Origin of the sequence: Methylobacterium sp. C1, from assembly GCF_001854385.1 — a bacterium.
Lineage (GTDB): Bacteria > Pseudomonadota > Alphaproteobacteria > Rhizobiales > Beijerinckiaceae > Methylobacterium > Methylobacterium radiotolerans.
The window spans coordinates 2,592,678-2,814,299 of record NZ_CP017640.1 but is presented as its reverse complement, the minus strand read 5'-3'; the positions used below and the strand labels follow the sequence as shown (position 1 = coordinate 2,814,299).

Below are 221,622 nucleotides of genomic sequence, written 5' to 3'. Positions count from 1 at the left end.
ACGCGTTCGTGGCCGAGCAGGGCCGCCCCCTCGACATCGCCGCGCGCATCGCCGGCTTCGGCGTCGAGCGCGTCACCATCTCGGGCATCTCCCGCATGTACGAGCGCGAGGTCCTGGCGGCCGCCGGGATCGACTGGCGCTCCTCCGTTCCCTTCCTCGACGTCAACGACGTGCGCGAGCGGCTGCTCCGCGTGCCGCTGATCGCGCAGGCCTCGGTCCGGAAGATCTACCCCAACGAGATCGCCATCACCCAGGTGGAGCGCGAGCCCGCGGCCCTATGGCAGAAGAACGGCGAGATCAACGTGATCGCCGCCGACGGCACCGTCATCGACGCCATGCGCGACGACCGTTACGCGAGCCTGCCCCTGGTGGTCGGCGAAGACGCCAACACCAAGCTTCCGGAATATCTCGCCCTCATCGCCGCCGCCGGGCCGCTCGCCGAGCGGATCAAGGCCGGCACCTACGTGTCCGGCCGGCGCTGGACCCTCAAGTTCGACGGCATCGACGTGCGCCTGCCCGAGGCCGACCCGGCCGCGGCGCTCGCCCGCCTCGTGCGGTTCGAGCGCGAGGCCCACCTGCTCGAGAAGGACATCATCGCGGTGGACCTGCGCATGCCGGACCGCCTGGTGGTGCGCCTGACCGAGGAGGCCGCCGCCGCCCGCGCGGAAGCCCAGAAGGCGAAGAAGAAGGGCGCGGCCAGCTGATGCCCTTCCTGTCGATCTCCGCTCGTCCCGCATCCCGCGCCCGGTAGCGTCAATGCACAGCCAACACGGCCTCACGCCGCGCTTGAAGCCGCTCTCCGCCCGGCGCTCGACCACCCTCTCGGTGCTCGACATCGGCACGAGCAAGGTGGTCTGCCTCATCGCCGAGCTGCAGCCCGCCGAGGCGCTCACGACGCTCCGCGGCCGCACGCACCTCGCGCGCATCATCGGCATCGGCCACCAGCGCTCCCTGGGCCTGAAGGGCGGCGCCATCGTCGATCTCGCCGCGGCCGAGAGCGCGATCCGCCAGGCGGTGCACGCCGCCGAGCGGATGGCCAAGGTCGAGGTCCAGTCGGTCATCGTCAACATGTCGGGCGGCCGGCTCGCCTCGCAGCATTTCCAGGCGCGGGTGAACGTCCGCTCGGGCACCGTCACGGGCAGCGACGTCGAGCGGGTGCTCGAGACCGCGAGCGCCCACGGCGTCAGCCCCGGCCGGGCCGTGCTGCACGCCCTGCCCACCGGCTACGCCCTGGACGGGCAGGGCGCCGTCATCGACCCGTCGGGCATGATCGGCGAGGCGCTCAGCGTCGACCTGCACGTCGTCACCAGCGAGCTCGCGGCCGCCCGCAACGTCATGCTGGCGGTGGAGCACTGCCACCTCGGCGTCGAGGCGGTGATCGCCACGCCCTACGCGGCCGGCCTCTCGGCGCTGGTCGACGACGAGGCCGAGATGGGTGTCTGCGTCGTCGACATGGGCGGCGGCACCACCAGCGTCGGCGTGTTCTCCGGCGGCCACCTCGTGCACGTGGACGCCCTGGCGGTCGGCGGCCACCACGTCACCATGGACATCGCCCGCGGCCTCTCCACCCGCATGGCGGCGGCCGAGCGGCTGAAGACCCTCTACGGCTCGGCCCTCTCCACCCCCTCCGACGACCGCGACATGATCGCCGTGCACGGCGTCGGCGAGGACGAGGGCGAGGCGCCGGCCCACATCCCGCGCTCGCAGCTCGTGCGGATCATCAAGCCGCGCGTCGAGGAGGTGGTCGAGCTGGTGCGGGACCGCCTGCGCGACGCGGGCTTCGCCGCCCAGGCCGGGCGGCGGGTGGTCCTCACCGGCGGCGCCAGCCAGCTCGTCGGCCTGCCCGAGGTCGCCCGCCGCGTCCTCCAGGGTCAGGTGCGGATCGGACGGCCCCTCGGCATCCGGGGCCTGCCGGAGGCCGCCAAGGGTCCGGCCTTCTCGGCGGCGGTCGGCCTGCTCGTCTACCCGCAGGTGGCCCATGCCGAGCATTTCGAGCCGCGCGGGCACGGCGCCTTCGCGGCGACCGGGACCGACAACTACCTGAACCGGGTCGGCCGCTGGCTCCGGGACAGCTTCTAGGTTTCACGCCCGCCCGCTCGCGCGGGGGGATCGAAGGGAATCCGGCGCCCAGGCGTCGCACGGACAGCACAGTTAGCGAGAGGCTCGACACCATGGCCATCACCCTCCAGGCGCCGGACATCCGGGAACTCAAGCCCCGCATCACCGTCTTCGGCGTCGGTGGCGCCGGCGGCAACGCCGTCAACAACATGATCGAGTCGGGCCTGCTGGGCTGCGAGTTCGTCGTCGCCAACACCGACGCGCAGGCGCTCACCTCCTCGAAGGCCGAGCGGGTGATCCAGATGGGCCTGGGCGTGACCCAGGGCCTCGGCGCCGGCTCGCACCCGGAGGTCGGCTCGGCCGCCGCCGACGAGGTGATCGACGAGATCCGCGACCAGCTCTCCGGCGCCCACATGTGCTTCATCACCGCCGGCATGGGCGGCGGCACCGGCACCGGCGCCGCCCCGGTCATCGCCCGCGCAGCCCGCGACATGGGCATCCTGACGGTCGGCGTCGTGACGAAGCCGTTCCAGTTCGAGGGCATGCGCCGCATGCGCACCGCCGAGTCCGGCATCCAGGAGCTGCAGGCCGCGGTCGACACCCTGATCGTGATCCCGAACCAGAACCTGTTCCGGGTCGCCAACGAGAAGACCACCTTCGCCGACGCCTTCGCGATGGCCGACCAGGTGCTCTACTCGGGCGTCGCCTGCATCACCGACCTGATGGTGAAGGAGGGCCTCATCAACCTCGACTTCGCCGACGTGCGGGCGATCATGCGCGGCATGGGCAAGGCCATGATGGGTACCGGCGAGGCCTCCGGCGAGAAGCGCGCCAACCGCGCTGCCGAGGCCGCCATCGCCAATCCGCTCCTCGACGACGTGTCGATGAAGGGCGCCCGCGGCCTGCTGATCTCGATCACCGGCGGCTCGGACCTGACCCTGTACGAGCTCGACGAGGCCGCCACCCGCATCCGCGAGGAGGTCGATCAGGACGCCAACATCATCCTGGGCGCCACCTTCGACGAGAGCCTGGACGGCATCATCCGCGTGTCGGTGGTCGCCACCGGCATCGAGCCGGCCCTGATCTCGGCGAACTCGCCGAACAACCCGGCCATCGCCGAGACCGAGCAGCGCATCGCCGAGGTTGCCGAGCGCCTCGCGCGCCGAGGCCCTCGCGCGCCGCCTCGCCGGTGCCGAGCATCCGCACCGAGTCGGTCGCCCCGGCGCCGAGCTCCGCCCCGCCCCGCGCCGCTCTCGGCCCCCGAATGCGCCCAGTCGCGGATGGAGACCCGCATCGAGGCCGCCGCCCCGGTGACCCGCGACGACGTCGTGCTCGCCCCGGTCCAGGCCGCGCCGCGCGCGTCGTCGTCCCGCCCGCCGCGCGCAGCGCGTCGAGGCGGCGCCCGCCGTCGAGGCCGGCCCGTTCGTGCCGCCGCGTCCGGCCGCCCCGACGGGCACGCCGCTCGCCCGCGCCCCGCGCATGCCGCAGATCCACGAGCTGCCGCCGATCGCCCAGACGCAGATCATGGCGAACCGCGCTGCCGAGGAGACTGCCCCGGAATCCAAGCGGACCTCGCTGCTGCGCCGGCTCGCGACCGTGGGCTTCGGCGGCCGCCGCGAGGACATGGACGGCGCCCCGGCGGCCCGTCCGGCCTCGGCCGTCGCCCCGCAGCCGCACATGGGTCAGCCGCACATGGGTCAGCCTCACGTGCCGCCGGCCCCGCGCGCTCCGGCCGCGCCCGCGGTCCCGCAGTACCGCCCGGCCCAGGGCAACCTCGACGCGCAGGGCCGGGTCGCGCCTCAGCCGCGGATGATGGACGACGATCAGCTCGAGATCCCGGCCTTCCTCCGCCGCCAGGCGAACTGACCGGTCCGGGTCTCCAACACGGCCTGGGGCTGGCGGGAAACCGCCGGCCCCTTCGCGCTGCAGCAAAGCAACTCATGGTTGTTGCAGTGGTATGGTGACTTCGACAAGGCTGTGCACCGCGCCTCCCGAGCCGGGGCGCATGGTGCATCCGCGCCACAGAACGGCCGCGGGTTAGTCACGTATTAACCAACCTTTAAGCCATTGGTGAAGCAGCGCTTTGCGGTGACGGACCGCTAAGCGTGTCTGTAACAGACCGTAAGAATCCGTGATTTGGCTGCCCTGTGCGGCGCAGCTATAGAAACCATGTGATCGAGACGACACGCGGCAGGACACAACCTGATCGCGTGGGCTAGGGCATCAAGCAGCGGACGGATCAGTCAGTTTCTCCTCACCTCCAGTCGGGGTGACGGGATCTGGTCGCGCCCGGGGGCTAAGGAATGCGAACGCATAAACAGACGACCCTCAAAGGGCCGGCGACTCTCTCGGGGATCGGAGTTCACTCCGGCAACCCCGCCGAGATCACCATTCGACCCGCTCCGGCCAATCACGGCATCGCCTTCCTCCGCACCGGTACCACCCACGGCAACGATCGCCTGATCAAGGCGCATCACGCCCTCGTCTCCGCCACCGAACTCTGCACTGTCCTGGGCGACGTCGAGACCGGCGCCGTCGCCACCGTCGAGCACCTGATGTCCGCCCTCTACGGCCTGGGCGTCGACAATGCTCTGATCGAGATCGACGGCCCCGAGATGCCGATCCTCGACGGATCCGCGCTCCCCTTCGTCCAGGCGATCGACCAGATCGGGATCGCCACCTGCGACACGCCGCGCCGCTGGCTCAAGATCCTCCGACACGTCCGCATCGAGGCCGGGACCTCCTTCGCGGAGCTGCGCCCGATCGATCGCGGTTTCCGCCTCGACGTCGAGATCGATTTCGAGAGCCCGGTGATCGGCCGCTCCCGCAAGGCGATGGACCTGTCGCCCGCCACCTATCGCCGCGAGATCGCCGGCGCCCGCACCTTCGGGATGATGCGGGACGTGGAGCGCTACTGGAAGGCCGGCTTCGCCCTCGGCGCCTCGCTGGAGAACACCGTGGCGGTCGGCGAGACCGCGGTGGTCAATCCCGAGGGCCTGCGCTTCCAGGACGAGTTCGTCCGCCACAAGATCCTCGACGCCATCGGCGACCTCGCCCTGGCCGGCCTGCCGATCCAGGGCGCCTACCGCTCCTATTGCGGCGGCCACCGGATGAATGTCGGGGTGCTGTCCGCCCTCTTCGCCGACCGGGCGAACTACGCCGTCGTCGAGGCGCAGGGCTCGCGCCGCGAGACGGTGCTGTCCGAGCTCGGCGTCGGCCTCGGCATCGCCGCCTTCGCGGGCGACCTGTAGCCCCTGTGACCGGCGGGACACAGCCCGCCACCGATCCTGGCCGCCGCAGCCTTGCCGCTTTCGTGCCCGAATCGAACGGCAGGGTTTAACGGTCCGTGAACGGCGGGCACGGCCCGGGGCGGGCCGGATCCACCCACGCGATGGCATGACGGCGCGAAACGGCGCCGGTTCCGGGAAAGAGCGCCAGATGCCTGTCACCATTCGTCATCGCCGGGCAGCGGCCTTCGCGGTGCCCTTCGTGGCCGTCCTCGGCCTGGGCCTCGGCGGCTGCGACTTCGACCCGACCAGCATCTTCGCCGAGAAGTACAAGCCCGAGGTCGTGCCGGACGTCCCGGCCGACAAGCTGTACAGCGACGGCCTGGCGAAGCTCGAGGACAGCGACTACGAGGGCGCGGTCAAGAAATTCGACAATCTAGACAAGCAGTACCAGTATTCCGAGTGGTCCCGGAAGGCGCTGCTGATGACGGCCTACGCCAATTACGAGGGCCAGAAGTACGACGACGCGATCAGCGCCTCGAAGCGCTACCTGCAGCGCCACCCGGCCAGCAAAGATGCCGCCTACGCGCAGTATCTGATGGCGATGTCGAACTACAAGCAGATCCCGGACGTCACCCGCGACCAGGAACGCTCCGAGAAGGCGCTCGTCGCGCTGCAGGAGCTGGTCCAGAAGTACCCGACGTCGGAATACGCCGCGGACGCGAAGGCGAAGATCCAGATCACCCGCGACCAGCTCGCGGGCAAGGAGATGGAGATCGGCCGCTTCTACCTCGAGAAGCGCAATTTCCCGGCGGCGATCAACCGCTTCCGCGACGTGGTCGCCAAGTATCAGACCACGCGGCACGCCGAGGAGGCGCTCGAGCGCCTGACCGAGGCCTACTGGGCGCTCGGCATCACCCAGGAGGCGCAGAACGCCGCCGCGGTGCTCGGCCACAACTTCCCGGAGAGCCCCTGGTACAAGGACGCGCACGCGCTCCTGGCCCAGAACGGGGTCGAGCCCCGCGAGGAGAAGAGCTCGTTCCTCTCGAAGATCTTCCGCACCGTCACCGGCAAGACCGCCTCGGCCGAGTAGGCCGCCCGGCCCGCCCGGGGCCGGGACGCGAGAGATCGAGGCCCGGAGCCGCCGCTCCGGGCCTTTCCCATTGCGGCCCCCGGCGCGTTGCACCATCCGCGCGGTGCGACGCATTTTTGGGGTGAATCCGAGCCGCGGCGGCCTTATGTCTGCGGTCCCATCCTGAGGAATCCCCGTCGCCGCATGCTGGCGCAGCTCGCGATCCGCGACATCGTCCTGATCGACAGGCTCGAACTGAATTTCCGATCGGGGCTCAGCGTCCTGACCGGAGAGACGGGCGCGGGCAAATCGATCCTGCTCGACGCCTTCGCCCTGGCGCTCGGCGGCCGTGGCGACGGCCGTCTGGTCCGCCACGGCGAGGCGCAGGGCGCGGTCACGGCCGTGTTCGATCTGCCCCTCGATCATCCGGCGCGCCGGATCGCGGCCGAGGCCGAGATCGACACCGAGGGTGACCTGATCCTGCGCCGGACCCAGATGGCGGACGGCCGGACCCGCGCCTTCGTCAACGACCAGCCCGTGGGCGTGCAGGTCCTGCGGGCGATCGGCGCGGCCCTGGTGGAGATCCACGGGCAGCACGACGACCGGGCGCTGGCCGACCCCGCCTCGCACCGGGCGATCCTCGATGCCTTCGGCGGGCTTCAGAGCCAGCTCGCCAAGGTCGCGGCCGCGTCGCGGGCCGTGCGGACGGCCCGCACCGAGCTCGCCGAGCACCGCGCCCGCGTGGAGGCGGCCCGCAAGGAATCCGACTTCCTGCGCCACGCCGTGGAGGAGCTCGCCGCCCTCGCGCCGCTCGCGGGCGAGGAGGCCCAGCTCGCCGAGCGCCGCACGATCATGCAGCAATCCGAGAAGGTCGCGCGCGAGCTCAACGAGGCGCTCGAGGCCGTCGGCGGCCCCCATTCCGGCGTGCCGCACCTCTCGGCCGCTTTGCGCAAGCTGGAGCGGCGCGCCGCGCAGCTGCCGGCCCTGGTTGACCCGTGCGTGAACGCCCTCGACGCCGCCATGGTCGCCCTCGACGAGGCCCGCGCGGTCCTCGAGGCGGCGGTGGCCGAGACGGAGTTCGACCCCCGCGACCTGGAGCGCGTCGAGGAGCGGCTCTTCGCCCTGCGCGCCGCGTCGCGCAAGTACGATGTCCCGGCCGACGACCTCGCGGCCCTGGCGGAGCGCTACGCCGGCGACGTGGCGGCGATCGATGCCGGCGAGGCGGCGCTGGCCGGACTGGAGCAGGCGCTCGCGACGGCGGAGGCCGCCTATACCGAGGCGGCCGAGAAGCTCAGCGCCGGCCGGCGCCGGGCGGCCAAGCAGCTCGACGCGGCCGTGAAGGCCGAGCTGCCGCCGCTCAAGCTGGAGCGGGCCCGCTTCATCACCGAGATCGCCACGGACCCGGACTCCCGCGATCCGGCGGGAACCGACCGGGTCGAGTTCTGGGCCCAGACCAATCCCGGGACCAAGCCCGGCCCGATGATGAAGGTCGCCTCGGGCGGCGAGCTGTCGCGCTTCATGCTGGCGCTGAAGGTCGTGCTGGCCGACAAGGGCTCGGCTCCGACGCTCATCTTCGACGAGATCGATACCGGCGTGGGCGGCGCGGTGGCGGACGCCATCGGGATGCGGCTCGCGCGGCTGGCGGCCACCGTGCAGGTGGTGGCGGTGACCCACGCCCCCCAGGTCGCCGCGCGGGCCGAGACGCATTTCCTGATCGCCAAGGCGCCGGTGAAAGGGGCCAGCCGCGTCGCCACGCGCGTGGCGAGCCTGCCGGTCGCCGAGCGCCGGGAGGAGATCGCCCGGATGCTGGCGGGCGCCACCGTCACCGACGAGGCCCGGGCGGCCGCGGCGCGGCTCCTGCAGGGCGCCGACGCGTAGTCGGGCGACAACCTTAACCGTTGGTTGAAGGTAATGATTCGTTAACCATTCATCGTGAGAGTACGGCCATCCCGGTACCGCGGCAGGTTTGGGCGGTGGAAGGGCGGGAGGGAGCCATGAAGCCGTCAGTCGTCGAGTCCGATGGGTCTCTGCCTGCGGGACAGCCTCTGAAGCGGGTGGTCGACACCCGCCAGCTCGGCCTCACGCTCCGCACGGTCTACGAGGGCAGCGTCGACACGCAGCCGATCACCGACACGCATGTCGAGCTGCTCCTGCGCCTGCGCCAGAAGGAGCGGGAGCTGCGCCGGGCGGTCTGACCCGGCACCGCGGGCGCTACCAGCGGCGCGCGCCCGGCCGCCGACGATACTCGGCCGCGCGAATCAGCGTCAGCACCCGGTCGAGGCTCACCAGCAGCTCCGCCTCCTCGACGCGCGCCGCCGAGGCCGCCTCCGGATCGCGGCTGAATTTCTGACGGGCCTGCGCCAGCGCCAGGGCCCGCTCCACGGCTTCCCGCTCGGCGTGCAGGGCCTGCCAGGCCGGATCGGATTCCGTCGCTGCACCCACCTCGTCGCCGCCCACGATCCGCGCGTCCTTCTGCTGCCGGCTGCCGCTCCTGGCAGAGAGGAACGCGCGAGAGCCCGGAACCGTGCCGCGCCCGGGCGGAGCGCCGTGTCACCCCGCGTGTCATCCCGCGTGTCATCCGGGTGTCATCTACTTGTCGTAACCGCCCGGCCATCGGGCGGCCGGCGCTGGGTCTCTTCGGAAGATCGGCCGCAGGGCTCTGCCGCGGGCATGGGCTTGCCGGCGGAGCAGCGCAGGCTCTTGCCCGACGGCAACGGAGATTCCTTTGAGACCCTTCGCTTACGCGCTCGCCGTCGGCCTCGCGACGGTTCAGCTGGCGTCCGCGGCGCTCGCCGCCGATATCACCGGCGCCGGCGCCACGTTCCCCTTCCCGGTCTACTCCAAGTGGGCCGAGGCCTATCGCAAGGAGACCGGCTCGGGCCTCAACTACCAGTCGATCGGCTCCGGCGGCGGCATCAAGCAGATCCAGGCCAAGACGGTCGATTTCGGCGCCACGGACGCGCCCCTGAAGGCCGAGCAGCTGTCCAAGGACGGCCTCGTCCAGTTCCCGACCGTGATGGGCGGCGTCGTGCCGGTCGTGAACATCCCGGGGATCGAGCCGGGCAAGCTCAAGCTCACCGGCGACGTGCTGGCCGACATCTACGCCGGCAAGATCGCGAAGTGGAGCGATCCGCGGATCGCCAAGCTCAATGACGGGCTGAAGCTCCCCGACGCCAACATCACCCCGGTCTACCGCTCCGACGCGTCGGGCACGACCAACATCTTCACCACCTACCTGTCCCAGGTCTCCGAGCCCTGGAAGAAGGAGTACGGCGCGGCCACGACGATCTCCTGGCCGGTGGGTCAGGGCGGCAAGGGCAACGAGGGCGTCACCGCCACCGTGAAGCAGGTGCCGAACGCGATCGGCTACGTCGAGTCGGCCTACGCCAAGCAGAACAAGCTCTCCTACGCCCTGCTGCAGAACAAGGCCGGCAAGTACCCGCAGCCCGACGACAAGGCGTTCCAGGCCGCGGCCGCCAGCGCCGACTGGAAGGCCGCCCCGGGCTTCGGCATCTCGCTGACCAACCAGCCGGGCGAGGAGGCGTGGCCGATCACGGCGGCGACCTTCATCCTGGTCCACAAGGACGCCGCCGATCCGGCCAAGTCCGCCGCCGTGCTGAAGTTCTTCGACTGGGCCTACAAGAACGGCGACAAGCTCGCCACCGACCTCGACTACGTCCCGCTGCCGGACAACGTCGTCGAACTGATCCACCAGGAGTGGAAGGACGTGAAGGGCAAGGACGGCAAGCCTGTCCTCAACATGTGAGCGTGGCCGGGAGGAGGTGAGAACCTCCTCCCTCGCTTCCGGGAACGCAGCGCGCTACCACGCCCCCCTTCGCAGAGAACCGCGGATGCCCGCTTTGACCGAATCGATCGCCCTCGGCCGAACCCGTACCGCGACCGCGCGGAAGGCGCCGAGCCGGAGCCTCGACACGCTGTTCCGGACCTGCTCGTACGGCGCGGCCCTGCTGGTGCTGCTCGTGCTCGCCGGCATCCTCGGCTCGATCCTGTACGGCGGCTGGCCCGCCTTCCACGAGTTCGGCTTCGGCTTCCTGACCTCCAGCGCCTGGAACGTCGGGACCGAGCAGTACGGCGCCCTGGTCGCGGTGATCGGGACCGTCGCCTCCGCCTTCCTGGCCCTGCTGATCGGCGTGCCGGTCTCGCTGGGCATCGCGGTCTACCTGACCCAGCTCTGCCCGGGCTGGGCCCGCAAGCCGGTCGCCATGACGATCGAGCTGCTCGCCGCCGTGCCGAGCATCATCTACGGCATGTGGGGCCTGTTCGTGTTCGCGCCGCTCTTCGCGCGCTACGTCCAGATCCCGGTCTCGAACCTCGTGGAGGGCATGCCGATCGTCGGCACGCTGTTCTACGCCCGGGTACCGTCGGGCGTCGGCGTGTTCACCGCCGGGATCATCCTGGCGATCATGATCGTGCCGTTCATCGCCTCGATCGCCCGGGACATGCTCGACCAGATCCCGACCGTGCTGCGCGAGAGCGCCTACGGCATCGGCTGCACCACCTGGGAGGTCGTGCGGCACGTGCTGGTGCCGCAGGCGGCGGTCTCGATCATCGGCGCGATCATGCTCGGCCTCGGCCGGGCGCTCGGCGAGACGATGGCGGTGACCTTCGTGGTCGGCAACGCCAACCGGCTCTCGGCGTCGATCTTCGACCCGAGCTCGACCATTGCGTCGCGCATCGCCAACGAGTTCAACGAGGCGGACGGCCTCCAGCTGAACGCGCTGATGGCCCTGGGCTGCATCCTGTTCGTGATCACCTTCGTGGTGCTCATCATCGCCCGGCTGCTGACGCGCCGCGTCAAGGCCGCCTGAGGAGCACGCGCGATGGTTTCCTCCAGCACGATCGCCCCGGCCGCCCAGCGCCGCCCCGGCCGCGTCCGCCAGGGACGCCGCGTCGCCGACCGGGCCCTGCGCGTCGCCTGCACCGCCGCGACGGTGGTGGGCGCCCTGGTCCTCGGCTCGATCCTGGTGATGCTGATCGTCCAGGGCGTGCGCGGCTTCACGCCCACCCTGTTCACCAACCCGACCCCGGGCCCGGGCTCCGAGGGCGGCGGCATCGCCAACGCGATCCTGGGCAGCCTCGTGCTGACCGGGATCGGCATCCTGATCGCCACACCGGTCGGCGTCATGGCCGGGACCTTCCTCGCCGAGTACGGGCGCGGCTCGAAGCTGGCGGCCCTGATCCGCTTCCTCAACGACGTCCTGCTCTCGGCGCCGTCGATCCTGATCGGCCTGTTCGTCTACACGCTGATGGTGCGGCCGATGGGCACCTACTCGGGCTGGGCCGGCGGCGTGGCCCTGGCGATCATCGCCGTGCCGGTGATCGTGCGCACCACCGAGGACATGCTGCGCCTCGTCCCCGGAACCCTGCGGGAGGCCGGCGCGGCGCTCGGCGCGCCGCCCTCGACGGTGATCATGAGCGTGACCTGGCGGGCGGCCTCGGCCGGCATCGTCACCGGCATCATCCTGGCGCTCGCCCGCATCGCCGGCGAGACCGCGCCGCTGCTGTTCACCGCGCTCAACAACAATTCCTGGTTCTCGGCCAACCTGATGGGCGGCGTCGCGAACCTGCCGGTGATGATCTACCAGTTCGCCCTCTCGCCCTACCCGAACTGGCAGGGCCTCGCCTGGGCGGGCGCGCTCCTGATCACCGCGACCATCCTGGCGCTGTCGATCATCGCGCGCCTCGTGATCAAGCCGCAGGCCTCGCGCTGAGCCCCCTTTCGAGGACACGACGATGAACGCCGCCTCCGCGATCCCGACGGTCGAGCTGAACCGCAACCGCGCCGAAGAGGGCGGCCCCGTGCGGATCGCCGTCAAGGACCTGAACTTCTACTACGGCAGCTTCCACGGGCTGAAGGACGTCAACCTCAACTTCCACGACCGGCAGGTGACGGCGCTGATCGGCCCCTCCGGCTGCGGCAAGTCCACCCTGCTGCGCTGCTTCAACCGGATCTACAGCCTCTACCCGGAGCAGCGCGCGGAGGGCGAGATCCTGCTCGACGGCGAGAACATCCTCAGCCCCTCCGTCGACCTGAACGAGCTGCGCTCGCGCATCGGCATGGTGTTCCAGAAGCCGACGCCGTTCCCGATGTCGATCTACGACAACGTGGCCTTCGGCCTGCGCCTCTACGAGAAGCTGCCGAAATCCGAGCTCGACGGCCGGATCGAGGAATCCCTGCGCAAGGCCGCCCTCTGGGACGAGGTGAAGGACAAGCTCCGGCAGCCGGGGACCGGCCTGTCGGGCGGCCAGCAGCAGCGCCTGTGCATCGCCCGGACGGTGGCGCAGCGTCCGGAGGTGATCCTGTTCGACGAGCCGACCTCGGCCCTCGACCCGATCTCCACCGGCCGCATCGAGGAGCTGATCGAGCAGCTGCGCGACGAGTTCACCATCGTGATCGTCACCCACAACATGCAGCAGGCGGCGCGCATCTCGCAGTTCACCGCCTTCATGTATCTGGGGCAGCTCGTCGAGTTCGGTCCGACCAACCGGATGTTCATGAACCCGACGGAGCGCCGCACGCAGGACTACATCACCGGCCGCTTCGGCTAGTCTGCCGGGCCGCTCCGGTCCCGGGACCGCCGCTCGCGTCTCCGGCGCGTCGGCGGATCCGCAAACCTCCCGGAGGGCCGTCCCCGGGACCCCATCGAAGGATCCGCCATGCCCGGCCATATCGTCACCTCCTACGACACCGACCTGGAGAACCTGCGTCGCTCGATCTCGGAGATGGGCGGCGTCGCCGAGAAGATGACCGCGGAGGCGACCGACGCCCTCGTGCGCCGGGACGACACGCTCGCCCAGGCGGTGATCCTCGCCGACAAGCGCCTCGACGCGCTGCAGCGGGACATCGAGGAGCGCGCCGTGCTGCTGATCGCCCGGCGCCAGCCGCTGGCGATCGACCTGCGCGAGACCATCTCGGCGATCCGCGTCTCCGGCGATCTGGAGCGGATCGGCGACCTCGCCAAGAACGTCGCCAAGCGCGTGGTGGCGATCTCCGACCAGGCGCCGGCCCAGAAGATCGTGCTCGGCGTGCGCCACATGAGCGACCTCGCCGAGGGTCAGCTGAAGGACGTGCTCGACGCCTACGGGAGCCGCGACGTCCAGGCGGCCCACGACGTCTGGGAGCGCGACGGTGAGATCGACGCCCTGTACAATTCCCTGTTCCGCGAGCTCCTGACCTACATGATGGAGGACCCGCGCAACATCTCGTTCTGCACGCACCTGCTGTTCTGCGCCAAGAACGTCGAGCGCATCGGCGACCACACCACCAACATCGCCGAGACGATCCACTACCTCGCCACGGGCGAGACCCTGGCGGGCGACCGGCCGAAGAACGACGCGTCGAACTACGCGACGGTGGACGGACTCCAGGCGCCGTGAGCCCCCGACCCCGGCCTTCCTGCGGGCATGGCCGGGGCCAGTAACCGTGCAGGTTGAGGCCGGGCGGCGCCTCCTGCACCATCCGCGGGACCGCCGGTAGAACGAGTCGTCGAACGTGAGCATGCAAGTCCTGATCGTCGAGGACGAGGAGGCGCTGACCACGCTGCTGCGCTACAACCTGGAGGCCGAGGGCTTCCTGGTGGATTCGGCGGCGCGCGGCGACGACGCCGAGCTGCTCCTGGCGGAGCGGATCCCGGACCTCGTCCTGCTCGACTGGATGCTGCCCGGCCTCTCCGGGATCGAGCTGTGCCGCCGGATCCGGGCGCGCCGGGAGACCGAGCGCCTGCCGGTGATCATGCTCACCGCCCGGGGCGAGGAGGGCGACCGCGTCCGCGGTCTCGGCACGGGCGCCGACGACTACATCGTCAAGCCGTTCTCGGTGCCGGAACTGCTCGCCCGGATCCGCGCGCTGCTGCGCCGGGCCAAGCCCGCCCACGTCTCGGACCGGCTGGCGGCGGGCGATTTGGAGCTCGACCGCACCGGCCACCGCGTCCGTCGCGGCGGCGAGGAGCTGCATCTGGGCCCGACAGAGTTCCGGCTGCTGGAATTCCTGATGCTGGCGCCGGGCCGGGTCTTCTCCCGCGAGCAGCTCCTCGACGGGGTCTGGGGCCACGACGTCTACATCGACGAGCGCACGGTGGACGTGCATGTCGGGCGGCTGCGCAAGGCGCTGAACGGCCCGCGCCAGGCCGACCCGATCCGCACGGTCCGCGGCTCGGGCTACGCCTTCGACGAGACCTTCTCGCTCGAGGCCTGAGGCGGCCCCAAGGCGCGTCGGAGCGACAGATCGCTCCGGCGCGCCGTCTCTGCTCAGGCGCCGGGGACCGCGGACGGGTTCAGCGCGCCAGCGCCGCGCTCCGTCCCGCGGCGGCCGGCACCGCCTCCAGCGCCGCCAGGACCGTCCCCTCGGTCAGGATCTGCGGGAGCACCTGGGGCTCCCCCGTCCCGGTGTAGAGCAGGTAGAGCGGGACGCCGCTGCGCCCGTGCTTCTCCAGGAGGCGGGTGATCTCGGGGTTCTGGTTGGTCCAGTCGCCCTTCATGTAGGTCACGCCGCGCTCGGCCATCGCGGACCGCACCGCCCTGGTGTTGAGCGAGGTCGCCTCGTTGACCGCGCAGGTGATGCACCAGGCGGCGGTCATGTCGACGAAGACGGGGCGGTGCGCGTCGAGAAGGGCGTCGAGGCGCGCCTGCGTGAACGGCTCGACCCCGTCGGCGGCGGCCTGCGCCGCCGGCGCGGCGCTGCTCCGGGGCAGGGTGACGGCGAGGGAGGCGACCGCGATCAGCGCCAGCGCCGCGGCGGCCTGCGCGATCCGACCCGTCCGCGGCGCGGCGGCGCGGCCGTGCTCCCAGGCCCAGGCGGCGAAGCCCACGAGCACGAGGCCGATCAGCGCCGCCAGCTGCCCGCGCGGGTCGACCTGCTGCGCCAGCACCCAGATCAGCCACGCGACGGTGGCGTAGACCGGGAAGGCCAGCACCTGCTTGAGGGTCTCCATCCAGGCGCCCGGCCGCGGCAGTGCCCGCAGGGCCGGCGGCCAGAGGGTCAGGAGCAGGAAGGGCAGGGCGAGGCCGAGGCCGAGGCTGGCGAAGACGGCGAGCGCCACGCCGGCGCTCTGGGTCAGCGCGAAGCCCACCGCCGAGCCCATGAACGGCGCCGTGCAGGGCGTCGCCACCAGGGTGGCGAGCACGCCCGTGAAGAACGAGCCGCTCAGGCCGGCGCGCCGGGTGAGGCCGTCGCCGAGGCCGGCGAGCCGCCCGCCGACATGGACCGCGCCGGAGAGGCTCAGGCCCATCGCGAACAGCAGGTAGGCGAGCCCCGCGACCACGGCGGGCGATTGGAGCTGGAACCCCCAGCCGATCGCGGCCCCGCCGCTCTTCAGGCCGATCAGCGCGGCGGCGAGCGCCAGGAAGCTCGCCAGGACGCCGGCCGTGTAGGCGAGGCCGTGGAGCCGCAGCCGGGCCGGCCCCTCGCCCGCGTGCCGCACGAGGCTCAGGACCTTGATCGACAGGACCGGGAAGACGCAGGGCATCAGGTTGAGGATCAGGCCGCCGAGGAAGGCGAAGGCCGCGGCGGTCGCGAGGGTCAGCGCGTCGAAGTCGGAGGTTGCCGGCGCGGTCGAGGCCGGGTTCGGCGCGGTCGGGGCCTGCGCCGCGGCGGCCGGGAGCACCGGCTCGTCCCCGTACGCGAAGGCGAGCCGGCGGGTCCCGGCGGCGTCGACCTCGTCGACCGTCAGGACGCCGGGCAGCGCGGTGGGCACCGGATCGGTCGGGCTGCTCCGCGCGAGGGTCAGGTGCAGGCCGGTCTCGTCGACGGTCATCACCTGGGCGGCGGCGTTGTCGATCGCGGTCTCGGCGTAGGGGAAGTACGCGGCGTTGCGGAGCGCCTCGGGCTTGAGACCGGTCGCGGCGAAATCGAGGCGCAGGGTGTCGCCCTGGCTCGACAGGCGCAGGGGCCAGAGCGCCGGCACGGGCAGCGCGGCGCGCGCGCGCGCGAACAGCGCGGCGCTGGCCGGGTCCGGCTCGGCCTTGCCCACGGGCAGGGTCAGGGCGAGGTCGGCCGAGCCGGGCACGCACTCGGTCTCGCAGACGAGATAGGTCAGTTTCGCCTGGATCCGCACCGGGTCCGCCGGGTCGAGGCTCGGCGGCGGCGTCACCGGCACGAGGAGCGTGACCTCGCCCTCGTAGCCGTAATTCATGAGGGTCGCGATCGGGATGCGCTCCGGCGCCGGCCACCGGATCGCGCCGGCGTTGAAGCCGGCCGGCAGGGTCCAGGTCACCTCCGGGGGCAGGCCGGAATCGCCCGGATTGCGCCAGTAGACGTGCCAGCCGGGCTTGATCTGCATCCGCACGGCCAGCGTGAAGGGCTGCGCGCCGGCGACCGCGGCGGGCTCGGCCACGAGGCTCGCGCGCACGAGGTCCGCGGGCGTGCGGAAGCCCTGCGGAAACCCCTGCGCCGCGGCGGCCGAGAGGCTCGCGGCGAGGGCCAGGATCAGGATGGCGAGGCGGCGGATCATGCTGTCCCTTCGCGCGCGGGGCGGTCGCGGTTTCACGCGCGGCGTCTCTCGCCCGGCGCGGGCGTTTCCGTGGCGCCGGGTCTTACCATGGACCGCGTCCGGGGTCCCGTCCGGGGTCCCGTGCGGGGTCCCGTGCGGCCGGCTCACCCCTCCAGCGGCGCCGTCGCCCGCTCCAGCCAGTCGCGCGCGGCGGTGTCGAGCCCGGGCGCCAGGGTCTCGCGCACCCGGGCATGGTAGGCGTCGATCCAGGCCCGCTCCCCGGGTTCGAGCAGGTCCGGCCGGATCAGCCGGCGGTCGTAGGGGGCGAGCGTCAGCGTCTCGAAGCCGAGCATCGGGCGCTCGCCGCCCGCGATCGCGCGGGACTCGACCAGGACGAGGTTCTCGATCCGGATGCCGTAGGCGCCGCGGGCGTAGTAGCCCGGCTCGTTCGACAGGATCATGCCGGGCTCCAGCGCCACCGTGCCGGTCTTGGCGATCCGCTGCGGCCCCTCGTGCACCGACAGGAAGGCGCCGACGCCGTGACCGGTGCCGTGGTCGAAGTCGAGACCGGCCTGCCAGAGCGGCGCCCGCGCGAAGGCGTCGATCTGGGCGCCGGTCGTGCCGACCGGGAACACCGCCCGCGCGATGGCGACGTGCCCCTTCAGCACGCGCGTGAAGCGGTCGCGCATCTCGGGGCTCGGCGCGCCGACCGCGACCGTGCGGGTGATGTCGGTGGTCCCGTCCGGGTACTGCGCCCCGGAATCGATCAGGAACAGCTCGCCCGGCCGGACCGTCCGGTCGGTGGCGCGGCTCACCCGGTAGTGGACGATCGCCCCGTTCGGTCCGGATCCCGAGATGGTGGGGAAGGAGACCTCGCGCAGGTCGCCGCCCGCGGCCCGGAAATCCTCCAGGGCCTCGACGGCGGCGATCTCGGTGAGGCCGCCGGCCGCGGCCGCCCCGTCGAGCCAGGCGAGGAAGCGCACGACGCTCGCCCCGTCCCGGACATGGGCGGCGCGGGCGCCCGCGATCTCGGCGGCGTTCTTGACCGCCTTCATGCCGGTGATCGGGTCCTTGCCGACATCGGCCGTGCCGCCGGCGGCCTCGATCTTCTCCTTCAGGGCGACGGCGCCGGTCGACGCGTCGAGGCGGACGCGCACGCCCGCCAGGGACGCCAACCCGTCGTCCAGGTCCGCCCGCGGCAGGATCTCGGCGACCGGCGCGAGCGCGGCCCGCAGGGCCGGATCGACGTTCGGCGAGACGAGGAACAGCCGGGCCGGCCCCTCGCGCGGAAGGATCGCGTAGCCCAGCGCCAGGGGCGTGTGGCCGACGTCGGCCCCGCGCAGGTTGAAGGCCCAGGCGAGATTGTGCGGGTCGGAGATCACCAGGGCGTCGCAGCCGCCCTCGGCGAGCGCCGCCCGGATCCGGCCGAGCTTGTCGGCGGACGCCTCGCCGCACAGCGCGTCCGGGTGGACCACCACCGGTCCGGCCGGCGGCCGCGGCCGCCCGGCCCAGACCGCGTCGACGAGGTTCGGCACCGCCCGCACCGCGCCGCCGGCGCGGGTCACGGCCCGCTCCAGGCGCGCCAGACCGTCCGGCGTGTGCAGCCACGGATCGTAGCCGAGCACCTGATCGCGCCGCAGGTTGGCGCCGATCCAGGCCTCCGGCGTCGTTTCGGCGAGCGGTACCACCGTGACGAGGCCGGTATCGACCTGCTCGGGCGCCTGCAGGGTGTAGCGCCCGTCGACGACCAGCGCCGCCGACTCCATCAGGATCACGGCCGTCCCGGCCGAGCCGGTGAAGCCGGTGAGCCAGGCGAGCCGTTCGGCGTCGGCGGGAACGTATTCGGACTGGTGCTCGTCGGCCCGCGGCACGACGAAGCCGTCGAGCCCGGTCTCGCGCAGGGCCGCCCGCAGCGCCTCGATCCGCTCGGCGCCCTTCCGGTGGCTCGGGTCGTCGAAGCTCTGGAAGCGCTGACGCGGTCGGGACGTGCGGGTCTCGGTCATCCGCGGAGCCTAGCGCCCGCCGCTCCCGCGTCGCAACACCCTGTTCTCACGACAAAGAGTCGGTCGGAGGTCGGTTGCGGTGCTTAAAAATCGTTAGCAATCTTATCACGCCGCGGATTTTCGCTTATTACTCAGACATGCCCCGCCGCGTTTACTACCGGATCAGCGACAGACCCGACGGCCGCTTCGACGCCGTCGTGACGATCGAGCCCGACACGGTGGTCCGCCGCGACGGTTTCGACTCGCTCGCCGAACTCGAGGAGTGGATCGACGGCCTGCGCGCGCTGATGGCGGCGCTCGGCGCGCCCGTGTCACAGGTGGACACGGCGGGGGCGCCGGCCGAGACCGCGGACGAGCCGGATCGGCCGGGCCGGCTGCGCACCGCGCGCTGATCAGCCGTTCGTGACCGGCAGGTCCGGCGCGCGATCCGCGGGCGCGCCGTCGTAGCCCTCGATCCACGCTCGGCGCGCGGGCGAATCGGCCGGATAGGGGCAGGCATCCTTGGGACGGCCCCACGCCCGGGCGCGGGCGCCCTCGGCGATCGGGTCCGCGGGCGGATCGTGGAGCGACGTCTGGCTCATGGCCGGACAACACGCCGGCGCGCGCGGAGTTCTGGGCGGTTCCGCGCGGTTCAGCGCCGCGGACGCGGTGCCGCACCGCCGCGCGTCAGGACAAGGGCGACCCACCCCTCGATCACGCCGCGCCGCACGAGGGAGAAGCCCTGGAGGCGGTAGGCGGAGAGCACGCCGGGCACGTCGCGCTCGATCAGGCCCGACAGGACCAGCACACCCTCGGTGGCGACGACCCGCGCCAGCGTCGGCGCGAGGAGCCTGAGGGGCCGGGCCAGGATGTTGGCGAAGACGAGATCGAAATGGCGCGACCGGTCGGCGAGGCGGTGGCGGACCCCGGGCCCCTCGTAGAGCTTGAGATAGGGGCCGAGCCCGTTGGCGCGGGCGTTCTCGCGGGCCGTGCGCACGGCCTCCGCGTCGAGGTCGCCGGCCACCACGGGTTGCCGCAGGGCCCTGGCGGCCGCGAAGGCGAGGATCCCGGTCCCGGTACCGACGTCGAGGACGTGGACCGGGCGCCGGCGCTTGAGCTCCGAGACCAGGGCGCGGAGGCAGCCCAGGGTCGTCCCGTGATGCCCGGTGCCGAAGGCGAGGGCGGCCTCGATCTCGATGGCCAGATCATTGCCCCGGACGGAGTCGCGGTCGTGCGCGCCGTGGACGAGGAACCGGCCGGCCCGGACCGGCTTCAGGCCCTCCAGCGACGCGCGCACCCAGTCCTGCTGCGCGATCGTGCGGAATTCCGCCGCGTCGGCCGCGTCGCCGATGACCGGGCGGATCAGCGCGCGGATGTAGTCCTCGTCGGGCGCGTCCGCGAAATAGGCCTCCAGGCGCCACGTGCGCCCGTCCTCGTCCTCGAAGGCCGCCACCGCGGTCTCCGTGGGATCGAACATCTCGCCCAGCAGGTCGGTCATCGCGCGGGCCGAGCGTTCGTCGGTCAGCAGACGCAGGACGTGGGACGGGCGGTGGGGCGGCAGGCCTTCGAGCATGGTGCCCGGCTGTAACGCCGGGCCGGGCCGCAGCCCAGGGGCTGACGCGAAAAAATACGGGCCCGGCAGGGGCGGGGCGGCGGAGCGGACCGGCGGCCCGACCCGTTGTTGCCGGACAGTCACAAGCGCCAATACTTATCTTTCCCGCGACCCAAAGCAGTGTCCACAGCCACTGCGTGTGCTTAAACAATCTCGGCTTCCCCAAGGCCAGACCCTCAACTCGGGCGCGCCGCTCGTTCCGGAGCGGCGCGCCGGTTTTGACAGACGATCGTGCCGCCATGACCGCGCCTCTCCTCATCAGCGTCGCCTTCGCGGCCGTGACCACGGCCGCGGCCACGCTCTGGGCGGTGCTGGTCGCGAACGGCATGAACGGCCTGCCGGAGACGCGCCCGACCGAGCGGCACGACATCCGCACCTGGTGAGGTCGCGCCCTCAGATTCGCGCGAGCGGGTGCCCAGGAATGCGGCAGGATGGTCGCGCGTTAACCAAATGATGTACCGCAGCCGCGGAACCGGCCGCTGACAGCGGCGTTTTTGCCGGCTTTTTACGTGAATCACGATTGAGCAGGGTGCGTACAGCGTGACCAAGTCCCGGCGTTCCGGCCCCCGCGGGCCCGTGGTCGTCAACGGTGCGGCCGTGCCTGCCCGACCGCGCGAGCGGATCTTCGGCGGCCCCGCACCGGACGGGCCCATCCCGGGCCATCTCCTCGTCCTGCTGAGCCGCCTGCATCGGGCAGAGGCCGAGCCCAAGGACCGGCAAGAGGCCGAGCTCGGCTGACGTGACGGGAGCCGCGCCACCCCTCGGGGCGGCCGGCCCTTGGCCCAGTGTCCGCGCGCGCCTATGATCCCCGTCGTTCCCCGCCGTATATAGCGGGTCGCGACCGGGAGTTCCCACCGATGCCCCTGACCCGACGGATCCTGGTCGCCGGCGCGCTCGCGGCCCTGACCCTCGCGCCGACGGACAGGGCCGCGCGAGCGGACGCGCCGGTCGTCGTGTTCGCGGCCGCGAGTCTCAAGAACGCCCTCGACGACGCCGCCGCCGCCTGGACGAAGGCGACCGGCAAGACCGCGCGGATCTCCTACGCCGGCTCGAACGCCCTCGCGAAGCAGATCGAGGCGGGAGCGCCGGCGGACCTGTTCATCTCGGCCGACCTCGCGTGGATGGATTACGTCGACCGGGCCGGGCTGCTGAAGGCCGGCTCGCGGATCGACCTCCTGCGCAACGCCCTGGTGCTGATCGCCCCGGGGCCGAAGGACAGCGCCTCGGATCCGCAGGTGGCCCTGGCGCCGAACCTCGGCACCACGCTGACGCGGATACTCGGCGGCGGGCGGCTGGCGATGGCGACGATCGACGCCGTTCCCGCCGGCAAGTACGGCAAGGCCGCCCTAGAGAAGCTCGGCGCCTGGGACGCCGTGAAGGGGCAGGTCGCCCAAGCCGAGAACGTGCGCGCCGCCCTCCTGCTGGTCGCCCGGGGCGAGGCGCCGCTCGGCATCGTCTACGCCACCGACGCGGCCGCGGACCCGAGCGTCCACGTGGTCGCGACCTTCCCGGCCGACAGCCACCCGCCGATCGTCTATCCGGCGGCGGTGACCCGGGAGTCGCGCAACCCGGATGCCGGGACGCTGCTCGGCTACCTGCGCGGCCCGGAGGCCCGGGGCTCCTTCGAGCGCCAGGGCTTCACGGTGGTCGCGCAGCCCGGCGCCAGCCAGTAGCGGCGCGCCGCCCCCTTGCTCGGCCTCACGCCGGACGAGTGGACCGCCGTCGGCCTGAGCCTGCGGGTGGCGACGGTGGCGACGCTCGCGAGCCTCGTGCCCGGGCTCGCCGTGGCGTGGCTGCTGGCGCGGCGCCGGTTTCCCGGCCGCGCCCTGCTGGACGGGCTGGTCCACCTGCCGCTGATCCTGCCCCCGGTCGTGACCGGCTACCTGCTGTTGCTGGCCTTCGGCCGGCGCGGCCCGCTCGGCGCGCCCCTCGCCGAGATCGGCGTGGTCTTCTCCTTCCGCTGGACCGGGGCGGCGCTGGCCTGCGCGGTGATGGGTTTCCCGCTCATGGTGCGGGCGATGCGGCTGTCGATCGAGGCCGTGGACCGGCGCCTGGAGCAGGCGGCCGGGACCTTGGGCGCGAACCCCTTCGCGGTGTTCCTGACGATCACGCTGCCGCTCAGCCTGCCCGGCTGCCTCGCGGGGGCCGTGCTGGCCTTCGCCAAGGCGATGGGGGAGTTCGGCGCGACCATCACGTTCGTGTCGAACATCCCGGGCGAGACCCAGACGCTGCCGTCGGCGATCTACACGCTGACGCAGGTCCCCGGCGGAGAGGGGCCGGCCCTGCGCCTCACCCTGATCTCGATCGCGCTGTCGGTCACGGCGCTGCTGGTCTCGGAATTCCTGGCGCGGCGGGCCGGTCGGCGCCTGGGGGCGGGCTGAATGGCGACCGATCCGGGGCGGGACGCCCGCTCAGGCATACGCGTAGGGACCGCCCTGCTGCAGCGCCCGCCGGTAGGCCGGCCGGGCGTGGATGCGCGCGAGCCAGTCCGCGACGCGCGGGCCCGCGCCCGTGCCGCGCGCCGCGAAGGCCTCCAGCGGGAAGCTCATCAGGATGTCGGCCGCGGTGAAGTCGGCGCCGCAGAAATAGGGTCGGCCGGCGAGCTCCGCCTCCCAGAAGGCCGCGTGCCGGCGCAGGTCCGGATCGACGAAGCCCCGCAGCACCGTGTCGGCGATCCGGCGGACGAGGGGCCGCAGCGGCCAGGGGCTACCCGGCGCCAGCCGCCCGAAGACGAGCTTCAGCAGCAGCGGCGGCATCGCCGAGCCCTCGGCGTAATGCGACCAGTAGACGTAGCGCCGCCGCTCCTCCGTCCCGGGTCCGGGCACCAGCCGCGCGCCGGCGAGATCCGTCAGGTAGGCGACGATCGCGCCGGTCTCGGCGACCACCGTCCCGCCGTCGGTGATCACCGGCGCCTTGCCCAGCGGGTGGACAGCCAGGAGTTCGGGGGGCGCGCGCAGGGTCCGCGGATCGCGGGCGTAGCGGATCACGCGGTAGGGCAGCTCCAGTTCCTCCAGCAGCCAGAGCACGCGCTGCGAGCGGCTGTTCTCGAGGTGGTGGACCGTGATCATCGCGGGCAAGTCCGGGCCGGCGCCGGGACGCGCCGGGGCTCCTGTTACGCGAGTCTGTCCGCGTGAGCATCCAGGTCGACGTCCAGCTCCGGCGCGGCGCCTTCGCGCTCGCGGCCGCCTTCGAGGCCGGGCCGGGGCTGACCGCCCTGTTCGGGCGCTCGGGCTCGGGGAAGACCACGCTGATCGACCTGATCGCCGGCCTCGCGCGGCCGGACCGGGGCCGGATCGTCGTCGGCGGCACCCCGTGGGTCGACACCGCGTCCGGCCTGGTCCTGCCGTCGCACCGGCGCCAGGTCGGCGTGGTGTTCCAGGACGCGCGGCTGTTCCCGCATCTCAGCGTCCGGACCAATCTCGGCTACGGCCGGGTCTTCGCGCGGCGCGGCGCCGACCCGGCGGCCTTCGCGGCCGTGACCGACATGCTCGGCATCGACCATCTCCTCGACCGGCGGCCCGCGGGACTCTCGGGCGGCGAGCGCCAGCGGGTGGCGATCGGTCGCGCGCTGCTGGCGAGGCCGCGCCTCCTGCTGATGGACGAGCCCCTCGCGGCCCTGGACGAGGCCCGCAAGGCCGAGATCCTCCCCTACATCGAGCGCCTGCGCGACGAGGCCGGCGTGCCGATCCTCTACGTCAGCCACGCCGTGTCCGAGGTGGCCCGGCTCGCCAACACGGTGATCGTGCTGGAGGCCGGGCGGGTGGCCGCAGCCGGTCCCGCGGAGACGATCCTGCGCCGCGCCGATCTCGTGCCGATCCACGAGGCCGAGGCCGGCGCGCTCCTCGACATGGTCGTCGAGGCCCTCGACGCCGCCACCGGGCTCACGCGCCTGACGGGCGCCGCCGGGCGCCTGCTGGTGCCGGGCCTGTCGCGCCCGGCCGGGACGCGGCTGCGGGTCCGCATCCCCGCGCGGGACGTGCTCGTCGCCACCGAGCCTCCCCGCGGCCTCAGCGCGCGCAACGTGCTGGCCGGCCGGATCTGCGGCCTGACGGCCGCGGGTGCCGAGACGGCGGTGGAGATCGACTGCAACGGCGCCCGTCTCGTGGCGCGCGTGACCGGCGCGGCCGTCCGCGACCTCGGCCTCGCGCCGGGACGCGAGGTCCACGCCATCATCAAGAGCGCGTCCTTCGACCCCGCCGGGATCGGCCTGCTGCGGCCGCCGCGGGCGATCTGAGACCGCGACGATGCGCAGCGGCAACGGGCAGGCCGCGCGAGACGCGGCCGCGGCGTGCTGTGCTCGCTTTGGTTGCATAGTCTAGTATCAAAACAACCATTAGTTAGAACATCGCCGTCACGATGGGCCGTGCAGTGGTCGTGCTGCGCGAGTCGCGGAGGGCGATGCGATGGGCATGCGGCGCTTGCGTCGGCGGAGCGCGCCGAGCGGTTGGACCTGCCGGCGCGGCAGTTCCGCGGTGGAGTTCGCCCTGGTGGCGCCCGTGCTGTTCCTGCTCTTCGCCGGGATCGCGGTGTTCGGGATCTGCCTCGGGGCCGCCCACAACCTCCGCCAGATCGCCGCCGAGGCGGCCCGCGCCTCCGTGGCGGGCGTCACCGATGCCGAGCGCGCGAACCTCGCCCAGACCATGGTGAACCGGAGCCTGAGCGCCGGCGCGATGTTCCGGCCGGGCAGCGTCGTCGTGCAGGTCGGGCCGGATCCCAGCGACGCGACGGTGTACACGGTCACCGTCACCCTCGACGCCTCGACGCTCGGCATCAACGTCTTCGCGCGCCTGCTGCCGATGCTCCCGACGGTGCTGCGCAGCAGCGTCAGCGTCCGGAAGGGCGGCCTGTGACCGGCCCGGGCGGGCGCCTGCTGCGCTTCGGGGCCGCGCGCGGCGGCAACGTCGCGATCCTGGTGGCGCTCGGCAGCGCCATGCTGATGGGGGCGGGCGCGGTCGGGATCGATCTCGGGCTGGTCTTCCAGGCGCGGCGCAAGGCGCAAGGGGCGGCGGACATCGCCGCCATGCTGGCGGCCGTCGATCCGAGCCAAGCCGACACGGTCGCCCGCCGGTCGCTCAGCGACAACGGCTACGGTGCCGCGACCGCCACGGTCGCGCCCGGCAGCTACGACGCCAGCACCAGGGGCGTCGCTCCGGGCGGCCGGTTCAGCGCCGGCGGAAGCCCCGCGAACGCGGTGCGGGTCGGCCTCTCGACCTCGGTCCCGGTGACCTTCGGCCGGGCGATCGGCCTGCCCGCGGCGGTGCCACTGCGGGTGACCGGCACCGCCGCGAGCGCGCAATTCGCGGCCTTCACGATCGGATCCGGCACCCTGAGGCTCGAGGGCGGCATCGCCAACGCCCTGCTCGGTGCCTTGCTCGGGGCCAGGCTGTCGCTCAGCGTCAGCGACTACGATGCCCTGGCCAGCGCCCGCGTCGACGGGCTGCGCGTCCTGGACTCGCTCGGGGCGAGCCTCAACATGCAGGCCGCGAACTATACCGACATCGTCCAGGCGAATGCCAGCGTCGGTCAGCTGCTGATGGCGATCCGGGCCGCCGCGTCGGACAATGGCAGCGCGGCGTCGGCCCTGTCGGGGATCCTCAACGCCCTGCCGAACGCCGGAAACCTCGTCGCGATCGGTCAAGTGGACGGGCTCGGCGACGCCGCCGCGCTGGCGCCGCCCCGGGGCTTCGCCGGCCCCTCCCTCAACGTGCTGAACCTCCTGGGCGCCGCCGCCTCCCTGGCGAACGGCCAGAACCAGGTGGCGGTCGATCTCGGAGCCACCGTGCCGGGACTGCTCTCGACCCGGCTGACCCTGGCGATCGGCGAGCGCAAGCGCAGCTCGGGCTGGGTCCGGCCGGGCAGCCAGAACGCCACCGTTCAGACGGCGCAGACCCGGCTGCTGATCGAGACCACCGTCACGGCGCCGCTCGGGCTCGGGACGCTCTCCCTGCCGGTCTACGCGGAAGTCGCACCGGCGCAGGCGACCCTGCGGTCGCTCAGCTGCGCCGGGTCCGGAGGACGCAAGGTCACCCTCGACGCGCAGACCGGACTGGCGACGCTGGCCGTCGCCCAGATCCCGCGCGCCGCGATCACGGGGGGCAGCGCGGGCCCCGACCTGTCGCAGCCGGCCTCCCTGATCGCCCTGCCGCTGGTCAACGTCTCCGGGCGGGCCCACGCGACGCTCGGCACCGCGTCGCAGACCCTCGTGTTCTCGGACGCCGACATCGCCAACCACACCGTGCGCACGGTCGCCTCGGGCAACTTGACCCAGTCGCTCACCGGCAGCCTGCTGCGCAACCTCGTGCTGAACATCGACGGCCTCGGCGTGCCGCCGCTGCTCCAGTCGGCCCTGACGACGACGCTGGGCACTGTGACCCCGGGGATCGACCTCGTGCTCGACACCGTCCTGCGCAGCCTCGGCCTGCGTCTGGGCTACGCCGATCTCGGCGTCGACGGCACCCTCTGCAACCAGGCCGTGCTGGTGCAGTGAGCCGGGCCGGACGGTCCGGCGGGACGCGGCAGCCCCGCTCAGTGGCCGCCGCGGCGCGCGCCGGTCGCGGAGGCCTTGGCGATGCGCCGGCCGAGGTGCAGCAGCAGCATGTCGATGAGGAGTTGAAGCTCGGAATCCGCCACGCCCTCGAGGGCGTCGCGGCATTCGAGGGCGCGGTCCACCGCCCGCGCGAGCGGGTCCGCGGGCTCGGCCGCCGCGTGCGCAGCCGCGTGCGCCGCCGACGGCTCGTCGGTCACGTCGATGATGACGCCGTGCCCGAGGCGCCGGCTCGACGCGCCCGTCGGGATCCGGCCGCGGTCGAGGATCCGGCGGACCTGACCCGAGGGCGACAGCGTCCGGTACTCGGCCACGAACAGGCCGCCGCGCTCGCGCACCGCCTTGAACTGCCGCACCACGGCCGGCCGATCCTCGGGATGGACGCAGGCCTTGGCGACCGAGAGCGGGAGGGGGCGTCCGGCCAGTCCGGGATCGCCGGCCAGCACCTCGGCGGCGCCGGCGTCGAGGACGCAGCGCTCGGCGCGCGGCGACCACGACCACGTGCCGATGATCCCGGAGGCGTCGAGGGCGGCCGAGAGATCGACTGGCCGGGGGCGGGGGCCCTGGATTGCATCGGCAATCATGGGCGAACTCCGGTTGCAGCGCGCACCATGCCCGCCTTCGTCGGAGACATACAACCGCTGATGGAATTAATGAGCAGTTAACTCAACTCGATGGTCCGCCACGTATCGACGGCATTGCCCTGCGCGGATAGCGGAATCCCGTTCTTCGGGCGGCCGCACCGGGTCGATATGACCCGGAACCAACCCGTTCAGGTTGTAATCGCGGTCGCGCCTCAGCCGAGCTGGGTGAGCAGCGTGAAGGCGCCGAAAATCAGGACCGCGCCGACCGAGGCGGCGAGCAGGATGAGCGCCGCGCGCGATTCCCGCATCTCCGATGACATGGCGCCCTCCCGTCGCGGCCCGCGTCGGCGCGCGGGCGAGTTCCGTCAGGATTCGCACCGATCGGCCGCGCTGTCGACGGCCGACCGGGCGCGCGCGGCGACATCGCCCGCCATCCGGAAAGTCCCGGACGGCGGCGACGGCCCGGCCTCAGGCCGCGGTGCGGCGCTCCACCATCCGCGCCAGGAAGGCGCTGCCGATCGGGATGATCGAGTCGTCGAAGTTGTAGCCGGCATTGTGCAGGCCGGGGCCCGGATTGGCGCCGAGCCAGACATAGGCGCCGGGGACCGCCATGGTCATGTCGGCGAAGTCCTCGCTGCCCATCTTGGGCACGACGTTCGATTCGACCTTGTCGGCGCCCAGGAGCTCGGTGGCGACCTCCGTGGCGGCGGCCGCCTGCTCGGGGGCGTTCTCCAGGACGGAGAACACGTCCTGCAGGTCGACGGTGACCTCGGCGCCGTAGGCCGCGCCGAAGCCCGCCGCCAGCTCACGCATGCGGGTGCCGGCCAGCGCCCGGATCTCCTTGTCGAAGGTGCGGATCGTGCCGGCGAGATGGGCCGTCTCCGGGATCACGTTGTAGGCGGAGCCCGCCTCGATCCGGGTGATCGACAGGACGATGGACTTCAGCGGATCGGCGTTGCGCGACACGATCGACTGGAGGGCCTGGGCGAGGCCGGTGGCGATGATGATCGGGTCGACGCCCCGGTGCGGCTGGGCGGCGTGGATGCCCTTGCCGCGGATGTGGATGTCGAAGAAGTCCGCCGCCGCCATGATCGGTCCCGGCCGCAGCTTGATCATGCCGTGGCCGCCGCCGGGCTGGTTGTGCAGCCCGTAGATCTCGTCGCAGGGGAAGCGCTCGAACAGGCCGTCCTTCAGCATGGCCCGGGCGCCGCCGCGGCCCTCCTCGGCCGGCTGGAACACGAACACCGCGGTGCCGTCGAAATCGCGGGTCTCGGCGAGGTAGCGCGCCGCGCCGACCAGCATCGTGGTGTGCCCGTCATGGCCGCAGGCGTGCATCTTGCCCGCGTAGGTCGAGCGGTAGGGGAGGTTGGTCTCCTCTTCGATGGGCAGGGCGTCCATGTCGGCGCGCAGGCCGATGCGCTTGCCGTTGTCGGTGCGGCCCTTGAGCAGGCCCACCACCCCGGTGCCGCCGACGCCGCGATGCACCTCGCAGCCGAATTTCTCGAGGAGATCGGCCACGATGCCGGCGGTGCGCACCTCCTCGAAGCCGAGTTCCGGATGGGCGTGCAGGTCGCGGCGCAGGGCCGTCAACTCGTCGGCGTAGGTCTTGATGCGGTCGATCGGGCTCATGACTCGGCACTCTCGGGGGGGGACGTGTTGGGGGACGGGGATCCGGACGGCGTCGCGCCCTCGCGGGCGCCGCCCTGGTCCGCGCGCCGGAACGGCGTCAGCGTGTCGAGGACATCGACCGCCTCGGCGACGTGGGCGCGCTCCCGCTGCAAGTAATCGGCCACCGCGCGGCGCAGCGCCGGGTCGGCGATGTCGTGGGCCGAGTGCATCAGGACCGGCCGGTAGCCGCGGGCGAGCTTGTGCTCCCCCTGGGCGCCCGCCTCCACGCGCTTCAGGCCGCGGGCGATCGCGAAATCGATCGCCTGGTAGTAGCAGACCTCGAAATGCAGGAAGGGGTGGTCCTCGATGCAGCCCCAGTTGCGCCCGTAGAGCGCCGTGTCGCCGATCAGGTTGATGGCCCCGGCGATGTAGGCGTCGCCGCGCTTGGCCATCACGAGCAGCACCCGGTCGGCCATGCGCTCGGACAGGAGCGAGAAGAACCGGCGGTTGAGGTAGGGCCGGCCCCATTTCCGGGAGCCCGTGTCCATGTAGAAGGCGTAGAACGCGTCCCAGTGGGCCTCGGTGATGTCCGCGCCGGTCAGGTGCTCCACCGTGATGCCGGGCGCCAGGGCGTCACGGCGCTCCTTGCGGATGGTCTTGCGCTTGCGCGAGGCGAGGGCGGACAGGAAATCGTCGAAGGTCGCGTAGCCGTCGTTCTGCCAGTGGAACTGCTGGTCGGTGCGCTGCAGGAAGCCGGCCGCGCCGGCCCGCTCCCACTCCGCCTCGCGCATGAAGGTGACGTGGATCGAGGAGGCCTTGGTCTCGCCCCGCAGCGCCCGCAGGCCCGCGACGAGGCCGGCCGTGGCCTCGTCGGGATCGGCCCCCGGGGCGATCAGGAAGCGCGGCCCGGTCACCGGCGTGAACGGCACGCTGACCTGGAGCTTGGGGTAGTAGGCGCCGCCGGCCCGCTCGTAGGCGTCGGCCCAGCCGTGGTCGAAGACGTACTCGCCCTGGCTGTGCGATTTCAGGTAGCAGGGCGCCACGCCGAGGCGCGCGCCGTCGCGCTCGACGGAGACGTGGAGCGGCAGCCAGCCGGTCCTGCGCGAGACGCAGCCCGAATCCTCCAGCGCCGACAGGAAGGCGTACGACAGGAAGGGGTTGTGGGTCTCGTCGCCCGCCGCCAGGGTCTCGGACGAGAAGGCGCAGGCATCCCATTCCGCCGCGCCGATCTCCTTCAATCCGGGAAGCGCTCGCACGGTCAGTGCGGCGGTCTCCGGCGTCGGCCCGGGTGCTTGCTTCATGGGCCGGAGTCTAGCCCGTGACCGGCCGGGAGCAAGCGGGCGGATGCGCACGGCACCCGCGGCAGCGTTGTCAGACGGCCGCCGACGTCACCCGCCGCGGGCCGGACCCGTCGTCGCGCCGGACGCCCGAACCGGACGTCACGGTCGCGGCGCGCGCTCACTCGCCGAGGCGGCCGACGCAGGAGACGTCGTCCGCCTTGCAGTCGAGGTATCCCTTCAGGACCTTGATCCGCGCGTCGGTCAGCCCCTTCAGGCAGCCGTTGTACGCCATCGCGTAGGCCGAGCCCCCCTCGAGGCCCAGGGTCTCGAGGAAGCAGGTCGCGTCCCGGTACGACAGCCAGGCCTTCTGGGCGCCCCGCAGGGCGTCCTTCGTCTTCGGGCCGATCTTCTTCGTCAGCTGCCCGTAGACGGCGTTCAGCGCGGTGTCGGCGGCCCGGTAATCGGCGCCCGCGCAGGCGTTGAGATCCGCCTGGGTCGTGCCCTCGCACGGGTCGGCCGCCGCAGCGGGTGCCGGGGAGAGCAGGGTCGCGGCGAGGGCGAGGCCCCGGCAGAGCCGCGCGAACCGCGCGCGCGCGTCACTCGTAACGGTCATGGCGATCTTGGTCGGACGGAATCGGACAGGGCGTAGGAAAATTTACGGGACGAACCCCTCGAACACCATCTGATCCGCGTGCGCGGCCGCGCGGGCGCGTTGCTCCGCGGTCCGGACCGTCCAGGTCATGACGGGGATCTGACCGAGCAGCCGGCAGAGGTAGGTCGGCGCGCAGGGCAGGTCGTCCACCCGCCAGGACAGGAAGTCGGGCCGCGTCTCGGCGAGGTGCAGCAGGTCGGAGAGCGACCGGCGGAGCGAGGGCGTCAGGGCCGCGTAGACCGGATCGTCCTGCGTCGTCTCCGCCACGATGCCCCGCGGGATCGTGGCGGGGCAGAGGTCGCGCAGGGCCGCGACCACCTGCGGGTCGAAGGATTTCAGCGCCACCGGCCCGGCGCAGGCCGCGGCGATCTCGGCGGTGCGGGTCGCGAGCCGCAGGTCGCCGTCGTAGCGGGACTTCACCTCGATCACCACCGGCACCGCCCCGGCCACCGCCGCCAGGAAGGCCGGCAGCGTCGGGATCGTCTCCGCGGACCCGGCGACGGCGAGCGTCCCGAGTTCGGCGGCCGACCGGTCGGCCAGAGCCGCGCCCGTCCCCGTCAGGCGCCCGAGGGCGGCGTCGTGGAAGACCATCGCCTCGCCGTCGGCGCTGAGCTGGACGTCGCACTCGATGGCGAAGCCGCCCGCGACCGCCGCCCGGGCCGCCGCCAGCGTGTTCTCCGGCCGGCCCGCCGCGCGGTCGTGCAGGCCGCGATGGGCGATCGGCCGCGCGGTGAGCCAGTCGGGGGCGGCCACCGTCAGCGGACCTCGAACATCGCCTCGACCTCGACGGCGGCGTCGAGGGGCAGCTCGGCCACGCCGACGGTGGAGCGGGCGTGGCGCCCGCGGTCGCCGAGCAGCTCGACCATCAGGTCGGAGGCGCCGTTCATCACGCCGGCCACGGCCGAGAAGCCCGGCGCCGCGTTGATGAAGCCGCCGAGCCGGACGCACTGGACCACCGCGCGGTCGAGGTCGCCCACCGCGGCCTCGAGCTGGGCGAGGACGTTGAGGGCGCACAGGCGGGCGGCCGCCTTGCCGGCCTCGGCCGAGACGCCGCCGCCGACCTTGCCCTTGTGCTCGGCCGCGATGGCGCCGTCCGCGCCGAAGCAGACCTGGCCGGAGATCACCACCAAGTTGCCGGTGCGCACGAACGGCACGTAGTTGGCGACCGGCGCCGCCGCCCTCGGCAGGGTCAGGCCCAGCGCCGCCAGGCGTTCCTTGATCGAGCTCATCGGGTTCTCCCTGGTTCCTGCGAATCCGCGGGAGCAGGAGCACGGCCGCCCCCCGCGGCGCAAGGGCCGGTTCCGCAGACCTTCGATTCTCCGTCGGCCCGGGGCGAGACCGCCGCCGCTTGACCGTCGAGATCAGCCCTATCGGTGCCGCGTGCAGGGCTGCCCGGCGGGTCCGCCGGGCACTGAAACGTTGACAGGCGGCGGCTCTTTCATAGTAATCGCGCGCGTGCCGCCCAGGACTGAGGCGGCACTTTCATTTGGAGCCGGCTCAACGCTCGCTCCGGGATCCTGCGTGAAACGGAGATGGGACCCGTGACGTCAGCCCTTCTGCCGACCTACGTCCGCGCGCCGCTCGCCTTCGAGCGCGGCGAGGGCGCCTGGCTCGTGACGGAGGGCGGGGAGCGATACCTCGACTTCGGCGCCGGCATCGCGGTGAACGGCCTCGGCCACGCGCACCCGCACCTCGTCGGCGCGCTGACCGAGCAGGCGAGCAAGATCTGGCACACCTCGAACCTGTTCCAGATTCCGGGCGGCGAGCGCCTCGGGCAACGCCTCGTCGACACGACCTTCGCGGACGTGGTGTTCTTCTGCAACTCGGGCGCGGAGGCGAACGAGGCGGCGATCAAGATCGCCCGCAAGTACCACGCGGCCGGTGGGCAGCCGGAGCGCTACCGGATCGTCACCTTCGCGGGCGCCTTCCACGGGCGGACGCTGGCGACGCTCGCGGCCGGCGGCCAGCAGAAGTACATCGAGGGCTTCGGTCCGAAGGTCGAGGGCTTCGACCAGGTCCCGGCCGGCGACTGGGCGGCGCTCGAGGCGGCGATCGGGCCGGAGACGGCGGCGCTGATGATCGAGCCGATCCAGGGCGAGGGCGGCGTTCGGGAGATCCCCCACGCGGACCTGCGCCGGCTGCGCGAGATCTGCGACGCCAACGGCCTCCTGCTGATCATGGACGAGGTCCAGACCGGCGTCGGCCGCACGGGCCGGCTGTTCGCGCACGAATGGTCCGGCATCACCCCGGACATCATGAGCGTCGCCAAGGGCATCGGCGGCGGCTTCCCGCTCGGCGCCTGCCTCGCGACCCGCGAGGCCGCCCGCGGCATGACCGCCGGCACGCACGGGACCACCTTCGGCGGCAACCCGCTCGCCATGGCGGTGGGCAACGCCGTGCTGGACGTGGTGCTGGAGGAGGGCTTCCTCGCGCGCGTCGCCCGGTCCGGCCTGCTGCTCAAGCAGAAGCTCGCGGCCCTGCGCGACCGCCACCCGCACGTCATCCAGGAGATCCGCGGCGAGGGGCTGATGCTCGGCCTCAAGCTCGGCGTGCCGAACACCGACTTCGCCGCCGCCGCGCGGGACGCCCACCTGCTGGTCATCCCGGCGGGCGACAACATCGTCCGCCTGCTGCCGCCGCTGACCATCGGCGAGGCCGAGATCGACGAGGCGGTCCGCCGCCTGGACGCGGCGGCGTCCGGCTTCGAGGCCGTGCGCGGCGCGGCCGAGTAGGATCGATCCGCGCGATTGAGAACACCGCCCCCCGGATCCCGGAGGGCGGCCCGAAGCATTTCCGGGCGCGGTCGATCCCGCCGCGCGTGACGGAGATGCCCCTGCCAGGAGGTAGAGTGCGGTTCATGATCAGGTGATCGTTGAGCAGACTCTAGTATTGTGACGCGATGAAAGCCCAGATTGACGGCCGGGCACACGCCCCGGCCAGGCACCTGAACGGTGCCGGCCCTCGTCATTTCCTCGATCTCAAGGATTTCTCCGGGGCGGAGCTGCGCCGGGTCCTCGATGCCAGCGCCGCCATCAAGGCGCGCCGCCGCAAGGGCGAGCTGGCTGCCGAGCGCCCGCTCACCGGCAAGACCCTCGCCATGGTGTTCGACCGGCCCTCGACCCGCACCCGCGTCTCCTTCGACGTGGCGATGCGCGAGCTCGGCGGCGAGACCCTGATGCTCACCGGCTCCGAGATGCAGCTCGGCCGCGGCGAGACCATCGGCGACACCGCGCAGGTGCTCTCGCGCTTCGTCGACGCGATCATGATCCGCATCCTCGACCACGGTCAGATGCTGGAGCTGGCCGAGTACGCCACCGTCCCGGTGATCAACGCGCTGACCAAGGTCTCGCACCCGTGCCAGATCATGGCCGACGTGCTGACCTTCGAGGAGCATCGCGGGCCGATCCGGGGCCGCAAGGTCGCGTGGTCGGGCGATGCGAACAACGTGCTGGCGAGCTGGGTTCACGCCGCCGCCCGGTTCGACTTCACCCTGAACATCGCGAGCCCGCCGGAACTCGCGCCGCCGCCGGCGCTCCTCGCCTGGGCGCAGCAGGAGGGTGCCGACGTCCACGTCACCACCGACGCCTTCGCGGCCGTGGACGGCGTCGATGCGGTGGTCACCGATTGCTGGGTGTCGATGGGCGACGACGACGAGGCGCACCGGCACAACCTGCTGAGCCCCTATCAGGTCAACGACGCGCTGATGGCGGCGGCGAACCCGGACGCGATCTTCATGCACTGCCTCCCGGCCCACCGCGGCGAGGAGGTGACGGCCGAGGTGATGGACGGCCCGCGCTCCGTGGTGTTCGACGAGGCCGAGAACCGCCTGCACGCGCAGAAGGGCATCCTGGCCTGGTGCCTGGGCGCCAGCGGGCTCTGAGCCCGCGGTCGCCACGTCCGGCCTCGCGCTCGCGGGGTCGGGGCACCATATAGGCGTGAGCGGGCGGCCCGTGCCGTCCGTCTCCCCATCGCGGCCGCCGGAAGGCGGCATCCCGGCGACGAACGGGGCGCGCTGCGCCGCCGCTCCCGCTCCGGGCTGGACGGGGTGAGGGATCCGATCGCTCCGCCAAGGTCATCGCCTCACGCCGCCCGGCCCCCGGGAGGACGGATCCACGCTCTGCCGGCACGAGAGGCCGGACGCATCGATCGGAGAGGGCATGACCTCAGGAACGCAGTCGCACCCCCAGTCGCCATCCCAGTCGCGGGCCGAGAATGCCGGCAACGGCCACGCCGGCGCGGACGACGCCGTGCTGCCCTTCGCCGTCGAGGCGCTGGACGTGCGCGGGCGCGTCGTCCGGCTCGGTCCCGCCGTGGACACGATCCTGCGCCGCCACGGCTACCCGGACCCGGTGGCGCGCCTCCTCGGCGAGGCGGCGGCGCTGACGGTGCTGCTCGGCTCCTCGCTCAAGTTCGAGGGCCGGTTCCAGCTCCAGACCAAGACCGACGGTCCGGTCGCGATGATCGTGGTCGATTTCGAGGCCCCGGACCGGCTGCGCGCCACCGCGCGGTTCGAGCCGGAGCGGGTCGCCGCCCTCGGCGCCGGGCCGCTCAAGGATGCCGAGCTGATCGGCACCGGCCATCTCGCCATGACCATCGACCAGGGCACCGCCGCGAGCCGCTACCAGGGCGTCGTCGCCCTCGAGGGCCAGAGCCTGGAGGAGGCCGCGCACCAGTATTTCCGCCAGTCGGAGCAGATCCCCACGCAGGTGCGCCTCGCCGTGGCCGAGGCCGTGGAGGAGGGGGCCGGGCGCTGGCGGGCCGGCGGCCTGCTCGTGCAGTTCCTGCCCCAGTCGGTGGACCGGGCGCGCCTCGCCGACCTGCCCCCGGGCGACATCCCGGAGGGCCACGCGCATCTCTCGGGGGAGGCGCCGGAGGACGATGCCTGGGTCGAGGCCCGCTCGCTGGTCGCGACCATCGAGGACCACGAGCTGGTCGATCCGCACGTGTCCAGCGAGCGGCTGCTTTACCGGCTGTTCCACGAGCGCGGCGTGCGGGTGTTCGACCGTCAGCCGGTCCAGGAGACATGCCGCTGCTCGCGGGAGCGCGTGATGGGCATGATCCGCTCGTTCTCGCCGCAGGAACGGCACGACATGGTGGCGGATGACGGGCGCATCGTCATCACCTGCGAGTTCTGCTCCCGGCGCTACGACCTCGATCCCCAGGAGGTCGAGGCCGAGATCGCCGGACAGCCGAGCCAGTAGAGCGCAGGACAGCGGGCCTGCGGACCAGCATGCCCGCGTCTACGGCCAAGCTTTTCCGCGCGAAACGCACGAAGATCGGTATTCGTTGCGTAAATTTTTGAGCCCTCCAGGCTGAACCGTTTCGCGACCTTTGACGTTGCGTGGCAGATTCAACATTGGAGGGTACGCCATGCGGAAATTGTCGATCGGATTGGCCGCGCTGCTGATCAGCACCTCGGCCTATGCCCAGCAGGGTGGCGCCGATCGCGGCGCCGGGATGGGCGGTCGCGGCGGTCAGGGTGGCGCCGAGTCCGGCATGAAGGCCGGTGGCGGCGACCGCGGCGGCATGCAGGGCGGCGCGCAGGGTGGCATGCAGGGCGACATGAAGGGCGGTCGCCAGGCGGCGTCCGACCGCTCCGGCGCCGAGGCGGGTCGGTCCGCGCAGGGCCGCGAGGCCGGCGGCGAGGGCCGCTCGGGCCAGGATCGCATGGCCCAGGATCGCACGGCTCAGGACAGGGCCGGCGCCGAGCGGGGCGACCGCCGCGGCGATCGCGCCGACCGCGACGAGCGCGGGGATCGCGACGGCGCGCGTGCCGATCGCGGCGACCGCCGCGGTGACCGTCGCGCCGACCGCACCGACTTCCGCGGCCGGACGGACGTGAGCCGGACGGATGTCCGGTCCGAGCGGGTCGAGGGCGGCTTCCGCCGCGAGGGCCGCTACGTGTTCATCGGCGGCCGCCGGGTCGTGTACGGCTCGCCGGAGTATCGCCGCCTCGTCGTCACCGAGAACCGCGGCCCGCGCGCGCGCTACGTCGTGATCCGCGGCCAGCGGGTGCTCTACGGCTCGCCCGAGTACCGCCGCCTGGTCAGCGTCCGCGAGACCGGCCCGCGCGCGCGCTACGTCGTGATCCGGGGCCAGCGGGTGCTCTACGGCTCGCCCGAGTACCGCCGCCTCGTCTCGGTCCAGGAGGACCGCTACGTGACGATCCGCGGCCAGCGGGTGCGCTACGGGTCGGCCGAGTACCGGCGCCTCAGCGGCGGCGGCGCGGTCAGCGCGAGCTTCCGCTCCGAGCAGCGCGCCGGGGCGCGCTTCGACAATCGCGGCGAGCGGGACGGCATCCGCAACGCGTCGCGCAACGAGGGCCGCAACGACGGCCGGACGGACCGCAACGACCGCGGCCAGGATCGCGGGATGGACAAGGCGTCCCGTCAGGAGGGCAAGAACGACGGCGTGCGCAACAGCGACATGCGCGGCGGCCAGCAGGACGGCATCCGCAACGCGTCGGATCGCGGCGGCCAGCAGGGCGGCATGAAGTCCGGCGCCGAGGGCGGCCGGACCGGCGGCGCGGAGCGCGGCGGCATGAGCGGCAGCACGGGCGGCAACGGCGCCATGGGCGGCGCCCAGGGCGCCGGCCGGGCCGGCGGCCAGGCGGGCGGTGCCGGCCGCAACTGAAAAGCGTGAGCTTGGGGGGGGGGAGCCGACCGGCTCCTCCCCCTCGTCGTCTCGGGTCGACGGCGCCCGCGGGCGGCGGACGGGACCCGGTTCAGGCCTTCAAGACGGGCTCCGCGATGTCGCCGCCGCCGCCGCGGGCCCTGAGATATTCGGGCTGGAACAGGCACATCCGCACGGCGTCGCGATACCGCCCGTTCACGAAGAACTCGTCCTTCAGCACGCCCTCCGGGTGGAAGCCGCAGCGCTCGTAGATCCGCACGGCCCGGGCGTTGTCCCGGTCGACGTGCAGGTAGAGCTTGTGGATGTTGAGCACGCTGAAGGCGTAATCCATGGCGATCCGGGTGGCCTGCCACGCGTAGCCGCGGCCCTGGAAGCTCGGGTGGATCGCGATCTGGAACTCGCAGCGCCGGTGCAGGTGGTTGATCTCGACGAGCTCGATCAGCCCGGCCGGCTCCCCGCTCGGGTCGGCCACGATGAAGCGCCGCTCGGTCTGATTGTGGATGTTGCGCTCGTAGAGCTGCTGCAGTTCGGCGAAGGACTCGTAGGCCTCCTCGAACCAGTAGCGCATGATGCTGTCGTTGTTGTTGAGCTGGTGGACGAAGCGCAGGTCCTCCCGCTCCAGCGGGCGCAGCTTGATGGTGATACCGGTCACCGCATTCATGACGCACCCACCTCGATCAGCTTGCGCAGGAAGTGCTCACCCTGGCCCAGGGCATCGAGGGTGATGAACTCGTCGGGCTGGTGCGCCTGGGCGATGTCGCCGGGGCCGCAGACCACCGTCGGGAGACCCGCCGCCTGGAAGCGCCCGGCCTCCGTGGCGTAGGGGACCGCGACGGTGCGGTTGCGTCCCGCGAGGCGCAGGCAGAGGCGCTCGGCCTCCGAGCCCGGCTCCGGAGCGAGGCCCGGAATGTCGACCTCCTCCAGCGTCTCGATCCGCCCGTACGCGCCGTAGCGGTTGAGGCGCTCGCGGGTGACCCGCTCGACCTCGGCCGCGAAGAGCCGCGGGATCTCGGCCGGGTCGAGATCGGGCAGGCCGCGATACTCCCAGAGGAAGCGGCACTCCTTGGCGAGGATGTTGCGCGCGGTGCCGCCCTGGATCGTCCCGACATGGACCGTGGTCGAGGCGGGATCGAACCGCCCGGACGGGTCGCCGCGCTCGATCATCAGGTCGGCGATCCGGTTGAGGCCGGCGACGAGGTCGCAGGCGGCCGACACGGCGTTCGCGCCGAGGGCCGGGCGGGCGGAATGGGCCTCGTGGCCGTGGACCGTGGTGAGGCAGGTGACGATGCTCTTGTGGGCGTCCGCCACCTCCATCCCGGTGGGCTCGCCGACGATCACCGCGGCCGGGCGGGGCAGGCCGTCGCCGAACCGCGCGATCCCGTCCATCGAGCCGAGGCAGGTCGTCTCCTCGTCGTAGGAGAGCAGGATGTGGATCGGCCGCTTCAGGCCGGCGGCGATCATGTCGGGCACCAGGGCTAGGGCCAGCGCGTCGAAGCCCTTCATGTCGACCGCGCCCCGTCCGTAGGCCCGGCCGTCGGCGACGCGCAGGGTGAACGGGTCGCTGGTCCAGGCCTGGCCCGTCACCGGCACCACGTCGGTATGGCCGGACAGGACGACGCCGCCGTCGACCATCGGGCCGACCGTCGCGAGGATGGCGGCCTTGTCGCCCGCCGCGTTCGGGAGACGCAGGTACGGGACGTCCCAGCCGTCGAGATAGGCGCTGACGGCGTCGATCAGGGCGAGGTTGGACTTGTCGCTCTCCGTATCGAAGGACACGAGGCGGGCGAGCATGTCGAGCGGGCTCAGCCGCTCGCCGGTCGCGGACATGGATTCCTCCGGGGCGAGGCCCCGGCCGGGACCTCAGTGCAGGCTGCGGCGGACGTGCGGGCTGTCGAGGGAGAAGGCGGGGATCTCGGCCTCGAAGCTCTCGCCGGCCACCGTCGCCATGGTGTAGCTGCCGGCCATCAACCCGTCGGGCGTGTTGAGCGGACAGCCGCTGGTGTAGCAGAAGGACTCGCCCGGCTCCAGCACCGGCTGCTTGCCGACCACCCCGGTGCCGCGCACCTCCTGGCAGGCGCCGTGGCCGTCGATGATCCGCCAGTGGCGCGAGCGCAGCTGGACCTGCTCGCTGCCGTTGTTCACGATCTCGACCGTGTAGGCGAAGAAGTAGCGGCTCTCGGTCGGCGAGGACTCCTCCTCGACGAAACGAGACTGAACCGTCACACTTATTCCCCGCGTCTCGGCCTTGTACATCGCCCTGTTTGGCCCTTCTTCGGACGGTACGACTCGCTGAAGCCGAATGGAACGCGCTTCCCGGCCGGTGGTAGTGGGCGGCGGAATCGTCGTCAATTGCGGCGGACTACCTCGCGCGACGCCGGCCCCCCGGCGGGGCGCGGCGCCGGCATGACGCGGCCTGCGGAAGCGGTTAAGCCCGCGTTAGCGGGTCCCGACGGACAACGCTGATCGGAGTGACGCGGACCGGCCGGGGCGCGCGAAGGAGTCAGGGGCGCGATGAACGCGGGCGCAGCCACGGGAGCCGCCGAGTCGAGCGCGGACGGCCGATCCGGCATTCTGCCGGCCCAGGCGATCGCCGCCCTGGCCCAGGCGGGCGGCATCCGGACCGCGAGCCCCTTCGCACCCGACCAGATCCAGCCCGCGAGCCTCGACCTGCGCCTCGGCGCCAAGGCCTACCGGGTTCGGACGAGCTTCCTGCCCGGCTCGGGACGGACGGTCCAGGCCTGCGTCGACCGGCTGTCGCTGCACGCCGTCGACCTGCGCCCGGGCGCCGTCCTGGAGACGGGCTGCGTCTACATCGCGGAGCTCCAGGAGAGCCTCGCCCTGCCGGCCGATCTCGCGGCGGCCGCGAACCCGAAGAGCTCGACCGGGCGCATCGACGTCTTCACCCGCGTGATCACCGACCGCGGCGAGGCCTTCGACCAGGTCGAGCCCGGCTACGACGGGCCGCTCTACGCGGAGATCTCGCCGCGCACCTTCCCGGTCCTCGTGCGCAGCGGCTCGCGGCTGTCGCAGATCCGCTTCCGCCGCGGGGCGCCGCGGCTGACCGAGGTCGAGCTCGGCCTGCTGCACGCCCGCTCGGCCCTGGTCGACGCCGGCAGCCCGTCCTTCCAGGGCGGCGTCGCGGTCTCGGTGGACCTCGCCGGCTTCGACGGCCTCGTGGGTTACCGGGCGAAGCGCCACACCGGCCTCGTCGACGTGGACGCCCCCGGCCGCCACCGGGCCGCGGATTTCTGGGAGCCCCTCGCCGCCGACGGGTCGGGCAGCCTGATCCTCGACCCCGGCCAGTTCTACATCCTGGCGTCGAAGGAGGCCGTGCAGGTCCCGCCGGACCACGCCGCCGAGATGGTGCCGTTCGATCCCCTGGTGGGCGAGTTCCGGGTCCACTACGCGGGCTTCTTCGACCCGGGCTTCGGCTATGCCGGGGCGGGCGGGGCGGGCGCGCGGGCCGTGCTGGAGGTCCGCTCCCGCGACGTGCCGTTCCTCCTGGAGGACGGGCAGATCGTCGGCCGCCTCGTCTACGAGCGGATGCTCGACCTGCCGGAGACGCTCTACGGGGCCGGGGCCGGCTCGAACTACCAGGCCCAGGGGCTCAAGCTCTCGAAGCATTTCGCCCTGTAGTCCGGCCCGGACCCGCAGACGGGAGCAGCGATCGCATGGACGCCGTCGACCGGAAGATCCTCGATCTCCTCCAGCAGGACGCGACGCTCCCGGTGGCCGAGCTCGCCGAGCAGGTCGGCATCAGCGCGGCGCCGTGCTGGCGGCGGGTGAAGAAGCTGGAGGCGTCCGGAGTGATCCGTCGCCGGGTCGCCCTGGTGGATCGCCGCAAGGTCAACGTCCCCACCACGGTGTTCGTGGCCGTGAAGGCGCCGCGCCACGCCGCAGACTGGTCGGACGCCTTCCGGCGGGTGGTCGCCGGCTTCCCGGAGATCGTCGAGGCGTGGCGCCTGACCGGCGAGATCGACTACCTGCTGCGGATCGTCGTGCCCGACATCGAGGCCTACGACGCGGTCTACCAGCGCCTCATCGCCAAGCTCGACTTCTCGAATCTGTCCTCCTCCATCGCCATGGAGGAGATGAAGTACACGACCGCCGTCCCGACGATCTACGTGGCGTGAGGCGACCGCGCTGCGGCGGGGCTCAGCCCGCCGCCACCGCGTAGGTCCGGTGGATCGACGAGTCCTGCGCCCGGTGGTCGTAGCCGTAGACGTGGATCGAGACGGCCGCTTCCGGCCCGTCATTGGCGATCCGGTGCAGGTTCGGCCCCGTGGGCATCATGCAGGCGACGAAGCCGGGCTCGCGGACGGCGTCCATGGTCGCCACGGCGTGGGTCTCGCTGATCGGGCGGTACCACGTCTCCCGGAGGCTGCCGCGCAACAGGCCGAAGCAGCACGAGCAGTGGTGGTCGTGGACCGGCGTCACCGTGCCGGGCGCCCAGACCATCGCCCAGACGCTGATCGCCTCGGTGCCGAACAGGAGGTTCCGGCTCAGGCCGGGCCCCTGGCCGACCAGCCGCGACGGGTCGAGCAGGTCCGGCTGCGCCAGGATGCGGACCAGGGTGGACCGGGCCGAGGCCAGGTAGGCCTCCGGCGACCGGCCCGCGGAGCGGGCGAGGTTCGCCAGCATCGCCTCGACGTCGTTCGGGGTCGCGGTCTGCGGCATCGGCCAGTCTCCTTCGGTGCCCTTCACGAGGCTGCGCGAAGAGTACCCAAGGTCCTGCGTGGGCGGGTTGCGTTCTCGCACCCGATATCGCCCGGTGCGGCAAAGTCATTGCGCGAAAGCGCGGCCGCGAGAAACCGCGTTGCGCGAGGGCGGAGAACCCCGCGAGCCCGACGCCGGCGCGTCCACCCGGACGACGCGGCGGGACCCGCGCGGAGGGTCCCGCCGCGGGACGCGGGAGCGGCAGCCGGCCTCAGCCGGCCGCGGCCTCGTCCAGCAACCACGCCACGGCGCCGGTGCTGGTCACGCGGCCGGCGGGCAGCGCCTCGCCCGCGGCGAGCCGGGCCAGCGGGGTCCGCTTGCCGGCACCGGTGACGAGGAACAGCACGTGCCGGGAAGACGCGAGCGCCGGCAACGTCAGGCTGATCCGGGGGACGAACGGCTCCAGGCCGGCCTCCGGCACGGCGACGACGAGCCGCCGGGTCTCGTCGACGGCGGGCTTGCCGGGAAACAGCGAGGCGGTGTGGCCGTCCTCGCCCAGGCCGAGCAGCACGAGATCGAACAGCGGGCGGGCCGGATCGAGGCTGTCGGCGCCGTAGAAGTCGAGGAGCGTCCGCTCGTAGGCGCGGGCGCCCGCCTCGGGGCCCGCGTCCGAGGGGATGAAGTGGAGATGCGTCGGCGGGATCCGGGATCCGCGGCCGAACGCTTCCCGGACCATCCGGACATTGCTGCGCGGGTCGTCCCACGGCACCGCGCGGTCGTCCCCGAAGAACCAGTGGATCCGCTCCCACGGCACCCGGGCCGCGTAATCCGGCCCGGCGAGCAGGCCGTACAGCACCTTGGGGGTCGAGCCGCCCGAGAGGCAGAGCGCGATCCGCTCGGACCGAGTCTCGCCGCAGGCCACGATGATCCGCTCGGCCGCCTCGCGGGCGACCGCCTCCGGATCCTTCAGGACGTGCGTTCCGACGGGAAGGCTCATGGGTTCGGGCCCTGCGGCTTCGGGGGTCGGACGGGGCGGTCCGCGGGCGTCCCGCTCAGCCCTTCGGCTCCTGGTGACCGCCGAAGCCCTTGCGCATCGCCGAGAGCAGCTTGTCGGCGTAGCTCGCGTGCTCGCGGGAGCGGAAGCGGCGGTAGAGGGCGGCCGAGAGCACCGTCGCGGGGACGCCCTCCTCGACGGCGGCGTTGATGGTCCAGCGGCCCTCGCCCGAATCCTCGACGTAGCCGGAGAAGTCGGTGAGCTGCTCGTCGCCCGCGAGCGCCTGGGCGGTCAGGTCGAGGAGCCAGGACGAGACGACGCTGCCGCGGCGCCAGACCTCGGCGATGTCGCCCATGTTGAGATCGAAGCGGCGCTCGGCCGGCAGGTCCGCGGAATTCGCATGGCGGAGGATGTCGAAACCCTCCGCGTAGGCCTGCATCAGGCCGTACTCGATGCCGTTATGGACCATCTTCACGAAGTGGCCGGCGCCGGTCGGACCCGCGTGGATGTAGCCCTGCTCGGCGCGGGGGTCGCGCCCCTCGCGGTTCGGCGTCTTCGGGATGTCACCGACGCCGGGCGCCAGGGTCTTGAAGATCGGGTCGAGGCGGTCGACGGCTTCCTTGTCCCCGCCGATCATCATGCAGTAGCCGCGCTCCAGGCCCCAGACGCCGCCCGAGGTGCCGACATCCACGTAGTGCAGGCCCTTCTCCCTCAGGGCGACCCCGCGGCGGACATCGTCGCCGTAGAACGAGTTGCCGCCGTCGATGATGCAGTCGTCCGCCTGCATCAGCCCCGAGAGCGCCTGGACGGTCTGCTCGGTGATCGCCCCGGCCGGCAGCATCACCCAGGCCGCGCGCGGCACCTCCAGCTTCGAGACCAGGTTCTCCAGGCTCGACGCGCCGACCGCGCCGGCCTCGACCAGGGCGGCGACGGCCGCCGGGTTCTGGTCGAACACCACGGCCGTGTGCCCGTCGCGCAGGAGGCGCCGGACGATGTTGCCGCCCATCCGGCCGAGGCCGATCATGCCGAGTTGCATTGCCGATCTCCTCAGAGTCTCCCCTCCCTGAAACCGGGGAGGGGGAAAGGTGCGCCTACGCCACCGCGGCCTTGAGGGCGGCCGCGACGCGCTTCAGCCCGGCCTCGAGGTCGCCCTTGATGTGGACCCGCAGCGCCCGCCGGCCGCGCTCGGCCAGCACGGCGAAATCGCCCCGTGCCTGCGCGGCCACCACCGTGGCGAAGCCGAGGGACCGGCCCGGGATCGGGAGATCCTGCGACGGATCCGCGGTGATCTGCAGGAACACGCCGGTATCCGGGCCGCCCTTGTAGGCCTGGCCGGTGGAGTGCAGGAACCGCGGCCCGAACTCGAGGCAGGTCGCCACCTTGCGGGCGTCGCGCACGGCGATCCGCGCCTCCTGGAGGATGCCGGCGGCCTCGGCATCGCGCGGCACGTAGGCGAGCAGGCCGAGGTAATCGCCGTCCTTGAGCCGCGCGACCTGCGCCCTGAGCGCGGCCTCCAGGCCGTCGGTCGCCTGCGGCAGACCCTCGGCATTGCGCGGATCGGCGTAGAGCGCGATCGCGTCGTCGGAGAAGAGCGGCGTCTCGGCGGGGAGGGCGCCCTTCGCCTCGGCCTCGGCGAACAGCTTCTTGGTCTCGACCTTGCTGGCCTCGACGTCGGGCTGGTCGAACGGGTTGATCCCGATCACCGCGCCGGCCACCGCGGTCGCCATCTCCAGGCGGTAGAATTCCTGCGGCAGCTGCTCGATCGAGTCGAGGGTGATGCGGGCGATCGGGTGGCCGTCCCGCTCCAGGGCGCGCAGGGCCTCGTCCTGCGAGGCCTCGGCGTTGCCGTCGAGGCGGAGGTAGACGAAGAACCGGTCGTGGCCGTAGACCGCCGGAACGCCGACCGGCTCGCCGTCCACCGGCACGAGGCCCTTGCCCTGCTTGCCGGTCGATTCCGCGATCAGCTGCTCGGCCCAGGCGCCGAAGCTCGCGATCGCCGGGGAGGCGACGATCGTCACCTTGTCGCGGCCGGCGAGCGCCGCAGCGCCGATGGCCGTGCCCAGCAGGACGCCCGGATTCACGGCCGGCGGCACGGCCGGGCCGCAGGAGCGGACCATGATGCGGGCGGTCTCGAGGAGCGCCTTCACGTCGAGGCCCATGGCGGCGGCCGGCACGAGGCCGAAGGCCGAGAGCACCGAGTAGCGCCCGCCGATCTGCTTCACGCCGTAGAAGATCTTCTTGAACTTATCGCTCTGCGCGGCGCGCTCCATGTCGGAGCCGGGATCGGTCACGGCCACGAAATGGTCGCCGGCCCGGTCGCCGAGCACGTCCTTGGCGCGGGCCAGGAAGTAGTCGCGGAAGACGTTCGGCTCCAGCGTCGAGCCGGACTTGGAGGCGACGATGAACAGGGTCTTGCCCAGGTCGATGCTCGCCTCGAGGGCGCGCACCTGATCCGGGTGGGTCGAGTCGAGGATCTGGAGCTTGGGGAAGCCCTCGCGCTGGCCGTAGGTCAGGCTCAGGACCTCCGGGCCGAGGCTCGACCCGCCCATGCCGAGCACGACGGCGTCGGTGAAGCCCTGCGCCTTCACCCAGTCGGAGAAGGCGGCGTAGTCGGCGGCCTTCTCCAGCTCCTCCTCGACGATGTGCAGCCAGCCGAGCCAGTTCGCCTCGTCGTGGCCGGACCAGACCGAGGCGTCGCCCGCCCAGAGCCGGCGGATCGACCCGCTGGCGCGCCAGGACTCGACGGCCTTCTTCGCCTCGGCCGCCAGGGTGTCGTCCATGGCGAGGCTCTGGCCGTCGAGCCGGTGCCCCAGCAGCGCGGCGCGCTTGCCGGCGACGGCGCCCAGCAGGTTGTCGGCGGCGTCGATGAAGAGCTGCACGCCCTCGCGAACCAGCTGCTCGGCGATCGTCTCGATGTCGATGCCGGTCCGCGCGAGCTTGGCCATCACGGCCTCGGCGCCCGGCACGTCCTCCTCGATCGTCGCCCGCACCACGCCGTGGTCGCGGAACGCGTCCATGGTGGCGGGCGGCATGGTGTTGACGGTGTTCGGGCCGATCAGCTCCTCGACGTAGAGGACGTCGGAATAGGCCTTGTTCTTCACACCCGTGGAGGCCCAGAGCAGCCGCTGCGCCTTGGCGCCCTTCTCGGCGAGCGCCGTCCACTTGGATTCGGCGAAGATGCGCTTGTAGCGCTGGTAGGCGAGCTTGGCGTTGGCGATCGCGACCTTGCCCTTGAGCTGCTCCAGGGCGATCTTCTCGTCGGGGTCGTTGGCCTCCGCGATCTTCTCGTCCAGCAGCTTGTCGACCAGCACGTCGATGCGGCTGATGAAGAAGCTCGCCACGCTGGCGATGCGCGAGACGTCGTGGCCGGCCTTCGCGCGCTCGTCCAGCCCGTCGATGAACGCGCGCGCCACGGCCTCGTAGGCCTCCTGCGAGAACAGCAGGGTGACGTTGATCGAGATGCCCTCGCTGGTCAGCTGCCGGATCGCCGGGATGCCCTGCGGTGTCGCCGGGACTTTGACCATCAGGTTGTCGCGGGACACCGCCTTGTGCAGGCGCCGCGCCTCGGCCAACGTCTCCTCGGTGTCGAGGGCGAGGTAGGGCGAGACCTCCAGGCTGACGTAGCCGTCCGCGCCGTCGCTCGCCTCGTAGACCGGGCGGAGCACGTCGGCGGCCGCCTGGATGTCGGCGATGGCGAGCCCCTCGTAGAGGTCGATGACGCGGCTGTCGCCGGTCGCCTGCACCGCCTTGAGGCTGTCGTCGTACTCGTCCGAGTGGCCGATCGCCTTCTCGAAGATCGACGGGTTGGAGGTGACGCCCCGCAGGCCGTCGCGCTCCACGAGCTGCTTCAGCTCGCCCTTCGCGATGAAGCCGCGGGCCACGAAGTCGAGCCAGACCGCCTGATCCTGTTCGTCGTGCAGGGCCTTGAGCGCGTTCATGTCGATTCCTCGTCTCGCGTACCGCGTACTCGCGCCCGAACGCGCTCTCCCGCCCCGACTGGGCGGGAGAGCAGGCCCCCGGGCTACTTCTTATGCTTGGCCACCTGCGCCTTCGCGGCGTCCAGGACCTTCTCGGGGGTAAAGCCGAACTTGGTCTGGAGATCCTTGATCGGCGCCGAGGCGCCGAAGGTGTGCATGCCGATCACCGCGCCCTCGGAGCCGGCGTAGCGGTCCCAGCCGATGACGCTGCCCTGCTCGACGGCGACCCGCGCCTTGACGGCGGGGGGCAGCACCGCGTCGCGGTAGGCTCGGTCCTGCCGCTCGAACAGGTCCCAGGACGGCATCGACACGACCCGGGCCTTCACGCCCTCGGCCTTCAGCGCCTCGTAGGCGCCGACGCAGAGCTGCACCTCGGAACCCGAGGCGAGCAGGATCACGTCGGGCGTGCCGTCGCAGTCGGCGAGCACGTAGCCGCCCTTGGCGGTGCCCGAGGCCGCGCCGTACTTCGTACGGTCGAGCGTGGGCAGCGGCTGGCGGGACAGCGCGAGCACGGCCGGCTGGTTCCGGAGCGTGAAGATCACCCGGTAGGCCTCGGCGACCTCGTTGGCGTCGGCCGGGCGTAGGGTGACGAGGCCGGGGATGCAGCGCAGCGACAGGAGCTGCTCCACCGGCTGGTGGGTCGGCCCGTCCTCGCCCACGCCGATCGAGTCGTGGGTGAAGATGTGGAAGACCGGCAGCTCCATGAGCGAGGCCAGCCGGATCGGCGGGCGCATGTAGTCGGCGAAGACCAGGAAGGTCGCGCCGTAGGCCCGCAGCCCGGAGAGGCCGAGCCCGTTCACGATCGAGCCCATGGCGTGCTCGCGGACGCCGAAATGCAGGTTGCGGCCGCCCGGCGAGAACGGGCCGAACGAGCCCGCGCCCTCGAAGGTCAGGTTGGACTTGTTGGACGGCGCCAGGTCCGCCGAGCCGCCGAGCAGGAACGGCACGTGCTGGGCGATGGCGTTCAGCACCTTCCCGGAGGATTCGCGGGTGGCGAGGCCCTTGGCGTCCGGCTCGAAGGCCGGGATGTCCTTGTCCCAGCCCTCCGGCAGGCGGCCCTCCAGGAAGGCGTTCAGGTCCTCGGCGTGGGCGGCATCGGCTTCCTTCGCCTTGGCGAGCAGGCCCTGCCACGCGTCGTAGAGGCCGGCGCCGCGCTTGCCGATCCCATCGCGGAAGTTCTCCTGCACGCCGTCCGGCACGAGGAACTGGGCGTCCTCCGGCCAGCCGTAGGCGCGCTTGGCACCCTTCACCTCGTCCTCGCCGAGCGCGTCCGAGTGGGCCTTCGAGGTCCCCTGCTTCTTGGGCGCGCCGTAGCCGATCACCGACTTGACGATGATCAGCGTCGGCCGGTCGTTGGTCGCGAGGAACGTCTCGATCGAGCCCGCCAGCGCGTGCACGTCGTTGGCGTCGGCGACGCGCAGCACCTGCCAGCCGTAGGCCAGGAAGCGGGTCGCGACCTCCTCGCCGAAGGCCAGCTCCGTGTGGCCCTCGATGGTGATGGTGTTGTCGTCGTAGATCCAGCAGAGGTTGGCGAGCCGCAGGTGGCCGGCCAGCGAGGCGGCCTCCGAGGCGACGCCCTCCATGAGGTCGCCGTCCGAGCAGACGGCGTAGACGTTGTAGTCGAACAGCGGCAGGTTCGGCCGGTTCAGGTGCTGGCCGAGGAAGCGGCTGCCCATGGCCATGCCGACCGAGTTGGCGACGCCCTGGCCGAGCGGGCCCGTGGTGGTCTCGACGCCGGTGGTGAAGTGGTATTCCGGGTGGCCCGGGGTCCGGCTGTCGAGCTGGCGGAACTTCTTGATGTCCTCCAGCGACACCGCCGGGGCGTTGCCGCCGTCGCTCTCGGCGACGCCCGCGAGGTGCAGGAGCCCGTAGAGCAGCATCGAGGCGTGGCCGCAGGACAGCACGAACCGGTCGCGGTTCGGCCAGTGCGGATGCGCCGGGTCGTAGCGCAGGTAGCGGTTCCACAGGGTGTAGGCGACCGGCGCCAGCGCCATGGGCGCGCCGGCATGGCCGGAATTGGCCTTCTGCACCGCGTCGATCGCGAGCGTCCGGATCGTGTTGATGCTGAGCGTATCGATCTCAGCGAGGGCCGCCTTGGCGGGAGTGTCAGCACCGCTCATGATGTCGCGTCTTCCAGTTCGCCTCGCGCGGTCCGCTTCGCGGCTTCGCGCTGCCGTAGGACGGCGGGAGGAGCTCCGTTGGCCTTACCACCCTGCCGATCCGCCGGCCCTTCGCCGCGCGTATAGCTGAGGAGCGTGTTGACGAGGGCGACGTGGGTGAACGCCTGAGGGAAGTTACCCACAAGACGCTTGGCTTGCACGTCGTATTCCTCGCTGACGAGGCCGAGATCGGTGCAGATGCCGATCAGGCGCTCGATCAGCGCCCCGGCCTCGTCGCGCCGCCCCAGGCCGATGAGGTTGTCGACGTACCAGAAGGTGCAGGGGAGGAAAGCCCCCTCGGTCCCGGTCAGCCCGTCGGTGGTCTGACCCTCGGTCTCGTAGCGGAGGATGAAGCCGTCCCGCATCAGCCCCTTGCCGATCGCCTCCACGGTGCCGACCACCCGGGGATCGTGCTGCGGGAGGAAGCCGGTATGGGCGATGAGCAGCAGGCTCGCGTCCAGCGCCTTCGCGCCGTAGGACTGCACGAAGCTGTTGAGGGCGGGGTCGAAGCCCTTCGCGCAGACCTCGGCGTGGATCTCGTCCTTGATCGCGCGCCAGCGCGCGGCCTGCGCGTCGGTGGCGCCGTTCTCGTGCATCTCGTGCATGCGCAGGGCCCGGTCGAACGCCACCCAGGCCATCACCTTCGAGTGGGTGAAGTGGCGACGGCCGCCGCGCACCTCCCAGATCCCCTCGTCGGGCTCGCGCCACGCCTTCTCCAGGTGGTTCAGGATCGCGAGGCCGACCCGTATCCCGTCCTTGCTGACCGGCAGGCCGCGGGCATGGGCCTGATAGAGCGCGTCGAACAGCTCGCCGTAGACGTCGAGCTGGAACTGGCTGGCTGCGGCGTTGCCGATCCGGACCGGCCGCGAGTTCTCGTAGCCCGGCAGCCAGTCGAGCTCGATCTCGGGCAGCAGCCGCTCGCCGGCGATGCCGTAGAGGATGTGCGCCTGCTCGGGATTGCCCGCCACGGCCCGCAGCAGCCAGCCCAGCCAGTCGCGCGCCTCGTCGATGTAGCCCCCGTCCATCAGGGCGATCAGCGTCAGGGTCGAGTCGCGCAGCCAGCAGAAGCGGTAATCCCAGTTCCGGATCCCGCCGAGCCCCTCCGGCAGGGAGGCCGTGGGCGCCGCCACGATGCCGCCGGTGGGTTCGTAGATCAGCGCCTTGAGGGTCAGCAGCGAGCGCTGGAGCATCCGGTCCCATCGCGTGCCGCCGGTGCAGCGCGACGACCATTCGCGCCAGTGCTGGTCCGTGGCCTCGAGGACCTTGCGCGGCTCGATCGGGGGCGGATCGTCCTCGTGCGAGGGGCCGTAGCTCAGGACGAACCGGTGCTTCTCGCCGGCATGGACGGTGAACTCGGACACCGTCGTCTGCGCGTCGGATCCCTTGAGATGGACGTCGGTGCGCAGCACGACCTTGTGGGGGCCCGAGACGGCGCGCAGGTCGCCCAGCTCCGAGCGGGAGACCCAGGGCACGGCCGAGCCGTAATCGAAGCGGACCGCCATCTCCATCCGCATGGCGACGCGCCCGTGCACGCCCTCCACGAGCCGCACCAGATGGGCCCCGTCGCCGACCGGCATGAAATCCGTGACCAGGACCTCGCCCTGGCGCGTGGTGTGGCGGGTCTCCAGCACGAGGCTGCCCGGCCTGTAGGACCAGCGGGTCTCGACGTTCTCGGCCTCGGGGAAGATCTTCCAGAAGCCGTGCGCCTCGGTTCCCAGGAGGCTGGTGAACAGGGCGGCCGCGTCGAAGCGCGGCCAGCACAACCAGTCCACGCTGCCCTGCCGGCTGATCAGCGCGGCGCTGCGGCAATCCCCGACGAGCGCGTAATCCTCGATGCGTGCAGCCATCCGGCCCCGGCTCCGGTCCGCGGCCGGCAGTCCGGGCCGTCCGCTGCGACGCACCTAGGACGTCCGGTCACGAGATCCAGAGGTTCGGACGCCCGCCGCCGGGTGCGGTCAGCGCAGGCAGTCGGCCACGGCCAGGGCCACCGTGCCCTGGACCGCCTTCGCGCCGCTGCGCACGAGAGTCGCCGCGTCACCGACGGCCCGAGCGGCCGGAACCAGGGTCTCCACCACCGAGGCCGCGAAGGGCAGGGCCTGCGACGGGAGCAGGGTGTCCTCGGCCTCATCGGCGGCCGCCGCGCGCGCGGGCGCCATGGGATCGGGGTTGCTGCGCGGCGCCTCGGGGCAGCGCCGGCCCGGGCAGGCGCGCCGGCCCGCGGCCGCGACGTGGGAGGTCGCGCGGGCGGCCACGGCCGGACGGGCGGGCAGGGACCACGTCCGCGCGATCACGGCGTCGAGCGGGTACTGCTCGGCGAACGCGATCACGGCGGGCGGGCGGCCCGGCGCCGCGATGGCGGCCATCGGCGCGAAATCCGTGGGTCCGGGAGCGGCGGACACGCCCGCCTCGGCCCGGGCGCCGGGCTGTACCGGTTTCGAGCTCGGGCAGTACAGCGAGGCCACGCCCAGGACCGCCACGACGGCCAGCGTCGGCAGGAAGGGCATGGACACGCGGCCGTGGGCGGCGTCCGTCAGGGCGGGCTGGTCTGGCCTGCGCATCCGAATCACCGATCTCCATGACCGCCGCGAGGTCTGCAGAGTGCGGTTAGCATTGCGGCGGAAGCTGGACCATTTCTTTGCGCGGCGGTTACTGGTGCCGCGGGACGGGATACCGCGGAAACGTCCGCCGACGGGCGCGTCGCGGGCACGGGCCTTGCTTAGCGTCCGGTGGCCCGCGCCGGGCCGGCCTCCAGAAGAAGACCCGCCCCGTACCGGGCCAAGATGACTGAGACCAATCTCACCGTCGCCGTGATCGACCCGAGCCGCGCCCGCGCGGCGATCCTGGAAGAGGGCCTGCGCGCCGCCGGGATCGGGCGCGTGGTCGTGATTCCCGACACCGCCGACCTCATGGAGCGCGTCGCCGCCCTCAAGCCCGACGTGGTGGTGATCCATCTGGAGAGCCCGAGCCGGGACATCCTGGAGCAGATGTCGGGCGTCTCCCGGCAGGTCGAGCGGCCGGTGGCGATGTTCGTCGACCGCTCGGACTCGACCATGATGCAGGCCGCCGTCGATGCCGGGATCTCCGCCTACGTTGTGGACGGCCTGCGGGCGGAACGGATCAAGTCGATCCTCGACATCGCGATCCTGCGCTTCAACGCCTTCGCGCGCCTCCAGCGCGAACTGACGGAGGCGCGGAGCGAACTCGCCGATCGCAAGCTGATCGAGCGGGCGAAGGGCATCTTGATGACCATGAAGGGCCTGTCCGAGGACGAGGCGTACAAGCAGCTGCGCCGCAAGGCCATGAACGAGAAGCGCAAGATCGCCGACATCGCCCGGGCGATCGTCACCACCGCGGACCTGCTCGGATGAGGCTCCAGCTCGGCTACGTTCCGCTCTGCGATGCGGCCCCGCTGATCGCGGCCCACGAACTGGGCTTCACCCGGGCCGAGGGGCTCGACCTCGACCTCACCGCCGAGCCCTCCTGGGCGACGCTGCGCGACCGGCTGGCGCTGGGCCATCTCGACGGCGCGCACATGCTGGCGCCGCTGGCGCTGGCGAGCCGGCTCGCCCTGTCGGGGCCGCCCTCCGACCTGATCGTGCCGCTCCAGCTCAGCACCGACGGCAACGCCGTCACGCTGTCCCGCACCCTCTGGGCGGCGATGGACCCGGACGGCGAGGCCCTGGCGGACGTCGCCCGCGCCTTCGCGGGCGTGGCGCAGGCGCGGCTCCGCGCCGGCAGCCCCCTGACGCTCGGCACGGTGCATCCCTTCTCGTGCCACAGCTACCAATTGCGGCTGTTCGCCGAGGCCGGCGGCCTCGACGCGGCGGCTTTCCGCACGGTCGTGGTCCCGCCGCAGCATTGCGTGGAGGCGCTGGCGCGCGGCCTGGTGGACGGGTTCTGCGCCGGCGCGCCCTGGAACGACGTGGCGGCCGCGGCCGGCCACGGGCGGATCGCGGTCCACGGCAGCGCCCTGGCGCCGAACGCGACCGAGAAGGTGCTGGCCGTCTCCGCGCGGCTCGACGGCGCGATCCTGCCGCTGGTGCGGGCGGTCGCCCGGGCCGGACGCTGGTGCGCCGATCCGGAGAACCGGGCCGAACTGATCCATCGCCTCGCCCGCCGGACCTACCTCGACCTCGATCCCGCCCTGGTCGGGCGGGCCTTCGCCGGCGATCCGGACGCGTCCGCCGAGCCGGGCCCGCGCATCCGCTTCGGCGCGGCGGTCGAGGAGCCGCGCGCCGCGCAGGCCCGGTGGCTGCTGGAGCAGATGCGCGCGGCGCGGCAGCTCCCCGCGGATCTCGACATCGCGGCGGCGATCGCGACGGTCTACAGGCCGGATCTCTACAGGGCGGCGGTCGCGGATTCCTGAGGGCGGCGACACTTCCCGCAGTTCGTCACCGACCCGCGGTATCGGTGCGAACAGTGGCGGAACGTCGGGCAGGCTCGCCCGTTGTGCTTCCGCCATGCCTGGATGCCGCAAACTCGAAACTGGATCGTTGATCTCGCATCCGCGCGGGCGGGTCGAGCTTCGACGCTACGTGACCCGGGGCGGCCGAGTGCCCCGCGCCTGCAACGACAACCGTCGGGCCGGCGCGCACCACGCGTGGTACTGGGTCCTGGCCGCCGGCGCGATGCCGACGCTCGGCCTTCTGGCGATGCTGTCGACGCTCCTGTAACGGATCGCCGGCCAGGCACCCGCAGATCACCTGTATTGCGAAGCTGTGGCTCCGTCTCGCGAACATGGGAGCTTCGCGCGGCGGCATGGTCGTGCGACCTGACCAGATCCGCACAGAGCATCCACGCGCGCGGCGCTGCCGGCCACACCCCGCGCGCCGACGGCACGATCGACCGTGCGCGTGACCCCTTCGACCTCGCGCGTCCCGCACGCGCGCGACCGTCCACAGTCCCGACCGGCAGTCCGGTCCGCGCCTGATCGCTTTCGCGACGGGTCGCACAGTTTTTGTGCAGTGCCGCAGCCGCCGCTCCGACCCGCCGCCGAGCACCGAGCGCGCCGCCGGTCCTGACAATCCGCGCGCCCCTCGCGGGCCGGCCGCCGTCTGGCACGGAACCTGCTAGACCCCCCGCGTCCGTCAACGGCGACGGACAGCGCCGTCAGCGAGGCCGCTGATCCGGTTCTCCCTGAGGCTGAAGCCTGCCGGGAGAAGACCGGCAGCGGCTTTTTCGTGGGCGGTCCGCCAACGACCCTGCAATCGAGGTTCCAGACGCGATCGAGCGATGGCGACATCCCCTAAGGACACACGCGGACACGACGCGCGCGCCGGGAACGGCCCGCCGCGCGAGAGGCTGGTCGTCGTCGGCAACGGCATGGCCTCGCTGCGCTTCCTGGAGCGGCTGACCGAGGCCGCGCCCGGCCGCTACGACATCACCTGCATCGGGGCCGAGCCCACGGCCGCCTACAACCGGGTCCTGCTCTCCTCGCTGCTCGGCGGCGAGGTCGACGAGGCGGCCTGCGCCTTCCGGGGCCTCGACTGGTACGCGGATCACGGCATCCGCCTGATCACCGGCGCGCCCGTGACGCAGATCGATCGGGAGAACGGGCTCGTCATCGTGGGCGAGACCCACGTCGTGCCCTTCGACAGGCTGGTCCTCGCGGTCGGCTCCCTGCCGATCCGCCTGCCCAAGCCCGGCATGGACCTTCCGGGCGTCATCACCTTCCGCGACCTCGCCGACGTGGCGGCGATCCGCGCGGCGGCCGTCCGGCACGCCCGGGCCGTCGTCATCGGCGGCGGCCTCCTGGGCCTCGAGGCGGCGGTCGGGCTCGCGCGCCTCGGGGTCGAGACCACGCTGCTCCACGTCATGGACCGGCTGATGGAGCGCCAGCTCGATCACCACGCCGCCGGGCTGGTGAAGCGCGCCATGGAGGCGCGCGGCGTGCGGGTCATCCTCGAGGCCGACACCGCCCGCGTCGAGGGCGCGTCCCGGGTCGAGCGCCTGGTCCTGGCGGACGGCACCGCGCTCCCGGCCGACCTCGTGGTGATGTCGGTGGGCGTGCGCCCCTCGGTGGCGCTGGCCCAGGCCGCGGGGCTGGCGATCGGCCGGGGGATCACGGTCGACGACCGGATGACGACCTCGGACCCGCGCATCTTCGCGCTCGGCGAGTGCGCCGAGCACCGCGGCCAGATCTACGGCCTGGTCGAGCCCGCCTACGAGCACGCCGACACGCTCGCCCGCCACCTCGCCGGCGAGGCGGCCGAGTACCGGGGCACGGCCCTGTCCACGAGCCTGAAGGTGTCGGGCCTGCCGGTCTTCTCGGCCGGGATCGTGGACACGCCCGACGATGCCGAGGCGATCGTGCTCTCCGATCCCGGTGCCGGCCTCTACCGCAAGCTGCTGGTGCGCGACGGCCGACTGATCGGCGCGGTGTTCGTCGGCGACATCGCCGAGCAGGGCGCCTGCAAGGGCCTGATCCGCTCCGGCGCCCCGATCGAGAACGTGGACGACTTGATGTTCGGGCGCCCCGCGCCCGAGCCGCTCGCTGCTTGAGGAGGCGCGGATGTCCGAGACCACCACCCAGAGCGCCGCGGGCGCGTTCGAGGCCGAGCAGAAGCGCTACCTCGAGGGCTTCGCCTCCGGCATCGCCGCCGTCCGCCTGACCGGCGGCCTCGCCCCGGGCGGGGCCGGGGCGGCCGCGCCGCCCGCCGAGCCCACGGGCCCGGACGCGATCCACATCAAGGCGCAGGACCGGACCGTCCGGGACGGCGGCAAGCTCTGCGATCAGGAGAAGTGGAAGCGCGCCGAGAACCCGTTCGACGGCCACAACCGCCTCATCCGGGAGGCCGCCGCCGGCAAGCAGCCGAAGCCCGAGGACAATTTCCGCTGGCGCTACCACGGGATGTTCTGGGTCGCGCCGAACCAGGTCTCGTACATGTGCCGGCTGCGGATCCCGAACGGGATCCTGCACCACTGGCAATTCGCGGGCGTCGCCGACCTCGCCGACCAGCACGGCGGCGGCTACGTCCACGTGACCACCCGGGCGAACCTGCAGGTGCGGGAGATCGATCCCGAGCACGCCCAGCCCTTCCTCGACGGGCTCACCGATATCGGCCTCACGGCCCGGGGCGCGGGCGCCGACAACATCCGCAACGTCACCGGCTCCTCGACCGCCGGCATCGACGCCCAGGAGCTTCTGGACACGCGCCCGCTCGCCAAGTCCTGGCACAACTGGATCCTGAACGACCGCTCCCTCTACGGCCTGCCGCGCAAGTTCAACGTCGCCTTCGACGGCAGCGGCGTCATGCCGACCCTGGAGGAGACGAACGACATCGGCTTCCAGGCCGTGGAGGTGCTGGACGGGGCCGCCGTGCCGCCCGGCATCTACATGCGCCTCGTGCTCGGCGGCATCTCGGGCCACCGGGACCTCGCCCGCGACACCGGCATCGTCCTGAAGCCGGAGGATTGCAACGCCGTCGCCGACGCGATCATCCGCGTCTTCATCGAGAACGGCGACCGGACGAACCGCAACAAGAGCCGGATGAAGTACGTCCTCGACGCCTGGGGCTTCGACAAGTACCTCGCCGCCGTCGAGGACAAGCTCGGCCGCAAGCTCGACCGGGTCGCGCCGGAGCACGTGGCCCCGCGCAAACCCACCGACCGCTTCGCCCATGTCGGCGTCCACGCCCAGAAGCAGCCCGGCCTCAACTGGATCGGCGTCGTCCTGCCGGTCGGCAAGATGACCAGCGATCAGGTCCGGGCGCTGGCGAAGATCGCGGCCGAGTGCGGCGACGGCCAGATCCGCCTCACCGTCTGGCAGAACTTCATCGTCTCCGGGGTTCCGGACGCGAAGGTCGCCGAGGTGGAAGCCCGCGTGGAAGCGCTCGGCCTCACCACGAAGGCCGCGGGCATCCGCTCCGGCCTCGTGGCCTGCACGGGCGCGCGGGGCTGCAAGTTCGCGGCCTCCGACACCAAGGGCCACGCCCTGATCATCGCCGACCACGTCGAGAAGGCCGTGCCGAACCTCGACGTGCCGGTGAACGTCCACCTCACCGGCTGCCATCACAGCTGCGCCCAGCACTACATCGGCGATATCGGGCTGATCGGCGCCAAGGTCGTGGTCTCGGAGGAGGGCGACACCGTCGAGGGCTACGACGTCGTGGTCGGCGGCGGCTTCGCCGAGAACCCGAAGATCGGCACCGAGATCTGGAAGGCCGTGAAGGCCGAGGACGCGCCCGCCCGCGTCGAGGCGCTGCTGCGCGCCTACCTCGCCCTCCGCCAGGGCCCCGAGGAGAGCTTCCAGGCCTTCACCAGCCGCACCGGCGCGGAGGCGCTCCGCGACGCCGCCGAGGACCAGCCCGCCCTGAAGGCCGCCGCATGACCCAGCACGTCTCGCCCCCCCTCGTCCTGATCCCCGAGACCGCGCCCTTCAACGAGGACCAGCGCGCCTGGCTCTCGGGCTACTTCGCGGCCCTGCTCGGCCCCTCCGCCGCGGGTGCCACGGCGCTGGCGCCGGGCGATGCTCCCGCGAGCGGCCCGAAGCTCGCCGACAACGACGACGCCCCCTGGCACGACCCCTCCGTGCCGATCGGCGAGCGGATGGAGATGGCCAAGGATCGGCCCGAGCCGCAGAAGCTGATGGCCGCCATGGCCCAGCAGGATTGCGGCCAGTGCGGCTACAACTGCGCCGACTACGCCAACGCGATCTTCCTGAAGAACGAGGCGCGCCTGAACCTTTGCCAGCCCGGCGGCAAAGAGACCCTGCGCATGCTCAAGAAGCTCGACGAGGAGTTCGGCGCCGCCGGAGGCGCCCCGGCTGCCCCGAAGGCGGACGACGACGCCCCGAAGGCGGCGGCCGATCTGGGCCCGCTCGGCTACTGCCGCGAGAACCCGGTCGAGGCGCTGTTCCTGTCCCGCCGCCGCCTCAACGATCCGGGCGGCGAGAAGGAGACGTGGCACATCGAGATCGGCCTGGACGGCACGCCGATCCAGTACGAGGTCGGCGACTCCCTCGGCCTGTTCCCCGCCAACGCCCCGGCGCTGGTGGACGCCGTGATCGCGGAGCTCGGCGCCCGGCCCGAGCGGGTGATCGGCGAGAAGACCCTGCGCGAGCACCTGCTGATGAACTACGCGCTCGGCGCGGCGCCCGACAACCTCTACCAGCTCCTGTCGCTGCTCACCTCCGGAGCGGCGCGCAAGAAGGCGCAGGCGCTCGCCTCCGGCGAGGATCCGGACGGCGACGCCGCCTATCTCGACGTGCTCGGCGCGCTCCACAAGTTCCCGGGCGCGCGGCCCGACGCCGAGGTCTTCCTCGAGGCCCTGGACGAGCTCCAGCCGCGGCTCTACTCGATCTCGTCCTCGCCGAAGATGGATGTCGGCCGGGTGTCGCTGACGGTGGACGCGGTGCGCTACAATCACCGCTCGCGGCTGCGGCTCGGCGTCGCCTCGACCCACCTGGGCGAGCGCCTGCCCGAGCAGACCAAGGTGAAGGTCTATCTGCAGAAGGCGCACGGCTTCGGCCTGCCGGCCGACCTGGCGAAGGACGTGATCATGTGCGGCCCCGGCACCGGCATCGCGCCGTTCCGGGCCTTCCTGCGCGAGCGCGCCGCCACGCGGGCGCCGGGCCGCAACTGGCTGTTCTACGGCCACCAGCGGCAGGCCAGCGACTTCTTCTACAAGGACGAGCTGAACAGCCTGAAGGACGACAAGGTGCTCACCCGCCTGTCCCTGGCGTGGTCGCGCGACGGCACGGAGAAGACCTACGTCCAGGACCGGATGCGCGAGAACGGCGCCGAGCTGTGGAAGTGGCTCGAGGGCGGCGCGCATTTCTACGTCTGCGGCGACGCCAAGCGCATGGCCAAGGACGTCGAGCGGGCGATCATCGACGTGGCGGCGCAGTTCGGCGGCAAGAGCCCCGAGGACGCGGTGGCCTACCTCGCGGCGCTCAAGAAGGCCGGGCGGTATCAGGCTGACGTCTACTGAGCACCGGTAACCCTCCCCCCTGTGCCGGGGGAGGGCGATGCGGCGCGGCGCTTGCTCCCGCCCAGGACGACCCTTCGAGGATCCAGCCATGACCCAGCCAGTGGCGGCGCCGACGGTGCGGACCACCTGCCCCTATTGCGGGGTCGGGTGCGGCGTGCTCGCGACCCCGGACGGCCAGGGCGGCGCCACGATCGCGGGCGACGCCGAGCACCCGGCCAATTTCGGCCGCCTGTGCTCGAAGGGCTCGGCGCTCGGCGAGACCCTGTCGCTGGAGAACCGCCTGCTCCACCCGCAGGTCGACGGCGCCCAGGTCTCCTGGGACGCCGCTCTCGACACCGTCGCGAAGAAGCTCGGCGCGGTCGCCGCGGAGCACGGGCCGGACGCGATCGCCTTCTACCTGTCGGGGCAGCTCCTCACCGAGGATTACTACGTCGCCAACAAGCTCGCGAAGGGCTTCATCGGCACGCCGCACGTGGACACCAACTCGCGGCTCTGCATGTCGAGCGCGGTCGCGGCCCACCGCCGGGCCTTCGGCTCCGACACGGTGCCGGGCTGCTACGAGGATCTCGACGAGGCCGACCTGATCGTGCTGGTCGGCTCCAACACCGCGTGGTGCCACCCGATCCTGTTCCGCCGCATGGCCGACGCCAAGGCGCGCCGCGGCACCAAGTTCGTGGTCATCGATCCCCGCCGCACCCAGACCGCGCAGGAATCCGACCTGTTCCTCGGCATCCGGCCCGGCTCCGACACCGCCCTGTTCGCGGGCCTGCTGGTCTACCTGTCCGACAACGGCTTCCGCGACCGCGCCTTCGTCGATGCCCACACGGCCGGCCTCGACGGCGCCCTCGACCGCGCCCGCCAGATCGCGCCGGATCTCGCGGCGGTCGCCGCCGTCACCGGGGTGGCGGAGGCCGACATCGCGACCTTCTACGCCCTGTTCGCCGGCACGCGCCGGGTCGTCACGGCCTTCTCGCAGGGGGTGAACCAGTCGGCTCAGGGGACCGACAAGGGCAACAGCATCATCAACTGCCATCTCATCACCGGCCGCATCGGCGAGACCGGGATGGGGCCCTTCTCCCTGACCGGCCAGCCGAACGCCATGGGCGGGCGCGAGGTCGGGGGCTTGGCCAACATGCTGGCCGCCCACATGCACTTCACCCCCGAGGAGGTGGACCGGGTGCGCCGCTACTGGGGCGCCCCGCGGATCATCACCGGCGAGGGGATGAAGGCGGTGGCGCTCTTCGATGCGATTGCCCGGGGCAAGATCAAGGCCCTCTGGGTCATGGGCACCAACCCGCTGGTCTCGATGCCGCGCGCCGACGCGATCCGCGCGTCGCTCGCCGGCCTCGACCTCTACGTGGTGTCCGAGGCAGTGGCGGATTCCGACACCGCCCTGGGTCGCGGCAAGACCACAGTGCTGCTGCCTGCCCAGGCCTGGGGCGAGAAGGACGGCACCGTCACCAATTCCGAGCGCCGGATCTCGCGCCAGCGCCGCTTCCTCACGAGCCCGGGCGCGGCGCGGCCGGACTGGGCGGCGCTGGCCGAGGTCGGCCGCCGCCTCGGCCACGGCCGGGCCTTCGCGTTCGATTCCGCCGCGGCGATCTTCCGCGAGCATGCCGGGCTCTCGGCCTACGAGAACAACGGCACCCGCGACTTCGACCTCGGCGCGCTCACCGACATCAGCGACGCCGCCTACGACGCGGCCCCGCCGGTTCAGTGGCCGATCCCGAAACGCTCCGGCCTCCGGGGTGCCACCCAGGGCAAGGCTCGTCTGTTCGGCGACGGCCGGTTCTACACCTTCGACCGGCGCGCCCGCTTCGTCGCGGTGCAGCCGCCGGCCCTCGCGCTCGCGGCCTCGACGGCATTCCCGCTCATGCTCAACACCGGCCGGGTCCGCGACCACTGGCACACGATGACGCGCACCGGGAAGAGCCAGCGCCTCTCGGCGCACCGGGCCGTCCCGTTCGTCGAGGTCCACCCGGACGACGCGGCGACCCACGGCTTGGTGGAGGGCGACATCGCCCGGCTGACGACCGCGTACGGCGCGGCCGAGCTGGAAGTGACGGTCACCGACACGGTGGTGCCGGGCAGCCTGTTCATGCCGATGCACTGGGGCGGCGCCTTCGCGTCGCGGGCCCGGGTCGGCGCGCTGGTGCGCGGCATGACCGACCCGGTCTCCGGTCAGCCCGAACTCAAGGCGACCCCGGCGGCCATCGCCTCCGTCGGCTACCGCGCCCGCGGTTTCCTGCTGACGCGCCGGCAGGTGGCGATGCCCGAGGGCTGGTGGTGGGCGCGCGCCGCGATCACCGGCGGCTGGGGCGCGCAATTCGCCACCGCCGACAGCTCCCGGGCGGTGGCGCTGACGGTCCGCGGGCTGATCCAGAGCGAGGCGCTGTCGGGCTGCGAACTGGCGGAATATGCCGACCACGCCCGCGACCGCTACCGCTGCGCGGTCTACGACGGCGACCGCCTCGTCGCCTGCCTCGCCTACGCGCCCGCCGGGGAACGGCCGGACTGGGAAGCCGCCAAGGCCCTGTTCGCCGCCGAGGCGCCCGGCGCCGCCGAACGACGGGCGCTGCTCTCGGGCCGCGCGGCGACCGCCTCGGCGGGCCCGGTGGTCTGCGCCTGCCACGGCGTCGGCGCCGACGTCATCGCCGCGACCATTGCCGGGGGCGCCGCATCCGTGGAGGCGGTGGGCGCAGCCTGCAAGGCCGGCACGAACTGCGGCTCCTGCATACCGGAGATCCGCAAGATGCTGACCGGGCAGACCGCCCGCGCCGCGTGATTATCTGATACACTCACCGGCAAGGACGGACCGGGTGATCCAATCCGATCCCCTCATCCCGAGGTGACCGCGTCCGCGGGCCTCGAAGGAGCCCTCCAGCCGGCCGCGCGATCCCTGGAGCCTTCCTTCGAGGCTGCTGCGCGGCTCCTCGGGGCGAGGGGGCGGACGGGAGTGGCCGGTTCGCGACGATCCAGGACAGGCCCGTGACCGAGACCCCCCTGCGCGCAGCCCGCGCCCCCCGCGAGACGAAGGCCGCCGGCCTGGAGCCGCTGGCGGTGCTGCCCGTCTTCGTGCCCCTCCGCGGCAAGCGGGTCGTCCTCGCCGGCGCGTCGGGCGGCGCCCCCTGGAAGGTCAAGGTCCTCGCCGCGGCCGGCGCCCACGTCGACGTCTACGCGCCCGAGCCCGGCGAGGAGCTGCGCGCCGTGCCGGGCGAGATCGTCGACGGGCGGGTGGAGCTGCACGAACGCGCCTGGAGCCCGGACGACCTCTGGGGCGCGGCCTTCTGCATCGGCGCGATGGAGGACGAAACCGAGTGCGTCGCCTTCGTGGCGGCCGCCCGCGGGGCCGGCGCCATCGTCAACGCGGTGGACCGGCCGCACCTCTGCGACGTGAAGTTCGGCGCCATCGTCAACCGCTCGCCGCTCGTGGTCGGCATCTCGACCGAGGGCGCCGCCCCGGTCTTCGGCCAGACCGTGCGTGCCCGGATCGAGGCGATGCTGCCCCGCGGGTTCGCCCGCTGGGTCGCGGCCGCCCGCGATTGGCGCGACGGCGTCACCGCTCGCTTCCACGGCTTCGCCGACCGGCGCCTCTTCTGGGAGCGCTTCACCGACCGGGCCTTCGCGGAGCCCGACCGGGCGCCGTCGGAGCGGGATCTCGCCGAGCTGCTCGGCGAGACCGAGACCGCCCCGAAGGGTGGCGCCGTGGCGCTGGTCGGGGCCGGCCCCGGCGACGCGGAGCTCCTCACGCTCAAGGCGCTGCGGGCGCTGCGCAACGCGGACGTCATCCTCTACGACGACCTCGTCGCCCCCGAGATCCTCGACTACGCCCGCCGCGAGGCCCGCACCATGCTGGTCGGCAAGACCGGCCACGGCCCGTCCTGCCGCCAGGACGACATCAACGCGCTGATGGTGCAGCTCGCCCGCTCCGGCAAGCAGGTGGTGCGGCTGAAATCCGGCGACCCGCTGGTCTTCGGCCGGGCGGGCGAGGAGATCGAGGCCTGCCGGGCCGCCGGCATCCCGGTGACCGTGGTTCCGGGCGTCTCGGCCGCGCAGGGTGCGGCGGCGTCCCTGGGCCTGTCGCTGACCCATCGCGACGCCGCGCGCCGCCTGCAATTCGTCACCGGCCACGACCGCCGCGGCGCCCTGCCGGACGATCTGAACTGGGGCGCGCTCGCCGATCCGAGCGTCACCACGGTGGTCTACATGCCGAAGCGGACCCTGCGGGCGCTGCTCGCACGCGCCGTGGCGGAGGGCCTGGCGCCCGCGACGCCGGCGCTGCTGGTGTTCAACGCCACCCGCCCGAACCAGCAGGCGCTGCGCGGCACGGCCGCGGACCTCGCCGACCGGGTCGAGGCGGCCGGCCTTGACGGTCCGGCGCTCCTGATGGTGGGCGAGGCCTTCTCGGAGATGCGGGGCGCGCTCCCGGCCCAGGCCGAGCAGAACCGCGTCGCGGTCTGAGGCCGGATGGCGTGGGCGGCGTCGTCCGCCCGCCGGACGGTATGCGCCACGCCCTCTGGCCCCCGGGCGTGCTTCAAGTCAGCGGCTGTGGCGCATTCGGGCTGAAGCCGTCGACGCCGCGAGCCGGAGCACCGGCAGGCCCGGGTCAGGTCTCCCCGGCCACGAAGGCGCGCATCAGGTAGTGGGCGATCGCCATGGGCGGCGGGGCCTGGATCCCCTCGGGATGCGTCCCCGCCAGCATGGCCGCGACGTCGGCCCGGGTGAACCAGCGCGCATCCTCCAGCTCGCTCGGATCGGTGACGATGGCCTCGTCGAGGCCCTCGGCGGCGCAGCCGAGCATCAGCGAGGACGGGAACGGCCAGGGCTGCGACGTCCGGTAGGTGACTGCGCCGACGCGGATCCGCGTCTCCTCGAATACCTCGCGGCGGACCGCGTCCTCGATCGTCTCGCCGGGCTCGAGGAAGCCCGCGAGGCAGGAATACATGTGCGGCCGGAAATGCGGCCCGCGGCCGAGCAGGCAGCTGTCGCCCCGGCGCACCAGCATGATCACCACCGGGTCGACCCGGGGGAAGTGGTGGGCGTTGCAGCTCGGGCACTCGCGGCGGAAGCCGCCGGCCCGCGCCACGGTGGCGGTGCCGCAATTGGCGCAGAAGCCGTGGCGGGCGTGCCAGTCGAGCATCGACTTGGCCACGGCGAGCAGGCCGAGCTCCTCGGCCTCCACGGCGGAGTCGGTGGCGATGGACCGGAGGTCGAGGGTGCGGGTCGGTCCCTCGGCGAAGCGCTCGGCCGCCTCGGCGGGCGCGGCGGCGGCGAAGACGGGCTGCCCGTCCCGGTGCCCGAGGAAGATGCGCGTCCCGCCCGCGAGGCCCGCCGCCTCCGCGACGGCGATCAGCGCCGTCTCTCCCCGCAACACGATCCGGTCGCCGCAGATCAGCACGAGGCGGGCCTCGGGCGTGTCGAAGGGCGGCACCGCCTCCTCGGGCTGCTCGGCCGAGTGGCGGTCGAGGCGGTTGCGGACGAAGCCGAGGGTGTCGCGGGGATCGGTCATGCCAGGGTCAGGCCGCGGAGAAGAGGGCGCCGGCGCGCTCGAGGAGCTGGGCGCGGGCGTGAAGCGGGTAGGGCTTGCGGGTCTCGAACCCCCAGACCGGCCCGGGCCAGGCGGGATCCGACCGGAAGCGGCCGACGACGTGGACGTGAAGCTGCGACACCACGTTGCCGAGCGCGCCGATATTCACCTTGTCGGGCTTGGACAGGGCCAGCATCACCCCTGTGGCGAGGCGGATCTCCTGCCAGAGTGCCGCGGCCTCGGCTTCGGAGAGGTCGGTGATCTCGGTGAGGTTCGGGCGGCGCGGCACCAGGATCAGCCACGGGAACCGGGCGTCGTCCATCAGCAGCACGCGGCACAGGGCAAGGTCGCCCACTTCGGCGGTGTCGGCCGACAGGCGCGGATCGAGGGTGAAGGCGGACTCGGTCATCGCCGACCGATGTAGCGCAGCTTCCGCGTCGGCGCGCGGGTTTGCTGCGCCGTCGGTGACGCAGCGTCCCGGCCGACCGGGTCAGAGACCCGGCACGACGCCCTGGCGGCCCACCGCGATCGTGCCCGCCACCAGTCCACCGTCGTCGCCGGACCGCGCGAAGATCGTCACGGCTGCGCCCGGCTGGAGCATCGCCTTCTCGCCCGGGGAGAGCTGCGTCACCGGGGTGCCGTCGGGGATCGCGAAGGACGATTGGCCGCCGTTGTAGGCGACGGTCACACGCGTCGGCGCGCCCCGCTGCAGGTCGGCGACCCACCCGGCGGTGAGGCGCGCGCCCTGCCCGGTGTCCCAGGGCTGGCTGCCCGCCTCGAACCCGCGCTCGGAGGGCGAGTACAGGGTCACGGCACTCGCCTGCCGCGGCTCGGACTCGGACGCGCCGAGGATGCTGACGTAGCTCTCCGGCTTGATCGACCGCAGGCTGGAGCCGTTGACCGCGTAGATGCGGGTCCGGGGGCCCATCTGCACCGCCAGGCTGCTGCCGCTGGCGCGGCGGATCTCCAGGCGCTCCGAGTCGGCCCGGACCACGGTGCCGCGGAACCGGACGGTCGTCGGCTCCGCGCGGGCGGTGGGGATGGCCGCGATCGCCAGAAGGCCGGCGAGGAAGAGGCGTCTCACGGGGCTCGTCACGGGGCTCCTTTCCGAGGGGTCGTGCCATGGGGGCCCATCGGGGACGCCATGGAGGCGCCATGGGGCGTGCCGTCCGGGTGCGGGACCCGAACGCCGGGGACCGACTCCGGTTCCCGGCGCCGGTCGCAGGACCGCGCCGCGTCCCGGCAGCCGGGCTCGCGGCTCGCTCAGTGCGCCATCAGCACCGGCATGTCGGCGTAGGCCAGGACGTGGCTGGTGACGCCGCCGAAGATCATCTGGCGCAGGCGGCTCTGGGTATAGGCGCCCTTGATGAGCAGGTCGCAGCCGAAGGCCTTCGCCTCCGCCAGGAAGGTCTCGCCGGGGACCCGCCGGCCGGCCGGAAGGGCCCGGTGCGCGGCGTCCACGCCCTCGCAGGCCAGCGCCTGGGCGAGATCCTGCGCCGTCGGGCCCGGCACCATGCCGCCCTCGACGCTGAGCACCAGCACCCGCTCGGCCCGCCGCAGGAACGGCATCGCGAAGGCCACCGCCCGGGCGGTCTCGGTCGAGCCGTTCCAGGCGATGACCACCGCCTCGCCCAGGCTCGCCGGCGCCGTGGGCGGCGCCAGCAGGATCGGCCGGCCGCTCTCGAACAGGGCCGTCTCGAACGTGGTCATGCGCGGGGCGTTGTCGGTCGTGCCCGGGCGCCCGACCACCGTGGCCGAGAACAGCCGCGCGTACTGGCCCAGGAACGCGTCGCCGGTGGGCACGTCCTGCCGCCAGCGATAGCGCGGGCCGGCATCCGGCACGCGATCCGGTATGCAGAGCCCGTCGCGGGCGTGCCGCGGGATACCGGCGCCGTCCATGAAGGCGACGAAGCGGCCGCCCGCCTCCTCGGCCTCGGCCCGGTCGGCCTCCTCGTCGCGGAGCCACGTCATGCCGCCGACCATGTCGACCGGCACGTACTCGGCGAGGGCCGGGCGCAGGGACACGCCCTCGATCAGACTGCCGAAGCGCGTCGCCGCCAGCCGCGTCGTCTCGAAGACGGAGGGCAGGGCGTCGTGCATCGCGACGGGTACGAGCAGGGTCTTCATGCTGGCCTCCTCCTCGGGCACGCGAGGCTAATCCGCCCGGCCGCCCGGTGGAACCGGGCCCGGCTCGGCGCGCACACGGTTTTGCGGCGCGCCGGGATCGAGCCGCCGCCGGAGGGCCCGGGTCAGGGGCCGCTCGACCAGGCGGTGGACCACGAGCGCGGCCGCGGCGCTGACGGCGAGCATCAGCGCCATGCTGCCCCAGGGGGGCAGGGCGGGGGTGAGGCCGAGCCGGAGCAGCGCCTCGCGCACGAGGCGCAGCGCGAACGGGTGGACGAGGTAGAGCGCGTAGGACGCGTCCCCGAGCCTGACGAGGCCGCGCACGGGGGAGGGCAGCCGCGCGACCTGAGGCGCGTCGCGGGTCGGCCCGAGGGCGGCGGCCACCAGGAGGACGGCCGGGCCGCCGACGAGGAGCGGGCGCAGGAACCCGTCGGCCTCGCCGAGACCCGCGAGCACCCGCGCGGCCAGAGCCAGCCCGAGCCCACCCAGCACCGCGAGCCCGATCCGCGCGGGGAGGGAAGGCCGGAACCCCGCGCCCCAGGCGAGGGCGAGACCGGCGCCAGCGGCGAACTCGAGCACGATCGGATCCGACCAGAATCGGAGCGGCACCGGCAGGCCCGGCACGAGGGCGCCGACGACCACGAGGCCGGCCAAGCTCCCGCACAGCCACGCGACGGCGCCGCGCCGGCCGAAACCGAGGCCCGCGGCGAAGAGTGCGTAGAAGGCCGCCTCGTAGTTCAGGGTCCAGCCGAGGCCGTAGAGCGGCTGGACGGTGCCGTCCGGGCGGGCCGCCGGCCAGAACAGGAAGCTCGCCGCGAGGGCGACCGGGTCGCGCACCAGCGCGGCGGCCTCGCCGAGAAGGTCCGGCCGCGCGAGCGCCAGGACGAGGTAGAGCAGGCTCACCAGCCAGTAGAGGGGCACCACACGGGCGACCCGGTGGGCGAGGAAACGGGCGCGCCCGCCCGGCCGCCCCGCGAGCCGGCCGCCGGCATGAACGATGACGAAGCCGGAGATCACGAAGAACAGATCGACCCCGCCCCACCACGGCAGCAGCGTCGCGGGGTCGAGCGCCGGGCCGGCGCCGCGGTCGGCGAGGAGCCCCGCCTCGTGCCGCGCGTGGTGCCACGCCACCATGAGGGCGGCGGCGGCGCGCAGGACCTGGATGGCGACGAGGGTCACGGGGCGCCCGCCCGCGCCGCGACGCGAGCCGCAACCGGCGCGACCCGCCCGCGGCCGGGATCGTCCTCCTGGAGGAGCGTGACCGGCACGCCGCCGGATCCGCCGGAACCGCGGCGTCCACGCGGGATCAGATCGGCCCGGGAACCGTGGCGTCCGAGGCGAAAACGGCAGGAACCATAAGCCGATAACCTCGTTGACGGACCAATTCGCGAACCCGCCGGCGCCGAAACGTCTGCGACATCGCGTGCCGAGGCGTCCGTGCTGCGCATGCGGCGTCCTTCCGCGGTTCGCGTGCCCATTTCGAACAGAGGTCCCGATGCTGAAGAACTACGCTGCCGCGTCCGCGCTCGTCCTGGCGCTGTCGACCCCGGCCATGGCTCAGAGCGCCAACGACTTCCGCATGCAGTCGATGCAGGCGAACGCCTTCGAAATCCAGTCCTCGCAGATCGCCCTGTCAAAGTCGCGCAACCCGCGCATCCGCTCCTACGCCCAGGAAGTGCTCCGTGACCACCGCGCCGCCAACGTCGCCCTGGCCGGCGGCCAGATGAACGGCGTCGCCGGCGATCCCGGCCTCGGCGGCCTCGTCACCGCCCCGATCGCGGTGGCGGGCAGCGCCGTGGGCGCAGGCGTCGGCGCGGCGACCGGCGTGGTCGGCGGCACCCTGGCGGGCGGTCCGGTCGGCGGCCTCGAGGGCGCGGGTGCCGGCGCGGCGCGCGGCGCCGCCGCGGGCGGCCAGATCGGCCGCGGCGACGTGATGGCCACCGGCGCCTCGACGATGGTTCCGCCGAACCCCGAGCAGCAGGCGATGCTGGCCCAGCTGTCGGCCGCCCCGGCCGGCGCGCGCTTCGACCGCCTGTACGCCTCCCAGCAGATCCAGGCCCATCAGATGACCATCGCGATGACCCAGGCCTACGCCCAGGGCGGCCCGAACCCGGCCCTGCGCAACTACGCCCAGCAGGCCCTGCCGGCCCTGCAGATGCACCTGCAGCAGGCCGAGCGCCTCCCGGGCGCGATGTAAGCGTCACGGACTTCGGCGGCCCGGCCTCGGCCGGGCCGAACGAGAAGGCGGCGGGCGCGAGCCTGCCGCCTTTCTCATGTCGATGGCCCTTCGGGCCGGGAATGTCGATGGCCCTTCGGGCCGGGATGATCGCGGGCCGACCGCGGCGGACGACCTTCGCGGACGCGCCGCGCCGGCGCGTCCCAGCAACGTCGGATCCGGGACCGGCCGACCGGTCCCGGATCTCAGCGCCCGCGCTACGCGCTCACTCGCACGCGATGGCGGCGACGGAGCGGACGGCTTGGCCGGTCGTGTCGATCGGCGCCTTGAACACGCCGGATTGCGGGTCGCGCACCAGCAGGGAGCCGCTGGCCACGCCGAAATGCGCGCCGTGGATCTCCAGGCGGCCGTCGTCGACGCGCTCCTTCACGAACGGGAAGGTCAGCAGGTTCTCCATGCTCTGGACGACCACGGCGTGTTCCAGCTTGGTCAGGTAGTCGGGCGCGCCGGGATCGCCGGCCTTGTCCTCGGCCTGACCCACGAGCGAGACCCACTTGCCGATGAAGTCACCGGGCGAGAGCGGCTTGGCCTTGTTGGCCCAGGCCTTGATGCCGCCGCAGGTGGCATGCCCGAGCACGACGATGTGCTTCACCTCGAGGGCCTGCACGGCGAATTCCAGGGCCGCCGAGGTGCCGTGGTACTGGCCGTCCGGCTGGTAGACCGGCACGAGGTTGGCGACGTTGCGGATCGTGAACAGCTCGCCCGGGCCGGCATTGAAGATCGCGCTCGGGGAGACCCGGCTGTCGCAGCAGCTGATGACCAGGATCTCCGGATTCTGCGTGGAGGCGAGTTGCGCGAAGCGCCGGCGCTCGGTCGGGAAGCGATCGAGGAGGAAGGACCGGTAGCCTTCGGTCAGGTAGACGGGGAACATAAAGTCGTCTCCAGTTAGACAAATCCGCGACAGCGGGAGTGAACTCAAAGTTCTCGCCAAGCAAGAACGCGCGGCTGGGCCGGAATAGTCCCGCGCGCGAGATCGGATGCGAGGTCCGCGAGCCCGGCCGGCTCGACGTGCTCGCCGCTGGCGCGCAGCTCGTCGATCGGCCACCAGCGCGTCCCGATCAGCGGGTTGTCCTCGGTCTCGGCGAGGCGGCTCGTGTCGACCCGGTCGTCGGGCAGGCGGACGAGGAAGTAGCGCTCGCGGGCGTCCCGCGCCTGCCGGAACAGGTGGAACGGGCCGTCGCAGGCCGCGACCTGCGGGCCGATCACGGCGTCGCCCCGGCCGATCTCCTCCTCGAGCTCCCGGCGACAGGCGAGGACGTGATCCTCGCCGGGCTCCAGGCCGCCGCCGGGCATGAACCAGAACCGGAGCGGCGCCCCATCGGGCCCTCTCGCGTGGACCGACGTGTAGGCGATGAGCAGGATCCGGTCCCGCGGATCGAGGACGATCGCGCGGGCGATGTGGCGGACGGGCAGGGGGTTCGCGGCGCTCATAAAGCCAGAGCTAGAGCACGCCCAGGGGACGGACACCGGCCGCGCGCACGCCCGCGTGCAAAACAGCACGTTGGGACCGATGGCGCGCCGGGCGGCGGTGCGGGGCGCCGGCTCAGGAAGGCGGGCGCGGCGCCGGTGCCCAGATCACCGCGGGGAGCCCGGAGGCGTCGCGCTCGGGCGGATCCGGCAGCGGCTCGGCCCGTCCGAGGCTCATGTCGCGGGCCACCACCAGGGCGGCCAGGGCGTCGAGATGGTCGTCCTCCGGGACGCCCTTCGCCCGGGACGCGATCAGCGCACCCGGCAGGCCGGCCGCCGCGAGGAGCGCCCGCCGGAGGTCGAGACCCTCCCGGGCGCGCCTGCCCTTCTTGGGCAGGCCGAGCGGCCGGCCGCCGTTGAGGGCGTGGAAGGCGACCTCGGGATGGACCTCGTGGACCCGCGCGCGCGCCTCCGGACGCTCGCGCAGGAGCGTGTCGACCGCCCGGACGTAGGGGAAGATGTTGTAGCCCTGGATGGACGGCGCGAAGGGCGGGTCGCTCGCCGCCCGCGAGGCGGCCTTCGCGGCCGCGTAGTCGGGGGCGTAGACCGCGCTCCGCGGCGGCATCGGGAACACCGACGCCCGCGCCGGCCCGAGCCGGGCCCGGGCGGCCCGGTCGGCGGCGCGGCCACCGCCGGTGATCCGGTCGGGCAGCCCGATCGGCACGTCGATCCCGACGATGCCGGGCCGCTCCGGCGCGTCGAGGAGCGCGGCGACGTCGGGGAACAGGGCGCAGCGGTGCCGGTCGGGGTCGTCCAGGTCGAGGAGCGCGCCCGCCCAGGCGCCGCGGCAGCCGTCCAGTCCAGCGATCCAGCGCGCCATGCCCGTCCCCCGTCCCCCGTCGCCGTCAGCGCGGCCGGCGTTCTTGCCGGCGTTCTTGCCGGGATGCGCGCGGAAAGCTATCCGCGTCGCCGAGGGCGCCGCCGGCCCGGGAGAAGCGTGATGAGCGAGATCCGTCCCCGTCGCAGCGTGCTGGCGATGCCGGGCTCCAACGCCCGGGCGCTGGAGAAGGCGCGGTCTCTCCCCGCCGACGTGATCCTGATCGACCTCGAGGACGGCACAGCCCCCGCCGCGAAGGCGGCGGCCCGCGCCCAGGTCGCCGCCGCGGTCGCCGCGCGGGGCTTCGGCCACCGCGAGGTCGTGGTCCGCATCAACCCACCCGAGACCGAGGACGGCGAGGCCGACCTCGTCGCGCTCGCGCCGGCCGCCCCGGACGCGATCCTGGTGCCGAAGGTCCGCACCTCCGACGCGCTGATCGCCGTCGGCTCCCGCCTGCGCCGCCTCGGCGCGCCGCTGGCGACGCGGGTCTGGGCGATGATCGAGACGCCGATGGCGGTGGTGAACGTCGCCGAGATCGCGGGCGCGGCCCGGGACGTGGACGGCCGGCTCGGCGCATTGGTGATCGGCCCGAACGACCTCCTGAAGGCGTCCCGGATCCGGCCACCCGGGCGGGCCGCGCTGATGCCCTGGCTGATGAACGTCCTGGCCGCCGCCCGGGCCTACGAGATCGAGGCGATCGACGGCGTCTTCACCGACCTCACCGACGCGGCCGGGTTCGAGGCCGAGTGCGTCCAGGGCCGCGACCTCGGCTTCGACGGCAAGATGCTGATCCACCCGAGCCAGATCGGCCCGGCCAACGCGGCCTTCGGGCCGGATGCCGGGGAGATCGCGCAGGCGCGCCGGCTGATGGACGTCTTCGACACGCCGGAGAACCGCGGGCGCGGGGTCGTCGCGGTGGACGGCAAGATGGTCGAGCGGCTCCACGTCGAGGCGGCCCGGCGGACGCTCGCCATGGCCGAGGCGATCGCGCGGCTCACCGCGTGAGCGACCTGCCCGAGGTCGGCCTGCGTCTGCTCGACCCGCGCCTGCCGGGCTGGGGCTTCCCGCGCTGGGGCTCGTCGGCCGCCGCCGGCCTCGACCTGCATGCCTGCCTCGACGCGCCCGTGGTCCTGCCGCCTCAGGGCAAGCCGGTCCTGATCCCCGCCGGCTTCACCGTCCTGATCCGCGACCCCGCCTGGTGCGGGCTGATCTTCCCCCGCTCCGGCCGCGGCCACCGCGAGGGCCTCGTGCTCGGCAACGGCACCGGCGTGATCGACGCGGATTACGAGGGCCCGCTGATGGTCTCCGCCTGGAACCGCGACGCGTCGGAGCCCGTCCGGATCGAGCCCGGGGATCGGATCGCGCAGCTCGTCTTCACGCGGGTCACCCGGCCGGCGCTGACCGTGCTGGAGGGCGCGCCCGGCTCCGGATCGGAGCGGGGCGCGGGCGGCTTCGGCTCGAGCGGGCGCTAGGCCCCCGTCAGTCCAGCGTCTTGCCGAGCCGCCCGGCCAGGTCCTGGATGAACTGGAAGGCGGTCCGGCCCGAGCGCGAGCCGCGGGTCGTGGCCCATTCGAGGGACTCGGCGCGCAGCTGCTCCGGCGGCACGGCGAGGCCGTAGCGGTCGGCATAGGCGCGGATCATCGCCAGGTACTCGTCCTGGCTGCACTTGTGGAAGCCGAGCCAGAGGCCGAACCGGTCCGAGAGCGAGACCTTCTCCTCCACGGCCTCGCCGGGATTGATCGCGGTCGAGCGCTCGTTCTCCACCATGTCGCGGGCCAGCAGGTGCCGGCGGTTCGAGGTGGCGTAGAACAGAACGTTCCCCGGACGCCCCTCGATGCCGCCGTCGAGCGCCGTCTTGAGCGACTTGTACGAGGTGTCGTCGGCGTCGAAGGAGAGGTCGTCGCAGTAGACGAGCCAGCGGTGCGGGTCGGGCCGCAGCAGGGCCATCAGGTCCGGCAGCGCCTCGATGTCCTCGCGGTGGATCTCCACGAGCTTCATCGGCAGGCTGCCGGCGGGCCGGCGGGCGTTGATCTCGGCGTGGGCCGCCTTGACCAGCGAGGACTTGCCCATGCCGCGGGCGCCCCACAGCAGGGCGTTGTTGGCCGGCAGGCCGCGGGCGAAGCGCTCGGTGTTCTCCACCAGCGTGTCGCGCGCCCGGTCGATGCCGGTGAGCAGGCCCATCTCCACCCGGGCGACCTGCGGCACCGGGGTCAGACGGCGCTCGGGCCCCCACAGGAAGGCGTCGGCGGCGCTCGGGTCGAAGGCCGGCGGGGCGGCGGGCGCGGCCCGCTCCAGCGCGGTGGCGATGCGCTCCAGGAGCGGCATCAGGGTGTCGAGGGTCACGGGGCTCGTCATCGGATCGGGGGGTTCGCGTGCGGGTCTGTCAGGCCGCCGGTTCTACGGGGAAGATCCGGGGAAATCATCCGTATCCGCTCGCATGGCGCGGTCCTCCCGAACGCGAACCGGGATCGGGCGTTGATCCTCCCGGCAGGTCGCGCCGACACGTCCGCCGGGGAGTATCGATGGCAGCGGAACCGACGATCCGGATCACCCAGGTCGCGGATTACGTCTTCACCGTCGATTTCAGCGCGGCCCTTCCGGCGCTCCGCACCGACGAGGCGCCGCCGATCGGCGGCGGGACCGGGCCGTTCCCCGAGCAGCTCCTGATCTCCGGGGTCGCGAACTGCCTCTGCGCGAGCCTCGTCTTCGCCCTGGGCAAGTTCCGCCAGGACGCGCGGGGCGTCGCGGCCGAAGCGTCCTGCCGGGTGGAGCGCAACGCCGAGGGGCGGCTGCGCGTCACCGGGATCGGCGTCCACATCCAGCTCGGAGCCGCCGCCGCCGACATGCCGCGGATCGACCGGGTCCTGGAGCAGTTCGAGCGGTTCTGCACCGTCTCGGAGAGCGTGAAGGCCGGGATCCCGGTCGCCGTGTCGGTGGCCGACCGCGACGGCACGCGCCTGAAATGACGCGCGCCGGGGAAAGATCGGCCGCCCGGCGCATTGCCGCAGCACCGAACGGCCGCCAGGACCGGAAGAGGAGACGCCATGACGGACCAGACGCGAGAGCCGGCCCGCGCCCCCGAGGCGCTCGCCGCCCTATTCAACCGGCGCGCCAATGCCGGCGACGTCGAGGGCCTCGTCGCCCTCTACGAGCCCGACGCGGTGCTGGCGGCGGGCCGCGTCGTTGCCACGGGCCACGCCGAGATCCGGACCTTCTACGCCGACCTGCTCGCACGCAAATCCGACTTCCCGGCGCCGGAGACGCCGCCGCCGCTGCGCAACGGCGCGCTGGCCATGACCTTCGCGCGGCTGCCCAACGGCGCGTTCTCGGTGGAGTTGGCCCGCGAGCAGGCGGACGGCACGTGGCTCTGGGCGATCGACCAGCTCAAGCTCGCGCCGCCGAAGAGCTGACGGTCGGCGCGGAGGCTCCCGCGCGCTTGTCCCACTGGACGCGATGCGGCAAAGCGGGGCCCGCGCGCTCGACGCCGCGCAGAAGACCCGAGCCGACTCGATGCACGACATCCGCGCCATCCGGGAGAACCCGGACGCCTTCGACCGCGACCTCCAGCGCCGGGGCCTCGCGCCGCTCTCGGCCGAGCTGATCGCCCTCGATGAGGCGCGGAAGTCGTCCGTCTCGGCCGCGCAGGCCAACCAGGAGCGGCGCAACGCCCTGGCCAAGGAGATCGGCGGCGCCAAGAAGGCCAAGGACGAGGACCGCGCCGCCGCCCTGATGGCGGAGGTCGCGGCCCTGAAGGCGGCCGAGCCCGAGCTGAAGGCCGCGCAGGACGCGGCCGACAGGACCCTGGCAGACCGCCTCGCCGCGATCCCGAACCGGCCGAAGCCCGACGTGCCGGAGGGCGCGGACGAGCACGGCAACGTCCTCTACCGCAGCCACGCCGCGACCCGCGAGCGGCTGACCGAGGGCCGCGAGCATTTCGAGCTCGGCGAGGCCTCGGGCCTGATGGATTTCGAGGCGGCGGCCAAGCTGTCCGGCTCGCGCTTCGTGGTGCTCAAAGGCCAGCTCGCCCGGCTGGAGCGGGCGCTCGGCCAGTTCATGCTCGACCTTCACACGCAGGAGCACGGCTACCTGGAGGTGGCGCCGCCGGTGCTGGTGCGCGACGCCGCCATGTTCGGTACCGCGCAGCTGCCGAAGTTCGAGGACGACCAGTTCTCGGTCTTCAAGGGCCTCGACTACGTCAGGTCGCTGCAGGGGCAGGCCGGCGCCGACACCGCCCCGGTCAGCGACGAGCATTTCTGGCTCGTTCCCACAGCCGAGGTGCCGCTCACGAACCTCGTCCGCGAGGCGATCCTCCGCGAGGAGGAGCTGCCCCTGCGGTTCACCGCGCTGACGCCCTGCTTCCGGGCCGAAGCGGGGGCGGCGGGGCGCGACACCCGCGGCATGCTGCGCCAGCACCAGTTCAGCAAGGTCGAGCTGGTCTCGATCACGACGCCGGAGGAATCCGCCAACGAGCACGAGCGGATGCTGACCAGCGCCGAGGCCGTGCTGAAGAAGCTCGATCTGCCCTACCGGGTGATGACGCTCTGCACCGGCGACATGGGCTTCGCCAGCCAGAAGACCTACGACATCGAGGTCTGGGTGCCGGGCCAGCGCACCCACCGCGAGATCTCGTCCTGCTCGGTCTGCGGCGACTTCCAGGCGCGGCGGATGAACGCCCGCTACCGCGGCAAGGACGGCAAGCCGGCCTATGTCCACACCCTCAACGGCTCGGGCGTGGCGGTCGGTCGCGCGCTCATCGCCGTGATGGAGAACTACCAGAACCCGGACGGGAGCATCACGGTCCCGTCGGTGCTCCACCCCTACATGGGCGGGCTCAACCGGATCGAAGGGGCCCGCTGATGCGCATCCTGGTCACCAACGACGACGGCATCCACGCGCCGGGCCTCGCGACCCTGGAGGAGATCGCCCGGGAGCTCTCGGACGACGTCTGGGTCGTGGCGCCGGAGAGCGACCAGTCCGGCGTGTCGCACTCGCTCTCGCTCAACGACCCGCTGCGGCTGCGGCAGGTGTCGGAGCAGCGCTTCGCCGTGAAGGGCACGCCGTCGGACTGCGTGATCCTGGGCGTGCGCCACATCCTCGGCGATCACGGGCCGGACCTCGTCCTGTCGGGGGTCAACCGCGGCCAGAACGTCGCCGAGGACGTGACCTATTCGGGCACGATCGCGGCCGCCATGGAGGGGACGATCCTCGGCATCCGCTCGATCGCGCTGAGCCAGGCCTACGGGGCGGGCGGGCGCGGCGCCCTCAAGTGGGACTGCGCCCGGACGCACGGCGCGAAGGTCGTCCGGAAGATCCTCGAGACCGGGATCGAGCCCGGCATCCTGGTCAACGTCAATTTCCCGGATTGCGAGCCGGCCGACGTGCAGGGCGTCGCGGTCGCCGCGCAGGGCTTCCGCAATCAGGCGCTGCTGTCGATCGACGCGCGGGTCGACGGGCGCGGCAACCCGTATTTCTGGCTGGCCTTCGCCAAGGCCCGGTTCGAGCCGGGCCACGGCTCCGATCTCAAGGCCATCGCCGAGAAGCGGATCTCGGTGACGCCCCTGCGCCTCGACCTCACCGACGAGCCGACGCTGACGCGCTTCGCGCAGGCCTTCGCCGAGTGATCGATCTAGGCAGCCTGGAGGAGGCTGCCGGCAACGCGGCCTTCGTGATGGCGCTCCGCGGCCGTGGCCTGCGGGACACCGCGGTGCTGCGGGCCATGGAGCAGGTCCCGCGGGACACCTTCGCGCCGCCGCCGCATCGGGAGCACGCGCGGCGCGACATCGCCCTGCCGCTGTCCTGCGGCGCGTCGATGACGGCGCCGTCCACGGTGGCGCTGATGCTGGCGCAGCTGCGGCTGGAGCCCGGCCAGCGCGTCCTGGAGATCGGCACGGGCTCGGGCTACGTGACCGCGCTGCTCGCCCAGCTGGGCGCGGGGGCGGTGCTCAGCCTGGAACGCTACACCTCGCTGGCCGGGGCGGCGACGCGGCGGCTCGCGGCCCTGTCCGAGGTGCATGTCGTCCGGGCGGACGGGCTCGCCCCGGACCTGCCGGACGGCGGCTTCGACCGCATCCTCGTGCACGGCAGCGTCCCGGCGATCCCGCCGCACTGGCGCGCGGCCCTCGAACCGGGCGGACGGCTGGTGACCGGCCTGGGCGGCGGCGGAGCTTGCCGGATCGCGGTGCTGACGACGCCCGAGGCCGACCCGGAACCGGGCGCGCCGGTGCGTCTCGCAGCGCTGGTGCCGGGGCTGGCGCGCGTGCTCTGACGACGCGCCGTCATCGCGAGCGCAGCCAAGCGACCCAGGGTAGCGCACCGCGTTCGCGAGCGTGGCGCCGCTGGATCGCGCCGCTCCGCTCGCGAAGACGCCGAAGCCGCGGCTACCCCACCCGCCGCGCGGCGCGCCACAGGCGCCACAGCCGGCGCCAGCGCGGCAGTTCGACGAGCGTGTTGAGCGGGTCGTAGGAGGCCCGCTCCATGACGGCGAGGTAGGGCTCGACCAGGGCCACCGGCAGGAACGCCGCCCCCGCCGAGGGCGCGATGGTCGGGCGCGCCGCCTCGAAGGCCTTGAGGTGCTGCCGGGCGATGCCGCGCAGGTCGGCGCAGGCCCGGCGCAGGCCCGGGCCCCCGCGGCCCGTGACGATGTCCTCGCGGGTGACGCCGTAGCGGCCGAGGATGTCGGCCGGCAGGTAGACCTGCCCCGAGCGGGCGTGCCACGGCAGAGCGCGCAGGAGCCCGGTAATCCCGTAGGCGACCCCGGCATGCCCGGCCGCGCCCGCGCCGCCGGGCTCGGTGCCGTTGCCGATCACGAGGCTCGCCAGCCGGAACAGCGCCGAGGCGGTCTCGCCGCAATACCCCTCCAGGTCATTCACCCGGGGCATCGGATCCTCGTAGAGGTCGAAGACGCGGGCGTCGATCAGGTCGACGAAGGGCTGGCGGCCGAGGCGGTTCGCCCGGATCGTTTCCTCCAGGGCCGCCGCCACCGGGTTGGCGCGCACGTCGCCCCGCGCCTCGCCCTGCAGGGCGTCGCGCCACCATTGCAGGCGGATCTCGCCGGCCATCGGGTTCGAGACGGCCTCGCGCACCCGCGCGATGGTCAATGAGAAGGCGTAGAGGGCGAAGAGGTGCGGGCGGGCGGCGGCCGGCGCGAACAGCGTGGCGTAGTAGCGATCCGGATCGCCGTCCCGCACGAGGCCCTCGCAGTGGGACTGGGCGAAGGCGAGCCCCGTCTCGGCGGTCTGGCCCTCCACCTCGGGCATCAGGCCACCGCGATCAGGGCGGCCGCGATCTTGCGGTTCTCGGCCACCAGGATGTTGTAGGTGCGGGCCGCGGCCCCGGTCTGCATCACGTCGAGGCCGACGCCGAAATCCTTGAGCCAGCCACGCAAGGCCGGATCGATCGCCGCGATATCGAGACCGGTGCCGACGAGCAGCAGCTCGATCCCCGCGGCCTCGGCTTGGATCGGGCGCAGCGCCGTCCGGTCGATCGCCTGGGGCTCCGTCACGTCCCAGGCTCGGACCCCTGAGGGCAGCATCAGGATCGAGCCGCGATGCGACATCCCGGCGAAGCGGAAGCCGCCGTTGCCGTAGGTGTCGATGATGTGGCGCCCCGGCACGAAGCCGGACTCGAAGCTCTTTGGACTTGGCTGATCGGCCATGTTGGAAAAAGGACTACTCCGCCGGTTGCGGGACGCCCGACCGCTCCGACGCCGCGCGGGCGCCCGAGAGCATCAGGCCCAGATAGATCAACACCGGCGTCGAGACGAAGATCGCCGAGTAGGTGCAGATCAGGACGCCGCAGAGCATCACTACGGCGAAGCCCTTGATCGCCTCGCCGCCGAACAGCACCAGCGCCAGCAGCGACAGCGCGGACGAGATCGACGTCATCACGGTGCGCGACATGGTCGAGTTGATCGACAGGTTGAGGAGATCGACCGTGGGGATGGTCTTGTAGCGCCGCATCAGCTCGCGGGTCCGGTCGAACACCACCACGGTCTCGTTGAGCGAGTAGCCGACGATCGTCAGGATCGCGGCGATCGAGGTCATGTTGAACTCGATCCGGCTGATGATGAACACGCCGACCGTCAGAACGATGTCGTGGAGCGTCCCCACGATGGCGCCGAGCGCGAGCTCCCGCTCGAACCGGAACCAGAGGTAGAGCAGCACCGCCACGACCGACAGCACGACGCCGAGCGTGCCGGACTGGACGAGCTCGCCGGAGACGCGCGGGCCGACGGTCTCGGTGCGGCGGAAATCGTAATCCTTGTCGAAGGCGGCGTGCGCCTTGTTCATCACCGCGGTCTGGCCCTGCTCGCCGGGCTGGAGCGGCAGGCGGACCAGCACGGTGCCCTGGTTGCCGAGTTCCTGCACCTCCGGCTCGCCGAAGCCGAAGCCCGCGGCCGTGTGCCGGATCGACGCCACGTCCGCGGTGCCCGACTTCGCCTGCAGCTCCACCAGGGTGCCGCCCTTGAAATCGATGCCGAAGTTCAGGCCGATCGTCAGGAACAGCGCCACGGTCGCGAGCGACAGCACCGCCGAGAGCGGGAAGGTGAAGCGCCGGAATCGCATGAAGTCGAAATGCGATTCATCGGGCCAGAGGCGGAGCAGGCGCATTTTTTCGGACCTAACGTTGGGAAGATCGCAGCACCGGCCCGATCGCCTGTCCCACCCTCGACCTCATCCTGAGGTGCCGGAGCGCAGCGGAGGCCTCGAAGGAGGGCTCCAGGATCCACGGCGCCTTCCGGAGAGCTCCTTCGGGGCCCGCTGACACGGGCACCTCAGGATGAGGGCGGTGGTTCGGAACGGGCTTGTGCCAGGGGTGATGCGTCTCCCGATAGTGAGCGCGTTCAGAACGGCAGGGTCTTCGGCCGGAACGTGTTGTACCACACCGCGATCATCATCCGGGTCAGCGTCACCGCGGTGATGACCGTGGTGAGGATGCCGAGGATGAAGACCACGGCGAAGCCCTTTACCGGGCCCGAGCCGAGGAAGAACAGGATCAGGGCGGCGATCGCCATGGTCGAGTTCGAGTCGATGATGGTGGCGAAGGCCCGGTCGAAGCCCGCCTGCAGCGCCGAGATCAGCGAGCGGCCGGCCCGCTGCTCCTCGCGCATGCGCTCGTAGATCAGCACGTTCGAATCCACCGCCGTGCCGATGGTGAGCACGATGCCGGCGATGCCCGGGAGCGTCATGGTCGCCTCCAGCACCGACATCAGGCCCAGGATCAGCCCGACATGGACCATGAGGGCGATGTTGGCGATGAAGCCGAACGTCCCGTAGGTCGCGAACATGAAGGCCACCACGAGGCCCGCCGCCACCAGGGTCGCGAGCTTGCCGGCCTCGATGGAGTCGCGGCCGAGACCCGGGCCGACGACGCGGCGCTCGACCACGGTGAACTTCGCCGGCAGCGCGCCGGCGCGCAGCAGGACCGCCAGGTCGTTGGCCTGCTGCACGGTGAAGTTGCCGGTGATCTGGCCCGAGCCGCCGGTGATCGCCGAGCGGATCACGGGCGCCGACACGACCTCGTTGTCGAGGACGATCGCCATGCGCCGGCCGATATTCTCCGAGGTCGCCTGCCCGAAGCGCTGCGCGCCGCGCAGGTTGAACTTGAAGCTCACCATCGGCTCGTGGGTCTGCTGGTCGAAGGCCGGCTGCGCGTCGGTCAGCTCGCCGCCGTCGGCCATGACCCGGCGCTCCACCGGGACCTTGGCGCCCTTCTCGTCCTTGGAGGGCAGCATGTCGACGTCGCCCGAGGGGCTGTCGGCGAGCATGCGGAACTCCAGCTTGGCGGTGGAGCCGAGGAGCTTCTCGAGGCGCTCCGGGTTCTGCTCGCCCGGCACCTGGATCAGGATCCGGTCGGCGCCCTGCTGCTGGATCGACGGCTCGGTGGTGCCGGTGGAATCGAGGCGGCGCCGGATGACCTCGATGCCCTGGCTCACGGCTCGGCGGGTCCGGTCGGTGATGCCGGCATCGGTGAGGGTCAGGCGGATCACGCCGCCGGGCTGCTCGGAGACGTCGAGGGTGCGGGCCGCCGTCTGGCCCAGGGAGGTGGTGATCGGCTGCGACAGCTCCTGGAGCTTCGGCAGGACCTTGGCCCGGGCGGCGGCGTCGTCGATCTTCACCTGGACGCCGCGCTGGAGCAGGCCGATGCCGCCGTCGGCGCGGACATTCTCCTGCTGGAGCACGCGGCGCACGTCGTCGCGCAACGCCTTGGCCTGCGAGGCGATGAGCTCGTTCTGGTCCACCTCGAGCAGGAGCTGCGAGCCGCCCTGCAGGTCGAGGCCGAGCACGATGGCGCGCGTCGGCACGACCCAGCTGGGGAACCAGGAGGGCAGGCCGGCAACGAAGCTCTTGCGCTGCTCGGGCGAGAAGAAGCTCGGCACGGCGAGCGTCAGCCCCACCAGGATCAGACCCAGTGTCGCGATGATCTTCGCACGGGAGAAGCGCAGCATCGGCCGTTTTTTCTCTCTTGGGCCGGCGCACGGCGCCGGCCAGTTCAATCGGAAATCAGGCGGCCTTGACCGTACCCTTGGCGCGGACCTCCGAGATCATCGACCGGACCACCCGCACGCGCACGTTCGGGGCGATCTCGACCTCGATCTCGGGCTGGTCGTCCGAAGCCTTGGTCACGCGGCCGACGAGGCCGCCGTTGGTGACGACCGTGTCGTCCCGGCGCACGGACTTGAGCAGCGCCTGGTGGTCCTTGACCCGCTTCTGCTGCGGTCGCAGGATCAGGAAGTACATGATCACGAAGATCAGGACGAACGGGACCACCTGAAAGGCGATCTCCGCTCCGCCAGCGGCCGCACCGGCCCCTTGCGCGAAGGCGGGGGTGATCAACGAGCGTCTCCTGCGAATGGCGCGCAGGCCTGCCGCCGGATGTGGCGCCCGCAGACCTGTCGAAAAGCGCGCGGACTATAGCCAGGGGCTTCCCGAAAGCAACGGCGAAGCGTCGGGCATCCGCGGCGCGCTCACAGCAGGGCGCGGATCGCCGCCGCGAAGGCGTCCGGCGCCTCCTGGGGGAAGTTGTGGCCGACCCCCGCGACGATCTCACGCCGGTACGGGCCGGTGAAGTGGCGGGCGTCCGTGTCGGTGGCGGGCGGCGGCCCGACGCCGTCGTCGGCGCCGAGCAGCACGATCGACGGCACGGCGATGGCCGGCCGGGCCGCCAGCCGCGCCTCGATCGGGGTCAGCGCCGGGTCGCCCGGCACGAGGCCGAAGCGGTGGCGGTAGGAATGCACCACCACGTCGACGAAGTCGGGGTTGTCGAAGGCGCGGGCGGTCTGCGCGAAGGTCTCCGCGTCGAACGCCCAGGTCGGCGACCAGAGCCGCCAGAGCAGGCGGCAGAAGGCGTCCCGGTTCTCGGAGAGGCCGGCGCGGCCGCGCTCGCCGTGGAGATAATACTGGTACCAGAGGCGGTGCTCGGCCTCCGGCGCGACCGGCCGCCCGGCGGTCGGGATGTTCTGGATGTTGTAGCCGACGCCGCAGCTGACGAGGCCCCGGGCCCGGTCCGGCCAGAGTGCGGCCACCACGCAGGCGGCCCGGCCGCCCCAATCGTAGCCGGCGAGGACGGCGTTCCCGAGGCCGAGGGCGTCGAGGAAGGCGAGCAGGTCGGCCCCGAGCGCCGCCTGCTCGCCGGAGCGCGGCGTGGCGGGATCCAGGAACCGCGTCGGCCCGTAGCCGCGCAGGTACGGCACGAGGCAGCGCACGCCGTCGGCGGCGAGTTGCGCGGCCGCGGCCGCGCAGGCGCGCACATCGTAGGGGAAGCCGTGGAGGAGCACCGCCGGCGGCCCGTCGGCCGGTCCGGATTCGAGATAGGCGACCTCCAGGACGCCGGCCCGCACGCGCTTCATCGATGGCTCCCGGATTCGCGACGCCGGGATCCTAGCGGGTTCGCCGCGCAATTGCCGCACGCGCTTGCCCTCGCCGGTTCGCGCCCGACTTCACCCTGCGACGAAGAAGCGCGACGGTGGAGAACCATGGGCCTGCTCGACGGTGCGAAGACCCTGATCGGCGATGTGGTGGCGGCGGCCGACCGGGCCTTCGAGGAGACCGGCAGCGGCAAGCTCGCCCTGTCGCTGGCGAAGTTCTATCCCGGCGGACTCCTGGCCTTCCTCGACCGCCTGCGGGAGACCGGGCACGGGGAGGCGGTGGGATCCTGGCTCGGCTCGGGCGCGCGGCAGACGGTGCCGGCGAGCGCCATCGCGGCCTGCCTGCCGGAGGGCGTGATCGAGCGGCTCGCCTACGACCTCGGCGTTCCGGAGGCGCGCGTCCCCACGGTGCTGGCGGAGTTCCTGCCGGCGGCGGTCGCCGACCAGAGCGAGAACGGCAGCCTCAAGCCGCAGCCGAATTTCAGCACCCAGGTCCGCTGATCGCCCACCTCACGGGACGGCGCACTTCATCCGCGGCGGCGCGGTCGCGCAGCTCAGGTAGCAGCTCTGCCCGACGAAGCAGAACCACGACAGTTCGCCGCTCTTCAGGCAGGAGCCGCCGCAATGGCGGTACGTGCCATAGAGCGGCCGAACGAAGACGGCATCCGCCAGAGGGCGCCCCTGAGCAAAGCGCTCCGGCGCCAGACGCCCCGATTCCGCGTCCGGCAGGGCCGCGGTGACGGACGCGACCGCGAGCACGCAAGACAGCGCCAGGGATCTCATGAGAGCCGACCGCGGACCGATGTCCCGGCCGGCATTCCGGACCATAGGCCGATCGCTGTCGACTAAATTGCGGTTCACACCGGCGCGTCGCGGACCACAGGCCTCTCCCGCTTCGCGAAGATTTCTCTAGACTCCCGCCACTGACCATTCGACGGGGGTCCACATGAGTCTGCTCAACACCCTCGGCGGCTCGCTGGGGCAGATCGCGCTGAAGGCATTGCCGGGCGTGATCCAGCAGGTGCTGCCCGGAGGACTGAACGCGCTGCTCGATCAGCTCCGGCGCTCCGGCTACGAGAGCCAGGTCAATTCCTGGCTCGGCCGCGGCCCGAACGAGCCGATCACGGCCGAGGACCTGCGCAAGGTCCTCGACAACGAGCAGGTGCGCCAGATGGCGGAGAAGCTCGGCGTCCCGATGGACCAGCTGTTCCCGACCCTGGCGCAGGCCCTGCCCGAGACCGTCGACCGTCACAGCCCCGACGGGACGCTGCAGGCACCGAAGGCTTAGGACAGCCGGCGCGGGTCGCGAGCCGGGGAGGCCGGACGGCGGACGACGACGCGAAACGGCGGCCCCGTCCGGGACCGCCGCCGCGTCTTGCCGTCTCGTTCGGTGCCGCGCGGGCCGGCCTCGGCCCCGCGCCGTCCGCCTCAGTTGCTGGCGAGCTGGGACATCGGGTCCACGGGCGCGCCGCCCTTGCGGATCTCGAAGTGCAGCTGCGGCGAGGTCACGTTGCCGGAGGCACCCGACTTCGCGATGGTCTGGCCGCGCTTGACCTTGTCGCCGGGCTTCACGTCGATCTCGCCGTTGTGGGCGTAGGCCGAGACGTAGCCGTTGGCGTGGCGCACGAGGACCAGCTTGCCGTAGCCCTTCACGTCGGACCCGGCGTAGGCGACCGTGCCCTCCTCGGCGGCCTTGACCGGGGTGCCCTCGGGGACGGCGATGTTGATGCCCTCGTTGCCGGAGGTGCCGTAGCCGGAGATCACCCGGCCCTTGGCGGGCCAGCGGAAGTTCTCCGTCGCCTCGGCCACCGAGCCGGTGGCGGCGGGCTCCGGCTTGGCCGGCGCGGCGGCCGCGACCGGGGCCGCCTTCGGCGCCTCCTTGGCGGCGACCTTCTCGACCTTCTCGGCGGCGGCGGCCTTCTGGGCGGCCTCCTTGGCGGCCTTCGCCTCGGCGAGCTTCTGGGCGGCCTCCGCCTTCGCGGCGGCCTTCGCCTCCGCCTTGGCCTCCTGAGCCTTCGCTTCGGCCTTGGCCTTGGCCTCGGCCTTCGGATCCGCCTTCTTCTCGTCGGCCTTCTTCTCGTCCGCCTTGGCGACCTGTCCGGGACGCACGTGCTTCGGCTTCTCGCCCTCCTTCAGGGCGACGTCCTTGCGGGACTTGGCGTCGGCGACCTTGCGGGCGGCGGCGTCGCGGGCGAGCGCCTCCTTGCGCTCCGCCTCCTTCTCGGCGGCGGCGGCCTTCTGCGCGGCTTCCTTGGCGGCCTTCGCCTCGGCGAGCTTCTGGGCGGCCTCCTTGGCGGCCTCCTTGGCCTCCTCGCGCTTGGTCGCGATCTTGTTCTCGACCTGCTTGGCGTCCTCGCGCTTCTCCTCGGCGGCCCGGGCCGGCCGGGCGGTCATCGGGGACGCGGCGGGGTTCAGCCCGGAGGCGTTGTAGACCGGGATCACGATCTGGCGGCCGGGCGTGATCTGGTTCGCGTTGCTCAGGCCGTTGGCGGCCAGGATCGCCGAGGCGGGCACGCCGAAGCGGGTCGACATCTGGTTCAGGCTGTCGTTGCGCGACACGGTGATCTGCGTGCCACCCTCGGCGCTCCAGCCAACCTTGCCGGTCGAGGCGACGCGGGTCGCGGGGGCGGCGGCGTTGGTCTGGGCCGGCGTCGCGGCGGCGGACGGCCGCGCCGCGGCGGGCGCGCCGAGCGCCTCCGACTGGATGCGGCCGGTCCGGACCGGCGGCACGGATTTGAGGCTCCCATCCGGCAGGCTGCCGGTGGCGGCGGGTTCCGAGTCGAACGGGTTCGAGAACGGGTTGGTCAGACGCGACGCGTCCGAGGAACAGGCGGCAGCCGCACCGCCGATGATGCCGATGAGCGCGACGCGCGACAGCGTCCGCAACATCTGACCCGTACCGCGCACCCGCATCGACGCACCCGTTTGCCTGACGCAACCTGATGCGCCAATGAAGACGGATTCAGGTTAAGCAACCGTTCCCGTTCAGGCTGTCTGCGACCCTGGAGCGAAGGTAGGCGCAAGGTTTTCGCGCGGTGCCGGGGATGATTCCCGAGCGCGGGATCGTCCCTTTTCGTAACCGGCCGGCACCCCACATCGAAACCATGTTTACCATCCGCGGCGCGCGCGACACCCTGGCCGACCTGCCGGCGATCGAGACGGCGCGTCTCACGATCGCCGCCCTGCGGCCCGCGGACGCGCCGGCCGTCCGCGCGCTCACCGACGATCCGGCGATCACCGCGGCGGTGGATTTCCTGCCGACGCCGTTCACCCTGCAGGATGCCGAGGACCTGATTCGCAGCGGCGCGCGGGGCCGGGACTGCTTCCTCGGCGCCTGGACGCGGGACGGCGCTCCCGATTCGGCCGGGCGCGCGCTCGTCGGCGTCTTCGGCACGCACCTGCGCGGCGCCGGCACGATCGAGATCGGGTACTGGGTCGGCGGCGCCGCCCGCGGGCGCGGCTACGCCTACGAGGCCGTCTCGGCGATCCTCGGGCTCCTCGGCGGGCGCTTCCCGGCGCGCGTCGTCGTGGCGGAGTGCCGCCCCGCCAACGTCGCCTCCTGGGGCCTGCTGGAGAAGCTCGGCTTCCGCGACACCGGCGAGGAGGGCCACCGGCCGGGCCGGCGCCTGCTCAGGCGGACCTGACCCCCGGGGATCGAGCCGGGCCGGGATCGATGGCGCGGCCATGAAAAAAGCCCCCGGCCTGAGGCCGGGGGCTCGCTGACGGGCGGCGTCCTGAGCCGGACCGGGCGGTCCGATCAGAAGGTGATGCCGGTCTCGACCATGTAGCGGTCCTGCGAGGTGCGGTTGCCGGTGCGGCCGAAGCCGGTGCCGAGCGTGCCCTCCGCGAGATTGCCGCGCGTGATCCCGCCGAGTTCGACGTGGGCGTACTCCACGCGGAAGAAGTAGCGGTCGAAGGTGAAGGTCGGCGTGACGGTCACCGAGAAGGCGTTGCTGCCCGCGCCGAAGCCCAGCAGGTTGGTGCCGCCCGAGCCGCGGACGCCCGTCTGCTCGGTGTACTCGACGCGGCCGGCCAGGGCGAAGTTGTCGGTGAACGAGTAGGCCGCCAGCAGCGCGCCGCCGTAGGTCGAGGCCGAGTTGCCGATGCCGACGCGCAGGTCACGCTCGACGTTGGTGAACTGGAAGTAGGGCGAGATGATCCACGGACCGTTCGCGTAGGTGTAGTTGATGTTGAAGATGCCGCTGTTCTGCTGGAGGTTCGGCGTCGCGAACTGGTAGCGCGGGCTGCGGTCGAGGGCGTTGGTCCGGCCGACGTTCAGGCCGCCGTTGACGCCGATCGTGTTGTAGTCGTCGAGCTTGTAGGCGACGTTACCGGTGAACCACGTGATCTCGTTGGAGAAGAAGCCGTCCGTGCCGGCGAGCGACACCGAGAGCGGGCCGCTGCTGTAGTTGACCTGCACGCCCTGGTTGATGAAGTTCTCCTGCACGAACAGGAGGCCGCGGTTGATGTTCAGGTTCTGGTAGGTGAACAGCAGCTCGGTGCCGATCAGCGTGAACATCCGGCCGCCCTGGACCGACCACTCATCGTTGATCTGGATCTTGCCGTAGGCGACCGGGACCGGGCCGAACAGCAGGTCGGTCTGGGTGAAGGTGCCGAGCGTGGGGAAGCCGAGCTGCGGGATCGAGTAGCCGCCGGCCTGGATGTAGAACTGGAACGCGCCCTCGGGCTTCTGGATGATGCCCTGGACGTTCGAGAAGTCGAACCGGGCCGCGCGGTCGCGGTCGTTGGGGGCCGCCGGCGTCGAGAACGACGCGAACGGGTTCGACTGGGTGTAGCCGTAGCCGGTGATCGCGCCGCCGACGTAGAGGTCGCCCAGCGGGCCGGCCGAGAAGCAGCTCGGATTGGGATTGGCCTTGATCACGCCGCTGTAGGCCGGGCCGAGCAGCGTGGCCTTGCAGGGCTCGGCAGGGGGCGCGACGGGAACCGGCGCCGGGGCAGCCAGATCGGCCGCGAGAATGCTGGTCGAGGACAGCAGCACGGTGGCCAGGCCGGCCAGGGTGGATCGCTTCAGCATGGTGTCGCAGCTCGTTCGGATTCGTCCACGGCCAAGCTGACATCGCGACGCGATTGACACAAAATCAAACATGAAGCAGTTGCATAATTTTTAGGCAGTTCCGTATCGCTGATCACGTTCGATGCGGAAATGTGACTTTGCCGCCACATTTGTATCGGAACCCCGGCCCTTTCCTTCCGCGCGGAGCCGGAGGACTTCCGCCGGGCTCGCCAATTCTACCGAGTCAGTCGGCGGGGCCGATCGGATCGCAGCGAAACCCTCCGAAGTCCTGCCGGGCGAGGCGTTCGGCGAGCGCCGGCAGGAACAGCATCGCCTCCTCGGCGAGGCGCCAGGGCGGGTTGACCACGATCAGGCCGCTGCCGGTGAGCCGCGTCGGATCGCCCGGCCGGTCGATGAGCAGGTCGAGGCGCAGGGCCGGGCGGGGCAGGGCGGCGCCGAGGTCGCGGACCATCCGGTCCAGGACCGCGGCGTCCTTGATCGGGTACCAGGCCAGGAACAGCCCGGTCGGCCACTTCGCCACCGCGCGGGCGAGATGGGCGCCGAGGCGCTCGATCTCTCCGGGCATCTCGTAGGGGGGATCGATCAGCACGAGGCCGCGCCGCTCCGGCGGCGGGATCTGCGCGTTGATCGCGGTCCAGCCGTCGAGGTTCATCACCTTGGTGCGGGCATCGCGGGCGTAGCGGCCTTGGAGGGTCGCGGCGTCCGCCGGGTGCAACTCGACGAACACGCCCTTGTCGCCGGGGCGGAGCGCCTCGCGGATCACGGCCGGCGAACCCGGATAGGCGGTGTCACCGTGGCGCGCCCGCACCGCCGCCACCGCGGCGCGGTAGGGCGCCAGCAGCGCCTCCACCTCCGGCGCGAAGGGCGCCGCCATCCGGCCCCAGCCGTCCCGCCACTCGCCGGTGCGGGCCGCCTCGTCGGCCTCGAGATCGTAAACGCCGAGCCCCGCGAAGGCGTCCAGCGCCCGGAACGGCTTGTCCTTGAGGCGCAGGTGGTCGAGCACCCGCGCCAGGACGAGGTGCTTGAGGACGTCGGCGTGGTTGCCGGCGTGGAAGGCGTGCCGATAGTTCATGGCAGCGCGCTCAAGCCGATCCCGGGCGCCGGGTCCAGGGTCCGGCGCGCGAAAGGCCGAAAAAAACTCAGCGGGCGGCGTCGAGACTCACTTCGGGCGCCCGGCAATTGCCGCGGGCGACCTCGGGGCAGGGGGTGAAGCCGCGCAGGTCCTTGCCGAAGCAGATCCGGACCTCTTGCAGCTGCCCGCGGGTGCAGGTGACCGCCATCATGTCGGGGCGCAGGCCGCGATTGGCCGTCACGAACTGCCGGGCGATCTCGATCGGCGCGAGGCTCTGCGGCGGGGCACCGCCCTTGAGCGCGTCGGGGATCGTCACCGCGAGCCGCGCCGCGCGGGCGGCCGCGAAGTAGGCGGCGGGATCGAGCCCCGAGCAGGTGCCGTGCTTGCGCCACTCGTAGCGGGCGAGACCCTCGCTCGGGTAGACCTGCCCGGCGACCTCCATGGCCTGCCGGGTCGGCGCGCGGTTCACCGCCGAGCAGTTCTGCGGGTAGCCGCTCGCGTATTGCGGCCACAGGCCGTGGACGACGAAGCCGAGGCCGCGCCCGGGGGCGCACTGGACGTCGTCCCGGCGGGCGCCCGGCCCCGCGCAGTAGGTCGGCGACCAGGACAGGGCGAGGACGTAGAAATCGAAGTCGCCCGGCGTGCCGCGGCGGGCGAAGCCGCCGTAATCCTGGGCGACCGCCGGGGCGGCGACCGACCCGGCGAGGAGCAGGCCCGCGAGGCCGGCGGCGCGCCCGCGCATGGTCAGGGACGCGCCATCCGGCAGGCGGTGGCGTAGGCGTAGGAGAGGTCCCGGTCGAGCCCGTGGATGCAGAACTCGACGCCCCAGGTCGCCCCGATGATCCCGAGGCTCTCGCGCACCGAGTAGTCGACCTTGCGGCGGACCCCGTCGGAGGTGGTCACGGTCGCGGTGCAGAACCGGCGCGGATAGGTGTCGAGGCCCCAGGGCCGCCACGCGGTGCGCTCGATCGTGTCGAAGGACAGGATCGTCATCGACGAGTTCCAGAACTTCGCCTCCTTCTCGGCGAAGTTGGTCGAGACCCGCTCCAGCACCGACGGGTCCTGGCAGCCCGGGATCTGCGCGTCGAACGGGAAGATCCGCTCCTCGGCGGGCTCGATGTCCTCCCGGGCCGAGCGGGCGAGCGCCGGCTGGGCCAGGGCGAGAAGGGCCAGCCCGAGGGCGAAGCCGTGAAAGACCGGGCGCATGGCGCGTGCCTCGACGGATGTGCGATCCTGCATCCGCGAACGATGGCTTGGCCGCGCCGCCAGTCAAGCTCCGGCAGCCCCGCGCCGGCGCTTTGACGGCCTGTGCGGCGCGGCCGCTACAGTCGTCGGTCGAGGTCAGATGCGGGACCGGTGCTCGGCCGGATCCGGCTCCGTCCTCCCGGGGGCGCATCCGGACGGATGGCCTTCGGACCGGCGCCCGGCGCGGAGCCGGGGAGCCGCGCCCGTCTCTCAGTAGATCGGCTCAGCGCTCGGCGGCGCGCCGAGCTGCAGCGGCTCGTCGTAGTCCTGCGCGGGCTCCTCGTGGGCGGCGGCGACCCGCGGCGCCGGCCGCACGGGCGGCGCCGCGGTGTAGGCCGAGGCCGCGGCCGGGCGGTCGAGGGGCCGGGCCGGCGCCCGGGCGACCTGGGTCGCGCTCCCGGCCTTCGACATCGGCGACACGCCGTAGGGATCGTCCTCCTCCACGTCCACCGGTGCCTGCGGGCCGGCGGGCTGGCGCTGCGGCGGGACCGGACGGCTCAGCGGCCGCTCGGCGCCGGTGCCGAGCTGCGGCGTGAACTTGATCAGCGGCTTGCAGATCCGCCGCAGACCGCGCGGGTCGTGCCGGGCGAGGTCGACGTGGATGTGGTCGTAGTGGAACACGTTGGAGCCCGGCGCCAGCACGGTGGTGAAGCGCTGGCAGGCGCCCAGGAAGATCTCGCGCAGGAAGCCCTGCTCGGCCTCCGTGCCGCGCCAGCCGCCCTTGACGGTGATCACGTGGCCGTCGGCGAGCTTGATCGACATCACGTCGATCGCGTTCCCGAAACCGTGCTCGGAGAGCTTGGCGCCGGGCTGGTTGTTGCGGCCGCGGCAGGAATAGGAGCCGGCGTTGATCTCGGCCACGGGTACGCCGAAGTAGAGGTTGGCGGCCGGCTGGATCGTGTCGGCGAGCCACGCCTCGGCCTCGGCCAGCGCCGGGCAGCCCAGCGTCATCCGCTGCTTCAGCAGCACGGAACCGCCGCCGAGCCGCGTCACCCGGAACGGCTGCTGCATCCCGCAGGGGCCCGGGCCGTCCATCGCCGCGATCGGCGTGATGTACTCCGAGGGCTCGACAAGCTTCTTGGCCAGGCAGACCTGCTCCGCCTGGTCGCGCCACGGCTCGCGTCGCTCGAAATGGTTGATCGAGCACGCGGTGAGGCCCGCACCGAACAGCGCCAGGGCCGAGAACAGGGATACGCCACGCCACATGACCCGGACGATGCGCACGGTCGCGTAAAGCGTTCGTCAACGGCGTTTCGGGAATGCCGCGGGCTGTGGCGTCTCGGTTGACAGCGCCGCGGACCCCGGACTGAATGCATTATGCTCTCGCTTCTCGACATCCGCGCCCGCATCGAAGCCGGCACCCTGACGCCCGCGGGCGCGATCGACCTGTGCCGCGCCGCGATCGCCGCGCGGGAGCCGGACCTGCACGCGCTGGTCACCCTCGATCCGGCTCCGGCGATCCCCGAGACCGGGCCGCTCGCCGGCATCGCGGTCGGCGTGAAGGACATCATCGACAGCGCGGGCCTGCCGAGCCAGATGGGCTCGCCGATCTACGCGGGCTGGATGCCCCGGGGCGACGCCGCGGTCGTGAGCCAGCTGAAGCAGCTCGGGGCCGTCGCCCTCGCCAAGACCACCACGACGGCCTTCGCGAGCAGCGATCCCACCGAGACGGTCAACCCGCACGATCCCGGCCACACGCCGGGGGGCTCCTCGGCGGGCTCGGCCGCTGCCGTCGGCGCCGGGATGCTGCCGCTGGCCCTGGGCACGCAGACGGCGGGCTCGGTGATCCGGCCCGCGAGCTTCTGCGGCTGCGCGGCGGTGAAGCCGTCGTTCCGGCTGATCCCCACGGTCGGCGTGAAGACCTACTCGTGGGCCCTCGACACGGTCGGGCTGTTCGCCGCCGGGGTCGCGGACGTCGCGCACGCCCTCGCGCTCGTCACCGGGCGGCCGGAGATCGAGCGGGCGGAGGCGGGCTCGGCGCCGCGCATCGCCGTGGTGCGGCAGGACTTCGCCGGGGACCCCGAGCCGGAGGCCGAGGCCGCGCTCACCCGCGCCCGGCAGGCGGCCGAGCGGTCCGGGGCGCGGGCGAGCGACCTCGTCCTGCCGCAGGAGCTGGCACAGGCCTGGGAGCGCCACCGTCTCATCCAGAACTACGAGGGCCGGCTGGCGCTGGCCTGGGAGTACGACACGCAGGCCGACGCGCTCCCGCCCCGGACCCGCGCGCACCTCGATGACGGGGCGGCGATCAGCCCGGCCCAGTACGACGACGCGCGCCGCCACGGCCATCACGCCCGGCGGGTGCTGAAGGGCCTCTTCGCCGATTACGACGCGATCCTGACCTTCTCGGCGCCGGGCCCGGCACCCGCGACCCTGGTCTCGACCGGCGACCCGCGCTTCAACCAGCTGTGGACGCTGATGGGCGTGCCCTGCGTGAACGTGCCGGTGCCCGGCCACCGCCTGCCGGTGGGCGTCCAGGTGATCGGCCGCTTCGGCGACGACGGCCGGGCCCTGGCGGTGGCCCGGATGATCGAGGCCGCCCTGCGCGGCTGACCGGCCGCGCCCGTCGACGCGGCCACGCGCCGTCCGTCCGGAACTGCGGAGCGGAGCCCGGACGGACGGCGCGGGAGCCCGGGACGCTCAGTGGCTCGGCTGCTCGTGGAGCGTGTCCTCCACGTAGAGCTGCTCCAGCAGGACCTTGATCACTGCCATCAGCGGCAGGGCGAGGGCGATGCCCCACAGCCCGAAGATCACGCCGAGGATCAGCTGGCCGGCGAAGATCGTGGCCGGCGGGATGTCGAGCGCCCGTTTCTGGATGAACGGCGTCAGGCCGTAGCTCTCCAGGCACTGGACCGCGAGATAGACGCCGATCGCGCCGATGACCGCCTTCGTGCCCGAGGCCAGGGCGGCCAGGACGATGACGAGGCCCGCCACCAGCGGCCCGACCGTGGGCACGAAGGCGAGCAGCCCCGCCTGCAGGCCCAGGATCAGCGCGCCGCCGATGCCCAGGAAGGCGAGGCCGGCCCAGGTGCACAGGAAGATCACCGCCATGATGATCAGCTGGCCGAACAGCCAGTGGCGAAGGGTCTCGCCGGCCCCGTCGAGAACCTGGCTGGCGCGCCAGCGCTTCGCCGGCGGCACGAACCGGACCGCGCCGTCGCGGTAGGCCTTCGGGTCGGCCGCGAAGGCCAGCCCCAGGAAGGCGATCACCAGGACGTTGCCGAGGGCGTCGAACAGGCCGAGGATCACGGCCGCGGCCGGACCGAGGACGCTGCCGGCATCCGAGACGATCGAGCTGCTGCCCTTCAGGAGTCCGTTGGCGAGACCGCCGAGTCCGCCCTCGCGCTGGCCCGAATCCGTCGAGCCGTCCTTCCCCCCGCCCTGCGGCGCGAGGCTCGGCACGTCGATGCCGCGCTCGGACAGCCAGCCCGTGACGGTTCCGGCCTGATTCTTGATCGTCGTCCCGAGGTCGCGGCCCTGCTGCACGATGGTGGCGCCGCCGTAGCTCCCGAAGCCGATCACCGCGACCGCGACCGCGACGCTGGCGATGGACAGCCGCACGCCCCGCGGCAGGGGCAGGACACGGCCGAGCCCGCGGGTCAGGCCGTCGAGGAACACGCCGAGGAGGACCCCGGCGAAGATCAGCAGCAGCGTGCCGGCCGACATCCAGGCCAGGGCCAGCGCCGCCACGAAGCACACCACGGCGATCCCGGAGGCCGCCAGCGGCGCCGCCCCGCGCCAGGGCCCGATCGGGCCGTCCAGATCCTCGAGCCTGCTGTCCGACATCGTCACTCCTGCACCGCGGGCTCACGAACGCCGCGGGCCCTCGGGGGTCAAGTGCGGGCGCGCGGGTTCCCGGGGTGATGCGCCGCGAAAAGGCCGTTCCGCGCCGGTGAGCGACGCCTCCGGCTCGCTCGGCGCCGCGAAATATCCTGATCGACCGTCTCTCCAGCGCCGCGGCGGCGCGCCGCCCCTGGGACCGGACGGCTCCCCGCGCGTTGTCCGCGCACGCAGCCGGAGCACAGGCTCCGGCCGATCAGGAGGATCCCCATGAGCAACCACGGCGACACGTACGTTCGTTCCCTCGGCCCGGGCCAGACCGTCGATACCGGCGATCAGCTCAGCAGCGTGGTCCTGCTCGGGATCGCGGTCGCCGGTGCCGCGGCCGCGGTGCTGCTCAACGCGCTGATCGTGTAGCGCCCGCCGCGGCCCGGGACACGGCCCTCAGCCCCAGCGGCCGGCCGCGACCTCGTCCTGGGCCGTCGCGTCGACCCAGCCGCCGGTCGTGCCGTCGGCGAGGTGCTCCCGCTTCCAGAACGGGGCGCGCGTCTTGAGGTAGTCCATCAGGAAGTCAGCGGCCTCGAAGGCCGCGACCCGATGGCTGGCGGCGGTGACCACCAGCACGATGCCGTCGCCCGGGCGGACCAAGCCGTGCCGGTGGATCACCCGGAGGGCCTGGAGCGGCCAGCGGGCCATCGCCTCGTCGGCAACCCGCCGGATCTCCGCCTCGGCCATACCGGGGTAGTGTTCCAGCTCCAGGGCTGTCAGCCGCCCGCCCTCGTCGCGGCACAGGCCGGTGAAGGTCACGACGGCGCCCGCCCGGCCCCCCAGCGCGGCGCTCAGGCCGGCGATCTCGGCGGCGGTGTCGAAGGGCTCGGCCTGGATGCCGACGCTCGGGACGGGGGCGCTCATGGCCCGATCCATAGGAGTCCGCGGCTTCGCCGACCAGCCCCGTCCCTGTCACACCCGGTCCCGCCTCTATATGACACGGTCCGTCGCGCCCTGCCGGCCCGGCGCGCGGCCCGCCATCGTCCGGATGTCCCCGCGCGCTCCGGACGGCGCTGGAGAAGGATACCCGCGTGACCCCCGACCTGATCCTGCCCTACGACGGCGTGCAGCCGGACTTCGCCAGTCGCCCCGTCTGGTGCGGCCGCGGCAGCACGGTGATCGGCGCGGCCCGGATCGGCGCGCAGGCCTGGATCGGCGACGAGGCGGTGATCCGCGCCGACGGCCAGACCGTCACCCTCGGCGACCGCTTCTGGCTCGGACACCGCTCGACGGTGCACATCGCCACCCGGACGCACGGCACGCGGGTCGGCGACCGGGTCACGGTCGGGCGGAACAGCGTCGTCCACGCCTGCACCCTCGGCTCCGACGTGGTCGTCGAGGACGACGTGGTGATCCTCGACGGGGCCGAGATCGGCGACGGCGCGGTGATCGAGGCCGGCGCGACGGTCTTCCCCCGGGCGACGCTGCCCGGCGGCTTCGCCTACGCGGGCAGCCCGGCCCGCCCCAGCCGCGCGATCGGATCCGACGAGGTCGCCGAGCGTGCCGAGCGGGTGCGCGAGCGGATGGGCGACGGGCCCGCGCTTCCGCCGGGAGACGCGCCGGAGATCGAGGACAGCGTCTTCGTGGCGCGCACCGCCCGCCTGCGCGGGCGGGTCAGCCTCGGCGCCGGCGCGAGCGTGCTGTTCTGCTGCGACCTGAACGCGGAGGTCGGACCGATCGTGGTCGGCGCGGACACCAACATCCAGGACAACACGGTCGTCCGGACCCGGGCCGACGGGGTGGTGATCGGGCGCGATACCACCATCGCCCACAATGTCCGGATCGCCGATTGCCGGATCGGGGCGCGGGCGCTGATCGGCATCGGCGCGACGATCGCGTCGGGGACCCTCATCGCCGACGACGTCATGCTGGCGGCCGGAGCCACCACCGATCCCGGGCAGATCCTGGAGGCCGGCTACCTCTGGGGCGGCCGCCCGGCCCGCATCCTCGCGCCCCTCGACGCCGAGAAGCGCGCCCTGATGATCCGCATCGTCGAGGGCTACTGCCGGCACGGCCGGGAATACCGGGCCGCGCAGGAGGCGCTGGCCTGACGCTCCGCCGTCAGTGCTGCAGGATCTTCGACAGGAAGGTCTGCGCGCGCTCGGAGCGCGGGCTGCCGAAGAACTCGTCCTTCCGGGCATCCTCGACGATCTCGCCGCGATCCATGAAGATCACCCGGTCGGCGACCTTGCGGGCGAAGCCCATCTCGTGGGTCACGACCATCATGGTCATGCCTTCCTTGGCGAGCTCCACCATCACGTCGAGCACCTCGCCGACCATCTCGGGGTCGAGGGCCGAGGTCGGCTCGTCGAACAGCATCACCACCGGGTTCATGGCCAGCGCCCGGGCGATGGCGACGCGCTGCTGCTGACCGCCCGAGAGCTGCCCCGGGAACTTGTTCGCGTGGGCGCCGAGGCCGACGCGGGCGAGCAGGTCGAGGCCGCGCTTCTTCGCGTCCTCGGCGCCGCGGCCGAGCACCTTGCGCTGGGCGATGGTGAGGTTGTCGGTGATCGACAGGTGCGGGAACAGCTCGAAGTGCTGGAACACCATGCCGACCCGCGAGCGGAGCTTCGGCAGGTTGGTCGCCTTGTCGGCAACCTTCGTGCCGGCCACCGTGATCTGGCCCTTCTGGAACGGCTCCAGGGCGTTGACGCACTTGATCAGGGTCGACTTGCCCGAGCCCGAGGGGCCGCAGACGACCACGACCTCGCCCTTGGCGACCTGGGTGCTGCAGTTCGTCAGCACCTGGAAGTCGCCGTACCATTTGCTGATGTTGTCGATGGCGATCATGGTCTCGCCGGGGGCCGCCGCGGGCGCGCCGGAGATCAGGCTGCCGGGCTGCAGGCCGCCATCCTTCGGCGCGTGGCTGGCATCGGCGACGGGTTCGGCGGCGGTGGGGGCCGGCATCGGGGACGAGGTCATGACACGGTCTCCAGTGTCGGTCAGCGGATGATGGCCACGCGGCGCTGCAGGCGGCGCACGAGGTACGAGGCCGAGAAGCAGATCGCAAAATAGACCACCGCGGCGAAGACATACATCTCGACGAGACGGCCGTCGCGCTGGGCGACCTTCGAGGCGGCGCCCATGAAGTCGGTCAGCGAGAGCACGTAGACCAGCGACGTGTCCTGGAAGAGGATGATGGTCTGCGTCAGCAGCAGCGGCAGCATGTTGCGGAAGGCCTGGGGCAGGATCACGTTGCCCATGGTCTGCCAGTAGTTCATCCCGAGGGCCTGGGCGGCCGCCGTCTGACCCTTCGGGATCGACTGGATGCCCGCGCGCATGATCTCCGAGAAGTAGGCCGCCTCGAAGGCCATGAAGGTGATCAGGGCCGACGGGAAGGCGCCGACCTGGATCGGCGTCGTGGAGCCGGTCAGGTAGGCGCCGATATACGGCACCAGGAAGTAGAACCAGAAGATCACCAGCACCAGCGGCAGCGAGCGGCAGAGCTCGACGTAGCCCTTGGCGAGGTGCCACAGGCCGGGAATGCCCGACAGGCGCGCCATCGCCAGCAGCGTGCCGATGATCACGCCGCCCACGGCCGCCATGGCGGTGAGCGTCACGGTGAAGACCATGCCCTGACCGAACAGGTAGGGCAGGGACGAGACGATGACGGAGAAGTCGAAGTTCGAGAGCATCGGGGCCTGTTACCGGTGGCCGTCGGGCGGGGTGGCGGAACGGAAGCGGGCGGCCCTCAGCGCTGGCCGGGGATGGCGACCGCCTTCTCCAGGAAGGTCGCCGCCGTGACGACCACGAGGTTGATGATCACGTAGAGGATCGTCGCCGCCGTGAACGCCTCGAACACCTGGAACGAGAATTCCTGCATCGAGCGGGCCCGGGCGGTCAGCTCCAGCAGGCCGATGGTCAGCGCCACCGACGTGTTCTTGAGATTGTTGAGGAATTCCGAGGTCATCGGCGGCAGGATGATCCGGTAGGCGTTCGGCAGCAGCACGTAGCGGTAGGTCTGGTAGGTCGTGAAGCCCATGGCGGTGCCGGCCATGCGCTGGCCCCGGGGCAGCGACTGGATGCCGGCGCGGACCTGCTCGGCGACGCGGGACGCGGTGAAGAAGCCGAGGCAGACCACGGCCGTGTAGAACGGCGCGTCCGGCAATTGCTTGATCGCGTCGCCGATCCGGGTCGGCACAACTTCGGGGAGCACGAAGTACCAGAGGAACATCTGCACCAGCAGCGGCACGTTGCGGAACAGCTCCACATAGGCCGTGCCGATCGCGTTCGCGGGCTTCGACGGCAGGGTGCGCAGCACGCCGATCAGGGAGCCCAGGAAGAACGCGATCACCCAGGAGCAGAGCGCGGTCGTGATCGTCCACATGAGCCCCGAGAGCAGCATGTCGAGATACGTGCCGTTCCCCTCCGGCGAGGCGTCGAAGAAGATCCGCCAGTTCCAGTTGTAGTTCATCGCGCCGCTTCTACTGTGAACTTACAGAGACGCACCGCGGGCCGGAGCCCGCGGTGCGCATCATGGCATGAAACCGTACCGAACGGATCTCAGTAGGCCGCCGGATCGGGGCTCGAGATCGGGGTCGTGAACTGCTTCTTCATCTCCGCGCTCATCGGCAGGTTGAGGTTGATGTTGCGCGGCGGGATCGTCTTGGTGAACCACTTGTCGTAGAGAGCCTTGCCCTCGGGGCTCGTGTAGAGCTTGGCGGTGGCGTCGTCCGCGACCTTCTTGAACTCCGTGTCGTCCTTGCGGAGCATGATGCCGTAGGGCTCGGGCTTCGACAGGGCCTCGGTGGAGATCTCGTAGGCCGACGGGTCCTTCGACGAGGCGGCGAGCGAGGCGAGCAGCACGTCGTCCATCACGAAGGCGGCGGCGCGGCCGGTCTCGACCATCAGGAACGCCTCGGCGTGGTCCTTGGCGGGCAGGATCGTCAGGCCGAGCTTGCGCTCCGTGTTGGCCTCGTTGATCTGCTTGATGTTCGTGGTGCCCGAGGTCGACACGACGGTCTTGCCCTTCAGGTCCTCGATCGTGTGCAGGTTGGCCGACTTCTTCGAGACGTAGCGGGTCGCGGTCAGGAAGTGCGAGTTGGTGAACCACACCTGCTTCTCGCGCTCGGCGTTGTTGGTGGTCGAGCCGCACTCGAGATCGATCGTGCCGTTCGCCATCAGCGGGATGCGGGTGGCGGAGGTGACCGGGTTGAGCTTCACCTCGAGGTTCGGGAGGTTGAGCTTGGCCTTCACGGCGTCGGCGATCTTGTAGCAGATGTCCATCGCGTAGCCGATCGGCTTCTGATCGGCGCCGAGATACGAGAACGGCACGGAGGCGTCGCGGTAGCCGATGACGATGGCGTTGGCGTCCTTCACCTTCTTGAGGGTGCCGGTCAGCTCCTCCGCCCGGAGGCTCATCGGAGCGAGGGCGAGGGTCAAGCCCAGCGCCGCGGCGACGCCGCGGCGAGCGATATCAGACTGCATCGGTACGGAACTCCTGGATCGAGCCGAATGGTGTCGGCCGGCGGCGGGATACGCGGGCCCGCCCGCTCGGGCGACGCCATTGCAATGATGGTGCCGGGAGAAGGGTCGAAACGCCGCGCAAGCCTGCGGCTGAGTACGGACAAGTTGCGGCCAAGCTCCTGCGCACGTCCGCAGGTGCGGTCCCTGCCGTCCTCATGGCCTCCTCCCAAGCGCTGAGCCGGCCTCACGCTCGCGCCGGCGGCATCATGCACACTTCTTAGGCGGACGCACGGGGTGCGGAAGACTGATCTGCCCGGAAGGCTGACGAATCCACGGTATAGAAATCGACGACGCCGCCCCCGCGGTATCGGGGGGCGGCGTCGGGCCGGAAATCCGGTCTGTGGCCGCGGCTTACTTCGTCAGCTCATTGCCGCTGTAGTCGATCTTGCCGTCCGGCCCCTTCTTCCACTCGTACATGACGTAGTCGGGCCGGGTGATGTCGCCCTTCTTGTCGTAGGCGATCGGTCCGACCACCGTGTCCACCGGCTTGCCCTGGTGCAGCCACTCGGCGAGCTTCTTGCCGTCGCTGGAGCCCGTCTCGGCCATCGCCTTCGCCAGGACCTGCACGGCCGCGTACGAGTAGAGGGTGTAGCCCTCGGGATCGATGTTCTTGGCCTTGAACGCGGCGAGCGCCGCCTTGGCGTTCGGGTTCTTGCGGGCGTCCGGCGGGAAGGTGGTCAGCGTGCCCTCGGCGGCGGGACCGGCGATCGCCACGAGCTCGCGGTCGACCATGCCGTCGCCGCCCATCATCGGCGCCTTCAGGCCCTGGTCGCGCATCTGGCGCAGGATCAGCCCGGCCTCGGTGTAGTAGCCGCCGAAATAGACGACGTCGACGTTGGCGGACTTCAGCTTGGAGACGAGGGCGGAGTAATCCTTCTCGCCCGGGTTGATGCCCTCGAACATCACGTCCTTGCCGCCCTTGGCCTTGAGGGCCTTCAGGGTCTCGTCGGCCAGGCCCTTGCCGTAGGGCGTCTTGTCGTGGACGAAGGCGATCTTCTTGCCCTTGAAGTGCTCGGCCAGGTAGTTGCCCGCCACCGCGCCCTGCTGGTCGTCGCGGCCGCAGGTGCGGAACGTGTTCCACATCCCGCGCTCGGTGAACTTCACGTTCGTGGAGGCCGGCGTGACCTGGATGATGCCGGCGTCGAGGTAGACGTCGGAGGCCGGGATCGAGACGCCGGAATTGTAGTCGCCGACGACCATCTTCACGCCGTCGCTGGCGAACTTGTTGGCCACCGAGACGCCCTGCTTCGGGTCGGAGGCGTCGTCGCCGACCGTGACGGTCAGCGTCGTGCCCTTCAGCGTGCCGGCCTTGTTGAGGTCCTCGACCGCCTGGCTCGCACCGTTCTTGAGCTGCGCGCCGATGGCGGCGCTGTTGCCGGTGATCGGCGCGGCGACGCCGAGCTTGACCTCGGCGGCCTGCGCAGCCGCCACCATCGCGCCGAGGGCGAGCCCGGCCAGCAGAATCGATCTCATCGCGTACTTCCCCTAGATGTCAGGACCGCACGTGCGGATCCGGCCGCACTCATCGGACCTCGCCGGCCGCGGGCGCCCGCGCGCGCCAGGTCAGCGGTGAGGTCTTCTCGTAGAGCCAGCGGTACTGGCTCGTCATCTGGCGCGTCCGCGTGTAGCGGAAGCCCGCCGCGCCGATGATCATGACGACGACCGCGTCGACCGCATAGTAGTGCAGCGACAGCAGGGTGCCCGAAAACAGGGCGTAATGGATGAAGCGCACGGCGGCTGCCACCAGGAGCAGCGCCAGGGCGCATTGCCAGAACGGCCGCCAGCCCCGGGCGATGCCGCGGGCCGCCATCCAGCCGGCCCAGCCGCCCATGACGACGGTCACGAGCAGGAACAGCCAGGCCGACGGCTCCTCGTACAGGATCCCCTGCAGCATGCTCATGTCCCGACCGGGCCGGCATGGCCCCCTTCCAGATAGGCGGCCTGAACGTTCGGATCGTCGAGCAGCGCCCGCCCGGTCCCGCTCATGGTGACCCGGCCGTTGACCAGCACGTAGCCGCGATGGGCGAGCTTGAGGGCGTGGTAGGCGTTCTGCTCGACGAGGAAGATCGTCATGCCGTCGGTCCGGTTCAGCTCCCGGATCGCGTCGAAGATGCCCTTCACCACCAGGGGCGCGAGGCCGAGGGACGGCTCGTCGAGGAGCAGCAGCCGCGGGCGGCTCATCAGCGCCCGGGCGATGGCCAGCATCTGCTGCTCGCCCCCCGACATGGTGCCGGCGCGCTGGTTCAGGCGCTCCTTCACCCGCGGGAACAGGGTGCAGACCTTCTCCAGATCCTCGGCGAAGAAGCGCCCGTCGTGGAGCGCGGCGCCCATCTGGAGGTTCTCGTAGACCGTCATGCGCGGGAAGACCCGGCGCCCCTCCGGCGACTGGGCGATGCCGAGCCGGGCGATGGCGTGGGTCGGCAGCCGGGTGATGTCGCGCCCGTCGTAGGTGATCGTCCCCGACCGCGCCTGCGGGCTGCCGAAGATCGTCATCATCAGGGTCGACTTGCCGGCGCCGTTGGCGCCGATCAGCGTGACGATCTCGCCCTCGGCGACGTCGAGATCGACCCCGCGCAGGGCGGCGACGCTGCCGTAATAGGTCGAGACGTCGCGCACCGCGAGGAGCGGCGGCTTCTTCCCCGCCTGGATCGCCCGGGTCTCCTCGACCAGGACGTTGATGCCGGCGACGCTCATGCCGACGCTCCCGTGTGCGCCGCGTCCCCGTGCGGCACGGTGATCCCGACCTCGGCCTCCACGGCCTCGACCTCCTCGTCCTCGACGCCGAGATAGGCGGCGATCACCTTCGGGTCGGCCCGCACCTCGGCCGGGGAGCCGTCGGCGATCTTCACGCCGTAATCGAGCACGACCACGTGGTCGGAGATCTCCATCACCACCGACATGTCGTGCTCGATCAGCAGCACCGAGGTGTCGTGCGCGTCGCGGATGTGGCGCAGGAGGCCGTTCAGCTCGGCCGATTCCCGGGGGTTGAGGCCGGCTGCCGGCTCGTCGAGGCAGAGCAGGACCGGGTCGGTGCACATCGCCCGGGCGATCTCCAGGCGCCGCTGGGCGCCGTAGGGCAGGGCGCCCGCAGGATCGTCCGCCCGCGCCATCAGGTCGATGCGCTCGAGCCAGGCCTTCGCCCGCTCGATCGCGGCGTCCTGCGCGTCCCGGTAGGTCCTGAGACCGAGAAGCCCCAGGATCGTGTAGCCCGACGCGCGCATCAGCGGCGCGTGCTGGGCGACCAGCAGGTTCTCCAGGACGGTCATGCCCTGGAACAGGCGGATGTTCTGGAAGGTCCGGGCGACCCGCGCGGTGCGGTTGACCTTGTGGTTGGGAAGCCGCTCCAGCAGATGCGACGTGCCGTCGGCGTGCGCCAGCGTCAGCATGCCCTCGGTCGGCTTGTAGAAGCCGGTGATGCAGTTGAACACCGTGGTCTTGCCGGCCCCGTTCGGGCCGATCAGCGCGGTGATGTCGCCGCGGCGTGCCTCGAAGGACAGGTCGGAGACGGCGGTGAGGCCGCCGAACCGCATGGTCAGGTGCTCGACCGTGAGCACCGGCGGGGGGAGAGGTGACGTCGCCATCAGCCGTGCCCCTCGCTGACGTGGGCGCCCGAGACCGCGCGCCGCTGGCCCAGCGACACCGACGGCATGCGCTCGGAGATCAGGCCGCGGGGTCGCCAGACCATCATGGCGACCATGGCCAGCCCGAACAGGAGCAGGCGGTACTCGCTGGGGTCGAAGCCCTCGCCGAACACGGCCTTCAGGAAGCCGAGGTTGCGCAGCATCTCCGGGCCGCCGACCATCGCCACCGCGGCTATGGCGACGCCGACCTGGCTGCCCATGCCGCCCAGCACCACGATCGCCAGGATGATGGCGCTCTCGAGGAAGTTGAAGCTCTCCGGGCTGATGAAGCCCTGGCGCACGGCGAAGAACGAGCCCGCGAAGCCCCCGAAGGCCGCGCCCAGCGCGAAGGCCGTGAGCTTCGTGGCCGTCGTGTCGATGCCCAGCGACCGGCAGGCGATCTCGTCCTCGCGCAGGGCCTCCCAGGCCCGCCCGATCGGCAGGCGGCGCAGGCGCAGGGTGACGAAGTTGGTGATCAGGGCCAGCGCCAGAATCAGGTAGTACAGGAAGACGAGGCGGTGCATCGAGTCGTACGGGATGCCGAAGGTCGCCGCGAACCCGCCCTCGCCCGCCGTGAACGGGATGCCGAAGAAGGTCGCCCGCGGGATCGACGAGATGCCCGCGCCGCCGCCGGTGACGTCGGTCCAGTTGATCAGGACGAGGCGGATGATCTCGCCGAAGGCCAGGGTGACGATGGCGAGGTAGTCGCCGCGCAGGCGCAGCACCGGGAAGCCGAGGATCATCCCCCACAGGCCCGCGAACAGGCCCGCCAGCGGCAGGCAGACCCAGAACGACAGGCCGAAGGTGGTCGAGAGCAGCGCGTAGGAGTAGGCCCCCACCGCGTAGAAGGCGACGTAGCCGAGGTCGAGGAGGCCCGCGAGGCCGACCACGATGTTCAGGCCCCAGCCGAGCATCACGTAGGTGAGGATCAGGATGCCGAGGTCGATCCAGTAGCGGGCCGAGGACAGGCCGCCGGTCGCCAGCGCGGAGATCATCGGCAGGGTCAGCGCGACGAAGATGAACAGCCAGAGACCGACCTTCGAGGTCTTCTGCCCGACGTCGGGCTCGCCGTGCACCGCCTCGGTGGCTTGGGCCGGGGCGGGGGTCAGCGCCCGCCGCGCGTCGCGGCGGAGCAGCACGAGGCGCTGGACGAGGCGCAGCACGAAGATCGCCGCGCAGAGCGCCGCCACCAGCCCCCAGCGCGGCACCAGCACCAGCTCGGTCCCGGGCCCGGGATCGGTGCGGAAGGCGATGATCGGGACGCAGAGGCCGAAGGTGACGAGGGCGTAGAGGGCGGCGTCGCGCAGGATGCCGGCCATCGCGGAGCCGGGGAGAGCGTTCTGCGAGGCGGCCATCAGACTTTCTCGACCTCGGGCCGGCCCAGGATGCCCGACGGCATGAAGATCAGGACGATCGCCAGGATCGAGAAGGCGGCGACGTCCTTGTACTCGATGGAGAAATAGGCCGACCAGAAGGTCTCGATCAGGCCGATGATCAGGCCGCCGAGCACCGCCCCGGGCAGGGAGCCGATGCCGCCGAGCACCGCCGCCGTGAAGGCCTTCACGCCGGGCACGAACCCGTCCGAGAAGGACACGACGCCGTAGTACATGAGGTAGAGGACGCCCGCGACGGCCGCGAGCGCCGCGCCGAGCACGAAGGTCAGCGAGATCGTGCGGTCGACGTCGATGCCGAGCAGCGCCGCCATCTTGCGGTCCTGCTCGCAGGCGCGCTGCGCCCGGCCGAAGGGCGTGCGCTGCACGAGGTACCAGAAGCCGGTGAGCAGCACGGCGGTCACCGCCATGATCAGCACCTGCTTCCAGGCCAGGAACACCGCGTAGCCGTCGCGCTCGAACAGGGTGATGCCGCCCGACAGCATCGGCGGGGTCGGCTTGTTGCGCGCGCCCTGCACGACCTGCACGAAGTTCGACAGGAAGATCGAGACGCCGATCGCCGAGATCAGGGGCGCCAGCCGGAACGAGCCGCGCAGCGGCCGGTAGGCCACCCGCTCGATCGCCCAGCCCCACAGGGCGGTGAGCGCCATGGCGACCACCAGCACCACCAGGAAGGCCAGCGCGATGGAGCTGACCCCGAGCCAGACCGTCAGCAGCAGGAAGGTGATGAGCGCGATGAAGCAGGAGACCATGAAGACGTCGCCGTGGGCGAAGTTCACCATGCCGATGATGCCGAACACCATCGTGTAGCCGATCGCGATCAGGCCGTAGATCGAGCCGAGCGTCAGCCCGTTGATGAGCTGCTGTACGAAGACGTCCATGAACTCTCGCGCGCAGGTTGCTTGGGCCGCCTACGGAGAGCGCAGGCAGCTTGGCGGGGCAAGTCTCGTACCGCAGCCGTAGCACACCGGCCACAGGTTTCATCGCCGCCCGAGCGTCGCGTGAAAACAGTCGACCACGCCAGTAACGCCCCCTGGCCGGGCTTGCGTGTGGCGCAGTTCCTGCGACACGTTAACGAATTGAAATGCTCGATCATCCCGGGCCCGTGCGAGGAGCAGTACCGATGGCAGGGTCGCGACTCACGACGATGATCTTCGTCGGCATGCTCCTCGGAATCGCCGTCGGCTACGCCTGCAGCATCACCTGGCCCGACCCGCAGACCGCCAAGGAGATCGCCGGCTACATCGCGCTGGTCTCCGACGTGTTCCTGCGGCTGATCAAGATGATCATCGCGCCGCTGGTCTTCTCCACGCTGGTGGTCGGCATCGCGCATCTCGGGGACACGGCGTCGGTCGGCCGGGTCGGCGGCAAGGCGCTGCTCTGGTTCGTCGGCGCCTCGTTCTGCTCGCTGATGCTCGGCCTCATCATGGTCAACCTGATGCAGCCCGGCCACAACCTGAACCTGCCGCTGCCAGATGCCGGGGCCGGCACCGGGCTCAAGGCGGCCTCGCTCTCGCTCAAGGAGTTCGTGACGCACCTCGTGCCGAAGAGCGCCGTCGAGGCGATGGCCAACAACGAGATCCTGCAGATCGTGGTCTTCTCGATCTTCTTCGGCGTGGGCCTCGCCGCCCTCGGCGAGAAGGGGCGCCTGCTCGCGCAGGGTATCGAGGGCGTCGCCGACGTGATGCTCAAGGTGACGGGCTACGTGATGATGTTCGCCCCCGTGGCGGTGTTCGCCGCCATCGCGGCGACCATCACCACGCAGGGCATCGGCGTGCTGATCACCTACGGCAAGTTCCTCGTGGAGTTCTACATCGGCCTCGGCGTGCTCTGGGTGCTGCTGATGGGGGTCGGCTTCCTGATGCTCGGGGCCGGCGGCATCGCGCGGCTGTTCAACCTGATCAAGGAGCCCTTCGTCCTGGCCTTCTCGACCGCGTCGAGCGAGGCGGCCTACCCGAAGATGCTGACGAACCTGGAGAAGTTCGGGGTGCCGAACCGCATCACGTCGTTCGTTCTGCCGATGGGCTACTCGTTCAACCTCGACGGCTCGATGATGTACTGCACCTTCGCGGTGATGTTCATCGCGCAGGCCTACAACATCCCGCTGAGCTGGGGCCAGCAGCTCACGATGCTGCTCCTGCTGATGGTGACCTCGAAGGGCATGGCCGGCGTGCCGCGCGCCTCGCTGGTGGTGATCTCGGCGACGCTGTCGCACTTCAACATCCCGGAGGCCGGGCTGCTGCTGATCATCGGGATCGACCAGTTCCTCGACATGGGCCGGTCGGCCACCAACGTGCTGGGCAACAGCGTCGCCACCGTGGCGGTCGCCAAGTGGGAGGGCCAGCTCAGCACCACCGACCAGCGCCTCGACCATGTCGGCACGGTGGCCTCGCCCGCGGAGTAGGGGCCGGTCCCGGGAAATCTGCGCGCGCCGGGATGGCGGGCGCAAGAAGGCCGCTCTCATGAGCGCTCTCACGGGTGCCCGGAATCGCGGCGTGGCTTGTGCGGTGCCCTTCGGAGGCCGAGTGATGACGATGCGACTCGTCGCGGTTGTGGTGCTGGCGCTGGCGGCGACGCCTGCCTCCGCCGTCGAGGTGCTCACCGGGACACTCAGGAGCGTCGCCGAGCGCGGGGAGATCGTCCTCGGCTACCGGGAGAGCTCGGTGCCGTTCTCCTTCGTGGAGGGCAAGCAGCCGGACGGCAGCCCCCGCCCGATCGGCTACGCCATCGACCTCTGCGGCGAGATCGCCGACGACGTCCAGGCGGCGATCGGCCGGCCCGTGAAGATCCGCTACGCGCCGGTCACCGCCGAGACGCGCATCGAGGCGGTGACCTCCGGCAAGATCGACCTCGAGTGCGGCTCGACCACCGCCAATGCCGAGCGCCGCAAGCAGGTCGCCTTCTCGCCCGTGGACTACATCAGCGCGACGCAACTGCTGGTGAGGCGCGGATCGGGCATCGCCTCCTACCGGGATCTCGGCGGGAGGACCGTCGTGGTGACGGCCGGCACCACCAACGAGAAGGCCGTGCGCGACCAGCTCGCCCGCCTGAAGATCAACGCGCAGGTGGTGACCGCCCCAGACCATGCCGCCTCCTACGCGATGGTGAAGGCCGGCAAGGCCGACGCCTTCGCCACCGACGACGTGCTGCTCTACGGGCTGATCGCGACGGACGCGAAGGACGGGGCGGACTACACGGTCCTGCCCGACAAGCTCTCCTACGAGCCCTACGGCATCATGTTCCGCAAGGACGACCCGGAACTCGCCGGCCTCGTGCAGCAGACCTTCACCCGGCTCGCCGAAACCCGGGCGCTGCGCTGGACCTACGAGCGCTGGTTCCTCAAGCGGCTGCCCAACGGCGAGCGCCTCGACATCCCGATGTCGAACGACCTGCGGGTGAGCTTCCAGCTGATGGGCCTCGACGGGGGCGAGTGACCGGCGCGGGGTCGGTACGGCGCCTCGCTTTCGCCCAACCGGCGCGCGAGGAGATCCGGCCTGACCGCCTCCCTCCGCGAGCGTGCCTCCGCCCATGCCGATCGCCGCGCACTGTCCGAAACCGCCCGCCCTTCTGCTGGCCGCCGCCCTCGGCTGCGCCGCCTCGGCCGCCGCCGCCCACCCGCATGTCTGGGTGACCGCCAAGGCCCAGCTCGTCTACGAGGGCGGCAAGCTCGTCGGCGTCCGCGACACGTGGAGCTTCGACCCCGAGTACACGGCCTTCGTCACGCAGGGCCTCGACACCGACAAAGACGGCAAGCTCAGCCCGGAGGAACTCGCCGGGCTCGCCGCCGAGAACACCGCCAACCTCGCCGAGTTCGGCTACTTCACGAAGCTGAAGGTCGGCGGCAAGGACCAGGCCTTCGGCGATCCGAAGGAGCCGGCGGCGCATATGGACGACCGGGCGCTGGTCATGACCTTCCTGCTGCCCCTCAAGACTCCGGTCCAGCAGGGGCGGGGGGTCGCCGCGCTGGAGGTCTACGACCCGACCTACTTCGTCGCCTTCTCGTTCGCCGAGGGCGCCGACGCCGCGACCCTCGCGGGGGCGCCCCAGGGCTGCGCCGCCACGGTCACCCGGCCGAAGACCGAGCAGCCGAAGACGGCCGATGCCGGGTCGCCGGGCATGACCGAGGCCTTCTTCGAGGCGCTCACCGCCGCCTCGACCTACGGGGTGCAGTTCGCCAGCCGGGTCCTCGTGGCATGTCCGTAGGCGTCGGGATCGTCGCCCCCGCCGGGGCGGGGCGGCTGGGGCTGAGGCTCGGCCTCATGGCCGCGGCCATCGCGCTGGCCGCGTTGCTGGCGGCCGCGATCGCGTGGCTCGTCGCGCCCGGCCTCGCCGCGCCGCCGCCGCGCTCGCCCTTCGGCATCGGCTTCCGGGAGGCCGCCCCGGCCGCCACGGGGCTCGGCGGCGTGATCCTGGCGCTCCAGGCGAGCTTCTCCCGCAGCCTCAACGCCGCGGTGAGCGCGCTGCGGGGCGGCGGCAGCTGGACCCCGCTCATCGGTCTCGCCTTCGCGTACGGCGTGTTCCACGCCGCCGGCCCGGGCCACGGCAAGGCGGTGATCGCGGGCTACATCCTGGCGGGGGAGCGGGCGCTCCGGCGCGGCGCCGCGCTGAGCGTCCTCGCCGCGCTGCTCCAGGCCTGCGTGGCCGGGGCGATCGTCGGGCTCGGCACGCTGGCCCTCAACGCCACGGCGGCGAGCATCACCCGGGCCGGCACCCTGATCGAGACCGTGAGCTTCGCCCTCGTCGCGCTGATCGGGCTGGTCCTGACGTGGCGCAAGGCCGGCCGCCTCGCCAATCTCGGCGCGGGCTGCGGACCGGGCTGCAACCACCTGCCCGGTCCGCAGGCCCTCGACACCCTCGACACGTGGCGCGAGCGCGCCGGGGTGGTGCTGGCGGCGGGCACGCGCCCCTGCGCGGGGGCGGTGCTGGTCCTGGTCTTCGCGGTGTCGCAGGGCGTGCCCGGGGCGGGCGTGCTGGCGGTCCTGGCGATGGCCCTCGGCACGGCGGTGACCACGACCGCGCTGGCCTGCCTCGCGGTCTTCGCCAAGCGGATGGCGCTGCGCCTCGCGGGCGGACGGGGGCAGGCCGGGCTGCTGGCGCTCGGCGGCCTCGAGCTCGTCGCCGCCGCCTTCGTGCTGGTCCTGGGCACCGCGATGCTCTCCGGCCTCGCGCCGGGCCTCGGCGGATGAAGGGCCTCGCCTTCCGGGGCGCGGCGTGCCACGCTGCGCGACCGAGACGGAGAGCGCGCCGATGCATCCCGACTTCGCGACGATCCTGAACTGGCGTCTGCTCGCCGGATCGCATCCCTTCCCCGGCCCCGACGGCGGGACCTGCATCAACGAGGCGGCGATCGTGGCCGCGGGGCTGCCCTACCGGGCGATACGCTCCAGCGCCGACTGCCCGCCCTGCTTCTCGCGGCCGGCCGCGGCCTACGCCCTCGGGCTCAACGACGCCATGCCGGACGAGGCGCGGCCCCAGCTGATGGCCTTCGTCCTGCGCCTGTCGGGCAGCGCCGACACCCCGGAGATCGAGGCCGCCCGCACCCGGCGGCTGGCGCTGGAGAGCGTCCGCCGCATCCTGGCGCCGCTCTGCGCCGTCGCCGGCCTGGCGGCGGACGCGGAAGCCTGCGCGGGCGCGCCGGACTGGCCCGGCGGCGGCGAACGCGGCCGCGTGGCGGGCGGCGCCGCGCGCAGGCGGCCGCCCAGGCGCGGCGCTGGCGCGAGGCGCCCTCAGCCGCGGCGTCCCGCACCGCGACGGCCGCGCAACGGGCGGGCGAGGACGCGCGCTGCGCCGCGGAGGTGGCCGAGGGCGCGGCGCCCTTCGTGGCCGGGACCTGGGGCGAGGCCTGCGCGATCCTCGCGGACGTCCTCGCCATCGGCCGGCAGGCGCCCGAGATCGCCCTCGCCGGCGCCCGTCAGCGCTTGGACGCGGCGCGCGCCGGGGTGCCGGCCTGATCAGGCCGCCGCGGGCGCGGCGTCGAGATCCAGCTCGATCGACCCGCAATTCTCCAGGAACGTGCCGGTCAGGTGGTAGAAGAACGTGCCGTGGCCGACCACCGCGATGGTGGTCTCCGGCCGGGCCCGCAGCCAGTCGCGGAACGCCGCGACCCGGGCGTCGAACAGGGGGCGCGGCTCCACCGGGTAGCCGCCGACCTCGCAGCCCGGCTCCGCGTGCCACCAGACCTCGGGCAGGTGCCCGACATCGAGGTGCGGGAACTCCGCGGCGATCTCCGAGGCGGCCCGGCCGACGTCGCAGCTGCTCTCCTGGCACTCGCGGTGCAGCACCTCGACGAGCACGTGCGGCCGGCTCGGATGCTCGCCGAACAGGATCGCGGCGGTCTCGATGGCGCGGGTCAGGGGCGAGACCACCACGAGATCGAAGGGGATCGCCCGGAGGCGCTCCCGCGCGGCCCGGGCCTGGGCTTGGCCGAGCTCGGTCAGGCGCGCGTCGGGCAGGCCGGGATCGCCGCGCCCGAGCTTGTGCGCGGCGTTGAAGGTCGACTGCCCGTGGCGGATGCAGACGATGCGGGTCGTATCGGGCATGGCTCGCGGCGATGTGTCGGGATGGAGGGCGCGCGTCGGATCGGTCACGCGAAGCGGCCGCCGCGCTGGATGACCTCGATCTTGTAACCGTCCGGGTCGGTGGCGAAGAAGAACCGCGCGAGCACGTCGTCCCCGTGCTTGAGGGTCTTGACGTCGGTGGCGGTGAAGCCCTCGCGCCGGTGCCGGGCGTGCTCGGCCTCCACGTCGTCGACCACGAAGGCGATGTGCCCGTAGCCGTCGCCGAGATCGTAGGGCTTGTCGCGGCCCTTGTTCACCGTGAGCTCCAGCTCGAACGGCGAGGCCGGGTCCCGCATGTAGACGAGGGTGAAGTCCGGGAAGTCGAACCGGTCGGAGACCTCGAGGCCGAAGGCCCGGGCGTAGTAGTCGCGCGCGCGCTCCTCCTCGAGGACGCGGATCATGGCGTGGACGGGCTTGGACATGCGCTCGGGATTCCGTGGGCACGCGGGCGGCGTGCAGGGCCTTCTATGTGGAGCCCGACGCATCCGCCGGAAAGGTGGGCCGCGACCACGGGCCTCGCAGCCCCCCGCAGCCCAGCCCCTGCACCCGCAATCGTCCCGGTGCATATCCGAGGAGGGCAACCGCGCGAATGGCGCCGGTATTTTCGATGACAAGTATCCTGAGTTGGCGTGCAATCTTAGTTGTTTTAATGGTTCTAATGTCGGTATTCGAACTAAATCATTGCTTTAAGGTGAAATCAATATCACATTCGGCCACAATAAAATGTACATTGCGCACGTCTCTTGACACGAAAAGTCGATTAGCATCTTCTTTACACGTGTTGATCAGGGTCATGCATCAACGAATCTACGCGAGTCAGCTTTCCTGATCTGGGGCATGAACGCCGTGCTACGCCTATCCAATATCAATGTGCTGCCCAAGCTGTTGGGCGTCATCGCTTTAATCGGTGCGATCGTCGGCGGCTGCGTCTGGTACGCCCAGTCACGAATGACCACGATCGACGACGGCTACAGCCGCTTCATCAATAACGAGGCGGCCGCCGTCGGAGAGGCGCGCCGGCTCAATCGCCTGGTCATCGAACTCAACTACTTCGTCTACCGGATCATCGCGGAGACCGAGGCGGGACAGATGCAGGCGGCCGACAGGGGCTTCGAAGCGGCCGTCCCGCAGGTGAACGCGCTGCTTCCCGTCCTTCGCGCGCACGCACCGGCCTTCGTGGCGAAGATCGACGAGCAGAGCGCCCGCATCGAACGCTATCTCCGTGACGTGAGCGAGGTGCGCCGGCTGGGCATCGCCAACCAGAACGACCAGGCGATCGCGCTCGTCCACTCGGCGATCGACCCGATCTTCTCGAGCCTCCTCGCCGACGGCAACGCCCTGGCCGAAGACATCAGGCTCTACATGGAGAAGGGTTCGGACGACCTGACCGAACAGACCGACGCGACCCGTCGGACCCTGCTGGTCGTGAGCGGCCTCGGGATGCTGGCGGGCCTGATCGCGGCGACCTTCATCGCGACGATCGGGATCGCGCGCCCGCTCGACCGCTTGGTCAAGGTCCTGCAGCGCATGGCGCAGGGCGAGATCGACGCCCAGATCAAGGAAGCCGCGCGCCGGGACGAGATCGGCGCCGTCGGCAAGGCGGTCGAGGGCATCAAGGCCATGGTCGCCCGCAAGGCCGCCGAGGAGGCCGAGGTCAAGCGCCTGGCCGACGCGGCCGCGGCCGCCGAGCGGAAACGCACCATGATCGAGCTCGCCGACGGCTTCGAGCGCGCCGTCGGAAGCATCGTCGGGATGGTGTCCTCCTCGGCGACGGAGCTGCAGACGACCGCCCAGGCCATGACGTCGAGCGCCACCGAGACCGCCAGCCAGTCCACCACCGTGGCGGCCGCCGCCGAGCAGGCCTCCGCCAACGTCCAGACAGTCGCGGCCGCCGCCGAGGAGCTGGGCTCCTCCGTGCAGGAGATCGGCCGGCAGGTGCTCGGCTCGGCCAACCTCGCCCAGACGGCGGTCGGCGAGGCCGACGAGACCCACCACCTGGTCCAGGCGCTGACCCAGGCGGCCGCCCGCATCGGCGAGGTGATCGGGCTGATCTCCAACATCGCCGCTCAGACCAACCTCCTGGCGCTGAACGCCACCATCGAGGCGGCGCGCGCCGGCGAGGCGGGCCGCGGCTTCGCGGTGGTGGCCACCGAGGTCAAGGAGCTGGCGGGGCAGACCGCGCGCGCCACCGAGGAGATCAGCCAGCAGATCGCCCAGATCCAGGGCGTGACCGGCCAGGCGGTCTCCGCCATCGACGCAATCGCCGGGCGGATCCGGGAGATCAACGGTGTGGCCACCACCATCGCGGCAGCGGTGGAGCAGCAGGGGGCTGCGACCCAGGAGATCGTCCGCAACGTCGCCCAGGCGGCCACCGGAACGGATCAGGTGACGAGCAACATCGTGGGCGTGGCCCAGGCCTCCGAGGCGACGGGTGCCGCCGCCACGCAGGTGCTCGGCGCAGCCAGCGCGCTATCGCGCCAGTCGGAGCAGCTCGGCACCGAGGTGTCCCGCTTCCTCGCGACCGTTCGGGCCGCCTGAGGTCAGGCGCCGATCCGCAGGACCTCCGTCCGGGTGCCGGCCTGCGCGAAGGCGCCGGGGTCGGCGCCCGTCATCCAGACCTGCCCGGGGAGCGCCTCCAGGGCCTCGAACAGGCCGGCCCGGCGGCGGGGATCGAGGTGGGCCGCCACCTCGTCGAGGAGGATCAGCGGGGCGATGCCGCTCATGGCGCGAACCAGCCGCGCGTGGGCGAGGACGAGCCCGATCAGCAGCGCCTTCTGCTCACCCGTGGACGCCGTGCCGGCGGGCACGTCCTTGGGGCCGTGGCGGACCACGAGGTCGCTGCTCTGCGGGCCGATCAGGGTGCGCCCGGCGGCCCGGTCCCGGTTTCGGCCGTTGCGGAGCGCCATGCGGTAGCGGTCCTCGGCCTCGATGGCGGGCCAGACCGCCACGAGATCGTCGAGGTCGCCCTCCAGGCGGATGGCGGCCCAGGGAAAGGGCTGCGCGTCGTCCCGGGTCTCGGCGATCAGCCGGTCGAGGCGCTCGGCGGTCTCGCGCCGGGCAAGCGCCACGGCGACGCCCAGCTCGGCGACCTCCCGCTCCACGGCGTCGAGCCAGCGGTCGTCGTCGGGCCGCTCCTCCAGGAGGCGGTTGCGCGAGCGCAGGGCCCGCTCCATCGCGGAGACCCGGGCGCCGTGGGCGGCGTCGACCGCCAGCACGAGCCGGTCGAGGAACCGCCGCCGGTCGCCGGCCGCGCCGCGGAACAGCCCGTCGAGGTCGGGGGTCAGCCAGACGACCCGCAGGAACTCGCTGAACGCCACCGGCGAGGCGGCGGTGGCGCCGTCGATCCGGCAGAGCCGGCTCGCCCGCCCGTCGGGTCCCGGTGGCTCCAGCCCGGTTCCGAGGCGGTGCTCGGCGCCCTCGCGGTCGAGGGTGAGCGAGACCGCGAAGCCCCCCGGGCCGCCGCTGCGCGCCATGGCGGCGAACTCCGCCCGGCGGAGGCCGCGGCCCGGCACGAACAGCGACAGCGCCTCGAGCAGGTTGGTCTTGCCCGCGCCGTTCTCCCCGACCAGCGCGACGAAGCGGGCCCGGGGCGTCAGTTCGAGGTCCGCGTGGTTGCGGAAGTCGCGGGCGATCAGTCGGGTGACGCGCAGAGAGGACCCGTCGGGCTCGCCCCGCGGATCGGAGACGTCGCTCATCGGTGGACCGAGCGGTCAACCGAGGGGCCGAGACGCGCCGCGCTCAACCGTCCTTTGCTGTCTGACATCCCATCCAACCACCGCATCCTGAAAGCCCGCCTCAGCGGGCCCCGCAGGAGGGCTCCAGAAACCACATCACCACGTGGAGGCCTCCTGCGAGGCCTCCGCTACGCCCCCGGTCCCCGAGGATGAGGACGGGGCAGGGATCCGCGCGGCCGCCTCACACCCGCATCGGCATCAGCACGTACAGCGCCGGCGCGCCCTCGCGGTCCTGGATCAGGGTCGGCGAGCCGGGATCCGCGAGCTTGAACAGGGCGGTGTCGCCCTCGAGCTGCGCGGTGATGTCGAGGAGGTAGCGGGCGTTGAAGCCGATATCGAGGCCGGCCGCCTCGTAGTCGACGTCGAGCTCCTCGGTGGCACTGCCCGAATCCGGGTTGTTCACCGAGAGCGCGAGGCGCCCCTCGGCCAGCCCGAGCTTCACCGCGCGCCCGCGCTCCGACGAGATCGTCGAGACCCGGTCCACCGCCTTCGCGAAGGCGTCGCGCTCGACGGTCAGCCGCTTGTCGTTGTTGGCCGGGATCACCCGCTGGTAATCCGGGAAGGTGCCGTCGATCAGCTTGGAGATCAGCGTCAGGCCGCCGGCGAAGCGCAGGCGGATCTTGGCGGGCGACAGGTCGACCGCGACGGTCTCGCCGCCGTCGTCGAGGAGCTTCTGGATCTCGGCGACCGCCTTGCGGGGCACGATCACGCCCGGCATGCCGACGCTGCCCTGCGGGGCGGGGATCTCGACGCGGGCGAGCCGGTGGCCGTCCGTGGCCACCGCCCGCATCGCCGGCCCGTTCTCGGTCTCCAGCGTGTGCAGGTAGATGCCGTTGAGATAGTACCGGGTTTCCTCGGTGGAGATCGCGAACTGCGTCTTCTCGATCAGCCGCTTCAGGTCGGCGGCGGCGATCTCGAACCCGTGCGGCATCTCGCCGGCGGCGAGGTCCGGGAAGTCGCCCTCCGGCAGGGCGCCCAGGGCGAAGCGCGAGCGGCCGGACCGGATCGTCATCTGGCCGGACTCGCCGCCGGTCTCCAGGGAGACCTGCGCGCCCTCGGGGAGCTTGCGCACGATGTCGTAGATCACGTGCGCCGGCACCGTGGTGGCGCCCGCGTCGGCCACGTCGGCCGGCACGCTCTCGGTCACCTCGATGTCGAGATCCGTCGCCCGCAGCTGGAGCCCCGATCCCTCCGCGCGCAGGAGGACGTTCGACAGGATCGGGATCGTGTTGCGGCGCTCGACGACCCGGTGCACGTGGCCGAGCGACCTGAGCAGGGCCGCGCGCTCGACAGTGACTCTCATCGCAATACTCAAGTGCTAGGGACGGCGCCGCGGCCGGCGACCGTCGCGGAATATGGCCGTTCAGCTTGGCGAAGGGGACAGGGGAACGCAAGGCCGCCGTCGGTGCACCGCACAGCGACCTCCGCGTCCAGGTCGGAGGCCCATGTCCGAAGCGGGGTATCGGCACGGGGCGGCCCGTGCGAAAGCGCCGCAACCGACCCGGATCCCGCCTCCCCGTTCCGATCATGTTGCAGACCATCGACAGCGCGGGCAGGACCGCACACCCCTCGCAGGCCGCCCCGAGCGCGACCCCGAGCGCCCGCCGGATCCTCGCGGCGAGCTTCGTCGGGACGGCGATCGAGTTCTTCGACTTCTACATCTACGCCACCGCCACCGCCCTGGTGATCGGCCCGGTCTTCTTCCCCGCCGGCGCGCCCGGCGTGCAGCAGCTCAGCGCCTTCGCGACCTTCGCCATCGCGTTCATCGCGCGACCCGTCGGCGCGGCCCTGTTCGGGCATTTCGGCGACCGGGTCGGCCGCAAGGCGACCCTGGTGGCGTCCCTGCTGATCATGGGCATCTCCACGGTGCTGATCGGCTGCCTCCCGACCTACGCGTCGGTCGGCTGGTGGGCGCCGGCGGCGCTGTGCCTCCTGCGCTGCGGGCAGGGGATCGGGTTCGGAGGCGAGTGGGGCGGCGCGGCCCTGCTGGCGGTCGAGAACGCGCCGCCGGGCCGGCGCGCGTGGTACGGCATCTTCCCGCAGCTCGGGGCGCCGGTCGGCTTCGTCCTGGCCAATCTCGGCTTCCTCGCCCTCAGCTTCGGCCTGACCCCGGAGAGCTTCCAGGCCTGGGGCTGGCGCCTGCCGTTCCTGGCCTCGGCGGCGCTCGTCGGCGTCGGGCTCTACGTGCGCCTGAAGCTCACCGAGACGCCGGCCTTCAAGGCGGCGCTCAGCCAGGCGCGGCCGGAGCGCGTGCCCTTCGCCACCATGCTGACCCAGCACGGCCACGCCGTCCTGGTCGGCACGTTCGCGATGGTGGCGGTCTACGCGGTGTTCTACCTCTCCACCGTCTTCGCCCTGGGCTACGGTACCGGCACCCTCGGCTACAGCCGGCCGACCTTCCTGCTGTTCGAGTGCATCGCGGTCTGCTTCATGGCGCTCGGCACCGTCGTATCGGGAGCCGCGGCCGACCGCTTCGGCCGCCGGCCGGTGCTGCTCTCCGGCATGGCCGTGACGTTCCTGCTGGGCTTCCTGATGGGGCCGATGCTGGGCCACGCCGCCGGCACCGGCACCTGGCCGCCGGTCCTGGGCTTCCTCTGCCTCAGCCTCCTGACGATGGGCTGGGTGTTCGGGCCGATGGGCGCCGTCCTGCCCGAGCTGTTCCCGACGCGGGTGCGCTACACGGGCGCCTCGGTCACCTACAATCTCGCGGGCATCCTGGGGGCCTCGGGCGCGCCCTACATCGCGCAGCAGCTCGCGGCCTACGGCGGCATCGGCTTCGTCGGGTTCTACCTGGCGGGGGCCGCGATCCTCAGCTTCCTCGCCGTGCTGGCCATGCCCGAGACCGCCGGCCGCTGACGGGACGGTCCGCGCGCCGGCCTCAGCGGGCGGGGCGCGCCTGACCTGCCGTGCCGGCGGGCTCGAAGCGCCCGAGGAAGCGGGTCCGCTCCCACAGCTCGATCGCGTCGCGCCCGACCATCGCCCGGGCGCGGCGGCGCGCCTGCGTGTCGTCCTCGGCCGACAGGATCTCGGCCGCGCGGACGCGACCGGCCCGGTCCAGCCTGAAGGCCCTGTAAGCGCGGCTCCGATGAGCCGTTCCAGCATCCAGCGCGAGCATTGCCAAATCCTCCGGGACGGAGCGTCCCGGAAGACGGTTAACCATCGGTTAAACGCGGTTCTCGCGATCGGTGCGGCCCCGGCGCGCGCCCGCTCGGCGGCGGGCGACCGGGTTCCTCAGCTCCGCTTGTCGAGCGGGCGACCGAGCAGGCGGGCGAACTCGGCCTCGATCTCCTCCACCGAGAACGGGTTGCCGGATCCCTTCGCGTCGGGCGGCGGCGGAGCAGGCGGGGCCGGCGGCGGGGCCGGCACGGGGTCGGCCTTCGGCATCGCCGGCGGCGGCACGGGTCTGGCCGGGGGCGGAGGCGGCGGCGCGGCCACCGGCTCGTCCAGCGGGGCGGGGGCGGGCACCGGCTCGAGCGGGACGCTCGCCATCGCGGCCGCCAGCGGATCGACGCCCTCGGGCACCGGCGGGGCGGGCGGGGATTGCGGCGGCGGCGTCACGGCCGAGGACGAGCGCGACAGGGCGGCCTGGAGCTGCCGGGCCATGTCGGACAGGACCACCGGGTCGACCGACTTGCGCTCGGAGGGCACCGCGAGGCTCGGGGCCTGACGGGCGGGCTCCGGCTCGGCCGGCGCCGGCTCGGGCCTGCGCTCGGAGGCGGGGTTGGGCCGCGGCTCGATCAGCGGCGGCGCCGTCCGGCTCAGGATCCGCCGCGGCGCGACCGCCTCGCGCGCGGGGGCGCGGACGGTTCCACCCGGCGGCGGCGCGGGCTCGGCGGGGCCGGGGGCTGGGGCGCGGGCGGCGGGGTCGGCGCGGCACTCAGGGGCGCGGGGACGTCCTGACCGGGCTCGTCGCCGCCGAACAACCCGGGGTCGAAGGGCAGCGTCACGGGCGGGGCGGAGGCCGAGCGCGGCACCGGCGACGGCACCACCACCGGCATCGCGAAGCCCGGATCGAACAGCGGCTCCGCGCGCCGCCCGCCGGATTCCGGGAGACCGCGGGGCGGCTCGGGCAGGCGGCCGCCCTGGACGAGCGGGTCCGGGAGCGGCTCGTCCAGCGGCTCGGGCGCCAGCTCCGGCCGGATCGCCGCCTCCGGCAGGGGCCGCTGACCGCGCTGGATGTTGCGCTCGACCACCACGTCGTTGGGGCCGCCCACCAGGAGCAGGTGCTCGACATTGTCCCGACGCAGCAGGATCAGCTGCCGGGCCCGGTCGAGCTCGTACACGTCGACGATCCCGAGCCGCGGCTGGCGCCCCCGGCTTCCGGACCGCCCCGGCAGGGCGAGGCTCCGGCCGGTGAGCCGGCGCACCGTGAACACGATCGCCGCGAGCGCCGTGAAGATGACGGCGAAGATCACGATATACTGGACGATGGGGGAGCCGTCAGAGCCGAACACGGATTGCAGCCATCGCAAGATTACGCACTCGCACGTTCCGACCGCCGCGGGTGCGCGCCGGCACGGACTTGATCCATACCACGCCGGACGGGCCTCAAGGCAAACGACGTTAAGAGTTCGTTAACAGACCTTTTAATCGAGCGGGCGCAAGACAATAGGTCGGGATCGCGGCGGCGGCCCGGCCGAACCGGGGGGCTCCCCGCCCCGGGGGCGCGATCTGACGCGGGCGCCGGCCGGCCCTGCGATCGGGCTTAACGCGCCGTTAACCATGCAGGCGGCAGATTTTGCCGAGCCCGCTCGTCCCGGCGCGGCCACGCCATCCCGGAGGCGACCATGGCCCTCACCGATCTGCCCGTGCTGAGCATGCTGCGCACGCGGATGCAATGGGCGCAGGCGCGCCAGGGCGTGATCGCCGAGAACGTCGCCAACGCCGACATGCCGGGCTTCAAGCCCCGCGACCTCGTGGAGCCGCGCTTCGACCGGGCCACCGGCGCGCTGGCCACCACCGGGTCCAGCCTGACGCTCACGAGCGCGGGCCACATGGCCCCGCCCGGCCAGAGCGTCGGGGCCGATTCCAAGCGCGCCAAGGGCTTCGAGATCCGCCCCAGCGGCAACGGCGTCAACCTCGAGGACGAGATGATGAAGGCCGGCGAGAACCAGTCGGACTACCAGCTCGCCGCCTCGCTGTACCAGCACAGCCTGACCACCCTGAAGATCGCGATCGGCAAGAGCTAGGCGCGCCGGCCGAAAGTGGAGCGCTGACGGCCGCGGCGTCGCGGCGGCGGGAGGGTCCTGAGCCATGGAATTCACGAAGTCGCTGGCGGTGGCGGCCGCGGGCCTCAAGGCCCAGTCGGGCCGGATGCGCATCATCGCCGAGAACATCGCCAACGCCGATTCCGCGCCGGCCTCGGCCGGGGCGCAGCCCTACCGGCGCAAGATCCCGACCTTCACCAGCCACCTCGACGACGAGACCGGCGCCCGGCTGGTCGAGGCGGGGCGCGTCAAGCGCGACCCGTCGGCCTTCCGGACCAAGTACGAGCCGGGCAACCCCGCGGCCGACGCCCAGGGCGTGGTGCAGATGCCCAACGTCAACGCGCTGATCGAGAACATGGACCTGCGCGAGGCCCAGCGCTCCTACGAGGCGAACCTCAACATGATCAGCGCCACCCGCAAGATGCTGGCGCAGACCCTCGGCATCCTGAAATGAGCCCCGAGGCCCGCGGCAGGACCGCATAGCAAGGACGCATGGCGATGGCTTCGAGCAACTTCGCGGCGGGGGCCTACGCGGCCGTCCAGGGCCTCGCCGGCGGCCGGCCCGCCCCCCGGGTGCAGCCGACGACCGGCACCGGCACCGACTTCATGCAGATGCTCGGGCAGACCCTGGACAGCGTCGGCGATGCCGGCCGGCGGGCGGATTCCCAGGCCGTCTCGGCCGCCGCCGGCAAGGCCAACGTCGTGGACGTGGTCACCGCGGTCGCCGAGAGCGAGACCGCCCTCCAGACCATGGTGGCGGTGCGCGACCGCATGATCTCCGCCTACGAGGAGATCATGCGCATGCAGATCTGACCGGCCGACCGTTTCGCCGCCCGCTCCCCCCGCACAGATCGCACCCCCATGACCGGCCTCGCCATCCTCGACATCGCCCGCGACGGCATCTTCGTGTTCCTCAAGGTGGCCGGGCCCCTGATGCTGGTCGCCCTCGCGGTCGGCCTCGCCGTTTCCCTGGTCCAGGCCCTGACGCAGATCCAGGAGCAGACGCTGATCTACGTGCCCAAGGTCGTGGCGGTGTTCGCCGCGCTCCTGCTGATGCTGCCCTTCATGGGCGACGCCATGGCCGGCTACATGACCCGCATCGCCGCCCGCATCGCGGCCGGCGGCTGATGCGCGCGCCGGCCGGGACAGGCGCGGCTCCCGCGTGCCATAGGGGCCGCGATGAACCTGCTCCTGCCCGGCATCGCCTCGGCCTACCTGATCACCTTCGCGCGCATCGGCACGCTGATCATGCTGATGCCGGGGATCGGCGAGCAGACGGTGTCGCCACGGCTGCGCCTCGCCTTCGCGCTGCTCACCGCCCTGGTGCTGTTCCCGACCGTGCGCCCGCTGCTCGGCGGCACCGAGGGCGTGGCCGGCCCGCGGCTGATCGGGCTCCTGTTCGGCGAGACGATCATCGGGCTCGTGCTCGGCCTGACAGTGCGCATGATCCTCGCCGCCCTTCAGACCGCCGGGGTGATCATCTCGGCGCAGGTCGGGCTGTCCTACGCCATGACGGTCGATCCCAGCCAGGGCGGCCAGCAGGTGGCGATCGGCAACTTCCTGTCGCTGCTCGGGATCACGCTGATCTTCGCCGCGGACCTGCACCATCTCGCCATCGAGGGCGTGGCCCGCAGCTACGAGGTGCTGCCCCCCGACGGCGTGCCGTCCTTCTCGGACGCGCTGATGCTGGCCACGAAGGCGCTCGCCCGGGGCTTCACCCTGGCGGTGCAGATCTCCGGCCCGTTCATCGCCTTCGGGATCCTGTTCAACCTGGGGCTCGGCGTGCTGTCGCGGCTGATGCCCCAGATGCAGGTGTTCTTCCTGGCGGTGCCGGCCTCGGTGCTGATCGGCATGCTGCTGCTGATGGGATGCCTCGGCGTCATGATGGGCGTCTTCCTCGACGATCTGGGCCGGTATCTCGGGGATTACGTCGGCCGCTGAGCGGCCTGACCGCCCGTGACCCGATGATGTCCACGCTCTGAGCGCGACGCGAGATGGCCGACGATACCGACGACGAGGACAAGACCGAGGAGCCGTCCCAGCGACGGCTCGATCAGGCCATCGAGCGCGGCGACGTCGCGACCAGCACCGAGATCAACACCTTCGCGATGCTGGGCGCGTTCACCCTGGCGCTGCTGGTCGCGGCCCCGACCATCGCCACGAACCTCCTGCACGGGCTCAAGGCCTACCTCGCCAACGCCCACGCCCTGCCGGACGACGCCGCGGCCATGAAGGCGGCCATGACGCGCGGCCTGTGGCTGTGGCTCCAGGCGGTGGCGGTGCCGGTGGGACTGGCCGTCGTGGCGGGGCTGGCCGCGGGGCTCCTGCAGCACCCGCTGGTGTTCTCCGCCGAGACGCTGATGCCGAATTTCTCGCGCCTCTCGCCGATGGCGGGCGTGAAGCGGCTCCTCGGCGTCGAGGCCCTGTTCCAGTTCGGCAAGGGGCTGGCGAAGATCGCCGCCGTGGGCGTGGTCGGCGCGGTGATGCTGTGGAACGACCGCGACCGGCTGGAGGTGTTCGCCCGCCTGGACCCGGCCGCCTCCATGCCGGCGATCCTGTCCCTCAGCCTGAAGCTGCTCGCCGGCATGCTGTGCATGCACCTCGCGATCACCCTCGGCGACGCGCTCTACGCGCGGTTCCGCTGGCGCAAGCGCCACCGGATGTCGAAGGAGGAACTCAAGCAGGAGATGAAGGAGTCGGAGGGCAATCCCGAGGTCAAGGGCCGCCTGAAGCAGCTCCGGATGGCCCGGGTGAAGAAGCGCATGATGGCCGCGGTCCCCACCGCCACCGTCGTGGTGACGAACCCGACCCACTACGCGGTGGCGCTCCGCTACGAGACCGGCATGGCCGCGCCGGTCTGCGTCGCCAAGGGCGTCGACGCGCTGGCCCTGCGGATCCGCGCGGTGGCGGCCGAGCACGGCGTCGCGGTCATCGAGAACCCGCCGCTCGCCCGGGCGCTTCACGCCACCGTGGAGATCGACCGGGAGATCCCGGCCGAGCATTACCGGGCCGTGGCGGAGGTCATCGGGTTCGTGCTGCGCCTGCGCAGACGGGCGGCGTAGGCCGCGCGCGACCCCGCGCCGGGGCAATTCGCCGAGTCAGTTTGCCGAGTCAGTTTGCCGAGCCGTTCTGCCGAACGCCCGGGCCGGCGAAAGCCACGCTTCCTCCACCTTTTTTCGCGAGGCTGTGTCTAGGCTTGGCGCGACGAGACTGATGCCGCGCCGCGCATGTCCTGATATGGCCGGCGGACTAACCGGGTGACTGTTCTGGAATGAAGCCGATGGCCGACGTCACTGGACCTCCGGCGCCCGCCGCGGGCCCGCAGAATTCGGGTCCCCCGGTCGCACAGGCGTCAGCCCTGCTGGGAACGGGCTCGATCGACCGGTCGGAACAGCCGGGCCGGGTCGGCCTGCTGCTCGTGCTCGCCGGGCTGCTGGTCGGCGCCGCTATCGGCCTGTCCTTCGTGGCCAACGAGCAGGCCCAGTCGCTGATCGTCTGGCTCCTGGCCCTGCTGGCCATGGCGGGCGTGTTCTTCCTGTTCGCCCTCGCCATCGGGGCGCTGCAGCTCAGCGGCAGCGCCGCCCGGGACGACATCACCAAGGGCATCGTCGACGCCTCGCCGGACGGCAAGCTGGTGGTGGAGGACGGCGGCCGGCTGATCTACGCCAACGAGGCCTACCTGCGGATCGCCAGCGGCGACACCTTCTCGAACCTCGTGCCGGTGGAGCGCATCCTCGTCGGCTCCCCGGAGGTTTCCGAAGCCGTCTACCGCCTGTCGCAGGCCTCGCGCGACGCTCGGGCCCACACCGAGGAGGTGCGGATGTCGCCGCCCCTCGGACCCACGGCCGGCGAGCGCGGCTTCGGCTGGTACCGGGTCTCGGTGCGGCCCCTCGCGCGCCCGCGCCGGGCGGCCTCCCTCTGGACGGTCGCCGACATCACCGCCGAGCGCGAGCGGCAGGAGAACGTCTTCCAGGAACTCCAGCACGCCATCGACTACCTCGACCACGCCCCGGCGGGCTTCCTGTCGATCGATCCGGCCGGCGCCATCGTGTACATGAACGCGACCCTGGCGGCTTGGCTCGGCTACGACCTCGCCAGCGTCGGACCGGGCGGCCCGCACCTCACCGAGATCGCACCGGAGGCGGACGTGCTGGTGCGCACCGCCGGCCTGCCCGGCGAGGTCCGCACCGACCGCTTCGACCTCGACCTGCGCCGCCGCAACGGTCACACCCTGCCGGTCCGGCTCTACCACCGGGTCGCCTTCGGCAAGGACGGCAAGCCCGGCTCGTCGCGGACCTTCGTGATCAACCGCTCCGCCGGGGCCGAGACCGACGAGCCGCAGCGCGCCGCCGAGGTGCGCCTCGCCCGCTTCCTCAACAACTCGCCGATCGCCATCGCGACGCTCGACAGCAGCGGCCGGATCGCCCGCGCCAACGCCTCGTTCACGCGGCTGTTCGGAACGGTACCGCGGCAGGCCGACGACGGCGCCCCGGACGGCGAGGGCGTGCCCCGGGTCGAGCCCAACGTCGCCGACTCGGTGGCGGACCGGACCGCCCTGGAGGCCGGCCTCGCCCGCGCCGCGAGCGGGCGCACCGATCCGGAGCCGATCGAGGTCCAGCTGAACGGGCCCGGCGGCCGCTCGGCCCGGGTCTGGCTGAGCCCGGCCGACGGCGGCGATCCCGGCCAGCAGACCGACGAGGCCGAGCGGGTGATCCTCTACGCCCTCGACACGACGGCGCAGCGCCAGCTGGAGCAGCAGGTCGCCCAGGCCCAGAAGATGAACGCGGTCGGCCAGCTCGCCGGCGGCATCGCGCACGACTTCAACAACGTCCTGCAGGCGATCATCGGCTACTCGGACCTGCTGCTCGCGAGCCACCGGCCGACCGACCCGGCCTTCCAGGACATCATGCAGATCAAGCAGAACGCCAACCGGGCGGCGGGCCTCGTCCGCCAGCTCCTGGCGTTCTCCCGGCGGCAGACCCTGCGTCCGGAGGTGATGAATGTCGGGGAGGCGCTCTCGGAGCTGACCCTCCTCCTCAAGCGGCTCCTCGGCGAGCGCGTCGCCCTGGAGCTGAAGCACGGCCGCGAGGTCTGGCCGGTGAAGGCCGACGTCAACCAGTTCGAGCAGGTGATCGTCAATCTCGCGGTCAACGCCCGCGACGCCATGCCGGAGGGCGGCAAGCTGATGATCCGCACCGAGAACGTCTCCGATCCGGGGGCGGCCGCGGGGGCGGAGGGGCGCGGCGGGGCGCCGGCGGGCGACCACGTGCTGATCGAGGTGCGCGACACCGGTCAGGGCATCCCGCCCGAACTGATGGAGAAGATCTTCGAGCCGTTCTTCACCACCAAGGAGATCGGCAAGGGCACCGGCCTCGGGCTCTCGACGGTGTTCGGCATCGTCAAGCAGTCCGGCGGCACCATCGACGTGCAGTCGAAGGTCGGGGAGGGCACCGCCTTCCGCATCTACCTGCCGCGCCACGTGCCCGTGGCGGAGGCCGAGGAGGTGCCGGTCGCGGCCGCCGAGCCCGCCCTGCCGCGCGCGGAGCCGCTCGCGCCGACCGTCCTGCAGCCGGGCGCCGATCCGACCGCCAAGCCGGCCACCGGCAGCGACGGCGTCGCGCCGCGGGGCGAGGCGCCGCCCGCCAAGGCCGACAAGCCGGCGCCGCGCAAGCCCGCCGCCGACCATACGGGGCAGGGCACCATCCTGCTCGTCGAGGACGAGGATCCGGTGCGGGCGGTCAACAGCCGGGCGCTCTCGGCCCGCGGCTACACGGTTCTGGAGGCGGCCTCGGGCCTCGAGGCCCTGGCGATCGTGCGCGAGGGCGCCCAGACCATCGACCTCGTCGTCTCCGACGTGGTCATGCCCGAGATGGACGGCCCAACCCTCCTGCGCGAGGTGCGCAAGCATCAGCCCGACCTGAAGGTAATCTTCGTCTCCGGCTACGCCGAGGACGCGTTCCGCAAGAACCTGCCCGAGGGCGAGACCTTCAATTTCCTGCCGAAGCCTTTCAGCCTGAAGCAGCTCGTCGAGACCGTGAAGAAGACGATGGCCGACTGAGGGTCGGCGCCGGCGCGTCCTCCCGCCGCCCCTGAACGCGAAGCGGCCCCGGAGAGACTCCGGGGCCGCCGATCTTCGCGGGTCGCAAGGTCCGCCGCGCGCCAATCCCGGTGCGCGGCGGCGCGGCTCAGGCCTCGCCCTCGTCGAGATCGTCCGCCGTTGGAGCGGCGTTCTCCAGGATCTTCTCGGCGACCAGACCGGAATTCTGCCGGATCGAGCCCTCGATCTCGGCAGCGATCTTCGGGTTGTCGCGCAGGAAGCCCTTCGAGTTCTCGCGGCCCTGGCCGAGGCGCTGGCTGTTGTACGAGAACCAGGCGCCGGACTTCTCGACGATGCCGGCCTTCACGCCGAGGTCGATCAGCTCGCCGACCTTCGACACGCCCTCGCCGAACATGATGTCGAACTCGACCTGCTTGAACGGCGGCGCGACCTTGTTCTTCACCACCTTGACGCGGACCTGGTTGCCGATCGCCTCGTCGCGGTCCTTGAGGGTCGAGATGCGGCGGATGTCCAGGCGCACCGACGCGTAGAACTTGAGGGCGTTGCCACCCGTAGTCGTCTCGGGGCTGCCGTACATGACGCCGATCTTCATCCGGATCTGGTTGATGAAGATGACCATGCAGTTCGAGCGCGAGATCGAGCCGGTCAGCTTGCGCAGGGCCTGGCTCATCAGCCGGGCCTGGAGGCCGGGCTGGCTCTCGCCCATCTCGCCCTCAATCTCGGCCCGCGGGGTCAGCGCGGCCACCGAGTCGACCACCAGCACGTCGATGGCGCCGGAGCGCACCAGCGTGTCGGTGATCTCGAGCGCCTGCTCGCCCGTGTCGGGCTGGGAGATGAGCAGGTCGTCGAGGTTCACGCCGAGCTTGCGGGCATAGACCGGGTCGAGGGCGTGCTCGGCATCCACGAAGGCGCAGACGCCGCCCTTCTTCTGGGCCTCCGCGATGGTGTGGAGCGCCAGCGTCGTCTTGCCCGACGATTCGGGACCGTAGATCTCGATCACGCGGCCGCGCGGCAGGCCGCCGACGCCGAGCGCGATGTCGAGGCCGAGCGAGCCGGTCGAGACGGTCTCGACCTCCTGAACCTTGTCGCTCTTGCCGAGCCGCATGATCGAGCCCTTGCCGAAGGCGCGCTCGATCTGAGACAGGGCGGCGTCGATCGCCTTGGACTTGTCCTTGTCCACCGGGGGCATGTCGACCACTTTCAATGCGGGCTGGGCCATCTGGCGGGCTCCTTATGAAGGGGTTGGACGCAGTTCACAACGCGCGTCGCCACCGCTTCTATGTACCCGTTTTGTTCTCAGTCGACAAGGCCCGGGACGCCGCTCGTCCGCCGGGTGGACGCGAAAGTCCGGCTGCGCGGCACACACCGAGTTCGAGACGGAACGCTGGCCGTTCACACGCCCGGGAAACACCCGGCGGCCGATCGGCCGAATCGTCCCATAGGCGCTCCCGGAAACGACGACGCCCGGCACGAATCCGGCTCTCGCGAGTCGAATTGCGTCCGGGCGTTCGTCGTTCCGGTCACCCGGCGAACCCGGGACGGACACCCTCGCGGGCACCATCCCGCGACGCCGCGGGCCGGGATCAGGCGATCGCGGGGAGCCGCAACCGCCGGGATCGCGGGATCAGGCGGCTTCGCCGGCCTCGGCCTGGGCAGCGTCGCCCTCGACCAGCTTCCAGGTCTTGGTCTTCGAGAACGGACGGCACTCCTCGATGAACACCGTCTGCCCGACCTTAGCGACGTTGCCCTCGTCGTGCGCGTGATAGTTCTTCGAGCGACGCACGGTCTTCTTCATCACCGGGTGCGTGAAGCGACGCTCCACCTTCACCACGATGGTCTTCTCACCCTTGTCGCTGACGACGGTGCCCTGCAGGATGCGCTTCGGCATGGTTGTCTCCTAAAACCCGCCTCAGCCCTTGGCCTGCTGCAGCGTCTTGGCGCGCTGCAGAGTCCGGACACGGGCGATGTCGCGGCGGACCTCACGGACGCGGGCGACGTTCTCGAGCTGGCCGGTGGCCCCCTGGAAGCGCAGGTTGAACTGCTCCTTCTTGAGGTTGATCAGCTCGTCATTCAGCTGATCCGGCGACAGCGCCTTCAGATCAGACAGTCTCTGGGTCGACTTCACGATATCCTCCGTTCAGTCGGCGATGCGCTGGACGACCCGCGTGCGGATCGGGAGCTTCGCGGCGCCGAGGCGGAGCGCCTCCTTGGCGATGTTCTCGGCAACGCCGTCGACCTCGAACATGATCCGGCCGGGATGGACCCGGGCCGCCCAGTAATCCGGGGCGCCCTTACCGGAGCCCATGCGGACCTCGGTCGGCTTCGACGAGACCGGGACGTCCGGGAACACCCGGATCCAGACGCGGCCCTGGCGCTTCATCTCGCGGGTGATCGCGCGGCGGGCCGCCTCGATCTGGCGGGCGGTGACGCGCTCGGGCTCCACCGCCTTCAGGCCGAACTGGCCGAAGTTCAGCTCGAAGCCGCCCTTGGCCGCACCATGGATGCGGCCCTTGAACTGCTTGCGGAAGCGGGTCTTTTTCGGTTGCAGCATGGCTTCCTACCTTACGCGTGCTCGCGCTCGCGGCGTCCGCGCTCGCGGCCGCCCTCGCCATCGCGCTCACGGCGTCCGCCGGAGCGGCCGCCCTCTTCCTGGGCCTTCTTGTCCTGAGCCATCGGGTCGTGCTCGAGGATCTCGCCCTTGAACACCCACACCTTGATGCCGCAGGTGCCGTAGGTCGTGAACGCCGTGGCGGTGCCGTAGTCGACGTCGGCGCGCAGCGTGTGCAGCGGGACGCGGCCCTCGCGGTACCACTCCTGGCGGGCGATCTCGGCGCCGCCGAGGCGGCCCGAGCAGTTGATCCGGATGCCCTCGGCGCCCAGACGCATGGCCGACTGGACGGCCCGCTTCATGGCGCGACGGAAGGCGACGCGGCGCTCGAGCTGCTGGGCGATCGAGTCGGCCACCAGGGTGGCGTCGATCTCGGGCTTGCGCACCTCGACGATGTTGATGGTCACGTCGGCCTTGGTCATGGTGCCGACGAGCTTGCGCAGCTTCTCGATATCCGCGCCCTTCTTGCCGATCACCACGCCCGGACGACCCGAGTGGATGGTGACGCGGCACTTCCGGTGCGGGCGCTCGATGACGATCTTGGAGACCGCCGCCTGCTTGAGCTGCTTCATGAGGGCGGCGCGGATCGCGACGTCCTCGTGCATGAGCTTCGCGTAGTCGCCCTTGTTGGCGAACCAGCGGGAATCCCAGGTCCGGTTGATGCCGAGCCGGAGACCGATCGGGTTGACTTTCTGGCCCATCAGATCCTCCTCAGGCCGCTTCGGCCTGGCGGACTTCGCGAACCACGATGGTGAGGTTCGAGAAGGGCTTCAGGATGCGCGCGCCGCGGCCGCGGGCGCGGGCGTGGAAACGCTTGAGAACCAGCGCCTTGCCGACGAAGGCCTGGGAGACGACGAGGTCGTCCACGTCCAGGTCGTGGTTGTTCTCGGCGTTGGCGATGGCGCTCTCGAGGCACTTCTTGACCTCGGTCGAGATCCGCTTGCGCGAGAACTGCAACTCGGCGAGCGCCGTGTCGACCTTCTTGCCGCGGATCATCTGCGCCACGAGGTTGAGCTTCTGCGGGCTGACGCGCAGCATGCGCGCGACGGCCTTCGCCTCGTTCTCGGGGAGCGCGCGGGGGGTGGCTTGCTTGCCCATCTCAGCGCCTCTTCGCCTTCTTGTCGGCCGCGTGGCCCGGGAAGGTGCGGGTCGGCGAGAACTCGCCGAACTTGTGCCCGACCATCTCCTCGGTGACGTAGACCGGGATGTGCTTCTGCCCGTTGTGCACACCGAAGGTGAGCCCGACGAACTGCGGGAGGATCGTGGAGCGGCGGCTCCAGATCTTGATGACCTCGGAGCGCGAGGAGCCCCGCGCCGCCTCGGCCTTCTTGAAGAGGTAGCCGTCGACGAACGGCCCCTTCCAGAGAGAGCGTGCCATAGCGATTACTTCTTGCGGTTGTGGCGGCTGGACAGGATGAACACGTCGGTCCGCTTGTTGGACCGGGTCTTCTTCCCCTTGGTGGGCACGCCCCAGGGCGTGACCGGGTTGCGGCCGCCCGAGGTGCGACCCTCGCCGCCGCCGTGCGGATGGTCGACCGGGTTCATCGCCACGCCGCGGTTGTGCGGGCGCTTGCCGAGCCAACGGTTGCGCCCGGCCTTGCCGAGCGAGATGTTCATGTGGTCCGGGTTCGAGACCGCGCCGACGCTGGCGAAGCACTGACCATGGACCAGGCGCTGCTCGCCGGAGTTCAGGCGGAGCGTCACGTAGCCCTGGTCGCGGCCGACGATCTGCGCGTAGTTGCCGGCCGAGCGGGCGATCGCGCCGCCCTTGCCGATCTTCAGCTCGACATTGTGGACGATCGTGCCCACCGGCATCGAGCCGACCGGACCGGCATTGCCCGGCTTGATGTCGACGCTCTCGCCGGCCACCACCTTGTCGCCCGGCTGCAGGCGCTGCGGGGCCAGGATGTAGCTCTGCTTCCCGTCCGGGAAGTTGATCAGCGCGATGAACGCGGTGCGGTTCGGATCGTACTCGATCCGCTCGACGGTGGCGGCGACGCCCAGCTGGTCGCGACGCTTGAAGTCGACGTTGCGCAGCACGCGCTTGTGGCCACCGCCGCGGAAGCGGACGGTGATGCGGCCGAGGTTGTTCCGGCCGCCGGAGGACGACTTGCCCTCCGTCAGCGCCTTCACCGGCTTGCCCTTGTAGAGCTCACGGCGGTCGACGAGCACGAGCTGGCGCAGGCTCGGCGTGACCGGTTTGAATGTCTTCAAGGCCATCGGCTTGGATCCCTAAAACCCGTCCTCAGAGCCCGGTCGTGACGTCGATCGTGTGGCCCTCGGCCAGGGTCACGATCGCCTTCTTCACGTCGGAGCGCTGTCCGCGGAGGCCGCGGAAAATCTTCTTCTTTCCCTTGGTGACAAGGGTGTTCACGGCCGTGACCTTGACGTCGAACAGCTTCTCCACGGCCTCCTTGATCTGAGGCTTGGTCGCCTTGGGGGCGACCCGGAACACGACCTTGTTCTGCTCGGTCAGGTTCGTCGCCTTCTCGGTGATGACCGGGGAGACGACGATGTCGTAGTGGCGCGGATCGGCACTCATTTGAAACGCTCCTCCAGCGCGTCGACGGCGGCCTTCGTCAGGACGAGCGTGTCGCGGCGCAGGATGTCGTAGACGTTGATGCCCTGCACGGGCAGCACGTCGATCTGCGGGATGGCGCGGGCGGCCCGGCCGAAATTCACGTCGACCTCGGCACCGCCGATGATCAGCGCGTTCGAGAGGCCCATCTTGCCGAAGCGCTCGATGAGACCCTTGGTCTTGTGGTCCTCGATCTTGATGTCGTCGACGACGATCAGGGTCGAGGCCTTGGCCTTGGACGACAGGGCGTGGCGCAGGGCCAGCGCGCGGACCTTCTTGGGCAGGTCGTGGCTGTGGTCGCGCACGACCGGGCCGAACGCTCGGCCGCCGCCGCGGAACTGCGGCGCCGAGGCCGCGCCGTGGCGGGCGTTGCCCGTGCCCTTCTGCTTGTAGAGCTTCTTGCGGGTCCGGTTCACGTCCGAGCGGTTCTGCACGGCATGGGTGCCGGCGCGGCGCTTGGCGAGCTGCCAGCGGACCATGCGCTGCAGCAGGTCGGCGCGCGGCTCCAGGCCGAAGATCTCTTCGTTCAGCTCGACCGAGCCGGCACCGGCGCCGTCGAGGGTTTTGATATCGAGCTTCATCACGCGGTCTCCTCAGCCGCAGGGGCCTCGGTCGCCGGAGCGGAGGCGCCGTTCTCGCGGAACTTGCCCGGCAGCGGAACATCGGCGGGGAGCTTGCGCTTCACCGCGTCGCGGATCTGGATCCAGCCGCCGGCGACGCCCGGCACCGCGCCCTCGACCAGGATCAGGCCGCGCTCGGGATCGGTGCGCACGACGCGCAGGTTCTGGGTCGTGACCCGCTCGACGCCGAGGTGACCCGGCATCTTCTTGTTCTTGAAGGTCTTGCCCGGGTCCTGACGGCCACCGGTCGAGCCGATCGAGCGGTGCGAGATCGACACGCCGTGGGTGGCGCGCAGGCCGCCGAAGTTCCAGCGCTTGATACCGCCGGCGAAGCCCTTACCGGTCGTGGTGCCGGTGACATCCACGAACTGGCCGGGGATGAAGTGGTCCGCGGTGATCTCGGCGCCGACCGGGATCAGCGCGTCCTCGGTGACGCGGAACTCGGCGAGCTTCTTCTTCGGCTCGACCTTGGCGACCGCGAAGCGGCCCCGCTCGGCGGCCGAGACGTTCTTGACCTTGGCCTTGCCGACGCCGACCTGCAGCGCGACGTAGCCGTTCTTCTCGACGGTGCGGTGGGCAACCACCTGGCACTGATCGATCTTGAGCACGGTGACAGGGACATGCTCCCCCGCGTCCGTGAAGACGCGGGTCATGCCGACCTTCTGTGCGATGACGCCTGAGCGCATAGGTTCTCTCCCTCGCGCGATGAAACGGTAAGCTCTAAGTCCTCAGCGGACTCAGAGCTTGATCTCCACGTCCACGCCGGCGGCGAGGTCGAGCTTCATCAGCGCGTCCACGGTCTGAGGCGTCGGATCGACGATATCGAGCACCCGCTTGTGCGTGCGCATCTCGAACTGCTCGCGCGACTTCTTGTCGATGTGGGGCGAGCGGTTCACGGTGAACTTGGCGATGTGCGTCGGGAGCGGGATCGGGCCGCGGATGGTCGCGCCCGTACGCTTGGCCGTGGAGACGATCTCCTTAGTCGACGCATCGAGGATGCGGTGATCGAACGCCTTGAGGCGAATGCGGATGTTCTGACCGTTCATGATCCTGGAACCTTGAGAGGGACGGCGGGGTACGCGGGGCGCTCACCCCGCCGCGCCCTGCTAAGGATGCTTGCTCGAGCTCAGTCGTTGATGGCGGCGACGACGCCGGCGCCGACGGTGCGGCCGCCCTCGCGGATGGCGAAGCGCAGCTTCTCCTCCATGGCCACCGGCACGATCAGCGCCACGTCCATGGTCACGTTGTCGCCCGGCATCACCATCTCGGTGCCCTCGGGGAGCGTGCAGATCCCGGTCACGTCCGTGGTCCGGAAGTAGAACTGCGGCCGGTAGTTGGTGAAGAACGGCGTGTGGCGGCCGCCCTCCTCCTTGGTCAGGATGTACGCCTCGGCCTTGAACTTCGAGTGCGGCTTCACCGAACCCGGCTTGCACACCACCTGGCCGCGCTCCACGTCCTCGCGCTTCGTGCCGCGCAGCAGCACGCCGACGTTGTCGCCCGCCTGGCCCTGGTCGAGCAGCTTGCGGAACATCTCGACGCCGGTCACCGTCGTCTTGGTGGTCGCCCGGATGCCGACGATCTCGACTTCCTCGCCCACCTTCACGATGCCGCGCTCGACGCGACCCGTCACCACCGTGCCGCGGCCCGAGATCGAGAACACGTCCTCGATCGGCATCAGGAACGGCATGTCGATCGGACGCTCCGGCTGCGGGATGTAGGCGTCCACGGTCGCCATCAGCGCCAGGACCGCCTCCTTGCCGATCTTCGGCTCCTTGTCCTCGAGCGCCATCAGCGCCGAGCCCTTGGTGATCGGGATGTCGTCGCCGGGGAAGTCGTACTTCGACAGCAGCTCGCGCACCTCGAGCTCGACCAGCTCCAGCAGCTCCTCGTCGTCGACCATGTCGACCTTGTTGAGGAACACCACCAGCGCCGGCACGCCGACCTGGCGGGCCAGCAGGATGTGCTCGCGGGTCTGCGGCATCGGGCCGTCGGCCGCCGACACAACCAGGATCGCGCCGTCCATCTGCGCCGCGCCCGTGATCATGTTCTTCACGTAGTCGGCGTGGCCGGGGCAGTCGACGTGCGCGTAGTGACGGTTCTGCGTCTCGTACTCCACGTGCGCCGTCGAGATCGTGATCCCGCGCGCCTTCTCCTCAGGCGCCTTGTCGATCTGGTCGTAGGCCGTGAACGTCGCCCCGCCCGTCTCGGCCAGAACCTTCGTGATCGCCGCCGTCAGAGACGTCTTGCCGTGATCGACGTGGCCGATCGTGCCAATGTTGCAGTGCGGCTTGGTGCGGGAGAACTTTTCCTTGCCCATCAGAGCCTCCTAAATTCGAATTCGCGTTGCGGAAGAAGAGATGCTTAGGCGTACTTGGCGATGACCTTGTCGGCCTCGCCGCGCGGCACCTCTTCGTAGTGGTCGAACTGCATCGTGAAGTTGGCGCGGCCCTGGGAGAAGGAGCGCAGCTGATTCACGTAGCCGAACATGTTGGCCAGCGGCACCATCGCGTTGATGACGTTGGCGTTGCCGCGCATGTCCTGGCCCTGGATCTGGCCGCGGCGGGCGTTCAGGTCGCCGATGACCGAGCCGGTGTACTCTTCCGGCGAGACGACCTCGACCTTCATCACCGGCTCGAGCAGGACCGAGCCGCCCTTCTGCAGGGCCTCACGGAAGGCCGCGCGGGAGGCGATCTCGAAGGCGAGCGCCGACGAGTCGACGTCGTGGTAGGCGCCGTCGACCAGCTCGACCTTGACGTCGACGACCGGGAAGCCGGCCAGCACGCCGGCGCCGAGCACCGAGTTCAGGCCCTTCTCGACGCCCGGGATGTACTCCTTCGGCACCGCGCCGCCGACGATCTTCGACTCGAACGAGAAGCCGGCGCCCGGCTCGTTCGGCTCGACCACGAACTTCACGCGGGCGAACTGACCGGTACCGCCGGTCTGCTTCTTGTGCGTGTAGTCGATCTCCTGACGGCGGGTCAGCTTCTCGCGGTAGGCGACCTGCGGCTGGCCGATATTCGCGTCGACCTTGTAGGTGCGGCGCAGGATGTCGACCTTGATGTCCAGGTGGAGCTCGCCCATCCCCTTGAGGATGGTCTGGCCCGACTCCTGGTCGGTGGAGACGCGGAAGGACGGATCCTCGGCGGCGAGCTTCGAGAGCGCGATGCCGAGCTTCTCCTGGTCGGCCTTCGACTTCGGCTCGACGGCGATCTCGATGACGGGCTCGGGGAACTCCATCTTCTCGAGGATCACGGCCTTCTGCGGGTCGCAGAGGGTGTCGCCCGTGCGGGTATCCTTGAGGCCGGCGAGGGCGACGATGTCGCCCGCGAAGGCCTCCTTGATGTCCTCGCGGTTGTTGGCGTGCATCAGGAGCATGCGGCCGACGCGCTCCTTCTTGTCGCGCGACGAGTTCAGGACGTTGGCGCCCGTCTCGACCTTGCCCGAGTACACGCGGCAGAAGGTGATCGTGCCGACGTGGGGATCGTCCATGATCTTGAAGGCGAGCATGGAGAAGGGATCCGAGTCCGACGGGTGACGGACGGTCTCTTCCTCGGTCTTGAAGTCGATGCCCTTGATCTCGCCGCGGTCGGCCGGGGAGGGCAGGTAGTCCACGACGGCGTCGAGGAGCGGCTGCACGCCCTTGTTCTTGAACGCCGAGCCGCAGAGCACCGGGTGGAAGGCGCGCAGCTGCACGGCCTTGCGCACTAGGGTGCGCATCGTCGCCTCGTCCGGCTCGTTGCCGTCGAGGTAGGCGGACATGGCGTCGTCGTCGAGCTCGACGCAGGCCTCGACCAGCTTGGTGCGGTACTCGACGGCCTGGTCCTTGAGGTCGGCCGGGATCTCGGTCTCGTCGAAGTTGGCGCCGAGCGCCTCGCCCGACCAGACGATCGCCTTCATCTTGATGAGGTCGATGACGCCCTGGAAGCTGGACTCGGCCCCGATCGGGAGCTGCAGGCACACGGGCTTGCCGGCGACGCGGTCGATGATGTCTGCGACGCACTTGAAGAAGTCGGCGCCGATCTTGTCCATCTTGTTGACGAACACGACGCGCGGCACGTCGTACTTGTCGGCCTGGCGCCACACGGTCTCGGTCTGCGGCTCGACGCCCTGGTTGCCGTCGAGCACGCACACGGCGCCGTCGAGCACGCGGAGCGAGCGCTCCACCTCGATGGTGAAGTCGACGTGGCCGGGGGTGTCGATGATGTTCAGGCGCTTGTCGCGCCAGAAGCAGGTGGTCGCAGCCGAGGTGATCGTGATGCCACGCTCCTGCTCCTGCGCCATCCAGTCCATGGTGGCGGCGCCCTCATGGACCTCGCCGATCTTGTGGGACTTTCCGGTGTAGTAGAGGATCCGCTCCGTGGTCGTGGTCTTGCCGGCATCGATGTGGGCCATGATGCCGAAGTTGCGGTAGTCCTCGATCGCGTGCGTGCGGGGCATCGAATTGCTCCTGAGAGACGGCGGAACCGCTTACCAGCGGTAGTGCGAGAAGGCGCGGTTGGCTTCCGCCATCCGGTGCGTGTCTTCGCGCTTCTTGACGGCGTTGCCGCGGTTGTTGGCGGCGTCGAGCAGCTCGGCCGAGAGGCGCTCGACCATGGTGCGGTCGTTCCGCGAGCGCGCGGCCTGGATCAGCCAGCGGATCGCCAGCGCCTGGCGGCGCTCAGTGCGGACCTCGACGGGGACCTGGTAGGTCGCGCCGCCGACGCGGCGGGAGCGGACCTCGATCATCGGGGCCACGTTGTCGAGCGCGGCGCGGAACACCTCGATCGGGTTGGCGCGGGCGCGGTTCTCGACGATGTCGAAGGCGCCGTAGACGATCCGCTCGGCGGTCGACTTCTTGCCCTCGTACATGATGGAGTTCATGAACTTCGTCAGCACCACGTCCCCGTACTTCGGGTCCGGGATGATCTCACGCTTCTCGGCAGAGTGACGACGGGACATCTTCTGAGACTCTCGAACGAAAAGATCTTAAGCGCCCCGCGCAGGTCGCCTCAGCCCTGAGGCCGGCGACATCCTTACGAGGCCGTGGAAACACGGACCGGCGCCCGGGAAATATCCGGGCGTCCGACTTACTTCGGCCGCTTGGCGCCGTACTTCGACCGGCGCTGCTTGCGGTTCTTCACGCCCTGCGTGTCGAGCACGCCGCGCAGGATGTGGTAGCGCACGCCCGGAAGATCCTTCACGCGGCCGCCGCGGATCATCACCACGGAGTGCTCCTGAAGGTTGTGACCCTCGCCCGGGATGTAGCCAATCACCTCGAAACCGTTGGTGAGGCGCACCTTGGCGACCTTCCGGAGCGCCGAGTTCGGCTTCTTCGGGGTCGTCGTGTAGACGCGGGTGCAGACGCCGCGCTTCTGCGGGCAAGCGTCGAGCGCCGGAACCTTGTTGCGGCTCCGCTGGATCTTCCGCGGCTGGGCGATCAGCTGGTTGATCGTCGGCATCCTGTGCCCTCTTCCTCGGTCACCTAGTCCGAACTGCGCAGGGCAGTCCGCAAAACGAATATGCGCCGGAGGGCCTGTCACGGACCCTCGGCGCGGTGTGGGCAGAGGAGCACGCCCGAAACGAACGCGCTCGTACCTACGGATCTGACTTACAGCGTCAGGCGATTTGAACCCTCGGAGCGCTCGGGGCGATGGCGGCGGCTTCCGGGGGTTTGCCCGTGGGCCGTCGGCAGGCGATGGCCGTCCGAAGTGGCGCGCTTCTAGACGCGGTTGCCCCTCAGGTCAATGCGGTTACGGCAGAAAACTGCACCGCGGCTGAGGTTAAGGATCGGTCAAGGCCGCGCCATCTGGCGCCGCGCCTGCGCGACCGCTGTCGGATCGCTTATCGCCCACGGCTGTCGGCCGGGTCAACGCAGACCGGCCGGGCCGCGCCACTTCCGGCGCCACGCCCGCGCCGGGGCGGATCGAGGAAGACCTGCCCTCCGGCACGGCGGGAAAATGCGTCCCTCGCCGCCGGCGGTCTCGGCGAGATCCCCACGCCGTCAGAGAATAAAGGAAATCTTTTCCCGTTGATTTAGCCGCATGCTCGAGATGATGATGGGTCGTTTCCCGACTCAGCGCCGCGCTGTCGCTCATCTGAGCGCAGCATGGACTGAATCAATACGCATCTCGATCTGTTAATTATTCTCCACACGCACAGCCAGACCGAGAATATCCGGGAAACTGGGCAATACCTTCACCTGTACGGACTTCCGACGATCTGATGGAGCTACCTTTGCGCCGCCTCTTCGCCTTCGCCCTCGCCATCGTCCTGTCTGCGGGCCCCGCCCTGGCCGACCGTCTGGACGCCATCCGACAGGCCGGCGTTCTCCGGGTCGCCGCCTTCGACAGCAACCCACCTTTCGGTTTCGTCGATCCGGCGACGAAGCGGATCAACGGCCTGGACGTCGAGTACGCGCAGGCCATCGCCGACGCGCTCGGCGTCAAGCTGGAGGTTCGGCCCACCAATCCGGCGAATCGGATCCCGCTGCTCACCTCCGGCAAGGTCGATCTGGTTCTGGCGAATTTCACCATCACGGACGAGCGGGCCAAGCAGCTCGATTTCAGCATCCCGTACTTCGCCTCCGGCCAGCAATTCCTGGCGAAGAAGGGCACCCTGTCGTCGCCGGAGCAGCTGAACGGGCTCCGGATCGGCGCCGACAAGGGCACAACCAATGAGATCGTCCTGCGCCGCGATTTCCCGAGGGCCATCGTGGTAGCCTTCGACGACACGCCCTTCGCCTTCACGGCGCTGCGCAACGGCAACGTTCAGGCGATCACGCAGGACGGTCCGAAGCTGGTCGGGCTGCTCGCGAAGGTGCCGGACCGGGAGAACTACGAGATTCCCGCCTTCAGTATCTCCAACGACTATATCGGCGTCGGCATCCCGAAGGGCGAGACGCGCCTGCGGGATCTCGTGAACGAGACTCTGCGCGGCCTGGAGGCGAGCGGGCGGGCGGCCGCGATCTACGACCGCTGGTTCGGGCCCGAGACCGAGCAGCCCCTGCCGCGCCTGTTCCGGATCGGGGACCGTCGCTGACCGAGCCGGCCCGGCACCGATGACTCCACTGGTCGGCGACGCGCTCGCGCCGCGCTACCTCGCCTGGCTGCTGCAGGGCTTCGGCGTCACCCTGGCCCTGTCGGCAGCCACCTGCCTCGCCGGCACAGCGCTGGGCTTCGCGGCGTGCGGGCTGCGGGAGGCGGGCGGCCGCGCGGGACGCGGTGTCGTCACCCTCTCGGTCGGCATCGTCCGCAACACGCCGCTGCTGGTCCAGCTCTTCATCTGGTACTTCGCGGTCGCCGCCGCTCTGCCGCACGGCGTGACGGCCTGGCTCAACGCGCCGCACGTCCTGGACCTGGGACTCGGCGCCCTGCGCTGGCCCGCCTACGAGAGCCTCGCCGGGCTCTGCGGGCTCGCGCTCTACGCGGGCGCCTACATCGCCGAGGAACTCCGCGCCGGCATCGGGGCCGTCCGGTCCACCCAGCGGGAGGCCGCCCTCGCCCTGGGCCTGGCGCCCGTCCAGGCGTTCCGCCACATCGTGCTGCCCCAGGCCCTGCGCGTCGCCTGGCTGCCGATCGTCGGCCAATACCTGAACACGCTCAAGAACACCTCGCTGACCATGACGATCGGCCTCGCGGAGTTGTCCTACGCGTCCCGGCAGGTCGAGACCGAGACCTTCGAGACCTTCCAGGCCTTCGGCATCGCGACGCTCCTCTATGTCGGCGCGGCGGCCGCGGTGGAGACGGCCGGGCAGATCCTCGGCCGCCGGTTCCGTCCCCCGGGCCGGCACCGATGAACCCCTCGATCGTCATCGACAATCTCGGCTACCTGCTGGTCGGGGCTTGGCCCGACGGACCGGTCGGCGGGCTTGCCCTGACCCTGATTCTCTCCGGCCTGTCCGGTCTCGCCTCGGCCGCACTCGGGCTCATCTTCGGCGTCGTCCTGGCCGTGAGTGCGGGTGCCGCCCGGACGATCCTCACCGCCGGGCTCGGCTTCCTCCGCGCCGTGCCGGTCGTGATGCTGATCTTCTGGACCTACTTCCTGCTGCCGATCCTGTTCGGCGTGTCGATCCCGGAGGCCGGTACGGTCGCGGCGGCGCTGTCGCTCGTCGGAGGCGCCTACCTGTCCTACGGCGTGGCGTCGGGCATCGCGAGCGTCGGCCGCGGCCAGTGGGAGGCCGGCCTGGCGCTCGGCCTCGGTCCCTGGCGCACCCTGCGATTCGTCATCCTGCCGCAGGCGCTGCGCGCCATGGCGCCGTCCTTCGTCAACCAGTGGACCACGCTCCTCAAGGACACGTCGCTCGCCTACGTGATCGGCGTGCCCGAATTGTCCTTCGTGGCCGCGCAGGTGAACAACCGCGCCATGATCTACCCGGCCGAGATCTTCCTCTTCGTCGGTGCCGTCTACGGCGTCCTGTGCGTCTCCCTGGACGGGCTGGCCTCCCGTGTGAGGTGACCCGGCAAGGTCCCGGCGCATCGCGCCAAGTGACGGAGCGGCCGAAGGGCCCACGCGCCCGAGCCGGCCCGCGGGACGTGGCCGATTCCTCCGGGCACACGCGCAAGGCGTACCGGATCGGGGCAGGCGCGCGCCGGCACGGTCTACGGAGAATTAAAGCGATCCATCGAATTGTCGCGCTCATCGGGCGGCCAGGTCGCCGCCGCAGGTTCGCGTCGAGGGTGTTGCGTATGGGTTGCGTCGCGGTCAGCAACGTCGTTCCGTTCCGGCGGCCGATTCCCGCCCAGGCCCCCGGCGAGCGGGAGGCGCGCAACCGTCGCCGCAGCGAGCAGCGCTCCCTGCTGGACGCGGTCTACGCCACCGGCAGCATGGTCGTCGCCGCGGAGGATCGAGGCCTCAAGCTCACCGCCTCGCGGCTGCAAGTCTACGGCTTCCTGGCGATCGAGGAGGTGGGCGAGGACGGCCGGATGCGGCGGCTCCGCCCGTCCGAGGCGATTCGCGCCCGCTCGGAGCGGCCCTGGCGCCTGTCGAAGCCCGCGAGCGGGGCCTCGGTCACCATCCCGAGCCTCGACGGCTTCCTGTTCGAGACGGCCGGCCAGCCGATCTGATCGATTCCGACCGCCGCGCGACAACCGACCGGTGCGCCGACAGGCGTGCCGGTCGTCGCGCGTCCGGGGCCCGGGCTCCGCCAGGGCACCGCCAACAGGCCCCGACGCCGGATCAGCCCCCGATGCGGCGGCGACGATTTCCCGCCGGTCGGCTTGCCATCGGCGGCCGCCCGTAGTATGCGCCCGGCCTTCGCGACATTTCCGATGGGTGCTCGCACCCCGTGAACGCGGTGACCGCGCCGGTGTCTCAAAACACCGCCAGCGCGGTCGAACACATGAGCCGGGGACGTCAGGTCCCCATCAGGCGTCGTCCGCCGGGCAATACCGTCCGTGTGCGGAAACCCGCCTGAAACAAGGAGTCACGCACGTGATCCAGATGCAGACGAATCTGGACGTTGCCGACAACTCGGGTGCACGCCGTGTGATGTGCATCAAGGTTCTCGGCGGGTCGAAGCGCAAGTATGCCGGCGTGGGCGACGTGATCGTCGTCTCCGTCAAGGAGGCGATCCCGCGCGGTCGCGTCAAGAAGGGCGACGTCATGAAGGCGGTCGTCGTCCGCACGGCCAAGGACGTGAAGCGCGCCGACGGTTCGGTGATCCGCTTCGACAAGAACGCCGCGGTCCTGATCAACAACCAGAAGGAGCCGATCGGCACCCGTATCTTCGGACCGGTGCCGCGCGAGCTCCGCGCCCGCAACCACATGAAGATCATCTCCCTGGCTCCGGAGGTGCTGTAATGGCTGCCAAGATCAAGAAGGGCGACAAGGTCGTCGTGCTCACTGGCCGCGACTCGGGACGGTCGGGCGAGGTGATCCAGGTTCTGCCGAAGGAAGGCCGGGCCTTCGTGCGCGGCATCAACCTGGTGAAGAAGCACCAGAAGCAGACCCAGAACCAGGAAGGCGGCATCATCTCCAAGGAGGCCGCCATCCAGCTCTCGAACATCGCGGTGGCGGACGCCAACGGCAAGCCGACCCGCGTGGGTTTCCGCATCCTCGAAGACGGGCGCAAGGTCCGGTTCGCCAAGACCACGGGGGATCAGATCGATGGCTGAGGCCGACAAGAACGCCTACACCCCGCGCCTGCGCAAGCACTACGACGAGGTGGTTCGCCAGAAGCTGATCGAAGAGTTCGGCTACAAGAACCCGATGGAAGTGCCGCAGATCACGAAGATCGTGATCAACATGGGCGTCGGCGAGTCCACCGCGGACTCGAAGAAGGCCTCGGTGGCGGCGGCCGATCTGGCCCTGATCGCCGGCCAGAAGCCGGTCATCACGAAGGCCCGCAAGGCCATCGCGACCTTCAAGGTCCGCGAGGGCATGCCGATCGGCTGCAAGGTGACCCTGCGCAAGCAGCGCATGTACGAGTTCATGGACCGGCTGATCACCATCGCGCTGCCGCGCGTGCGTGACTTCCGCGGCCTGAATCCGCGCTCGTTCGACGGCCGCGGCAACTACGCCCTGGGTCTCAAGGAGCACCTCGTGTTCCCGGAGATTTCCTACGACAAGGCCGAGCAGATGTGGGGCATGGACATCGTCGTGGCGACCACCGCCAAGACCGATGCCGAGGCCAAGGCGCTGCTCGCCGCCTTCAAGTTCCCGTTCCGGCAGTGAGGCCCTCGGGTCTCAGACGCGGACACCGGAGATAGACGACATGTCGAAGAAAAGCTCAGTCGAGAAGAACGAGGCCCGCAAGGCGCTGGTGAAGCGCTTCGCGGCCAAGCGGAAGGCGCTCCTGGAGATCGCCAACAACGACGCCCTCGAGATGGAGGAGCGCTTCGAGGCGCGCCTCAAGCTCGCGGAACTGCCGCGCAACTCGTCGGCCACGCGCATCCGCAACCGTTGCGGCATGACCGGCCGTCCGCGCGCCTACTACCGCAAGATGGGCATCTCGCGCGTGGCGCTGCGCGAGCTTGGCAACCGGGGCCTGATCCCCGGCCTGGTCAAGTCGAGCTGGTAAGGAGGTCCCCATGGTCAACGATCCCGTGGGCGACATGCTCACCCGCATCCGCAACGGCCAGCTGCGCCGTCGCAACGTCGTCCAGACGCCCGGCTCGCGCCTGCGCGCCAGCGTCCTCGACGTCCTGAAGGCCGAGGGCTACATCCGCGACTACGCGGCGACGGACCTCGGCAACGGCCGCACCGAGTTCGCCATCGAGCTCAAGTACTACGACGGGCGCCCGGTGATCCGCGAGATCAAGCGCGTGTCGAAGCCGGGCCGCCGGGTCTACTCGTCGGTCGGCGAGCTGCCGCACGTGGCCGACGGCCTCGGCGTCACCATCGTCTCCACCCCGCAGGGCGTCATGGCCGACCACGAGGCGCGCGAGCGCAACGTCGGCGGTGAAGTGCTCTGCACCGTGTTCTGATCGGGACGGAGGAGGTTATCCCATGTCTCGCGTAGGCAAGAAGCCGGTCCCCGTGCCGGCCGGCGTTACCGCCACGGTCACCGGTCAGACGGTGAAGATGAAGGGTTCGAAGGGCGAGCTGTCGTTCGTCGTTCCCGCCCTCGTCAACGTGGCGATGAAGGACGGCGCCATCGAGGTGCAGCCCGTCAACCAGTCTAAGCCGGCGCGCTCCCTGTGGGGCACGTCGCGGGCGCAGATCGCCAACATCGCCGAGGGCGTCTCGAAGGGCTTCGAGAAGAAGCTCGAGATCACCGGCGTCGGCTATCGCGCCGCGATGGCCGGCAAGGCGCTCAAGCTGTCGCTCGGCTACAGCCACGACATCGAGTACGCGATCCCCGCCGGGATCACGATCGCGACCCCGAAGCCCACCGAGATCACGATCTCCGGGATCAACCGCCAGCAGGTCGGTCAGGTCGCCGCCGAGATCCGCGAATATCGCGGACCCGAGCCCTACAAGGGCAAGGGCGTGAAGTACGCGGGCGAGTTCATCTTCCGCAAGGAAGGCAAGAAGAAGTAAGGAGGGCATCATGTCTCGCAAGCTCGAAGCCCTCGATCGCCGCAAGGCGCGCGTCCGCCGCGCGCTGCGGGCCGCCGCCAACGGCCGCCCGCGGCTCTCGGTGTTCCGCTCGTCGAAGCAGATCTACGTGCAGGTCATCGACGACGTCGCCGGCAAGACGCTGGCCTCGGCCTCGTCGATCGACAAGGCCCTCAAGGGCGAACTCAAGACCGGCGCCGACGTCGCCGCCGCCACCGCGGTGGGCAAGCTCGTCGCCGAGCGCGCCAAGGCCGCGGGCGTCACGAAGGTGATCTTCGACCGCTCCGGCTACATCTATCACGGCCGCGTCAAGGCCGTGGCCGAGGCCGCCCGCGAGGGTGGCCTGGAGTTCTGAGTCACGACGGCGGGCCGGGCGGATCCTCTTCGCCCGGCAGATCCGAAACCCGATCGAGCGAGCGGCCCCGCCGGCCGCGTCAGTGAGATGGATAGGTAGACAACATGGCACGTGAACGTGAAGGCGGGGGCCGCGGCCGCCGCGAAGACCGCGAGGAGCGCGACAGCGAGTTCGTGGACAAGCTCGTCCACATCAACCGCGTCGCGAAGGTGGTGAAGGGCGGCCGGCGCTTCGGCTTCGCCGCCCTCGTCGTCGTCGGCGACCAGAAGGGCCGCGTCGGCTTCGGCCACGGCAAGGCCCGCGAGGTGCCGGAGGCGATCCGCAAGGCGACCGAGGCTGCCAAGCGCGGTCTGATCCGCGTCTCGCTCCGCGAGGGCCGGACCCTGCACCACGACGTCAACGGCCGCCACGGCGCCGGCAAGGTGATCCTCCGCGCGGCCCCGCAGGGCACCGGCATCATCGCCGGCGGCCCGATGCGCGCCGTGTTCGAGACGCTCGGCATGCAGGACGTCGTCGCCAAGTCGCTGGGGTCCTCGAACCCCTACAACCTCGTGCGCGCCACCTTCGAGGCGCTCAAGAACGAGGACAGCCCGCGCTCCGTGGCGGCCCGCCGCGGCATCAAGGTGTCGAGCCTCCAGGCCCGTCGCCGCGACGCCGACCCGGCCGACCAGTCCGAAGCCGCGGTCGCGTAAGGGGAGGGTCCGATGGCACAGAAGACTCTCCGCGTCGAGCAGATCGGCTCGCCGATCCGCCGCGAGGCCAGCCAGCGCCAGACGCTGATCGGCCTCAAGCTCAACAAGCTCCACCGCGTGTCCGAGCTGGAGGACACGCCCTCCGTGCGCGGCATGATCCGCAAGGTTGCGCACCTCGTGCGCGTCCACGGCGACGTGGCGTGAGGAGGTCCCGATGAAGCTCAACCAGATCAGCGACAATCCCGGCGCCACCAAGGACCGGATGCGCGTGGGCCGGGGCATCGGCTCCGGCAAGGGCAAGACCGCGGGTCGCGGCGTGAAGGGTCAGAAGGCCCGGACCGGCGTGGCCATCAAGGGCTTCGAGGGCGGTCAGATGCCGCTGCATCGTCGCCTGCCGAAGCGCGGCTTCAACAACCTCTACGCCCAGGACCTGAACGAGGTGAACCTCGGCCGGATCCAGGAGGCCGTCGACGCGGGCAAGCTCGACAAGGCCGCCACCGTCACGGTGGAGAGCCTGGTCGCCGCCGGCATCATCGCCCGTCCCCGCGACGGCGTGAAGCTGCTCGGTGTCGGCGAGATCACCGCGAAGCTCAGCTTCGAGGTCACCCGCGCCTCCAAGTCCGCCGTCGAGGCGGTCGAGAAGGCCGGTGGCTCGGTCAGCGTCGTCTACGCCCAGGGTGCCTCCACCCGCGGCGGCAGCGAGGCGGCCACGGCCTGACGGACGCGACGGGGCGACCGCGGGACCCGTTGCACGGGCTCCGCGCACCCTTTAAGCCGATCCTTCGAGCGGCGGCCCTGCGACCACGCGGGCCGCCGTTTTCATTTCATCCGGGCCGCTCGCCCGGCGACACTTCCAGGACGCGACGCTTATGGCCTCAGCCGCCGAGCAGCTTGCCGCCAATCTCAATTTCGGTGCGATCGCCAAGGCCGATGAGCTGAAGAAGCGCATCTGGTTCACGCTCGGCGCGCTCGTGGTGTTCCGTCTGGGCACGTACATCCCGATCCCCGGCATCGACCCGGAGCAGTTCGCCCGGAACTTCCAGCAGCAGGCGGGCGGCGTGCTGGGCCTGTTCAACATGTTCTCGGGCGGCGCCGTGGAGCGCATGGCGATCTTCGCCCTGAACATCATGCCCTACATCTCGGCCTCGATCATCGTGCAGCTCCTGACCTCGGTGATCCCGAGCCTGGAAGCGCTGAAGAAGGAGGGCGAGTCGGGCCGCAAGGTCATCAACCAGTACACCCGCTACCTGACGGTGGTGCTGGCGCTGGTTCAGTCCTGGGGCATCGCGATTGGTCTCCAGGGCTCCTCGGCCGCGATCGATCCGGGCCCGTTCTTCCTGGCCTCGACGGTGATCACGCTGACGGGCGGGACCCTGTTCCTGATGTGGCTCGGCGAGCAGATCACCTCGCGCGGCATCGGCAACGGCTCGTCGCTGATCATCTTCGCCGGCATCGTGGCCCACCTGCCGGTGGCGATCGCGGGCGCGCTCGAACTCGGCCGGACCGGCGCCCTGTCGCCGGCGATCATCCTGGGCGTGGGCGTCGCCGCCGTGGCGCTCGTCTACTTCATCGTGTTCATGGAGCGCGCCCAGCGCCGGCTGCTTATCAACTACCCGAAGCGCCAGGTCGGCAACCGCATGTACGAGGGCCAGACCTCGTTCCTGCCGCTCAAGCTCAACACCTCGGGCGTGATCCCGCCGATCTTCGCCTCGTCGCTGCTGCTGCTGCCGGCCACCGCCGCGAGCTTCTCGGCCAACGGTGGCGCCACCGGCTGGCTCGGCACGGTCACCGCCTATCTCGGCCACGGCACGCCGCTGTTCATGGTGCTCTACGCGGCGCTGATCATCTTCTTCACGTTCTTCTACACGGCGGTGGTGTTCAATCCGCAGGAGACGGCCGACAACCTGAAGAAGCATGGCGGCTTCATCCCGGGTATCCGCCCGGGTGAGCGCACCGCGGCTTTCATCGACAAGGTGCTGACCCGCATCACGGTGATCGGCGCCCTGTACCTGACCTTCGTGTGCCTCTGCCCGGAGATCCTGGCGTCCTACGCGGCGGCCAGCCTCGGCTTCGGCGGCACCTCGCTGCTGATCGTGGTCTCGGTCACGATGGACACGGTGGCGCAGATCCACGGGCACCTGATGGCCCATCAGTACGAGGGCCTCGTGAAGAAGGCCAAGCTGCGTGGCGCCTCGACCACGCAACGGCGGCGCTGAGCCTGCTACAGAGGCGGGCCGACCCCGAGGACACTCCCGCCTCTGGCCCAAAGGTCTGGATGCCTCACCGGCCCGGACCGGCTAGAAAATCCCGAACCCGGCGATGCCAGGGAGGCTTCGCCACCACGGCTTGTGCCCACTGAGAGAGTGGGCCGAACGAGGACAACGCCATGCGTATCATTCTGCTCGGGCCGCCCGGTGCGGGGAAGGGGACGCAATCCGAGCGGATCGTACAGCGCTTCGGCATCCCGCAGCTCTCCACCGGCGACATGCTCCGCGCCGCGGTGGCCGCCGGCACGCCGGTCGGCCTCGAGGCCAAGGCCGTGATGGAATCCGGCGGCCTCGTCTCCGACCGGATCGTCGTCGGCATCGTCGCCGACCGGATCGAGGAGCCGGACGCCCGCCGCGGCTTCATCCTCGACGGCTTCCCGCGCACGGTCGCGCAGGCCGAGGCGCTCGGCGAGATGCTCGCCAGCAAGGGTCTGAGCCTCTCCGCGGTCGTCGAGCTGAAGGTCGACGAGAACGCCCTGGTCGGCCGCATCGAGAAGCGCGCCGCCGAGACCCTGGCCCGCGGCCAGGCCGTGCGGAAGGACGACACGCCGGAGGTGTTCAAGCAGAGGCTTGAGGCCTACCGCGCCCAGACGGCGCCCCTCTCCGCCTACTACGCGCAGAAGGGCACGCTGGAGACCGTCGACGGCATGCAGCCGATCGACAAGGTCACCGCCGACCTGATGGCGGTGCTGGAGCCCCACGAGGAGCGCGTCGCTTCCTGAAGCGATCGCGGCGCGCTGACCGATAAGTGAAGCGCGCCCGTGAACCCGGCGCGATCGCGGAGGGTTATGGGGCGGATCCACGATCGGAAACGCCATGACCGTCCGCCTCCTCGCCACCGCCTCGCTCCTGCTCGCGGTGGCCCTCCCGCCGCTGCCGGCCTTCGCGCAGAGCCCGGCCCAGTCCTTCGTGTACGGCCAGAAGCGGTTCCGCCACGCCTGCCGGCCGCCGCTCAAGTACGCGGCGGGGACCTGCGTTCGACGCTGCCCGGCGGGCTACCAGAACATGGGCGGCTACTGCCGGCTACGGAACCAGGGCTTCCGCTGAGACGCGGTCCGCGCGCAGGGGGCGCTGTCCCGAGATCCGGCGATCGCCCCCGGCTCCGTCGTTCAGATCCGCCCCTCGCGGCGGAGGCTCCCGAAGAAGTTGACGATGTCCATCTGCAGCGACCGGTGGCCGAACAGGCGGAACGGGTAGCCTTCGGCCGTTCCGTCGCGCAGCTCGATCATCGCCGTCATCGTGTTGTAGCGGAACACCATGCGGCGACCGGCGAGGGTCGCCCAGAGCAGCGGCGGCCCGCCGTCCCCGTCCTGGAGCGCGACCGAGCCGGGCTCCGCCTCGGCGAGCACGCCGCCGATCACCGCCAGCGTCACCGGCATGACCTCTTCCAGGGTCTCTTCCGCGGCGCGCAGCACCGAATCGGCGAAGGACCGCAGGGTCGCGCCGTCGCTCGTCAGGACCGCCATCTCCGCTCCTCGATCACACATTGTGGGCGCGCACCGTGCGCTTGGGGGGACAGAACCATGGCGACCCGTCGTTGACATCGGGCCGCCCGCGCGCTAGCAGGCCCTCCTTCGTCCAACCGAACGATGGTCCGAGGTGCCCTGTCCGGGGCCGCCCGCGGGCCGCGTCGTCGTTTCACGCGCGCAGGGGCCGGCCTCCACCGGACGCGCGCGACACCGGCCCGGATCATCGGGCCCCAGATGGAGAGTGATCGTGGCCCGTATCGCAGGCGTCAACATCCCGACCAACAAGCGCGTCGTCATCGCGCTCCAGTACATCCACGGCATCGGCGCCAAGAAGGCCGAGGAGATCACCCAGAAGGTGAACATCCCCGCCGAGCGTCGCGTCAACCAGCTGACCGACGCCGAGGTTCTGCAGATCCGCGAGACGATCGACCGCGACTACCTCGTCGAGGGCGACCTGCGCCGCGAGGTCTCGATGAACATCAAGCGCCTGATGGATCTCGGCGCCTACCGCGGCCTGCGCCACCGCAAGCAGCTGCCGGTTCGCGGCCAGCGCACCCACACCAACGCCCGCACCCGCAAGGGCAAGGCGAAGCCGATCGCCGGCAAGAAGAAGTAAGTTTTGGGATCGGGAGGCTGCGCTTCGCTCGGCCTCCTTCCCGTCACGCCGGGTGTCCCGCGGGGGGCCCGGCTTTGGCACGGCGATCCTGCACGGACGCGCCGGCCAAGTCCCAAAAACAATCCCGAGCGCCTGGTGTTACGGGCGTGCCTGAAGGAAGAGTGAGACGAGAATGGCCAAGGAACCGCAACGCGTCCGCCGCCGCGAGCGCAAGAACATCGTGTCGGGCGTCGCCCACGTGAACGCCTCGTTCAACAACACGATGATCACCATCACGGACGCGCAGGGCAACACGATCTCGTGGTCGTCGGCCGGCGCGATGGGCTTCAAGGGTTCGCGCAAGTCGACCCCGTACGCCGCCCAGGTCGCCGCCGAGGATGCCGGCCGCAAGGCCGCCGAGCACGGCATGCGCACCCTCGAGGTCGAGGTGTCGGGTCCGGGTTCGGGCCGTGAGTCCGCGCTCCGCGCCCTCCAGGCGGCGGGCTTCACGGTGACCTCGATCCGCGACGTCACCTCGATCCCGCACAACGGCTGCCGGCCGCGCAAGCGCCGCCGCGTCTGATCCGAGCCTGCGAAGCCCTTTGACGGAGAAGCTCATGACGGGATCGAAGCCGCTTCCGGGCGTGCTGCGTTGGAAACTCGGCGACCTCACGGTCACCGCGCTCAACGACGGCTGGTTCCAGGCCAGCCTCGATCTCGTCACGGGCATCTCCAAGGAGGAGGCCGGGCGGCTCCAGGTGGCGGGTTTCCGCACCGAGCAGCCCAAGATCACGCTGAACGCCTTCCTGATCACGGGTCCCGGCCTCAAGCCGACCCTGATCGACACGGGCTACGGCGACCTCGCGCCGGCGCCGACCCTCGGCCGGGCCGGCGCGGCGCTCGCGGTCACCGGCGTGATGCCGGAGGAGATCGGCACGGTGCTCGTCAGCCACCTGCACCCCGACCATGTCGGCGGTCTCGTGAAGGACGGCGCGGCGCGTTACCCGAACGCCGAGATCGTGCTGCACGCCGACGAGGCGGCGCACTGGCTTCCCGACGCGGCCCTGGCCCAGGCGCCCGAGGCCGCGAAGCCCTATTTCGAGGGCGCCCGGAAGTCCCTGGCGCCCTACGCCGGCAAGGTGCGCGAGCACCGCGGCGGCGAGGTCCTCCCGGGGATCACGGCGGTCCATCTGCCCGGACACACGCCGGGCCATTGCGGTTTCCGCATCGTCTCCGGTGGACAGTCGCTGATGATGTGGACCGACGTGGTGCACCTGCCGGCGATCCAGTTCAAGAACCCGGAGGCCGGCGTCGGCTTCGACGTCGACGGCGACCAGGCCCGGGAGACGCGCAAGCGGATCCTGGACGAGGTGGCCAGCGAGCGGACGCTCATCGCCGGCGGCCACCTCGAATTCCCGGCGCTCGGCTACGTGGACCGGGACGGGGCTGGCTACAGCTTCGTGCCGGTGCTGTGGGTCGGCGGCGAGTAACGGCGGACAGACATTCAGGGACCGTTCGGGGCGCCAGGGGGCGGCACCGAGCGGCCGAAGCGCGGGGACGGGCGTCGCGGATCCCGGGCAAGGACGAGAGGTAGGATCGTGGTCATTCAGAAGAATTGGCAGGAACTGATCAAGCCGAACAAGCTGCAGGTCACGACCGGCGACGACCCCAAGCGGGTCGCCACGGTCGTCGCCGAGCCGCTCGAGCGCGGCTTCGGCACGACGCTGGGCAACGCCCTGCGCCGCGTGCTCCTGTCGTCGCTCCAGGGCGCGGCCGTGACCTCGGTGCAGATCGACGGCGTGCTGCACGAGTTCTCGTCGATCCCGGGCGTGCGCGAGGACGTCACCGACATCGTCCTCAACATCAAGACCATCGCGATCCGCTCGCAGACCGACGCGCCCAAGCGCATGACCCTGCGCAAGACCGGCCCGGGCCTCGTCACCGCCGGTGACATCGGCACGGTCGGCGACATCCAGATCCTGAACCCCGACCTCGTGATCTGCACGCTCGACGACGGCGCCGAGATCCGCATGGAGTTCACGGTCGCCACCGGCAAGGGCTACGTCCCGGCCGAGCGCAACCGCCCCGAGGACGCGCCGATCGGCCTGATCCCGGTGGATTCGCTGTTCTCGCCGGTCACCAAGGTCAGCTACCGCGTCGAGACCACCCGCGAGGGCCAGGATCTCGACAAGGACAAGCTGACCATGACGGTCGAGACCAACGGCGCGGTCTCGCCGGAGGATGCCCTGGCCTACGCCGCGCGCATCATCCAGGACCAGCTGCAGGTCTTCGTGAACTTCGAGGATCCGCGCAAGGAAGAGGCCGCGCCGCTCGCGCCGCAGCTGCCCTTCAACCCTGCGCTGCTCAAGAAGGTCGACGAGCTGGAGCTGTCGGTCCGCTCGGCGAACTGCCTGAAGAACGACAACATCGTCTACATCGGCGACCTGATCCAGAAGTCCGAGGGCGAGATGCTGCGGACCCCGAACTTCGGCCGCAAGTCGCTCAACGAGATCAAGGAAGTGCTCGCCGGCATGGGCCTGCACCTCGGTATGGACATCCCCGGCTGGCCGCCGGAGAACATCGAGGATCTCGCCAAGCGCTTCGAAGAACACTACTGAGAGGCGCAGCCGCCTCGGGCCGAACTGGGCGGCGCTAGGCGGCGCCGCTCGTAGGGCCGATCGAGACCCGGGACCTCGCCGAGCCGACGCGAAGTCCCGCAAAATCCCGCCGCGGGGTCAAGCGGAGAGCAACAGCCTCAACGGGGCACCCGGCCGTACCGTGGCACGGCGGCCGAGACCAGAAGGAAGCCAGCACCATGCGTCACGCCTATCGCGGCCGCCGTTTCAACCGCACCGCCGAGCATCGCAAGGCGATGTTCGCCAACATGTCCGCCGCGCTGATCAAGCACGAGCAGATCATCACCACCCTGCCGAAGGCGAAGGACCTGCGTCCGGTCGTCGAGAAGCTGATCACGCTGGGCCGCATCGACAGCGTGCACACCCGCCGCCTCGCCATGGCGCAGCTGCGCGACGCCGACATGGTCAAGAAGCTCTTCACCGTGCTCGGGCCGCGCTACAAGGGCCGGCCGGGCGGCTACTGCCGGATCATGAAGGCGGGCTTCCGTCAGGGCGACAACGCCCCGCTCGCGGTGATCGAGTTCGTCGACCGCGACGTCGACGCCCGTGGCAAGGATTCCGGTCCGAGCCAGGTCGCCGACGCCGCCTGATCGGCACCGGGCGTCCCGACGCTCCCGGTCCCTGAGAAGCCGTCCCGGATCCTCCGGGGCGGCTTCTCGCGTTTCGGCGCGCTCGGTCTCGCAGCCGGCGTGGAGCGATCGAGGGCGCATGAAAAAACCCGCCGGCTCGCGCCGACGGGTCTGTAGCAGGGTCCACGTCTCGGATGGTCGCGGGAGCTCGCCCTGGCGGCCCGTCTCAGACAGGCCGGGAACTCGACCGCGCCGCGCTCCGAAAACCCCTATCCCTGCCGGGACTCGTCCGGTGGACCGTCCTGGTCCAGGTCGTTGTCACGCCTGCGGCGCGGGAAGATGCCGTGATTGCTCATGGTCCACCTCCTCTTCGTAACCCGGGGGCCTGCGAGCCCCACGGAGAGAGAATGAGCCGGCAATCGATTGGTTGCAAGCCCCCCGTCAGGTGGCGGGCTCGGCCCCGCCGTCGAGCAGCGTCGCGACCCGAGCGGCGAGATCGGCGGAGCGGAACGGCTTCGTGAGGACCGGCAGGTCGTCGGGGATCTGCATCGCCTCGGCATGGCCGGTGAGGATCAGGACCGGCAGGCCCGGATCCCGGTCGCGGATCTCGGCGGCCAGGTCGATGCCGCTCATGCCGGGCATGGCCAGGTCGGCCACGACGATGTCGTAGCGGCCGTCCTGGAGGAGACGGAGGGCGGCCTCGCCGTCGCCGGCCTCCGTGGTGCTGTGGCCGAAGGCGGTGAGGAACGAGGCGGTCACGTGGCGGACCTGCGGATCGTCGTCGACGATCAGGACGCGGGCGCGCCGTCCGGCGACCGGGACGGCACCGGAAGCCTCCGCGGCCTGCTCGGGCGCCTGATCGGCGAAGGGGAGGGCGAGTTCGACGCGGGTGCCACGACCGACCACGCTGTCGATCACCAGCCGCCCCTTGGATTGCTGCGCGAGGCCGAACACCATGGCGAGGCCGAGCCCCGTACCCTGGCCGACAGCCTTGGTGGTGAAGAACGGCTCGCAGACCCGGCGCAGGATCTCCTCCGGAATGCCGGTGCCCTCGTCGGTGACGCTGATGCCGAGATAGGGACCGTCGGCGATCTCGGGATCGCCGCTGATGGCGAGCCGGCGCGTCGCCACCGTGATCGCGCCCCCGTCCGGCATCGCGTCCCGGGCGTTGATGCACAGGTTGAGCACGGCGAGCTCGAGCTGGTCCGGATCGACCTGGACCGCCGGCAGACCGTCCTCGAGGTCGGTCCGGACCGTGACGAGGCCGCCGAGGCTCCGGCCGAACAGGTCGCTCATGCCGGTGATCAGGGTGTTCACGTCGACGGGGCGCGCCTGGAGGTCGTGGGCGCGGCTGAAGCTCAAGAGACGCTTGGTCAGGGACGCCCCGCGCTCGGCGGCGCCGCGGGCGTTCTCGATCAGGCGCTGGACCCGCGGCTGGTCGGCGACCTTCGGGCCGGCGAGCTCGAGGCTGCCGAGGATCGCGGTCAGCAGGTTGTTGAAGTCGTGCGCGATGCCACCCGCGAGGGTGCCCAGCGCCTGCATCTTGTCCGACTGGCGCAGGCGCGCCTCCAGGGTCCGCTGCTCGGTCACGTCGCGCTCGATCATCGCGAGGTGACTGATCGCCCCGCTCGCGTCGCGGATCGGCACCCGCGTCACGTGGCTCCACTGCTCGGCGCCGGTCGGGCCGTCGCTGATGAGGCTCTCGGCCACCGCGCCGGACCGGACCGCCGCCGCGTCCGCCGCCGTCACGGCCTCGGCCTTCGGTCCAAGAAGTTCGTCCTCGCGCCGCCCGAGGCTGGCGGCGACGTCGTGGCCCAGGAGGGCGGCCTTGCGGCCGTTCAGCCGCACGAAGCGGCCCGCCGCGTCCTTGAAGCTGATCGCGTCCTGGGCGTGGTCGAGGAGTCCGCGCAGGAGCGCCCGCTCGGTGGCGAGGTCCCGGCCGAGGCGGTGGCGCTCGAAGGCCTGCCGGACGGTGGAGCGGAGCAATCCGGCATCCCAGGGCTTGGTGACGTAGCCGACGATGCCGCCCCGGTTGAGGGCGGCGATCACCGCGGTGATGTCGGCGTAGCCGGTCAGCAGGATCGCCTGCGCGTCGTGGAAGGTGCGGGCCTCGGCGAGGAGCGCGTCGCCCGTGAGGCCCGGCATCCGCTGGTCCGAGAGCACGACGGCGATGTCGGGCTCGGCGCGCAGGATCTCCAGCGCCTCGGCCGGGCGCGAGGTCGTCAGAACCCGGTAGGACTCCTCGAACAGGTCCTCCAGGGCGATCAGGATGTCCGGCTCGTCGTCGACGGCCAGGATCGTCCCTACACCTGCCGTACCGTCACTCATGCACTGGCCGCCTGCCGCGGAATCCCGATCACGAAGCAGGCTCCCCCACCCGGGGCCGTCTCCACGGTGAGCGAGCCGCTATGCGCTTGAACGACGCTGTAGGCAATCGCAAGACCCAGGCCCGTACCGGATCCGACCGGTTTCGTCGTGAAGAACGGCTCGAAGATCTTCTCGCGCAGCGTATCTGGAATGCCGGGACCGGTATCGCTGATGCGAATCTCGTCGAGTTCGGGGTTCGACTGCGTCGTGATCCGGATCGTGCCGCCCTGCGGCATGGCGTCGGCGGCGTTGCCCAGGATGTTCATCACCACCTGGTTGAGCAGCGCCGGGGTGCAGTGGATCTCGGCACGCCCCGCGAAGCTGCGCTCCACGGCGATGCGCTCGCCGAGCTTGTGCTGGATCAGCGCGAGGACCGTCTCGATCGCCTCCGGCACGTTGACCAGGGCGCGCTCGCCCTCGTCGAGGCGCGAGAACTTCCGCAGGTTCAGCACGAGATCCTGGATCCGGGTCAGCCCCATCCGCATCGAGCCGACCCGCTGCCGGGCCTTGTCGATGGCGCGTGCGGCCGCCTCCGGGGCGGCGTCCGGCAACTCGCCGAGCAGGCGCTCGACCGTGCCCTGGTGGGCCAGGATGAAGGCCAGGGGATTGTTGATCTCGTGGGCGATCCCGGCCACCAGCTCGCCCAGCGAGGCCATCTTGGCGGCCTGGACGAGCTTGGACTGGGCCTCGGTGAGCTGGCGGTTGGCGTCGGCGAGGTCGCGATTGGCCCGTTCCAGGGCGTCGGCGAGGCGCGCCCGGGCCTCGGCCGCTTCGGCCTCGGCGCGGGCGCGCTCCACAGCCCGCTCGCGCTCGCCGAACTGGCCGGCGATGCGCCGGTCATCCTCCTCCAGGAGGCGCCGCCGCACGAAGCCGCGGACCCGCAGCGCCAGCACCTCGGCGTCGGTCTTCGAGACAACGTCGTCGGCGCCGGCCGCGTAGGCCTCCACGAGGAAGTCCTTGGCCGGATCGCTGCCGGCGATGCCGACGAGGTGGAAGCCCGCGCCGGCCGCCTGGCCGGAGCGCCGCTGGCTGATCGCCCGGCACAGGGCGAGGCCGTCATAGGCGTGGCCCAGGAGATCGACCGTCACGCAGTCGAAGGCCTCGTCGCCGGCCGCCGCGTCCAGGGCGGCCAGCGCCGCCTCCGGCCCGTCGACGCTCGCCACATGGTGTCCGTCCTGGCCCATCACGCCGGCCAGGAAGGTCCGGTAGGTGGCGCTGCCGTCGATCACCAGGACGCGCCCCCGCCGGAAGGCGGCCGCGCCCGGCCCCTCGCCGTCGGTCGTCGGGCGGCGCTCGCGCAGCAGGGCGCGGATGCGCAGGATCATCAGGTCGCGGTCGGCGGATTTCGGCAGGTAGGCGTCGGCGCCGCTCTCCAGGCCCTGGCGCTCGCCGCCGCTGCCGCCGGTCAGCATCAGGACGGGCAGGGCCCGGGTGCGCAGGGACAGGCGCATCTGCCGGATCAGCTCGTCGCCGTTCATGCCCGGCAGGTGGTAATCGGCCACCACGAGGTCGGGCTGGCTGCGGTTGAGATGATCGAGGGCGGTCTCGGCGGAGGCGCAGCGCTCCACCGCGAAGCCGTGCGCCTCCAGCAGCAGGCGCAGTTCCAGGGCCTGCGTCTCCGAATCCTCGACCAGCAGGATCCGGGCCGGCACCTCGGACGTGCCGGCCTCGCTCACGGCCGCGCCCCCGCATCCACGAGGCGCAGGACGTGGTCGGCGACGCGGTCGAGGGGCAGGACGGCCCGGGCGGCCCCCAGACGCACGGCCGCCGCCGGCATGCCGTAGACGACGGCGGTGCTCTCGTGCTCGGCCACGGTCTGGGCGCCGGCCTTCTGCATGTCGGCGAGCCCGACGGCCCCGTCCTCGCCCATGCCGGTGAGCAGCACGCCGATGCCGGACGCTCCGGATTGCCGGGCCATGGACCGGAACAGCACGGTGGCGGCCGGGCGCTGGCCCGAGACCGGCGCGGAATTGATCACCCGCAGGATCCGGCCGGAGCCGATCTCCAGGTGGCGGTCGCCCGGTGCCACGTAGACCCGGCCGGGTTCGGCGCGCTCGCCGTCCTGGGCGAGGGAGACCGGCAGGGTCACGACGCTGTCGAGCCAGCTGGCGAACCCGTCCATGAAGGCCGCGCCCATGTGCTGGACGACCAGGACCGGCAGCAGGAAGTCCTTGGGCAACGCGCCGATCACCCGCGCCAGCGCCGGCGGACCGCCTGTGGAGGCGGCGATGCCCAGGAGGCTCGGGGCCTGCCCGGGCAGTTCGGCCGGCGGCGCCTGGGGCGCGGCGGCGCCGCGGCCGGCCCACTCGGTGCCGATCGGGCGGCGGCGGATGACCGGAACCTGGGCCATGATCCGCAGCTGCGTGCAGATCTCGCCGGCCACACCCTCGTAGCCGGCATGGGTCGTGGCCACGGGCTTCTCGACCACCGACAGGGCCCCGGCCCGGAGCGCGTTCATCGAGATGCGCAGGGAGGAATCCTCGACCGAATCCGCCACCACGACGATCGGGGTCGGAAGCTCGGCCATGATCCGGCGGGTCGTCTCCAGGCCGTCGATGCCGGGCAGGCGGATATCCATCGAGATCACGTCCGGTCGCACGGTCCGGAGCTTGTCGAGGGCCTCCTCGCCGGAGGCGACCGCGGCCACGAGCTCGAGGCGGGGGTCGCGGGAGACGATGTGGCGCAGCAGCTCGCGCACCACGAGACTGTCCTCCACGAGCATCACGCGGACGGGGGTCATAGGAGCTGCCCGATCGTATCCAGCAGCTGGCGCTGGTCGAACTTCTGCTTGGTCAGGTAGGCGTCGGCGCCGAGATCCAGGCCCCGGGCGACGTCGGCGGCGTCCCCGCGGGAGGTCATCAGGATCGTCGGCAGCCGGGCGAAGCGCTCGTCGGCCCGCAGGGCCTTCAGGAGGCCGAACCCGTCGAGGCGCGGCATCTCCACGTCGGCGAGAACCAGATTCACAGGCTCGATCTCGGCGCGCAGCCGGTCGAGGGCGTCCTGCCCGTCGACGCACACGACCACGCGGTAGCCGGCGGCTTCCAAGATTCCCTTCTCCAAAGTCCGGGTGGTGATCGAATCGTCGACGACCAGGATCGTGGCGCGCGCGGACGCGCCCGGCGTGGCGTGAGTCGTCGAACGTGGAGCCGGCGCCATCGTTCCGAGCGAACTGCCCGAGATTCCGGCCTGGGCGCGCGCCGCGAGCCCCTCGGGGTCGAGGACGAGCACCGGCACGTCCCCGTGCAGCACCGCCGTGCCGGCGATCAGCCCCGGATCGGCGCCGAAATCCGGCGCGGGCAGGACCAGGAACGGGCGGACGTCGTGCAGGCGGTCGACCGCCAGGGCCAGACGGCCGCCGCCGGTCCGCAGCACCACGGCGGTCAGCGTGCCGGGATCGGCCGGATCGGCGACCTGTCCGAGGATCGCGGCGAGATCCGTCACCGGGTGGCTCGTCGCGGCCTCCCCGTCGCCGAGGCGGACGATCGTCCGGCCCATGGCGACGGGCAGCTCGCCGCGCTTCAGGCGCAGGAGGCGCTCCACGGCGCCCCCGGGGAGCGCGTAGCTGCGCCCGGCCGCCTCGACCAGCAGCAGGCTGCGCCGGGCCGCCGAGAGCGGCAGGCTGAAGATCAGGGCGGTGCCGGCCGGGTCGCGCGGCTCCAGGCGGACGCTGCCCATGAGCTGGCGGGCGGCGTCGGCGGCCACCGAGAGGCCGTAGCCGCGCCCCGACAGGGTGTCGACCGCCTCGGCGGTGGAGAAGCCGGGCTCGAACACGAGGCGCAGCAGGGTGTCGGGTTCCGCGGCGGAACCGGGGGCGAGGAGGCCGCGCTCGCGGGCCGCCGCCTCGATCCGGGCAAGGTCCGGGCCGGGCCCGTCGTCGAACACGGTGACCTGGAGGCGGGAGCCGCGCACCGCGACCTCCAGGCCGAGGCCCAGGGCCTCCGGCTTGCCGGCCGCGCGCCGCACCTCCGGCGCCTGCCAGCCGTGGCTGAGGGCGTTGCGCAGGGCGTGGAGCAGCGGATCCTTCAGGGCCTGCAGCGTGCCGCGCTCCACCGGCAGATCGAGGCCCCGCAGGTCGAGATCGACCTCGCGGCCCTGCTCCCGGGCGGTCTCGCGCAGCGACCGGGCGAGGGGGGCCAGGACGGTCTCGGCCGGGACCAGGGCGAGGCGCTCGGCCGCGGCGCGGACGCGGGTCGCGGCACCCTCGACCGCGCTCGTCGCGGAGGCCTGGCGCCGCGACAGGTCCGCGGCCTCCCGGGCGAAGGCGCCCGCGCGCGCCGCGAGGGCGCGCCACTCGGGCCGCTCCGCGCCGGCCCCGGCCGCGAGCGCCTCGGCGCCGACGCGCAGGTCGCGGCGAGGCGGGCGAGCCGGGCGAGCCCGTCGGCCGCGGGCGCCTGGCCCGCCAGGGTGCTGGCGAGATCGTGGCTCGCCCGGGCCAGCGCCTCGACGGCGTCGGCCGGCACCCGCAGGATCGCCGCGGAAGCCTCCGCCGGCTCGGGGCCGGGCTTCGGCGCGGGGGCGGCCGGCGCCGGCGGTGCGGTCGCGGCCGGCGGGGATGACGGCGCGGCGGGCGGACGCGGTGCCGGGCTCGGCGTCGGATCCGGCGACGGAGCGGCCTGTGGTGCTGGCGGTGGAGCGGGTGATGGAGCTGGCGAGGGCGCCGGCTGCGCCTCGCCCGGGAGCCGGAGGACACGGCCGAGGGCCGCCAGGGCGTCGGACGGCATGTCCGGACCGGCGCCATCGGTGAGGCCGGCGACGTACGACTCGATCCGGTCGAGGGCGAGGTGGACGGCGTTGGCCGCCTCGCGATCGAGGGCGGTGGCGCCGGTCCGCACGCCCTCGAACAGAGTCTCGAGACGGTGGGCCACCGCCTCGACTGCCGGAAGGTCGACGGCGCGGGAGGCTCCCTTCAGGCTGTGGGCGCGGCGGAAGACGTCGTTCCAGTCCGGCGTGGCGCTGCCGAGCGCCCCGCGGATCGCCGCCACGTGCTCCCGGTGCTCGACGTCGAAGGCGGCGAGCAGGAGCTTGCGGATATCCTCGGCCAACGGGGTGCCCGCCTCAGTGCCGGTAGCGTTCGGCCAGGGCCATGAGGGCCTGGGCGAGTTCGGTGAGGTTGGCGGACGCGGCCTCGACCTGCCGGGTGCCGGCGGCCGTCTGCTGGCTGGCCTGGCGGATGTTCTGCAACGCCCCCATCACCTGCTCGATGCCCAGCTGCTGCTGGTTGGTCGAGGCCACGATCTGCTGGAACGTCTGCACGTTCTCCTCCACCCGCGCGGTGATCTCCTCGATCGTGCGCTGCGTCGTGTCCGAGCGCGTCTTGCCCGCCGCCGCGCGCTTGACCGCCTCCTCGGTCAGCATCACCGACGTGTTGATGCCCCGCTGGATCTCGCCCAGGATCGCCCGCACCTGACCGGTCGCCGCCTTGGCCTGGTCGGCCAGGAGCTTCATCTCCGCGGCCACCACCGCGAAGCTGCGCCCGCTCTCGCCGGCCGCGGCCGCCTCGATGGCGGCGTTGAGCGCCAGCAGGTGCGTGCGCTCCGAGATGTCGTTGACCGTCTCGATGATGTCGCCGATCGTCTGGGTCTTCTCCGACAGGCTGACGATGTTGCCCGCCACGGCTTCCGCCTGCTCGCGGATCGCGTCCATGGCCTTGGCGGTGTCCGACACCGCGCGCAGGCCCTGGCGCGAGGTCTGCGCGGTCGCCTGGGCGGTGGCGATCACCTCCGTGGCGCGCTTGGAGATCTGCGCGCCCGAGTGGGTGATCTCGTCGACCGTGGCGGCCGTCTCCTGGACCGCGGCGAACTGCTGCTCGACCGAGGCGGCCTGCTCCTGCGCCGAGGCCCGGATCTCCGCCGCCGCCGCGTTCAGGTCCGCCGTCGCCGCGCGGTTCGTCCGCGCCAGGTCCGACAGCCCCGCGACCATCGTGTTCAGCGTCGTACTCAGACGGCCGATCTCGTCGCGCCCGCCCGCCGCGAGCTGGCCGGAGAGGTCTCCCTCACCGACGCGGGCGACGAAGGCCATGACCGTCTCGAGGGGCCGCACCACGGCGCGGCTGATCAGCCACGTGATCAGGGTCGCCAGCAGCACCGCGGCGGCTAGCGTCAGGTAGATCGAGAGGCGCGAGCGGTCGTAGACCTCCTGCGCGGCGCGCTGTCCCAGCGCCATGCCGCCGTCGAGCTGGGTCCGCAGGTTCTTGATCCCCTCGAGGAAGGGCGCCTGCAGGCGGGTGATCTCCGCATTGCGGGCCTCGACCGCCGCGACGTCCTGCTGGGCGATGGCGGCGAACTGCGCCTCGCCCTGCGCCTTGACCTCGCGGAACGAGCCCTGGACCGCGGTCGCCGCCGCGGCGATGCGGTCCCAGGCCGCGACGCGCTCGGCGGACACGACCTGCGTCCGATACTGGGCGGCGAGCTGGATCGTCGTGGCGAGGCGGTTCTCGACCTGGGCCGCGGTCTGGCGCCAGGCCGCCAGGGTGTCACCGCCCTGCGTCGTGCGCCCCTGGGCCTGCATCAGCATCGCGATCACGGCGGTGCGGCGCAGGAGCCCGAGGTCGCGCGCCTCGTTCCCGAGATCGTCGAGCTGGCGCAGGATCGTCATGTCCCGCCGGACGATCGCGTCGGTCGTGTCGCGCACCGCGCCGATCTGCTCCAGGGCGTAGAGGCCGAGCGCCACCACAACCACCGTGACGGCGAAGAAGCCGAGAAGGATGCGTTTTCCGATCGAGAGCGACACGGGCGGGGATGGCTCCGGTTGTGGCAGGCGGCCCGGTCAGGGAAGGGCGCGGCGCAGGAGGCGGGGGAGGTCGATGACGACGAAGTCGGGACGGCCGTCGCCCGCTGCTCCGGAGCCGGGGGCATAGACCGAGGCGGCCTCGTTGCCCAAGCGGTCGGGATCGGCCGCCTCCGCGGCGGCCGCGCCGGAGGCCCGGGCGATGCCCAGGACCCGGTCGACCGCGAGGGCGAGGGGCTGGGGATGGACGCCGCGCAGCACGATCAGGTGGCCGGCCGCCGCCTCGGCGTCGGACGCGGGCTCGGGCCGGCCGAGGGCCCTGGCAAGGCTGAGCACGCCGACGATCCGCCCGGACAGGGCGATGAGGCCGTCCAGCGCCGGCACCGCTCCGGGCATCGGCGTGGAGGGGCGCGACGGGAGGACCTGGGCGACGGCCGCCAGCGGCACGCCGTAGCGCTCGCCGCCGCAGGCGCAGACGAGGTGATCGTCCCCCGAATCGGTCGCGACCGCGACGGCACCGCGCCGGGCGAGGGCGGCCGCGCGCTCTGCGCGCAGGTCCCGCTCCGGCCGCGTCCGTTGACGGCCGTCCTGTGCACTCGGGCGCGCGCCCATCAGGACCTCCTGCTGCCGACGCCGCCGAGCGCGGCGCGGGCCGCGGCCGCGCTGGCCGCGATCTCGCCCGCGGAGGCGCCATCACCCTCGGGCAGCGCCGTGTCCGGCCCGAGGGCTTGACTCAAGGCGACGGCGTTGTCGAGGGCGCGGACCGCCTCGCTCGGCCGCTGCAGGGCGATCAGCAGCAGGCCGAGGTGGTAGTGGGCCATCACGAAGCTGCGGTCGAGGTAGAGCGCGGCCCGCAGCGCCCGCTCGGCCTCGGCGTCGCGCCCGAGGGTGCGGGCCAGCAGGCCCTCGTAGAAGCGCAGGGCCGTGTCGGTCGGGTCGCGGTCGAGGGCGGCCCGCAGCGCCCGCCAGGCCGCGCCGGTCTCGCCGGAATCGGCCAGCGCGCGGATCCGGTCGAGGTCGCAGGCCTCGTCCAGGACTGCCCCGTGATCCCGCGTTCCGGGCGCGTCGGGAACCGGCGCTGTCCCGGGTGCGGCGACCGGATCCGGAGCGGGAACGACCGCAGCGTCGGGCAGCCCCGCCCCGGACACGCCCGACGACGCGCCCGCAGACGCGCCCGGACCGGGATCCCGCGCGGGCGGCCCCGGCACCTGCCCCGTCGAAGGGGCGGGATCCGGCACCGAGGTGCCGGGCAGCGCGACCGGCGGCGCATCGGCGCGCGGTCGGTAGGCCACGGTCCCGGGCAGGCTGACGGCGTCCAGGAAGCTCGCGAAGGCGGGACTCGGCTCGGCGTGGCCGAGGAGCAGCCAGCCCTCCGGCCTCAGCCTGCGGCCGAGACCGCGGACCACCGCGGCGACCGTCCGGGCGTCGAAGTAGATCAGCACGTTCCGGCAGAGAATCAGGTCGAAGGGCTCGCCCTGCGGTGGCCCCGGCTCGACGAGGTTCAGCAGGTTGCCGCGCTCGAACCGGACCGAACCCCGATATTCCGGACGGAGGGCGTAGCCGCCCTCGCGCCGGATGCCCGGCGCGGCCGGCAGCCGCGTGAAGTAGCGGAGCCGGTCCTCCGGCGGCATGGTCCGGAGGGCCCAGCGGCCGTACTCGGCGGCGCGGGCGGTGGCGAGCGCCTCGACGCTGATGTCGGTGCCGAGGATCGAGACCCGCCAGTCGGACCGGGCGTCGCCCAGCAGTTCGTGCACCAGGATCGCCAGGGAATAGGGCTCGGCCCCGGTGGAGCAGCCCGCGCTCCAGATCCGCAGGACGCGCTCGGACGCCCGCGCCGCGATCAGCGCCGGCAGGATCGTCGCGCGCAGCGCGTTGAACTGCTCGGCGTAGCGGAAGAAGAACGTCTCGCCGACGGTGATCTCGGCCTCGAGCCGGGCCCATTCCGCCTCGCCCTCCGCCCCGCTCGACAGGAGGGCCGCGTAGGCGGCGCAGTCGGCCACGGCGGCGGCGCGGAACCGGCGGTGCAGCCGCTCGATCAGCAGCTCGTCCTTGTCAATGTAGTAGTGGTGGCCGGTGCGCGCGATGATCCGCGCCTTGAGCGGCGGGTAGGCGGGATCGACACCCAGGTCGGGACGGGGATTACCCGGACGGGCCATCGCGCGGTCAGACGGCGTGCGGCAGCGCGGCCAGACGTTCGGCGGCGGCCCGCGCCAGGGCGTCGACCCGGACCTGTTCCTGCACGGTGAGGAGGCGCTCCGGCGCCAGCGCGTGGACGAGGCGCGCGCCGAGGACCAGCTCGGCGGCGACGCAGCCGTTGAGCGTGTCGGCCGCCTCGGCCTGCCGGATCGCGGATTCCGCGACGATCGTGAGGTCGGCCGCGCGATCGACGAGATACGCGACGGCGCCGCCCTGCATCAGCACGAGATGGGCGTAGAGACCGGGCGCCGCGACGGCCGGGCGCAGGCCGAGCAGGGCCGCGAGGTCGACCACGGGGACCGGCGTGCCGCCGAGATTGAGGAAGCCGGTGAGCCAGCCGCCGGAAGCGGGCGGCGCGTGCAGATCCGGGAGCGGCAGGATCTCGGCGACCGCGCCGCGGGGCAGGGCGCAGGCGGTGCCGGCGACATCCAGCAGGAGATAGGCCGAACCGCTGCTGGCCACCGCCACCCGCTCCGTGTTGCTCGGTCGCGGCCGGGCCGGGACGGCTCGCGACATAGGCCGAGTTAACGCTGCCGGCAATTGTGCGCCGCACGGGCGCGATGACGCGGAACCAAGTCTCGTCTGAGCCGCTTATTTTCCGACGCAGCGGCAACGCGCCTGACGAGGCGCGGCGCTTTGCCTGCGCCGGTCTACGCCAGGGATTGACGATGAGGAAACTTCTGTTGGCCGCCGCGTCGCTGACGCTCCTCGCGGGCTCCGCCTACGCCCAGGGTAACTCGCCCTACAACGCCTCTGGCGCTCAGGCCGGCGGCCCGCGCGGCGGCATGGAGCGCGCCGGTGAGGCGGCCGCGATGGAGCAGGGTGCCGCTCCGGCCGCGCGTCCGACGATGCGCAAGCGCATGAAGCACAAGCGCATGAAGCATCATCGCCGGATGCGCCACCACATGTGAGTGGCGATCACCGGGGCGCGCCGCAGGCGGCGTCGCCCGGGTGGCTCGGCCTGTCGCACCCGCGGCAGGCCTTTTTCGTGCCTGTTCACAGGCGAAGCGCCGGCCGCGCGGGACTGAAGCATATTGCAGCCCGATCGCCGGTTGCGGGACGACGCAGCGCGGTTCAATCTCGCGCGAAAGCCGCGGCGCCCGGAAAATGTTCGCAAACGAACATCGCCCGATCATCAGTACAGCGGCGCGGCGGCCTGACGGAAGGCGAGGGAGCACCGATGTCACGACCGCTCGACCGGAGATCCGACGACAGGATCGAGGCGACCGGTGTCGAGGGGCGGCGGAGCGCCATCGTCGCCTCGGTCCGCCAGCGCGGCTTCGTGACGATCGAGGCCCTGGCGGCGCAGTTCGGCGTCACCGTTCAGACGATCCGGCGCGACCTCAACGAACTGAGCGCCGAGGGCCGGCTGGAACGCTACCGCGGCGGCGGGGGACTGCCCTCCAGCGTCGAGAATATCGACTACGCCGACCGCCGGGTGACCCTGCTGCCGGAGAAGAGCCGCATCGGCCGCCTCGCGGCGAGCCGCATCCCGTCGCACTGCTCGGTCTTCATCAACATCGGCACGACGCCGGAGGCCGTCGCCCGCGAGCTGGCCCGGCACGACGATCTCAGCATCATCACCAACAACCTCAACGTGGCGATCTCCCTGGCCGAGACGACCGAGTTCCGCATCGTCGTGGCGGGCGGAACCGTTCGGAACCGCGACGGCGCGGTGCTGGGCCAGCTCACCTGCGACACGCTCAGCCAGTTCCGGGTCGACGTGGCGGTGATCGGCATCAGCGGCATCGACGGCGACGGGGCGCTCCTCGACTACGATTACGAGGAGGTGCGGGCGACGCAGACGATCCTGGCCCACGCCCGGAAGACCTTCCTGGTGGCGGACCACACCAAGTTCACCCGCCGCCCGATGGTCCAGGTCGGGCGCCTGGAGCAGGTCGACACCTTCTTCACGGACCGCCCCCCCCCGGCCGAGATCGTCGCGCTCATGGAGCGCCAGGGCGTCACCCTGGCGGTGGCGGACGGCGCGGCCGAACCCTAACGAACATCGATTTTTTCGCTTGCGAAAGCCGAGGGCTGCGTCAATATACTGCCAATCCGCCAGCAGGGCGGCTCCGGAGGAACCATGGCGGCAGCACCGGGCCAGCGCGAGCCGTCCGACGCCTACGATCTCCTGATCATCGGCGGCGGCATCAACGGCACGGGCATCGCCCGGGACGCGGCCGGCCGGGGCCTTTCGGTCCTGCTGGCCGAGCGCGGGGATCTGGCGGGCTTCACGTCCTCGTCCTCGACGAAGCTGATCCACGGCGGCCTGCGTTACCTCGAATATTACGAGTTCCGCCTCGTGCGGGAGGCGCTCGCCGAGCGCGAGCGGCTGCTGCGGCTCGCCCCGCACGTGATCTGGCCCCTGCGCTTCGTCCTGCCCCACGACGAGGGCCTGCGCCCGGCCTGGATGCTGCGGCTGGGCCTGTTCCTGTACGATCACCTCGCGCGGCTGCGCACCCTCCCGGGCTCGCACGGGGTCGACCTGCGCAGCTCCGCCTACGGAGCGCCGCTGCAGCAGCGCCTGAAGCGCGGCTTCGTCTATTCCGACTGCTGGGTCGAGGACAGCCGCCTCGTGGTGCTCAACGCCATGGACGCGCGCGAGCGCGGCGCGACGGTGCTGACCCGAACCGGCGTGGTCTCGGCCCGGCGCGAGGGTGACGGCTGGGCCGCGACCTTGCGCAACGAGCGCGGCGGCACCGAGCGGACGATCCGCACGACGGCCGTCGTCAACGCCGCCGGTCCCTGGGTCAGCGAGACGCTCGGCGGCACGCTCGGCGTCAACAGCCGCGCGGCGGTGCGGCTGATCAAGGGCAGCCACATCGTGGTCAAGCGCCTGTTCGACGGCGATCAGGCCTACATCCTGCAGCAGCCCGACAAGCGCATCATCTTCGCGATCCCCTACGAGCGCGACTTCACGCTGATCGGCACCACGGACGTTCCCTACGAGGGCGAGCCCGGCCCGGTCACGATCTCGGAGAGCGAGACCGACTATCTCTGCGGCTGCATCAACCGCTCCTTCGACACGACGCTCACCCCGGCCGACGTGGTCTGGAGCTATTCGGGCGTGCGCCCGCTCTACGACGACGCGGCGGAGAACGCCTCGGCCGTGACCCGCGACTACGTCCTCGACGTGGAGGACCAGGGCGGGACTGCGGCGGTGCTGTCGGTCTTCGGCGGCAAGATCACGACCTACCGGCGGCTCGCCGAGCACGCGCTCGAGAAGCTGAAGCCCTATTTCCCGCACCTCAAGAAGGCCTGGACCGGCGACGCGGTCCTGCCCGGCGGCGCCATGAAGGACGCGGATTTCGACCGGTTCCTCGCCGAGCTGAGGGCCGAGAAGCCGTTCCTGCCGGAGGAGACCGCCCGCCGGCTCGCCCGCGCCTACGGAACCCGGGCCCGGGACATCGTCGGGACGGCGCGGTCCATGGCGGATCTCGGCGAGGCCTTCGACGGCGGCCTCACCGCCGCCGAGGTCGATTACCTGCGCACCGAGGAATGGGCGGTCACCGCCGACGACATCCTGTGGCGGCGGTCGAAGCTCGGCCTGCGCACCGGCGCGGAGAGCGCCGCGCGCCTCGCCGCCTACCTCGACCGCAGGGCCGAGGCCGCCTGATGCTTTCGAACCCGATCCGGCGGCAGACCGGTCGGGCCTATGAAGGGAGGGAACGATGAGCCGTTACGTCGGGGCCATCGACCAGGGTACCACCAGCAGCCGCTTCATCGTGTTCGACCGGGAGGGCAGCGTCATCGCGCTCGCCCAGGCGGAGCACGCGCAGATCTACCCGGCCCCCGGCCATGTCGAGCACGACGCCACGGAGATCTGGACGAAGACGCAGAGCGTGATGCGCGAGGCGCTGGAGAAGGGCGGGCTCCAGCCCTCCGACCTCGCGGCGGTCGGCATCACGAACCAGCGCGAGACCACGCTGATCTGGGATCGGAAGACCGGCAAGCCCCTGCACAACGCCCTGGTCTGGCAGGACACCCGCAACGACCGCCTGGTGGCCGAGTTCGCCCGCGACGGCGGCCGCGACCGGTTCCGCGACCTCACCGGCCTGCCGCTGGCGAGCTACTTCTCCGGGCTCAAGCTCCGCTGGCTGCTCGACCATGTCGCGGGTGCCCGCGCGAAGGCCGAGGCCGGCGACGTGCTGTTCGGCAACATCGACACGTGGCTCGTCTGGAACCTCACCGGCGGCACCGAGGGCGGCCTCCACGTCACCGACGTGACCAACGCCAGCCGCACGCAGCTCATGTCGCTCAAGACCCTGGAATGGGACGAGGGCATGCTCCGGACCTTCGGCATCCCGAAGGCGATGCTGCCGAAGATCGTCTCGTCGAGCGAGGTCTACGGCGAGACCCGGGCGCCGTTCGCGGGCGTGCCGATCGCCGGCATCCTCGGCGACCAGCAGGCGGCCCTGTTCGGCCAGACCTGCTTCGCGCCGGGCGAGGCCAAGAACACCTACGGCACCGGCTGCTTCGCGCTGATGAACACCGGCGAGGAGCCGGTCCCGTCGAAGGCCGGCCTCGTCACCACGCTGGCTTACCGCCTCGACGGCCAGAAGCCGGCCTACGCGCTGGAGGGTTCGATCGCCATCACGGGCGCCCTGGTGCAGTGGCTGCGCGACAACCTGCACATGATCAAGGATTCCGCCGAGGTCGAGACGCTCGCCACGACGGTCGAGGACAACGGCGGCGTCTACTTCGTGCCGGCCTTCTCGGGCCTCTACGCGCCGCACTGGAACGAGGGCGCCCGGGGCCTGATCATCGGCCTGACCCGCTACGTCAACCGCGGCCACATCGCCCGCTCGGTGCTGGAGGCGACCGCCTTCCAGACCCACGAGGTGCTGGACGCCATGGCCAAGGATTCCGGCATCCCCGTCAAGGAGCTGCGCGCCGACGGCGGCATGGTCGCCAACAACACGCTGATGCAGTTCCAGGCCGACATGCTCGACGTGCCGGTGGTGCGGCCGAAGGTGGCCGAGACCACCGCGCTCGGCGCCGCCTACGCGGCCGGACTCGCGGTCGGCTACTGGAAGGGGCTCGACGACCTCAAGCGCAATTGGGGCGTCGACAAGCGCTGGACGCCCAAGATGGATGCCGGCAGGCGCGAGACCATCGCCGCCGCCTGGAGCCGGGCGGTGCAGCGCTCCTTCGACTGGAAGACCGACGAGGATTGAGGACACCGCCCTCGGGCCCGCGCGCGGCGCGCGGGCCTGACGGCCTCGCGACCGACTCCATCGCACCCGCGCCCTCATCCTGAGGCGCGGCGAAGCCGCCTCGAACGAGGGCTCCGGCCAGCCGCGCGATCCCTGGAGCTCTCCTGCGAGGCCTCCGCTGCGCTCCGGCACCTCAGGATGAGGGAAGTGGATGGGGCCTGCGCAGATATCGGTGACCGCCTCCGGCGATCACGCGCTCGCCAAAGCTTTGAACGTTCACAAAAAGCAGCGAACGGGGGAGACGACACGATGACATCACCCTTCCTGGGCGAATTCCTGGGCACGATGACCTTGATCGTGCTCGGCGACGGCGTCGTGGCCGGCGCCCTGCTCAAGCATTCCAAGGGCGAGAATGCCGGCTGGATCGCCATCACGGCGGGCTGGGCCTTCGCGGTCCTCGCCGGCGTCTTCGTGGCCAACGCCACCGGCAGCGCCGACGCCCACATCAACCCGGCCGTCACCGTGGCGGGCGCGGTCAGCTCCGGCGATTTCAGCAAGATTCCGGTCTATATCCCGGCCCAGATGCTCGGCGCCTTCGTGGGCGCCGTGCTGGTCTGGCTGCACTACCTGCCGCACTGGGGCGCGACCCAGGATCCAGGCCTCAAGCTCGCCTGCTTCTGCACCGGCCCGGCGATCCGCGACGCGAAGGCGAACTGGATCTCCGAGATCATCGCGACCTTCTTCCTGATCCTGACGATCTCCGCCCTCGTGACCACCACGCTGGGCTCGGCCGGCGCGATCCCGCGGGCCGTCGCGCCCTACATGGTCGGCATGCTGGTCTGGGGCATCGGCCTGTCGCTCGGCGGGACCACCGGCTACGCCATCAACCCGGCCCGCGACCTGGGGCCGCGCGTGGCCCACGCGGTGCTGCCGATCGCCGGCAAGGGCACCTCCGACTGGGGCTACGCGCTGATCCCGGTGGCCGCGCCCCTGGTCGGGGCGGTGCTGGCCGGGCTGTTCGTCCGGGCGCTCGGGATCTGACGGAACGCCCGCACCCTCAACCGCCGCGGGGCGGCCCGGCGTCGCGGCGGTTTGCGGCGCGCGGCCTTGGGCCTTAAGTCAGGGCGATCCCGACCGCGCCCCTGGGGCGCTTGCCCGCGGTGTGCCCCCGACCCATGGCCGTCGTCCTCGACACCCTGAAGAACGATCCGCGGCCGGTCCGCCTGCGCCACCCCGAGAAGGCGCACCGGCCCGACCAGCCCGTTCAGGCCAAGAAGCCGGACTGGATCCGCGTGAAGGCACCCGGCTCCAGGGCCTGGTCCGAGACGCAGAAGATCGTGCGCGAGCACGGGCTGGTCACGGTCTGCGAGGAGGCGGGCTGCCCGAATATCGGCGAGTGCTGGGAGAAGCGGCACGCCACCTTCATGATCATGGGCGACACCTGCACGCGGGCCTGCGCCTTCTGCAACGTGCGCACAGGCCTGCCCGACGCCCTCGACCTGGGCGAGCCGGACAAGATCGCCGATTCGGTCGCCAAGCTCGGCCTGCACCACGTGGTCATCACGTCGGTCGACCGGGACGACCTGAGGGACGGCGGCGCCGAGCACTTCGCCCGCACCATCGCGGCGATCCGGCGGGCGAGCCCCGGCACGACGGTCGAGATCCTGACCCCCGACTTCCTGCGCAAGGACGGGGCGCTCGAGGTCGTGGTCGCCGCCAAGCCCGACGTGTTCAACCACAATCTGGAGACCGTGCCGGCCAAGTACCTCACGGTTCGGCCGGGCGCGCGCTACTTCCACTCGGTGCGCCTGCTGCAGCGGGTGAAGGAGCTCGACCCGGCGATCTTCACCAAGTCCGGCATCATGGTCGGGCTCGGCGAGGAGCGGAACGAGGTGCTGCAGCTCATGGACGACCTGCGCTCGGCCGACGTCGACTTCCTGACCATCGGCCAGTACCTGCAGCCGTCGAAGAAGCACCACGAGGTCGTGCGCTTCGTCCCCCCCGACGAGTTCAAGGCCTACGAGACCACCGCCTACGCCAAGGGCTTCCTGCTGGTCTCGGCCACGCCCCTGACGCGGTCGTCGCACCATGCGGGCGAGGACTTTGCGCGACTTCAGGCGGCGCGTCTGGCCAAACTGTCGCCCGCGCTCTCGGCCTGAGGAATCCCGAACACCATGCCGTCCTTCCGGGTCACCCGCGCGGTGAAGCACACGCCGCAGCAGATGTACGACCTCGTCGCCGACGTGGAGCGCTATCCCGAGTTCCTGCCGCTCTGCGAATCCCTGCGGGTGATCCGCCGGCAGGACATGCCCGATGGCGGGCAGGTGCTGATCGCTGAGATGGGCGTGGGCTACAAGGCGATCCGCGAGCGCTTCACCACGCGGGTCACCCTCGATCCGGCGAGCCTCAAGATCGTCGCCGAGTACATCGATGGGCCGTTCCGGCACCTGGAGAACCGCTGGCTGTTCAAGGACGGCCCGGACGGCGGCTGCAACGTCGACTTCTTCATCACCTACGAGTTCAAGAGCCGCACCCTGGGGCTCCTCATGGGCACGATGTTCGACCGGGCCTTCCGCAAGTTCACCGACGCCTTCGAAGGCCGGGCGAACCGGATGTACGGGGCGCGGGCTTAGCCACCGTCACCGCGCGCAGGGGCAGCGTCAGGCCCGCAGCGGCACGCGCACGTGCTCGGGCCGCACGCCCATCCCGATCATCCGCGCCGGAAGAACCTGAAGCCGCGGCAGGGCGTCGAGGAGGCGCAGGGCGAGCGGCGCCCGGAACGGCGCGTCGGCCGCGAGCGACGCGGCGATGACGCGGGACTGGATCACCCGCTGCAGCGCCTGCGTGGCCCGCACCGGAAACATCCGCCGGGCCTGGACCCGGGCGAGGTCGGCCTCCGCGGGGCGCCCCGCCCGCAGGGGCTCGGCCAGGAGGTTGGCCGCCGCCACCGCGTCCTGGATCGCGAGGTTGATTCCGACGCCGCCCACCGGCGACATGGCGTGCGCGGCGTCGCCGACGCAGAGCAGGCCCGGGCGATGCCAGCGGTCGAGCCGGTCGACCGTGACGGTCAGGAGCTTGACGTCGTCCCAGGCGGCGATGGCGTCGGTGCGGTCGGCCAGGAACGGGGCGATCTGCGCAACCGCGGCCCGGAAGGCCGCCAGTCCCTTCGCCCGGAGCGCGGCGTCGCCGCCCTTCGGCACCACGTAGGCGCATTGCCACATGTCACCCCGGTCGAGGGTGATCAGGATCCGCCCCGGGCCGAACCGCCCCGCCGCCGCCTCGGGATCGCCGTGCCGGCGCGGCAGGCGGAACCACAGCACGTCGATCGGCGCGCCGAAGGCCCGGGGCACGAGGCCCGCGCGTTCGCGCATCCGCGAGTGACGGCCATCCGCGCAGAGCACGAGATCGGACCGGATCTCGACCCGGCCGTCCGGCCCGGTCGCGCGCACGCCGGCGATTCGACCCTCCGTCTCGATCAGGTCCTGCGCCTCGGTGCGGCGGATCAGCCGGAACGCCGGGTAGCGGGCGGCCTCGGTGGCCAGGAAATCCAGGAAATCCCATTGCGGCATGAAGGACAGGAAGCGGTTGCGGGTCGGCAGCCGGCTGAAATCGGCGACCCGGTAGCTGCGCCCGTCGACGACGCCCGAGAAGTTCTCCACGCGGCGCTGGGGGAGGGCGCGGAAGCGCTCGGTGAAGCCCAGCTCGTCCATCAGGTCGAGGGTGGAGGGGTGGATCGTGTCGCCGCGGAAGTCGCGGAGGAAATCCGCGTGCTTCTCCAGCACGGTGACGTCGATGCCCGCGCGGGCGAAGAGCAGTCCGGCCATCATCCCGGCGGGGCCTCCGCCGACGATGCAGAGGCGGGTCGTCACCGTATCCATGGGCCGTCCTCCCCGTGCCGCGATCAGTCGCCGAGAGCGTCCTCCAGCAGACCGAGCGCGTCGGCCACGGCGGCGCGGCGGATCCCCGCGCGCCCGAGATCGCCGTAGCGCCGCTCCAGATGACGCGTCTCGCCGTCCCGCTGGCCGAGGCCGAAATGCACCAGCCCGACCGGCTTCTCGGCGCTCCCGCCGCCGGGGCCGGCAATGCCGGTGATCGCCACCGCGACCGAGGCCCGCGACGCCGCCAGCGCCCCGGCGGCCATAGCCCGCGCCACGGCCTCGCTGACCGCGCCGTGCCGGCGGATCAGGTCCATGGGTACGCCGATCGCCTCGGCCTTCGCCTCGTTCGAGTAGGTGACGAAGCCGCGCTCCAGAACGGCCGAGGAGCCCGGCACCGCGGTGAGCAGGCCGGCCACGAGGCCACCCGTGCAGGATTCGGCCGTGGCGACGGTGCGCCCGTCCGCCGCGTAGGCCGCCACCAGCGCCTCGGCCCGGGCGAGAAGCTCTGCGTCGTCGACCATCGCGAACGGGCTCCCCTCGGGCGGCGGCGCCCTATCTCATGTTGTGACCCAAGGCCGAGCCCGGCTCAAGGACCGGCGCCCCGATCGGAGACACCCTTTTCATGATCTTCCCCGCGATCACGGCCTTCTATGCCGGGCTGCTCGCCCTCGTGTATCTGGGCCTGTCGGGGTGGGTGATCGGGGCCCGCGTCTCCGAGAACGTGCTGTTCGGCGACGGCGGCGACGACACGGTGCTCAAGCGGATCCGCTCGCACGCCAATTTCGCGGAATACGTGCCGCTGGCCCTGATCGTCATCGGCCTGCTGGAGGCGAGCGGCGGCAGCCACGGCCTGGTCCGGGCGCTGCTGGTCGCCCTGCTGGTCGCCCGGATCCTGCACCCGATCGGGATGTTCGCGCCCCCGAACTCGCCGCGCCAGTTCGCCTGCCGGGGCGGCGGGATCCTGCTGACGATGGCGGCCCTGGCCATCGCGGCGATCGCGCTGCTGGTGCGGGTGGCCTGAGGCGGAGCGCGACGCGCCCTCTCTTCCGTGCGGGAGAGGGGACCCGCGCTCGCCCCGAAACCGCTCAGCCCTGGCGCATCGCGGTCTCGGCCTGCGCGTCGAGGGCGGGGCCGTCCTCCTCGGGCAGCCGGACCGTCGCGGCCGCCTGGGCCGCGAGACCCTCCGCCCGCCCGACGAAGCCGAGCTTCTCGGTGGTCGTCGCCTTGATGGAGACCGCCGAGAGCGGCACGCCCGCGATGGCGGCGATGCGTGCCCGGATCTCCTCACGGTGCTTGCCGATGCGCGGCGCCTCGGCCAGCACCGTGATGTCGAGGTGGTCGATACGGCCGCCGCGGGCGCGGACCAGGCCGCAGGCATGGGCCAGGAACTGGTCCGAGGACGCGCCGCGCCAGCGCTCGTCGGAGGGCGGGAAGTGCGTGCCGATATCGCCGTCCGCGATGGCGCCGAGCAGGGCGTCGGTCAGGGCGTGCAGCGCCACGTCGCCGTCCGAATGGGCGAGCACGCCGCGGTCGGCGGGGATCTTCACCCCGCCCAGCCAGACATGGTCGCCGGTGGTGAAGGCGTGCACGTCGAAGCCGGTGCCGAGGCGGGTCACGTAGGTGGTCATGGCGCGGGCTCCCGGCGCTGGCAATTCGGTGGTCTCGGTCGCGAAGGCGCGGTCCGCCTCGATCAGGTCGGCGGGCTGGGTGATCTTGCGGTTGGCGATGTCGCCCGCAAAGACGACCACCGGCAGCCCGGCCCATTCGGCGAGGGCGCCGTCATCGGTGAAGCCGTCGAGACCCTGCGCGGCGGCGTCCCGGTGGCCCTTGAGCAGCGGGCCGAAAGCGAAGGCCTGAGGCGTCTGGACCGCGCGCAGGTGCTCCCGGGGCGGGGTCTCGTGGACCCGGCCGATGCCGGGCGCGATGTCGACGACGCGCTTGACCGTGTCGGTCACCGGCACGCCCGGAACGGCCGCACCGTGGTCGCGCCCGGCCGCGATCGCCCGGGCGATCAGCGCGGAATCCACGTAGGGGCGCGCCGCATCGTGGACCAGCACGATCTCGGGCGCGTCGCCGGTGGCCAGGGCCTCGAGACCAGCGCGCACCGAAAGCTGACGCGTCGTGCCGCCTTCGACGGGCTGGGTGATCTTGGCGCGAAGCGCGGGCGCGAGTTCCTCCAGGCAGCTGCGGAAGAAGTCCGCCGCGTCGGCGGCGATCACCGGCTGGATCCGCGCGATCGCGTCGTCCGCCGCCAGCGCCGCCAGGGTGCGAGTCAGGACCGCCTGCCCGCCGACCCGGCGGTACTGCTTGGGCGTGCCGCCGCCGATGCGGATGCCGCGCCCGGCCGCCACCACAACCGCGGCGACGCCGGCTCCCGCGCTGGCGGGTCCGGTGGCTGGCGTGCCGGTGGCGGGCATGGGCGACGAACTCGTGAGGTCCTGAGGGGCGGCAGCGGCGGCCAGCGCGCGGGCCAGCCGTGCCGGCTCAGCCCTGCCGCGGAGGGTGCCCGTCGTTTAAGCGGGGGAGGGCCCGAAATCAACGCGCGGCCCCGCTTGCCAGCGGACCGGACTTGCCTCATTGTTGTGCAGAATGACGACTGACCATTATTTGAGCGCGCTGCGTCGCGCGGGGGCGACCGCCGAAGGGGCGGATCCCGTCCCGCTCTGCCTGCTCGCCCCGCTATCGGGTGTTACCGACCTGCACATGCGCCGCATCGCCCGCCGCTGCGGCGCCGACGCGGTCGTGTCCGAGATGGTGGCGGCCCGGGAACTCACGCGCGGATCCGGTGAGGCCACGCTGCGCGCCGAGGGCTCCGGCGTCGACCTGCACGTTGTCCAGCTCGCGGGCTGCGAGGCGGGCCCGATGGCGGAGGCCGCGCGGCTCGCGGAGGCCGGGGGCGCCGACGTGATCGACGTGAACATGGGCTGCCCGGCCAAGATCGTGACGGGGATCGCCTCGGGCTCGGCGCTCATGCGCGACCTCGACCACGCCGAGCGCCTGCTCGCGTCCGTGCGGGGCGCCGTGTCGATCCCGGTGACCGTCAAGATGCGCCTCGGCTGGGACGACGCGAGCCGCAACGCCGCCGACCTCGCCGCCCGCGCCGAGCGGCTGGGCCTGAACGCCGTGACGGTCCACGGGCGGACCCGGCAGCAATTCTACAAGGGCAGCGCCGACTGGTCGGCGATCCGGGCCGTCGTCGCGGCGGTGTCGATCCCGGTGATCGCCAACGGCGACGTGACCGACCTCGCCAGCGCCCGCGCCTGCCTGGACGCCTCGGGCGCCGCGGGGGTCATGATCGGCCGCGCGGCGACCGGCCGCCCCTGGCTGGTCGGGCAGGTCGCCGCGGCGCTGGCGGGCCGGCCGGCCGCGGAGCCCTCCCGGGCCGAGCAGGCCGCCCTGGCGGCCGAGCACTACGCGGGGCTGCTGTCGCTCTACGGCCGCGACATGGGCGTGCGCCACGCCCGCAAGCACCTCGCCGCCTACGCCGAGACCGGCGGCGCGCTGGGTCCCGCGGAGCGCGCGGCCCTCCTCACCACCGCCGATCCGGAGACGGTGCTGGCCCTGCTGGCCCGGGCCTTCGCGGGCGCGGCGAACCCCGTCCAGGAGGCCGCGTGAGCGACGAGCCCCTCCCGCGCGAGCCCGGCGCCCGGCGCGACACCGCCGCCGAGGCCGTGCTGAACGCGCTGCCGCTGCCGGTCCTGACCATCGGCGCCGACGAGCAGATCCTCCACTGCAACCACGCCGCGGAGGCGTTCTTCGACTACTCGGCGCGGCTGATGCAGCGCCGGCGCCTGCGCGACATCATCCCGTTCGCCTCGCCGATCATCGCGCTCGTGGCCGAGGTCCGGCGGCGGCGCGCCAGCGTCAGCGAATACCGGGTGGAGCTCACCCAGCCGCGCCTCGGCCTGGAGCGCAGCGTCGACGTGTTCGCGACGCCGCTCGGCGACGACGGCGAGGCCGTGGTGATGATGCTCCAGGAGCGCACCATCGCCGACAAGATGAACCGCCAGCTCACCCATCGCGGCGCGGCGCGCTCGATGGTGGCGCTCGGCGCGATGCTGGCCCACGAGATCAAGAACCCGCTCGCGGGCATCCGCGGCGCGGCGCAGCTCCTCGAGAGCACCGGCGCCGAGGAGGACCGGCTGCTCACCCGCCTGATCTGCGACGAATCGGACCGGATCGTCCGCATCGTCGAGCGCATGGAGCTGTTCGGCGACGAGCGCCCCTCGGATCGCGGCGCCGTCAACGTCCACGGCGTGCTCGATCAGGTGAAGCGCTCGGCGCAGTCGGGCTTCGCGCGGCACATCCGGTTCATCGAGACCTACGACCCGTCGCTGCCGCCGGTGCTGGGCAACCGCGACCAGCTGATCCAGGTGATCCTGAACCTGGTGAAGAACGCCGCCGAGGCGATCGGCCCGGACGCGGTCGAGGGCGAGATCACCCTGTCGACCGCCTTCCGCACCGGCCTGCGCCTGCAGGTCCCGGGCTCCCGCGAGCGGGTCAGCCTGCCGATCGAGGTGGCGGTGCGCGACAACGGCCCGGGCATCTCGGCCGACCTGCTGCCCGACCTGTTCGACCCGTTCGTCACCACCAAGGCGCAGGGCTCCGGCCTCGGTCTTGCATTGGTGGCCAAGATCGTCGGCGATCACGGCGGGATCGTCGAGTGCGATCCCGCCCCGCGCCGCACGGCGTTCCGCATCCTTCTGCCGATGTCGAGTGCCCGGGACGGGCGCGAATCGGCGGTCGATCCGTGATGTCGATCCCCGAATCCGGCCCCCGTCGGAGGTCTGAGTAGAGAGTCATGCCGAACGGCCACATCATCGTCGCCGACGACGACGCCGCCATCCGCACCGTGCTGAACCAAGCGCTGTCCCGGGCGGGCTACGAGGTTCGCTCGACGGGCAATTGCGCCACCCTCTGGCGCTGGGTCGCGCAGGGGGAGGGCGACCTCGTCATCACCGACGTGGTCATGCCCGACGAGAACGTGTTCGACCTGCTGCCGCGCATCAAGCGGGTGCGGCCGGAGCTGCCGATCATCGTGATGAGCGCGCAGAACACCTTCATGACGGCGATCCGCGCCTCGGAGCGGGGCGCCTACGAGTACCTGCCGAAGCCCTTCGACCTGAAGGAGCTGATCGCCATCGTCGGCCGGGCGCTCTCGCGCCCGCGGGGCGCGGCGCCGGCCGGGGCGCCCCCCGAGAACGAGGACATCCCGCTGGTCGGCCGCTCGCCGGCCATGCAGGAGATCTACCGGGCGCTCGCCCGGCTGATGCCCACCGACCTCACCGTGATGATCACCGGCGAGTCCGGCACCGGCAAGGAGCTGGTCGCCCGGGCGCTGCACGATTACGGCCGCCGCCGCACCGGCCCGTTCGTGCCGGTCAATATGGCGGCGATCCCGCGCGACCTGATCGAGTCCGAGCTGTTCGGCCACGAGAAGGGCGCCTTCACGGGCGCGCTCCAGCGCTCCGCCGGCCGGTTCGAGCAGGCCGAGGGCGGCACGCTGTTCCTCGACGAGATCGGCGACATGCCCATGGAGGCGCAGACCCGGCTGCTGCGCGTGCTCCAGCAGGGCGAGTACACGACGGTGGGCGGCCGCGTCCCGATCCGCACCAACGTCCGGATCATCGCGGCCACCAACAAGGACCTGCGGGTCTCCATCCAGCAGGGCATCTTCCGCGAGGACCTGTTCTTCCGCCTCAACGTCGTGCCGCTGCGGCTGCCGGCCCTGCGCGAGCGCTCCGAGGACGTGCCGGATCTCGTCCGCCACTTCTTCGTGCTCGTCGAGCGCGAGGGCCTGACCCGGAAGACCCTCGACGGCGACGCCATGGAGCGGCTGAAGCGCTACCGCTGGCCAGGCAACGTCCGCGAGCTCGAGAACCTCGTCCGGCGGCTCGCCGCCCTCTACCCGCAGGAAACGATCACCGGCCCGGTGATCGAGGCCGAGCTCGACACGCTGCCGCTGGCGACGCCCGCGGCGCCGGCGGCCAACGGCGCCGCCCGCAAAGCGAACGGGGAATCGGAGACCCTGTCCAGCGCCGTGGAGCGCCACCTCTCGGACTACTTCTCCGGCTATCGCGACACGCTGCCGCCCCCCGGCCTGTATCACCGGATCCTGCGAGAGATCGAAGGCCCGCTGATCGGCGCGGCGCTCGCCGCCACCCGCGGCAACCAGATCCGCGCCGCGGAACTGCTCGGCGTCAACCGCAACACCCTGCGCAAGAAGGTCCGCGACCTCGACCTGCAGGTCTTCCGGACGGCGCGATAGGACGGTCCCCGGCCGATCCGGCCGGGTCCCCTCAACCCGAGGCGCGTCGGGCGCCGCGCGACGAGATCCAGAACGGGATGAGCGCGATCCTGGCCGCCCTCAGCGGCCCGGCAGGATCGGGTCGCCGCGCATCAGCGCGTGCAGCCGCTCCGTGTCGAACCCGTTCGGGATGCTGGGCACGGCCGGCTTCGGCGCGGGCGCGGCCCTCGCGGGGGCCGGGATCGACCCCGTCGCCGACGGCTCGGCCTGGGCGGCGCGGATCACCGGCGCCGGCGCCAGATGGGCGAGCCGGTCGGCGCTGACGAGGGCGACGGTCGCCGTCGAGACGAGGACGAGGACGGCGCCGAGAAGGGAACGCAGGATACGCACGCGACGACCCGGGACGCGACTTGAGACGGCAACAGATTTACGGCGCGGCCGTTAACGAAGCCCCACTCCAAGTCTTCGGGAGGCGATATTGACCAACGTCCAGGCCACCGCGAGCGACAGCCCGTTCATCCAGGGCCGTAACGCGCGCCTCTACGGGAAGCCCGTGAGCGAATGCCCCTATCCAGAGGGCTCTCAGGAGCGCGCCGCCTGGATGGAGGCCTACGAGGAAGCCGTCGTCTCGGATCCGCCGGAGAAGCCGTGATCGCGAGAAACCCGGAGGCCCGGCACCGCGAGCCCGCGCGTCCGCGCGTCCGGCTTGACCTTGCCGGGCGCGGCGCGCTTCGTGCGGTGCACCGCAACGCGATCTCCGAGCCTCGATGTCCCTGAAGTCCTCGCCCGACGCCAAGCAGACCTTCGCGCCCGCGACGCGCCTCGTCCACGCGGGCCGTGACCCGGGCGAGCAGCACGGCTTCGTGAACACGCCGATCTACCGCGGATCCACGGTCCTCTACCCGACCTACGACGCGATCAAGAACCGGCGCGGGCGCTACAATTACGGTACCTCGGCGACGCCCACCATGGACGCGCTGACGGAGGCGTGGACGGAACTCGCCGGCGCCGCCGGCACCGTCGTGACGCCCTCCGGGCTCGCGGCGCTGACCGTCGCGCTGATGGCCGCGGTCTCGGCGGGCGACCACCTCCTGGTCACCGATTCCGCCTACCGGCCGACCCGCCAGTTCTGCGACGGCGTGCTGGCGCGCTACGGCGTCGAGGTGACCTACTACGACCCGACCATCGGGGCCGGCATCGCGGAACTGATGCGCCCGAACACCCGGGCCGTGCTGGTCGAGGCGCCCGGCTCGCAGAGCTTCGAGATGCAGGACATCCCGGCCATCGCCGAGGTCGCGCACGCACACGACGCCTGCGTGATCATGGACAACACCTGGGCGACGCCGCTGCTGTTCCCGCCGCACGCGCGCGGCGTCGACATCGCGGTCGAGGCCGGCACCAAGTACCTCAGCGGCGGCTCGGACCTGCTGATCGGCCTGACCTCCGCGAACGCGCGCTACTACCCGGCCGTGCGCCGCACCTTCGACCATTTCGCCATGTGCGCCGGCGCCGAGGACATCTTCCTGGCGCTGCGCGGCCTGCGCACCATGTCCTTGCGGCTGCGCGAGCACGGCCGCGCCGGACTGGAGATGGCCCGGTGGTTCCAGGCGCGGCCCGAGGTGCTGCGGGTGCTCCATCCCGGCCTGCCCGAGGATCCCGGCCACGCCATCTGGAAGCGCGACTTCGCGGGCGCGTCGGGCCTGTTCGGGGTGATCCTGAAGCCGGTGCCCGAGGCCGCGGTGGCCGCCATGCTGGACGGGCTGCAGCTCTTCGGGATGGGCTTCTCGTGGGGCGGCTTCGAGAGCCTCGTGATCCCGTTCGACTGCGCCGGCTACCGGACCGCGACCCGGTGGGCTCCCGGCGGACCGGCGCTCCGCTTCCACATCGGGCTTGAGGACACCGCCGACCTAAAGGCCGACCTCGACGCCGGCTTCGCGCGCCTCCGGGCGGCGTCGTAGGGCGGGGCCGGGCGCCGCGCTACGACGCTGCCCTTCCCGGACAGGTGAGGACCGGCGAACCTTGACCCGGACCGCGCGCCGCGGGCGGTGCCGCATCCGCGCGTCGTGATGGGCCCGCGCCGTCGCGACCGGCGACGGCATCGCTGCATTTGACCTCGCGCCGCGTTCCTGATTGACCGGCCCGGTATGACCACGAGCCTCTCCGCCGGCGGCGCGCCGCGCCTTGCCCCCGTCGACCGGATCGGCCGCGGGCTCGACGCGCTGAGCCTCACCCATGCCAGGGCCGTCGCCGCCCTGCTGGCGCTGTGCCTGATCCTGTTCCTGCCGGGGCAGATCTCGCTGCAGCCGATGGACCGGGACGAGCCCCGCTTCGCCCAGGCCTCGAAGCAGATGCTGGAGAGCGGCGACCTCGTGGATATCCGCTTCCAGGGGGAGGCGCGGCACAAGAAGCCGGTGGGGATCTACTGGGCGCAGGCCGCCGCCGTGGCGGCCGGCGAGGCGCTGGGCGTGCCCGGGGCCCGCACCCAGATCGCCCTGTACCGCGTCCCGTCGCTGATCGGCGCCGTCGCCTCGGTTCTTCTCGCCTACTGGGCGGCGCTCGCCTTCCTGCCCCGGCGGTCGGCGCTGCTGGCGGCCGCCCTCTACGGCGCCTGCCTGATGCTCTCGGCCGAGGCCCACCTCGCCAAGACCGACGCGCTGCTCGCCGCCTGCGCCACCGCGAGCCTCGCCGCGCTCGCCCACGCGTGGCTGGCGCCGCGGGACGGTCGGCCGGTCTCGGGACCGACCTTCGCGGCGTTCTGGCTCGGGATGGCGGTCGGGATCCTGGTGAAGGGGCCGATGGTTCCGCTCTTCGCCGCGCTGCCGGCGCTCGGCCTGTCGCTCGCGGCGCGGTCCGGCCGCTGGCTGCTGCCGCTCCGGCCCTGGCCGGGCCTCGCCCTCACGCTCCTGCTGGTGGCGCCCTGGTTCGCGGCGATCGCCTGGAAGAGCGGGGGCGCGTTCTACGCCGAGGCGGTCGGCCACGACATGCTCGGCAAGGTCGGCGGGGCGGCCGAGCGGCACTGGGGACCGCCCGGCGCCTACGCGCTCGTGTTCTTCGCGACCTTCTGGCCGGCGGCGGCCTTCACCGCCATGAGCCTGCCGTTCGCTTGGCGGGCGCGACGGGAGCCCGCCGTGGCCTTCCTGATCGCCGCGGTGCTGCCGGCCTGGCTGATCTTCGAGGCGGTGCCCACCAAGCTGCCCCACTACGTGCTGCCGCTGATGCCCTGGCTCGCGATCCTGACCGTGCTGGCGCTGAGCCGGGGGGCGCTGGACCCGCGCCTGCGGGGCGCCCGCCTGACGGCCCTGCTGCTGCCGGCGATCCCGGTCGCCCTGACCCTCGGCCTCTGCCTCGCCGGCTGGCGGCTCGACAGCCACACGATCCCGTGGCCGGCCCTGCCGCTGCTCGCCGCCGCCTGCGCGGTCGCGGTCCTGGCCTGGCTCGCCTTCGCGCAGGGATCCGCCGAGCGCGCCCTCGTCCTCGGGGTGCTGGCCTCCGCCCTGCTGGGCCCGGCGGTGCTGGGCGTGGCGCAGCGCTCGCTGCCGGCCCTGAAGGTCTCGCCGCGGCTCGCGGCCCTGCGCGACCGCGCGCCCTGCCCGAACCCGCTTGTGGCGAGCCTCGGATACCGCGAGCCGAGCCTCGTCTTCCTGATTGGCACCGGCCTCGCCCTGCCGCCCGACGGGGCCGCCGCCCGGTCCTTCCTCGAGGGCGGCGGCTGTCGCCTGCTCTTCGTCGAATCCCGCGATCGCGACGATTTCAACGCGGCCTGGCCGGTCGGCCGCGGCGCGCCCGCGCCCCTGGCGGAGGTCGAGGGCTTCAACCTCAACACCGGCCGCCGGGTCTTCGTGACGGCCTACGCGGTGGCCCCGTGAGCGGATCCCCCCATCTCAGCGTCGTCGTGCCGGTCAAGAACGAGGCCGGCAACATCGCGCCCCTGGTGGCCGAGATCGAGGCCGCCTGCGCGGGCCTCGCCTTCGAGCTGATCTACGTGGACGACGGCTCCACCGACGGCACGCCGGCGGCGCTGGCGGCGGCCCGGGCGGCGCGGCCCTGGCTGCGGGTGCTGCGCCACGCGCGGAGCGGCGGCCAGTCGGCGGCGGTGCGCAGCGGCGTCCTGGCGGCCCGCGGCGGGATCGTCGCGACCCTCGACGGCGACGGCCAGAACGATCCGGCCTTCATCCCCGCGCTGCTCGCGGCCCTCGAGGCGGCGGGGCCGGGAGCCGGCCTCGCCCAGGGCCAGCGGCGCGGCCGCAAGGACGGCCGCTTCAAGATGCTCCAGTCCCGGATCGCCAACGGCGTGCGCGGGCGGATCCTCAACGATTCCACCCGCGACACCGGCTGCGGCCTGAAGGTCTTCCGCCGCGCCGTGTATCTCAGGCTGCCGTATTTCGACGCCCTCCACCGATTCATGCCGGCCCTGGTCGCCCGCGAGGGCTTCTCGGTCGTCCACCGCGACGTGGTCGACCGGCCGCGGCTGACGGGGGTGTCCAATTACGGCCTGTTCGACCGCCTCTGGGTCGGGCTCCTCGATCTCGCCGGCGTCTGGTGGCTGATCCGGCGCAAGCGCGCGGATCCGCGGCCCGAGGAGATCGCCGGCCCGGCCGGCCAAACCGCGGACCAGGACGTCGGATGCTGATCCAGCTCGCCCACGATCTGCCGGCCTATTTCTACGACGTGTTCGTCACCCAGCTCGACTTCTGGCTGGTGTTCGGCATCGTCGCGCAGGTGGTGTTCGGCTCGCGCTTCATCCTGCAATGGATCGCCAGCGAGCGCGCCGGGCGGAGCGTGATGCCGCTGTCGTTCTGGTTCCTGTCGATCCTCGGCGGGATGATGACGCTGGTCTACGGGTTCGTCCGCCGCGAGCCGGTGATCATCATCGGCCAGGGCCTCTCCACCGGCATCTACCTGCGCAACCTCGCGCTGATCTTCCGCGAGCGGCGGCGGAAGCGGGGCGCCGCGTGAGCCGCACGCCGCTGCCCGCCTTCTACGACGACCTGGACGCCACCTTCGCCGAACTGTGGCGCCTGCTGGCGGACGGCGCCGCCCATGGCCGGAGCGGTTTCCACCTGCCGACCCTGGGGACGCTGGGTGCCGATGGCGGGCCGCGGCTGCGCACGGTGGTCCTGCGCGCCGCCGACCCGGCCGAGGGGACGCTCCGGTTCCACTGCGACCGCCGCTCCGACAAGGCCTCCGAGATCCTGGCCGCTCCTGCCTGCGCCCTCGCCGCCTACGACGCGGCCGCGAAGATCCAGATCCGCGTCGCGGGTCGCGCCACGCTGCACACCGACGACGCGCTGGCCGAGGCGGCCTGGACGGGGTCCCGGGCGATGAGCCGGGTCTGCTACGGGGCGGAGCCCGGTCCGGGCACGGCGCTGCCGACGGGGGACGCCTACAGCCTGCCGGACGAGACCGCGGCCGCGACGCTCGGCCGGCCGCACTTCGCCGCCGTACTCGTCCGGGCGGAGCGGCTCGACTTCCTCTATCTCGACCGCCGCGGCCATCGCCGGGCGGCCTGGCACGCGGCCGGAGGCCTGTGGTCCGGCCGCTGGATCGCGCCCTGACCGGGCTCGCTCGGGGCGGGCAGGGCCGGTCAGGCGGACGCCCCGGTGCCGCCGCGCCCGGCGCTGCGGGGGCCATCCGGCCCCCCGGGATGGCAGCCCTGCGCCGCCCCCCCCTGACGGCGGCCGGGCCGGCGCGCTAAACCCCCTGACCCGGCCGCCGAACCGGGTCGATCGGGAGGAGTCCGTGGGCCTCGTCTACGCGCTCGCCGCCTACCTGAGCTGGGGCCTCCTGGTCCCGGTGCATTTCCGGATGCTCGGCGCCTACTCCCCGTACCACATCCTGTCGGAGCGGATCGTCTGGTCGAGCGTGTTCGCCGGCGCGCTGGCGCTGATCCTCGCGGCGCGCCACCGCCTGAACCTGCCGCTGCCGCTCCGGAAGCGCCACGCGCTGCTGCTGCTCTCGGCGGGGATGATCGGCGTGAACTGGCTGCTCTACCTCTACGCGGTCAGCGGCGGGCACCTGCTCGACGCGAGCCTCGGCTACTACATCAATCCCCTGGTCAGCGTCGCCCTCGGCCGGGTGGTGCTGGGCGAGCGCCTGCGGCCGGCGCAGGCCGTCGCCATCGGCATCGCCGCGACGGGCGTCGCCGTCGCGGTGGTGTGGGCCGGGGAACTGCCCCTGATGTCGCTGTCGCTGGCAGTGAGCTTCGCGCTCTACGGCCTCGCCCGGAAGATCGTCGGCGTCGACGCGCTGGTCGGCTTCCTGGCCGAGACGCTGCTGCTCCTGCCGGCCGCGCTCGTCTGGCTCGTCCTATCACCCGAGCCGTTCCTGCCGGCCGCGCCGGGCGACCGCGCCCTGCTGATGCTCACCGGCCTGACGACCGCGCTGCCGCTGATCTGGTTCGCCGCCGCGGCGGTGCGCCTGCGGCTCACGACCTTGGGCCTCCTGCAATACGTAGCGCCGACCTGCCTGCTCGTCCTGAGCGTCCTCGTCTACGGCGAGCGGGTCGAGCCGCATCGGGCGCTGATGCTCGCGCTGATCTGGGTGGCGCTCGCGCTCTACACGATCGACGCTCTGCGGTTTCGGCGGCCGCCGGCCCCCGCGGCCCCGCGGTCGGATCCCGACGCGATGCGTGTATAAGGAGTACGGGTATAAGCCGCCGCGGGGCGGGTGACGGGACAGCGTCGGGTCGATGAGCGAGACTGAGAGCGGCCCAGGATCCGTCACGGATGCCGATTACCGCAACCTCGCCGAGACGCTGCCGCAGCTCGCCTGGATCGCCGAGGCCGACGGCACGATCATCTGGTACAATCAGCGCTGGTACGACTACACCGGCACCTCCCTCGACGAGATGCGGGGCTGGGGCTGGCGCACGGTCCATCACCCGGACCACGTCGCGGCCGTGACCGAGCGCTACCGCGCCGCGATCACGCTGGGCCGGTCCTGGGAGGACACGTTCCCGCTGCGCGGCCGCGACGGGAGCTACCGCTGGTTCCTGTCGAAGGCGCTGCCCCACCGGGACGAGTCCGGGCGGATCCTGCGCTGGTACGGGACCAACACCGACATCACCGGCCGCCGCGCGGTCGAGGAGCGCCTGCGCCACTCCGAGCAGCGCTTCCGGGCGCTGGTGGACGCCTCGGCGGCGGTGATCTGGAACACCGACGCGGCGGGCGAGCTGATGCCGCCGCAGGTCCGGTGGAGCACCTATACCGGGCAGACCGAGGAGGCCTACCAGGGCTGGGGCTGGCTGGACGCCGTCCATCCCGACGACCGGGGCCACGCGGCCGACGCCTGGGCGGCCTGCGTCGAGGCGCGCGCGACCTACGAGGTCGAGTACAGGCTGCGCCGGTACGACGGGGTCTGGCGCGCCATGGAGGTGCGCGGCGTGCCGGTCCTCGCCGAGGACGGCTCCCTGCGGGAATGGGTCGGCACCTGCGTCGACGTCACCGAGCGGAAGGAGGCCGAGGAGGCGGTGGAGCGCGCCCGGCAGGCCGCCGAGGCGGCCAACCGGGCGAAGAGCCAGTTCATCGCCAACATGAGCCACGAGCTGCGCACGCCGCTCTCGGCGGTGATCGGCTACTCCGAGATGCTCGGCGAGGAGCTGGAGGATATCGGCCAGGCCGCCCTCCTGCCCGACCTGCGCAAGATCGAGGCGGCCGCCCGCCACCTGCTCTCGCTGATCAACGACGTGCTCGACATCTCGAAGATCGAGGCGGGCCGCATGACCGCCTCGGCCGAGACCTTCACGGTGTCGGACCTGCTCCGGGACGTCTCCGACTCCACCGGCTCCCTGGTTGAGAAGAAGGGCAACCGCTTCGTCCTGGACACCGGCGCGGCCGGGACGGCCGACCTGGGGTCCATGCACCAGGACCAGACCAAGATCCGCCAGTGCCTGCTGAACCTGATCGGCAACGCCGCGAAGTTCACCGAGCGGGGAACGATCACCCTGACGGTGCGGCGGCACCGGGAGGAGGGGGCCGACTGGCTGTCCTTCGCGGTCGCCGACACCGGCATCGGCCTGACCGAGGAGCAGATCGGGCGCCTGTTCGAGCGCTTCGTCCAGGCCGACGATTCGACGACCCGGCAATTCGGCGGCACGGGCCTCGGGCTCGCCATCACCCGCGCGTTCTGCCGGACGATGGGCGGCGACATCGGCGTCGCCAGCACGCCGGGCGCGGGCGCGACCTTCACGATCCGCCTGCCCGCCACCCTGCGGCCCGAGGACGCGCCGCCCTCCGAGGCCGAGGCCCACACGCCGGTGGAGCCGCACGAGCAGCACGAGACGGTGCTGCTGGTCGACGACGACCCGGCCGCCCGGGAATTGCTCCAGCGCTTCCTGGAACGCGAGGGCTTCCACGTCCGCAGCGCCAACGACGGCCGCGCCGGCCTGACGCTCGCCCGGGCCCTGAAGCCGCGCGCGATCCTGCTCGACGTCGAGATGCCGCGCATGGACGGCTGGGCGGTCCTGCACGCGGTGCGCAACGACCCCGACCTCGCCGGGACGCCGGTGATCATGACCTCGGTCGTGGCCGAGCAGGGGCTCGGCCAGGCGCTCGGCGCCACCGACTACTTCGTCAAGCCGATCGACTGGGATCGGCTCAAGGGCCTGATGGAGCGCTACCGGCCCGAGGCGCCGGAGGATGCCCGCGTCCTCGTGGTCGACGACGACGCGGATGCCCGCGAGCGCCTGCGCCGGTCGCTCGGCCGCGAGGGCTGGACCGTCGACGAGGCGGAGAACGGCCGGATCGCCCTGGAGCGGGTCAGCCAGGCGCGGCCGAGCCTGATCCTGCTCGACCTGATGATGCCCGAGATGGACGGGTTCGGCTTCCTCCGGGCCCTGCGGGCGCGGCCCGACGGCGACGTGCCCGTGGTGGTGCTCACCGCCAAGGAGGTCACGGCGGCCGAGAAAGAGAGCCTGAACCGGCAGGCCGACCGGGTGATCGCCAAGGGCTCCATGAGCCTCGCGGAGATCGGCCGGCAACTGCGCGTCCTCTACGCGCGTTCGGCGACCGAGCCGGTGCCGGGGCAGCTCCAGGGGTTGCTCGATCGGCTCGCCGAGAAGGACGCGGGAGAACCACGATGAGTGCCGACGGGATCGATCCGGAGAAGGCGGTGGCCATCCGGCTGCGGGCGCGGCTCGCGGTGGTGGAGCGGGCGGCGTGGTTCGGCTTCGTCCACGCGATGAAGACCCGGCCGGTCGAGACCGAGGCCTACATCGCCGCGGAGCGGGCGCGCTGCACCGACGGGTTCGGCAGCGGCGCCTGGGCCAAAGACCTCACCGACGCCGAGCGGGCGATGCTCGCCGACGAGGTCGACAGCGGGCTGGCGCAGCTGCTGGAGGATGCCCGCGCGGAGCTGTGAGGCCGGGCCTCCCGGGCGGAGGCGTCTCCGGGCGTCCCGATGGCAACGAAAGACGCTCTCCCGCTTTGACGGCCTGACGTCGACGGGACGACGTCGCCGAGGCGCCCATGCTGTACGAACTCGCGACCCTCTCGTGCCCGCTGCTCGCAGTGGGCCAAGTCTCGGCCGGCGTCGAGGCTTGGCTGGACGATCCCGATGCCAAGGGGGAGCTGGTCGGCTGCTGGCGCAGCGAGATCGGCACGCTGGGGCGCCTGATCGTGCTGCGCGGCTTCGCGGCGCCCGAGGACATGACCGCCGAGCGCCGGCGCGCCCTCCTCAGCGCCAACCCGTTCAACGCCGGGCCCGTGATCACCGCTCTGGAGATGGACAGCTACGCCCCGTTCCCCTTCCTGCCGCCGATCCGGACGGGCGACCGCGGCGGGGTGTACGAGGTCCGGACCTATCGCCTGAAGCCGGGGGGCCTGCCGCCGACCCTCGCGGCCTGGGAGGCCGCGATCGGGCCGGCACGCGCCTACACGCAGCACCTCGTCCTGAACATGTACGCCCTCGACGGTGCGCCGCGCATCACGCACATCTGGGGTTTCCGCAGCCTGGAGGAGCGGGCCGCGTTGCGGTCCCGCGCCTACGAAGCGGGGATCTGGCCGCCGAAGGGTGGCCCGGACCAGATCGCCGAGGCGACCTCGACGATCGCACTCCCCCAGGGGCGCTCTCCCCTGAGCTGAACGCCGGCCCCACGGAAGCGGCCGCCCGCGCGGCGGGCCCGATGCGTGACGACCGCGCTCGACCGGGCCTGGATCGAGGCCGGTGGCGCTGTTCCGCGCGCGGGCGGAGCCGGCACCGCCGATCAGGCGCCGAACACGTCGCGCCAGGCCGGCGGAAGCCCCGTGCCGGCCAGGGGCGACGACGGCGCGTGCCCGGGCAGGCTCGTCGCCGAGAACACGCCGCGCGCCACCGCCCGGGCCATGACCCGCGCGGCGGCGTCGCCGAGGCGGGCAAGGTCCACCACCGTGTCGCCGAGGGGCACGGCTCCGGTCGCCGCGGCGAAGACCAGGTCGCCGTCGAGGGGCGTGTGCGCCGGCACGAGGGCCCGAGCGAGGCCGTCCTGCGCCACCACCGCGAGGCGCCGGCACTGCGCCTTGGTCAGCGCCGCGTCGGTCGCCACCACGGCCAGCGTCGTGGCGGCGCCCGGCAGCGCGCGGGCCGGAAAGGCGTGGGCCTCGGGCGGCACCCGGACCGGCACGCCCAGGCCGCCGAACTCGTCGTCCACCTCGAAGGGCGCGGCCCAGAAATGCGGCCCACCGCCGATCGTCGCGTTGCCGAAGGCGTTCACGGCCGCGAGGGCCCCGACCCGGAAACCCGTGCCCGGCACGGCCGCCGAGGCGGATCCGATCCCGCCCTTGAGCCGGCCGGTGCGCGCACCGGTCCCAGCTCCCACGGAGCCCAGGGCGAACGCCTCGGTGGCTGCCGCGGCGGCCTGGAAGCCCAGCTCGCGATAGGGCGGATAGCGGCCCCAGGCCTTGTCGCCGCCGTTGGGGAGATCGAACAGCACCGCCCCCGGGACGATCGGCACCCGCATGGCGCCGACCGGGAACCCGCGCCCGGCCTCGGCGAGCCACGCCGCCACGCCGGCCCCCGCATCGAGGCCGAAGGCCGAGCCCCCGGAGAGGACGAAGGCGTCGACCCGCTCGACGGTGCGCTCGGGATCGAGCAGGTCGGTCTCGCGGGTGCCCGGCCCGCCGCCGCGCACGTCGACCGCGGCGACGGCCGGCTGATCGAAGAGGATCGCGGTGACGCCGCTGGCGAGCCGCAGGTCGGTGGCGTGGCCGACCCGCAGGCCGGGAATGTCGGTGATGCGATTCTGCGGCATGGTCCGAGCTTGCCACGGCGGCCCATCGGCGCAAATCCGCCCGGGGCCGTTGACCGCCGGCCGGGGTTACCCAGGTTGGCAGACGGCGAAGCGCGTCGAGGAGCACGGCATGGACGTCGGATTCATCGGAATGGGGCGGATGGGTCGCGCCATGGCGGCCAACCTCGCGCGGGCCGGCCACACGGTCCGCGCCTGGAACCGCTCGCCGGAGGCCGCGCGCGGCCTCGACGGCGTCACTCCGGTGGCGAGCGCCGCCGAGGCCTTCGCGGGGGACGCCGTGGTCACCATGCTGGCCGACGACGCGGCCCTCGAGACCGTGATCGTCGCCGGCGGCCTCCTCGACCAGCCTGAGCGGCCCGGCCTGCATATCGGGATGAGCACGATCTCGGTGGCCCTGGCGAAGCAGCTCGCCGCCGTGCACGCGCGGGCGGGCGTTCCCTACATCTCGGCGCCGGTCTTCGGGCGGCCGGACGTGGCAGAGGCCGGCAAGCTCAACATCGTGGCGGCCGGGGCGGCGGCTCTGATCGACCGCGCGGGGCCGCTCCTCGACGCCATGGGCGCCAAGACCTGGCGCTTCGGCGACGACCCGACGCGGGCCAATGCCGTCAAGCTCGCCGGCAACTTCATGCTGATCTCGGCCATCGAGGCCATGGCCGAGGCCTGCGCCCTCACGGAGGGCCACGGGGTCGCGGGCGCCGACTTCCTGGACCTGATGACCAACACGCTGTTCGCCTCGCCGGTCTACAAGGGCTACGGCGCCTCGATCGCGCAGAACCGCTACGAGCCGCCGGGCTTCATCCTCAAGCTCGGGGCCAAGGACGTGCGGCTCGCCCTCCAGGCGGCCGAGGGTGCCGGGGTGCCGATGCCGTTCGCGAGTGTGCTGCGGGACGGTCTCATCGAGGCGATCAGCCACGGCGACGGCGAGAAGGACCTCGCGGCGCTCGCCCGCGTCTCTGCCCGACGTGCAGGGCAGGGTTGAGATCGACGACGACGTCTCGCCTTTCTGGCGAGTCTTAACCCGTCATTTCAACTTCACAAACGAGTGTTCGTGCCGGCTATAGGCACGGATACCAATAGATGCGCACACATTCCTATTCGCTGCGCAGGATGACTCTGTCTACGAAAGTCATCCTGCTGTCGATGCTCGCCGTGACAGTCACCGCCGGCGCCATCTGGATCACGGTCTCGCGGCAAACCTGGTCGCAGATGGAGGCGCGTCAGCGCACCAACGGCGAGCGCAACCTGAGAACTCTGGCGCTCGTCCTGGCGGCGCGGGTCGAGGGCGCGGCGGCGGACCTCGACGGCGCGCGCGTCGCCCGGGTGTCGACGCCGAGCCTGTCCGGCTTCGCCGATGCCGGCGTCGTGGACGACGCCGTCGCCTATTCGGGCGGCCTGGCGACGGTGTTCAGCTACGAGCCCGCCTCCGACAGCTTCGTGCGGCGCCAGACCACGGTGCGCCGGGAGGACGGGACCCGCGCGGTCGGCACGGCGCTCGCCGCCGACAGCCCGGCCCAGGCCGCGATCCGCGCCGGTCGGACCTACGAGGGGCCGGCCGCCCTGTTCGGGCGGCGCTACTACACAGTGTACCACCCGACGGTCGACACCACCGGCAAGGTGAACGGCATCCTGTTCGTCGGGCTGCCGATCGAGATGTACTTCGACGCCCACGCCCAGACGATGACGAGCCTCAGCGTCGCCGCCCTGGTCATCGCGGTGCTGGCCTCCGCCCTCGTCGGGCTGGCGGCGGCGCGGCTGTTCCGGCCCTTCGCGACGATCGCGGCGCGGATCGAGGCCCTCGCGGCCGGCGACTTGGACTCGGCGATCCCCCACGCGGGGCGCGGCGACGAGATCGGCACCGTGGCGCGCGCCCTCGAGGTGCTGCGCGTCGCCGGGCTGCGGACCCGGGAGCTCGAGAGCCTGCAGAGCGCGGGCGCGGCCGACGAGACGCGGCGGCGGGCCGCCCTCGACCGGGCCATCGAGGCGTTCCGGGGGCAGGTCGTTCGCCTGAAGGACGCGCTGACCGCCAGCACCGGCGCGATGCGGGCCCGGGCCGGCGAGATGGCGGCCAGCTCCGCCGAGGCGGAGGTCGCCGTCGCCGAGACCGAGCGCGGCTCGCACGAGACCTCGGCCAGCGTCCAGACCGTGGCGAGCGCCGCCGAGGAGCTCTCCGCCTCGATCGCCGAGATCGGGACCCAGCTCGACCAGGCCGAGGCCCTGGTGGCCACCGCCACCGCGGAGTCGGACGCGATGAACGCCGAGATCGGCGAACTCGCCGAGGCCGCCGGGCGCATCGGCGCCGTGGTCGGGCTGATCCGCCAGATCGCCGAGCAGACCAACCTGCTGGCGCTCAACGCCACGATCGAGTCCGCCCGGGCCGGCGCCGCCGGCAAGGGCTTCGCCGTGGTGGCCGCGGAGGTGAAGGCCCTGGCGTCGCAGACCGCGAAGGCCACCGAGGAGATCGGCAGCCAGATCGCCGGCGTGCAGGCCTCGACGACGGCGGCCGTGGCGGCGATCGGCCGGATGGGCGAGCGGATGCGGGCGGTCAGCGCCACCACGGGCGGGATCGCGTCGGCGGTCTCGGCCCAGGGCGCGGCCACGGCCGAGATCTCCCGCAACGTCGCCGACACGGCCGGCGCCACCGAGGCCATCGCGGGGGGCCTCACTACGGTCGCCGGCGCGGCCCGGCGCTCGGCCCGCATGGCCGCCACCGTCACCGACGCGGCTCAGACCGTCGACACGGTCGCGGCCGACCTCGAGGCCGAGATCGAGCGCTTCCTCGGCCAGGTCGCGGCCTGACGCCTCAGAGCCCGTAGCGGGCGAAGGCCGCGCGCTCCGCGAACGCGGCCATCGCCCCCTCGGCCAGGTCGATCCCGCCCGGCGCGCCGCCGCGGCGCAGCAGGCGGGACAGGAATCCGCCCCGGGCCTCGGCGACGAGGCGCAGGTCGACCTTGTCGCCGAAGCGCGCGCGCATCGCGGTGCGCACGTCGCCCAGCGCGTCGACGAGTCCGAGGGGCAGCGCCTGCCGCCCGGTCCAGACCGCCCCGGTGAACAGGTTCTCGGCTCGCGACAGGGTCGGGCGCCGGGCCGTGACGAGGCCGGTGAACAGGTCCTGCACGTCGGCCTGGATGCGCTTCAGGCGCTCCACGTCGGCGGGATCCTCCGGGCGGAACGGGTCGAGCATCGACTTCGCCTCGCCCTGCGTGTGGACCCGGCGCTCGACGCCGAGCTTCTCCAGCAGGCCGTGGAAGCCGAACCCGGCCGAGACCACGCCGATCGAGCCGACGATCGAGGTCGGGTCGGCGACGATCTCGTCGGCCGCGCAGGCGATCATGTAGCCGCCGGAGGCCGCGACATCCTCCACGAAGGCGATCACCGGCACGCCCTTCTCGTCGGCCAGCGCCCGGATGCGGCGGTGGATCAGGTGGGACTGCGCCGGCGAGCCGCCGGGCGAGTTGATCACCAGCGCCACCGCCTTCACCCCCGGCATCCCGAAGGCGCGCTCCAGGCTGCCCGCGACGCTCCCGATCGAGAGCCCCGGCCGGATCGGCGAGACCGCCCCGATCGTGCCCGACAGCCGGACCACCGCGACCCGCGGGCGTCGGTCCCGGAAGCGGCGCGGGAGGAGGGCGCGAAATGTGTCGGGGAACGCGAACGCCATGGGAGTCTTACGCGGCTCATCGGGAAGCCGGGCGGGGGACGGCCCGGAAGCGCCTGTTGCGGAAACTGGGCGCTTTCCGGCGCCGCGCAAGGGCAGTGCGGAAGGGCCGTAGACGAGGGCAGTGCGCGAGGGCAGTGCGCGAGGGCAGTGCGCGACGGCGGCGCGCCTGCGCAGTCAGAACGGATCGAACCGTTTGCCGACCTTGGCCGTTTCAGGCGACGGCGCGAGCCTCGTGCCGGCCCGGATCCGCTGGACTCGGACGGGCGCTCACACGGGAGAGAAACGATGCGACCCTGGCCGATCCTGGTCCTCCTCGCCGCGCTGCTCGGCGGGCTGGCGACTGCGCCCGCGCGGGCGGCGCCCCTGCCGGTCCCCGCCGGCGCCGAGGCCGCGGCGCCCGCCCCCGCGGTGCAGCAGGCCCACTGGCGCTACCGCCGCCACTGGCACCGGCGTCACCACTGGCGGCGCCACTGGCACCATCGCCGCCACCACTGGCATCGCCGCCACCACTGGCACCGGCACCACCATTTCCGCCGCCACTGGCACCGCCACCACGTCTGGCACGGCCGCCCGTACGGCCACCGGCACGTCACGTTCTACTGAGCCAAGCCCCCGCGTCCCGGCCCGATCCGGCCGGGGCGCGGCCCCGCCGGGAACTGTGCCGGGGACCCTGCCGGAGACCCCGCGGCCGAGCCTGCCGGCGGCCGCGCTGCGACCTTGCGGGCGGCCTCGGAAAACCTTATTTAACCGTCTGATATCACTGCTCTTCCGCAAGGCCGTTCCGGCGCATCGCGCGCCGCTTGGCCGCCGCGAGCACCGCCCGTCCGGGCCTCAGAACGGAAATCGACTTGGCCGAGAACGATCCGACTGGCGCCGCCCCGCCCGCCAGCGACATCCGCCCCGTCTCCATCACCGACGAGATGCGCCGCTCCTACCTTGATTACGCGATGAGCGTGATCGTGAGCCGGGCGCTTCCCGACGCGCGCGACGGGCTCAAGCCCGTGCACCGGCGCATCCTCTACTCCGCCTTCGAATCCGGGCACCTGCCCGAGCGGAAATACGTCAAGTCGGCGCGCATCGTCGGCGACGTGATCGGTCTCTACCACCCGCACGGCGACCAATCGATCTACGACGCCCTCGTGCGGATGGCGCAGGACTTCTCCATGCGCCTGATGCTCATCGACGGGCAGGGCAATTTCGGCTCGGTGGACGGCGATCCGCCGGCCGCCATGCGCTACACCGAATCGCGGCTCGCCAAGCCCGCCACGGCGCTGCTCACCGACATCGACAAGAACACCGTCGATTTCGGACCGAACTACGACGAGTCGCGCGAGGAGCCGACCGTCCTCCCGGCCCGCTTCCCGAACCTGCTGGTCAACGGCGCCGGCGGCATCGCGGTCGGCATGGCGACCAACATCCCGCCGCACAATCTCGGCGAGCTGATCGACGCCTGCGTGGCGCTGATCGACGATCCGGGGCTCACCATCGAGCAGCTCACCGAGATCGTCCCCGGCCCGGATTTCCCCACCGGCGGCATGATCCTCGGCCGGGCCGGCACGCGGCAGGCCTACGCCACCGGCCGCGGCTCGGTGATCATGCGCGCGAAGTCGCATGTCGAGGAGCTGCGCAAGGAGCGCGAGGCGCTGATCTTCACCGAGATTCCCTATCAGGTGAACAAGGCGACCCTCGTCGAGAAGATCGCCGAGCTGGTGAAGGAGAAGCGCGTCGAGGGCATCTCCGACCTGCGCGACGAATCCGACCGGTCGGGCATGCGCATCGTCGTCGAGATCAAGCGCGACGCCATGGCGGACGTGGTGCTGAACCAGCTCTACCGGTTCACGCCCCTGCAATCCTCCTTCGGTTGCAACATGGTGGCGCTGAACGGCGGCCGCCCCGAGCTGATGAACCTGAAGGACCTGCTCCAGGCCTTCGTCGACTTCCGCGAGGAGGTCGTCTCCCGGCGGACCAAGTTCCTCCTCGGCAAGGCCCGCGAGCGGGCGCACGTCTTGTGCGGCCTCGCCATCGCGGTCGCCAACATCGACGAGGTGATCCGCCTGATCCGGACCTCGCCGGACCCGAACGCCGCCCGCGAGGCCCTGATGGGCCGGGACTGGCCGGCCCACGACATCGCGCCGCTGATCGCCCTGGTGGACGACCCGCGCCACCGGGTCGCCGAGGACGGCACCTATCGCCTGTCCGAGACCCAGGCCCGCGCCATCCTCGACCTGCGCCTGCAGCGCCTCACGGCTCTGGGCCGCGACGAGGTCGGCGACGAGCTGAAGACGCTGGCCGACGAGATCGCCGACTATCTCGACATCCTGCGCTCGCGCGCCCGCATCCAGGGGATCGTCAAGGGCGAACTGGCCGAGGTGCGCGAGCAGTTCGCCACACCGCGCAAGACCGAGATCGTCGACTTCGACGGCAGCGTCGAGGACGAGGACCTGATCGCCCGCGAGGACATGGTGGTGACCGTGTCGCACGCCGGCTACGTCAAGCGCGTGCCGCTCTCGACCTATCGGGCCCAGCGCCGCGGGGGCAAGGGTCGCTCCGGCATGGCGACCCGCGACGAGGATTTCGTCACCCGCCTGTTCGTGGCCAACACCCACACGCCGGTGCTGTTCTTCTCCAGCCAGGGCCAGGCCTACAAGGAGAAGGTCTGGCGCCTGCCGATGGCCGCGCCGAACGCCCGCGGCAAGGCGCTGGTCAACATCCTGCAATTGCAGGACACCTCCGAGCGCATCACCACGATCATGCCGCTGCCCGAGGACGAGGCCTCGTGGGAAACGCTCGACGTGATGTTCGCGACCGCGCGCGGCAATGTCCGGCGCAACAAGCTGTCGGACTTCACCACGGTGAACCGCAACGGCAAGATCGCCATGAAGCTCGATCCGGGCGACCACATCGTCCATGTCGAGATCTGCCGTCCGGACCAGAACGTGCTGCTGACCACGGCGCTCGGCCAGTGCATCCGCTTCCCCGTCGAGGACGTGCGCGTGTTCAAGGGCCGCGACTCGACCGGCGTGCGCGGCATCCTGCTCGGCAAGGACGACAAGGTCATCTCGATGACCATCCTGAATGCCTTCGACGCCACGGCCGAGGAGCGGGCCGGCTACCTGAAGATGCGCCGCGCCGTCACCGGTGAGTCCGAGGAGAACGGCGACGCCGAGGCCGAGGACGGCGCCGAGGCGGCGGCGATCTCGCTGGACCGCTACAACGAGATGGGCGCGGCCGAGCAGTACGTGCTCACCCTGTCGGAGCGGGGCTTCGGCAAGCGCTCCTCGTCGTTCGAGTACCGGACCTCGGGACGCGGCGGGAAGGGCATCACGGCGATGCGGGTCAACGCCCGCAACGGCAGCCTCGTGGCGTCCTTCCCCGTCGAGGCCTCGGACCAGATCATGCTGGTCACCGACGGCGGCCAGCTGATCCGCGTGCCGGTGGACGACATCCGCATCGTCGGCCGCGCCTCGCAGGGCGTGACGGTGTTCAACACCGCCAAGGACGAGAAGGTCGTCTCGGTGGAGCACATCGAGGGCGAGGACGAGGGCGCCGAGGCCGGCCCCGAGGGCGGCGAGGAGGCGTGAGGCGCCGCCCGGTTCCGTCCGGCGCGAAAATGCTCTAGGTCGGGTCGCGATGACCCGCACCGCCCTCTACGCCGGCTCGTTCGATCCGGTCACGAACGGCCATCTCGACGTGGTCCGCCAAGCCTGCCGGCTGGTGGACCGCCTCGTGATCGCCATCGGCGTCCATCCCGGCAAGGCGCCGCTGTTCTCCGCCGAGGAGCGCGCGGCGCTCCTCACCGAGACCTGCGGACCGGTGGCACAGGCCGAGGGCGCGGCGCTGGAGATCGTCACCTTCAACGACCTCGCCGTCTCGGCCGCCCGGCGCTGCGGCGCCGCGATCTTCATCCGCGGCCTGCGGGACGGCACGGATCTCGACTACGAGATGCAGCTCGCCGGCATGAACGGCGCCATGGCGCCCGAGGTGCAGACCGTGTTCCTGCCCGCCTCGACGCAGGCCCGACCGATCACCGCGACGCTGGTGCGCCAGATCGCCGGCATGGGGGGCGACGTCTCGCCCTTCGTGCCGGCGGCCGTCGCCGCGCGCCTCCGGCAGCGCTTCGCCGCCCATTCCTGAGACCGGCCCGACCCTGGAAGGACCACGATGAACCGACGCCACGCCCTCCTCGCGCTCGCCCTCACGCTCGGCACCGTCCAGGCCGCCCGGGCCGCCGACGCCAACACGGTCTATCTCCAGACCAAGGACGGGCGGATCACCATCGAGCTGCGGCCCGACCTCGCGCCCAAGCACGTCAAGCAGATCAAGACGCTGGTCTCGCAGGGCTTCTACAACGGCCTCAAGTTCCACCGCGTCATCGACGGCTTCATGGCCCAGACCGGGGACCCGAAGGGCAACGGCACCGGCGGCTCCAGCCTGCCGAACATCCCGGCCGAGTTCACGCAGGCGGCCCAGTTCCGCCGCGGCACCGTGGGCATGGCCCGGTCGCAGGATCCGAACTCGGCCAACTCGCAGTTCTTCATCTGCCTCGGCGACGCGCCGTTCCTGAACGGCCAGTACACGATCGTCGGCAACGTGACGGACGGGCTCGACGTCCTCGACAAGATCAAGAAGGCCGCCCCCGGCGCGCCGGGCGGGGCCGTGCAGGACCCCGACAAGATCGTCAGCATGACGCTCGCCGAGAAGGCCAAGTAGCGGCCGCATGCCCGGCCGGCGCGCCGCCTCGATCCTCCTGCTGAGCCTGATCCCGGCGGCCGCCGCGGCCTATGACGGCGCGCCGTTCTACGGCTACGCCGACGGGCCGGGGGGCGGCTATCCGCTGAGCCTGCCCCAGACCCTGCGCGCCACGGTCCCGGTGCCGGTCGCCCGGATGGCGACCAGGCCCGCCGACACCCTGGCCGAACTCTACCCGGCGCTCGCCGCCTGCTGGCAGGCTCCGGGCGGCCTCGGCCGCCCGAGCGGCGGCGCCGACGACATCGAGATCACCCTGCGGCTCGCGCTGCGGCGCGACGGCAGCCTGATCGGGCCGCCCCGCGTCACCTACGCGGCGGGGGTCGCGGGCGATCAGCGGACCGCCCTGGTGCGCGGGACCCTCGACGCCCTCGCGCGCTGCACCCCGGCCCACATCACGCCGGGCCTGGGCCGGGCGATCGCGGGCCGGCCGGTGGCGCTCCGCTTCGTCTACCGCCCGCCGGCCTGAGCGCCGGCGAACCCGACACGGGCGCTGGCCGGATCCGGAGCGCGCCGATACAGTTCCCCCAACCGGAAGGAAAGACCATGGCCGACAACGAGACCATCGTGCTGGAGACCACCAAGGGCCGCGTCGTGATCGCGCTGCGCCCCGACCTCGCCCCGGGCCATGTCGAGCGGATCAAGACGCTCGCCGCCCAGGGCTTCTACGACGGCGTGCCGTTCCACCGCGTGATCGACGGGTTCATGGCCCAGACGGGCGACCCGACGGGCACCGGCTCGGGCGGTTCGGACCTGCCGGACCTGAAGGCCGAGTTCAACGCCGAGCCGCACGTGCGCGGCACCTGCTCCATGGCGCGGACGAACTTCCCGCACTCGGCGAACTCGCAGTTCTTCATCTGCTTCGACGATGCCCGCTTCCTCGACAAGCAGTACACGGTGTGGGGCAAGGTCGTGGAAGGCATGGACGTGGTCGACACGATCAACAAGGGCGAGCCGCCGCGCTCGCCGGACAAGATCGTGAAGGCGACCGTCGCGGCGGCCTGAGCCCGGATTAAGCCTCACGTCTGAAGCCATCTCTCGGTGGCTTCGGCGCCGCTGTCGTTGCGGGCGGAGCGAAGCCATCCAGGGGGCACGACGACTTCCTCCGTCGCGCCGCCCTGGGTCACTGCGCTTCGCTCGCGATGCTGGCGGACCGCATCAACCCTCGATCCAGGGCTTCCGCCGCCGCCAGATCCGCCGGCGTGTTGAGGTTGAGGAACGGATCCACCGGCTCGACCGGCCAGGACGCCACCGCGGCCCCGCGGCGCGCGATGAAGGCGCCGACGCGCCGCTCGCCCCGCTCGAGATAGGCCCGGAGCGCGTCGCGCAGGGCCGTCGGCCAGAGGGCGATCGTGTAGTGCTGCCGCTCCCCCGAGGCCGCGAGCGCGATGCCGGTCTCCGGCCCGGCGGCGTCGAGGCGCGCCACCAGATCCCCCGGCAGGAACGGCGCGTCGCCCGACACGCTGACCACCCGCGCGACACCCCGCGCGGCGGCGTGCTCCAGTCCGGCGAGGATGCCGGCGAGCGGTCCCGGCTGATCCGGCACGGGGTCCGGCAGGACCGGCCCGGGAAAGCCGGAGAACCGCGCCGGGTCGCCGTTGGCGCTGAGCACCAGCCCCGCCCCGCATTGCGGCCCGAGCCGTTCGACCACCCGCTCCAGCAGGGTCCGCCCCCCGAGCCGCAGCAGCGGCTTGTCGCCGCCGCCCATCCGCCGCGCCTGGCCGCCGGCCAGGATCAGGCCCAGGACCGGCGAAGCGACAGCCGGCGACGGCATGGGATCACTCGAAGACGATCTTCGGCGCCGTCCGCCCGGCTGGCGCGCCGGACAGGTTCGCCCAGAGCTGGGCGGCGATGTCGCGGTAGACCTTGGCGTGCGGCCCGTCCGGATCGGTCGCCACCACCGGCTGGCCGGAATCCGAGGTCTCGCGGATCGTCATGTTCAGTGGCACCTCGCCGAGGAACGGCACGCCGAGGCGCTGCGCCTCGATCCGCGCGCCGCCGTGCCCGAAGATGTGCGAGGCGTGGCCGCAATTCGGGCAGACGAAGGTCGCCATGTTCTCGATCACGCCGAGGATCGGCACCGCGACCTTCTTGAACATAGTCACGCCGCGCCGCGCGTCGATCAGCGCGAGGTCCTGCGGGGTCGAGACGATCACGGCGCCGGACAGCGGCGTCGCCTGCGCCATGGTGAGCTGCGCGTCGCCGGTGCCGGGGGGCATGTCGACGAGCAGCACGTCGAGCTCGCCCCAGAGCACGTCGCGCAGCATCTGGGTGATCGCCGACTGGACCATCGGGCCGCGCCAGATCATCGCCGTCTCCGGCTCGATCAGGAAGCCGATCGACATGACCTTGAGCCCGTAGCCGATCATCGGCTCCATGGCCTTGTTGTCGACGACGTTGGGCTTGCCCGAGAGGCCGAACAGCTTCGGCACGGACGGGCCGTAGATGTCGGCGTCGAGGAGGCCGACCTTCAGTCCCTGTGCCTGGAGCGCCAGGGCGAGGTTGCAGGCGGTGGTCGACTTGCCGACGCCGCCCTTGCCGGAGGCGACCGCCACGATGTGGCGCACGCCCGCGATCTGCGGGCCCTGGTTCGGCGGCGCGCCGGGCCGCGGCGGCGCGACCGGCGGCGGCGTCACGGGGCGGGGGGCGGCGCTGCTCTGGGCCGGGTGGCTCTGGTTCCGCTCGGAGGTGAGGCTCGCGAACACGCCCGAGACGCCCGGCATCTGCAGGACGCGCCCCTCGGCCTGCCGCCGCACCGGCTCGAACCGCTCGGCCTCGCTGGGATCGACCAGGATCGAGAACATCACCCGGTTGTTCGGATCGACCACGACCTGGGAGAGCCGTCCCGAGCCGGGCAGGGTGGTGCCGGCGGCATCGACCGTGATGCCGGCGAGCGCCTTCAGCACGTCGTCGCGGGTGATCGCCAAGATGTCCTCCAGCGGGGCAAGCAGGTATGCCAGTGCATGTAACCGAGCGGGCCGAGAACACCAGACCCCGGACCCGCAATCGGCGCCGCCGGCGGCGGCCTGCGTCCCCGGGGCCGTCCCGCCACCCATCTCAGTGCGGGCGCGCGATGAGGTTGCACTCCTCCATCGGGCCGCGCACCACGGTCCCGTCGCCGCGCCGGTAGAAGCCGTGGCGCAGGCGGCGGCAGCCGAGCGGGCCGCGCAGGCGCTTGACGCGCTCGATGTGGACGCTGCCGTAGCGCCGGTTCGAGAAGTCGTGGCCGCCGATGCGCACGCCCGGGCCGAAGCGCACCTCTGCGGCGGCCGGCAGCAGGCCGAGTCCGAACGCGACCAGCGCCGCCGCTACCCGGCCGATCCCTCGACCCTGATTCATCCGAACCTCCTCACCGCACGGGCAAGCTGAACCAACGGGAGACTGATCCGTTGTCGGGGCAGCCTTCGGCCGGGGCCCCCCTCCGGAGACCCCGCCGGGACCGAAACGACGCGTAGGAGACCACTTTCATGCATCAGGGCAACCACCGCGACCACGAGGGCGCGAAGAAGCTGTTCGAGCTCATCAAGGACGTGAAGATCGCCATGATGACCACCGTCGATTCCGACGGCACGCTCAACAGCCGCCCGATGTGGAACAACGACGCCGACGAGAACGGTGACCTGTGGTTCTTCACCAAGCTGCACTCGCCCAAGACGGCCGAGATCAGCAAGGACAACCAGATCAACCTCGCCTATTCCGATCCGTCGAGCCAGAACTACGTCTCGGTGGCCGGAAAGGCCGAGATTGTCCGCGACCAGTCGATCATCGACGCGAAGTGGAATGAGAGCCTGAAGACCTGGTTCCCGAACGGCAAGGACGATCCGGAGGTCGCGCTGATCCGCGTCCACCCGGAGAAGGGCGAGTACTGGGACAGCCCGAACAGCACGATGCTGCACCTCTACGGCTACGTGAAGGCCTCGCTCACCGGCGAGAGCCCGAAGACCGAGACCAAGAAGGTCGATCTCGCCTGAGAGTCCGGGTTCAGGGCACGGCCTTTCCGCGGGCGGTCTCCGGGAGGAGGCCGCCCGTCTTCTTGACGTCGGCGGTTCCGGCATGCGCTCTGCGCGATCGAAGCGCGGCAGAGTGCCTTACGAATGCTGGATCTGGCGAAGCGAGTCTACGACCACAGCTTCCGCATCGACCCGATCGTGCGGTCGCTGCTCGACACGGATTTCTACAAGCTCCTGATGGCGCAGACGATCCTGCGCCGACACCCCGACATCCGGACCACCTTCGGCATCACCAACCGCACGCGGCGCATCCGCATCGTCGACGAGGTCGATGCCGGTCTGCTGCGCGAGCAGCTCGACCACGCCCGGACCCTGCGCCTCAGCAAGGGCGAGATCACGTGGCTGCGCGGCAACGTCTTCCGCGGCCAGGGGCGAATCCTGGGACCCGAATTCGTGAGCTGGTTCGAGGCCTTCCAACTCCCCGAATACGAGCTCGCCGTCCATGACGGCCAGTACGAGCTGACCTTCCACGGTCCCTGGGTCGAGACCACGATGTGGGAGGTCCCGGCGCTCGCGATCCTCAACGAGTTGCGGGCGCGGGCCGTGCTGCGTGGCCTCGGCAAGCTCGACCTGCAGGTGCTCTACGCCCGCGCCATGACCCGGGTCTGGGAGAAGATCGAGCGCCTGCAGAGGCTGCCGGACCTGTCGGTGGCGGATTTCGGCACGCGCCGGCGCCACGGCTTCCTGTGGCAGGACTGGTGCGTGCAGGCGATGGCGGAAGGCCTCGGCGGCGCGTTCCTCGGCACCTCCAACTGCCTGATCGCGGCCCGGCAGGAGGTCGAGCCGGTCGGCACGAACGCTCACGAACTGCCGATGGTCTACGCGGCGCTCGCCGAGGACGACGCGGCGCTCGCCGCCGCGCCCTACGCGGTGCTGTCGGACTGGCAGGAGGATTACGGCGGCAACCTGCTGGTGATCCTGCCCGACACCTACGGCACCACCGGATTCCTGGCGAACGCCCCGGACTGGGTGAGCGACTGGACCGGCATCCGCATCGACTCGAAGGATCCGATCGAGGGCGGCGAGGAGGCGATCCGCTTCTGGCAGGCTCGCGGGCACGACCCGCGGGACAAGCTCGCGATCTTCTCCGACGGGCTCGACATCGACGAGATCGAGCGCATCCACGCCCGGTTCCACGGCCGCATGCGCATCGGCTACGGGTGGGGCACGCTGCTCACCAACGATTTCCGCGGGCTCCTGCCGGAGGGGAAGCTCGACCCGGTCTCGATCGTCTGCAAGGTCACCGAGGCCGACGGCCGGCCGACCGTGAAGCTCTCCGACAATCCCACCAAGGCGCAGGGGCCGGCCGACGAGGTCGCCCGCTACCGGCGGGTCTTCGCCGTGGGCGAGCAGGAGGCGCTGCCGGTACTGGTGTGACGGGCGCACACCACCGGCGGAGGATTCCGGCACCGCCGGCCTCGCGAGCGGAGCGACGTGATGACAGTGAGGGACCCGTCCACCGAAGCGCTCGAGCGGAACGCGTATCAGACCCGGCCGTGTGAAACACGGAGGCTGCCGACCTGGGGATGAATTCATTATCGTGCCCGGCAATCGGAGCCGCCCCGGGCGGCCCCGTCCGGGAGAACGCCATGTCGATGAATCGCCGCTCGCTCATCGGGGCCGCGGGCCTCGCTCTCACGGCTCCGGCCCTGCAGGGCGCGCAGGCGGCCGAGACCGCCAAGCCGGCCGCCAAGCCGGCCGCGAAAGCACCGCCGCCGCCCGTGACGAAGATCCTCGCGCAGTGGATCCTCGGATCCACCTACGACACCCTGCCGGAGCCCGTCCGCCGCGAGGGCGTGCGCAGCTTCCTCAACTGGGTGGGGGTGGCGATCGGCGGCTCGCACCACGAGACCGTGGACGTGGCGGTCTCGGCGCTGCAGCCCTTCTCGGGGCCGCCGCAGGCCGGGCTGTTCGGCCGGACCGAGCGGTTCGACATCATGAACGCCGCCTTCCTCAACGGCGTGTCGAGCCACATCTTCGACTTCGACGACACCCACCTGAAGACGATCATCCACCCGGCCGGCCCGGTCGCCTCGGCGATCCTGGCCTACGCGGCGATGAAGCCGGTCTCCGGCAAGGATTTCCTCGACGCGCTGGTGGTCGGGATCGAGGCCGAGTGCCGGATCGGCAACGCGGTCTACCCGAACCACTACGACGCCGGCTGGCACATCACCGGCACCTGCGGACCCTTCGGCGCCGCCGCGGCGGCCGGCAAGCTGATGGGGCTCACCGAGCAGCAGATGGTCTACGCCCTGGGGCTCGCCGCCTCGCAGCCGGTGGGCCTGCGCGAGTCGTTCGGCTCGATGAACAAGAGCTTCAACCCGGGCCGGGCCGCGTCCAACGGCCTGTTCGCCGCGATCCTGGCGGCGAAGGGCTTCACCTCGTCGGACGGGATGATCGAGGCCAAGCGCGGCTGGGCCAACACGATCTCCACCAAGCAGGACTGGTCCGAGATCACCGACGGCCTCGGCACGCGCTACGAGGCCCAGCTCAACACCTACAAGCCCTTCGCCTGCGGGATCGTCATGCACCCGACGATCGACGCCGCGATCCAGATCCGCGACGCGGACCACGTCAGGCCGGAGGACGTCCAGCGCGTCGACCTGAAGGTCCACCCGCTGGTCCTGGAGCTGACCGGCAAGACCGCGCCGAAGACCGGCCTGGAGGGCAAGTTCAGCATCTACCACGCGGCCGCGGTGGCCTTCGTGGAGGGCGCGGGCGGCGAGAAGCAGTTCAGCGACCGGGCCGTGAACGATCCGCGGGTGGTGGCCCTGCGCCAGAAGGTGGTCCCGGTGATCACCCCCGGCGTCGACCCCGCGCAGGTGGACATGACCGTGACGCTGACCGACGGGCGGACGTTCCACCGGCATATCGAGCACGCCATCGGCAGCGTCGAGAAGCCGATGTCGGACGCGCAGCTGGAGGCGAAGTTCACCGACCTCGCCGCCGGGATCCTGCCGGACGCGCAGGCCCGGAAGGTGATGCAGCTGTGCTGGTCGCTGCCCGACCTGAAGGATGCGGGCGACGTGGCGCGGGCCGGCGTCGCGGGGACCTAACCTGCGCGCGAAGCCCGCGGGATCGTTTTCGCGTCCTGTGCCGTTCCCCGTCCGCGAGGCCTCCGCCGCTCCCGGCGGCCGCCCGCGCGTGGCGTTCGGGACGTGGATCACGGTATGGGCACGAGAACCCCGGTCGGGGTCGAACCGGCAGCGCGGCCCGGAACTTCCCTGATCCCGCCGCGGCCGACCCGCGTGGCCGCCGCCGAGACGCCGCGGGCCGCCATGGCGTCGCCGGTCGTGGTCGGCGCCACCATCATCGCCGCCCTGTATTTCGGCCGCGAGATCTTCATCCCGATCGCGATCGCGCTGCTGCTGTCGTTCGTGCTGACGCCGCTGGTGAACCGCCTGCGGCGGCTGCGGCTGCCGCGGCTGGCGGCGGTGGGCGTCAGCGTGCTCCTGACCGTCGGCATCGTGGCCGCCCTGGCCACCCTGATCGGCATCCAGGCCGCCGACCTCGCGGGCGACGTCCCCCGCTACCGCGACACCATCGAGCGCAAGATCGACGGGCTGCGGAACTCCCCCGTCGGCCACGTCACGCAGTACGTCGCCAATATCGGGCGGGCGCTCCACGGCGCGAAGGAAGCCGGCAGCCCGGAGACGCAGTCGGCCGCCCAGCAATCCGCCACACCGCCCTCGACACCGCCCTCGACACCGTCACCGGGCCCCGAGCCGACCCAGGCCGCGCCGAAGCCCGTCCTCGTCGAGGTCGCCACGACCCCGCCGGGCTCCCTGGAGATGCTCTCGACCGTGCTCACGCCGGTGATGCATCCCCTGGCCACGGTCGGCATCGTCTTCGTGGTGCTGCTGTTCGTGCTGATGCAGCGCGAGGACCTGCGCGACCGCATGATCCGGCTGGCCGGATCGAGCGACCTGCACCGGACCACCGTGGCCATCGACGACGCGGCCAAGCGCCTGAGCCGCTACTTCGTGGTGCAGCTGGCCCTCAACGCCGCCTTCGGCGTGGTCATCGGCATCGGCCTCTACATCATCGGCGTGCCGAATCCGGTGCTCTGGGCGATCTTCGCGGCCCTGATGCGCTTCGTGCCGTATCTCGGGGCGGTCCTGTCGGCGATCCTGCCGATGGCGCTCGCCGCCGCGGTCGATCCCGGCTGGAACATGATGATCGCGGTGGCGATCCTGTTCATCGTCCTGGAGCCGCTGACCGGTCAGGTGTTCGAGCCGATCTTCTACGGGCAGTCCACCGGCCTCTCGCCCTTCGCGGTCCTGGTCTCCGCCCTGTTCTGGACGTGGCTCTGGGGGCCGGTCGGGCTGCTGCTCTCGACGCCGCTGACCGTCTGCCTCGTGGTGCTCGGCCGCTACGTCGAGCACCTGGAGTTCCTGGACGTGCTGTTCGGCGACCGGCCGGCGCTGACGCCCGTCCAGAACTTCTACCAGCGCATCCTGGCGGGCGATTCCGAGGAGGTGCTGGGCCATGCCGAGTTGATCCTGCAGCAGTGCTCGCTCTCCTCCTACTACGACGAGGTCGTGCTCAAGGCGCTGGAACTCGCCGCCCGCGACGCGGCCCGCGGGGTGCTGACGGCGCAGCAGAAGGGCGCGATGCGGGCCGCGCTCACCGAGCTGGTCGCCGACCTCTCCGACCGGAGCGACGCCGTCACGGGGGCGACGGGCGAGGGCGAGGAGAGCGCTTGCAGCCCGCTCCCGATGGGACCCGCCCCAGAGGCGCTGCCCGCCGCCTGGACGCGCGAGGGCGCGGTGCTGTGCGTGGCCGGGCGCGGCTTCCTGGACGAGGCCGCGGCCGCGATCCTCGCGCAGATCCTGGAGAAGCGCGGCCTCGGCGTCCGCACGGTCCCCTTCGCCGAGACGGCCTCCGTGCGGATCGGCCGGTTCGAGGCCGGGCCGGCGCGCATCGCCTGCGTGGTCTCCCTGGCGCTCGACGGCGAGCCGACCCACCTGCGCCGCCTGATCCGCCGGCTGAGGGGCCGGGTCCCCGGCGTGCCGGTCCTGCTCGGCCTGTGGCTCGCCCAGGACGGTGGGGCGAACCGCCTCGCCGGCGGGCCGGGGGGCGCCGCCGAGGCCGACGCGCAGGTGGGATCGCTGCGCGAGGCGGTCGAGGCTATCCTGGCGGCCGCGCAGGAGGACGCGGCGGCGGCTGACGCGCCGGAGGGCGGGTCGGACGGCGCCGCGGAGAGCGCCCCGGACGCCTGCGGCGAAACGGCGGGGCTGCCCGCGCCGGCCAGAGCGTGAGCCGAGGATGCGCGGGGGCGAGGGCTTGACGGGCAGGGGCGCGCGCCGGTTTCGTCGGAACGGGCCAGTTGGCCGCGCGGCCTTCGGGCGGAACAGGGGACGGAACGGATGAGCGTCGTCGAACTCGGCCGGTTCATGGACGACCTCGCGGACGCGTCCGGGAAGGCGATCCTGCCGTTCTTCCGCGCCCAGTTCGGCCTGGACGACAAGGCCCGCGGCGGGGCGCCGTTCGATCCGGTCACCGAGGCCGACCGGGCCGCCGAGGTCGTCCTCCGGGCGATGATCGGCCAGACCTTCCCGGGCCACGGCATCCTCGGCGAGGAGTTCGGCGCGGAGCGCACCGACGCCGAGTGCGTCTGGGTCCTCGACCCGATCGACGGCACCCGCGCCTTCATCGGCGGCCTGCCGACCTGGGGCACCCTGATCGGGCTGACCCGCAACGGCGTGCCGGTGCGGGGGATGATGCACCAGCCCTACCTCGCGGAGCGGTTCACCGGGGACGGGCGCAGCGCCAAGCTCCGCGCGCCGGCGGCCGAGCGGACCCTGCGCACCCGCCGCTGCGGGGATCTCGCCCAGGCCATCCTGGCCACGACGGATCCCCGCCTGTTCGCGGCCGGAGACGAGGCCGAGCGCTTCCGGGCACTGGAAGGCCAGGTGCGGATGTCCCGCTACGGCGCCGATTGCTACGCCTACTGCATGCTGGCGGCCGGCCAGATCGACCTCGTGGTCGAGGCCGGTCTGAAGCCCTACGACATCGTCGCGCTGATCCCGATCGTCGAGGGGGCCGGGGGACGGGTCACGGCCTGGGACGGCGGCTCCGCCGCCGGCGGCGGCCGCGTGATCGCGGCCGGCGACCCGCGGCTGCACGAGGCCGCGCTCAAGGTTCTGAACCCGTGACGCGCGGCCGTCTCCAGTCCGTCCGCCGCGAAGGTTCGTCCGCGTGCTGCTGAACGCGCTGATCCTGGTCACGGCCCTGGTGCCGCACGCCGAGGCCGGCGCGGACGCCCTCGCGCGCGCCCTGCCGCTTCCGGCGGCGGCCACCGCCCCGGCGGACGGACGGCCCCCGCGCTTCGATCCCGCGACCCGCTCCGTGTCCAACTGGCACGCCCAGACCGGCGCGCAGCTGACGCCGCGGGCGCTGGCGGTCACGGCCTCGCTGGCCGACGACCCGCCCTACGTCGCCCGCTGCGTGCGGCTCAACAACGGCTGGTGCATCAAGTCCGCCCGCTGGCCCGGTGAGATCGGCGCCGACGGGGAGGGCCACACCGCCTTCGCCACCCTCGACGACGGCGCCGACGCCGCCGCGAGCCTGCTGCGGCGCTACTACCGGGATTACGGCCGCCGCACGGCGCTGGCCATCGTGCGCCGCTGGGCGCCGGCCGAGTGCCGCGTCGGCGCGCGCCCGCGCGGCCGGGCGGGCGGTGGCGACGCCCGCCGTCTCGGCGGCCCTCGCGCCCGGGGGCTCGGGCGGACCCTGCGCGCCCGCTACCTCGCCGCGCACCGCCCCGGCGCGCGCGCGCGGCCGGGCACCCTGCGGGTGCAGCCCTGGTCGCCGCTCGCCCGGATGGCCGGCCGCCCGAGCAGGCGCCCGGCCGCCATACCGCGGGTGGCGATGCTGCAGCCGGTTCCCGACATCGCCGCCGGGATCTCCGCCTCCAGCGGCCGCCCGGCCGGGAGCGTCGCCGACCCGTCCGCACTCCTCGACCGGAAGCCGGGCCGCGTCCCGAGCGCCGAGCGGATGGTGGCCGAATCCGCGCTTCTGCCCGCGATCGCGGCCGGCCTGCCGGTGCTCGACCTGCGCCTGCCGGCCCCGCTCTGCACCGGCGACGAGGTCCGGATCCAGGCCTACGCCAACCGGATCAGCGCCAGCGTCGGCCTGAAGCCCGGCGACGACCTCGACCTGTTCGGGCCGGACGGCGCGCCGCGCGCCAACTTGGCGCCCGTGATGCTGGCGATGTCGGCGGTGGAACTCGGCACGCTGCGGGCCGGCCCGGACCTCGTGGCCGGGGCGATCGCCCGGCTGAGGCCGCTCACGCCGGCCGCCAGCACCGCGCCGCCCTAGGGGAGCCTTCCCGAGCGGCAAGCCTTGCGGTTCGGCCCCGGCCGCGCCACCTCTGCCCGGCCCGTTCCCCTCACCCCGAGCCCGCCCGTGCCCCTGATCGACCTTGCCGCGCGTGCCGGCTCGGCCGTCAAAGCCTTCGCCGAAGCCTCGCACGACCTGCTGGTCCAGCCGACGCTGCGACTGGGCGTGACCGGGCTCGCGCGGTCGGGCAAGACCGTGTTCACCACGGCGCTGATCCACCACCTCGTGGAGACGCACGCGCTGCCGGCCTTCGCGCCCGCGCAGGAGGGCCGCCTGCGCCGGGCCAAGCTGGTGCCCCAGCCCGACGACGACGTGCCGCGCTTCCCGTTCGAGGAGCATTTCGCGACCCTCACCGAGGCGCGGCGGTGGCCGCGCTCCACCGACCGGATCAGCCAGTTCCGCCTGGAGATCGCCTACGAGCGCGCCGCCGGCTGGCGCTCCGGCCCCGCGACCCTGATGCTCGACGTGGTCGACTACCCGGGCGAGTGGCTCCTCGACCTCGCGCTGATCGAGACCAGCTACACCGCGTGGTCCCGGGCCACGATCGGCGGCACGCGCCGACCCGGCCGCGCCGCCGTGGCGGCGCCCTGGCTCGAGGCGCTCAAGGGCTTCGACCCGAACGGCCCCCTCGACGAGGTCGCGGCCGAGCGGGCGAGCGACGCCTTCAAGACCTACCTCGCGGGCCTGCGCGCCGGCCCGGAAGCCGTGGCGACGACGCCCCCGGGCCGGTTCCTGATGCCGGGCGACCTCGCGGGCTCGCCGGCGCTCACCTTCGCGCCCCTCGACCGGCTCACCGAGACGATCGCCCCCGACAGCCTCGCCGGGCTGATGGAGCGGCGCTTCGAGGCCTACAAGGCCAAGGTCGTGACGCCGTTCTTCCGCGACCATTTCCAGCGAGTCGACCGGCAGATCGTGCTGGTGGACGTCCTGTCGGCGGTCGATGCCGGCCCGACCGCCCTGGCGGAGCTGGAGGAGGCGCTGGACGCGGTGCTGCTCAGCCTCAACATCGGCCGCAACACGGTGCTGTCGCGGCTGTTCGCCCCCCGGGCCGACCGGGTCCTGTTCGCCGCCACCAAGGCCGACCACCTCCACCAGACGAGCCACGACCGGCTCGACGCGCTGCTGCGGCTGCTCGTGTCGCGGGCCATGCGGCGGACCGAGGCCGCGGGCGCCCGGGTCGGCACCGTGGCGCTGGCCTCCGTGCGCGCCACCCGCGAGACCACCGTCCACGACGGGTCGGAGACGCTGCGGGCGGTGGCCGGCACCCCGGAGGCCGGCGAGGTGGTGGGCGACGAGGTCTTCGACGGCGACAGCGAGGCCGCGATTTTCCCGGGCGAGCTGCCCGCCCGTGCCGAGGCGGTGCTGGAGGGTGCGGTCGAGCCGGGCTCGCTGCGCTTCCCGCGCTTCCGGCCGCCGCTGGTGCGGCCCGACGGGTTCGGCCGCCCCGGGCACCTGCCGCAGATCCGGCTCGACCGGGCGATGCAGTTCCTGATCGGCGACCGGCTGGCGTGACGATGTGTGCGATGCGGAGCCCGCGACCATGACCTCCGGCCAGAAACCCCGCGCCTTCCGGATCAATCCCGAGCCGGCCGCCGCGCCGAGCGTGACCACGACGCCGCTCGGCCCCCGGCCGCCGCAGGCCCGGATCGTGGAGGAGCCTTTCGAGATCGTCGACGCCGCGGACGGCGTCGCCGTGCCGGTGGCGCCGCGGCGGCGCTCGCCCTGGGGCGCCCTGTTCCTCTCGGCGGTGGGCGGCCTCGTCTCCCTGGGCGTCGGCCTGTCGGTCGAGCGGATGATCAGCGACCTGTTCCAGGCCGCCCCCTGGCTCGGCTGGGTGGCCCTGGCGCTGCTCAGCCTCGCGGCGCTCGCGCTGCTGGCGATCGTGGTGCGGGAACTCGCCGGCCTGCGGCGGGAGCGCAAGATCGAGCGGCTGCGCCAGTCGGCGCTGGACGCCCTCGCGACCCGCGACCACACCGGCGCGCAGGCGGTGGTCCAGGCGCTCTCGACCTTCTACGCGGACCGCGACGCCCTGGCGGCGGGCCGCGCCCGGATCGACGCGGCCGCCGACGCGATCCTCGACGTCGACGACCGGATCGGCCTCGCCGAGCACGAGCTGCTGGCCGGGCTCGACAGGCAGGCGCGCAACGCCATCGCGACAACGGCCAAGCAGGTCTCGGCGGTGACGGCGCTCAGCCCGCGGGCGATCGTGGACGTGGCCTTCGTGGTGTTCGCGGCGGTGCGGCTGCTGCGCCGGATCGCCGCGATCTACGGCGGCCGACCGGGCTTCCTGGGCTTCCTGCGGCTGGGGCGCGCGGCGCTCGCGCATCTCACGGTCACCGGCGGGATGGCGGTGGGCGAGAGCGTGATGCAGCAGGTGCTGGGTCTCGGGATCGCCGCCCGGGTCTCCGCCAAGCTGGGGGAGGGCGTGCTCAACGGGCTGATGACCGCCCGGTTCGGGCTCGCGGCGCTGAACGTCTGCCGGCCGCTGCCGTTCGTGCGGGAGGCCCCGCCGCGGCTCGCCGACGTCGCCGGCGAGCTGCTGCGCTCGGCCGAGGCCGAGCCGAAATAGTGGCGGGCTACTTGGCGCCCGCGGCGGCGCGGCGGTTGGCGATGCGCGAGAACATGTTGCCGGTGTAGTCGGCGGTCTTCGGCTTCTCGGGCTCGCCGAGCTTGGCCTCGAAGGCCTCGATCCGCTTGAGCAGCGTCACGTCGTTGAACAGCGAGCTGTTGAAGTTGCTCTGGGCCCGGGGGCCGAGGGCGGTCTGCACCGCTTCGAGTCGTTCCAGAAGCTCTTTGCGCGTCACGGTGCTCTCCAGGGGCGGCTTCGGGACGAAGGACCGCCCGTGCCGCCACTGAAGAGGGCGGTGGTAAACAGCGCGTTAATGCGGCCCCACCGGTTCACCCCGGCCGCGGGGACACCGACCGTCCTCACGCGCGCGGCGGCGCTCGCAGGCTCACAGCCCCTTCAGGAACCCGGCGAGCCGCATCAGCCCCTCGGGCCAGGGCCCGTGCCCGCTCGCCACGTTGAGGTGGCCGGACTCGCCCGCGTCGACCGTGAGCGCGCCCCAGGCATGGGCGAAGTCGTCCGCCCGCTCGTAGCGGCAGTACGGGTCGGTGCGGCTGGCGACCAGCAGGGACGGGAAGGGCAGGGGCTCGCGCGGCACCGGCGCGAAGGTCCGGACCGAGTCGGGCAGGTCCGGCGCCTCCTCGACATCCGGGAGCGCCACCAGGAGGGCGCCGCGCACCACCCCCGCGGGGAAAAGCGGGACCGCCTCGACGCAGGCCACCACGCCGAGGCTGTGGGCGATCAGGATGACCGGGCGCGTCGCCGCCGCGACCGCCTCGGCGATGCGCCCGCACCACGCCTCCGGGGTCGGGGCGTGCCACTGGTCCTGCTCGACCACGCGCGCGGTGGCGAGGCGGCCCGCCCAGCGGGCCTGCCAATGGTCTTCCTCGGAGCCCCCGAGCCCCGGGACGATGAGGATGTCGCAATCGGCGGTCTTCATACCGGGATGCCTAGTGCGGACCGGCGGACGCGTCGAGACCGTCCCGTCACTCGGCCGCGATCGGCGCGGCCGCCTCGAGCGCCAGGATGTGACGGGCGATCTGCACGGAGGCGCAGTTCTTCGCCTTGGCCTCGATCTCGAAATCCGCCCAGGCGAGGTGCCGGGCGACGAGGTCGTTCACCGCCCGGTTCCACATCATGTCGGAATGGGCCGCAAGATCCCGGACCGCGTGGCCGGCCGCGCGCAGGGCCGGGAAGTCGGGCAGGGAGTCCGGATCGCAGGCGGCGGAGACCGCCTCGCGCGACACGCTGATGTGGGCCACGGGCCGGACGCCGCGCCAGGACTCCGTCACCCGGGCGATCCGGGGATCGTCCGGCTCGAGATATTCGCCGCCGCTCTCGACCCAGTGGTGGTGCAGGTCGAGCACGACCGGCACGGTGTCGGCGAGCCGCAGCACCGCGTCGAGGCCGAAGACGTTCTCGTCGTTCTCCACCGTCACGAGGTCGCGCGCCACCCGGCTCGCCCGGGGCAGGGTCTCGCGGAAGCCCTCGACCCCGGGATCGCCCGCGCCGACATGGATGTTGATGTGGGCGCCGTGCGGGTGCCAGCCGCCGCCGTAGCCCATCCGGTCGAAGATCTCGGCGTGGTAGTCGAGCTCGGACAGGCCGTTGGCGATCGCCGCCGGGTTGCGGCTCGCCAGCAGGCAGAACGGTCCCGGGTGGAAGCTCAGGCGCACCCCGAGCCGGCGGGCCAGCGCCCCGGCCTCGGCGAGGCCGCGCTCGACGAGCGCCGCCATCTCGGGCTCGGCGTAAAGCGCCTGCGCGATCGGGTGGGTGTAGCCCGGCAGGACGTTGCTCGCCATGCGCAGGAGGCGCTCCAGCGGCGGCCGGGCCCCGACCCAGTCGATCTGGCGGGCGAGGGCGTCGAGGTTGTGGGCGACGAGGCCGGCGAGCTTCGCCCGCCGGGCGGCGGGCTCCAGCTTGGTGAGATAGGCCATCGTCACGCTGGTGAGGTTCATGTGCAGCGTGGCCTCGCGCTCCGCCTTGAGGGTGGCGTGTGTGCCGGGAGGCTCGTCCAGGACGAACTTGCAGCAGAATCCGAGACGGGGCTGATCGCGCATGACGAGCACAACGCGCGAAGGGCTGCGGCGTCCCCGTGCGACGCGCGGAACGGCCGCGGCACGACGACGTTGGGAGTCCCGAGCGCGGCAGTTCCGCGCACTGGCTCCGACCCATGCCCCCGTCACCGACGCGTTCGACCGCCTCCTCCGAGACCGGCTCGATCCTCTGGATCCTGATGCTCGGCTCGGCGCTGGTCGCCCTCGCGGCGGCGCCGGCGCGGCGCGGCGTGCCCGCGGTTCTTCCCGCCGACGAGCCGCCGGCCGACCGCGACCCGCCCTGCGACGACGCGGGCCTGCGGAAGGGCGTGGCCGCGGGCGCGCGCTCGATCTCCGGGCGCGCCGCGCAGCTCACCGCCGCGACCCAGCCCGAGCGCGGTCGCGCCGCCGACAGCCCCGCCGAGATGACGCGGTCCGGCTGGAAGGACATCGCCGTCCGGGTCTACCTGGAATTCAACAAGGACCGGGTCCTGGCGGTCGCCGCCGGCGTGACCTTCTACACGCTGCTGTCGCTGTTCCCCGCCATCGCCGCGCTGGTCTCCTGCTACGGCCTGTTCGCCGACGTGACCGTCATCAACGATCACCTCGCCCAGCTGCACGCGGTCCTGCCGTCCGGCGCGGTCGAACTCATCGGCGACCAGGTCAAGCGCATCGCCGCCAAGGGCAGCGGCTCCCTCAGCATCACGTTCTTCTCCAGCCTGCTCCTGTCGATCTGGAGCGCCAACGCGGCCATGAAGGCGATGTTCGACGCGCTGAACGTCGTCTACGAGGAGGAGGAGAAGCGGAACTTCTTCTGGCTCAACCTCCGGTCGCTCACCTTCACGGTCGGCGCCCTGCTGTTCATCATCGTCGCGCTCAACGTGATCGTGGTCGTGCCGGTGGTGCTGAACTTCCTGGGGCTCGGCTCGACCGCTTGGCTGCTCGCGGCCCTGCGCTGGCCGGCGATCCTGATCGTCCTCCTCGGCGGCCTGTCGGTGCTCTACCGGTTCGGGCCGAGCCGGGAACATGCCCGCTGGCGCTGGGTCGGGGTCGGCAGCGTCGTCGCGGGCCTGCTCTGGCTCGCCGCCTCGCTCCTGTTTTCCTGGTACGTCGCCAATTTCGGCACCTACAATGAGACCTACGGCTCGCTGGGGGCCGTGATCGGCTTCATGACGTGGATCTGGATCTCGTCGACGATCGTGCTGCTCGGGGGCGAGATCAACGCCGAGCTGGAGCACCAGACCGCCCGCGACACCACAACGGGCGCGCCGCTGCCGATGGGCGCGCGCCGGGCGCGGATGGCCGACACCGTCGGCGCCGCCGCCTGAACGCGGCGTCTTCGGTCCCCGGGACGCCTGCGGCATCCTCCGGGACTGCCGGAGACGGCGCGCGTTCCCTATATAGCGTGGCGAAAAGGGAGATCGCCATGGCCGACACGCCGACCACCAGCCCGGAGACCCGCAGCGACGCCGAGTGGCGCTCGGCGCTGACGCCGGAGCAGTACCGGGTCCTGCGCGAGCACGGCACCGAGCGGGCCGGAACGAGCTGCCTGCTCGCCGAGAAGCGGGCCGGGACCTTCACCTGCGCCGGCTGCGGGCAGCCGCTGTTCGAGCAGGGCACCAAGTTCGAGTCCGGGACCGGCTGGCCGAGCTTCTTCGAGCCGATCGACGGCGCCGTCGGGACGACGGTGGACCGCAGCCACTGGATGGTCCGCACCGAGGTGCACTGCGCCCGCTGCCAGGGCCACCTCGGCCACGTCTTCGACGACGGCCCGGCGCCGACCGGCCTGCGCTACTGCATGAACGGCGCGGCGATGAATTTCGAGCCGGCTGAATGAGTCGCGCGTCCCGCTAACCTGGGTTCGGAAACCGGGCGCGAAAGCCGGGATATCGGGGACAGGCAGCGCCGTGGCCGGATCCTCGACCCGATCCGGTCTTGATTTCGTCGCGTTTTTGCTTAGCGCTCTATAGTCTCAGGTTGTCGCTGTCCGGTGATTGGCGACGGAAGCGGTCAGGCTCTGACGAATACGGCGTGGCAGTCAGCTTATACGCCGTGCGGGTCGGCTCCACGTGCCCCCTTCCGTGCGGCCCGGCGGCGCTGAGGGCTGTCCGCCGGATCGGCGCACCGCCGACCAAGCGGGAGGGGTTTTGAGTTCATGAGCACCGTTCGCCGATTTCTGGTCGCACCGTCCCTGGTCCGCCTGATCCGCAAGGAGCGGGGCGGCGCCCGGATCACCGAGGGTCACTTCGCGCCCCAGGGCGGCCGCGCCTCGTACGTGCGCGTCGACGGCCAGGTCTGCCAGCTGGTCCTGGTGAACAAGGGGCCGGACGGCATCCCGGTCGAGGAGCGCACCGACGTCCCGCGTGCCCACGGCGACGCCCTGCTGGACGTCTGCCCCGGCAAGGCCGCCTACGACCGCACCACCCTGAATGCCGGCGGGCGCGAGATCGCCATCGACCGCTACGTCACCCCCGGCAGCCTGGACCTGATCAGCGTCGCCTTCGACAATGACGGCGAGGCCGCCGGCTTCCATGCCCCGAGCTGGTTCGGCCGCGAGGTCAGCAACGAGCCGGCCTTCGAGCGGGCGGCGCTGGCCATCCAGGGCGTGCCGGCTGCCGAGGAGGTGGCGCTGAGCAACGCCGCGCTGGACGCGGTGCTGGACCTGATCGAGCCCCGGTTCGGCTTCGGCCGCTACGGCAGCAGCAGCCGGACCACCGAGTCCGACGAGGGCGCGATGGGCGCCATGCGCCGGGCCGCGGCCCCGGCGGCTCCGGCCGCCGCAGCGCCGGTCCAGCGCGGTCGTCGCGGCCCCGCCGCGGCTCCGGAGCCGCCGCCTCCGCCCGCGCCCCGCCCGACCGCGGAGCCCGCGCCGGAAGCGGCCGCGCACGCCGCGCCGGCCGCCGAGACGCCCGCCCCGCAGGGCGGCACCGGCGACGCCCTGCACGGGGATGCCCGCATCGACGACGTCATCGAGAGCCTGTCGCAGGCGCTCGGCGCGGCGATCCACCAGCAGCCCGATCCCGCCGCCGAGAACAAGGACGGGAAGAGCGATGATCCCGCCTCGATGTTCGAGCGCTGGACCGTCCGCCCCCGCCGGACCCAGCAGCAGACCTGACGCGCGGCGCGCCCCGCGGCGCAACGACGCGAGACACGGCCGGGCCGCAGCGCAGACCGCGCTGCGGCCCGTCTGCTTTCGCGGGTCCGCGGCTCTGCCGGACGCGCGAAGTCTTCGCCCGGGACTGACAGGTTTTTGTCACGGATGGTTCCGGGCCGATAAGCGTGCAGCCGTTGAGGCGCCGGGTGATAATCGCTAGCGTGCCGGCAAATCGGGAGGGTGCGCGGTCGTCGCACGGGATGGACATGGCACAGGCAATCCAGGCGACGGCTCCCGCCGCAGCGCCCCGCGAGCCCTGGTACAAGGTGCTCTACATCCAGGTGCTGATCGCCATCGCGCTCGGCGTGCTGCTCGGCTGGTACGACCCGGCCACCGGCAAGTCGATGAAGTGGCTCGGCGACGCCTTCATCGGCCTGATCAAGATGATGATCGCGCCGATCATCTTCTGCACGATCGTCCACGGCATCGCGTCGATCGGCGACCTGAAGAAGGTCGGCCGCGTCGGCCTGAAGGCGCTGGTCTACTTCGAGGTCGTGTCCACCATCGCGCTGCTGATCGGCGTCATCGTCGGTGAGGTGATCCGGCCCGGCGCCGGCTTCAACGCCGACCCGTCGAAGCTCGATGCCAGCAAGGTCGCGACCTACGCCAGCAAGGCGGCGGCCGATTCCACGGTCGCCCACATCCTGGCGATCATCCCGAAGAGCTTCCTCGACCCCTTCGCCACCGGCGACCTGCTGCAGGTGCTGCTGATCTCGATCCTCACCGGCGTCGTGGTGACGAATCTCGGCGATCGGGCGGCCTCGGTGAACCACGCGATCGACACGGCCGGCCAGATCTTCTTCCGGATCATCGGCATCGTCGTGAAGCTCGCCCCCGTCGGCGCCTTCGGCGCCATGGCGTTCACGATCGGCGAGTACGGGATCCAGAAGGTCTACGACCTCGCGTGGCTCGTCGGCACCTTCTACATCACGGCGCTGCTGTTCGTGCTCGTGGTGCTCGGGGCGATCGCCCGGGTGGCGGGCTTCTCGATCCTGCGCTTCCTCGCCTACATTAAGGACGAGTTGCTGATCGTGGTCGGCACGTCGTCCTCCGAGACGGTGCTGCCGCAGCTCATGACCAAGATGCGCCGCCTCGGCGCCTCGGACTCGGTCGTGGGCCTCGTGGTGCCGACCGGCTACTCGTTCAACCTCGACGGCACCAACATCTACATGACGCTGGCGACGCTGTTCCTCGCGCAGGCCGTGGGCGTGGACCTGTCGATCAGCCAGTACGCGACCATCATCCTGGTGGCGATGCTGACCTCGAAGGGCGCCTCGGGCGTCACCGGCGCGGGCTTCATCACCCTGGCGGCGACGCTCTCGGCGATCCCCAACAGCCCGGTCCCGGTCGCCGCCATGACCCTGGTCCTCGGCATCGACAAGTTCATGTCCGAGTGCCGCGCGCTCACCAACCTCGTGGGCAACGGCGTCGCCTGCGTGGTGGTCAGCCGCTGGGAGGGCGAGCTCGACGTCGCCAAGCTCAACGAGGTGATGGCCCACCCGGTCGCCATCGGCACCCACATCGCCGACGAGGCGCCGCAGCCGATGGGCACCGACAGCAAGGTCGCCGCCGCCGAGTGATGGGATCGCCCGCGGCGGAGAACACAGGTCGCCCGCGCCTCGGCATCGATCTCGGCGGCACCAAGATCGCCGGGATCGTGCTCAGCCGGGACGGGACGACCCTGGCCGAGGCGCGGATGCCCGCCCCGCGCGGCGCCTACCGGGCCACCGTCGAGGCCGTGGCCGACCTCGTCCTGCGTCTCGAGGCCGAGGCCGGCGCGCCCTGCAGCGTCGGCATCGGCATGCCGGGGAGCCTGTCCCCGGCGACGGGCCTCGTGCGCAACGCCAACTCGCACTGGCTCAACGGACACCCGTTCGCGGCCGATCTCGGCGCGCGCCTGGAGCGCCCGCTGCGGATCGAGAACGACGCCAATTGCCTGGCGGTGTCGGAGGCGATCGACGGCGCCGGGGCCGGGGCCAGCGTGGTCTGGGCGGTGATCCTGGGGACCGGCGTCGGGTCCGGCATCGCCCTCGACGGTCGGGTGCTCACGGGCCGCAACGGCATCGCGGGTGAGTGGGGCCACGGCCCGCTGCCGGCGCCCCGCGACGACGAGCGGCCGGGCGCCGCCTGCTACTGCGGTCGCCGGGGCTGCGTCGAGACCTGGCTGTCCGGTCCCGGCCTGGCGGCGGACCACGCGCGGCGGCACGGCGGCAGCCTCGCCGCCGAGGCGATCGTCACCGCGGCCCGGGCCGGAAGCCCGGCGGCACGGGAGACGCTCGCCGTCCATCTCGAGCGGCTCGGGCGTGCGGCCGCCCAGGTGGTGAACCTCCTCGACCCGGACGTGATCGTGATCGGCGGCGGCCTGTCGCGCATCCCGGAGCTGATCGCGGGCCTGCCGGCGGCGATCGCCCCCCACGTCTTCTCCGATGCCTTCGACACGCCCGTGCGGGCGAGCCTGCACGGCGACGCCTCGGGCGTGCGCGGGGCGGCGTGGCTGTGGGAGGCGGAGGCCGGCTGACAGCGGCCCAAGGCTTGCCCGACGCTTGCCCGAGACTTGCCCGACGCTTGCCCGAGCCCGATGGAACTGCCGAGCTCACGGAGACGTCGCTTGCGGGTCCGGAGGGGGCAGGGCAGGACGGCGGCACCGCATCGCCGAAGTCCCGATGATCGTCCGCACCCGGCCCAGCCTGCTGACCCTGCTGTTCACCCTGCGCGGCTCGATCCTGCCGCGGGTGGCGCCCAAGCTCGCCGGGATCATCGCAGTCTCGTGCGCGGTGGTGTGGGCGGAGTCGCGCTGGCCCGCGCTGTTCCCGATCAGCGCCGGTGTGACGCCGTTCACCGTGGTCGGGCTCGCCCTCTCGATCTTCCTGAGCTTCCGCAACAACGCCTGCTACGAGCGCTGGTGGGAGGCCCGGAAGCACTGGGGCAACCTGATCGGCGAGGTGCGCAACCTCGCTCGCTCCCTCCCGGCCCTGCTGCCCGAGCGGGAGGCCGCGCTCCAGCTCCGGCGCCTGTCGGCCTTCGCGCACGGCCTCCACGCCCGCCTGCGCGACCTGGACGAGGCCGCCGCCGTCGACCGGACCAGCCCGGGTTCGGACCTGTCCGGTCCGAACCCCACCGACTCGGTCCTGGCCGCCATCACCCGCGACCTCGCCGCGCTGACGCGCGCGGGCCGGCTCAGCGACATCCAGTTCGGCATCCTCGAGGCCCGGATCGAGGCGCTGTCGGGCGTGCACACCGCCTGCGAGCGGCTCGCCAACACGCCGCTGCCCTTCGCCTACAC

At 71.9% G+C, this 221,622-nt stretch carries 228 protein-coding genes and 1 pseudogene (2 of these 229 running past the window's edge); 128 read left to right on the top strand and 101 right to left on the bottom strand.

Translation table 11 applies throughout. The features are described from left to right. The 7 genes and pseudogenes from BKE41_RS13040 to BKE41_RS13010 all read left to right on the top strand — a co-directional run. On the top strand, positions 1-704 hold the 3' portion of the coding sequence (locus BKE41_RS13040) for a cell division protein FtsQ/DivIB (RefSeq protein ID WP_024830021.1). Its footprint begins 250 nt before the window's first position; the window shows 704 of its 954 coding nt (coding positions 251-954); its start codon lies off the left edge, out of view; the stop codon is at positions 702-704. 52 nt (positions 705-756) lie between these two features. Beyond that, a complete protein-coding gene (gene ftsA / locus BKE41_RS13035) occupies positions 757-2,079 on the top strand; it encodes a cell division protein FtsA (RefSeq protein ID WP_012319319.1) in 1,323 nt (440 codons plus the stop codon). A 92-nt stretch (positions 2,080-2,171) separates the two neighbouring features. Continuing rightward, a pseudogene (ftsZ, locus tag BKE41_RS13030) lies at positions 2,172-3,924 on the top strand (cell division protein FtsZ). A 437-nt stretch (positions 3,925-4,361) separates the two neighbouring features. Beyond that, positions 4,362-5,309, top strand: a complete 948-nt coding sequence (lpxC, locus tag BKE41_RS13025; protein WP_012319317.1) for a UDP-3-O-acyl-N-acetylglucosamine deacetylase — start codon at positions 4,362-4,364, stop codon at positions 5,307-5,309. Between the two features lie 187 nt (positions 5,310-5,496). Beyond that, positions 5,497-6,378 (top strand): outer membrane protein assembly factor BamD, encoded by an 882-nt coding sequence (locus tag BKE41_RS13020; RefSeq protein WP_012319316.1) that lies wholly within the window; start codon positions 5,497-5,499, stop codon positions 6,376-6,378. A 183-nt stretch (positions 6,379-6,561) separates the two neighbouring features. Then, positions 6,562-8,235: a DNA repair protein RecN gene (gene recN / locus BKE41_RS13015; protein WP_024830023.1), complete on the top strand. Its 1,674-nt coding sequence runs from the start codon at positions 6,562-6,564 to the stop codon at positions 8,233-8,235. A gap of 116 nt (positions 8,236-8,351) precedes the next feature. After that, positions 8,352-8,552 carry a hypothetical protein gene (locus BKE41_RS13010; protein WP_070999514.1) on the top strand — a complete coding sequence of 67 codons (201 nt, stop codon included), beginning with the start codon at positions 8,352-8,354 and terminating at the stop codon, positions 8,550-8,552. 16 nt (positions 8,553-8,568) lie between these two features. On the opposite strand, the gene BKE41_RS13005 is transcribed toward BKE41_RS13010, so the two are convergent. Beyond that, positions 8,569-8,814, bottom strand: coding sequence for a hypothetical protein (locus BKE41_RS13005; RefSeq protein ID WP_024830025.1), 246 nt, complete (start codon positions 8,812-8,814; stop codon positions 8,569-8,571). A gap of 268 nt (positions 8,815-9,082) precedes the next feature. On the opposite strand from BKE41_RS13005, the gene pstS reads away from it, so the two are divergent. The 6 genes from pstS to phoB all read left to right on the top strand — a co-directional run bounded on the left by pstS (position 9,083) and on the right by phoB (position 14,572). After that, positions 9,083-10,123 (top strand): phosphate ABC transporter substrate-binding protein PstS, encoded by a 1,041-nt coding sequence (gene pstS, locus BKE41_RS13000; RefSeq protein ID WP_012319312.1) that lies wholly within the window; start codon positions 9,083-9,085, stop codon positions 10,121-10,123. 85 nt (positions 10,124-10,208) lie between these two features. Continuing rightward, entirely contained in the window at positions 10,209-11,186 is a 978-nt protein-coding gene (gene pstC, locus BKE41_RS12995; RefSeq protein ID WP_070999512.1) for a phosphate ABC transporter permease subunit PstC, read from the top strand. A gap of 12 nt (positions 11,187-11,198) precedes the next feature. Continuing rightward, complete coding sequence (pstA, locus tag BKE41_RS12990) at positions 11,199-12,089, top strand: phosphate ABC transporter permease PstA (protein ID WP_012319310.1); 891 nt, start codon at positions 11,199-11,201, stop codon at positions 12,087-12,089. 22 nt (positions 12,090-12,111) lie between these two features. After that, entirely contained in the window at positions 12,112-12,927 is an 816-nt protein-coding gene (pstB, locus tag BKE41_RS12985; RefSeq protein ID WP_012319309.1) for a phosphate ABC transporter ATP-binding protein PstB, read from the top strand. A gap of 108 nt (positions 12,928-13,035) precedes the next feature. Beyond that, complete coding sequence (phoU, locus tag BKE41_RS12980; RefSeq protein WP_063110152.1) at positions 13,036-13,755, top strand: phosphate signaling complex protein PhoU; 720 nt, start codon at positions 13,036-13,038, stop codon at positions 13,753-13,755. Positions 13,756-13,876: 121 nt separating this feature from the next. Continuing rightward, positions 13,877-14,572, top strand: coding sequence for a phosphate regulon transcriptional regulator PhoB (gene phoB / locus BKE41_RS12975; protein WP_012319307.1), 696 nt, complete (start codon positions 13,877-13,879; stop codon positions 14,570-14,572). Positions 14,573-14,651: 79 nt separating this feature from the next. Here the strand turns inward: phoB and BKE41_RS12970 are convergent, their stop codons facing one another. Together BKE41_RS12970 and BKE41_RS12965 are read right to left on the bottom strand one after the other, a co-directional pair. Then, entirely contained in the window at positions 14,652-16,826 is a 2,175-nt protein-coding gene (locus BKE41_RS12970) for a protein-disulfide reductase DsbD domain-containing protein (protein ID WP_199825841.1), read from the bottom strand. A 143-nt stretch (positions 16,827-16,969) separates the two neighbouring features. Then, positions 16,970-18,808, bottom strand: a complete 1,839-nt coding sequence (locus BKE41_RS12965) for an aminopeptidase P family protein (RefSeq protein WP_024830028.1) — start codon at positions 18,806-18,808, stop codon at positions 16,970-16,972. Between the two features lie 137 nt (positions 18,809-18,945). Between BKE41_RS12965 and BKE41_RS12960 the strand changes: the two genes are divergently transcribed. Continuing rightward, positions 18,946-19,200 carry a hypothetical protein gene (locus BKE41_RS12960; RefSeq protein WP_070999511.1) on the top strand — a complete coding sequence of 85 codons (255 nt, stop codon included), beginning with the start codon at positions 18,946-18,948 and terminating at the stop codon, positions 19,198-19,200. Here BKE41_RS12960 and BKE41_RS12955 read toward each other — a convergent pair whose 3' ends face one another. Together BKE41_RS12955 and BKE41_RS12950 are read right to left on the bottom strand one after the other, a co-directional pair. Beyond that, positions 19,201-19,389, bottom strand: a complete 189-nt coding sequence (locus BKE41_RS12955) for an Rmf/CrpP family protein (protein WP_070999510.1) — start codon at positions 19,387-19,389, stop codon at positions 19,201-19,203. Positions 19,390-19,439: 50 nt separating this feature from the next. Continuing rightward, a complete protein-coding gene (locus tag BKE41_RS12950) occupies positions 19,440-20,360 on the bottom strand; it encodes a 50S ribosomal protein L11 methyltransferase (RefSeq protein WP_024830030.1) in 921 nt (306 codons plus the stop codon). Between the two features lie 278 nt (positions 20,361-20,638). Between BKE41_RS12950 and BKE41_RS31640 the strand changes: the two genes are divergently transcribed. From BKE41_RS31640 to modB, 4 genes are all read left to right on the top strand, one after another. Further along, entirely contained in the window at positions 20,639-20,782 is a 144-nt protein-coding gene (locus BKE41_RS31640) for a hypothetical protein (RefSeq protein WP_164891278.1), read from the top strand. A gap of 214 nt (positions 20,783-20,996) precedes the next feature. After that, positions 20,997-21,137, top strand: coding sequence for a hypothetical protein (locus BKE41_RS12945; RefSeq protein ID WP_244633107.1), 141 nt, complete (start codon positions 20,997-20,999; stop codon positions 21,135-21,137). Positions 21,138-21,256: 119 nt separating this feature from the next. Beyond that, positions 21,257-22,072 (top strand): molybdate ABC transporter substrate-binding protein, encoded by an 816-nt coding sequence (gene modA / locus BKE41_RS12940; RefSeq protein WP_070999509.1) that lies wholly within the window; start codon positions 21,257-21,259, stop codon positions 22,070-22,072. Between the two features lie 15 nt (positions 22,073-22,087). Beyond that, on the top strand, positions 22,088-22,780 hold the full coding sequence (modB, locus tag BKE41_RS12935; RefSeq protein ID WP_012319298.1) for a molybdate ABC transporter permease subunit: 693 nt from the start codon (positions 22,088-22,090) through the stop codon (positions 22,778-22,780). Positions 22,781-22,810: 30 nt separating this feature from the next. Here the strand turns inward: modB and BKE41_RS12930 are convergent, their stop codons facing one another. After that, positions 22,811-23,467, bottom strand: coding sequence for a glutathione S-transferase (locus BKE41_RS12930; RefSeq protein WP_043073738.1), 657 nt, complete (start codon positions 23,465-23,467; stop codon positions 22,811-22,813). A 62-nt stretch (positions 23,468-23,529) separates the two neighbouring features. On the opposite strand from BKE41_RS12930, the gene modC reads away from it, so the two are divergent. The 3 genes from modC (at position 23,530) to BKE41_RS12915 (ending at position 26,886) form a co-directional block, all read left to right on the top strand. Then, entirely contained in the window at positions 23,530-24,633 is a 1,104-nt protein-coding gene (modC, locus tag BKE41_RS12925) for a molybdenum ABC transporter ATP-binding protein (RefSeq protein WP_070999508.1), read from the top strand. A 175-nt stretch (positions 24,634-24,808) separates the two neighbouring features. Then, the gene (locus BKE41_RS12920; RefSeq protein WP_244413241.1) at positions 24,809-25,249 is read left to right on the top strand and encodes a TadE/TadG family type IV pilus assembly protein; all 441 of its coding nucleotides are present in this window, start codon (positions 24,809-24,811) and stop codon (positions 25,247-25,249) included. After that, positions 25,246-26,886, top strand: coding sequence for a TadG family pilus assembly protein (locus BKE41_RS12915; protein ID WP_070999506.1), 1,641 nt, complete (start codon positions 25,246-25,248; stop codon positions 26,884-26,886). Before BKE41_RS12920 ends, BKE41_RS12915 begins: the two co-directional genes overlap by 4 nt. A 38-nt stretch (positions 26,887-26,924) precedes the next feature. On the opposite strand, the gene BKE41_RS12910 is transcribed toward BKE41_RS12915, so the two are convergent. From BKE41_RS12910 to BKE41_RS12885, 6 genes are all read right to left on the bottom strand, one after another. Further along, a complete protein-coding gene (locus BKE41_RS12910) occupies positions 26,925-27,527 on the bottom strand; it encodes a PAS domain-containing protein (protein ID WP_029360635.1) in 603 nt (200 codons plus the stop codon). Positions 27,528-27,995: 468 nt separating this feature from the next. Continuing rightward, entirely contained in the window at positions 27,996-29,156 is a 1,161-nt protein-coding gene (locus tag BKE41_RS12905) for a M20 aminoacylase family protein (RefSeq protein WP_012319291.1), read from the bottom strand. Continuing rightward, complete coding sequence (locus BKE41_RS12900; RefSeq protein WP_012319290.1) at positions 29,153-30,436, bottom strand: GNAT family N-acetyltransferase; 1,284 nt, start codon at positions 30,434-30,436, stop codon at positions 29,153-29,155. Before BKE41_RS12900 ends, BKE41_RS12905 begins: the two co-directional genes overlap by 4 nt. A 157-nt stretch (positions 30,437-30,593) precedes the next feature. Then, complete coding sequence (locus BKE41_RS12895) at positions 30,594-31,028, bottom strand: lysozyme inhibitor LprI family protein (RefSeq protein ID WP_070999504.1); 435 nt, start codon at positions 31,026-31,028, stop codon at positions 30,594-30,596. 42 nt (positions 31,029-31,070) lie between these two features. Next, positions 31,071-31,820: a glycerophosphodiester phosphodiesterase family protein gene (locus BKE41_RS12890; RefSeq protein WP_012319288.1), complete on the bottom strand. Its 750-nt coding sequence runs from the start codon at positions 31,818-31,820 to the stop codon at positions 31,071-31,073. Between the two features lie 2 nt (positions 31,821-31,822). After that, positions 31,823-32,296 carry a RidA family protein gene (locus BKE41_RS12885; RefSeq protein ID WP_012319287.1) on the bottom strand — a complete coding sequence of 158 codons (474 nt, stop codon included), beginning with the start codon at positions 32,294-32,296 and terminating at the stop codon, positions 31,823-31,825. A gap of 312 nt (positions 32,297-32,608) precedes the next feature. Between BKE41_RS12885 and BKE41_RS12880 the strand changes: the two genes are divergently transcribed. The 4 genes from BKE41_RS12880 (at position 32,609) to BKE41_RS12865 (ending at position 37,700) form a co-directional block, all read left to right on the top strand. Beyond that, entirely contained in the window at positions 32,609-33,799 is a 1,191-nt protein-coding gene (locus BKE41_RS12880; protein WP_063110169.1) for an aspartate aminotransferase family protein, read from the top strand. A 167-nt stretch (positions 33,800-33,966) separates the two neighbouring features. After that, entirely contained in the window at positions 33,967-34,947 is a 981-nt protein-coding gene (gene argF, locus BKE41_RS12875) for an ornithine carbamoyltransferase (RefSeq protein WP_012319285.1), read from the top strand. Positions 34,948-35,224: 277 nt separating this feature from the next. Next, positions 35,225-36,268 (top strand): Hsp33 family molecular chaperone, encoded by a 1,044-nt coding sequence (locus BKE41_RS12870; protein ID WP_012319284.1) that lies wholly within the window; start codon positions 35,225-35,227, stop codon positions 36,266-36,268. 169 nt (positions 36,269-36,437) lie between these two features. Continuing rightward, entirely contained in the window at positions 36,438-37,700 is a 1,263-nt protein-coding gene (locus BKE41_RS12865; protein WP_024830041.1) for a hypothetical protein, read from the top strand. A 91-nt stretch (positions 37,701-37,791) separates the two neighbouring features. On the opposite strand, the gene speG is transcribed toward BKE41_RS12865, so the two are convergent. From speG to apaG, 3 genes are read right to left on the bottom strand one after another with little or no spacing between them, the layout of a single operon-like run. Then, positions 37,792-38,343, bottom strand: a complete 552-nt coding sequence (gene speG / locus BKE41_RS12860; protein ID WP_024830042.1) for a spermidine N1-acetyltransferase — start codon at positions 38,341-38,343, stop codon at positions 37,792-37,794. A 14-nt stretch (positions 38,344-38,357) separates the two neighbouring features. Beyond that, positions 38,358-39,527, bottom strand: a complete 1,170-nt coding sequence (argE, locus tag BKE41_RS12855) for an acetylornithine deacetylase (protein ID WP_012319281.1) — start codon at positions 39,525-39,527, stop codon at positions 38,358-38,360. 33 nt (positions 39,528-39,560) lie between these two features. Then, entirely contained in the window at positions 39,561-39,953 is a 393-nt protein-coding gene (gene apaG, locus BKE41_RS12850; RefSeq protein ID WP_012319280.1) for a Co2+/Mg2+ efflux protein ApaG, read from the bottom strand. A gap of 258 nt (positions 39,954-40,211) precedes the next feature. On the opposite strand from apaG, the gene BKE41_RS12845 reads away from it, so the two are divergent. Next, positions 40,212-41,336 (top strand): 2'-deoxycytidine 5'-triphosphate deaminase, encoded by a 1,125-nt coding sequence (locus BKE41_RS12845; protein ID WP_012319279.1) that lies wholly within the window; start codon positions 40,212-40,214, stop codon positions 41,334-41,336. Between the two features lie 35 nt (positions 41,337-41,371). Then, positions 41,372-41,833, top strand: a complete 462-nt coding sequence (locus tag BKE41_RS12840; RefSeq protein WP_012319278.1) for an Lrp/AsnC family transcriptional regulator — start codon at positions 41,372-41,374, stop codon at positions 41,831-41,833. A gap of 22 nt (positions 41,834-41,855) precedes the next feature. On the opposite strand, the gene BKE41_RS12835 is transcribed toward BKE41_RS12840, so the two are convergent. The 7 genes from BKE41_RS12835 to BKE41_RS12805 form a co-directional block, all read right to left on the bottom strand. After that, entirely contained in the window at positions 41,856-42,377 is a 522-nt protein-coding gene (locus BKE41_RS12835) for a cysteine dioxygenase family protein (protein ID WP_012319277.1), read from the bottom strand. 250 nt (positions 42,378-42,627) lie between these two features. Next, the gene (gene pgl / locus BKE41_RS12830) at positions 42,628-43,353 is read right to left on the bottom strand and encodes a 6-phosphogluconolactonase (RefSeq protein WP_012319276.1); all 726 of its coding nucleotides are present in this window, start codon (positions 43,351-43,353) and stop codon (positions 42,628-42,630) included. A 55-nt stretch (positions 43,354-43,408) separates the two neighbouring features. Next, positions 43,409-44,386: a phosphogluconate dehydrogenase (NAD(+)-dependent, decarboxylating) gene (gnd, locus tag BKE41_RS12825; RefSeq protein WP_070999501.1), complete on the bottom strand. Its 978-nt coding sequence runs from the start codon at positions 44,384-44,386 to the stop codon at positions 43,409-43,411. Positions 44,387-44,441: 55 nt separating this feature from the next. Further along, positions 44,442-47,288 carry a bifunctional transaldolase/phosoglucose isomerase gene (locus tag BKE41_RS12820; protein WP_070999500.1) on the bottom strand — a complete coding sequence of 949 codons (2,847 nt, stop codon included), beginning with the start codon at positions 47,286-47,288 and terminating at the stop codon, positions 44,442-44,444. 83 nt (positions 47,289-47,371) lie between these two features. Continuing rightward, on the bottom strand, positions 47,372-49,447 hold the full coding sequence (gene tkt, locus BKE41_RS12815) for a transketolase (protein WP_070999498.1): 2,076 nt from the start codon (positions 49,445-49,447) through the stop codon (positions 47,372-47,374). Then, entirely contained in the window at positions 49,444-51,333 is a 1,890-nt protein-coding gene (locus BKE41_RS12810) for a glycoside hydrolase family 15 protein (protein WP_012319272.1), read from the bottom strand. The genes tkt and BKE41_RS12810 overlap by 4 nt, the downstream gene beginning before the upstream one ends. 108 nt (positions 51,334-51,441) lie before the next feature. Continuing rightward, a complete protein-coding gene (locus BKE41_RS12805) occupies positions 51,442-52,044 on the bottom strand; it encodes a hypothetical protein (RefSeq protein WP_070999496.1) in 603 nt (200 codons plus the stop codon). A 222-nt stretch (positions 52,045-52,266) separates the two neighbouring features. Here BKE41_RS12805 and BKE41_RS12800 point away from each other — a divergent pair, with 222 nt between their 5' ends. From BKE41_RS12800 to cysG, 8 genes are all read left to right on the top strand, one after another. After that, positions 52,267-52,854: an ANTAR domain-containing protein gene (locus BKE41_RS12800; RefSeq protein ID WP_012319270.1), complete on the top strand. Its 588-nt coding sequence runs from the start codon at positions 52,267-52,269 to the stop codon at positions 52,852-52,854. After that, positions 52,851-53,852, top strand: a complete 1,002-nt coding sequence (locus BKE41_RS12795) for a CmpA/NrtA family ABC transporter substrate-binding protein (protein WP_012319269.1) — start codon at positions 52,851-52,853, stop codon at positions 53,850-53,852. Before BKE41_RS12800 ends, BKE41_RS12795 begins: the two co-directional genes overlap by 4 nt. A gap of 127 nt (positions 53,853-53,979) precedes the next feature. Next, on the top strand, positions 53,980-54,159 hold the full coding sequence (locus BKE41_RS12790) for a hypothetical protein (protein WP_024830047.1): 180 nt from the start codon (positions 53,980-53,982) through the stop codon (positions 54,157-54,159). Between the two features lie 559 nt (positions 54,160-54,718). After that, positions 54,719-55,987, top strand: coding sequence for an FAD-dependent oxidoreductase (locus BKE41_RS12785; RefSeq protein ID WP_070999495.1), 1,269 nt, complete (start codon positions 54,719-54,721; stop codon positions 55,985-55,987). Positions 55,988-55,997: 10 nt separating this feature from the next. Then, positions 55,998-57,815: a NirA family protein gene (locus BKE41_RS12780; protein WP_070999494.1), complete on the top strand. Its 1,818-nt coding sequence runs from the start codon at positions 55,998-56,000 to the stop codon at positions 57,813-57,815. Beyond that, on the top strand, positions 57,812-59,416 hold the full coding sequence (locus BKE41_RS12775; RefSeq protein ID WP_043073722.1) for a sulfite reductase subunit alpha: 1,605 nt from the start codon (positions 57,812-57,814) through the stop codon (positions 59,414-59,416). The genes BKE41_RS12780 and BKE41_RS12775 overlap by 4 nt, the downstream gene beginning before the upstream one ends. 88 nt (positions 59,417-59,504) lie before the next feature. Next, positions 59,505-62,201 carry a nitrate reductase gene (locus tag BKE41_RS12770; protein WP_070999493.1) on the top strand — a complete coding sequence of 899 codons (2,697 nt, stop codon included), beginning with the start codon at positions 59,505-59,507 and terminating at the stop codon, positions 62,199-62,201. A gap of 203 nt (positions 62,202-62,404) precedes the next feature. Beyond that, positions 62,405-63,877: a siroheme synthase CysG gene (gene cysG / locus BKE41_RS12765; RefSeq protein WP_043374000.1), complete on the top strand. Its 1,473-nt coding sequence runs from the start codon at positions 62,405-62,407 to the stop codon at positions 63,875-63,877. Positions 63,878-64,022: 145 nt separating this feature from the next. On the opposite strand, the gene nudC is transcribed toward cysG, so the two are convergent. The 5 genes from nudC to BKE41_RS12740 form a co-directional block, all read right to left on the bottom strand. Further along, the gene (nudC, locus tag BKE41_RS12760; RefSeq protein WP_024830053.1) at positions 64,023-64,925 is read right to left on the bottom strand and encodes an NAD(+) diphosphatase; all 903 of its coding nucleotides are present in this window, start codon (positions 64,923-64,925) and stop codon (positions 64,023-64,025) included. 7 nt (positions 64,926-64,932) lie between these two features. Then, the gene (locus BKE41_RS12755) at positions 64,933-65,352 is read right to left on the bottom strand and encodes an HIT family protein (protein WP_043073720.1); all 420 of its coding nucleotides are present in this window, start codon (positions 65,350-65,352) and stop codon (positions 64,933-64,935) included. An 81-nt stretch (positions 65,353-65,433) separates the two neighbouring features. Continuing rightward, entirely contained in the window at positions 65,434-66,027 is a 594-nt protein-coding gene (locus BKE41_RS12750) for a hypothetical protein (RefSeq protein ID WP_244413239.1), read from the bottom strand. Positions 66,028-66,206: 179 nt separating this feature from the next. Beyond that, on the bottom strand, positions 66,207-67,070 hold the full coding sequence (locus BKE41_RS12745; protein ID WP_012319260.1) for a universal stress protein: 864 nt from the start codon (positions 67,068-67,070) through the stop codon (positions 66,207-66,209). Between the two features lie 27 nt (positions 67,071-67,097). Beyond that, on the bottom strand, positions 67,098-68,246 hold the full coding sequence (locus BKE41_RS12740) for an acyltransferase (protein WP_012319259.1): 1,149 nt from the start codon (positions 68,244-68,246) through the stop codon (positions 67,098-67,100). Between the two features lie 316 nt (positions 68,247-68,562). On the opposite strand from BKE41_RS12740, the gene BKE41_RS12735 reads away from it, so the two are divergent. Then, positions 68,563-69,264 carry a DUF4142 domain-containing protein gene (locus BKE41_RS12735; protein ID WP_024830056.1) on the top strand — a complete coding sequence of 234 codons (702 nt, stop codon included), beginning with the start codon at positions 68,563-68,565 and terminating at the stop codon, positions 69,262-69,264. Positions 69,265-69,508: 244 nt separating this feature from the next. On the opposite strand, the gene BKE41_RS12730 is transcribed toward BKE41_RS12735, so the two are convergent. The 3 genes from BKE41_RS12730 to BKE41_RS12720 form a co-directional block, all read right to left on the bottom strand. Then, entirely contained in the window at positions 69,509-70,174 is a 666-nt protein-coding gene (locus BKE41_RS12730) for a carbonic anhydrase (protein ID WP_024830057.1), read from the bottom strand. A gap of 44 nt (positions 70,175-70,218) precedes the next feature. Further along, positions 70,219-70,734: an NUDIX domain-containing protein gene (locus tag BKE41_RS12725; protein WP_070999491.1), complete on the bottom strand. Its 516-nt coding sequence runs from the start codon at positions 70,732-70,734 to the stop codon at positions 70,219-70,221. Positions 70,735-70,846: 112 nt separating this feature from the next. After that, positions 70,847-71,590 carry a DUF429 domain-containing protein gene (locus BKE41_RS12720; protein ID WP_063110159.1) on the bottom strand — a complete coding sequence of 248 codons (744 nt, stop codon included), beginning with the start codon at positions 71,588-71,590 and terminating at the stop codon, positions 70,847-70,849. Between the two features lie 120 nt (positions 71,591-71,710). Between BKE41_RS12720 and BKE41_RS12715 the strand changes: the two genes are divergently transcribed. Next, on the top strand, positions 71,711-72,592 hold the full coding sequence (locus BKE41_RS12715) for a CoA ester lyase (protein WP_063110160.1): 882 nt from the start codon (positions 71,711-71,713) through the stop codon (positions 72,590-72,592). After that, positions 72,589-73,059 (top strand): dUTP diphosphatase, encoded by a 471-nt coding sequence (gene dut, locus BKE41_RS12710; protein ID WP_059409276.1) that lies wholly within the window; start codon positions 72,589-72,591, stop codon positions 73,057-73,059. The genes BKE41_RS12715 and dut overlap by 4 nt, the downstream gene beginning before the upstream one ends. Positions 73,060-73,066: 7 nt before the next feature. Here the strand turns inward: dut and BKE41_RS12705 are convergent, their stop codons facing one another. Then, positions 73,067-73,942 (bottom strand): ATP-binding protein, encoded by an 876-nt coding sequence (locus tag BKE41_RS12705; RefSeq protein WP_012319253.1) that lies wholly within the window; start codon positions 73,940-73,942, stop codon positions 73,067-73,069. A 167-nt stretch (positions 73,943-74,109) separates the two neighbouring features. Between BKE41_RS12705 and BKE41_RS12700 the strand changes: the two genes are divergently transcribed. The 5 genes from BKE41_RS12700 to BKE41_RS12680 all read left to right on the top strand — a co-directional run bounded on the left by BKE41_RS12700 (position 74,110) and on the right by BKE41_RS12680 (position 77,852). Further along, the gene (locus BKE41_RS12700; protein ID WP_012319252.1) at positions 74,110-74,553 is read left to right on the top strand and encodes an OsmC family protein; all 444 of its coding nucleotides are present in this window, start codon (positions 74,110-74,112) and stop codon (positions 74,551-74,553) included. A gap of 78 nt (positions 74,554-74,631) precedes the next feature. Next, positions 74,632-74,997: a nuclear transport factor 2 family protein gene (locus tag BKE41_RS12695; RefSeq protein WP_059409274.1), complete on the top strand. Its 366-nt coding sequence runs from the start codon at positions 74,632-74,634 to the stop codon at positions 74,995-74,997. A gap of 100 nt (positions 74,998-75,097) precedes the next feature. After that, positions 75,098-76,444: a serine--tRNA ligase gene (serS, locus tag BKE41_RS12690; protein WP_024830062.1), complete on the top strand. Its 1,347-nt coding sequence runs from the start codon at positions 75,098-75,100 to the stop codon at positions 76,442-76,444. Beyond that, positions 76,444-77,208, top strand: coding sequence for a 5'/3'-nucleotidase SurE (gene surE, locus BKE41_RS12685; protein ID WP_012319249.1), 765 nt, complete (start codon positions 76,444-76,446; stop codon positions 77,206-77,208). Before serS ends, surE begins: the two co-directional genes overlap by 1 nt. Next, positions 77,205-77,852, top strand: coding sequence for a methyltransferase domain-containing protein (locus tag BKE41_RS12680; protein WP_043073717.1), 648 nt, complete (start codon positions 77,205-77,207; stop codon positions 77,850-77,852). Before surE ends, BKE41_RS12680 begins: the two co-directional genes overlap by 4 nt. Before the next feature lie 112 nt (positions 77,853-77,964). Here the strand turns inward: BKE41_RS12680 and BKE41_RS12675 are convergent, their stop codons facing one another. The 6 genes from BKE41_RS12675 to BKE41_RS12650 form a co-directional block, all read right to left on the bottom strand. After that, a complete protein-coding gene (locus tag BKE41_RS12675; protein WP_024830064.1) occupies positions 77,965-78,843 on the bottom strand; it encodes a phytoene/squalene synthase family protein in 879 nt (292 codons plus the stop codon). Then, the gene (locus BKE41_RS12670) at positions 78,843-79,241 is read right to left on the bottom strand and encodes an MTH938/NDUFAF3 family protein (RefSeq protein ID WP_059409272.1); all 399 of its coding nucleotides are present in this window, start codon (positions 79,239-79,241) and stop codon (positions 78,843-78,845) included. Before BKE41_RS12670 ends, BKE41_RS12675 begins: the two co-directional genes overlap by 1 nt. A 13-nt stretch (positions 79,242-79,254) precedes the next feature. Then, on the bottom strand, positions 79,255-80,196 hold the full coding sequence (gene secF / locus BKE41_RS12665; protein WP_012319245.1) for a protein translocase subunit SecF: 942 nt from the start codon (positions 80,194-80,196) through the stop codon (positions 79,255-79,257). A gap of 233 nt (positions 80,197-80,429) precedes the next feature. After that, a complete protein-coding gene (gene secD / locus BKE41_RS12660) occupies positions 80,430-82,034 on the bottom strand; it encodes a protein translocase subunit SecD (protein WP_012319244.1) in 1,605 nt (534 codons plus the stop codon). Between the two features lie 55 nt (positions 82,035-82,089). Then, positions 82,090-82,422 (bottom strand): preprotein translocase subunit YajC, encoded by a 333-nt coding sequence (gene yajC / locus BKE41_RS12655; RefSeq protein ID WP_012319243.1) that lies wholly within the window; start codon positions 82,420-82,422, stop codon positions 82,090-82,092. Positions 82,423-82,553: 131 nt separating this feature from the next. Next, positions 82,554-83,435: an alpha/beta hydrolase gene (locus BKE41_RS12650; protein WP_059409271.1), complete on the bottom strand. Its 882-nt coding sequence runs from the start codon at positions 83,433-83,435 to the stop codon at positions 82,554-82,556. 126 nt (positions 83,436-83,561) lie between these two features. Between BKE41_RS12650 and BKE41_RS12645 the strand changes: the two genes are divergently transcribed. Further along, complete coding sequence (locus BKE41_RS12645; protein WP_070999489.1) at positions 83,562-83,954, top strand: YidB family protein; 393 nt, start codon at positions 83,562-83,564, stop codon at positions 83,952-83,954. A gap of 9 nt (positions 83,955-83,963) precedes the next feature. Here BKE41_RS12645 and BKE41_RS12640 read toward each other — a convergent pair whose 3' ends face one another. Further along, positions 83,964-84,236, bottom strand: coding sequence for a hypothetical protein (locus tag BKE41_RS12640; RefSeq protein ID WP_071000681.1), 273 nt, complete (start codon positions 84,234-84,236; stop codon positions 83,964-83,966). A 163-nt stretch (positions 84,237-84,399) separates the two neighbouring features. Here BKE41_RS12640 and BKE41_RS12635 point away from each other — a divergent pair, with 163 nt between their 5' ends. Continuing rightward, complete coding sequence (locus BKE41_RS12635; RefSeq protein ID WP_029360023.1) at positions 84,400-84,741, top strand: YidB family protein; 342 nt, start codon at positions 84,400-84,402, stop codon at positions 84,739-84,741. Positions 84,742-84,881: 140 nt separating this feature from the next. Here the strand turns inward: BKE41_RS12635 and BKE41_RS12630 are convergent, their stop codons facing one another. Continuing rightward, on the bottom strand, positions 84,882-86,366 hold the full coding sequence (locus BKE41_RS12630; RefSeq protein WP_058606960.1) for a peptidoglycan DD-metalloendopeptidase family protein: 1,485 nt from the start codon (positions 86,364-86,366) through the stop codon (positions 84,882-84,884). A gap of 191 nt (positions 86,367-86,557) precedes the next feature. On the opposite strand from BKE41_RS12630, the gene BKE41_RS12625 reads away from it, so the two are divergent. Then, positions 86,558-87,097, top strand: coding sequence for a GNAT family N-acetyltransferase (locus BKE41_RS12625; RefSeq protein WP_029360021.1), 540 nt, complete (start codon positions 86,558-86,560; stop codon positions 87,095-87,097). Positions 87,098-87,210: 113 nt separating this feature from the next. Here BKE41_RS12625 and BKE41_RS12620 read toward each other — a convergent pair whose 3' ends face one another. From BKE41_RS12620 to BKE41_RS12600, 5 genes are all read right to left on the bottom strand, one after another. Beyond that, positions 87,211-88,488, bottom strand: a complete 1,278-nt coding sequence (locus BKE41_RS12620; protein WP_012319236.1) for a porin — start codon at positions 88,486-88,488, stop codon at positions 87,211-87,213. Positions 88,489-88,711: 223 nt separating this feature from the next. After that, complete coding sequence (gene rlmJ, locus BKE41_RS12615) at positions 88,712-89,560, bottom strand: 23S rRNA (adenine(2030)-N(6))-methyltransferase RlmJ (RefSeq protein ID WP_070999487.1); 849 nt, start codon at positions 89,558-89,560, stop codon at positions 88,712-88,714. Positions 89,561-89,627: 67 nt separating this feature from the next. Then, entirely contained in the window at positions 89,628-90,302 is a 675-nt protein-coding gene (locus BKE41_RS12610; RefSeq protein ID WP_063110167.1) for a ribonuclease T2, read from the bottom strand. Between the two features lie 2 nt (positions 90,303-90,304). Next, positions 90,305-90,766, bottom strand: coding sequence for a hypothetical protein (locus BKE41_RS12605; RefSeq protein WP_012319233.1), 462 nt, complete (start codon positions 90,764-90,766; stop codon positions 90,305-90,307). A gap of 249 nt (positions 90,767-91,015) precedes the next feature. Further along, entirely contained in the window at positions 91,016-92,011 is a 996-nt protein-coding gene (locus tag BKE41_RS12600; RefSeq protein WP_012319232.1) for an extensin family protein, read from the bottom strand. 111 nt (positions 92,012-92,122) lie between these two features. On the opposite strand from BKE41_RS12600, the gene BKE41_RS12595 reads away from it, so the two are divergent. Then, positions 92,123-93,355 (top strand): amidase, encoded by a 1,233-nt coding sequence (locus tag BKE41_RS12595; protein ID WP_070999486.1) that lies wholly within the window; start codon positions 92,123-92,125, stop codon positions 93,353-93,355. Between the two features lie 87 nt (positions 93,356-93,442). Here the strand turns inward: BKE41_RS12595 and BKE41_RS12590 are convergent, their stop codons facing one another. Then, complete coding sequence (locus BKE41_RS12590) at positions 93,443-94,588, bottom strand: AI-2E family transporter (RefSeq protein WP_058606959.1); 1,146 nt, start codon at positions 94,586-94,588, stop codon at positions 93,443-93,445. A gap of 264 nt (positions 94,589-94,852) precedes the next feature. On the opposite strand from BKE41_RS12590, the gene BKE41_RS31635 reads away from it, so the two are divergent. Beyond that, the gene (locus BKE41_RS31635) at positions 94,853-94,999 is read left to right on the top strand and encodes a hypothetical protein (protein ID WP_012319229.1); all 147 of its coding nucleotides are present in this window, start codon (positions 94,853-94,855) and stop codon (positions 94,997-94,999) included. A 27-nt stretch (positions 95,000-95,026) separates the two neighbouring features. Here the strand turns inward: BKE41_RS31635 and BKE41_RS12585 are convergent, their stop codons facing one another. Beyond that, complete coding sequence (locus BKE41_RS12585; protein ID WP_024830076.1) at positions 95,027-95,494, bottom strand: molybdenum cofactor biosynthesis protein MoaE; 468 nt, start codon at positions 95,492-95,494, stop codon at positions 95,027-95,029. Positions 95,495-95,661: 167 nt separating this feature from the next. Here BKE41_RS12585 and BKE41_RS12580 point away from each other — a divergent pair, with 167 nt between their 5' ends. Then, a complete protein-coding gene (locus BKE41_RS12580; protein WP_024830077.1) occupies positions 95,662-96,681 on the top strand; it encodes a gamma carbonic anhydrase family protein in 1,020 nt (339 codons plus the stop codon). A 10-nt stretch (positions 96,682-96,691) separates the two neighbouring features. On the opposite strand, the gene BKE41_RS12575 is transcribed toward BKE41_RS12580, so the two are convergent. The 10 genes from BKE41_RS12575 to BKE41_RS12530 all read right to left on the bottom strand — a co-directional run bounded on the left by BKE41_RS12575 (position 96,692) and on the right by BKE41_RS12530 (position 105,988). Further along, a complete protein-coding gene (locus BKE41_RS12575) occupies positions 96,692-97,420 on the bottom strand; it encodes an amino acid ABC transporter ATP-binding protein (RefSeq protein WP_024830078.1) in 729 nt (242 codons plus the stop codon). Between the two features lie 152 nt (positions 97,421-97,572). Next, positions 97,573-98,265, bottom strand: coding sequence for an ABC transporter permease subunit (locus BKE41_RS12570; RefSeq protein WP_012319225.1), 693 nt, complete (start codon positions 98,263-98,265; stop codon positions 97,573-97,575). A 56-nt stretch (positions 98,266-98,321) separates the two neighbouring features. After that, a complete protein-coding gene (locus tag BKE41_RS12565) occupies positions 98,322-99,044 on the bottom strand; it encodes an amino acid ABC transporter permease (RefSeq protein WP_012319224.1) in 723 nt (240 codons plus the stop codon). An 89-nt stretch (positions 99,045-99,133) separates the two neighbouring features. Next, the gene (locus BKE41_RS12560) at positions 99,134-100,057 is read right to left on the bottom strand and encodes an amino acid ABC transporter substrate-binding protein (RefSeq protein WP_012319223.1); all 924 of its coding nucleotides are present in this window, start codon (positions 100,055-100,057) and stop codon (positions 99,134-99,136) included. Positions 100,058-100,447: 390 nt separating this feature from the next. After that, complete coding sequence (locus BKE41_RS12555) at positions 100,448-101,569, bottom strand: branched-chain amino acid ABC transporter substrate-binding protein (RefSeq protein WP_012319222.1); 1,122 nt, start codon at positions 101,567-101,569, stop codon at positions 100,448-100,450. 49 nt (positions 101,570-101,618) lie between these two features. Next, on the bottom strand, positions 101,619-101,987 hold the full coding sequence (locus tag BKE41_RS12550; RefSeq protein WP_041372610.1) for a DUF6867 family protein: 369 nt from the start codon (positions 101,985-101,987) through the stop codon (positions 101,619-101,621). 5 nt (positions 101,988-101,992) lie between these two features. Further along, entirely contained in the window at positions 101,993-102,790 is a 798-nt protein-coding gene (locus tag BKE41_RS12545; RefSeq protein ID WP_012319220.1) for an ABC transporter ATP-binding protein, read from the bottom strand. After that, a complete protein-coding gene (locus tag BKE41_RS12540) occupies positions 102,787-103,677 on the bottom strand; it encodes an ABC transporter ATP-binding protein (protein ID WP_024830082.1) in 891 nt (296 codons plus the stop codon). The genes BKE41_RS12545 and BKE41_RS12540 overlap by 4 nt, the downstream gene beginning before the upstream one ends. Next, positions 103,677-105,071 carry a high-affinity branched-chain amino acid ABC transporter permease LivM gene (livM, locus tag BKE41_RS12535; RefSeq protein ID WP_070999485.1) on the bottom strand — a complete coding sequence of 465 codons (1,395 nt, stop codon included), beginning with the start codon at positions 105,069-105,071 and terminating at the stop codon, positions 103,677-103,679. Before livM ends, BKE41_RS12540 begins: the two co-directional genes overlap by 1 nt. Further along, complete coding sequence (locus BKE41_RS12530) at positions 105,071-105,988, bottom strand: branched-chain amino acid ABC transporter permease (RefSeq protein ID WP_012319217.1); 918 nt, start codon at positions 105,986-105,988, stop codon at positions 105,071-105,073. The genes livM and BKE41_RS12530 overlap by 1 nt, the downstream gene beginning before the upstream one ends. Before the next feature lie 242 nt (positions 105,989-106,230). Between BKE41_RS12530 and BKE41_RS12525 the strand changes: the two genes are divergently transcribed. From BKE41_RS12525 to BKE41_RS32600, 5 genes are all read left to right on the top strand, one after another. Further along, positions 106,231-107,511, top strand: a complete 1,281-nt coding sequence (locus BKE41_RS12525; protein WP_012319216.1) for a dicarboxylate/amino acid:cation symporter — start codon at positions 106,231-106,233, stop codon at positions 107,509-107,511. Between the two features lie 124 nt (positions 107,512-107,635). Continuing rightward, positions 107,636-108,541: an amino acid ABC transporter substrate-binding protein gene (locus BKE41_RS12520; protein ID WP_024830083.1), complete on the top strand. Its 906-nt coding sequence runs from the start codon at positions 107,636-107,638 to the stop codon at positions 108,539-108,541. Positions 108,542-108,635: 94 nt separating this feature from the next. After that, positions 108,636-109,310, top strand: coding sequence for a DUF1007 family protein (locus BKE41_RS12515; protein ID WP_012319214.1), 675 nt, complete (start codon positions 108,636-108,638; stop codon positions 109,308-109,310). Beyond that, positions 109,301-110,293 carry a nickel transporter gene (locus BKE41_RS12510; protein ID WP_012319213.1) on the top strand — a complete coding sequence of 331 codons (993 nt, stop codon included), beginning with the start codon at positions 109,301-109,303 and terminating at the stop codon, positions 110,291-110,293. The genes BKE41_RS12515 and BKE41_RS12510 overlap by 10 nt, the downstream gene beginning before the upstream one ends. 609 nt (positions 110,294-110,902) lie before the next feature. Then, on the top strand, positions 110,903-111,058 hold the full coding sequence (locus tag BKE41_RS32600; RefSeq protein ID WP_348628366.1) for a hypothetical protein: 156 nt from the start codon (positions 110,903-110,905) through the stop codon (positions 111,056-111,058). Here BKE41_RS32600 and BKE41_RS12500 read toward each other — a convergent pair whose 3' ends face one another. Continuing rightward, a complete protein-coding gene (locus BKE41_RS12500) occupies positions 111,059-111,646 on the bottom strand; it encodes a histidine phosphatase family protein (RefSeq protein WP_012319211.1) in 588 nt (195 codons plus the stop codon). 44 nt (positions 111,647-111,690) lie between these two features. Continuing rightward, positions 111,691-112,086: a VOC family protein gene (locus tag BKE41_RS12495; RefSeq protein WP_012319210.1), complete on the bottom strand. Its 396-nt coding sequence runs from the start codon at positions 112,084-112,086 to the stop codon at positions 111,691-111,693. Between the two features lie 415 nt (positions 112,087-112,501). Between BKE41_RS12495 and BKE41_RS12490 the strand changes: the two genes are divergently transcribed. Further along, a complete protein-coding gene (locus BKE41_RS12490) occupies positions 112,502-114,202 on the top strand; it encodes a HAMP domain-containing methyl-accepting chemotaxis protein (protein WP_012319209.1) in 1,701 nt (566 codons plus the stop codon). Positions 114,203-114,204: 2 nt separating this feature from the next. Here the strand turns inward: BKE41_RS12490 and recF are convergent, their stop codons facing one another. Further along, positions 114,205-115,359 (bottom strand): DNA replication/repair protein RecF, encoded by a 1,155-nt coding sequence (gene recF / locus BKE41_RS12485; RefSeq protein ID WP_012319208.1) that lies wholly within the window; start codon positions 115,357-115,359, stop codon positions 114,205-114,207. 220 nt (positions 115,360-115,579) lie between these two features. Then, the gene (dnaN, locus tag BKE41_RS12480; protein WP_043073704.1) at positions 115,580-116,701 is read right to left on the bottom strand and encodes a DNA polymerase III subunit beta; all 1,122 of its coding nucleotides are present in this window, start codon (positions 116,699-116,701) and stop codon (positions 115,580-115,582) included. A gap of 224 nt (positions 116,702-116,925) precedes the next feature. Between dnaN and BKE41_RS12475 the strand changes: the two genes are divergently transcribed. After that, positions 116,926-118,254, top strand: a complete 1,329-nt coding sequence (locus BKE41_RS12475) for an MFS transporter (protein ID WP_070999483.1) — start codon at positions 116,926-116,928, stop codon at positions 118,252-118,254. A gap of 22 nt (positions 118,255-118,276) precedes the next feature. Here BKE41_RS12475 and BKE41_RS12470 read toward each other — a convergent pair whose 3' ends face one another. From BKE41_RS12470 to BKE41_RS32130, 3 genes are all read right to left on the bottom strand, one after another. After that, positions 118,277-118,513 carry a hypothetical protein gene (locus BKE41_RS12470; protein WP_012319205.1) on the bottom strand — a complete coding sequence of 79 codons (237 nt, stop codon included), beginning with the start codon at positions 118,511-118,513 and terminating at the stop codon, positions 118,277-118,279. 116 nt (positions 118,514-118,629) lie between these two features. Continuing rightward, positions 118,630-119,046 (bottom strand): hypothetical protein, encoded by a 417-nt coding sequence (locus BKE41_RS32135; protein ID WP_245295955.1) that lies wholly within the window; start codon positions 119,044-119,046, stop codon positions 118,630-118,632. 110 nt (positions 119,047-119,156) lie between these two features. Continuing rightward, positions 119,157-119,852 (bottom strand): flagellar biosynthetic protein FliO, encoded by a 696-nt coding sequence (locus BKE41_RS32130; protein WP_245295954.1) that lies wholly within the window; start codon positions 119,850-119,852, stop codon positions 119,157-119,159. 333 nt (positions 119,853-120,185) lie between these two features. Between BKE41_RS32130 and flgB the strand changes: the two genes are divergently transcribed. From flgB to BKE41_RS12430, 7 genes are all read left to right on the top strand, one after another. Continuing rightward, positions 120,186-120,587, top strand: a complete 402-nt coding sequence (gene flgB / locus BKE41_RS12460) for a flagellar basal body rod protein FlgB (RefSeq protein WP_012319203.1) — start codon at positions 120,186-120,188, stop codon at positions 120,585-120,587. Between the two features lie 64 nt (positions 120,588-120,651). After that, on the top strand, positions 120,652-121,059 hold the full coding sequence (gene flgC, locus BKE41_RS12455) for a flagellar basal body rod protein FlgC (RefSeq protein WP_012319202.1): 408 nt from the start codon (positions 120,652-120,654) through the stop codon (positions 121,057-121,059). A gap of 44 nt (positions 121,060-121,103) precedes the next feature. Further along, positions 121,104-121,418 carry a flagellar hook-basal body complex protein FliE gene (gene fliE / locus BKE41_RS12450; protein ID WP_012319201.1) on the top strand — a complete coding sequence of 105 codons (315 nt, stop codon included), beginning with the start codon at positions 121,104-121,106 and terminating at the stop codon, positions 121,416-121,418. A 48-nt stretch (positions 121,419-121,466) separates the two neighbouring features. Then, a complete protein-coding gene (fliQ, locus tag BKE41_RS12445) occupies positions 121,467-121,733 on the top strand; it encodes a flagellar biosynthesis protein FliQ (RefSeq protein WP_012319200.1) in 267 nt (88 codons plus the stop codon). A gap of 51 nt (positions 121,734-121,784) precedes the next feature. Beyond that, positions 121,785-122,546: a flagellar biosynthetic protein FliR gene (gene fliR, locus BKE41_RS12440; protein ID WP_012319199.1), complete on the top strand. Its 762-nt coding sequence runs from the start codon at positions 121,785-121,787 to the stop codon at positions 122,544-122,546. Positions 122,547-122,599: 53 nt separating this feature from the next. Further along, complete coding sequence (flhB, locus tag BKE41_RS12435) at positions 122,600-123,667, top strand: flagellar biosynthesis protein FlhB (protein WP_070999481.1); 1,068 nt, start codon at positions 122,600-122,602, stop codon at positions 123,665-123,667. 218 nt (positions 123,668-123,885) lie between these two features. Continuing rightward, a complete protein-coding gene (locus BKE41_RS12430) occupies positions 123,886-126,663 on the top strand; it encodes a PAS domain-containing sensor histidine kinase (RefSeq protein WP_012319197.1) in 2,778 nt (925 codons plus the stop codon). A 127-nt stretch (positions 126,664-126,790) separates the two neighbouring features. On the opposite strand, the gene recA is transcribed toward BKE41_RS12430, so the two are convergent. The 16 genes from recA to rpsL form a co-directional block, all read right to left on the bottom strand. Further along, entirely contained in the window at positions 126,791-127,882 is a 1,092-nt protein-coding gene (gene recA, locus BKE41_RS12425) for a recombinase RecA (protein WP_012319196.1), read from the bottom strand. Positions 127,883-128,287: 405 nt separating this feature from the next. Continuing rightward, a complete protein-coding gene (gene rpsQ, locus BKE41_RS12420; RefSeq protein WP_012319195.1) occupies positions 128,288-128,551 on the bottom strand; it encodes a 30S ribosomal protein S17 in 264 nt (87 codons plus the stop codon). A gap of 21 nt (positions 128,552-128,572) precedes the next feature. Next, a complete protein-coding gene (rpmC, locus tag BKE41_RS12415; protein ID WP_012319194.1) occupies positions 128,573-128,788 on the bottom strand; it encodes a 50S ribosomal protein L29 in 216 nt (71 codons plus the stop codon). Positions 128,789-128,800: 12 nt separating this feature from the next. Beyond that, on the bottom strand, positions 128,801-129,214 hold the full coding sequence (gene rplP, locus BKE41_RS12410; RefSeq protein WP_012319193.1) for a 50S ribosomal protein L16: 414 nt from the start codon (positions 129,212-129,214) through the stop codon (positions 128,801-128,803). A gap of 11 nt (positions 129,215-129,225) precedes the next feature. Then, positions 129,226-129,972 (bottom strand): 30S ribosomal protein S3, encoded by a 747-nt coding sequence (gene rpsC / locus BKE41_RS12405; RefSeq protein WP_012319192.1) that lies wholly within the window; start codon positions 129,970-129,972, stop codon positions 129,226-129,228. Between the two features lie 10 nt (positions 129,973-129,982). Continuing rightward, positions 129,983-130,369, bottom strand: a complete 387-nt coding sequence (rplV, locus tag BKE41_RS12400; protein WP_012319191.1) for a 50S ribosomal protein L22 — start codon at positions 130,367-130,369, stop codon at positions 129,983-129,985. 1 nt (position 130,370) lies between these two features. Next, a complete protein-coding gene (rpsS, locus tag BKE41_RS12395; protein WP_012319190.1) occupies positions 130,371-130,649 on the bottom strand; it encodes a 30S ribosomal protein S19 in 279 nt (92 codons plus the stop codon). 5 nt (positions 130,650-130,654) lie between these two features. Next, positions 130,655-131,491, bottom strand: a complete 837-nt coding sequence (gene rplB / locus BKE41_RS12390) for a 50S ribosomal protein L2 (RefSeq protein WP_012319189.1) — start codon at positions 131,489-131,491, stop codon at positions 130,655-130,657. Between the two features lie 25 nt (positions 131,492-131,516). Then, positions 131,517-131,813, bottom strand: coding sequence for a 50S ribosomal protein L23 (locus tag BKE41_RS12385; protein ID WP_012319188.1), 297 nt, complete (start codon positions 131,811-131,813; stop codon positions 131,517-131,519). Further along, positions 131,810-132,430, bottom strand: a complete 621-nt coding sequence (rplD, locus tag BKE41_RS12380) for a 50S ribosomal protein L4 (RefSeq protein WP_012319187.1) — start codon at positions 132,428-132,430, stop codon at positions 131,810-131,812. The genes BKE41_RS12385 and rplD overlap by 4 nt, the downstream gene beginning before the upstream one ends. Beyond that, complete coding sequence (rplC, locus tag BKE41_RS12375) at positions 132,430-133,155, bottom strand: 50S ribosomal protein L3 (protein WP_012319186.1); 726 nt, start codon at positions 133,153-133,155, stop codon at positions 132,430-132,432. The genes rplD and rplC overlap by 1 nt, the downstream gene beginning before the upstream one ends. 51 nt (positions 133,156-133,206) lie before the next feature. Next, the gene (rpsJ, locus tag BKE41_RS12370) at positions 133,207-133,515 is read right to left on the bottom strand and encodes a 30S ribosomal protein S10 (protein ID WP_007569268.1); all 309 of its coding nucleotides are present in this window, start codon (positions 133,513-133,515) and stop codon (positions 133,207-133,209) included. Positions 133,516-133,595: 80 nt separating this feature from the next. Then, positions 133,596-134,786: an elongation factor Tu gene (gene tuf, locus BKE41_RS12365; RefSeq protein ID WP_012319185.1), complete on the bottom strand. Its 1,191-nt coding sequence runs from the start codon at positions 134,784-134,786 to the stop codon at positions 133,596-133,598. Positions 134,787-134,830: 44 nt separating this feature from the next. Continuing rightward, entirely contained in the window at positions 134,831-136,906 is a 2,076-nt protein-coding gene (gene fusA / locus BKE41_RS12360) for an elongation factor G (protein WP_012319184.1), read from the bottom strand. Between the two features lie 30 nt (positions 136,907-136,936). Next, on the bottom strand, positions 136,937-137,407 hold the full coding sequence (rpsG, locus tag BKE41_RS12355) for a 30S ribosomal protein S7 (protein WP_012319183.1): 471 nt from the start codon (positions 137,405-137,407) through the stop codon (positions 136,937-136,939). Between the two features lie 128 nt (positions 137,408-137,535). Beyond that, entirely contained in the window at positions 137,536-137,907 is a 372-nt protein-coding gene (rpsL, locus tag BKE41_RS12350) for a 30S ribosomal protein S12 (RefSeq protein WP_007557568.1), read from the bottom strand. Positions 137,908-138,682: 775 nt separating this feature from the next. Between rpsL and BKE41_RS12345 the strand changes: the two genes are divergently transcribed. The 17 genes from BKE41_RS12345 to BKE41_RS12265 all read left to right on the top strand — a co-directional run bounded on the left by BKE41_RS12345 (position 138,683) and on the right by BKE41_RS12265 (position 148,806). Beyond that, positions 138,683-139,486, top strand: coding sequence for an ABC transporter substrate-binding protein (locus tag BKE41_RS12345; RefSeq protein WP_199825840.1), 804 nt, complete (start codon positions 138,683-138,685; stop codon positions 139,484-139,486). 19 nt (positions 139,487-139,505) lie between these two features. After that, positions 139,506-140,243 (top strand): amino acid ABC transporter permease, encoded by a 738-nt coding sequence (locus BKE41_RS12340; protein ID WP_083374348.1) that lies wholly within the window; start codon positions 139,506-139,508, stop codon positions 140,241-140,243. Further along, positions 140,240-140,902 carry an amino acid ABC transporter permease gene (locus BKE41_RS12335; protein WP_070999478.1) on the top strand — a complete coding sequence of 221 codons (663 nt, stop codon included), beginning with the start codon at positions 140,240-140,242 and terminating at the stop codon, positions 140,900-140,902. The genes BKE41_RS12340 and BKE41_RS12335 overlap by 4 nt, the downstream gene beginning before the upstream one ends. A 230-nt stretch (positions 140,903-141,132) precedes the next feature. Further along, the gene (locus tag BKE41_RS12330; RefSeq protein WP_024830095.1) at positions 141,133-141,510 is read left to right on the top strand and encodes a hypothetical protein; all 378 of its coding nucleotides are present in this window, start codon (positions 141,133-141,135) and stop codon (positions 141,508-141,510) included. Positions 141,511-141,877: 367 nt separating this feature from the next. Next, on the top strand, positions 141,878-142,246 hold the full coding sequence (rplN, locus tag BKE41_RS12325) for a 50S ribosomal protein L14 (protein ID WP_010686182.1): 369 nt from the start codon (positions 141,878-141,880) through the stop codon (positions 142,244-142,246). Further along, positions 142,246-142,560, top strand: coding sequence for a 50S ribosomal protein L24 (gene rplX / locus BKE41_RS12320; RefSeq protein ID WP_012319178.1), 315 nt, complete (start codon positions 142,246-142,248; stop codon positions 142,558-142,560). Before rplN ends, rplX begins: the two co-directional genes overlap by 1 nt. Next, the gene (gene rplE / locus BKE41_RS12315; protein ID WP_012319177.1) at positions 142,553-143,119 is read left to right on the top strand and encodes a 50S ribosomal protein L5; all 567 of its coding nucleotides are present in this window, start codon (positions 142,553-142,555) and stop codon (positions 143,117-143,119) included. Before rplX ends, rplE begins: the two co-directional genes overlap by 8 nt. Positions 143,120-143,159: 40 nt before the next feature. Next, positions 143,160-143,465 (top strand): 30S ribosomal protein S14, encoded by a 306-nt coding sequence (rpsN, locus tag BKE41_RS12310; RefSeq protein WP_010686179.1) that lies wholly within the window; start codon positions 143,160-143,162, stop codon positions 143,463-143,465. Positions 143,466-143,475: 10 nt separating this feature from the next. Continuing rightward, positions 143,476-143,871 (top strand): 30S ribosomal protein S8, encoded by a 396-nt coding sequence (gene rpsH / locus BKE41_RS12305; protein WP_012319176.1) that lies wholly within the window; start codon positions 143,476-143,478, stop codon positions 143,869-143,871. A gap of 22 nt (positions 143,872-143,893) precedes the next feature. Further along, positions 143,894-144,427, top strand: a complete 534-nt coding sequence (rplF, locus tag BKE41_RS12300; protein WP_012319175.1) for a 50S ribosomal protein L6 — start codon at positions 143,894-143,896, stop codon at positions 144,425-144,427. Positions 144,428-144,437: 10 nt separating this feature from the next. Beyond that, a complete protein-coding gene (gene rplR, locus BKE41_RS12295; RefSeq protein WP_012319174.1) occupies positions 144,438-144,800 on the top strand; it encodes a 50S ribosomal protein L18 in 363 nt (120 codons plus the stop codon). Positions 144,801-144,904: 104 nt separating this feature from the next. Further along, entirely contained in the window at positions 144,905-145,492 is a 588-nt protein-coding gene (rpsE, locus tag BKE41_RS12290) for a 30S ribosomal protein S5 (RefSeq protein ID WP_010686175.1), read from the top strand. 12 nt (positions 145,493-145,504) lie between these two features. Further along, the gene (gene rpmD, locus BKE41_RS12285) at positions 145,505-145,696 is read left to right on the top strand and encodes a 50S ribosomal protein L30 (RefSeq protein WP_012319172.1); all 192 of its coding nucleotides are present in this window, start codon (positions 145,505-145,507) and stop codon (positions 145,694-145,696) included. A 10-nt stretch (positions 145,697-145,706) separates the two neighbouring features. After that, positions 145,707-146,210: a 50S ribosomal protein L15 gene (rplO, locus tag BKE41_RS12280; RefSeq protein ID WP_070999476.1), complete on the top strand. Its 504-nt coding sequence runs from the start codon at positions 145,707-145,709 to the stop codon at positions 146,208-146,210. Positions 146,211-146,361: 151 nt separating this feature from the next. Continuing rightward, positions 146,362-147,708 (top strand): preprotein translocase subunit SecY, encoded by a 1,347-nt coding sequence (secY, locus tag BKE41_RS12275; protein WP_070999475.1) that lies wholly within the window; start codon positions 146,362-146,364, stop codon positions 147,706-147,708. Positions 147,709-147,878: 170 nt separating this feature from the next. Then, positions 147,879-148,481, top strand: a complete 603-nt coding sequence (locus BKE41_RS12270) for an adenylate kinase (RefSeq protein ID WP_012319169.1) — start codon at positions 147,879-147,881, stop codon at positions 148,479-148,481. A 94-nt stretch (positions 148,482-148,575) separates the two neighbouring features. Then, positions 148,576-148,806, top strand: a complete 231-nt coding sequence (locus BKE41_RS12265) for a hypothetical protein (RefSeq protein WP_043073699.1) — start codon at positions 148,576-148,578, stop codon at positions 148,804-148,806. 62 nt (positions 148,807-148,868) lie between these two features. On the opposite strand, the gene BKE41_RS12260 is transcribed toward BKE41_RS12265, so the two are convergent. Beyond that, positions 148,869-149,225, bottom strand: coding sequence for a hypothetical protein (locus BKE41_RS12260; protein ID WP_029360798.1), 357 nt, complete (start codon positions 149,223-149,225; stop codon positions 148,869-148,871). 250 nt (positions 149,226-149,475) lie between these two features. Here BKE41_RS12260 and rpsM point away from each other — a divergent pair, with 250 nt between their 5' ends. The 5 genes from rpsM (at position 149,476) to rplQ (ending at position 153,049) form a co-directional block, all read left to right on the top strand. Next, positions 149,476-149,844 carry a 30S ribosomal protein S13 gene (gene rpsM / locus BKE41_RS12255; protein WP_012319166.1) on the top strand — a complete coding sequence of 123 codons (369 nt, stop codon included), beginning with the start codon at positions 149,476-149,478 and terminating at the stop codon, positions 149,842-149,844. A 172-nt stretch (positions 149,845-150,016) separates the two neighbouring features. Beyond that, positions 150,017-150,406: a 30S ribosomal protein S11 gene (rpsK, locus tag BKE41_RS12250; protein ID WP_010686167.1), complete on the top strand. Its 390-nt coding sequence runs from the start codon at positions 150,017-150,019 to the stop codon at positions 150,404-150,406. 34 nt (positions 150,407-150,440) lie between these two features. Beyond that, a complete protein-coding gene (locus BKE41_RS12245; protein WP_070999473.1) occupies positions 150,441-151,313 on the top strand; it encodes an MBL fold metallo-hydrolase in 873 nt (290 codons plus the stop codon). A gap of 108 nt (positions 151,314-151,421) precedes the next feature. Next, positions 151,422-152,441: a DNA-directed RNA polymerase subunit alpha gene (locus BKE41_RS12240; RefSeq protein WP_010686165.1), complete on the top strand. Its 1,020-nt coding sequence runs from the start codon at positions 151,422-151,424 to the stop codon at positions 152,439-152,441. 197 nt (positions 152,442-152,638) lie between these two features. Beyond that, positions 152,639-153,049 carry a 50S ribosomal protein L17 gene (gene rplQ, locus BKE41_RS12235; protein WP_012319164.1) on the top strand — a complete coding sequence of 137 codons (411 nt, stop codon included), beginning with the start codon at positions 152,639-152,641 and terminating at the stop codon, positions 153,047-153,049. 420 nt (positions 153,050-153,469) lie between these two features. On the opposite strand, the gene BKE41_RS12230 is transcribed toward rplQ, so the two are convergent. From BKE41_RS12230 to BKE41_RS12195, 9 genes are all read right to left on the bottom strand, one after another. Next, positions 153,470-155,356: a response regulator gene (locus BKE41_RS12230; protein ID WP_063111703.1), complete on the bottom strand. Its 1,887-nt coding sequence runs from the start codon at positions 155,354-155,356 to the stop codon at positions 153,470-153,472. Continuing rightward, a complete protein-coding gene (locus BKE41_RS12225) occupies positions 155,353-157,071 on the bottom strand; it encodes a response regulator (RefSeq protein WP_012319162.1) in 1,719 nt (572 codons plus the stop codon). The genes BKE41_RS12230 and BKE41_RS12225 overlap by 4 nt, the downstream gene beginning before the upstream one ends. After that, on the bottom strand, positions 157,068-158,135 hold the full coding sequence (cheB, locus tag BKE41_RS12220; RefSeq protein WP_070999472.1) for a chemotaxis-specific protein-glutamate methyltransferase CheB: 1,068 nt from the start codon (positions 158,133-158,135) through the stop codon (positions 157,068-157,070). Before cheB ends, BKE41_RS12225 begins: the two co-directional genes overlap by 4 nt. Then, positions 158,132-159,445 carry a response regulator gene (locus tag BKE41_RS32125; protein WP_245295953.1) on the bottom strand — a complete coding sequence of 438 codons (1,314 nt, stop codon included), beginning with the start codon at positions 159,443-159,445 and terminating at the stop codon, positions 158,132-158,134. The genes cheB and BKE41_RS32125 overlap by 4 nt, the downstream gene beginning before the upstream one ends. Beyond that, the gene (locus tag BKE41_RS32120) at positions 159,418-160,377 is read right to left on the bottom strand and encodes an Hpt domain-containing protein (RefSeq protein ID WP_245295971.1); all 960 of its coding nucleotides are present in this window, start codon (positions 160,375-160,377) and stop codon (positions 159,418-159,420) included. Before BKE41_RS32120 ends, BKE41_RS32125 begins: the two co-directional genes overlap by 28 nt. Before the next feature lie 73 nt (positions 160,378-160,450). Further along, positions 160,451-162,124: a methyl-accepting chemotaxis protein gene (locus BKE41_RS12210; protein WP_012319159.1), complete on the bottom strand. Its 1,674-nt coding sequence runs from the start codon at positions 162,122-162,124 to the stop codon at positions 160,451-160,453. Positions 162,125-162,160: 36 nt separating this feature from the next. Continuing rightward, entirely contained in the window at positions 162,161-162,733 is a 573-nt protein-coding gene (locus BKE41_RS12205) for a chemotaxis protein CheW (protein WP_012319158.1), read from the bottom strand. After that, positions 162,733-164,277 carry a protein-glutamate O-methyltransferase CheR gene (locus tag BKE41_RS12200; RefSeq protein ID WP_070999471.1) on the bottom strand — a complete coding sequence of 515 codons (1,545 nt, stop codon included), beginning with the start codon at positions 164,275-164,277 and terminating at the stop codon, positions 162,733-162,735. Before BKE41_RS12200 ends, BKE41_RS12205 begins: the two co-directional genes overlap by 1 nt. 7 nt (positions 164,278-164,284) lie before the next feature. After that, positions 164,285-164,779 (bottom strand): chemotaxis protein CheW, encoded by a 495-nt coding sequence (locus BKE41_RS12195; protein WP_058607485.1) that lies wholly within the window; start codon positions 164,777-164,779, stop codon positions 164,285-164,287. 206 nt (positions 164,780-164,985) lie between these two features. On the opposite strand from BKE41_RS12195, the gene BKE41_RS12190 reads away from it, so the two are divergent. The 7 genes from BKE41_RS12190 to BKE41_RS12160 all read left to right on the top strand — a co-directional run bounded on the left by BKE41_RS12190 (position 164,986) and on the right by BKE41_RS12160 (position 172,109). Next, entirely contained in the window at positions 164,986-165,228 is a 243-nt protein-coding gene (locus BKE41_RS12190; protein WP_012319155.1) for a hypothetical protein, read from the top strand. Between the two features lie 269 nt (positions 165,229-165,497). Then, complete coding sequence (locus tag BKE41_RS12185) at positions 165,498-166,319, top strand: DeoR family transcriptional regulator (protein ID WP_012319154.1); 822 nt, start codon at positions 165,498-165,500, stop codon at positions 166,317-166,319. Positions 166,320-166,403: 84 nt separating this feature from the next. Next, positions 166,404-167,936 carry a glycerol-3-phosphate dehydrogenase gene (glpD, locus tag BKE41_RS12180; protein WP_070999469.1) on the top strand — a complete coding sequence of 511 codons (1,533 nt, stop codon included), beginning with the start codon at positions 166,404-166,406 and terminating at the stop codon, positions 167,934-167,936. A gap of 55 nt (positions 167,937-167,991) precedes the next feature. Beyond that, positions 167,992-169,497 (top strand): glycerol kinase GlpK, encoded by a 1,506-nt coding sequence (gene glpK / locus BKE41_RS12175; RefSeq protein ID WP_012319152.1) that lies wholly within the window; start codon positions 167,992-167,994, stop codon positions 169,495-169,497. A gap of 288 nt (positions 169,498-169,785) precedes the next feature. Next, a complete protein-coding gene (locus BKE41_RS12170) occupies positions 169,786-170,517 on the top strand; it encodes an MIP/aquaporin family protein (protein ID WP_029360856.1) in 732 nt (243 codons plus the stop codon). Between the two features lie 134 nt (positions 170,518-170,651). Then, a complete protein-coding gene (lipA, locus tag BKE41_RS12165; protein WP_012319150.1) occupies positions 170,652-171,635 on the top strand; it encodes a lipoyl synthase in 984 nt (327 codons plus the stop codon). Positions 171,636-171,650: 15 nt separating this feature from the next. Continuing rightward, the gene (locus tag BKE41_RS12160) at positions 171,651-172,109 is read left to right on the top strand and encodes a type II toxin-antitoxin system RatA family toxin (RefSeq protein WP_024830108.1); all 459 of its coding nucleotides are present in this window, start codon (positions 171,651-171,653) and stop codon (positions 172,107-172,109) included. 27 nt (positions 172,110-172,136) lie between these two features. Here the strand turns inward: BKE41_RS12160 and BKE41_RS12155 are convergent, their stop codons facing one another. Together BKE41_RS12155 and BKE41_RS12150 are read right to left on the bottom strand one after the other, a co-directional pair. Continuing rightward, positions 172,137-173,354 (bottom strand): FAD-dependent oxidoreductase, encoded by a 1,218-nt coding sequence (locus BKE41_RS12155; protein ID WP_012319148.1) that lies wholly within the window; start codon positions 173,352-173,354, stop codon positions 172,137-172,139. Between the two features lie 23 nt (positions 173,355-173,377). After that, positions 173,378-173,875, bottom strand: a complete 498-nt coding sequence (locus BKE41_RS12150) for a CinA family protein (protein WP_024830109.1) — start codon at positions 173,873-173,875, stop codon at positions 173,378-173,380. Between the two features lie 101 nt (positions 173,876-173,976). Here BKE41_RS12150 and BKE41_RS12145 point away from each other — a divergent pair, with 101 nt between their 5' ends. Beyond that, on the top strand, positions 173,977-174,375 hold the full coding sequence (locus BKE41_RS12145) for an MAPEG family protein (RefSeq protein ID WP_070999468.1): 399 nt from the start codon (positions 173,977-173,979) through the stop codon (positions 174,373-174,375). Positions 174,376-174,439: 64 nt separating this feature from the next. On the opposite strand, the gene BKE41_RS12140 is transcribed toward BKE41_RS12145, so the two are convergent. Then, positions 174,440-175,771 (bottom strand): bifunctional 2-C-methyl-D-erythritol 4-phosphate cytidylyltransferase/2-C-methyl-D-erythritol 2,4-cyclodiphosphate synthase, encoded by a 1,332-nt coding sequence (locus BKE41_RS12140; RefSeq protein WP_070999466.1) that lies wholly within the window; start codon positions 175,769-175,771, stop codon positions 174,440-174,442. A 172-nt stretch (positions 175,772-175,943) separates the two neighbouring features. Between BKE41_RS12140 and dusB the strand changes: the two genes are divergently transcribed. The 3 genes from dusB to ntrC are packed head-to-tail and all read left to right on the top strand — an operon-like array spanning position 175,944 to position 179,622. Continuing rightward, the gene (dusB, locus tag BKE41_RS12135) at positions 175,944-176,969 is read left to right on the top strand and encodes a tRNA dihydrouridine synthase DusB (RefSeq protein WP_070999464.1); all 1,026 of its coding nucleotides are present in this window, start codon (positions 175,944-175,946) and stop codon (positions 176,967-176,969) included. Further along, the gene (locus BKE41_RS12130; protein ID WP_024830113.1) at positions 176,966-178,108 is read left to right on the top strand and encodes an ATP-binding protein; all 1,143 of its coding nucleotides are present in this window, start codon (positions 176,966-176,968) and stop codon (positions 178,106-178,108) included. Before dusB ends, BKE41_RS12130 begins: the two co-directional genes overlap by 4 nt. Before the next feature lie 47 nt (positions 178,109-178,155). Further along, positions 178,156-179,622, top strand: coding sequence for a nitrogen regulation protein NR(I) (ntrC, locus tag BKE41_RS12125; protein WP_012319142.1), 1,467 nt, complete (start codon positions 178,156-178,158; stop codon positions 179,620-179,622). A gap of 99 nt (positions 179,623-179,721) precedes the next feature. Here the strand turns inward: ntrC and BKE41_RS12120 are convergent, their stop codons facing one another. Beyond that, positions 179,722-179,991 carry a hypothetical protein gene (locus BKE41_RS12120; RefSeq protein ID WP_012319141.1) on the bottom strand — a complete coding sequence of 90 codons (270 nt, stop codon included), beginning with the start codon at positions 179,989-179,991 and terminating at the stop codon, positions 179,722-179,724. A gap of 88 nt (positions 179,992-180,079) precedes the next feature. On the opposite strand from BKE41_RS12120, the gene BKE41_RS31630 reads away from it, so the two are divergent. From BKE41_RS31630 to BKE41_RS12075, 10 genes are all read left to right on the top strand, one after another. Beyond that, positions 180,080-180,253 (top strand): Rmf/CrpP family protein, encoded by a 174-nt coding sequence (locus BKE41_RS31630; RefSeq protein WP_012319140.1) that lies wholly within the window; start codon positions 180,080-180,082, stop codon positions 180,251-180,253. A gap of 115 nt (positions 180,254-180,368) precedes the next feature. Beyond that, entirely contained in the window at positions 180,369-181,559 is a 1,191-nt protein-coding gene (gene metC / locus BKE41_RS12115) for a cystathionine beta-lyase (protein WP_043073687.1), read from the top strand. Between the two features lie 186 nt (positions 181,560-181,745). Further along, positions 181,746-183,467 (top strand): glycosyltransferase family 39 protein, encoded by a 1,722-nt coding sequence (locus tag BKE41_RS12110; RefSeq protein WP_053622677.1) that lies wholly within the window; start codon positions 181,746-181,748, stop codon positions 183,465-183,467. Then, entirely contained in the window at positions 183,464-184,231 is a 768-nt protein-coding gene (locus BKE41_RS12105) for a glycosyltransferase (protein ID WP_012319137.1), read from the top strand. Before BKE41_RS12110 ends, BKE41_RS12105 begins: the two co-directional genes overlap by 4 nt. Beyond that, a complete protein-coding gene (locus BKE41_RS12100) occupies positions 184,225-184,557 on the top strand; it encodes a lipid-A-disaccharide synthase N-terminal domain-containing protein (RefSeq protein ID WP_070999463.1) in 333 nt (110 codons plus the stop codon). The genes BKE41_RS12105 and BKE41_RS12100 overlap by 7 nt, the downstream gene beginning before the upstream one ends. Beyond that, entirely contained in the window at positions 184,554-185,156 is a 603-nt protein-coding gene (locus BKE41_RS12095; protein ID WP_053622678.1) for a pyridoxamine 5'-phosphate oxidase family protein, read from the top strand. Before BKE41_RS12100 ends, BKE41_RS12095 begins: the two co-directional genes overlap by 4 nt. 184 nt (positions 185,157-185,340) lie before the next feature. Then, the gene (rarD, locus tag BKE41_RS12090; RefSeq protein WP_012319134.1) at positions 185,341-186,237 is read left to right on the top strand and encodes an EamA family transporter RarD; all 897 of its coding nucleotides are present in this window, start codon (positions 185,341-185,343) and stop codon (positions 186,235-186,237) included. Between the two features lie 52 nt (positions 186,238-186,289). Then, the gene (locus tag BKE41_RS12085) at positions 186,290-188,680 is read left to right on the top strand and encodes a response regulator (RefSeq protein WP_012319133.1); all 2,391 of its coding nucleotides are present in this window, start codon (positions 186,290-186,292) and stop codon (positions 188,678-188,680) included. Then, positions 188,677-188,958 (top strand): hypothetical protein, encoded by a 282-nt coding sequence (locus BKE41_RS12080; protein WP_012319132.1) that lies wholly within the window; start codon positions 188,677-188,679, stop codon positions 188,956-188,958. Before BKE41_RS12085 ends, BKE41_RS12080 begins: the two co-directional genes overlap by 4 nt. Before the next feature lie 107 nt (positions 188,959-189,065). After that, positions 189,066-189,680 (top strand): NIPSNAP family protein, encoded by a 615-nt coding sequence (locus BKE41_RS12075; RefSeq protein ID WP_058607476.1) that lies wholly within the window; start codon positions 189,066-189,068, stop codon positions 189,678-189,680. Between the two features lie 122 nt (positions 189,681-189,802). On the opposite strand, the gene BKE41_RS12070 is transcribed toward BKE41_RS12075, so the two are convergent. Continuing rightward, positions 189,803-190,825, bottom strand: coding sequence for a P1 family peptidase (locus BKE41_RS12070; protein WP_070999461.1), 1,023 nt, complete (start codon positions 190,823-190,825; stop codon positions 189,803-189,805). 109 nt (positions 190,826-190,934) lie between these two features. On the opposite strand from BKE41_RS12070, the gene BKE41_RS12065 reads away from it, so the two are divergent. Continuing rightward, positions 190,935-191,804, top strand: a complete 870-nt coding sequence (locus BKE41_RS12065; RefSeq protein ID WP_012319129.1) for an NAD(P)-dependent oxidoreductase — start codon at positions 190,935-190,937, stop codon at positions 191,802-191,804. A gap of 161 nt (positions 191,805-191,965) precedes the next feature. Further along, a complete protein-coding gene (locus BKE41_RS12060; RefSeq protein WP_245295970.1) occupies positions 191,966-193,621 on the top strand; it encodes a Cache 3/Cache 2 fusion domain-containing protein in 1,656 nt (551 codons plus the stop codon). A gap of 4 nt (positions 193,622-193,625) precedes the next feature. Here the strand turns inward: BKE41_RS12060 and BKE41_RS12055 are convergent, their stop codons facing one another. After that, the gene (locus BKE41_RS12055; protein WP_012319127.1) at positions 193,626-194,483 is read right to left on the bottom strand and encodes a S49 family peptidase; all 858 of its coding nucleotides are present in this window, start codon (positions 194,481-194,483) and stop codon (positions 193,626-193,628) included. 285 nt (positions 194,484-194,768) lie between these two features. Here BKE41_RS12055 and BKE41_RS31625 point away from each other — a divergent pair, with 285 nt between their 5' ends. From BKE41_RS31625 to BKE41_RS12025, 6 genes are all read left to right on the top strand, one after another. Beyond that, entirely contained in the window at positions 194,769-195,086 is a 318-nt protein-coding gene (locus BKE41_RS31625) for a hypothetical protein (protein WP_012319126.1), read from the top strand. Positions 195,087-195,331: 245 nt separating this feature from the next. Beyond that, entirely contained in the window at positions 195,332-198,064 is a 2,733-nt protein-coding gene (gene gyrA, locus BKE41_RS12045) for a DNA gyrase subunit A (protein WP_012319125.1), read from the top strand. Positions 198,065-198,113: 49 nt separating this feature from the next. Beyond that, positions 198,114-198,617 (top strand): pantetheine-phosphate adenylyltransferase, encoded by a 504-nt coding sequence (gene coaD / locus BKE41_RS12040; protein ID WP_012319124.1) that lies wholly within the window; start codon positions 198,114-198,116, stop codon positions 198,615-198,617. A gap of 27 nt (positions 198,618-198,644) precedes the next feature. Then, positions 198,645-199,193 (top strand): peptidylprolyl isomerase, encoded by a 549-nt coding sequence (locus tag BKE41_RS12035; RefSeq protein ID WP_012319123.1) that lies wholly within the window; start codon positions 198,645-198,647, stop codon positions 199,191-199,193. Between the two features lie 7 nt (positions 199,194-199,200). Further along, on the top strand, positions 199,201-199,698 hold the full coding sequence (locus BKE41_RS12030) for a hypothetical protein (protein ID WP_029361131.1): 498 nt from the start codon (positions 199,201-199,203) through the stop codon (positions 199,696-199,698). 77 nt (positions 199,699-199,775) lie between these two features. After that, on the top strand, positions 199,776-200,234 hold the full coding sequence (locus tag BKE41_RS12025) for a peptidylprolyl isomerase (protein WP_010686120.1): 459 nt from the start codon (positions 199,776-199,778) through the stop codon (positions 200,232-200,234). 118 nt (positions 200,235-200,352) lie between these two features. Here the strand turns inward: BKE41_RS12025 and mobA are convergent, their stop codons facing one another. The 3 genes from mobA to BKE41_RS12010 form a co-directional block, all read right to left on the bottom strand. Continuing rightward, positions 200,353-201,003 carry a molybdenum cofactor guanylyltransferase MobA gene (gene mobA, locus BKE41_RS12020; RefSeq protein WP_029361132.1) on the bottom strand — a complete coding sequence of 217 codons (651 nt, stop codon included), beginning with the start codon at positions 201,001-201,003 and terminating at the stop codon, positions 200,353-200,355. A 4-nt stretch (positions 201,004-201,007) separates the two neighbouring features. After that, complete coding sequence (locus BKE41_RS12015) at positions 201,008-202,156, bottom strand: Mrp/NBP35 family ATP-binding protein (RefSeq protein ID WP_024830123.1); 1,149 nt, start codon at positions 202,154-202,156, stop codon at positions 201,008-201,010. 130 nt (positions 202,157-202,286) lie between these two features. Then, a complete protein-coding gene (locus BKE41_RS12010) occupies positions 202,287-202,568 on the bottom strand; it encodes a hypothetical protein (RefSeq protein WP_058607480.1) in 282 nt (93 codons plus the stop codon). A gap of 128 nt (positions 202,569-202,696) precedes the next feature. Here BKE41_RS12010 and BKE41_RS12005 point away from each other — a divergent pair, with 128 nt between their 5' ends. From BKE41_RS12005 to BKE41_RS11970, 8 genes are all read left to right on the top strand, one after another. Further along, positions 202,697-203,200 (top strand): pyridoxamine 5'-phosphate oxidase family protein, encoded by a 504-nt coding sequence (locus tag BKE41_RS12005; RefSeq protein WP_024830124.1) that lies wholly within the window; start codon positions 202,697-202,699, stop codon positions 203,198-203,200. A gap of 123 nt (positions 203,201-203,323) precedes the next feature. Beyond that, positions 203,324-204,616 (top strand): nicotinate phosphoribosyltransferase, encoded by a 1,293-nt coding sequence (locus BKE41_RS12000; protein ID WP_070999458.1) that lies wholly within the window; start codon positions 203,324-203,326, stop codon positions 204,614-204,616. Positions 204,617-204,828: 212 nt separating this feature from the next. Next, a complete protein-coding gene (locus tag BKE41_RS11995) occupies positions 204,829-206,295 on the top strand; it encodes an MmgE/PrpD family protein (RefSeq protein ID WP_070999456.1) in 1,467 nt (488 codons plus the stop codon). 114 nt (positions 206,296-206,409) lie between these two features. Further along, on the top strand, positions 206,410-208,500 hold the full coding sequence (locus BKE41_RS11990; protein ID WP_059408925.1) for an AI-2E family transporter: 2,091 nt from the start codon (positions 206,410-206,412) through the stop codon (positions 208,498-208,500). A 108-nt stretch (positions 208,501-208,608) separates the two neighbouring features. Next, positions 208,609-209,397 carry a histidinol-phosphatase gene (hisN, locus tag BKE41_RS11985; RefSeq protein ID WP_070999455.1) on the top strand — a complete coding sequence of 263 codons (789 nt, stop codon included), beginning with the start codon at positions 208,609-208,611 and terminating at the stop codon, positions 209,395-209,397. A 43-nt stretch (positions 209,398-209,440) separates the two neighbouring features. Further along, positions 209,441-210,562 carry a hypothetical protein gene (locus tag BKE41_RS11980; RefSeq protein WP_070999454.1) on the top strand — a complete coding sequence of 374 codons (1,122 nt, stop codon included), beginning with the start codon at positions 209,441-209,443 and terminating at the stop codon, positions 210,560-210,562. A gap of 87 nt (positions 210,563-210,649) precedes the next feature. Next, a complete protein-coding gene (locus tag BKE41_RS11975) occupies positions 210,650-212,095 on the top strand; it encodes a YcjX family protein (protein ID WP_024830128.1) in 1,446 nt (481 codons plus the stop codon). Positions 212,096-212,123: 28 nt separating this feature from the next. Continuing rightward, positions 212,124-213,152 carry a TIGR01620 family protein gene (locus BKE41_RS11970; RefSeq protein WP_012319111.1) on the top strand — a complete coding sequence of 343 codons (1,029 nt, stop codon included), beginning with the start codon at positions 212,124-212,126 and terminating at the stop codon, positions 213,150-213,152. Positions 213,153-213,159: 7 nt separating this feature from the next. Here BKE41_RS11970 and BKE41_RS11965 read toward each other — a convergent pair whose 3' ends face one another. The 3 genes from BKE41_RS11965 to BKE41_RS11955 all read right to left on the bottom strand — a co-directional run bounded on the left by BKE41_RS11965 (position 213,160) and on the right by BKE41_RS11955 (position 215,209). Then, positions 213,160-213,387 (bottom strand): hypothetical protein, encoded by a 228-nt coding sequence (locus BKE41_RS11965; RefSeq protein ID WP_012319110.1) that lies wholly within the window; start codon positions 213,385-213,387, stop codon positions 213,160-213,162. Between the two features lie 150 nt (positions 213,388-213,537). Next, on the bottom strand, positions 213,538-214,089 hold the full coding sequence (locus tag BKE41_RS11960) for an alpha/beta hydrolase (protein WP_012319109.1): 552 nt from the start codon (positions 214,087-214,089) through the stop codon (positions 213,538-213,540). Between the two features lie 46 nt (positions 214,090-214,135). After that, positions 214,136-215,209 (bottom strand): UV damage endonuclease UvsE, encoded by a 1,074-nt coding sequence (locus BKE41_RS11955; protein ID WP_071000679.1) that lies wholly within the window; start codon positions 215,207-215,209, stop codon positions 214,136-214,138. Between the two features lie 113 nt (positions 215,210-215,322). Here BKE41_RS11955 and BKE41_RS11950 point away from each other — a divergent pair, with 113 nt between their 5' ends. The 6 genes from BKE41_RS11950 to BKE41_RS11925 all read left to right on the top strand — a co-directional run. Next, the gene (locus tag BKE41_RS11950; RefSeq protein WP_070999453.1) at positions 215,323-216,513 is read left to right on the top strand and encodes a YihY/virulence factor BrkB family protein; all 1,191 of its coding nucleotides are present in this window, start codon (positions 215,323-215,325) and stop codon (positions 216,511-216,513) included. 98 nt (positions 216,514-216,611) lie between these two features. Continuing rightward, positions 216,612-217,022, top strand: a complete 411-nt coding sequence (gene msrB / locus BKE41_RS11945) for a peptide-methionine (R)-S-oxide reductase MsrB (protein ID WP_012319106.1) — start codon at positions 216,612-216,614, stop codon at positions 217,020-217,022. Positions 217,023-217,340: 318 nt separating this feature from the next. Continuing rightward, on the top strand, positions 217,341-218,300 hold the full coding sequence (locus BKE41_RS11940) for a hypothetical protein (protein WP_070999452.1): 960 nt from the start codon (positions 217,341-217,343) through the stop codon (positions 218,298-218,300). Between the two features lie 245 nt (positions 218,301-218,545). Continuing rightward, positions 218,546-219,919, top strand: coding sequence for a dicarboxylate/amino acid:cation symporter (locus BKE41_RS11935; protein WP_012319104.1), 1,374 nt, complete (start codon positions 218,546-218,548; stop codon positions 219,917-219,919). Beyond that, positions 219,919-220,857 (top strand): ROK family protein, encoded by a 939-nt coding sequence (locus BKE41_RS11930; RefSeq protein WP_012319103.1) that lies wholly within the window; start codon positions 219,919-219,921, stop codon positions 220,855-220,857. Before BKE41_RS11935 ends, BKE41_RS11930 begins: the two co-directional genes overlap by 1 nt. A gap of 145 nt (positions 220,858-221,002) precedes the next feature. Further along, on the top strand, positions 221,003-221,622 hold the 5' portion of the coding sequence (locus BKE41_RS11925; protein ID WP_012319102.1) for a bestrophin family protein. Its footprint extends 277 nt past the window's final position; the window shows 620 of its 897 coding nt (coding positions 1-620); it begins with the start codon at positions 221,003-221,005; its stop codon lies off the right edge, out of view.

Excerpts from the sequence above, each read along its gene's own strand:
- BKE41_RS12865 (WP_024830041.1), top strand. The coding sequence starts at position 36,438 with ATGCGGAAATTGTCGATCGGATTGGCCGCGCTGCTGATCAGCACCTCG.
- BKE41_RS12555 (WP_012319222.1), bottom strand. The coding sequence starts at position 101,569 with ATGAGATCGATTCTGCTGGCCGGGCTCGCCCTCGGCGCGATGGTGGCG.
- pstC (WP_070999512.1), top strand. The coding sequence starts at position 10,209 with ATGCCCGCTTTGACCGAATCGATCGCCCTCGGCCGAACCCGTACCGCG.
- BKE41_RS12080 (WP_012319132.1), top strand. The coding sequence starts at position 188,677 with ATGAGTGCCGACGGGATCGATCCGGAGAAGGCGGTGGCCATCCGGCTG.
- BKE41_RS12565 (WP_012319224.1), bottom strand. The coding sequence starts at position 99,044 with ATGAACTACAACTGGAACTGGCGGATCTTCTTCGACGCCTCGCCGGAG.
- rpsC (WP_012319192.1), bottom strand. The coding sequence starts at position 129,972 with ATGGGCCAGAAAGTCAACCCGATCGGTCTCCGGCTCGGCATCAACCGG.
- BKE41_RS12920 (WP_244413241.1), top strand. The coding sequence starts at position 24,809 with ATGCGGCGCTTGCGTCGGCGGAGCGCGCCGAGCGGTTGGACCTGCCGG.
- flgC (WP_012319202.1), top strand. The coding sequence starts at position 120,652 with ATGGAATTCACGAAGTCGCTGGCGGTGGCGGCCGCGGGCCTCAAGGCC.
- BKE41_RS12810 (WP_012319272.1), bottom strand. The coding sequence starts at position 51,333 with ATGGCTGCACGCATCGAGGATTACGCGCTCGTCGGGGATTGCCGCAGC.
- BKE41_RS12160 (WP_024830108.1), top strand. The coding sequence starts at position 171,651 with ATGCCGTCCTTCCGGGTCACCCGCGCGGTGAAGCACACGCCGCAGCAG.
- BKE41_RS12545 (WP_012319220.1), bottom strand. The coding sequence starts at position 102,790 with ATGAGCGTCGCCGGCATCAACGTCCTGGTCGAGGAGACCCGGGCGATC.
- BKE41_RS11955 (WP_071000679.1), bottom strand. The coding sequence starts at position 215,209 with ATGCGCGATCAGCCCCGTCTCGGATTCTGCTGCAAGTTCGTCCTGGAC.
- BKE41_RS12700 (WP_012319252.1), top strand. The coding sequence starts at position 74,110 with ATGGCAGCGGAACCGACGATCCGGATCACCCAGGTCGCGGATTACGTC.
- BKE41_RS12635 (WP_029360023.1), top strand. The coding sequence starts at position 84,400 with ATGAGTCTGCTCAACACCCTCGGCGGCTCGCTGGGGCAGATCGCGCTG.
- rplP (WP_012319193.1), bottom strand. The coding sequence starts at position 129,214 with ATGCTGCAACCGAAAAAGACCCGCTTCCGCAAGCAGTTCAAGGGCCGC.
- BKE41_RS12590 (WP_058606959.1), bottom strand. The coding sequence starts at position 94,588 with ATGTCGGACAGCAGGCTCGAGGATCTGGACGGCCCGATCGGGCCCTGG.
- BKE41_RS11950 (WP_070999453.1), top strand. The coding sequence starts at position 215,323 with ATGCCCCCGTCACCGACGCGTTCGACCGCCTCCTCCGAGACCGGCTCG.
- BKE41_RS11970 (WP_012319111.1), top strand. The coding sequence starts at position 212,124 with ATGACCTCCGGCCAGAAACCCCGCGCCTTCCGGATCAATCCCGAGCCG.
- ftsA (WP_012319319.1), top strand. The coding sequence starts at position 757 with ATGCACAGCCAACACGGCCTCACGCCGCGCTTGAAGCCGCTCTCCGCC.
- BKE41_RS11940 (WP_070999452.1), top strand. The coding sequence starts at position 217,341 with ATGAGCACCGTTCGCCGATTTCTGGTCGCACCGTCCCTGGTCCGCCTG.
- BKE41_RS12910 (WP_029360635.1), bottom strand. The coding sequence starts at position 27,527 with ATGATTGCCGATGCAATCCAGGGCCCCCGCCCCCGGCCAGTCGATCTC.
- rplQ (WP_012319164.1), top strand. The coding sequence starts at position 152,639 with ATGCGTCACGCCTATCGCGGCCGCCGTTTCAACCGCACCGCCGAGCAT.
- serS (WP_024830062.1), top strand. The coding sequence starts at position 75,098 with ATGCACGACATCCGCGCCATCCGGGAGAACCCGGACGCCTTCGACCGC.
- BKE41_RS12035 (WP_012319123.1), top strand. The coding sequence starts at position 198,645 with ATGAACCGACGCCACGCCCTCCTCGCGCTCGCCCTCACGCTCGGCACC.
- BKE41_RS12470 (WP_012319205.1), bottom strand. The coding sequence starts at position 118,513 with ATGCTCGCGCTGGATGCTGGAACGGCTCATCGGAGCCGCGCTTACAGG.
- BKE41_RS13010 (WP_070999514.1), top strand. The coding sequence starts at position 8,352 with ATGAAGCCGTCAGTCGTCGAGTCCGATGGGTCTCTGCCTGCGGGACAG.
- pgl (WP_012319276.1), bottom strand. The coding sequence starts at position 43,353 with ATGAGCCTTCCCGTCGGAACGCACGTCCTGAAGGATCCGGAGGCGGTC.
- rpmD (WP_012319172.1), top strand. The coding sequence starts at position 145,505 with ATGGCACAGAAGACTCTCCGCGTCGAGCAGATCGGCTCGCCGATCCGC.
- rplE (WP_012319177.1), top strand. The coding sequence starts at position 142,553 with ATGGCTGAGGCCGACAAGAACGCCTACACCCCGCGCCTGCGCAAGCAC.
- BKE41_RS12270 (WP_012319169.1), top strand. The coding sequence starts at position 147,879 with ATGCGTATCATTCTGCTCGGGCCGCCCGGTGCGGGGAAGGGGACGCAA.
- pstB (WP_012319309.1), top strand. The coding sequence starts at position 12,112 with ATGAACGCCGCCTCCGCGATCCCGACGGTCGAGCTGAACCGCAACCGC.
- secD (WP_012319244.1), bottom strand. The coding sequence starts at position 82,034 with ATGCTGCGCTTCTCCCGTGCGAAGATCATCGCGACACTGGGTCTGATC.
- BKE41_RS12510 (WP_012319213.1), top strand. The coding sequence starts at position 109,301 with ATGTCCGTAGGCGTCGGGATCGTCGCCCCCGCCGGGGCGGGGCGGCTG.
- rpsS (WP_012319190.1), bottom strand. The coding sequence starts at position 130,649 with ATGGCACGCTCTCTCTGGAAGGGGCCGTTCGTCGACGGCTACCTCTTC.
- BKE41_RS12070 (WP_070999461.1), bottom strand. The coding sequence starts at position 190,825 with ATGCCGCAGAATCGCATCACCGACATTCCCGGCCTGCGGGTCGGCCAC.
- argF (WP_012319285.1), top strand. The coding sequence starts at position 33,967 with ATGAAAGCCCAGATTGACGGCCGGGCACACGCCCCGGCCAGGCACCTG.
- BKE41_RS12520 (WP_024830083.1), top strand. The coding sequence starts at position 107,636 with ATGACGATGCGACTCGTCGCGGTTGTGGTGCTGGCGCTGGCGGCGACG.
- metC (WP_043073687.1), top strand. The coding sequence starts at position 180,369 with ATGTCCCTGAAGTCCTCGCCCGACGCCAAGCAGACCTTCGCGCCCGCG.
- gnd (WP_070999501.1), bottom strand. The coding sequence starts at position 44,386 with ATGCAACTCGGCATGATCGGCCTCGGCCGGATGGGCGGCAACATCGTC.
- BKE41_RS12570 (WP_012319225.1), bottom strand. The coding sequence starts at position 98,265 with ATGCTCTCGAACTTCGACTTCTCCGTCATCGTCTCGTCCCTGCCCTAC.
- rplD (WP_012319187.1), bottom strand. The coding sequence starts at position 132,430 with ATGAAGCTCGATATCAAAACCCTCGACGGCGCCGGTGCCGGCTCGGTC.
- BKE41_RS12385 (WP_012319188.1), bottom strand. The coding sequence starts at position 131,813 with ATGAGTGCCGATCCGCGCCACTACGACATCGTCGTCTCCCCGGTCATC.
- BKE41_RS12785 (WP_070999495.1), top strand. The coding sequence starts at position 54,719 with ATGGCGACATCCCCTAAGGACACACGCGGACACGACGCGCGCGCCGGG.
- recN (WP_024830023.1), top strand. The coding sequence starts at position 6,562 with ATGCTGGCGCAGCTCGCGATCCGCGACATCGTCCTGATCGACAGGCTC.
- recA (WP_012319196.1), bottom strand. The coding sequence starts at position 127,882 with ATGGCCCAGCCCGCATTGAAAGTGGTCGACATGCCCCCGGTGGACAAG.
- BKE41_RS11935 (WP_012319104.1), top strand. The coding sequence starts at position 218,546 with ATGGCACAGGCAATCCAGGCGACGGCTCCCGCCGCAGCGCCCCGCGAG.
- BKE41_RS12640 (WP_071000681.1), bottom strand. The coding sequence starts at position 84,236 with ATGAGATCCCTGGCGCTGTCTTGCGTGCTCGCGGTCGCGTCCGTCACC.
- nudC (WP_024830053.1), bottom strand. The coding sequence starts at position 64,925 with ATGACCGATCCCCGCGACACCCTCGGCTTCGTCCGCAACCGCCTCGAC.
- BKE41_RS12620 (WP_012319236.1), bottom strand. The coding sequence starts at position 88,488 with ATGCTGAAGCGATCCACCCTGGCCGGCCTGGCCACCGTGCTGCTGTCC.
- rplC (WP_012319186.1), bottom strand. The coding sequence starts at position 133,155 with ATGCGCTCAGGCGTCATCGCACAGAAGGTCGGCATGACCCGCGTCTTC.
- BKE41_RS12540 (WP_024830082.1), bottom strand. The coding sequence starts at position 103,677 with ATGGCGACGTCACCTCTCCCCCCGCCGGTGCTCACGGTCGAGCACCTG.
- BKE41_RS11995 (WP_070999456.1), top strand. The coding sequence starts at position 204,829 with ATGTCGATGAATCGCCGCTCGCTCATCGGGGCCGCGGGCCTCGCTCTC.
- BKE41_RS12030 (WP_029361131.1), top strand. The coding sequence starts at position 199,201 with ATGCCCGGCCGGCGCGCCGCCTCGATCCTCCTGCTGAGCCTGATCCCG.
- rpsQ (WP_012319195.1), bottom strand. The coding sequence starts at position 128,551 with ATGCCGAAGCGCATCCTGCAGGGCACCGTCGTCAGCGACAAGGGTGAG.
- BKE41_RS12775 (WP_043073722.1), top strand. The coding sequence starts at position 57,812 with ATGACCCAGCACGTCTCGCCCCCCCTCGTCCTGATCCCCGAGACCGCG.
- rplO (WP_070999476.1), top strand. The coding sequence starts at position 145,707 with ATGAAGCTCAACCAGATCAGCGACAATCCCGGCGCCACCAAGGACCGG.
- BKE41_RS12955 (WP_070999510.1), bottom strand. The coding sequence starts at position 19,389 with ATGAGCCAGACGTCGCTCCACGATCCGCCCGCGGACCCGATCGCCGAG.
- BKE41_RS12170 (WP_029360856.1), top strand. The coding sequence starts at position 169,786 with ATGACATCACCCTTCCTGGGCGAATTCCTGGGCACGATGACCTTGATC.
- coaD (WP_012319124.1), top strand. The coding sequence starts at position 198,114 with ATGACCCGCACCGCCCTCTACGCCGGCTCGTTCGATCCGGTCACGAAC.
- BKE41_RS12230 (WP_063111703.1), bottom strand. The coding sequence starts at position 155,356 with ATGAGTGACGGTACGGCAGGTGTAGGGACGATCCTGGCCGTCGACGAC.
- rplF (WP_012319175.1), top strand. The coding sequence starts at position 143,894 with ATGTCTCGCGTAGGCAAGAAGCCGGTCCCCGTGCCGGCCGGCGTTACC.
- BKE41_RS12525 (WP_012319216.1), top strand. The coding sequence starts at position 106,231 with ATGGCAGGGTCGCGACTCACGACGATGATCTTCGTCGGCATGCTCCTC.
- BKE41_RS12260 (WP_029360798.1), bottom strand. The coding sequence starts at position 149,225 with ATGGCGGTCCTGACGAGCGACGGCGCGACCCTGCGGTCCTTCGCCGAT.
- BKE41_RS12330 (WP_024830095.1), top strand. The coding sequence starts at position 141,133 with ATGGGTTGCGTCGCGGTCAGCAACGTCGTTCCGTTCCGGCGGCCGATT.
- BKE41_RS12870 (WP_012319284.1), top strand. The coding sequence starts at position 35,225 with ATGACCTCAGGAACGCAGTCGCACCCCCAGTCGCCATCCCAGTCGCGG.
- BKE41_RS12800 (WP_012319270.1), top strand. The coding sequence starts at position 52,267 with ATGACTGAGACCAATCTCACCGTCGCCGTGATCGACCCGAGCCGCGCC.
- BKE41_RS12585 (WP_024830076.1), bottom strand. The coding sequence starts at position 95,494 with ATGAGCGCCCCCGTCCCGAGCGTCGGCATCCAGGCCGAGCCCTTCGAC.
- pstA (WP_012319310.1), top strand. The coding sequence starts at position 11,199 with ATGGTTTCCTCCAGCACGATCGCCCCGGCCGCCCAGCGCCGCCCCGGC.
- BKE41_RS11990 (WP_059408925.1), top strand. The coding sequence starts at position 206,410 with ATGGGCACGAGAACCCCGGTCGGGGTCGAACCGGCAGCGCGGCCCGGA.
- hisN (WP_070999455.1), top strand. The coding sequence starts at position 208,609 with ATGAGCGTCGTCGAACTCGGCCGGTTCATGGACGACCTCGCGGACGCG.
- BKE41_RS12245 (WP_070999473.1), top strand. The coding sequence starts at position 150,441 with ATGACGGGATCGAAGCCGCTTCCGGGCGTGCTGCGTTGGAAACTCGGC.
- rlmJ (WP_070999487.1), bottom strand. The coding sequence starts at position 89,560 with ATGAACTATCGGCACGCCTTCCACGCCGGCAACCACGCCGACGTCCTC.
- BKE41_RS12200 (WP_070999471.1), bottom strand. The coding sequence starts at position 164,277 with ATGGCCCGTCCGGGTAATCCCCGTCCCGACCTGGGTGTCGATCCCGCC.
- BKE41_RS12900 (WP_012319290.1), bottom strand. The coding sequence starts at position 30,436 with ATGAAGCAAGCACCCGGGCCGACGCCGGAGACCGCCGCACTGACCGTG.
- BKE41_RS12190 (WP_012319155.1), top strand. The coding sequence starts at position 164,986 with ATGAGGAAACTTCTGTTGGCCGCCGCGTCGCTGACGCTCCTCGCGGGC.
- BKE41_RS12100 (WP_070999463.1), top strand. The coding sequence starts at position 184,225 with ATGCTGATCCAGCTCGCCCACGATCTGCCGGCCTATTTCTACGACGTG.
- BKE41_RS12670 (WP_059409272.1), bottom strand. The coding sequence starts at position 79,241 with ATGGCCGATCAGCCAAGTCCAAAGAGCTTCGAGTCCGGCTTCGTGCCG.
- BKE41_RS12795 (WP_012319269.1), top strand. The coding sequence starts at position 52,851 with ATGAGGCTCCAGCTCGGCTACGTTCCGCTCTGCGATGCGGCCCCGCTG.
- rpsK (WP_010686167.1), top strand. The coding sequence starts at position 150,017 with ATGGCCAAGGAACCGCAACGCGTCCGCCGCCGCGAGCGCAAGAACATC.
- fliE (WP_012319201.1), top strand. The coding sequence starts at position 121,104 with ATGGCTTCGAGCAACTTCGCGGCGGGGGCCTACGCGGCCGTCCAGGGC.
- phoU (WP_063110152.1), top strand. The coding sequence starts at position 13,036 with ATGCCCGGCCATATCGTCACCTCCTACGACACCGACCTGGAGAACCTG.
- BKE41_RS12605 (WP_012319233.1), bottom strand. The coding sequence starts at position 90,766 with ATGCGCCCGGTCTTTCACGGCTTCGCCCTCGGGCTGGCCCTTCTCGCC.
- rpsH (WP_012319176.1), top strand. The coding sequence starts at position 143,476 with ATGGTCAACGATCCCGTGGGCGACATGCTCACCCGCATCCGCAACGGC.
- fliR (WP_012319199.1), top strand. The coding sequence starts at position 121,785 with ATGAACCTGCTCCTGCCCGGCATCGCCTCGGCCTACCTGATCACCTTC.
- BKE41_RS12745 (WP_012319260.1), bottom strand. The coding sequence starts at position 67,070 with ATGAAGACCCTGCTCGTACCCGTCGCGATGCACGACGCCCTGCCCTCC.
- BKE41_RS12065 (WP_012319129.1), top strand. The coding sequence starts at position 190,935 with ATGGACGTCGGATTCATCGGAATGGGGCGGATGGGTCGCGCCATGGCG.
- BKE41_RS12840 (WP_012319278.1), top strand. The coding sequence starts at position 41,372 with ATGGACGCCGTCGACCGGAAGATCCTCGATCTCCTCCAGCAGGACGCG.
- BKE41_RS12885 (WP_012319287.1), bottom strand. The coding sequence starts at position 32,296 with ATGAGCTCGATCAAGGAACGCCTGGCGGCGCTGGGCCTGACCCTGCCG.
- BKE41_RS31635 (WP_012319229.1), top strand. The coding sequence starts at position 94,853 with ATGAGCAACCACGGCGACACGTACGTTCGTTCCCTCGGCCCGGGCCAG.
- BKE41_RS12725 (WP_070999491.1), bottom strand. The coding sequence starts at position 70,734 with ATGAGCGCCGCGAACCCCCTGCCCGTCCGCCACATCGCCCGCGCGATC.
- BKE41_RS31640 (WP_164891278.1), top strand. The coding sequence starts at position 20,639 with ATGACCGCGCCTCTCCTCATCAGCGTCGCCTTCGCGGCCGTGACCACG.
- BKE41_RS12500 (WP_012319211.1), bottom strand. The coding sequence starts at position 111,646 with ATGCCCGATACGACCCGCATCGTCTGCATCCGCCACGGGCAGTCGACC.
- BKE41_RS12650 (WP_059409271.1), bottom strand. The coding sequence starts at position 83,435 with ATGAAGCGCGTGCGGGCCGGCGTCCTGGAGGTCGCCTATCTCGAATCC.
- BKE41_RS12025 (WP_010686120.1), top strand. The coding sequence starts at position 199,776 with ATGGCCGACAACGAGACCATCGTGCTGGAGACCACCAAGGGCCGCGTC.
- BKE41_RS12075 (WP_058607476.1), top strand. The coding sequence starts at position 189,066 with ATGCTGTACGAACTCGCGACCCTCTCGTGCCCGCTGCTCGCAGTGGGC.
- glpD (WP_070999469.1), top strand. The coding sequence starts at position 166,404 with ATGGCGGCAGCACCGGGCCAGCGCGAGCCGTCCGACGCCTACGATCTC.
- dusB (WP_070999464.1), top strand. The coding sequence starts at position 175,944 with ATGACGACTGACCATTATTTGAGCGCGCTGCGTCGCGCGGGGGCGACC.
- BKE41_RS12960 (WP_070999511.1), top strand. The coding sequence starts at position 18,946 with ATGCCCCGCCGCGTTTACTACCGGATCAGCGACAGACCCGACGGCCGC.
- cheB (WP_070999472.1), bottom strand. The coding sequence starts at position 158,135 with ATGACCCCCGTCCGCGTGATGCTCGTGGAGGACAGTCTCGTGGTGCGC.
- rpsE (WP_010686175.1), top strand. The coding sequence starts at position 144,905 with ATGGCACGTGAACGTGAAGGCGGGGGCCGCGGCCGCCGCGAAGACCGC.
- BKE41_RS12005 (WP_024830124.1), top strand. The coding sequence starts at position 202,697 with ATGCATCAGGGCAACCACCGCGACCACGAGGGCGCGAAGAAGCTGTTC.
- BKE41_RS12970 (WP_199825841.1), bottom strand. The coding sequence starts at position 16,826 with ATGATCCGCCGCCTCGCCATCCTGATCCTGGCCCTCGCCGCGAGCCTC.
- rplX (WP_012319178.1), top strand. The coding sequence starts at position 142,246 with ATGGCTGCCAAGATCAAGAAGGGCGACAAGGTCGTCGTGCTCACTGGC.
- BKE41_RS12930 (WP_043073738.1), bottom strand. The coding sequence starts at position 23,467 with ATGATCACGGTCCACCACCTCGAGAACAGCCGCTCGCAGCGCGTGCTC.
- BKE41_RS12835 (WP_012319277.1), bottom strand. The coding sequence starts at position 42,377 with ATGCCGCAGACCGCGACCCCGAACGACGTCGAGGCGATGCTGGCGAAC.
- BKE41_RS12145 (WP_070999468.1), top strand. The coding sequence starts at position 173,977 with ATGATCTTCCCCGCGATCACGGCCTTCTATGCCGGGCTGCTCGCCCTC.
- BKE41_RS12010 (WP_058607480.1), bottom strand. The coding sequence starts at position 202,568 with ATGAATCAGGGTCGAGGGATCGGCCGGGTAGCGGCGGCGCTGGTCGCG.
- rpsL (WP_007557568.1), bottom strand. The coding sequence starts at position 137,907 with ATGCCGACGATCAACCAGCTGATCGCCCAGCCGCGGAAGATCCAGCGG.
- BKE41_RS12515 (WP_012319214.1), top strand. The coding sequence starts at position 108,636 with ATGCCGATCGCCGCGCACTGTCCGAAACCGCCCGCCCTTCTGCTGGCC.
- rpsN (WP_010686179.1), top strand. The coding sequence starts at position 143,160 with ATGTCGAAGAAAAGCTCAGTCGAGAAGAACGAGGCCCGCAAGGCGCTG.
- BKE41_RS12110 (WP_053622677.1), top strand. The coding sequence starts at position 181,746 with ATGACCACGAGCCTCTCCGCCGGCGGCGCGCCGCGCCTTGCCCCCGTC.
- BKE41_RS12055 (WP_012319127.1), bottom strand. The coding sequence starts at position 194,483 with ATGGCGTTCGCGTTCCCCGACACATTTCGCGCCCTCCTCCCGCGCCGC.
- BKE41_RS12720 (WP_063110159.1), bottom strand. The coding sequence starts at position 71,590 with ATGGCGCGCTGGATCGCTGGACTGGACGGCTGCCGCGGCGCCTGGGCG.
- BKE41_RS12155 (WP_012319148.1), bottom strand. The coding sequence starts at position 173,354 with ATGGATACGGTGACGACCCGCCTCTGCATCGTCGGCGGAGGCCCCGCC.
- BKE41_RS12675 (WP_024830064.1), bottom strand. The coding sequence starts at position 78,843 with ATGCCCGAGGTGGAGGGCCAGACCGCCGAGACGGGGCTCGCCTTCGCC.
- BKE41_RS12430 (WP_012319197.1), top strand. The coding sequence starts at position 123,886 with ATGGCCGACGTCACTGGACCTCCGGCGCCCGCCGCGGGCCCGCAGAAT.
- BKE41_RS12630 (WP_058606960.1), bottom strand. The coding sequence starts at position 86,366 with ATGCGGGTGCGCGGTACGGGTCAGATGTTGCGGACGCTGTCGCGCGTC.
- rplR (WP_012319174.1), top strand. The coding sequence starts at position 144,438 with ATGTCTCGCAAGCTCGAAGCCCTCGATCGCCGCAAGGCGCGCGTCCGC.
- BKE41_RS12780 (WP_070999494.1), top strand. The coding sequence starts at position 55,998 with ATGTCCGAGACCACCACCCAGAGCGCCGCGGGCGCGTTCGAGGCCGAG.
- BKE41_RS12845 (WP_012319279.1), top strand. The coding sequence starts at position 40,212 with ATGAACGCGGGCGCAGCCACGGGAGCCGCCGAGTCGAGCGCGGACGGC.
- rpsJ (WP_007569268.1), bottom strand. The coding sequence starts at position 133,515 with ATGAACGGTCAGAACATCCGCATTCGCCTCAAGGCGTTCGATCACCGC.
- recF (WP_012319208.1), bottom strand. The coding sequence starts at position 115,359 with ATGAGCGACGTCTCCGATCCGCGGGGCGAGCCCGACGGGTCCTCTCTG.
- lpxC (WP_012319317.1), top strand. The coding sequence starts at position 4,362 with ATGCGAACGCATAAACAGACGACCCTCAAAGGGCCGGCGACTCTCTCG.
- BKE41_RS12530 (WP_012319217.1), bottom strand. The coding sequence starts at position 105,988 with ATGGACGTCTTCGTACAGCAGCTCATCAACGGGCTGACGCTCGGCTCG.
- BKE41_RS12495 (WP_012319210.1), bottom strand. The coding sequence starts at position 112,086 with ATGTCCAAGCCCGTCCACGCCATGATCCGCGTCCTCGAGGAGGAGCGC.
- BKE41_RS12625 (WP_029360021.1), top strand. The coding sequence starts at position 86,558 with ATGTTTACCATCCGCGGCGCGCGCGACACCCTGGCCGACCTGCCGGCG.
- BKE41_RS12335 (WP_070999478.1), top strand. The coding sequence starts at position 140,240 with ATGAACCCCTCGATCGTCATCGACAATCTCGGCTACCTGCTGGTCGGG.
- BKE41_RS12085 (WP_012319133.1), top strand. The coding sequence starts at position 186,290 with ATGAGCGAGACTGAGAGCGGCCCAGGATCCGTCACGGATGCCGATTAC.
- BKE41_RS12715 (WP_063110160.1), top strand. The coding sequence starts at position 71,711 with ATGAGCGAGATCCGTCCCCGTCGCAGCGTGCTGGCGATGCCGGGCTCC.
- BKE41_RS12895 (WP_070999504.1), bottom strand. The coding sequence starts at position 31,028 with ATGACCGTTACGAGTGACGCGCGCGCGCGGTTCGCGCGGCTCTGCCGG.
- BKE41_RS12060 (WP_245295970.1), top strand. The coding sequence starts at position 191,966 with ATGCTCGCCGTGACAGTCACCGCCGGCGCCATCTGGATCACGGTCTCG.
- phoB (WP_012319307.1), top strand. The coding sequence starts at position 13,877 with ATGCAAGTCCTGATCGTCGAGGACGAGGAGGCGCTGACCACGCTGCTG.
- BKE41_RS12205 (WP_012319158.1), bottom strand. The coding sequence starts at position 162,733 with ATGGGCGCGCGCCCGAGTGCACAGGACGGCCGTCAACGGACGCGGCCG.
- BKE41_RS12575 (WP_024830078.1), bottom strand. The coding sequence starts at position 97,420 with ATGATCGCCATCGACAACATCAGCAAATGGTACGGCGACTTCCAGGTG.
- BKE41_RS12735 (WP_024830056.1), top strand. The coding sequence starts at position 68,563 with ATGCTGAAGAACTACGCTGCCGCGTCCGCGCTCGTCCTGGCGCTGTCG.
- BKE41_RS12475 (WP_070999483.1), top strand. The coding sequence starts at position 116,926 with ATGTTGCAGACCATCGACAGCGCGGGCAGGACCGCACACCCCTCGCAG.
- BKE41_RS12755 (WP_043073720.1), bottom strand. The coding sequence starts at position 65,352 with ATGACCGAGTCCGCCTTCACCCTCGATCCGCGCCTGTCGGCCGACACC.
- BKE41_RS12705 (WP_012319253.1), bottom strand. The coding sequence starts at position 73,942 with ATGACGAGCCCCGTGACCCTCGACACCCTGATGCCGCTCCTGGAGCGC.
- BKE41_RS12140 (WP_070999466.1), bottom strand. The coding sequence starts at position 175,771 with ATGCCCGCCACCGGCACGCCAGCCACCGGACCCGCCAGCGCGGGAGCC.
- lipA (WP_012319150.1), top strand. The coding sequence starts at position 170,652 with ATGGCCGTCGTCCTCGACACCCTGAAGAACGATCCGCGGCCGGTCCGC.
- rplV (WP_012319191.1), bottom strand. The coding sequence starts at position 130,369 with ATGGGCAAGCAAGCCACCCCCCGCGCGCTCCCCGAGAACGAGGCGAAG.
- BKE41_RS12695 (WP_059409274.1), top strand. The coding sequence starts at position 74,632 with ATGACGGACCAGACGCGAGAGCCGGCCCGCGCCCCCGAGGCGCTCGCC.
- secF (WP_012319245.1), bottom strand. The coding sequence starts at position 80,196 with ATGCGCCTGCTCCGCCTCTGGCCCGATGAATCGCATTTCGACTTCATG.
- secY (WP_070999475.1), top strand. The coding sequence starts at position 146,362 with ATGGCCTCAGCCGCCGAGCAGCTTGCCGCCAATCTCAATTTCGGTGCG.
- BKE41_RS12730 (WP_024830057.1), bottom strand. The coding sequence starts at position 70,174 with ATGTTCCCCGTCTACCTGACCGAAGGCTACCGGTCCTTCCTCCTCGAT.
- apaG (WP_012319280.1), bottom strand. The coding sequence starts at position 39,953 with ATGTACAAGGCCGAGACGCGGGGAATAAGTGTGACGGTTCAGTCTCGT.
- argE (WP_012319281.1), bottom strand. The coding sequence starts at position 39,527 with ATGTCCGCGACCGGCGAGCGGCTGAGCCCGCTCGACATGCTCGCCCGC.
- BKE41_RS12645 (WP_070999489.1), top strand. The coding sequence starts at position 83,562 with ATGGGCCTGCTCGACGGTGCGAAGACCCTGATCGGCGATGTGGTGGCG.
- rplB (WP_012319189.1), bottom strand. The coding sequence starts at position 131,491 with ATGGCCTTGAAGACATTCAAACCGGTCACGCCGAGCCTGCGCCAGCTC.
- msrB (WP_012319106.1), top strand. The coding sequence starts at position 216,612 with ATGGCCGACACGCCGACCACCAGCCCGGAGACCCGCAGCGACGCCGAG.
- BKE41_RS12000 (WP_070999458.1), top strand. The coding sequence starts at position 203,324 with ATGCTGGATCTGGCGAAGCGAGTCTACGACCACAGCTTCCGCATCGAC.
- BKE41_RS12560 (WP_012319223.1), bottom strand. The coding sequence starts at position 100,057 with ATGCAGTCTGATATCGCTCGCCGCGGCGTCGCCGCGGCGCTGGGCTTG.
- BKE41_RS12340 (WP_083374348.1), top strand. The coding sequence starts at position 139,506 with ATGACTCCACTGGTCGGCGACGCGCTCGCGCCGCGCTACCTCGCCTGG.
- rpsG (WP_012319183.1), bottom strand. The coding sequence starts at position 137,407 with ATGTCCCGTCGTCACTCTGCCGAGAAGCGTGAGATCATCCCGGACCCG.
- BKE41_RS12490 (WP_012319209.1), top strand. The coding sequence starts at position 112,502 with ATGAACGCCGTGCTACGCCTATCCAATATCAATGTGCTGCCCAAGCTG.
- BKE41_RS12610 (WP_063110167.1), bottom strand. The coding sequence starts at position 90,302 with ATGCGCGGGCGCGCCGCCGGCCTCGCGGGCCTGCTCCTCGCCGGGTCG.
- BKE41_RS12600 (WP_012319232.1), bottom strand. The coding sequence starts at position 92,011 with ATGTGGCGTGGCGTATCCCTGTTCTCGGCCCTGGCGCTGTTCGGTGCG.
- BKE41_RS11960 (WP_012319109.1), bottom strand. The coding sequence starts at position 214,089 with ATGAAGACCGCCGATTGCGACATCCTCATCGTCCCGGGGCTCGGGGGC.
- BKE41_RS13020 (WP_012319316.1), top strand. The coding sequence starts at position 5,497 with ATGCCTGTCACCATTCGTCATCGCCGGGCAGCGGCCTTCGCGGTGCCC.
- BKE41_RS12805 (WP_070999496.1), bottom strand. The coding sequence starts at position 52,044 with ATGCGCAGGCCAGACCAGCCCGCCCTGACGGACGCCGCCCACGGCCGC.
- BKE41_RS12905 (WP_012319291.1), bottom strand. The coding sequence starts at position 29,156 with ATGAGCCCGATCGACCGCATCAAGACCTACGCCGACGAGTTGACGGCC.
- BKE41_RS12185 (WP_012319154.1), top strand. The coding sequence starts at position 165,498 with ATGTCACGACCGCTCGACCGGAGATCCGACGACAGGATCGAGGCGACC.
- BKE41_RS12770 (WP_070999493.1), top strand. The coding sequence starts at position 59,505 with ATGACCCAGCCAGTGGCGGCGCCGACGGTGCGGACCACCTGCCCCTAT.
- flhB (WP_070999481.1), top strand. The coding sequence starts at position 122,600 with ATGGCCGACGATACCGACGACGAGGACAAGACCGAGGAGCCGTCCCAG.
- livM (WP_070999485.1), bottom strand. The coding sequence starts at position 105,071 with ATGGCCGCCTCGCAGAACGCTCTCCCCGGCTCCGCGATGGCCGGCATC.
- fusA (WP_012319184.1), bottom strand. The coding sequence starts at position 136,906 with ATGCCCCGCACGCACGCGATCGAGGACTACCGCAACTTCGGCATCATG.
- mobA (WP_029361132.1), bottom strand. The coding sequence starts at position 201,003 with ATGCCGTCGCCGGCTGTCGCTTCGCCGGTCCTGGGCCTGATCCTGGCC.
- BKE41_RS12950 (WP_024830030.1), bottom strand. The coding sequence starts at position 20,360 with ATGCTCGAAGGCCTGCCGCCCCACCGCCCGTCCCACGTCCTGCGTCTG.
- flgB (WP_012319203.1), top strand. The coding sequence starts at position 120,186 with ATGGCCCTCACCGATCTGCCCGTGCTGAGCATGCTGCGCACGCGGATG.
- glpK (WP_012319152.1), top strand. The coding sequence starts at position 167,992 with ATGAGCCGTTACGTCGGGGCCATCGACCAGGGTACCACCAGCAGCCGC.
- ntrC (WP_012319142.1), top strand. The coding sequence starts at position 178,156 with ATGCCGAACGGCCACATCATCGTCGCCGACGACGACGCCGCCATCCGC.
- BKE41_RS12265 (WP_043073699.1), top strand. The coding sequence starts at position 148,576 with ATGACCGTCCGCCTCCTCGCCACCGCCTCGCTCCTGCTCGCGGTGGCC.
- BKE41_RS12820 (WP_070999500.1), bottom strand. The coding sequence starts at position 47,288 with ATGAACGCGCTCAAGGCCCTGCACGACGAACAGGATCAGGCGGTCTGG.
- BKE41_RS11930 (WP_012319103.1), top strand. The coding sequence starts at position 219,919 with ATGGGATCGCCCGCGGCGGAGAACACAGGTCGCCCGCGCCTCGGCATC.
- BKE41_RS31625 (WP_012319126.1), top strand. The coding sequence starts at position 194,769 with ATGCGACCCTGGCCGATCCTGGTCCTCCTCGCCGCGCTGCTCGGCGGG.
- BKE41_RS12150 (WP_024830109.1), bottom strand. The coding sequence starts at position 173,875 with ATGGTCGACGACGCAGAGCTTCTCGCCCGGGCCGAGGCGCTGGTGGCG.
- modA (WP_070999509.1), top strand. The coding sequence starts at position 21,257 with ATGCCCCTGACCCGACGGATCCTGGTCGCCGGCGCGCTCGCGGCCCTG.
- dnaN (WP_043073704.1), bottom strand. The coding sequence starts at position 116,701 with ATGAGAGTCACTGTCGAGCGCGCGGCCCTGCTCAGGTCGCTCGGCCAC.
- surE (WP_012319249.1), top strand. The coding sequence starts at position 76,444 with ATGCGCATCCTGGTCACCAACGACGACGGCATCCACGCGCCGGGCCTC.
- BKE41_RS12965 (WP_024830028.1), bottom strand. The coding sequence starts at position 18,808 with ATGACCGAGACCCGCACGTCCCGACCGCGTCAGCGCTTCCAGAGCTTC.
- tuf (WP_012319185.1), bottom strand. The coding sequence starts at position 134,786 with ATGGGCAAGGAAAAGTTCTCCCGCACCAAGCCGCACTGCAACATTGGC.
- fliQ (WP_012319200.1), top strand. The coding sequence starts at position 121,467 with ATGACCGGCCTCGCCATCCTCGACATCGCCCGCGACGGCATCTTCGTG.
- BKE41_RS12595 (WP_070999486.1), top strand. The coding sequence starts at position 92,123 with ATGCTCTCGCTTCTCGACATCCGCGCCCGCATCGAAGCCGGCACCCTG.
- tkt (WP_070999498.1), bottom strand. The coding sequence starts at position 49,447 with ATGAGCGGTGCTGACACTCCCGCCAAGGCGGCCCTCGCTGAGATCGAT.